Origin of the sequence: Mucilaginibacter tolerans, from assembly GCF_030519375.1 — a bacterium.
In the GTDB taxonomy this organism is placed as follows: domain Bacteria; phylum Bacteroidota; class Bacteroidia; order Sphingobacteriales; family Sphingobacteriaceae; genus Mucilaginibacter.
Map to the genome: position 1 here is coordinate 1 of NZ_JAUMKB010000009.1, position 230,686 is coordinate 230,686.

The 230,686-nt window shown below is 42.0% G+C and carries 222 protein-coding genes, 1 tRNA gene, 2 pseudogenes and 1 riboswitch (1 of these 226 cut by a window edge); of the genes and pseudogenes, 83 read left to right on the forward strand and 142 right to left on the reverse strand.

What is annotated here, in order from left to right:
* Positions 1-249: 249 nt before the first annotated feature.
* Together Q3A68_RS13490 and Q3A68_RS13495 are read left to right on the forward strand one after the other, a co-directional pair.
* On the forward strand, positions 250-2,493 hold the full coding sequence (locus tag Q3A68_RS13490) for a tetratricopeptide repeat-containing sensor histidine kinase (protein WP_302901628.1): 2,244 nt from the start codon (positions 250-252) through the stop codon (positions 2,491-2,493).
* Between the two features lie 267 nt (positions 2,494-2,760).
* Positions 2,761-5,010 carry a tetratricopeptide repeat-containing sensor histidine kinase gene (locus Q3A68_RS13495; protein ID WP_302901629.1) on the forward strand — a complete coding sequence of 750 codons (2,250 nt, stop codon included), beginning with the start codon at positions 2,761-2,763 and terminating at the stop codon, positions 5,008-5,010.
* A 3-nt stretch (positions 5,011-5,013) separates the two neighbouring features.
* Here Q3A68_RS13495 and Q3A68_RS13500 read toward each other — a convergent pair whose 3' ends face one another.
* From Q3A68_RS13500 to namA, 4 genes are all read right to left on the reverse strand, one after another.
* On the reverse strand, positions 5,014-6,351 hold the full coding sequence (locus Q3A68_RS13500) for a M16 family metallopeptidase (protein WP_302901630.1): 1,338 nt from the start codon (positions 6,349-6,351) through the stop codon (positions 5,014-5,016).
* Positions 6,352-6,367: 16 nt separating this feature from the next.
* Entirely contained in the window at positions 6,368-7,747 is a 1,380-nt protein-coding gene (locus tag Q3A68_RS13505; RefSeq protein WP_302901631.1) for a M16 family metallopeptidase, read from the reverse strand.
* 142 nt (positions 7,748-7,889) lie between these two features.
* The gene (locus Q3A68_RS13510) at positions 7,890-8,309 is read right to left on the reverse strand and encodes an OsmC family protein (RefSeq protein WP_302901632.1); all 420 of its coding nucleotides are present in this window, start codon (positions 8,307-8,309) and stop codon (positions 7,890-7,892) included.
* A 67-nt stretch (positions 8,310-8,376) separates the two neighbouring features.
* A complete protein-coding gene (namA, locus tag Q3A68_RS13515; protein WP_302901633.1) occupies positions 8,377-9,441 on the reverse strand; it encodes an NADPH dehydrogenase NamA in 1,065 nt (354 codons plus the stop codon).
* 179 nt (positions 9,442-9,620) lie between these two features.
* Between namA and Q3A68_RS13520 the strand changes: the two genes are divergently transcribed.
* The gene (locus tag Q3A68_RS13520) at positions 9,621-10,820 is read left to right on the forward strand and encodes a cation:proton antiporter domain-containing protein (protein WP_302901634.1); all 1,200 of its coding nucleotides are present in this window, start codon (positions 9,621-9,623) and stop codon (positions 10,818-10,820) included.
* On the opposite strand, the gene Q3A68_RS13525 is transcribed toward Q3A68_RS13520, so the two are convergent.
* Positions 10,813-11,181: a hypothetical protein gene (locus Q3A68_RS13525; protein WP_302901635.1), complete on the reverse strand. Its 369-nt coding sequence runs from the start codon at positions 11,179-11,181 to the stop codon at positions 10,813-10,815. The genes Q3A68_RS13520 and Q3A68_RS13525 overlap by 8 nt on opposite strands.
* A gap of 148 nt (positions 11,182-11,329) precedes the next feature.
* Between Q3A68_RS13525 and Q3A68_RS13530 the strand changes: the two genes are divergently transcribed.
* Both Q3A68_RS13530 and Q3A68_RS13535 read left to right on the forward strand, forming a co-directional pair.
* The gene (locus Q3A68_RS13530) at positions 11,330-11,668 is read left to right on the forward strand and encodes a single-stranded DNA-binding protein (RefSeq protein ID WP_302901636.1); all 339 of its coding nucleotides are present in this window, start codon (positions 11,330-11,332) and stop codon (positions 11,666-11,668) included.
* Between the two features lie 114 nt (positions 11,669-11,782).
* Positions 11,783-12,112 carry a hypothetical protein gene (locus Q3A68_RS13535; protein WP_302901637.1) on the forward strand — a complete coding sequence of 110 codons (330 nt, stop codon included), beginning with the start codon at positions 11,783-11,785 and terminating at the stop codon, positions 12,110-12,112.
* Here the strand turns inward: Q3A68_RS13535 and Q3A68_RS13540 are convergent, their stop codons facing one another.
* From Q3A68_RS13540 to Q3A68_RS13550, 3 genes are all read right to left on the reverse strand, one after another.
* Positions 12,113-12,817 (reverse strand): SDR family NAD(P)-dependent oxidoreductase, encoded by a 705-nt coding sequence (locus Q3A68_RS13540; protein WP_302901638.1) that lies wholly within the window; start codon positions 12,815-12,817, stop codon positions 12,113-12,115. It lies immediately after the preceding gene.
* Positions 12,818-12,838: 21 nt separating this feature from the next.
* The gene (locus Q3A68_RS13545; RefSeq protein WP_302901639.1) at positions 12,839-14,617 is read right to left on the reverse strand and encodes an aromatic amino acid hydroxylase; all 1,779 of its coding nucleotides are present in this window, start codon (positions 14,615-14,617) and stop codon (positions 12,839-12,841) included.
* A gap of 234 nt (positions 14,618-14,851) precedes the next feature.
* Positions 14,852-15,793, reverse strand: coding sequence for a lysylphosphatidylglycerol synthase transmembrane domain-containing protein (locus Q3A68_RS13550; RefSeq protein ID WP_302901640.1), 942 nt, complete (start codon positions 15,791-15,793; stop codon positions 14,852-14,854).
* A 148-nt stretch (positions 15,794-15,941) separates the two neighbouring features.
* Between Q3A68_RS13550 and Q3A68_RS13555 the strand changes: the two genes are divergently transcribed.
* Together Q3A68_RS13555 and Q3A68_RS13560 are read left to right on the forward strand one after the other, a co-directional pair.
* Positions 15,942-16,811 (forward strand): carbon-nitrogen hydrolase, encoded by an 870-nt coding sequence (locus Q3A68_RS13555; protein WP_302901641.1) that lies wholly within the window; start codon positions 15,942-15,944, stop codon positions 16,809-16,811.
* Entirely contained in the window at positions 16,801-17,853 is a 1,053-nt protein-coding gene (locus tag Q3A68_RS13560; protein ID WP_302901642.1) for an agmatine deiminase family protein, read from the forward strand. The genes Q3A68_RS13555 and Q3A68_RS13560 overlap by 11 nt, the downstream gene beginning before the upstream one ends.
* A gap of 258 nt (positions 17,854-18,111) precedes the next feature.
* On the opposite strand, the gene Q3A68_RS13565 is transcribed toward Q3A68_RS13560, so the two are convergent.
* The 3 genes and pseudogenes from Q3A68_RS13565 to Q3A68_RS13570 all read right to left on the reverse strand — a co-directional run bounded on the left by Q3A68_RS13565 (position 18,112) and on the right by Q3A68_RS13570 (position 19,590).
* Positions 18,112-19,107, reverse strand: a complete 996-nt coding sequence (locus Q3A68_RS13565) for a fumarylacetoacetate hydrolase family protein (RefSeq protein ID WP_302901643.1) — start codon at positions 19,105-19,107, stop codon at positions 18,112-18,114.
* A 110-nt stretch (positions 19,108-19,217) separates the two neighbouring features.
* Positions 19,218-19,370 (reverse strand): annotated as a pseudogene (locus tag Q3A68_RS23180) (four helix bundle protein); the annotation flags it as partial.
* Between the two features lie 34 nt (positions 19,371-19,404).
* Entirely contained in the window at positions 19,405-19,590 is a 186-nt protein-coding gene (locus Q3A68_RS13570; protein ID WP_302901644.1) for a four helix bundle protein, read from the reverse strand.
* Positions 19,591-20,001: 411 nt separating this feature from the next.
* On the opposite strand from Q3A68_RS13570, the gene Q3A68_RS13575 reads away from it, so the two are divergent.
* The 6 genes from Q3A68_RS13575 (at position 20,002) to Q3A68_RS13600 (ending at position 25,440) form a co-directional block, all read left to right on the forward strand.
* Complete coding sequence (locus Q3A68_RS13575) at positions 20,002-21,165, forward strand: homogentisate 1,2-dioxygenase (RefSeq protein ID WP_302901645.1); 1,164 nt, start codon at positions 20,002-20,004, stop codon at positions 21,163-21,165.
* 92 nt (positions 21,166-21,257) lie between these two features.
* Positions 21,258-22,382 (forward strand): 4-hydroxyphenylpyruvate dioxygenase, encoded by a 1,125-nt coding sequence (gene hppD / locus Q3A68_RS13580; protein WP_302901646.1) that lies wholly within the window; start codon positions 21,258-21,260, stop codon positions 22,380-22,382.
* Between the two features lie 64 nt (positions 22,383-22,446).
* Entirely contained in the window at positions 22,447-23,109 is a 663-nt protein-coding gene (locus Q3A68_RS13585) for a DNA alkylation repair protein (protein WP_302901647.1), read from the forward strand.
* 28 nt (positions 23,110-23,137) lie between these two features.
* Positions 23,138-23,347: a hypothetical protein gene (locus tag Q3A68_RS13590; RefSeq protein WP_302901648.1), complete on the forward strand. Its 210-nt coding sequence runs from the start codon at positions 23,138-23,140 to the stop codon at positions 23,345-23,347.
* 15 nt (positions 23,348-23,362) lie between these two features.
* A complete protein-coding gene (locus Q3A68_RS13595) occupies positions 23,363-23,599 on the forward strand; it encodes a YciI family protein (protein WP_302901649.1) in 237 nt (78 codons plus the stop codon).
* A gap of 359 nt (positions 23,600-23,958) precedes the next feature.
* A complete protein-coding gene (locus Q3A68_RS13600) occupies positions 23,959-25,440 on the forward strand; it encodes a PAS domain-containing sensor histidine kinase (RefSeq protein ID WP_302901650.1) in 1,482 nt (493 codons plus the stop codon).
* A gap of 58 nt (positions 25,441-25,498) precedes the next feature.
* Here Q3A68_RS13600 and Q3A68_RS13605 read toward each other — a convergent pair whose 3' ends face one another.
* Both Q3A68_RS13605 and Q3A68_RS13610 read right to left on the reverse strand, forming a co-directional pair.
* Complete coding sequence (locus Q3A68_RS13605) at positions 25,499-26,479, reverse strand: type I phosphomannose isomerase catalytic subunit (RefSeq protein ID WP_302901651.1); 981 nt, start codon at positions 26,477-26,479, stop codon at positions 25,499-25,501.
* Between the two features lie 150 nt (positions 26,480-26,629).
* Positions 26,630-27,859 carry an NADP-dependent isocitrate dehydrogenase gene (locus Q3A68_RS13610; RefSeq protein WP_302901652.1) on the reverse strand — a complete coding sequence of 410 codons (1,230 nt, stop codon included), beginning with the start codon at positions 27,857-27,859 and terminating at the stop codon, positions 26,630-26,632.
* Between the two features lie 210 nt (positions 27,860-28,069).
* Between Q3A68_RS13610 and Q3A68_RS13615 the strand changes: the two genes are divergently transcribed.
* The gene (locus Q3A68_RS13615) at positions 28,070-28,780 is read left to right on the forward strand and encodes a hypothetical protein (RefSeq protein ID WP_302901653.1); all 711 of its coding nucleotides are present in this window, start codon (positions 28,070-28,072) and stop codon (positions 28,778-28,780) included.
* Positions 28,781-28,847: 67 nt separating this feature from the next.
* Entirely contained in the window at positions 28,848-29,276 is a 429-nt protein-coding gene (locus tag Q3A68_RS13620) for a hypothetical protein (RefSeq protein ID WP_302901654.1), read from the forward strand.
* Between the two features lie 45 nt (positions 29,277-29,321).
* Here the strand turns inward: Q3A68_RS13620 and Q3A68_RS13625 are convergent, their stop codons facing one another.
* From Q3A68_RS13625 to Q3A68_RS13635, 3 genes are all read right to left on the reverse strand, one after another.
* On the reverse strand, positions 29,322-31,139 hold the full coding sequence (locus tag Q3A68_RS13625) for a DNA polymerase III subunit gamma/tau (RefSeq protein ID WP_302901655.1): 1,818 nt from the start codon (positions 31,137-31,139) through the stop codon (positions 29,322-29,324).
* Between the two features lie 78 nt (positions 31,140-31,217).
* Complete coding sequence (locus Q3A68_RS13630) at positions 31,218-31,838, reverse strand: hypothetical protein (RefSeq protein ID WP_302901656.1); 621 nt, start codon at positions 31,836-31,838, stop codon at positions 31,218-31,220.
* A gap of 67 nt (positions 31,839-31,905) precedes the next feature.
* Positions 31,906-32,142 carry a hypothetical protein gene (locus Q3A68_RS13635; protein WP_302901657.1) on the reverse strand — a complete coding sequence of 79 codons (237 nt, stop codon included), beginning with the start codon at positions 32,140-32,142 and terminating at the stop codon, positions 31,906-31,908.
* A gap of 433 nt (positions 32,143-32,575) precedes the next feature.
* Between Q3A68_RS13635 and rpsF the strand changes: the two genes are divergently transcribed.
* The 4 genes from rpsF (at position 32,576) to mtgA (ending at position 34,520) form a co-directional block, all read left to right on the forward strand.
* The gene (gene rpsF, locus Q3A68_RS13640) at positions 32,576-32,944 is read left to right on the forward strand and encodes a 30S ribosomal protein S6 (RefSeq protein WP_302901658.1); all 369 of its coding nucleotides are present in this window, start codon (positions 32,576-32,578) and stop codon (positions 32,942-32,944) included.
* Positions 32,944-33,207 (forward strand): 30S ribosomal protein S18, encoded by a 264-nt coding sequence (gene rpsR, locus Q3A68_RS13645; RefSeq protein WP_302901659.1) that lies wholly within the window; start codon positions 32,944-32,946, stop codon positions 33,205-33,207. Before rpsF ends, rpsR begins: the two co-directional genes overlap by 1 nt.
* A gap of 16 nt (positions 33,208-33,223) precedes the next feature.
* A complete protein-coding gene (gene rplI, locus Q3A68_RS13650) occupies positions 33,224-33,667 on the forward strand; it encodes a 50S ribosomal protein L9 (RefSeq protein WP_302901660.1) in 444 nt (147 codons plus the stop codon).
* A 157-nt stretch (positions 33,668-33,824) separates the two neighbouring features.
* On the forward strand, positions 33,825-34,520 hold the full coding sequence (mtgA, locus tag Q3A68_RS13655) for a monofunctional biosynthetic peptidoglycan transglycosylase (RefSeq protein ID WP_302901661.1): 696 nt from the start codon (positions 33,825-33,827) through the stop codon (positions 34,518-34,520).
* Between the two features lie 103 nt (positions 34,521-34,623).
* Here mtgA and Q3A68_RS13660 read toward each other — a convergent pair whose 3' ends face one another.
* Entirely contained in the window at positions 34,624-35,232 is a 609-nt protein-coding gene (locus Q3A68_RS13660) for a YdeI/OmpD-associated family protein (RefSeq protein WP_302901662.1), read from the reverse strand.
* A gap of 118 nt (positions 35,233-35,350) precedes the next feature.
* On the opposite strand from Q3A68_RS13660, the gene Q3A68_RS13665 reads away from it, so the two are divergent.
* Complete coding sequence (locus tag Q3A68_RS13665) at positions 35,351-36,427, forward strand: alpha/beta hydrolase (RefSeq protein ID WP_302901663.1); 1,077 nt, start codon at positions 35,351-35,353, stop codon at positions 36,425-36,427.
* 8 nt (positions 36,428-36,435) lie between these two features.
* On the opposite strand, the gene Q3A68_RS13670 is transcribed toward Q3A68_RS13665, so the two are convergent.
* Positions 36,436-36,921 (reverse strand): ABC transporter ATPase, encoded by a 486-nt coding sequence (locus tag Q3A68_RS13670; RefSeq protein ID WP_302901664.1) that lies wholly within the window; start codon positions 36,919-36,921, stop codon positions 36,436-36,438.
* Between the two features lie 89 nt (positions 36,922-37,010).
* On the opposite strand from Q3A68_RS13670, the gene Q3A68_RS13675 reads away from it, so the two are divergent.
* Complete coding sequence (locus Q3A68_RS13675; protein ID WP_302901665.1) at positions 37,011-37,439, forward strand: hypothetical protein; 429 nt, start codon at positions 37,011-37,013, stop codon at positions 37,437-37,439.
* Here Q3A68_RS13675 and Q3A68_RS13680 read toward each other — a convergent pair.
* Positions 37,434-38,237: a (Fe-S)-binding protein gene (locus tag Q3A68_RS13680; RefSeq protein ID WP_302901666.1), complete on the reverse strand. Its 804-nt coding sequence runs from the start codon at positions 38,235-38,237 to the stop codon at positions 37,434-37,436. The two genes, Q3A68_RS13675 and Q3A68_RS13680, sit on opposite strands and share 6 nt — an antisense overlap.
* Positions 38,238-38,266: 29 nt before the next feature.
* A complete protein-coding gene (locus Q3A68_RS13685; RefSeq protein ID WP_302901667.1) occupies positions 38,267-39,565 on the reverse strand; it encodes a 4Fe-4S dicluster domain-containing protein in 1,299 nt (432 codons plus the stop codon).
* Positions 39,566-39,744: 179 nt separating this feature from the next.
* Between Q3A68_RS13685 and Q3A68_RS13690 the strand changes: the two genes are divergently transcribed.
* Positions 39,745-39,817, forward strand: a tRNA-Phe gene (locus Q3A68_RS13690).
* Positions 39,818-40,506: 689 nt separating this feature from the next.
* On the opposite strand, the gene Q3A68_RS13695 is transcribed toward Q3A68_RS13690, so the two are convergent.
* Positions 40,507-41,025: a hypothetical protein gene (locus Q3A68_RS13695; protein ID WP_302901668.1), complete on the reverse strand. Its 519-nt coding sequence runs from the start codon at positions 41,023-41,025 to the stop codon at positions 40,507-40,509.
* 450 nt (positions 41,026-41,475) lie between these two features.
* Here Q3A68_RS13695 and Q3A68_RS13700 point away from each other — a divergent pair, with 450 nt between their 5' ends.
* Entirely contained in the window at positions 41,476-41,898 is a 423-nt protein-coding gene (locus Q3A68_RS13700; RefSeq protein ID WP_302901669.1) for a hypothetical protein, read from the forward strand.
* 2 nt (positions 41,899-41,900) lie between these two features.
* On the forward strand, positions 41,901-43,187 hold the full coding sequence (locus tag Q3A68_RS13705) for a hypothetical protein (RefSeq protein WP_302901670.1): 1,287 nt from the start codon (positions 41,901-41,903) through the stop codon (positions 43,185-43,187).
* Positions 43,188-43,273: 86 nt separating this feature from the next.
* Here the strand turns inward: Q3A68_RS13705 and Q3A68_RS13710 are convergent, their stop codons facing one another.
* The 7 genes from Q3A68_RS13710 to Q3A68_RS13740 form a co-directional block, all read right to left on the reverse strand.
* Positions 43,274-43,720 (reverse strand): pepsin/retropepsin-like aspartic protease family protein, encoded by a 447-nt coding sequence (locus Q3A68_RS13710; protein ID WP_302901671.1) that lies wholly within the window; start codon positions 43,718-43,720, stop codon positions 43,274-43,276.
* A gap of 117 nt (positions 43,721-43,837) precedes the next feature.
* Entirely contained in the window at positions 43,838-44,431 is a 594-nt protein-coding gene (locus tag Q3A68_RS13715; protein WP_302901672.1) for a hypothetical protein, read from the reverse strand.
* A gap of 17 nt (positions 44,432-44,448) precedes the next feature.
* A complete protein-coding gene (locus tag Q3A68_RS13720; RefSeq protein ID WP_368045678.1) occupies positions 44,449-45,366 on the reverse strand; it encodes a BT4734/BF3469 family protein in 918 nt (305 codons plus the stop codon).
* A gap of 106 nt (positions 45,367-45,472) precedes the next feature.
* Positions 45,473-46,609 carry an AAA family ATPase gene (locus Q3A68_RS13725; protein WP_302901673.1) on the reverse strand — a complete coding sequence of 379 codons (1,137 nt, stop codon included), beginning with the start codon at positions 46,607-46,609 and terminating at the stop codon, positions 45,473-45,475.
* Positions 46,610-46,623: 14 nt separating this feature from the next.
* A complete protein-coding gene (locus Q3A68_RS13730; protein ID WP_302901674.1) occupies positions 46,624-46,914 on the reverse strand; it encodes a helix-turn-helix domain-containing protein in 291 nt (96 codons plus the stop codon).
* 101 nt (positions 46,915-47,015) lie between these two features.
* Positions 47,016-47,696, reverse strand: coding sequence for a hypothetical protein (locus Q3A68_RS13735; RefSeq protein ID WP_302901675.1), 681 nt, complete (start codon positions 47,694-47,696; stop codon positions 47,016-47,018).
* Positions 47,697-47,724: 28 nt separating this feature from the next.
* Positions 47,725-48,837 carry a site-specific integrase gene (locus Q3A68_RS13740; protein WP_302901676.1) on the reverse strand — a complete coding sequence of 371 codons (1,113 nt, stop codon included), beginning with the start codon at positions 48,835-48,837 and terminating at the stop codon, positions 47,725-47,727.
* A gap of 498 nt (positions 48,838-49,335) precedes the next feature.
* Here Q3A68_RS13740 and Q3A68_RS13745 point away from each other — a divergent pair, with 498 nt between their 5' ends.
* The 3 genes from Q3A68_RS13745 to Q3A68_RS13755 all read left to right on the forward strand — a co-directional run bounded on the left by Q3A68_RS13745 (position 49,336) and on the right by Q3A68_RS13755 (position 52,224).
* Positions 49,336-49,674, forward strand: a complete 339-nt coding sequence (locus tag Q3A68_RS13745) for a zinc ribbon domain-containing protein YjdM (RefSeq protein WP_302901677.1) — start codon at positions 49,336-49,338, stop codon at positions 49,672-49,674.
* A gap of 193 nt (positions 49,675-49,867) precedes the next feature.
* Positions 49,868-51,094: an MFS transporter gene (locus Q3A68_RS13750; RefSeq protein ID WP_302901678.1), complete on the forward strand. Its 1,227-nt coding sequence runs from the start codon at positions 49,868-49,870 to the stop codon at positions 51,092-51,094.
* Between the two features lie 254 nt (positions 51,095-51,348).
* Positions 51,349-52,224: an alpha/beta fold hydrolase gene (locus Q3A68_RS13755; RefSeq protein WP_302901679.1), complete on the forward strand. Its 876-nt coding sequence runs from the start codon at positions 51,349-51,351 to the stop codon at positions 52,222-52,224.
* Positions 52,225-52,362: 138 nt separating this feature from the next.
* Here the strand turns inward: Q3A68_RS13755 and Q3A68_RS13760 are convergent, their stop codons facing one another.
* The gene (locus tag Q3A68_RS13760; protein ID WP_302901680.1) at positions 52,363-53,223 is read right to left on the reverse strand and encodes a sigma-70 family RNA polymerase sigma factor; all 861 of its coding nucleotides are present in this window, start codon (positions 53,221-53,223) and stop codon (positions 52,363-52,365) included.
* 388 nt (positions 53,224-53,611) lie between these two features.
* Between Q3A68_RS13760 and Q3A68_RS13765 the strand changes: the two genes are divergently transcribed.
* The 4 genes from Q3A68_RS13765 (at position 53,612) to hemN (ending at position 58,345) form a co-directional block, all read left to right on the forward strand.
* A complete protein-coding gene (locus Q3A68_RS13765; RefSeq protein ID WP_302901681.1) occupies positions 53,612-54,820 on the forward strand; it encodes a PAS domain-containing sensor histidine kinase in 1,209 nt (402 codons plus the stop codon).
* Positions 54,798-55,847, forward strand: coding sequence for a response regulator (locus tag Q3A68_RS13770; protein WP_302901682.1), 1,050 nt, complete (start codon positions 54,798-54,800; stop codon positions 55,845-55,847). The genes Q3A68_RS13765 and Q3A68_RS13770 overlap by 23 nt, the downstream gene beginning before the upstream one ends.
* Before the next feature lie 84 nt (positions 55,848-55,931).
* On the forward strand, positions 55,932-56,981 hold the full coding sequence (locus tag Q3A68_RS13775) for a 2-hydroxyacid dehydrogenase (protein WP_302901683.1): 1,050 nt from the start codon (positions 55,932-55,934) through the stop codon (positions 56,979-56,981).
* The gene (gene hemN / locus Q3A68_RS13780) at positions 56,981-58,345 is read left to right on the forward strand and encodes an oxygen-independent coproporphyrinogen III oxidase (protein ID WP_302901684.1); all 1,365 of its coding nucleotides are present in this window, start codon (positions 56,981-56,983) and stop codon (positions 58,343-58,345) included. Before Q3A68_RS13775 ends, hemN begins: the two co-directional genes overlap by 1 nt.
* Here the strand turns inward: hemN and Q3A68_RS13785 are convergent.
* The 21 genes from Q3A68_RS13785 to Q3A68_RS13885 all read right to left on the reverse strand — a co-directional run bounded on the left by Q3A68_RS13785 (position 58,325) and on the right by Q3A68_RS13885 (position 85,410).
* On the reverse strand, positions 58,325-59,089 hold the full coding sequence (locus tag Q3A68_RS13785) for a YoaK family protein (RefSeq protein WP_302901685.1): 765 nt from the start codon (positions 59,087-59,089) through the stop codon (positions 58,325-58,327). The genes hemN and Q3A68_RS13785 overlap by 21 nt on opposite strands.
* A 12-nt stretch (positions 59,090-59,101) precedes the next feature.
* Positions 59,102-60,880, reverse strand: coding sequence for a hypothetical protein (locus Q3A68_RS13790; protein ID WP_302901686.1), 1,779 nt, complete (start codon positions 60,878-60,880; stop codon positions 59,102-59,104).
* Positions 60,881-60,955: 75 nt separating this feature from the next.
* Positions 60,956-61,297, reverse strand: a complete 342-nt coding sequence (locus tag Q3A68_RS13795; RefSeq protein ID WP_302901687.1) for a hypothetical protein — start codon at positions 61,295-61,297, stop codon at positions 60,956-60,958.
* A gap of 97 nt (positions 61,298-61,394) precedes the next feature.
* Complete coding sequence (locus tag Q3A68_RS13800; protein WP_302901688.1) at positions 61,395-62,081, reverse strand: sulfite exporter TauE/SafE family protein; 687 nt, start codon at positions 62,079-62,081, stop codon at positions 61,395-61,397.
* Positions 62,078-62,515, reverse strand: a complete 438-nt coding sequence (locus Q3A68_RS13805) for a FixH family protein (RefSeq protein ID WP_302901689.1) — start codon at positions 62,513-62,515, stop codon at positions 62,078-62,080. The genes Q3A68_RS13800 and Q3A68_RS13805 overlap by 4 nt, the downstream gene beginning before the upstream one ends.
* Positions 62,502-63,887 (reverse strand): cytochrome c oxidase accessory protein CcoG, encoded by a 1,386-nt coding sequence (gene ccoG / locus Q3A68_RS13810; RefSeq protein ID WP_302901690.1) that lies wholly within the window; start codon positions 63,885-63,887, stop codon positions 62,502-62,504. The genes Q3A68_RS13805 and ccoG overlap by 14 nt, the downstream gene beginning before the upstream one ends.
* Positions 63,888-63,916: 29 nt before the next feature.
* Positions 63,917-64,843 (reverse strand): cbb3-type cytochrome c oxidase N-terminal domain-containing protein, encoded by a 927-nt coding sequence (locus tag Q3A68_RS13815; RefSeq protein WP_302901691.1) that lies wholly within the window; start codon positions 64,841-64,843, stop codon positions 63,917-63,919.
* The gene (locus Q3A68_RS13820) at positions 64,840-65,031 is read right to left on the reverse strand and encodes a hypothetical protein (RefSeq protein WP_302901692.1); all 192 of its coding nucleotides are present in this window, start codon (positions 65,029-65,031) and stop codon (positions 64,840-64,842) included. The genes Q3A68_RS13815 and Q3A68_RS13820 overlap by 4 nt, the downstream gene beginning before the upstream one ends.
* 4 nt (positions 65,032-65,035) lie before the next feature.
* Entirely contained in the window at positions 65,036-67,162 is a 2,127-nt protein-coding gene (gene ccoN, locus Q3A68_RS13825; RefSeq protein ID WP_302901693.1) for a cytochrome-c oxidase, cbb3-type subunit I, read from the reverse strand.
* An 89-nt stretch (positions 67,163-67,251) separates the two neighbouring features.
* Positions 67,252-67,416: a cbb3-type cytochrome oxidase assembly protein CcoS gene (gene ccoS / locus Q3A68_RS13830; protein ID WP_302901694.1), complete on the reverse strand. Its 165-nt coding sequence runs from the start codon at positions 67,414-67,416 to the stop codon at positions 67,252-67,254.
* Positions 67,413-67,844: an HAD-IC family P-type ATPase gene (locus Q3A68_RS13835; protein ID WP_302901695.1), complete on the reverse strand. Its 432-nt coding sequence runs from the start codon at positions 67,842-67,844 to the stop codon at positions 67,413-67,415. The genes ccoS and Q3A68_RS13835 overlap by 4 nt, the downstream gene beginning before the upstream one ends.
* Positions 67,845-67,866: 22 nt before the next feature.
* Positions 67,867-69,807: a heavy metal translocating P-type ATPase gene (locus Q3A68_RS13840; RefSeq protein WP_302901696.1), complete on the reverse strand. Its 1,941-nt coding sequence runs from the start codon at positions 69,805-69,807 to the stop codon at positions 67,867-67,869.
* Between the two features lie 81 nt (positions 69,808-69,888).
* A complete protein-coding gene (locus Q3A68_RS13845; protein WP_302901697.1) occupies positions 69,889-70,746 on the reverse strand; it encodes a universal stress protein in 858 nt (285 codons plus the stop codon).
* Between the two features lie 19 nt (positions 70,747-70,765).
* Positions 70,766-72,253 (reverse strand): L,D-transpeptidase scaffold domain-containing protein, encoded by a 1,488-nt coding sequence (locus Q3A68_RS13850; RefSeq protein ID WP_302901698.1) that lies wholly within the window; start codon positions 72,251-72,253, stop codon positions 70,766-70,768.
* Positions 72,254-72,412: 159 nt separating this feature from the next.
* Positions 72,413-72,847, reverse strand: a complete 435-nt coding sequence (locus Q3A68_RS13855) for a hypothetical protein (protein WP_302901699.1) — start codon at positions 72,845-72,847, stop codon at positions 72,413-72,415.
* A gap of 121 nt (positions 72,848-72,968) precedes the next feature.
* Positions 72,969-73,781, reverse strand: coding sequence for a universal stress protein (locus Q3A68_RS13860; protein WP_302901700.1), 813 nt, complete (start codon positions 73,779-73,781; stop codon positions 72,969-72,971).
* A 130-nt stretch (positions 73,782-73,911) separates the two neighbouring features.
* Positions 73,912-76,107, reverse strand: a complete 2,196-nt coding sequence (locus tag Q3A68_RS13865; RefSeq protein WP_302901701.1) for an alpha-N-acetylglucosaminidase — start codon at positions 76,105-76,107, stop codon at positions 73,912-73,914.
* Between the two features lie 109 nt (positions 76,108-76,216).
* Positions 76,217-77,083 carry an inositol oxygenase family protein gene (locus Q3A68_RS13870; RefSeq protein ID WP_302901702.1) on the reverse strand — a complete coding sequence of 289 codons (867 nt, stop codon included), beginning with the start codon at positions 77,081-77,083 and terminating at the stop codon, positions 76,217-76,219.
* A 103-nt stretch (positions 77,084-77,186) separates the two neighbouring features.
* On the reverse strand, positions 77,187-78,752 hold the full coding sequence (locus Q3A68_RS13875) for a RagB/SusD family nutrient uptake outer membrane protein (RefSeq protein WP_302901703.1): 1,566 nt from the start codon (positions 78,750-78,752) through the stop codon (positions 77,187-77,189).
* Between the two features lie 18 nt (positions 78,753-78,770).
* Entirely contained in the window at positions 78,771-82,004 is a 3,234-nt protein-coding gene (locus Q3A68_RS13880; protein ID WP_302901704.1) for a SusC/RagA family TonB-linked outer membrane protein, read from the reverse strand.
* Between the two features lie 49 nt (positions 82,005-82,053).
* The gene (locus tag Q3A68_RS13885; protein ID WP_302901705.1) at positions 82,054-85,410 is read right to left on the reverse strand and encodes a VCBS repeat-containing protein; all 3,357 of its coding nucleotides are present in this window, start codon (positions 85,408-85,410) and stop codon (positions 82,054-82,056) included.
* A 286-nt stretch (positions 85,411-85,696) separates the two neighbouring features.
* Here Q3A68_RS13885 and Q3A68_RS13890 point away from each other — a divergent pair, with 286 nt between their 5' ends.
* The gene (locus Q3A68_RS13890) at positions 85,697-86,722 is read left to right on the forward strand and encodes a LacI family DNA-binding transcriptional regulator (protein ID WP_302901706.1); all 1,026 of its coding nucleotides are present in this window, start codon (positions 85,697-85,699) and stop codon (positions 86,720-86,722) included.
* Between the two features lie 21 nt (positions 86,723-86,743).
* On the opposite strand, the gene Q3A68_RS13895 is transcribed toward Q3A68_RS13890, so the two are convergent.
* The 8 genes from Q3A68_RS13895 to Q3A68_RS13930 form a co-directional block, all read right to left on the reverse strand.
* Entirely contained in the window at positions 86,744-87,853 is a 1,110-nt protein-coding gene (locus Q3A68_RS13895) for an exo-alpha-sialidase (RefSeq protein ID WP_302901707.1), read from the reverse strand.
* Positions 87,854-88,033: 180 nt separating this feature from the next.
* Positions 88,034-90,331: a family 20 glycosylhydrolase gene (locus Q3A68_RS13900; RefSeq protein WP_302901708.1), complete on the reverse strand. Its 2,298-nt coding sequence runs from the start codon at positions 90,329-90,331 to the stop codon at positions 88,034-88,036.
* A 206-nt stretch (positions 90,332-90,537) separates the two neighbouring features.
* The gene (locus Q3A68_RS13905) at positions 90,538-91,887 is read right to left on the reverse strand and encodes a vanadium-dependent haloperoxidase (RefSeq protein ID WP_302901709.1); all 1,350 of its coding nucleotides are present in this window, start codon (positions 91,885-91,887) and stop codon (positions 90,538-90,540) included.
* Entirely contained in the window at positions 91,884-95,177 is a 3,294-nt protein-coding gene (locus Q3A68_RS13910) for a VCBS repeat-containing protein (RefSeq protein WP_302901710.1), read from the reverse strand. Before Q3A68_RS13910 ends, Q3A68_RS13905 begins: the two co-directional genes overlap by 4 nt.
* A 131-nt stretch (positions 95,178-95,308) precedes the next feature.
* Positions 95,309-96,913 carry a SusD/RagB family nutrient-binding outer membrane lipoprotein gene (locus Q3A68_RS13915; protein ID WP_302901711.1) on the reverse strand — a complete coding sequence of 535 codons (1,605 nt, stop codon included), beginning with the start codon at positions 96,911-96,913 and terminating at the stop codon, positions 95,309-95,311.
* Positions 96,914-96,918: 5 nt separating this feature from the next.
* The gene (locus Q3A68_RS13920; protein ID WP_302901712.1) at positions 96,919-100,251 is read right to left on the reverse strand and encodes a SusC/RagA family TonB-linked outer membrane protein; all 3,333 of its coding nucleotides are present in this window, start codon (positions 100,249-100,251) and stop codon (positions 96,919-96,921) included.
* A gap of 237 nt (positions 100,252-100,488) precedes the next feature.
* Positions 100,489-101,562, reverse strand: coding sequence for a FecR family protein (locus Q3A68_RS13925; RefSeq protein ID WP_302901713.1), 1,074 nt, complete (start codon positions 101,560-101,562; stop codon positions 100,489-100,491).
* Between the two features lie 54 nt (positions 101,563-101,616).
* The gene (locus Q3A68_RS13930; RefSeq protein ID WP_302901714.1) at positions 101,617-102,267 is read right to left on the reverse strand and encodes an RNA polymerase sigma-70 factor; all 651 of its coding nucleotides are present in this window, start codon (positions 102,265-102,267) and stop codon (positions 101,617-101,619) included.
* A gap of 197 nt (positions 102,268-102,464) precedes the next feature.
* Here Q3A68_RS13930 and Q3A68_RS13935 point away from each other — a divergent pair, with 197 nt between their 5' ends.
* Entirely contained in the window at positions 102,465-103,907 is a 1,443-nt protein-coding gene (locus Q3A68_RS13935) for an alpha-L-fucosidase (RefSeq protein ID WP_302901715.1), read from the forward strand.
* Positions 103,908-103,947: 40 nt separating this feature from the next.
* Complete coding sequence (locus Q3A68_RS13940; protein WP_302901716.1) at positions 103,948-106,209, forward strand: GH92 family glycosyl hydrolase; 2,262 nt, start codon at positions 103,948-103,950, stop codon at positions 106,207-106,209.
* 67 nt (positions 106,210-106,276) lie between these two features.
* Here Q3A68_RS13940 and Q3A68_RS13945 read toward each other — a convergent pair whose 3' ends face one another.
* The 5 genes from Q3A68_RS13945 to Q3A68_RS13965 all read right to left on the reverse strand — a co-directional run bounded on the left by Q3A68_RS13945 (position 106,277) and on the right by Q3A68_RS13965 (position 110,057).
* Entirely contained in the window at positions 106,277-106,711 is a 435-nt protein-coding gene (locus Q3A68_RS13945) for a thioredoxin family protein (RefSeq protein ID WP_302901717.1), read from the reverse strand.
* A 43-nt stretch (positions 106,712-106,754) separates the two neighbouring features.
* Positions 106,755-108,041 (reverse strand): DUF3570 domain-containing protein, encoded by a 1,287-nt coding sequence (locus tag Q3A68_RS13950; protein WP_302901718.1) that lies wholly within the window; start codon positions 108,039-108,041, stop codon positions 106,755-106,757.
* A 31-nt stretch (positions 108,042-108,072) separates the two neighbouring features.
* Complete coding sequence (locus Q3A68_RS13955; protein ID WP_302901719.1) at positions 108,073-108,294, reverse strand: DUF4266 domain-containing protein; 222 nt, start codon at positions 108,292-108,294, stop codon at positions 108,073-108,075.
* A 13-nt stretch (positions 108,295-108,307) separates the two neighbouring features.
* The gene (locus Q3A68_RS13960; RefSeq protein WP_302901720.1) at positions 108,308-109,201 is read right to left on the reverse strand and encodes an FAD:protein FMN transferase; all 894 of its coding nucleotides are present in this window, start codon (positions 109,199-109,201) and stop codon (positions 108,308-108,310) included.
* 253 nt (positions 109,202-109,454) lie between these two features.
* Positions 109,455-110,057 (reverse strand): DUF4142 domain-containing protein, encoded by a 603-nt coding sequence (locus tag Q3A68_RS13965; protein ID WP_302901721.1) that lies wholly within the window; start codon positions 110,055-110,057, stop codon positions 109,455-109,457.
* Between the two features lie 215 nt (positions 110,058-110,272).
* Here Q3A68_RS13965 and Q3A68_RS13970 point away from each other — a divergent pair, with 215 nt between their 5' ends.
* The gene (locus Q3A68_RS13970) at positions 110,273-110,647 is read left to right on the forward strand and encodes a LiaF domain-containing protein (protein WP_302901722.1); all 375 of its coding nucleotides are present in this window, start codon (positions 110,273-110,275) and stop codon (positions 110,645-110,647) included.
* 92 nt (positions 110,648-110,739) lie between these two features.
* Positions 110,740-111,525, forward strand: a complete 786-nt coding sequence (locus tag Q3A68_RS13975) for a polysaccharide deacetylase family protein (RefSeq protein ID WP_302901723.1) — start codon at positions 110,740-110,742, stop codon at positions 111,523-111,525.
* A gap of 7 nt (positions 111,526-111,532) precedes the next feature.
* Here the strand turns inward: Q3A68_RS13975 and Q3A68_RS13980 are convergent, their stop codons facing one another.
* Positions 111,533-112,309 (reverse strand): hypothetical protein, encoded by a 777-nt coding sequence (locus tag Q3A68_RS13980; RefSeq protein WP_302901724.1) that lies wholly within the window; start codon positions 112,307-112,309, stop codon positions 111,533-111,535.
* A 156-nt stretch (positions 112,310-112,465) separates the two neighbouring features.
* Between Q3A68_RS13980 and Q3A68_RS13985 the strand changes: the two genes are divergently transcribed.
* The 3 genes from Q3A68_RS13985 to Q3A68_RS13995 all read left to right on the forward strand — a co-directional run bounded on the left by Q3A68_RS13985 (position 112,466) and on the right by Q3A68_RS13995 (position 116,116).
* Positions 112,466-112,807 carry a YciI family protein gene (locus Q3A68_RS13985; RefSeq protein ID WP_302901725.1) on the forward strand — a complete coding sequence of 114 codons (342 nt, stop codon included), beginning with the start codon at positions 112,466-112,468 and terminating at the stop codon, positions 112,805-112,807.
* Positions 112,808-112,816: 9 nt separating this feature from the next.
* A complete protein-coding gene (locus Q3A68_RS13990) occupies positions 112,817-114,043 on the forward strand; it encodes an RNA polymerase sigma factor (RefSeq protein WP_302901726.1) in 1,227 nt (408 codons plus the stop codon).
* Between the two features lie 114 nt (positions 114,044-114,157).
* Positions 114,158-116,116, forward strand: coding sequence for a sialate O-acetylesterase (locus Q3A68_RS13995; protein ID WP_302901727.1), 1,959 nt, complete (start codon positions 114,158-114,160; stop codon positions 116,114-116,116).
* Here Q3A68_RS13995 and cysC read toward each other — a convergent pair.
* Positions 116,091-116,648: an adenylyl-sulfate kinase gene (gene cysC / locus Q3A68_RS14000; RefSeq protein ID WP_302901728.1), complete on the reverse strand. Its 558-nt coding sequence runs from the start codon at positions 116,646-116,648 to the stop codon at positions 116,091-116,093. The two genes, Q3A68_RS13995 and cysC, sit on opposite strands and share 26 nt — an antisense overlap.
* Positions 116,649-116,655: 7 nt before the next feature.
* Positions 116,656-117,777 (reverse strand): sulfotransferase family protein, encoded by a 1,122-nt coding sequence (locus Q3A68_RS14005; RefSeq protein WP_302901729.1) that lies wholly within the window; start codon positions 117,775-117,777, stop codon positions 116,656-116,658.
* A gap of 134 nt (positions 117,778-117,911) precedes the next feature.
* Here Q3A68_RS14005 and Q3A68_RS14010 point away from each other — a divergent pair, with 134 nt between their 5' ends.
* From Q3A68_RS14010 to Q3A68_RS14020, 3 genes are all read left to right on the forward strand, one after another.
* Positions 117,912-119,216, forward strand: a complete 1,305-nt coding sequence (locus tag Q3A68_RS14010) for an Nramp family divalent metal transporter (protein WP_302901730.1) — start codon at positions 117,912-117,914, stop codon at positions 119,214-119,216.
* A gap of 129 nt (positions 119,217-119,345) precedes the next feature.
* Entirely contained in the window at positions 119,346-119,729 is a 384-nt protein-coding gene (locus Q3A68_RS14015) for a hypothetical protein (RefSeq protein WP_302901731.1), read from the forward strand.
* A gap of 334 nt (positions 119,730-120,063) precedes the next feature.
* Positions 120,064-120,816, forward strand: coding sequence for a phosphatase PAP2-related protein (locus Q3A68_RS14020; RefSeq protein WP_302901732.1), 753 nt, complete (start codon positions 120,064-120,066; stop codon positions 120,814-120,816).
* Between the two features lie 17 nt (positions 120,817-120,833).
* Here the strand turns inward: Q3A68_RS14020 and Q3A68_RS14025 are convergent, their stop codons facing one another.
* Both Q3A68_RS14025 and Q3A68_RS14030 read right to left on the reverse strand, forming a co-directional pair.
* Positions 120,834-122,393: a DHA2 family efflux MFS transporter permease subunit gene (locus tag Q3A68_RS14025; protein ID WP_302901733.1), complete on the reverse strand. Its 1,560-nt coding sequence runs from the start codon at positions 122,391-122,393 to the stop codon at positions 120,834-120,836.
* Between the two features lie 272 nt (positions 122,394-122,665).
* On the reverse strand, positions 122,666-123,244 hold the full coding sequence (locus Q3A68_RS14030) for a thymidine kinase (RefSeq protein ID WP_302901847.1): 579 nt from the start codon (positions 123,242-123,244) through the stop codon (positions 122,666-122,668).
* A 70-nt stretch (positions 123,245-123,314) separates the two neighbouring features.
* Between Q3A68_RS14030 and Q3A68_RS14035 the strand changes: the two genes are divergently transcribed.
* On the forward strand, positions 123,315-124,235 hold the full coding sequence (locus tag Q3A68_RS14035; RefSeq protein WP_302901734.1) for a DUF8457 domain-containing protein: 921 nt from the start codon (positions 123,315-123,317) through the stop codon (positions 124,233-124,235).
* A 78-nt stretch (positions 124,236-124,313) separates the two neighbouring features.
* Here the strand turns inward: Q3A68_RS14035 and rodA are convergent, their stop codons facing one another.
* From rodA to Q3A68_RS14075, 8 genes are all read right to left on the reverse strand, one after another.
* On the reverse strand, positions 124,314-125,594 hold the full coding sequence (gene rodA / locus Q3A68_RS14040; RefSeq protein WP_302901735.1) for a rod shape-determining protein RodA: 1,281 nt from the start codon (positions 125,592-125,594) through the stop codon (positions 124,314-124,316).
* On the reverse strand, positions 125,584-127,587 hold the full coding sequence (gene mrdA, locus Q3A68_RS14045) for a penicillin-binding protein 2 (protein ID WP_302901736.1): 2,004 nt from the start codon (positions 127,585-127,587) through the stop codon (positions 125,584-125,586). Before mrdA ends, rodA begins: the two co-directional genes overlap by 11 nt.
* Positions 127,588-128,103, reverse strand: coding sequence for a rod shape-determining protein MreD (locus tag Q3A68_RS14050; RefSeq protein ID WP_302901737.1), 516 nt, complete (start codon positions 128,101-128,103; stop codon positions 127,588-127,590).
* On the reverse strand, positions 128,096-128,929 hold the full coding sequence (gene mreC, locus Q3A68_RS14055) for a rod shape-determining protein MreC (RefSeq protein WP_302901738.1): 834 nt from the start codon (positions 128,927-128,929) through the stop codon (positions 128,096-128,098). Before mreC ends, Q3A68_RS14050 begins: the two co-directional genes overlap by 8 nt.
* A gap of 119 nt (positions 128,930-129,048) precedes the next feature.
* Positions 129,049-130,071 (reverse strand): rod shape-determining protein, encoded by a 1,023-nt coding sequence (locus Q3A68_RS14060; protein WP_302901739.1) that lies wholly within the window; start codon positions 130,069-130,071, stop codon positions 129,049-129,051.
* A gap of 108 nt (positions 130,072-130,179) precedes the next feature.
* Positions 130,180-131,706: a bifunctional phosphoribosylaminoimidazolecarboxamide formyltransferase/IMP cyclohydrolase gene (purH, locus tag Q3A68_RS14065; protein WP_302901740.1), complete on the reverse strand. Its 1,527-nt coding sequence runs from the start codon at positions 131,704-131,706 to the stop codon at positions 130,180-130,182.
* A gap of 212 nt (positions 131,707-131,918) precedes the next feature.
* A complete protein-coding gene (gene purN, locus Q3A68_RS14070) occupies positions 131,919-132,497 on the reverse strand; it encodes a phosphoribosylglycinamide formyltransferase (RefSeq protein ID WP_302901741.1) in 579 nt (192 codons plus the stop codon).
* 142 nt (positions 132,498-132,639) lie between these two features.
* Positions 132,640-133,149: a hypothetical protein gene (locus tag Q3A68_RS14075; RefSeq protein WP_302901742.1), complete on the reverse strand. Its 510-nt coding sequence runs from the start codon at positions 133,147-133,149 to the stop codon at positions 132,640-132,642.
* Between the two features lie 171 nt (positions 133,150-133,320).
* Between Q3A68_RS14075 and yiaK the strand changes: the two genes are divergently transcribed.
* Together yiaK and Q3A68_RS14085 are read left to right on the forward strand one after the other, a co-directional pair.
* On the forward strand, positions 133,321-134,310 hold the full coding sequence (gene yiaK, locus Q3A68_RS14080; RefSeq protein ID WP_302901743.1) for a 3-dehydro-L-gulonate 2-dehydrogenase: 990 nt from the start codon (positions 133,321-133,323) through the stop codon (positions 134,308-134,310).
* Between the two features lie 44 nt (positions 134,311-134,354).
* Positions 134,355-135,233: an alpha/beta fold hydrolase gene (locus tag Q3A68_RS14085; protein ID WP_302901744.1), complete on the forward strand. Its 879-nt coding sequence runs from the start codon at positions 134,355-134,357 to the stop codon at positions 135,231-135,233.
* 41 nt (positions 135,234-135,274) lie between these two features.
* On the opposite strand, the gene Q3A68_RS14090 is transcribed toward Q3A68_RS14085, so the two are convergent.
* Together Q3A68_RS14090 and panB are read right to left on the reverse strand one after the other, a co-directional pair.
* Positions 135,275-135,997: an RluA family pseudouridine synthase gene (locus tag Q3A68_RS14090; RefSeq protein WP_302901745.1), complete on the reverse strand. Its 723-nt coding sequence runs from the start codon at positions 135,995-135,997 to the stop codon at positions 135,275-135,277.
* 92 nt (positions 135,998-136,089) lie between these two features.
* On the reverse strand, positions 136,090-136,905 hold the full coding sequence (gene panB, locus Q3A68_RS14095) for a 3-methyl-2-oxobutanoate hydroxymethyltransferase (RefSeq protein WP_302901746.1): 816 nt from the start codon (positions 136,903-136,905) through the stop codon (positions 136,090-136,092).
* Between the two features lie 250 nt (positions 136,906-137,155).
* Between panB and carA the strand changes: the two genes are divergently transcribed.
* Positions 137,156-138,259, forward strand: coding sequence for a glutamine-hydrolyzing carbamoyl-phosphate synthase small subunit (gene carA, locus Q3A68_RS14100; protein WP_489671735.1), 1,104 nt, complete (start codon positions 137,156-137,158; stop codon positions 138,257-138,259).
* A gap of 86 nt (positions 138,260-138,345) precedes the next feature.
* On the forward strand, positions 138,346-139,143 hold the full coding sequence (locus Q3A68_RS14105) for a carbon-nitrogen hydrolase family protein (RefSeq protein ID WP_302901747.1): 798 nt from the start codon (positions 138,346-138,348) through the stop codon (positions 139,141-139,143).
* A gap of 6 nt (positions 139,144-139,149) precedes the next feature.
* Here Q3A68_RS14105 and Q3A68_RS14110 read toward each other — a convergent pair whose 3' ends face one another.
* The gene (locus Q3A68_RS14110; protein ID WP_302901748.1) at positions 139,150-139,692 is read right to left on the reverse strand and encodes a hypothetical protein; all 543 of its coding nucleotides are present in this window, start codon (positions 139,690-139,692) and stop codon (positions 139,150-139,152) included.
* Between the two features lie 767 nt (positions 139,693-140,459).
* On the opposite strand from Q3A68_RS14110, the gene Q3A68_RS14115 reads away from it, so the two are divergent.
* From Q3A68_RS14115 to Q3A68_RS14135, 5 genes are all read left to right on the forward strand, one after another.
* On the forward strand, positions 140,460-141,224 hold the full coding sequence (locus Q3A68_RS14115) for an ABC transporter ATP-binding protein (protein ID WP_302901749.1): 765 nt from the start codon (positions 140,460-140,462) through the stop codon (positions 141,222-141,224).
* A 94-nt stretch (positions 141,225-141,318) separates the two neighbouring features.
* Complete coding sequence (locus tag Q3A68_RS14120) at positions 141,319-142,419, forward strand: ABC transporter permease (protein ID WP_302901750.1); 1,101 nt, start codon at positions 141,319-141,321, stop codon at positions 142,417-142,419.
* A gap of 234 nt (positions 142,420-142,653) precedes the next feature.
* Positions 142,654-143,949: a phosphopyruvate hydratase gene (gene eno / locus Q3A68_RS14125; protein WP_302901751.1), complete on the forward strand. Its 1,296-nt coding sequence runs from the start codon at positions 142,654-142,656 to the stop codon at positions 143,947-143,949.
* A gap of 312 nt (positions 143,950-144,261) precedes the next feature.
* A complete protein-coding gene (locus Q3A68_RS14130) occupies positions 144,262-145,551 on the forward strand; it encodes a DEAD/DEAH box helicase (protein ID WP_302901752.1) in 1,290 nt (429 codons plus the stop codon).
* Positions 145,552-145,714: 163 nt separating this feature from the next.
* Positions 145,715-146,011 (forward strand): FtsB family cell division protein, encoded by a 297-nt coding sequence (locus Q3A68_RS14135; RefSeq protein WP_302901753.1) that lies wholly within the window; start codon positions 145,715-145,717, stop codon positions 146,009-146,011.
* 24 nt (positions 146,012-146,035) lie between these two features.
* Here Q3A68_RS14135 and Q3A68_RS14140 read toward each other — a convergent pair whose 3' ends face one another.
* The 8 genes from Q3A68_RS14140 to Q3A68_RS14175 form a co-directional block, all read right to left on the reverse strand.
* Complete coding sequence (locus Q3A68_RS14140; RefSeq protein WP_302901754.1) at positions 146,036-146,644, reverse strand: trimeric intracellular cation channel family protein; 609 nt, start codon at positions 146,642-146,644, stop codon at positions 146,036-146,038.
* Positions 146,641-148,728 (reverse strand): vWA domain-containing protein, encoded by a 2,088-nt coding sequence (locus Q3A68_RS14145; protein ID WP_302901755.1) that lies wholly within the window; start codon positions 148,726-148,728, stop codon positions 146,641-146,643. The genes Q3A68_RS14140 and Q3A68_RS14145 overlap by 4 nt, the downstream gene beginning before the upstream one ends.
* A 208-nt stretch (positions 148,729-148,936) precedes the next feature.
* Entirely contained in the window at positions 148,937-149,239 is a 303-nt protein-coding gene (locus Q3A68_RS14150) for a hypothetical protein (RefSeq protein WP_302901756.1), read from the reverse strand.
* Positions 149,240-149,363: 124 nt separating this feature from the next.
* A complete protein-coding gene (gene fabG, locus Q3A68_RS14155) occupies positions 149,364-150,107 on the reverse strand; it encodes a 3-oxoacyl-[acyl-carrier-protein] reductase (RefSeq protein ID WP_302901757.1) in 744 nt (247 codons plus the stop codon).
* 80 nt (positions 150,108-150,187) lie between these two features.
* On the reverse strand, positions 150,188-150,589 hold the full coding sequence (locus tag Q3A68_RS14160; protein ID WP_302901758.1) for a hypothetical protein: 402 nt from the start codon (positions 150,587-150,589) through the stop codon (positions 150,188-150,190).
* A gap of 1 nt (position 150,590) precedes the next feature.
* A complete protein-coding gene (locus tag Q3A68_RS14165; RefSeq protein ID WP_302901759.1) occupies positions 150,591-150,800 on the reverse strand; it encodes a cysteine-rich CWC family protein in 210 nt (69 codons plus the stop codon).
* Positions 150,801-150,891: 91 nt separating this feature from the next.
* Positions 150,892-153,270 (reverse strand): ribonucleoside-diphosphate reductase subunit alpha, encoded by a 2,379-nt coding sequence (locus tag Q3A68_RS14170; RefSeq protein ID WP_302901760.1) that lies wholly within the window; start codon positions 153,268-153,270, stop codon positions 150,892-150,894.
* A 38-nt stretch (positions 153,271-153,308) separates the two neighbouring features.
* Positions 153,309-154,283 (reverse strand): ribonucleoside-diphosphate reductase small subunit, encoded by a 975-nt coding sequence (locus Q3A68_RS14175; RefSeq protein ID WP_302901761.1) that lies wholly within the window; start codon positions 154,281-154,283, stop codon positions 153,309-153,311.
* A 101-nt stretch (positions 154,284-154,384) separates the two neighbouring features.
* Positions 154,385-154,504, reverse strand: a riboswitch (cobalamin riboswitch).
* A gap of 149 nt (positions 154,505-154,653) precedes the next feature.
* Between Q3A68_RS14175 and aqpZ the strand changes: the two genes are divergently transcribed.
* Complete coding sequence (gene aqpZ / locus Q3A68_RS14180) at positions 154,654-155,373, forward strand: aquaporin Z (protein WP_368045679.1); 720 nt, start codon at positions 154,654-154,656, stop codon at positions 155,371-155,373.
* 71 nt (positions 155,374-155,444) lie between these two features.
* On the opposite strand, the gene Q3A68_RS14185 is transcribed toward aqpZ, so the two are convergent.
* A complete protein-coding gene (locus Q3A68_RS14185) occupies positions 155,445-155,810 on the reverse strand; it encodes a methionine-R-sulfoxide reductase (protein WP_302901762.1) in 366 nt (121 codons plus the stop codon).
* A 211-nt stretch (positions 155,811-156,021) separates the two neighbouring features.
* Between Q3A68_RS14185 and Q3A68_RS14190 the strand changes: the two genes are divergently transcribed.
* The gene (locus Q3A68_RS14190; protein WP_302901763.1) at positions 156,022-156,507 is read left to right on the forward strand and encodes a hypothetical protein; all 486 of its coding nucleotides are present in this window, start codon (positions 156,022-156,024) and stop codon (positions 156,505-156,507) included.
* Positions 156,508-156,570: 63 nt separating this feature from the next.
* Here Q3A68_RS14190 and sucD read toward each other — a convergent pair whose 3' ends face one another.
* The 4 genes from sucD to Q3A68_RS14210 form a co-directional block, all read right to left on the reverse strand.
* Entirely contained in the window at positions 156,571-157,443 is an 873-nt protein-coding gene (gene sucD, locus Q3A68_RS14195; RefSeq protein ID WP_302901764.1) for a succinate--CoA ligase subunit alpha, read from the reverse strand.
* Between the two features lie 173 nt (positions 157,444-157,616).
* On the reverse strand, positions 157,617-158,015 hold the full coding sequence (locus tag Q3A68_RS14200; protein ID WP_302901765.1) for a hypothetical protein: 399 nt from the start codon (positions 158,013-158,015) through the stop codon (positions 157,617-157,619).
* A gap of 65 nt (positions 158,016-158,080) precedes the next feature.
* Positions 158,081-159,313, reverse strand: coding sequence for a C4-dicarboxylate transporter DctA (dctA, locus tag Q3A68_RS14205; RefSeq protein ID WP_302901766.1), 1,233 nt, complete (start codon positions 159,311-159,313; stop codon positions 158,081-158,083).
* 210 nt (positions 159,314-159,523) lie between these two features.
* On the reverse strand, positions 159,524-160,303 hold the full coding sequence (locus Q3A68_RS14210) for a hypothetical protein (RefSeq protein WP_302901767.1): 780 nt from the start codon (positions 160,301-160,303) through the stop codon (positions 159,524-159,526).
* A gap of 192 nt (positions 160,304-160,495) precedes the next feature.
* On the opposite strand from Q3A68_RS14210, the gene Q3A68_RS14215 reads away from it, so the two are divergent.
* The 3 genes from Q3A68_RS14215 to Q3A68_RS14225 all read left to right on the forward strand — a co-directional run bounded on the left by Q3A68_RS14215 (position 160,496) and on the right by Q3A68_RS14225 (position 167,237).
* Complete coding sequence (locus Q3A68_RS14215) at positions 160,496-160,945, forward strand: protein tyrosine phosphatase family protein (RefSeq protein ID WP_302901768.1); 450 nt, start codon at positions 160,496-160,498, stop codon at positions 160,943-160,945.
* A 565-nt stretch (positions 160,946-161,510) separates the two neighbouring features.
* Positions 161,511-164,315 carry a leucine--tRNA ligase gene (leuS, locus tag Q3A68_RS14220; protein ID WP_302901769.1) on the forward strand — a complete coding sequence of 935 codons (2,805 nt, stop codon included), beginning with the start codon at positions 161,511-161,513 and terminating at the stop codon, positions 164,313-164,315.
* A 390-nt stretch (positions 164,316-164,705) separates the two neighbouring features.
* Entirely contained in the window at positions 164,706-167,237 is a 2,532-nt protein-coding gene (locus Q3A68_RS14225) for a TonB-dependent receptor (protein ID WP_302901770.1), read from the forward strand.
* 150 nt (positions 167,238-167,387) lie between these two features.
* On the opposite strand, the gene Q3A68_RS14230 is transcribed toward Q3A68_RS14225, so the two are convergent.
* Complete coding sequence (locus tag Q3A68_RS14230) at positions 167,388-169,199, reverse strand: MutS-related protein (RefSeq protein WP_302901771.1); 1,812 nt, start codon at positions 169,197-169,199, stop codon at positions 167,388-167,390.
* A 75-nt stretch (positions 169,200-169,274) separates the two neighbouring features.
* On the opposite strand from Q3A68_RS14230, the gene rlmH reads away from it, so the two are divergent.
* From rlmH to Q3A68_RS14245, 3 genes are all read left to right on the forward strand, one after another.
* Positions 169,275-169,748: a 23S rRNA (pseudouridine(1915)-N(3))-methyltransferase RlmH gene (rlmH, locus tag Q3A68_RS14235; RefSeq protein WP_302901772.1), complete on the forward strand. Its 474-nt coding sequence runs from the start codon at positions 169,275-169,277 to the stop codon at positions 169,746-169,748.
* Between the two features lie 107 nt (positions 169,749-169,855).
* On the forward strand, positions 169,856-170,812 hold the full coding sequence (locus tag Q3A68_RS14240; RefSeq protein ID WP_302901773.1) for an aspartyl/asparaginyl beta-hydroxylase domain-containing protein: 957 nt from the start codon (positions 169,856-169,858) through the stop codon (positions 170,810-170,812).
* 10 nt (positions 170,813-170,822) lie between these two features.
* Positions 170,823-171,773 carry a cation diffusion facilitator family transporter gene (locus Q3A68_RS14245; RefSeq protein WP_302901774.1) on the forward strand — a complete coding sequence of 317 codons (951 nt, stop codon included), beginning with the start codon at positions 170,823-170,825 and terminating at the stop codon, positions 171,771-171,773.
* An 83-nt stretch (positions 171,774-171,856) separates the two neighbouring features.
* Here Q3A68_RS14245 and Q3A68_RS14250 read toward each other — a convergent pair whose 3' ends face one another.
* Entirely contained in the window at positions 171,857-172,396 is a 540-nt protein-coding gene (locus Q3A68_RS14250) for a DUF5606 family protein (RefSeq protein ID WP_302901775.1), read from the reverse strand.
* Between the two features lie 141 nt (positions 172,397-172,537).
* A complete protein-coding gene (locus tag Q3A68_RS14255) occupies positions 172,538-172,999 on the reverse strand; it encodes a peptidylprolyl isomerase (RefSeq protein ID WP_302901776.1) in 462 nt (153 codons plus the stop codon).
* Positions 173,000-173,207: 208 nt separating this feature from the next.
* Between Q3A68_RS14255 and Q3A68_RS14260 the strand changes: the two genes are divergently transcribed.
* Both Q3A68_RS14260 and Q3A68_RS14265 read left to right on the forward strand, forming a co-directional pair.
* Positions 173,208-173,951 carry a peptidase associated/transthyretin-like domain-containing protein gene (locus Q3A68_RS14260; RefSeq protein WP_302901777.1) on the forward strand — a complete coding sequence of 248 codons (744 nt, stop codon included), beginning with the start codon at positions 173,208-173,210 and terminating at the stop codon, positions 173,949-173,951.
* 135 nt (positions 173,952-174,086) lie between these two features.
* Positions 174,087-175,268: an asparagine synthetase B gene (locus Q3A68_RS14265; RefSeq protein WP_302901850.1), complete on the forward strand. Its 1,182-nt coding sequence runs from the start codon at positions 174,087-174,089 to the stop codon at positions 175,266-175,268.
* Positions 175,269-175,329: 61 nt separating this feature from the next.
* On the opposite strand, the gene Q3A68_RS14270 is transcribed toward Q3A68_RS14265, so the two are convergent.
* Genes Q3A68_RS14270 through lpxK form a run of 3 tightly spaced genes read right to left on the reverse strand, consistent with a single transcriptional unit; the run spans position 175,330 to position 179,274 of the window.
* Positions 175,330-177,435, reverse strand: a complete 2,106-nt coding sequence (locus tag Q3A68_RS14270; RefSeq protein WP_302901778.1) for a putative porin — start codon at positions 177,433-177,435, stop codon at positions 175,330-175,332.
* Complete coding sequence (locus Q3A68_RS14275) at positions 177,435-178,250, reverse strand: purine-nucleoside phosphorylase (protein ID WP_302901779.1); 816 nt, start codon at positions 178,248-178,250, stop codon at positions 177,435-177,437. The genes Q3A68_RS14270 and Q3A68_RS14275 overlap by 1 nt, the downstream gene beginning before the upstream one ends.
* Positions 178,213-179,274 carry a tetraacyldisaccharide 4'-kinase gene (gene lpxK, locus Q3A68_RS14280; RefSeq protein ID WP_302901780.1) on the reverse strand — a complete coding sequence of 354 codons (1,062 nt, stop codon included), beginning with the start codon at positions 179,272-179,274 and terminating at the stop codon, positions 178,213-178,215. Before lpxK ends, Q3A68_RS14275 begins: the two co-directional genes overlap by 38 nt.
* A 78-nt stretch (positions 179,275-179,352) precedes the next feature.
* Here lpxK and Q3A68_RS14285 point away from each other — a divergent pair, with 78 nt between their 5' ends.
* Positions 179,353-180,264, forward strand: coding sequence for a serine hydrolase (locus Q3A68_RS14285; protein WP_302901781.1), 912 nt, complete (start codon positions 179,353-179,355; stop codon positions 180,262-180,264).
* 159 nt (positions 180,265-180,423) lie between these two features.
* Entirely contained in the window at positions 180,424-182,331 is a 1,908-nt protein-coding gene (dnaK, locus tag Q3A68_RS14290; protein ID WP_302901782.1) for a molecular chaperone DnaK, read from the forward strand.
* Between the two features lie 335 nt (positions 182,332-182,666).
* On the opposite strand, the gene Q3A68_RS14295 is transcribed toward dnaK, so the two are convergent.
* The 4 genes from Q3A68_RS14295 to Q3A68_RS14310 form a co-directional block, all read right to left on the reverse strand.
* A complete protein-coding gene (locus Q3A68_RS14295; protein ID WP_302901783.1) occupies positions 182,667-183,569 on the reverse strand; it encodes a nucleotidyltransferase family protein in 903 nt (300 codons plus the stop codon).
* Positions 183,570-183,705: 136 nt separating this feature from the next.
* A complete protein-coding gene (locus Q3A68_RS14300; protein WP_302901784.1) occupies positions 183,706-184,818 on the reverse strand; it encodes a M42 family metallopeptidase in 1,113 nt (370 codons plus the stop codon).
* Between the two features lie 197 nt (positions 184,819-185,015).
* Complete coding sequence (locus Q3A68_RS14305; RefSeq protein WP_302901785.1) at positions 185,016-185,444, reverse strand: GNAT family N-acetyltransferase; 429 nt, start codon at positions 185,442-185,444, stop codon at positions 185,016-185,018.
* A gap of 32 nt (positions 185,445-185,476) precedes the next feature.
* Entirely contained in the window at positions 185,477-187,018 is a 1,542-nt protein-coding gene (locus tag Q3A68_RS14310) for an acyl-CoA carboxylase subunit beta (RefSeq protein WP_302901786.1), read from the reverse strand.
* Between the two features lie 107 nt (positions 187,019-187,125).
* On the opposite strand from Q3A68_RS14310, the gene Q3A68_RS14315 reads away from it, so the two are divergent.
* The 5 genes from Q3A68_RS14315 (at position 187,126) to can (Q3A68_RS14335) (ending at position 191,411) form a co-directional block, all read left to right on the forward strand.
* Positions 187,126-187,458 (forward strand): hypothetical protein, encoded by a 333-nt coding sequence (locus Q3A68_RS14315; RefSeq protein ID WP_302901787.1) that lies wholly within the window; start codon positions 187,126-187,128, stop codon positions 187,456-187,458.
* A gap of 64 nt (positions 187,459-187,522) precedes the next feature.
* Positions 187,523-189,208: a SulP family inorganic anion transporter gene (locus Q3A68_RS14320; protein ID WP_302901788.1), complete on the forward strand. Its 1,686-nt coding sequence runs from the start codon at positions 187,523-187,525 to the stop codon at positions 189,206-189,208.
* Entirely contained in the window at positions 189,135-189,854 is a 720-nt protein-coding gene (can, locus tag Q3A68_RS14325) for a carbonate dehydratase (RefSeq protein ID WP_302901789.1), read from the forward strand. The genes Q3A68_RS14320 and can (Q3A68_RS14325) overlap by 74 nt, the downstream gene beginning before the upstream one ends.
* A gap of 127 nt (positions 189,855-189,981) precedes the next feature.
* A complete protein-coding gene (locus Q3A68_RS14330) occupies positions 189,982-190,722 on the forward strand; it encodes a YoaK family protein (protein WP_302901790.1) in 741 nt (246 codons plus the stop codon).
* A gap of 29 nt (positions 190,723-190,751) precedes the next feature.
* Positions 190,752-191,411 (forward strand): carbonate dehydratase, encoded by a 660-nt coding sequence (can, locus tag Q3A68_RS14335; RefSeq protein ID WP_302901791.1) that lies wholly within the window; start codon positions 190,752-190,754, stop codon positions 191,409-191,411.
* Positions 191,412-191,479: 68 nt separating this feature from the next.
* Here the strand turns inward: can (Q3A68_RS14335) and pruA are convergent, their stop codons facing one another.
* Complete coding sequence (pruA, locus tag Q3A68_RS14340; protein ID WP_302901792.1) at positions 191,480-193,117, reverse strand: L-glutamate gamma-semialdehyde dehydrogenase; 1,638 nt, start codon at positions 193,115-193,117, stop codon at positions 191,480-191,482.
* A gap of 319 nt (positions 193,118-193,436) precedes the next feature.
* Here pruA and Q3A68_RS14345 point away from each other — a divergent pair, with 319 nt between their 5' ends.
* The 4 genes from Q3A68_RS14345 to Q3A68_RS14360 all read left to right on the forward strand — a co-directional run bounded on the left by Q3A68_RS14345 (position 193,437) and on the right by Q3A68_RS14360 (position 195,562).
* Entirely contained in the window at positions 193,437-193,769 is a 333-nt protein-coding gene (locus tag Q3A68_RS14345) for a hypothetical protein (protein ID WP_302901793.1), read from the forward strand.
* 180 nt (positions 193,770-193,949) lie between these two features.
* Positions 193,950-194,399, forward strand: a complete 450-nt coding sequence (locus tag Q3A68_RS14350) for a hypothetical protein (protein WP_302901794.1) — start codon at positions 193,950-193,952, stop codon at positions 194,397-194,399.
* A 58-nt stretch (positions 194,400-194,457) separates the two neighbouring features.
* Positions 194,458-194,910, forward strand: coding sequence for a hypothetical protein (locus Q3A68_RS14355; RefSeq protein ID WP_302901795.1), 453 nt, complete (start codon positions 194,458-194,460; stop codon positions 194,908-194,910).
* A gap of 178 nt (positions 194,911-195,088) precedes the next feature.
* The gene (locus Q3A68_RS14360; RefSeq protein WP_302901796.1) at positions 195,089-195,562 is read left to right on the forward strand and encodes a methyltransferase family protein; all 474 of its coding nucleotides are present in this window, start codon (positions 195,089-195,091) and stop codon (positions 195,560-195,562) included.
* Positions 195,563-195,653: 91 nt separating this feature from the next.
* Here Q3A68_RS14360 and rplQ read toward each other — a convergent pair whose 3' ends face one another.
* The 29 genes from rplQ to rplC all read right to left on the reverse strand — a co-directional run bounded on the left by rplQ (position 195,654) and on the right by rplC (position 211,035).
* Positions 195,654-196,247: a 50S ribosomal protein L17 gene (gene rplQ, locus Q3A68_RS14365; RefSeq protein WP_302901797.1), complete on the reverse strand. Its 594-nt coding sequence runs from the start codon at positions 196,245-196,247 to the stop codon at positions 195,654-195,656.
* A gap of 225 nt (positions 196,248-196,472) precedes the next feature.
* Entirely contained in the window at positions 196,473-197,465 is a 993-nt protein-coding gene (locus Q3A68_RS14370; RefSeq protein WP_302901798.1) for a DNA-directed RNA polymerase subunit alpha, read from the reverse strand.
* Positions 197,466-197,639: 174 nt separating this feature from the next.
* Entirely contained in the window at positions 197,640-198,248 is a 609-nt protein-coding gene (rpsD, locus tag Q3A68_RS14375; RefSeq protein WP_302901799.1) for a 30S ribosomal protein S4, read from the reverse strand.
* A gap of 65 nt (positions 198,249-198,313) precedes the next feature.
* Entirely contained in the window at positions 198,314-198,703 is a 390-nt protein-coding gene (gene rpsK / locus Q3A68_RS14380; RefSeq protein ID WP_302901800.1) for a 30S ribosomal protein S11, read from the reverse strand.
* Positions 198,704-198,855: 152 nt separating this feature from the next.
* Entirely contained in the window at positions 198,856-199,233 is a 378-nt protein-coding gene (rpsM, locus tag Q3A68_RS14385; protein ID WP_302901801.1) for a 30S ribosomal protein S13, read from the reverse strand.
* 71 nt (positions 199,234-199,304) lie between these two features.
* Positions 199,305-199,421: a type B 50S ribosomal protein L36 gene (gene ykgO / locus Q3A68_RS14390; RefSeq protein ID WP_022833269.1), complete on the reverse strand. Its 117-nt coding sequence runs from the start codon at positions 199,419-199,421 to the stop codon at positions 199,305-199,307.
* Between the two features lie 7 nt (positions 199,422-199,428).
* Entirely contained in the window at positions 199,429-199,647 is a 219-nt protein-coding gene (infA, locus tag Q3A68_RS14395) for a translation initiation factor IF-1 (RefSeq protein WP_022833270.1), read from the reverse strand.
* A gap of 68 nt (positions 199,648-199,715) precedes the next feature.
* Positions 199,716-200,504, reverse strand: coding sequence for a type I methionyl aminopeptidase (gene map, locus Q3A68_RS14400; protein WP_302901802.1), 789 nt, complete (start codon positions 200,502-200,504; stop codon positions 199,716-199,718).
* A 9-nt stretch (positions 200,505-200,513) separates the two neighbouring features.
* The gene (secY, locus tag Q3A68_RS14405) at positions 200,514-201,863 is read right to left on the reverse strand and encodes a preprotein translocase subunit SecY (RefSeq protein ID WP_302901803.1); all 1,350 of its coding nucleotides are present in this window, start codon (positions 201,861-201,863) and stop codon (positions 200,514-200,516) included.
* A 6-nt stretch (positions 201,864-201,869) separates the two neighbouring features.
* The gene (gene rplO / locus Q3A68_RS14410; RefSeq protein WP_302901804.1) at positions 201,870-202,316 is read right to left on the reverse strand and encodes a 50S ribosomal protein L15; all 447 of its coding nucleotides are present in this window, start codon (positions 202,314-202,316) and stop codon (positions 201,870-201,872) included.
* A 4-nt stretch (positions 202,317-202,320) separates the two neighbouring features.
* Complete coding sequence (rpmD, locus tag Q3A68_RS14415) at positions 202,321-202,500, reverse strand: 50S ribosomal protein L30 (protein ID WP_228080007.1); 180 nt, start codon at positions 202,498-202,500, stop codon at positions 202,321-202,323.
* Between the two features lie 5 nt (positions 202,501-202,505).
* Positions 202,506-203,024: a 30S ribosomal protein S5 gene (gene rpsE / locus Q3A68_RS14420; protein ID WP_368045680.1), complete on the reverse strand. Its 519-nt coding sequence runs from the start codon at positions 203,022-203,024 to the stop codon at positions 202,506-202,508.
* A gap of 12 nt (positions 203,025-203,036) precedes the next feature.
* The gene (gene rplR, locus Q3A68_RS14425) at positions 203,037-203,387 is read right to left on the reverse strand and encodes a 50S ribosomal protein L18 (RefSeq protein ID WP_302901805.1); all 351 of its coding nucleotides are present in this window, start codon (positions 203,385-203,387) and stop codon (positions 203,037-203,039) included.
* A 5-nt stretch (positions 203,388-203,392) separates the two neighbouring features.
* Complete coding sequence (gene rplF, locus Q3A68_RS14430) at positions 203,393-203,950, reverse strand: 50S ribosomal protein L6 (RefSeq protein ID WP_302901806.1); 558 nt, start codon at positions 203,948-203,950, stop codon at positions 203,393-203,395.
* Positions 203,951-203,972: 22 nt separating this feature from the next.
* A complete protein-coding gene (gene rpsH, locus Q3A68_RS14435) occupies positions 203,973-204,371 on the reverse strand; it encodes a 30S ribosomal protein S8 (RefSeq protein ID WP_368045681.1) in 399 nt (132 codons plus the stop codon).
* Positions 204,372-204,491: 120 nt separating this feature from the next.
* Positions 204,492-204,761: a 30S ribosomal protein S14 gene (rpsN, locus tag Q3A68_RS14440; RefSeq protein WP_302901807.1), complete on the reverse strand. Its 270-nt coding sequence runs from the start codon at positions 204,759-204,761 to the stop codon at positions 204,492-204,494.
* Entirely contained in the window at positions 204,761-205,327 is a 567-nt protein-coding gene (rplE, locus tag Q3A68_RS14445; protein WP_302901808.1) for a 50S ribosomal protein L5, read from the reverse strand. Before rplE ends, rpsN begins: the two co-directional genes overlap by 1 nt.
* Positions 205,327-205,671, reverse strand: a complete 345-nt coding sequence (gene rplX / locus Q3A68_RS14450; RefSeq protein WP_302901809.1) for a 50S ribosomal protein L24 — start codon at positions 205,669-205,671, stop codon at positions 205,327-205,329. Before rplX ends, rplE begins: the two co-directional genes overlap by 1 nt.
* A gap of 1 nt (position 205,672) precedes the next feature.
* On the reverse strand, positions 205,673-206,041 hold the full coding sequence (gene rplN / locus Q3A68_RS14455) for a 50S ribosomal protein L14 (RefSeq protein ID WP_066006038.1): 369 nt from the start codon (positions 206,039-206,041) through the stop codon (positions 205,673-205,675).
* Between the two features lie 2 nt (positions 206,042-206,043).
* Complete coding sequence (rpsQ, locus tag Q3A68_RS14460; RefSeq protein WP_302901810.1) at positions 206,044-206,298, reverse strand: 30S ribosomal protein S17; 255 nt, start codon at positions 206,296-206,298, stop codon at positions 206,044-206,046.
* An 11-nt stretch (positions 206,299-206,309) separates the two neighbouring features.
* A complete protein-coding gene (gene rpmC / locus Q3A68_RS14465; RefSeq protein WP_302901811.1) occupies positions 206,310-206,519 on the reverse strand; it encodes a 50S ribosomal protein L29 in 210 nt (69 codons plus the stop codon).
* A gap of 83 nt (positions 206,520-206,602) precedes the next feature.
* Positions 206,603-207,025: a 50S ribosomal protein L16 gene (rplP, locus tag Q3A68_RS14470; protein WP_147034186.1), complete on the reverse strand. Its 423-nt coding sequence runs from the start codon at positions 207,023-207,025 to the stop codon at positions 206,603-206,605.
* Positions 207,026-207,077: 52 nt separating this feature from the next.
* Positions 207,078-207,953, reverse strand: a complete 876-nt coding sequence (rpsC, locus tag Q3A68_RS14475) for a 30S ribosomal protein S3 (RefSeq protein ID WP_302901812.1) — start codon at positions 207,951-207,953, stop codon at positions 207,078-207,080.
* 6 nt (positions 207,954-207,959) lie between these two features.
* Positions 207,960-208,388 carry a 50S ribosomal protein L22 gene (gene rplV, locus Q3A68_RS14480; protein WP_302901813.1) on the reverse strand — a complete coding sequence of 143 codons (429 nt, stop codon included), beginning with the start codon at positions 208,386-208,388 and terminating at the stop codon, positions 207,960-207,962.
* Positions 208,389-208,394: 6 nt separating this feature from the next.
* Positions 208,395-208,661 (reverse strand): 30S ribosomal protein S19, encoded by a 267-nt coding sequence (rpsS, locus tag Q3A68_RS14485; protein WP_302901814.1) that lies wholly within the window; start codon positions 208,659-208,661, stop codon positions 208,395-208,397.
* Positions 208,661-209,488 (reverse strand): 50S ribosomal protein L2, encoded by an 828-nt coding sequence (rplB, locus tag Q3A68_RS14490; protein WP_302901815.1) that lies wholly within the window; start codon positions 209,486-209,488, stop codon positions 208,661-208,663. Before rplB ends, rpsS begins: the two co-directional genes overlap by 1 nt.
* Before the next feature lie 5 nt (positions 209,489-209,493).
* Positions 209,494-209,784 carry a 50S ribosomal protein L23 gene (rplW, locus tag Q3A68_RS14495; protein ID WP_302901816.1) on the reverse strand — a complete coding sequence of 97 codons (291 nt, stop codon included), beginning with the start codon at positions 209,782-209,784 and terminating at the stop codon, positions 209,494-209,496.
* Positions 209,785-209,786: 2 nt separating this feature from the next.
* Complete coding sequence (rplD, locus tag Q3A68_RS14500) at positions 209,787-210,416, reverse strand: 50S ribosomal protein L4 (RefSeq protein ID WP_302901817.1); 630 nt, start codon at positions 210,414-210,416, stop codon at positions 209,787-209,789.
* Between the two features lies 1 nt (position 210,417).
* Entirely contained in the window at positions 210,418-211,035 is a 618-nt protein-coding gene (gene rplC, locus Q3A68_RS14505; protein ID WP_302901818.1) for a 50S ribosomal protein L3, read from the reverse strand.
* Positions 211,036-211,326: 291 nt separating this feature from the next.
* On the opposite strand from rplC, the gene Q3A68_RS14510 reads away from it, so the two are divergent.
* The 3 genes and pseudogenes from Q3A68_RS14510 (at position 211,327) to Q3A68_RS14520 (ending at position 214,044) form a co-directional block, all read left to right on the forward strand.
* On the forward strand, positions 211,327-211,929 hold the full coding sequence (locus tag Q3A68_RS14510; protein ID WP_302901819.1) for an energy transducer TonB: 603 nt from the start codon (positions 211,327-211,329) through the stop codon (positions 211,927-211,929).
* A 206-nt stretch (positions 211,930-212,135) separates the two neighbouring features.
* Positions 212,136-212,600: pseudogene (locus Q3A68_RS14515) on the forward strand (murein L,D-transpeptidase catalytic domain-containing protein); the annotation flags it as partial.
* A gap of 40 nt (positions 212,601-212,640) precedes the next feature.
* Complete coding sequence (locus Q3A68_RS14520; RefSeq protein WP_302901820.1) at positions 212,641-214,044, forward strand: C45 family autoproteolytic acyltransferase/hydrolase; 1,404 nt, start codon at positions 212,641-212,643, stop codon at positions 214,042-214,044.
* Between the two features lie 22 nt (positions 214,045-214,066).
* Here the strand turns inward: Q3A68_RS14520 and Q3A68_RS14525 are convergent, their stop codons facing one another.
* The 3 genes from Q3A68_RS14525 to Q3A68_RS14535 form a co-directional block, all read right to left on the reverse strand.
* The gene (locus tag Q3A68_RS14525) at positions 214,067-214,324 is read right to left on the reverse strand and encodes a Txe/YoeB family addiction module toxin (RefSeq protein WP_302901821.1); all 258 of its coding nucleotides are present in this window, start codon (positions 214,322-214,324) and stop codon (positions 214,067-214,069) included.
* Between the two features lies 1 nt (position 214,325).
* The gene (locus Q3A68_RS14530) at positions 214,326-214,580 is read right to left on the reverse strand and encodes a type II toxin-antitoxin system Phd/YefM family antitoxin (protein WP_302901822.1); all 255 of its coding nucleotides are present in this window, start codon (positions 214,578-214,580) and stop codon (positions 214,326-214,328) included.
* A gap of 93 nt (positions 214,581-214,673) precedes the next feature.
* On the reverse strand, positions 214,674-215,933 hold the full coding sequence (locus tag Q3A68_RS14535) for a prephenate dehydrogenase (RefSeq protein ID WP_302901823.1): 1,260 nt from the start codon (positions 215,931-215,933) through the stop codon (positions 214,674-214,676).
* A 186-nt stretch (positions 215,934-216,119) separates the two neighbouring features.
* On the opposite strand from Q3A68_RS14535, the gene Q3A68_RS14540 reads away from it, so the two are divergent.
* On the forward strand, positions 216,120-216,968 hold the full coding sequence (locus tag Q3A68_RS14540) for a RodZ family helix-turn-helix domain-containing protein (RefSeq protein WP_302901824.1): 849 nt from the start codon (positions 216,120-216,122) through the stop codon (positions 216,966-216,968).
* Between the two features lie 81 nt (positions 216,969-217,049).
* Here the strand turns inward: Q3A68_RS14540 and Q3A68_RS14545 are convergent, their stop codons facing one another.
* From Q3A68_RS14545 to rpsL, 5 genes are all read right to left on the reverse strand, one after another.
* On the reverse strand, positions 217,050-219,428 hold the full coding sequence (locus Q3A68_RS14545; RefSeq protein WP_302901825.1) for an ABC transporter permease: 2,379 nt from the start codon (positions 219,426-219,428) through the stop codon (positions 217,050-217,052).
* Between the two features lie 244 nt (positions 219,429-219,672).
* Entirely contained in the window at positions 219,673-219,978 is a 306-nt protein-coding gene (gene rpsJ / locus Q3A68_RS14550; protein WP_022830652.1) for a 30S ribosomal protein S10, read from the reverse strand.
* Between the two features lie 149 nt (positions 219,979-220,127).
* Positions 220,128-222,239 (reverse strand): elongation factor G, encoded by a 2,112-nt coding sequence (gene fusA / locus Q3A68_RS14555; protein WP_302901826.1) that lies wholly within the window; start codon positions 222,237-222,239, stop codon positions 220,128-220,130.
* 92 nt (positions 222,240-222,331) lie between these two features.
* Positions 222,332-222,799: a 30S ribosomal protein S7 gene (gene rpsG, locus Q3A68_RS14560; protein ID WP_302901827.1), complete on the reverse strand. Its 468-nt coding sequence runs from the start codon at positions 222,797-222,799 to the stop codon at positions 222,332-222,334.
* 18 nt (positions 222,800-222,817) lie between these two features.
* Positions 222,818-223,234, reverse strand: coding sequence for a 30S ribosomal protein S12 (gene rpsL, locus Q3A68_RS14565; protein ID WP_302901828.1), 417 nt, complete (start codon positions 223,232-223,234; stop codon positions 222,818-222,820).
* A gap of 530 nt (positions 223,235-223,764) precedes the next feature.
* On the opposite strand from rpsL, the gene Q3A68_RS14570 reads away from it, so the two are divergent.
* Positions 223,765-224,127 carry a LiaF transmembrane domain-containing protein gene (locus Q3A68_RS14570; protein WP_302901829.1) on the forward strand — a complete coding sequence of 121 codons (363 nt, stop codon included), beginning with the start codon at positions 223,765-223,767 and terminating at the stop codon, positions 224,125-224,127.
* Positions 224,128-224,239: 112 nt separating this feature from the next.
* The gene (locus Q3A68_RS14575) at positions 224,240-225,136 is read left to right on the forward strand and encodes an SAM hydrolase/SAM-dependent halogenase family protein (protein ID WP_302901830.1); all 897 of its coding nucleotides are present in this window, start codon (positions 224,240-224,242) and stop codon (positions 225,134-225,136) included.
* A gap of 8 nt (positions 225,137-225,144) precedes the next feature.
* Here Q3A68_RS14575 and Q3A68_RS14580 read toward each other — a convergent pair whose 3' ends face one another.
* The gene (locus Q3A68_RS14580; protein ID WP_302901831.1) at positions 225,145-226,302 is read right to left on the reverse strand and encodes a hypothetical protein; all 1,158 of its coding nucleotides are present in this window, start codon (positions 226,300-226,302) and stop codon (positions 225,145-225,147) included.
* A gap of 178 nt (positions 226,303-226,480) precedes the next feature.
* Here Q3A68_RS14580 and Q3A68_RS14585 point away from each other — a divergent pair, with 178 nt between their 5' ends.
* The 4 genes from Q3A68_RS14585 to Q3A68_RS14600 are packed head-to-tail and all read left to right on the forward strand — an operon-like array spanning position 226,481 to position 229,784.
* On the forward strand, positions 226,481-227,299 hold the full coding sequence (locus Q3A68_RS14585; protein ID WP_302901832.1) for a LiaF transmembrane domain-containing protein: 819 nt from the start codon (positions 226,481-226,483) through the stop codon (positions 227,297-227,299).
* 45 nt (positions 227,300-227,344) lie between these two features.
* Entirely contained in the window at positions 227,345-228,379 is a 1,035-nt protein-coding gene (locus Q3A68_RS14590) for a sensor histidine kinase (RefSeq protein WP_302901833.1), read from the forward strand.
* Complete coding sequence (locus Q3A68_RS14595) at positions 228,376-229,122, forward strand: LytR/AlgR family response regulator transcription factor (protein ID WP_302901834.1); 747 nt, start codon at positions 228,376-228,378, stop codon at positions 229,120-229,122. The genes Q3A68_RS14590 and Q3A68_RS14595 overlap by 4 nt, the downstream gene beginning before the upstream one ends.
* Positions 229,123-229,157: 35 nt before the next feature.
* On the forward strand, positions 229,158-229,784 hold the full coding sequence (locus tag Q3A68_RS14600; protein WP_302901835.1) for a hypothetical protein: 627 nt from the start codon (positions 229,158-229,160) through the stop codon (positions 229,782-229,784).
* A gap of 153 nt (positions 229,785-229,937) precedes the next feature.
* Here the strand turns inward: Q3A68_RS14600 and Q3A68_RS14605 are convergent, their stop codons facing one another.
* Positions 229,938-230,686, reverse strand: partial view of a flavin reductase family protein gene (locus tag Q3A68_RS14605; protein ID WP_302901836.1) — the 3' portion only. Its footprint extends 139 nt past the window's final position; 749 of the gene's 888 nt are visible here — the last part of the coding sequence; its start codon lies beyond the right edge, outside the window; its stop codon occupies positions 229,938-229,940.

Below are 230,686 nucleotides of genomic sequence, written 5' to 3' on the forward strand. Positions count from 1 at the left end.
TAAATTTTACTCCATGCTTTCTGTTTTTTGCCATAAAAATGCCCCCAAATAGTGTCTAACTTTTTGGGGGCAGTGCATAAAACCGGGCTCTTTTATTTTGTTTATAAATTATCCAAACCTATTTCGTCATTGTTATCGTATAAACACAATGTTTAATCTATAATTAAACAAAAAGAGATAGTCTGGAGAAAATTATCTCTTTAGATTGTGATTTTGGGAAGTAATTAGCTTCTGGTAAATAGTAAAAAGTTGAAAGCCCCTGTAATTTTTATTTTTTTATTTTCCGCTTTAAACGGGCTTTCCTATTCGCTATCGAATTCAGGTCACGCCCAGTCGGCTTGTAGCAATAAAACCGATAGCCTGAAAAAAATAATGCTTGCCGGTCTGGGCGATCGTTCACACCCCTCTGATATTGCGACCATCAACCTGATCAACAAACTGGCTGCTGAGTTTATCGAAATAAAGCCGGACAGTACATTATATTATGGTTATAAAGCGATTGCTTTATCAAAAAAAATCAATTACAAAGCTGGTATTGCCGATGGGTTAGTGGAAACCGGGCACGCCAATTATTTTAAAGGTGGGTTTGCGCAGGCAAAGGCTGAGCTAAACGAGGCTATATCCATCTATACAGATTTAAATAATAAGCAGGGCCTGAGCAACGCCTACACGGTTACAGGCCAAATGTATAATATGCAGGCTGACTATAAACAAGCCCTTTATTATTTAAATCTTGCCCGAGGTATATATGAGCATCAAAATAACAAGCGGGAGCTACCTGTTTGCTATAAAAATATCGGCATGGTTTACTTCGGGCAGGGCCGCCACTCTGCTGCACTCGATTATTATTACAAAGCACTTTTTGTTGAAATTGAAGAGCGAAACCAAACGGCGACTGCCGACATTTACAACAATATTGGCGATGTTTTGCAAAATATGCGGGCATATCCTAAAGCCCTTGATTACTACAATAAAGCGTTAGGAATTGCTAAACAAACCCATGACCTGCTCGAAATCGGTACCGCAACTGAAAATATCGGCGAGGTGCTGCTGGCTCAAAAACATTACGATCAAGCGATCAATTATTTATCAAAAGCGCTTCATATTGCTATTAAACAGGATGATAAGGATGGCATCAGCTATATCTCTGCCGATTTGGGATTATGCTATGCCAACAAAGGGCAATACGATCTGGCATTAAGCTATTTCAATACTGCATTGCAAACCGCAGCAAAATACAACATCGTTTACGATAAAACTTATGCCCTGATAGGCTTTGCCACACTTTTCAATCAGCAAAAGGACTATCAAAAGGCATTTAATTATGCGTCTTCTGGTCATAAACTGGCGGAACAAATAAATAATATATGGTTCAGGGCAAATGCAGTTTTTGAGTTGAACAATTCTTTGGCAGGTCTGGGCAAATTTGAAGAAGCACATAAACTCTCCATGGAATACATTGCACTTCAGGATAGTTTGAATAACGATGAAAATATTCAAAAAATAACATCTTACAACCTTGAATATGAGTTTGCAAGCAAGCAGCGCAAATTGATTGCGCAACAAAAGGAAAAGGATGAACTTTACGCCCAAAGATTAAAACAGGAACGGACTAATCTCATTTTTCTAAGTACGGTTTTATCAGGGATGGTACTCATAGCTGCCGTTTATTATAAAAGCAAACGCCGCCAACAAAAGATCAATGCCGTTCTTCAGGAAAGAAACAACGAGATCGTACAGAAAAAAGCCGATCTGGACGAACAGGCCATTAAGTTAAATGACCTGAACCATTTAAAAGATCGTTTGATTGCGGTTTTGGCGCATGACTTAAGGGCTCCGCTAAGTACATTGCGGGGACTTTTTACTTTGCTTGAAGATGACACTCTTACCAATGATCAGTTTCTGGATCTTATCCCGCAGGCAGTAAAAAAACTGGAATATACTTCTGATTTTCTGGATACCTTGTTATTCTGGATAAACAGCCAAATGGATAATTTTGACAGCACCGACAAGGCTTTTCTTATCAAAGATGTTGTTGCCAACGAGACTACAAACTATTGTGAGCAGGCAGCATTGAAGGGAATCAGATTGATAGATAATGTTTCGGACAATATTATTGTAGCTGCTGACCCTAATTCTATTCGTATCGTGGTACGCAATTTGATCACCAACGCTATTAAATTTTCCCGCGAAAATGATACTATTACAATCAGTACCAACTATCTGGATGACAACAATATCCTAATGTCTATAAAAGATACGGGTATAGGAATGCAACAGCACCAACTTGATAAATTATTCAAAAGCAAGGTCGATAGCGGGCATGGCACAAATAACGAATCGGGAACAGGGATGGGGTTATTATTTTGCAAGGATTTAGTTGAAAAATGCCACGGCAAAATTTGGGTTGAAAGCCAACCCGGCCATGGAACGGAATTCTTCTTTACGCTACCGCTCGGGAGTTTTAATGAAGAAGCTATGATCGTATCATAAAACATGGTTTAAGTATCCCCATGCATCTTTTTTACTTGTATAGTTCCACGTAATATTATATTGGGTTAAATTTTTTAAGACAAAATAAAACAAATTAATAGCGTGTTATCGTATAAGACATAAGTAAATGCAATTAAGGCAATTACCACCAACTCTAATTGGTCTTTTGCTATGGTTATTTAGGTTAGCATATATTAAATGTCGTCATCAGTTATCAAAAATTTTAGGTCTTTTTTTACTCTCATTCTGCTACTGGCCTCTATAACGGTGTCTGCCGCATACGTGTCATACTCCGCTACCTATAATTCTGTGGCTTATAATCTGGCCAATTTTAAAGTGGATAGCCTTAAAACCTTGTTAGCCTCCAGCCTTAGCAGTAAGGATAACCCAACAGACGCTATTACTATTGACAGGATAAACCAGTTAGCAAAAGAATTTGCCGATATAAATCCAGATAGTACCATTTACTATGGTAAAATGGCAATTTCAAAATCAATGGCAATCAGGTATAAAAGAGGTGTTGCCGACGGTATGCTTACCTTAGCTAATATATACTCTCAAAAGGGGCAGTATGATTTGGCACAGAAAAACTTTGTAGGTGCAAAACTGCTATATATCAATTTAAAGGATGATAAAAGCCTGAGTGATTTTTACATTTTTTATGGCCGTATGTATAACCGGATAGCCAACTACAATGTTGCGGCAGACTACTTTAATAAGGCCCTTGAAATAAAAAAGAGAATAAAGGACGAAGCCGGTATTGCCGAGTGTTACCACCATATAGGCTGGGTGTCAGACAATATCGGAAAATCATCGTATGCACTTGATAACTATTTTAAGTCGCTCTCATTAGATATCAAGTTACATAACAACCTTGCTGCGGCAAACAACTATAATAATATTGGGGAGTTGATGAAGAATATGGAGATCTATCCAAAATCAATGGAGTATTATAAACGTGCTCTTAAAATATGGGAGGATCAGAAGAATGTACAAGGTATTAGTACTGCCTACGAAAATATGGGCGAAATATTTATGGCTGAGAAAAAATATGATGAAGCCATTGTATATCTTACCAAATCATTAAAATTAACCAAAGAACAGGATGACAAAGATGGGCTTGGCTCTTTATATGTCGATCTCGGCCTTTGTTATTCAAATAAAAAGCAATTTAACGCCGCCTTAAATTTTCTGAACCAGGCGCTCGATATCTCGACAGCTTATAAAATTGATTACAATAAGGCTTATGCTTATATCGGTTTTGCTACTGTTTATAACCAGCAAAAGGATTATCCAAATGCATATAAATATGCATTACTGGCTAAGGCCCTTGCTGATAAGCTGGGTAGTTTAACCAATAGGACAAACGCCGCCTTACAATTTAGCGAAGCTCTTGGCGGCTTAAACAGATTTAAAGAGGCATATAAAGCTCAGGAACAGTATAATTTACTTAGAGACAGCCTGAAAAGTGATGAAAGCGTCCAGAAGCTAACCTCATTTAACCTGGAATCTAATTTTGCTGAAAAGCAGCGTTTGCTTGCTGCACAGCACCAGCGCCAGGACGATCTGTATCAGCAGAAAATACAGAGACAGGGCTTATTGAGTGCTATCTTCTTCCTGATCATACTGGGTATGGCCGCTATCCTGATCGTTTACTATAAAGCCAAACTTAAACAACAAAAGATCAATTCCATACTAGAGGACAAAAACGCCGAAGTCATACAACAAAAAGCGGATCTGAATGATCAGGCGCACAAATTAAATGACCTGAATAATCTGAAAGACAGACTTATCTCCGTACTGGCGCACGACCTTAGGGCACCATTAAGTACCCTGCGCGGCCTGTTTGGTTTGCTGGAAGATGATACCATATCGCACGACCAGTTTTTAACTATGATACCTCAAGCCTTGAAAAAGCTGGAATATACGTCTGACTTTTTGGACACCTTGCTTTTCTGGATCAATAGCCAGATGGAAAACTTCGACAGCTCGGCAAAAAGTTTCCCTATTAAAGATGTTATATCATACGAGGTAAGCAATTATTATGAGCAGGCAACAGAAAAAGGGATTAAACTGACGGATACTGTGTCGGAGAATATCACCGTGGCAGCCGACCCGAATTCGATCCGTATTGTTACCCGTAACCTAATTACCAATGCCATCAAGTTCTCGCGGAAAGACGATACCATTGTAGTTAGTGCCCGGCAGAAAGATGAGACCTATATCCTGATATCAGTTAAAGATAGTGGTGTTGGTATGTCCGAAAAACAGTTGAACAAGTTATTCAAGAGTAAGGTAGATAGCGGAACCGGCACTAATAATGAATCGGGTACCGGTATGGGACTTTTATTCTGTAAGGACCTGATCGAGAAATGCAATGGAAAAATATGGGTTGAAAGTGTTCAGGGTTCAGGAACAGAATTCTTTTTCACGCTTCCAGTCGGTGTTGTCGGTACTATAAAAGAAGAGGAGCCGGCATTTACTCCCGCTCCTTCTCCTGTCGCAAATTTTTCTTAGTGATTAATTATTTACACCACCAACGCCTTTATCTATGGTGCCGTTGGTGTATTTTAACGGATCAACCTTTTTAGGATCGCCCTGGTATACCCAAACAATATTGCCGATATATTTCCGGAAAGCATCACTTACCTGCTCAACAGTTAGTTTTTTCACGTCATTGACCAGCGTATAAGATCGATGCCAATTATTGAATATGATTTCGTTTGTGGCTAACGACGCCGCCTGTGCGCTGTTGGTTTCCTGGCGATAATAAAATCCTGTAAGATAGGTTACTTTCATATCAGCTACTTCATCAGCTTTAAAGCCGTCTGTTTTAATCTTGTCTACCAATCTGTCAAACACTTCAATATATTTGTTGGGCTGGGTAGTCGAAACGGCAAATTTGGCAACAGAAGTAGCTCCGTAGCTAAACCAGGCCTGTGGCGCATAGGATAAGCCATTGTTGGTACGCACATCAAGAAAATGACGATTAGCAAATATGCGCATAGCCACGTTAAAGGCGTCAAAATCAGGGGTGCCGGCTTCAGGGCCACCGGTAATACCCTCTACATAATTGGTAGCCAGGTCGCGTTGTTCAGCTGAGAATGAATTCTTATATATCCGGAAATCCTCTTTTTTTAACTCAAAAGGTGCGCCTTGTTTTATGCCGTTCAATAGCTGACTCACCTTTTGCTCAATAATATTCCTGTCCAGATCTGCTACGATGACGATTAATAACCGCGACCTGGTTAATATAGATTTGTAGTAAGCTTTGGCTTCTTCCGATGTGATCTTATTGATATTATCTACCGTACCGCTGGGATCTTTTGCATAATCTCGACCCGCAAATGCCACCTTGTTAGCATATTTATCGATAGCTGCATCCGGGCGGCCTTCGTTTTCCTTCAGGTTATTGATAGCATCTTGTTTAATCCGGGTAAACTCCTTGGCGTCAAAAGCCGGCAAGGTCATCATTTCTGCATATAAAGGCCAAACAGTTTCAAAATCGCCTTTAATACAGTTCATTTTCACGATGGAATAATCCCTGCCGCTGAAACCGTACACATCCGCGCCTACCTTATCCAGCTGGTTTTTAAAACTATTTTTATCATGTTTCACTGTGCCACATTCACTAAGCGCGGTTAATGCCAATGACTCGATACCTGTTTTATCAGCCGGATAATTATGCACCCCGCCTTTTATAGCGGTTTGTATCTCAATAATATCATTCCCGCTCGGCTGAACAATTACTTTAACCCCATCGATTGTCATATCATAAGGCTTCGCCTGTTGCGCCTTTACCGCCTGAAAGCCAGATACCGCAATACTAATAAACAGTATAAATATTTTCTTTTTCATGATGTTCAGTTTAAGGTTATTTAGCTGCAAAGAATGAACCTGCGTTTATTTGCTTATTTAGTTCAGGATTAATGATCAAACCGGCAACCATGGGTTTACCTGCAATATATTTCTTAATATATCTCACAATGTCTTCGCGGGTTACTTTCTGATAATTGTCATCATTATCTGTAAAGTAATCCAGTGAGGTACTGCACCAGTTGTAGCTTACCTGGCTTGGCAGGCTCGATGGTTTCTCCATATTATGGATACGATTACGCAACAAAATGGCCTTAGCATCATTTAGCTGCTCATCAGTAAAGTAATCAGGGTTTGCAAACTGATTTACCTGGTTAATTACTTCTGCATAGCATTCTTTCAGCTTATTCGGATTAGGCGTCACAAACAAATCGATAGGACCTACATACTTACAGGTAGTATAATTAAACGAAACACCGGATGCCAGTCCTTTATCAACCAGTGCCTGTTGTAATTTTGATGCGTTTAAGCCCAATATGGTTGAGAATACATCAGCTGATATGGTTGAGGCAGAATCTGTCAGGTACGATGGCCCCTGCCACGAGAATTGCATATTGGGTGTTTGCGCGATGGTTGTTTCCTTTACAAAGTAATCGTTCTTATCCAATGGTTTAAATGGAGGGATCGGGTACTTCTGAATCGGGTCGAAGCCGCTGCTTTCCCAATCGCCGAAAATACTTTCAGCCATTGCAAATGCCTCCTCGTGTTTCACATCACCGCAAATAGTGAGCAAGCTGTTATTAGGAAAATAGTATTTGTTCTTAATAATCATCATCTTATCTGGTGTAGCGGTATTGATCACTTCATGTATACCGATAGGGTTTTTGCGGGTGATCAGATCGCCCCAAAGATGCTGCTGAACATTATACCAGAGCTGGAAACCCGGGTCGCTTTCAGCACGCTGAAATTCACCATCAACCACAGGGCGCTCTTTCTTCATATCTTCTTCGCGATAGATCGGGAAGCGTATAGCAGCGTTCATAAATTTCAATCCCGCTTTCAGGCTATCCCTGTCGAATGTAAAAAAGTAGTTTACGCGCTCCACATTGGTGGTACCGTTCCATATAGCGCCTAATTGCTGGGTGCGTTTCAGGAATTTCTCCTGGTCGGGATAATCCCTGTTAGCCTTAAAGAACATGTGTTCAAATAAATGCGACAGGCCGCTGTACTCAGGCCCTTCAGTGTACGCTCCGTTTTTTACAGCAATCTCGATAGTAGCCAGCGGCACTTTGCTATTTTCGATCACGACAACTTCCAACCCGTTTGGAAGTTTTTTCCAATAATACCCCTTCGGCAGCCTTGGTTGGGCCATTGTTTGAAATGCCAATAAGTAAAGGGTTGTTGCAAATAGTAGAAATTTTACTCCTTTTGATATCATAAGATGCAGTTTAGATGTAAGACTATAAATATAGTACTTACGTTACGAAACGATATGTGCCAATATCACATTTTAATTTTTATAAAAATTGAAAGGGGATCCCCAGACCAGGATCCCCTTTCAATAAATTGACAAACAGTAATTATGCGTACTGTACGTTCAGTGTAATTGGCACGCTCAAAGCTTTTGAGATAATACAACCAGCCTTTGCACCTTCAGCAATCTGTTTAAATTTTTCTTCAGATACGCCATCGATAGGCGAACCTTTAATTTCAAGATGGATGCCGTTAACGACTAAGGCTTGTAAATCAAGATCAAGAATTGCTTCTGTGTTTAAATCATTTGCAGTAAAGCCAGCCTGGGCTAATGCCGCACTAACTGCCATGGTAAAACAACCGGCGTGAGCAGCTGCTAACAATTCTTCAGGGTTAGTACCAATGCCATCGGCAAAACGGGTTTTGAATGAATATTGTGTATTGTTTAAGATAGTGCTCTGGGTGGAAATTTCCCCTTTGCCTTCCATTAAGTTGCCATTCCAATGGGCCTTTGCTGTGCGTTTCATAGTTCGTTCTTTGTTTAAAGTGAATGTATTTGAAATTAGTTAAATTATTTATACTTCAATATTAAGTTTACCATTTAGCCCGCTCATATTGAACGGGCCATTTAATCTCTTGTCCAAGTTGATGTGCCGCACGCAACGGAAAATACGGATCGCGCAACAACTCACGAGCTAATAGTGTCATATCAGCCTGACCATTTTGAATGATCTCATTAGCCTGTTTGGCTTCCGTGATCAGCCCTACAGCACCGGTCAATATTCCTGATTCTTTGCGTATGCGCTCGGCAAATTCCACCTGGTATCCGGGTTTTAAAGGAATTTTAGCCAATATGTTGCCGCCGGATGAGCAATCTATCAAGTCGACACCGGCTTCTTTCAGTTTCTTAGCAAGATTAACCGAATCATCAATAGTCCATCCACCCTCGGTCCAGTCTGTTGATGATATACGCACTAACAATGGGTTTTCAGACGGCCAGCTTTCTTTTACTGCTGCAACAACCTCCAACAACAGGCGGATACGATTTTCAAATGAGCCCCCATATTCATCGGCACGACGGTTACTGAGAGGCGAATAAAATTCGTGGATCAAATAACCATGCGCCGCATGTATCTCAATCACTTTAAAGCCCGCTTTAAGTGCTCTTGCTGCAGCAGCTTTAAAATCGGCTTTTATTTTTTCGATGCCTGTTTTATCCAATTCTATTGGAGGTTCTTCTGTTTCTATGAACGCTACAGCGCTTGGTGCCAACGCCTTCCAGCCATTTTCATCACCGGATGGTATTTGCTTGTTACCTTTCCATGGCACTTCGTGGCTGGCCTTGCGGCCCGCATGTGCTAATTGTACGCCGGCAACACCACCGTGCTCATGAACAAAACCAGTGATCTGCTTTAATTTTTCAATGTGCTCATCTTTCCAAATTCCCAGGTCACCATAACTGATCCGGCCTTCCGGAGATACTGCAGTCGCTTCGGTAATAACCAACGCAGCGCCGCCTATAGCACGGCTACCCAGGTGTACCAAATGCCAATCACTGGCAAAGCCATCAACTGATGAATATTCACACATAGGCGATACCGCAATGCGGTTTCTAAATTCGACGTTTTTTATTTTAAGGGGAGAAAACAGGTTAGACATATAGACGTTTTGTGCAAATATAGGTTAACTAACACCGAAGGCAAGCTCATGGTTTTGTAAAATAAGATCGCCGTAAACTAATTGATATTGGTCTGAACATTTTATCTTATTCCAGGGTTAAATAGCAGAGTAAATATGTATTTTAGATAAAGTGCCCCTAACCAATTACCAATCCGACCTTGACGACGTACACTACCCTCATCATTTTAAGCGCGCTGGTAATTTTTTCGTACCTGTTTGACCTTCTTGCCGGAAAAACCAAAATACCTTCTGTTCTGCTCCTTCTGTTTTTGGGGATCATCATCAAACAGACGGTGGATTATTTCAATTTTAAAACTTTCGACTTTACGAAGATATTACCTGCTCTTGGTACGCTCGGATTAATTCTCATAGTATTTGAAGGCTCACTCGAGCTTAAATACAGCAAGGAAAAAAATGCCATTATCAAGAAGACCTTCTTTTCGGCATTGATCATCCTGCTGCTTACCTGTGCATCCATCACTTTTGTGATCAATTACTTGACCGGGCAGAACATTTATCTATGTTTCGTAAACTCTATTCCCTTTTGTGTGGTCAGTTCGGCTATCGCCATCCCATCATCAGCAGGTATTAGTAAATCCAAGCGGGAGTTTATTATTTATGAATCCTCTTTTTCAGATATACTTGCTATTATCCTTTTCAATTTTGCTATCAGCAATACACAATTTGACGTATCAGCCTTTACCGGACTTGGTATTGAACTGATTATCATTCTTTTGTTCGCCGCGGTTTCATGTGTTTGCCTGCTATACCTGATAGGACGCATTAAACACCATATCAAGTTTTTCCTGATTATCTCCCTGATTACATTGGTATATGCCATAGGCCAATCTTATCACTTATCAGCGTTGATCGTTGTATTATCATTAGGTTTATTTCTGAATAATGCCGGGCAGATTCGCTTGCCCTGGTTCCGCAGATTCTTTTTATACCCTACTTATGCGTTCGAGTTGAAACAGCTTTTACAATTATCAGGTGAAAGTGCGTTTGTAATGCGGACCTTCTTTTTTGTATTGTTTGGGTATTCAATGGATATCTACCAATTGGGGAATGTCTCCATTCTCATCAGTGGCGGAGCGATTTTATTGGCTATCTACCTTATTCGCTTTTTATACATCAAACTAGTGTCGAAAATTGAAATGATGCCCGAACTGGTATTGGTACCACGTGGCCTGATAAGTGTATTATTGTACTACAATCTGCCAAAGGAACTAAAAATAAAAGGCGTAGAAACCGGATTATTATTTGTGGTGATTCTGGGTACCAGCATTATAATGAGTCTTGGTTTGCTTGCCAGCAAAAGAGAAAAGCATACAGAAGCGCATCCGGATATTACTTAATCGAATTATCTTCCCTCCTCACCAATAATACCTCATCGCTCTCTAATGGTAAATAACCGTATTCATAGCAAAAGTGATAGGTCTTACCATTCTGGGTTTGATAGGTACGGGTATGATAGTCAAAATTGTACCCCTTGGCTGCCATCTTCTTCTGGGTGGTTTTTGTTTTACCTGATGGATTTAACTCTTCCAGAATTCTGCGGTTACGGCGCAGGATATTATTGATGTTGCGCACCAGGTTTGAGCTGTTACTGTTCAGTTGATTATTGTAATTATTGCGGCATTGATCATTGCAGAACTTTTTGTCAGCGCGGCCATGCAACACCTCGCCGCAATCAAGGCAAAATCTTTCTTCGGTCATAGCAGTAAAGATAAGCAATCATTTATTCGTTTACAAACGCTTACAAACGGAAATTGTCGACTATAAGCGATTATTAACCGGATATGTTTTTCATTCCTCCTCACCTTTGTATCGTTGACTCAGATAAGAATTATTAAAAACTAAAACGATGAATACGTTAAAAAACAGTGTACGCCTGGTAGGGAACCTGGGCATGGATCCCGAAGTAAAAAGCTTTGATAACAACCGCAAGCTGGCAAAGATTGCCATCGCTACCAATGAGATTTACAAAAACGACAAAGGCGAAAAAGTAACTGACACCCAATGGCACAATCTTCTATTATGGGGTGCTCAAGCTAAACTAGCGGAAGAAATTTTAAAGAAAGGTGATGAAATAGCCATTGAAGGCAAGCTGGCTAGTAGAAGCTATGTAGACAAAGACGGCAACAAACGCTATGTAACCGAAGTAGTGGTAAACGAATTCCTGAAGATCGGATTAAAGAAATAAATACCAAACCTGTCACAATTTACCTAAACCTGACAACCTAACCTATCACAACGATACAGGGCGGCGCAAGGCTGCTCTGTATTAAAATTATTAAATCCTAACCTTATATTTGTTATGTACTCAGAGGCAAAAGAAACAGCCAGGCTGTATAAACTACTATCCGAAAAATTAGGCAGCGATACAGCCGAGGCCATGTTCAAATACATTGATAATAGAACAGAACGATCAGTGGAAGCAACTATTAAAACATTGGCTACAAAGGATGATATCGCAAGTATCAGAGCCGAGATCGTAGACACAAAGGAAGAGATTGCTAATCTTCGCTACGATATCCGCAAAGAGATCGGTGAACATAAAGCTGATTCCATCAAATGGATGTTTATCTTCTGGGTCGGACAGATCAGCGCCACGCTAGCTTTTATCTTACTCTTTGTAAAGAAGTAATCAAGGCGTAGTTACCGCTACCGGCAAAACCTTCCCATTAAAAAAGCGGTGACCGGTAAGTGCAAAGTCAGCAATGTATTTCCCCATTTCAAAGGCCATTACAGGTGATTCGTATCCTGGGAAGGCTTTCTCCAGCATTTCGGTTTGTGCCGAACCCAAAGCCAGACAATTTACTTTGATCTGTTGTTCTGTAAGCTCCTGGGCAAGACACTCGGTTAGCGTGTGTAAAGCTGCTTTACTGGCTGAATAGGCTGATAATCCCGGAAACTTAGCACTCCCCTGGAAACCACCCATACTGCCGATGTTCAGGATATGAGCCCCTGCGGGCATATAAGGCAACAAGCTCTGAGTGATACGAACATGCCCGATAAAATTACTTTGCAGCATTTCTACAAAATCCGCTTCCAGCAATTCTGCAAAGGGTTTATTGATCAGGACACCGGCATTATTGATCAGTATATCCACTTGCCCATCCAGATGACTATTGATAAATTGCTGCAAATGGTGGTAATCATCATGCACAATGTCAAAAGCTACAGGATACAACACACAATCGGGATTTAAGCCCTTAGCTATTTCCAGCAAACGCCCTAACTTATCACCAGATCGCGCTAAAGCAACTACTTTATGTTTGTTGGTCAATATAAATTCAAGCACCGCTTCAAAGCCAACGCCGCTGCTGGCGCCTGTAACAATAATATTCATAAGGCGAAGATATTAATTTTATCAAACCACCAGTTTTTGCTCCACGGGATGCTTGATCAGGTAAAGACCATCATTGATTAACTTTTTAAGATTCGGCTCCTTTCTTGCTTTGCCTTCCAAAAAGGTTCTTATCTCTGCTGCTACTTCCGGTTCAACTTCTTCGTGTTCCAGGATTTCTAATATTTCCAGTGGACAAAGCCAATCATCGTAGTGGTTTTTTTGCAGCCGCATCCACACATTTCCTAAATAACCAAAATCACCTCCCTTATGCCTGCGGTTACGTACCTGTTGATAAAGCTGATGCAATTCTTTTGTCCTTGCATCATATTCGACGTGATGAGTGTTGGTATTGGATTTGTACACGATCTCCTCAAATGCATCCTTATCCGCGGCGCCACAAAATACAGAAGTTACCTTCGCTCCGATTGCCATATCATACACTCCCCATGATGGATCAAACAATATATTATCATTTTCATCCCTCACCGTGCAATCTGAAAAAGTGATAATCAGATTTTTACCGTCTACGGTTAGAATTTTCTTTACCATTCCACTTACGGTAATACCACTGGCAAAGTTCAGCCGTGTGTGTTTATCCACTTCTACTCCCAGCAGTTTCAATGCATCCTGAGCCATATCCTCCAAAGGCGTGTCAATCCCTTGTAAACGGCCAACTGGTGAACTGAACCCGTCTTTATGGTAATCTTTTCCGTGGCCCTTCAGCTGCTTATTGTTATGAGATAATATAGTCGGGCCTGATGTTTTAATAAAAGATGGTTGTTCATCATCCAGCTTCTTAAACTCTGTAACCGTTCCCGAGGCCTGCAACCCCGAGCTATACACAACCGTACAGGTATTTTTGCTTTCCACCGCTTTTTGCAATCCATAATTCCCCCCAACGCGGAACGACATGGTATTCGCAAATTCCTCCAGTACATCGATCAGATTTTGAAAGGTTGGCGTCACAAATAATTGCGGTTGTGGCTTAGTAATGTCATAAGGATAATTAACCGCATCAATAGTATAAGGCAGCTTCTTCACATCCTTTTTCATGCAGCTAACACTCTCACCTATGGACGAAAGTAAGCCCGCACCGTATATTTTCGGATCTTTTAAGGTGCCGATCAAGCCATACTCTACTGTCCACCAGTGCAGGCGGCTTAATAGCGCCATTTCCGAAGGCTTCCCCATATTTTCCTGCCGGTAAGCAACCAGTTCCTCAGCTTCTTTTATGTCTTCCGGATCAGCATCAGGCATTTCTTTTAAAATGGATAGCTGTCTTATCGCCTCATACAATTCAAAGTCCTGTGCCGAAAACATGGCCTTTGCTCCTATCGAGCCAAAATAACTCAGGTATTCATGGTAGTCCTTATCGGCTATAATTGGTGCATGCCCTGCCGACTCATGTATAATATCCGGTGCAGGTGTATATTCAATATGCTTTAATTGACGGATATCTGCCGCGATAACCAACACCCGGTAAGCCTGGTATTCCATAAATGCAGCAGGTGGTATAAAGCCATCAACGGTAACTGCTCCCCAGCCGATCTTACCCAGCGCATCGTTCATTTCTTGCAGATTGGGAATCTTCTCAATGGTCAACCCTGCCTTTAGCAGACCAGGGATGTAAGGATAATAAGCGACATCTTTTAAATAGCTATAATTCTGGCGCATGACATAACGCCATACCGCATGGTCGATTGGAGTATAATGGTTGTAGTGCTGCGGTACTATAAATTGCTTTAAATGACGTGGCAGCGCAGCAACCTGCGGATTCTTAAAATCATTAAAATCGCTCATTACGTTCAGTAGGTTTATTAAGAGAACGTAAAGTTAGGAATTTCGTTGTTTATTATTGATTGATTGATTGAGTTGATTAGGTTGATTAAGTTGGATAAGCTATTCAACATAGTCTCCCTATCAACCTAACCCGCCTGTTCGTTCGTTTTTAGACTGGGACAGGTTGCGAACAAAGTGAATAATTGGATAGCTAGTTAAGTAGTTGGATTGAGTTGAGTGAGTTAACCTAATCAACTATTCTTTCGTGTCAATTGACGGCAAACCTTCTTCCAGCCTGCTCGGACGAATTACATAATAAAGCCCCGATAAGGCCACTATTAATGATATCAGGTAGAATGATACACTGAGGAATACCGCCAGACCGACATTCATGTTAAATATTGGCGACAGACGTGCAAAAATTGCTTCACGTGCACCTGCACCACCAAAGGTAATGGGCACTACCGCAGCTAATGCTGAAATCAGGAACGATAACAGGTAAGGTGCGAATTTACCATGAAAATCCTGCCCCATTAAGACGCAAAGTATAGCCAATATCTGGAACGACTGCACGATAACGGCCTTGGCATGTCCCTTAAAAAAGTGTTTGGTAAAATCTTTAAAGAATATTTTTACTACCGCATAGTAAATACCCGACCCCACAAGAAATATCGCCATCGGAATCGCAATATGTATCTGCTCCTGAATCTGTGGGATAAATATGGTAAGTGCTACCACGATCAGCCCAATAGCCCAAAGCCCGCTCAGACGGTCGAACGCTATGGCCCAGAACACCTTTTTTGCCTGTAAATTATATCTTTTATGTAGCAGGTAGATCTTATAACCGTCGCCGCCTATACCACCCGGTAAAAGCAGGTTATAAAATATTCCAAGTGCATAAAGTCTAAGGTTGAACCTTGGATCTAAACGTAAATCAATTGATTTAAAGAAGCTAAGCAAACGCCATGCTGAGGCGACCATAGAGCAGGCATACATCAGTATAGCTGCCAGCATCCACCAATAATTGGCATGTAAAAGCCTGTCTTTAATTTCGCTGATTGGCTGCTTGCTGAACACATACCATAACAACACCGAAGTAACTGCAAGTTTTAAGAGTAACTTGGTTACATTCCAAACTTTATGCCTCCAGGTTCGGGGATTGGGGTTGTCCTCTACTGCGTCTTCAAATGTTGTCATCGGCTGCAAAAGTAGTTTTTTTTTAGATTACAGCGATGATCAAGTGATTACACGGATAAAAGTTGTAGATTTCCCATTCTGCACAAGCACCATAAATTGACATTTCAGTTAACATTAAAATTTTAAATTTGCGCAAAATTTAAAGGCTATGGCTAAAGTAAAGGTTGGTTTGGTGCAGATGTCGTGCACGGCTGATAAACAGCATAATTTGCAAAAAGCAATTGTAAAAGTGCGCGAAGCCGCGGCGAAGGGCGCACAGATAGTTTGCCTGCAGGAATTGTTTACCTCGCTATACTTCTGCGACGTAGAGAATTACGACAATTTCAAACTGGCTGAAGCTATCCCCGGCCCGTCGACCGACGAGCTGTCAAAAGTAGCCAAAGAGTTGAATGTGGTGATCATTGCCTCTCTATTCGAGAAGCGGGCACAAGGTGTTTACCATAATACCACTGCTGTATTAGATGCTGATGGTGTTTACCTGGGCAAATACCGCAAAATGCATATTCCGGATGACCCGGGCTTTTATGAAAAATTCTACTTCACACCCGGCGATCTGGGTTATAAAGTATTCAAGACTAAATACGCCAAAATCGGTGTACTGATTTGCTGGGATCAATGGTATCCTGAGGCTGCCCGTATTACTGCTCTGATGGGTGCCGAGATATTATTCTACCCTACTGCTATTGGTTGGTCTACCAGTCAGGACGACACTACCAACACCGAGCAATACAACGCATGGCAAACCATCCAGCGTTCACACGCTGTAGCCAATGGTGTTCACGTAGTAAGTGTGAACCGTGTCGGTCAGGAAGAAGAACTGAAATTCTGGGGAGGATCATTCTTTGCCAATCCATTCGGCAGCGTGATACACCAGGCATCTCATACGGATGAGGAAGTAGTAGTACAGGAGCTTGACCTAACCAAAACCGATTATTATCGTACTCACTGGCCGTTCCTGCGTGACCGTCGTATTGACTCCTATCAGCCCATCACAAAACGCCTCATAGATGAAGATTGATTTTTCTAAATCACCTGCTTCGCAGGGATTTCATTTCCCTGCTGAATGGGCGCCGCATACTGCTACATGGCTTAGCTGGCCACATAAGGAAGAATCATGGCCCGGCAAAATTGGGACCATTTATCGCGCTTATAGCGAGTTTATTAAAGCAGTTTCGGAGGGTGAGTTAGTCCGTATCAATGTGGTGAATGAGCAGATGGCTGCTTTCGCCAAAGAGCAATTATTGGCCGTTGGCATTGATCTGAAACAGATCGAGTTCTTTGACTTTCCTACCAATGATGCCTGGTGCCGTGATCATGGCCCTGCCTTTTTAATCAATACGGGTACAAAGCAAAAAGTAATAATTGATTGGAATTACAATGCCTGGGGCAATAAATATCCTCCATTCAATTTAGATGATATTATACCAACCCGAATCTCAGAGCGTTTCGATTTACCTTTATATGAGCCCGGTATTATTATGGAAGGTGGCTCAGTTGACTTTAATGGAAAAGGCACAGTATTGACGACTACCGCTTGTCTGCTGAATCAGAACCGTAATCCGCATCTGAATCAACAGCAAATAGAATCATATCTGCAAAACTACTATGGTGTGGAGCAGGTGCTATGGCTGGGAGATGGCATTATTGGCGATGATACCGACGGCCATATCGACGATATTACCCGCTTTACCAATGAGGATACTGTAGTGACTGTTGTTGAGGAAAATAAAAACGACGAAAACTACCACATCCTTCAGGCAAACCTTGAAACACTGAAAACAATGCGCCTGCTGAATGGCAAGCAATTGAATATAGTTGAGTTGCCTATGCCCGATCCGGTTTATTACGATGGTCAGCGCCTGCCTGCTTCTTATGCCAATTTCTATATCAGCAACGCTGCGGTAGTTGTACCTACTTATCGCAGTAACAATGACGACAGGGCACTGGATATCCTAACGCAATGTTTCCCTGACCGTAAAGTGATCGGCATTGATTCAACAGATATCATCTGGGGACTGGGTAGCTTTCATTGCCTAAGCCAGCAGGAACCATCGGTATAATTAGTCTGTTCGTTCGTTTTTTAAGTAGAACAAGTGCGAACCAATGACCGGAGATAGTACCTCATGAAAACTTTGAACACCCGTTCGTTCATGATTATTATAACGGTATAACAAAAGCAGAGGCAGACCGAAGGATACAATCAATGTTGGATAAGATAGCAGGTAAAATCTAATAATTCAGGTAGCGTATAAAATATGTTATTTGTTCCATTTTGTTCGCAATACTATCTACTCAGAAAATGAACGAACAAAGCAAAATCACTTCTTTAAATCCAGTATCGAAAAGTTGCTGTTGGCTTTTTTGATCACATTGCTCAGGATGCCGAGTCCGGTTACTTCCATCTCGACCAAGTCGCCGGGTTGCAGCCATTGGGATTGATAATTGGGATCGTTTAATAAACCAGTGCCGTTCAATTCAAGGAAACAGCCTGTACCAACAGTTCCCGAACCAATCACATCGCCGGGCAGTACATCGCATCCATAGGCACAACGCTCAATGATCTCGGCAAAGGTCCAGTCCATATCCGCCATATTGCCGTTAGATACTTCTTTGCCGTTCACATGGCATTTCATGTTCAGCTTATAATTATTGCCTGTATGACCAGGTTTTGCAGACACTTTATACTGCTCCAATTCATCCGGTGTAACCAGCCACGGACCGATCACCGTTGAAAAATCCTTCCCTTTTGCCGGACCGAGGTTCAGCATCATCTCCTCCATTTGCAGGGTACGGGCACTCATATCGTTCATGATCATGTAACCGGCTATGTAGCTATCCGCATCAGCGGCTTTGATATTTCTGCCTTTCTTATTGAGCGCAACAGCTACCTCCAATTCAAAATCAAGTTTATTGAAATGATCGGGCATACACTCTATTTCACCCATCCCCTGTATCGCATTATGATTGGTAAAGTAAAAGATCGGATACTGGTCAAACTCCGGTATCATGGGCACCTTGCGGTTACGTCTTGCAGCTTCCACATGCTGACGAAATGCATATCCATCCCGGCACGAGGTAGGGTGAGGTACTGGAGCCAACAGCTCGAAAAACAATTCCTCTTTCGCTTCCAGTTTACCTGAAGCGATATCATCGTTAACCTTTTTTGCACGGTCCATCAATTCGTCGCCACCCCATAAAAAAGCATTCATATTGTCTGGCAGCAGCTTGTGGCACGAGTTGAGATTATAAATATGGCCATTAACAAATATGCCCAGGTGCTCGCGGTCTTCAGTTTTATAGGATACTAATTTCATTACGGTTGAATTGGTGAGGTAAAGCTATTGATTTTAGTTGTAATGGTTGTAAAAGTTGAAAATGTTGTAATGGTTAGAATTCCGCGAACTTTCATGCCAATTCAACTCCATCAATAGTTTCTAAACATTTTTTTGCTTAAAAAAGCGATATATCGATTTAGTAGACGATAACATTCGTTGTATTTTTGTCGCAATTCCAGCAACTGACTCTTTGTTATAAGCAACTCATCAAGAGCACAAATTAAATGATCAAGTACTTCATTTAATGAACCACGGGCATTCCTGCAAAATTTAAGATTATCCTGATTGTGAAAACGACCGTGTCACTCTGCTATATTCGCTGTTATCGATCTTTGACGCCCGTTTTAATTGGTCGACCAAACGATATTTTTCATCCACCGGAAAAGTTTTTATCAATATAGAAACATCTTTTCGGAATTCCCTGCATTTTTGCCATGTTTTCAGATCTTCGAAGGTATTCATGTATTTAAGGTTTGGTTATTCTGCATAGTTAAAAATCTTTTATAACATCTGCAACCCTTACAACTTCTACAACATCTACAACCAACCCCTTGCACATTAAATTTATCTACCCTAACTTTGTACTACAATGCTGCACATACAAAAACATTTTCTGTTTTCCCTTGGGCTCACTTCCATGAGTGATGCTTCTTCTTTCAGGGATGCTATGCTTGCTAAAATCGTGCTGGCGCAGTACTAATTCTTTTGTTGGAAAGTTGTAAGGTTGGAAAGTTGAAAAGTTAGCCTTACAAATTCTAAACTATTGGCCCCAACTAATCGTTTTAATTATATTAAATTGATATGCTGTAAGTTAATACAAATATTAACCTTGCACATTTCAACTTTACAACATTACAACCAAGAAAATAAACCATGCCCATATATCATAAATTAGGGAAGATCCCGCCAAAACGGCACACGCAATTCCGTAAGGCCGATGGCACTTTATATGCTGAGGAACTGGTATCCACCGAGGGCTTTTCGAGCCTTTATTCGCTGGTATATCATGTGTATCCACCTACTATCGTAAAAACTTTGGGCGAACCATACTCTGTTGAGCCAAAGATAGCCCGCGAAAAACACCTGAAACATACCAGCCTCATCGGTTTTAAAATTGAATCTGAGGACGATTATTTAAAAAGCCGCAAACCGGTTCTGGTCAACAGCGATCTGCATATCTCGCTGGCAGCTCCGCGCAAATCAATGACAGACTATTTTTACAAAAACAGCCAGGCTGATGAGGTAATTTTCATTCACGTTGGTTCAGGCACACTAAAAACCGGCTATGGTAACATCCCATTTGAGTATGGTGATTACCTGATCGTTCCGCGTGGTACTATCTATCAACTGGAATTCGACAGCGAAGATAACCGCCTGTTTATCGTAGAAAGCTTTAGCCCGATACGGTCGCCAAAACGTTATCTGAATCAATACGGTCAGCTGATGGAACACGCCCCCTATTGTGAGCGCGACTTGAAATTGCCCATCGATATTGAAACTCATGATGAGAAAGGCGACTTTAAGATCCTGATAAAAAAGCAGGGGTTGATCTATCCGTATATTTACGGCACACACCCTTTCGATTTTGTTGGCTGGGATGGATACCATTACCCTTATGCATTTTCGATACACAATTTTGAACCGATAACGGGCCGGTTACATCAACCGCCACCGGTACACCAAACTTTTGAGGGCCACAACTTCGTGATCTGCTCATTTGTTCCGCGCAAGTTTGATTATCATCCCTTGTCTATCCCTGCACCATACAACCACAGCAATGTGGATAGCGATGAGGTTTTATACTATGTCGATGGCGATTTTATGAGTCGCAAGAGTGTAGTAAAAGGCCAAATCACCTTACACCCCGGAGGCATACCACACGGACCAGCTCCCGGCTCAGTAGAAAAATCAATAGGTAAAGAATCAACGGATGAACTGGCAGTAATGATCGACCCATTCAGACCATTGATGCTGACAGAAGATGCACTTAAAATAGAGGACGAGAATTATTACAAGAGTTGGGCGGAGGGTAGTTGAAATAGTTGTAGTGGTTGAAAAGGTTAACTTCTAAAACCATTACAACCTCTATAACATTTACAACCCTTACAACCAATACAACTAATTAAAAAATGGAAACACTAACCTTAGATAAGAAACCACAATCAGCTGATTTTTTACCGTTGAACGGTACAGATTACGTTGAATTTTACGTAGGCAATGCCAAGCAGGCAGCGCATTTTTATAAAACGGCTTTCGGCTTTCAGAGCCTGGCCTATGCCGGACCGGAAACAGGTGTTCGTGACAGGGCATCCTATGTATTGAAACAGGACAAGATACGCCTGGTATTGACTACTCCTCTGCATTCCGATCACCCTATCGCTGATCACCTGAAAAAGCATGGCGACGGCGTAAAAGTACTGGCTTTGTGGGTGGATGATGCTTATGATGCATTTGAGCAGACCACCAAGCGCGGAGCACAGCCTTATCAGCAACCGCAAACGCTAAAGGATGAACACGGCGAGGTCCGCACAAGCGGCATTAAGCTTTATGGAGAAACCGTGCATCTGTTCGTAGAACGCAAGAATTATACCGGCATATTTTTGCCGGGCTACCAGGAATGGCATACCAATTATAACCCTGCTCCTACCGGATTGATGTATGTTGACCATTGCGTAGGCAATGTTGGCTGGCATAAAATGAATGACTGGGTGAACTTTTATGAGGAGGTGATGGGCTTTAAAAACATCCTGACTTTCGATGATAAGATGATCTCGACTGAATATTCTGCATTGATGAGTAAGGTAATGAGCAATGGCAACGGCTATGTTAAATTCCCGATCAATGAGCCTGCTGAAGGCAAAAAAAAATCGCAGATAGAAGAATACCTGGAGTTTTATGAAGGTGAAGGCGTACAACATCTGGCGCTGGCTACCGATCATATTGTTGAGACAGTAATGGAATTAAAGAATCGTGGTGTTGAGTTTTTACACGTACCAACCACTTATTATGATGACCTTTTGAGTCGTGTAGGTCATATTGATGAAGACCTGGCTCCATTGAAAGAGTTAGGTATTTTAGTTGACCGTGATGATGAAGGTTACCTGTTACAGATTTTTACCAAACCACTGGAAGACAGGCCTACAGTGTTTTTTGAGATCATTCAGCGAAAAGGAGCCAAATCATTTGGCGCAGGCAATTTTAAAGCGCTTTTTGAAGCAATAGAGCATGAGCAGGACTTGAGAGGAAATCTTTGAAATAGATTTGAGATATGAGATTTTTGAGCCGGGGCATCCCGGCTTTTTTGTTTAATTTTCTTGTGTGAATGTTACTGAAGTAATAGACCAATTAAAACTAAGAGCAGATGCATCCCGCCTTGAGGGTATGAGCCGTTATGGTATTGATACGACAAGAGCTATGGGCGTTACTATGCCTGAAATCCGGAAGCTGGCTAAGGAAATCAAAAAAGACCATTCTTTGGCGCTTCATTTATGGGGAACTGGTATACGCGAGTGCCAGATACTCGCATCGCTGGTTGATGATCGTAAAGAGGTTACCCAACAACAGATGGATCATTGGGTGTCGGATTTCAATTCATGGGAGGTATGCGACCAGGTGTGCGGAAATCTTTTTGTACGCACGCCTTATGCGATTGAAAAAGCTTTGGAATACAGTCGATCTGAAAAAGAATATATTAAGCGTGCAGGCTTTGTGCTGATGGCTGAAATGCAGGTACATAATAAAAAAGTACGTAATCAGGAATTAATGCAATTCTTTCCAGTCATCGAAAGCGAAGCATGGGATGAAAGAAACTTTGTAAAGAAAGCTGTCAACTGGGCCTTAAGGCAGATGGGTAAAAGAAATAAAGAGCTTCGTGTGGTCGCTATTGAATGTGCCAAACGGGTAGCCCAACAAGATAGCAAATCTGCCAAATGGATAGCCAAAGATGCTTTGGCAGAATTTGAAAAAAAGTTCGGTGTTTAGTAAATTTATCCTGCTAATCAATTTAATCATGATACGTAACCTGCTTATCGCGCTATTATTACTCGGTAGCATCAATTGTTTCGCGCAATCAAAAAATTCTCAATACGACCCTCAATTGGCTCAAAAACTCGGAGCTGATGATTATGGTATGAAGCAATATGTCATGGCATTTTTAAAGGAAGGCCCGCATCGTCTGACAGACTCTGCCGCGCGCATGAAGCTGCAGATGGCCCACTAAAAAAACATCGGCCGTTTGGCCAATGAAGGTAAACTCATCGTTGCAGGTCCGTTTATGGATGATCAGCCTATAAAGGGTATTTTCATTTTCAACGTAAGCACCATTGAAGAAGCAAAGAAACTAACCGAGACCGATCCGGCAATACAGGCCGGTTCATTGGTAATGGAACTGCACCCCTGGTATGGATCGGCAGCTTTAATGCAAACGGTGGAAACGCATAAGAAACTCCAAAAGAAAAGTTTTACTGATTAAACAAACAAAAGCCCCGGCATTTTTTTCATAAAATTTCCGCTTAACAGCTACTCGTCTACTTATTTGAACGTCAATAATATGTGGGCAATTTATTTCCCATTTTAACGCGCATAACACGGGGAAAAATGCAAAATCATATTCAGGAGCAGAACTTTATACCCCTTTTCAACGTAAAATAACCAATTGTAAATGAAGTAAATAAGAGATACATTTAATCCTTATTTTTTCGCTTTAAATGATTGGTATCTAATTTGTTATCCTAAGCTGTTACGATGACAAAACCCGTCATGTAATTAATTTGAACTAATGACTAAAGTATACTTTAACCATCATAAAATTATTGTGAACTATCTGAAAATATGAGCGTTACAGAAGGAGACAAGTTTTCTTATGATGGCGATTTCCACGTTACCGACCTTATTAACGCAATAAACACAGGTATCTGGGAGTATAACATCATCACGAAAGACGTGAAATGGTCTTCCGGTTTCTATTCTATTTTAGGATATGATCCGGGTGATATACCTAACACGTACGACTTCTTCTTTGAAAATCTTCTCTATTACGAAGATAAACCTGTATTCCAGAGATCATTAAACAGACATCTTAGTGACCCGGCCGAAACCGTATTGATACGCCTTTTAACCAAAAGAAAAGGCTATCGCTGGTTTGAGAGCACTATAAAAAAATGGGGAGACAAAGCCGAGCCCAAAATCACCGGTTCGATAGTAGATATTCACGACTTTAAGTTATTAGAGCTCCAGGCCAACCGCAACGATTTTCTCTTTAAAGAGACCATTAAAGTAGCCAAAGTTGGCGGCTGGGAGATTGACGTTAAAAGCAGGACTATTACCCTGTCACGCGAAGCTTATGATATATTCGAACTTCAGGATAAAGTTAAGCTAACCATCGAAGAGACCATCAGCTTCTTCGAGTCGCAATACCGCGAGGCAATAAGCGCTGCTATAGATAACATCATCAAATATTCGCAGCCTTTTGATCTTGAGCTTTTGTTCCGAACTGCACGCAATAACCAGATATGGCTGCGCGCAAGAGGTATTGCCGTTATTGACGAATTTGGTCAGTGCATCACAGCGCGCTGTATATTTCAGAACATCGACTACATCAAAAAGAAGGAGATGGATGTTCAGAATGCAGTTAACCTGCTAAGCGATCAAAACAAACGTCTGCAAAACTTTGCTTACATCGTATCGCACAACCTGCGTTCGCATACAGGTAATCTGCAGTTTATGGTGAACCTTCACGACCAGACCGATGTTGCCGACGACAAGAAGGAGATCTTCGCTCACATCAAATCGATCAGCGAAAGTTTAAAAACTACCATCGATCATCTGAGCGAGATCGTAAAAATACAAACAGAGATTGGCAAGGAACGTAAACGTCTGGATTTTGAAACAACTTTCAAAACCGTGATGTCAGCGCTTGAAAGCAATATCGAGTCCACGCACGCTAAGATCGAATACGATTTTAGCAAAGCACCCGACGTAAATTACATACCGGCATACCTTGAAAGTGTCTTACAGAACCTGCTAACCAACGCCCTGAAATATCGTGATCCGGCACGCGCGCCTCTCATCAAATGCAGCACAGCAAGAGACGGTAGCCATATTTACCTGTACTTTCAGGACAATGGCATGGGTATAGATATGGAACGTTATGGTGACAGCATATTTGGTATGTACAAGACCTTCCATAACCACCCTGAAGCTAAGGGCATTGGCCTGTTCATTACCCGCAACCAAATTGAAGCCCTTGGCGGCTCGATCAGCGTTGAAAGCAAGGTGAATGAGGGGACGAAGTTTACGATTAAGTTGGTTTAGTGAATAGTCAATTGAAAAGACATTCACTATTCATTACTCACTATTGACTATTCACTTCTTATTCAATAAAGCTTTCCAGTATCTTAAAGCCTTTCGTAGTTTTTAATTCAACTGCGTCAATTGTTTTTGGAAGCAGGATACACTCTCCCAGTTTTACAGGATATTGCTGTCCATTAGTTTCAATGATATACTCACCTTCAACGCAAACATGAATAACGAAGGAATCCAACCTTGAGTAATCTTTGGAAGTATCCTCTGTGAAATCGAGGATATTGGTAGTGAAATATGGGCACGTCACCAATTTTACCGTTTCATTCTTTTCAGCCTGATATTTGGTTTTATATTCCGGATAGAAGTTATAGTCGATAGCAGCTAATGCTTCTTCGGTATGCAATTCGCGCTTTTGACCCTTGTCATCCACACGGTCAAAATCATAGATACGATAAGTAATATCTGAAGTTTGCTGTATTTCAGCAATTAATAAACCTTTGCCAATGGTATGCACCCTGCCAGCAGGCAAAAAGAAAACATCGCCAGCTGAGACATCCTCGCGGTTCAGGATATCCATAATGTGGCCGGTGTTCAGTTTATCTACATAAATCTGCTCGCTTACCTGCTGATTAAAGCCTGATATTAAAGTCGAACCCGGATCAGCCTCGATCACATACCACATTTCAGTTTTCCCGAACGAATTGTGACGTTTCTTTGCCAGCTCATCATCCGGGTGCACTTGTATCGACAGGTCATCATTAGCATCGATAAACTTTACAAGTAACGGAAAGATATTACCAAAATGATCATAAACCTTTTTGCCTACTAGTTTATCCTGATATTTTTCCAGCAGATCTGCCAGCGACTGCCCTTCCAATTCACCGTTTGCAACAACTGAAACATCCGACTTAACCCCTGATATTTCCCAGGTCTCACCGCAGTTTGGCAGGCTGCCGAAATCTTTATGCAGATAGGTTTTGATTTTCTGACCGCCCCAAATCTTGTCTTTATAAATGGTTTTAAATTTTAAAGGATATAATGCTGACATCGATATTTGATTTTGCGCAAATGTATAAGTTATACAGTAAACAGCGAAAAGCGATTGACGTTTGGAAAATAAAAAGTCCGCATGTTACCAGGCAGACTTCTATTATATCTTAGGAGAGACGCGATGTATCGCGTCTCTCCACCACATTTATTATTTACCTAACCTTTTCTTCAGATTCTCGTCAATTGCCTCAAGGAATTCTTCGGTGTACAGGTAATCTGTTCCGTGCTCCACTTTTGGTTTTATAGTGATCGCAAGGTCCTTGGTCATTTTGCCGCTTTCAACGGTTTCGATACAAACTTCTTCCAACGTTTTGCAGAATTTGATCAGTTCTTTGTTGTCGTCCAGCATTCCGCGGAATTCCAAACCTCTTGTCCAAGCAAAGATTGATGCAATTGGGTTGGTAGAGGTCGGTTTACCTGCCTGGTGGTCGCGGTAGTGACGGGTAACGGTACCATGAGCAGCTTCAGCTTCCATGGTTTTGCCGTCAGGAGTAACTAAAGTTGAAGTCATTAAACCCAATGAACCGAAACCTTGTGCAACGGTGTCTGACTGTACGTCTCCGTCGTAGTTTTTACAAGCCCAAACAAAGTTACCATGCCATTTCAGTGCTGATGCAACCATGTCATCGATGAGGCGGTGTTCGTAGGTCAGTTGGTTTGCTTCAAACTCCAGTTTAAATTCATTCTCATAAATTTCCTGGAAGATATCTTTGAAACGGCCATCGTATTTTTTAAGGATGGTATTTTTAGTAGACAGATATAGAGGCCATTTCTTCAATAAAGCCTGGTTAAAGCACGCACGGGCAAATCCTTTGATCGATTCGTCAGTGTTGTACATTGCCAGCGCAACGCCATCACTCTTAAAGTTGAATACTTCGTATGATTGTACTTCGCCACCATCTTCAGGGGTGAAAGTAATAGTCAGCTTGCCTTTACCTTTGGTTAAAAAGTCGGTAGCGCGGTACTGATCACCAAATGCGTGACGGCCGATGCAGATAGGTGCAGTCCAGTTTGGAACTAAACGCGGAACATTAGACATAACGATTGGTTCACGGAAAACCGTACCATCCAATATATTACGGATAGTTCCGTTTGGCGATTTCCACATTTGTTTCAGGTTAAACTCTTTTACACGTGCTTCGTCAGGAGTAATAGTGGCGCATTTGATACCTACACCATATTTTTTAATTGCATTTGCTGCATCAATAGTTACCTGGTCGTCTGTCTGGTCGCGGTATTCAATACCTAAATCGTAATATTTTATATCCAGATCAAGATACGGGGTGATCAGTTTATCCTTAATAAATTTCCATATAATTCTGGTCATTTCATCACCGTCAAGCTCTACAACGGGATTTGCTACTTTAATTTTTGACATAACCTGGTTTTGTTTTCTGTTTTAAAAGGGCTCAAATATAAAAAAATGGTGTTCCTATTTGTGAAATACTTTGTTGAAATTATTATTAGGCCTATTGAACAAATATTTCATTTTCAGCGTTAATTAATGAAACATTCAAGTTATTTTTATAAAATTGTGACATATTTAAATAGATATCCCGCTTGCCATAGATAGGGCTACCCTCTGATTATGACGAAACTTATTGTAAGAACTGCACTTTTAACTCTCCTTACATGTTTAACTTCTCTCATCTCAAAGGCCCAGATTGGTTATGACTACGGAAAATATGATATCGGCTTCTCCGTAGGCTTTAACCAGTTTTATGGGGATGTGGTTACGGTCAAAAGCACCAAGGGCGTCAACTTCAATTTCACCTACAATCAGAGCCCTTTTGTCAATTATATTTTTGAGGCGCAATTCGGCAAACTGGCTGGTGGTGATGCCATTAATGATCCACTTGGTCGCCAGTTCGCTGCTGATTATCAATATTATGCCCTCAGATTGCAACTGCAGGCTGGTGAACTGATCGATTATTCGAGAGACGGCCTGGCCAATGCTTTAAAAAACCTGTATGCAGGCGCCGGTGTCGGTATAATTTATGACGAAATATCCAGTATAAACAGGTATTCGGTGCAATATCCGGGTTATTATACACCAGGCCTAAATAAGGCAAGCCAGCTATTTGTTCCATTTCGTATCGGTTACGAGTTTAAGTTTTTTAACAAATATCAACGCCCCGACATAAAACTGGATATTGGGTATCAGTATAATATGGTATTTGGCGACGAACTGGATGGCTTTAAAGCCGGTCATCTCAACGATGCCTATACCCAATTCACCATAGGCGTAAAATTCTCCCTTGGCGAGGTAACTTCTTACCGCAAGCAGATTAATTTTTAATCGCAGAATTATATCATTTTCTCAAATCCTTAGCCGAACTTTATTGTTAAATAAGAAAGGATAAGTTATGGCAAAGAGAACATTCTACCCGGAATTTGATGACGAAAATTCCGACAGGGACAGGATATTAAAGGATGATTTGGGTGAAACATCAAATGTAGAGAACCTGAATTTTAACGATGATGATGACAGCTTTGAATATGATGTAGAAAGCGACGACCCGGACTATGATCATCCCGACCCGTATCATACTTCAGCGAAAAATGGCTCTGATATCTATTCCACTTATGATGAAGCCAATCCTTTCGATACGGCAGATGAATATATCCCCAACGAATCACTCGAAACCGATGTCGATCAGTTAGGTATGCATATAGACAGTAAAGGAAAGATTGTAGATGTCGATCCGATTGATGACGTTCTTTCGCGCACTCCTGAAGATAGCCGAACAGATTTGGACGAGGAGGGCTATCCGAAGAATGACCGAAAAAAATGAAGTAAGAAGTCTGACTTCGGAATATCTGGTTTGGGGGTTTGACAATTAATCCAGATCAAGATTAAAACGACGCCTTAATTCAGCGAGCTGTGGATTTTTATTTGCCATGTGCTGATACTTTTCTGTTGTGGTATATGGGCGTTTAGCTGCTTTGATCTCGTCAATGCGTGTAGTAACTTCGATATTAAAATTTCTCAAACCTACACGCAAAAAGTTAAGCAGATTGTGCTTATCATCCCTGAACTGGTTTTCCTGAGTTTTGTTGGCTAAAATAACCTCAAACTCATAAGGCTTCAGCATCACCGGGGCATTAGAAGTAAATATTGTCACAAGGGTCATATTTCCGTCGGCTTTCAATTTAGCAGCATAATCGCTCCAATGCTTCAGGAAAGCATCCATAGTAAAATCCTCTGCCGCATCACCTTTTATATAAGGGTCCTCCTCCTCTGCCATTTCAGCAGCGGTTGCTTTACCAAGATCTTTTAATGAGGGTATCTTAATAGATGTCGACGCTGAATGCTGATTTGGAATAAACACCTTGGGCTTTTCAGCGACTGTCTGTTCGCTCCCATTCGTTATAGGTTCTTTAACCGGCGTTGGTGGCTGAGGTGTATTCTGTTCAACGGGCCGGGTGATTGTTGGTGGCGCAGCACTCTCAACTTTTGGGGCCGGGGGATGACTTACTGCTGAGGTATCAGGTTTTTTTTTTACCTGTTCAGCCGGCTGGCTGACAGTCATTTCTCCGGCTGGTGCGGTGAGCATATTGAATGCCGAAGGCAAATGACACATCTTGAGCAGGGCAAGTTCTACCTGTAAACGCTGGTTCTTGCTCAGCTTATAACTCAGATCGCACTGGTTGGCAATATTCATTGCTGACAACAGGAAAGATACCGAAGAGGCCTGCGATTGCTGCAAATATTTAGCCTTAATACCTTCGCTTACCTCGAGCAATTTTAATGTGGTTGCATCCTTACTTACCAGCAGATTGCGGAAATGCTCCGACAAACCTGATATAAAATGAGCGCCGTCAAAACCTTTTGCCAAAATCTCATCAAATAATAATAAAGTACCTGCTGTATCTTCTTTTAACAGGCTATCGATGATATTAAAGTAGTAATCGTAATCAAGGATATTCAGATTATCGATTACTGTCCTATACGTAACATTACCATCTGAAAAGCTAACGATTTGATCAAACATCGACAGCGCGTCGCGCAAACCACCATCAGCTTTTTGGGCGATTATATGTAACCCGTCCGGCTCGTATTCAATGCTTTCTTTTTTTGCGATCGATGCCAGATGATTGGCCATGTCCTCTACCCGGATACGGTTGAAATCAAAAATCTGACAGCGCGACAATATAGTCGGAAGTATTTTGTGCTTCTCGGTGGTGGCTAATATAAATATGGCATAATGAGGCGGTTCTTCCAACGTCTTCAAAAAGGCATTGAATGCAGCCTGCGACAGCATGTGCACCTCATCAATGATGTATATTTTGTATCTGCCTGCCTGCGGTGGTATACGTACCTGGTCGATCAGGCTGCGGATATCGTCGACAGAGTTATTGGAGGCTGCATCCAGTTCGTGGATATTGAATGAATTACCATTTTGGAAAGAAGTACAAGACGCACATACCCCACAGGCCTCTCCATTCGGTTGCAAATTTTCGCAGTTGATGGTTTTGGCAAGAATACGGGCACAGGTAGTTTTACCCACACCACGCGGACCGCAGAATAAAAATGCCTGCGCAAGCTGGTTATTCCTGATCGCGTTTTTTAGCGTATTGGTAATATGCTGCTGACCTACAACACTTTCAAAGGTAGCTGGGCGGTATTTACGTGCCGAAACAATGAAATTATCCACTGCTGCTAAGATAAAAAGAATAAAATTGATGCTAAAATTACTGGTAACAAATGTCTAAAACTTTCTTCTATGTGATGATTACAATATTGAGATCGAGGTGATCTCTTTTACTTTATAATACCCTTTAGCCTGCGGCAAGTAAACCTCAATTTCCTGCCATCCTATCTTCATTTCTTTGCCAACATAAGAGGTCATATCTCCTGTAAAATTTTCAGAGCCGGTGAATTGCCTTAACCACAAAAATGACGTCTCTTGTTTGTTATTGTCTATCAGGACAATATAATTGAACCCTTTATTGTCAATTCGTTTAAAACGCCCCGCAGACACACTTGATAGATTGGCATTAGCATCGTCTTTTTTTACCGTCAACAACGATAATTTTATAAAAGGCTGGCAATTTTTTGCAAGTAGATCTTTTGCAATGACCATACCCAATTTCTCCCCGGTACTTTCGTTCATTACATCTTCGTTACGCTCTTTTGCAAAGTCTGTAAACAAATCAGCATGCCTGGCTATGCAATCAGTATATGCGGCTATCGCCTCCTCCCTCGTTTTTATTTTAGACAGATCTAACCTCGTAACACAATCACACAATGTGTCGGTTATTTTCTTTTCTGCCAGTCCCATAACAGGGGTTTGGGCGTACGATATAGTTGCACTAATAGCTGTAAGTGCTAAACAAAGTAAAAAACGTTTCATGACAAGGAATAAAAATTTCCCTGCAAAATGCAATAAAGAATCTGATTTTTCTTAGTAGTCCGAAGAATTATTCGTCATCCTCTTCTTCATACTCATCCGGAAAATGATCATCATCATCTAGAGAGGGCTCGCCCAGATCGTCATCTGCCTGGATCTCATGCAGGTCATCCATATCCTGGATCCTGTCGTCAAAGTCCTCATCCTCAAAATCTTCATCATCCTCTTCTTCCCAGTTATCGTCTTCAGGTCCCCATGAGGAATTAACTATTAATGCCTCATCGTTTTCAAGATCAGTGATTAGCATGATCGTATATTTTAGAAATTAGCGTTTGCGTTAATTGATATACAATGTTATATAAGTTTTGTCAAAAAACATACACCGATTTTTTTAAAAATTTTCACATAATTAACCCACGTATTGCGCCGGGGATAGAAATGGATATCGGCCCAGTGCCTAGGGCCTGCAGGCATATAAATGGATAGCCCGCCTAGGCGCCCTAATCTCAGTTGGCAGTAATCAAGGTAACCTATAATCAAACAAATCATGTCGGACGAATCTGATTACTTCGTCATCTGTTATTCCACCAACCACATCCTGCAACAACTCTGGAAAACGAAAATCACCTTGCGCCATACATCAGGCAAAATATCCTGCCAAAATTCTTTGAAAAAAAGAAAACTATACCTACATTTGCAGCCCGTTTAATACGGGTAAAACATTAAAACAAAGCAAGATAATGCAACAGTACGAAACCGTAATCATTCTTACCCCGTTGTTATCTGAAGAGACTGCTAAAGAGGCTATTGCCAAATACAGCAAATTCTTAAAAGATAACGGAGCCGAAATTGTCCAGGAGGATAATTGGGGTTTGAAGAAACTAGCGTACCCTATTCAGAAGAAAAACACAGGGTACTATCACTTAACTGAATACAAGGCTCCGGGTGAATTAATTAATAAATTGGAGATTGAGTTCAGACGTGATGAACGCGTATTGCGTTTCCTTACTATTGCGCTGGACAAACACGCTATTGCTTACAATGAGAAAAAACGCAGTGGCGCTTTCAATCAAAAGAAAACCGTTAAAGCAGAGGAGGCAGCAAAATAATGGCTAACGAACAAATCCAATACGTTACTGCTCCCAAGGTGGACGATACACGTAAAAAATACTGCCGCTTTAAGAAAAACGGTATCAAATACATCGATTACAAAGACGCAAACTTCTTATTAAAGTTCGTAAACGACCAGGGTAAAGTATTACCTCGCCGTCTTACCGGTACTTCATTAAAGTTTCAGCGTAAAGTGGCCCAGGCTGTGAAGCGTGCACGCCACATCGGTTTATTACCTTATGTAACAGATTCTTTAAAATAATCAGGAGGTTTAAACAATGGAAGTTATTTTAAAACAAGACGTAAAGAACCTCGGTGAAAAAGACGAAATCGTAAAGGTAAAACCAGGTTATGGCCGTAACTATCTTATCCCGCAGGGATTTGCTACGCTGGCTACTGAATCTGCCCGCAAAGTTTTAGCAGAAAACCTAAAACAGGCGGCATTCAAACAAGAAAAGATCCGTAAAGATGCTGACGCAATTGCAACTAAACTGGAAGGTGTTAAACTAACCATCGGTGCAAAAGCAGGCGAAACCGGTAAAATATTTGGCGCGATCAACACGATTCAGATTGCCGACGCTTTGAAAAAAGAAGGTTTTGAAGTTGACCGCCGCCGTATCACATTTGATGCAGAACCTAAGTTTGTTGGTGAATACACTGCCAATCTGAACCTGCACAAAGAAGTGAAAGTTAAAGTTCCGTTTGAAGTAGTAGCGGAATAATTTAGATTTCGATTTCGGATTTACAATTTCGGAATTAAAAAATTAGAGGTGTTTAGTGAAAGCTAAGCACCTTTTTTATTTAAAAGCAGTATAAGGGTATAATATAAATTCGAAATCGAACATTCGAAATTCGAAATGAATAAATTATTTTCGAAACATGAAACGCGGCGGCATCCTGAAACTTATCCTACGCATCCTTAAACTGGCCCTGATTCTTTTCTTTGTAATCAGCATCCTATGGGTATTGCTGTACCGGTTTGTTAATCCGCCGGTTACCTGGCTGATGATCACTCGTGGGTTTGAGCGTAAGGCGGATGGCAAAGACTGGAAGATCGACAAAAAGTGGATCGATTTCGATGATATTTCTGATCCGATGAAGCGTGCTGCCGTTGCCGCAGAAGATCAAAAGTTCCTGGACCATTTCGGGTTCGACTTTAAAGCGATGGAAAAAGCAATCGACAAAAACTCGCATAGTCATAAATTGATAGGCGGAAGTACTATTTCGCAACAAACTGCCAAAAATATTTTTCTATGGCCGGGCCGCTCTTATGTGCGCAAAGGTTTTGAGGCCTACTTTACCATCCTGATAGAATTATTCTGGAGCAAAAAACGCATCATGGAAGTATACCTGAACGAGATAGAAATGGGTGACGGCATTTATGGTGTTGAAGCGGCTGCCCAGAATTATTACCACAAATCAGCCAGTGACCTGAATACTTACCAGGCTGCGGCTATTGCCTCTATTTTCCCCGATCCGCTGAAATGGTCGCCTACTAATCCAAGCGATAATTTAAGACACCGCCAGTATTTGATACGGAAGAATATGAGGAGACTGGGGCCGCTGGATTTTTGACTTTAGTTGAAGAGGTTTTAGAGTTGTATTAGTTGAAGTGCTTAAGTCTTTCAGAGACCTATATAACCACAACAATGTTTATAACCATTGCAACCTTTCCAACTCATTTATACTTCCAATGTCTCGTCTTTCCTTCAGCTATCCATTCCAACGCCTGCTGCAGCCGTTTTTCGCGGGTAGCATCCGTTTTGGCTTCAACAAACCATTCGAGGTATTCGCGCTTACTTGAGGGGCTGAATTTTTCGTAATTACCCATTGCTGCTAAGTTATTTTTGAGCAGATTATCAAAATCATCAGGCATTGGTATTTCAGCTTTCGGAGCTGACGTTTTTTTTACCTCTTTTATACCGCTTTCATTTATGGCGATCATTTGATGGATGAAACCGATCAGTGCTTCATCCGACGGAAGGTCTTCCATTTTATTGATACGCCCAAAACTCCCCGCTGCGGCTTCTTCGTCGCTTCCCTGCAGCAGATGATCAGGGTCGTTTAATCTTGAAGCCTTCCAGAACCCAAAGGCACAATGCTGCTTAAAAGCAGCCATCATACATATAGGCCCTTTATAATCGAAAAATGGCATGCCCCATTTAACCGTTTCATTAATCTGCGGCGATGCACTATGAACCACCTCGCGGATGTGGATTAAAATTGGTTTAGCAAAATCACCTGATTTGGCGATATAAGCGTCTATACGGTCGTCAAATTGTCCCATAACGAATAAAATTAATGGAATTCTCTGTAATTATCATCACCAAATGCTATTTTAAAATTTAATTTGAATTGTCACCTTTTTGGCCGCTCTTGCGTCTGCTAAATACTAATTACCCCTTATGAAAAAGCTTTTACCTTTTACCCTGTTTATTGCCCTTATCAGTTGTTCTGTTGTTTTTGGTCAGCCAAAGAGCGCTTCTGCGAGCCCATACGTTGAAAAAGAGATCGTACAATGGGATTTTACTTCAAAAACCATTGGCGATGACTTTACCATATACATCCATTTCCCGCCAGGATATGATACCTCAAAAACCAAATACCCGGTACTTTATATGACCGATGGTGACTGGAACATGACTGTAGCCATGAATTGCTTCAACATGCTCAGGCAGGATTATAACATTACCACTGAACCACTCATAGTAGGAATCGGGTATGGGAATCGCCCAAACAAACGCTCAAGAGACCTTGATCCTGGAAAAGGAGGACCGAAATTCCTGGCGTTTATACAGACAGAGGTTATGCCCTTTATAGAAAAGCAATACCGGGTAACTGATAACAAAACGTTATATGGCTATTCACTTGGCGGCATGTTTACTATTTATACATTATTTGAACATCCGGGGTTATTTAACATGATTGGTATCGGTGCACCCGGTAATGGAGGAAACGATTTAATGCCTGAAGCGCAGAAATATCTTGCTTCTCATAAAGACCTCAATACTAAAGTGTTTTTAGGGGTTGGATCATATGAGCATAATGTTGTAAAAAATATCGATGACTTCAAAGCGTACGTCGCTAAACAAAACTTTAAAGACTTTGATCTTTTAACCGGCATTACACCCAACGCGGCCCACGGCGCGGCACTGGCACAGGTAATGCAAAATGCCATTGCCTTCTTTTACTGTACTAAGCATAAACCAATTGAAATACCTGCAAGTGAGCTGATCAAATATACCGGCACCTATGCTGTTACCGGCCACACGGATGACAAGCTGAAATTTTATGTCGATAATAATGCTCTTTATTTTAAGGAAGGTGACATACCGCTAAAGCTTGTACCTTTTACCAAAGATGGTTTCTTTATATATGAGAACGAGAAAATGGATATTCTCTTCAAAGAAGAAAACGGCAAAAAGTATCTCCTTGTTAGTTCACCAAATGAGAAGCCAACACGTATCGATAAGATAGATTGATTCGAAGATTAGTTTGTAACAAGGTCGCCAAACAACTGGTTATGCCAGCTGTCTTTAAACGGCACTTCCCAATTGGTTTCCAGTTGCCCCAGGTTTTGCACCAGGTTGTTATAGACGATCGTGTTGGAATTGATCTTGCCTGACCTTAACAAATCTTCAAACTCATCACGCGGTGCTGAAAGCACTTTTTCTCCCTCACGGTAAGCAAGATTAAAGCGGTCTAAAAGACTGATGCCGAATTCTTGTTCTATTCCTTTGATGAAGTTGACCGATTTGTCAATCGAGCAACCGCTCGCACCAGCCTGGCTTTCATCAACAATCAGTATCAGAAAGCGGTTATACCGGATTTCGGCTTTTGCCTTCAGTTGATTGTTGTGAGCTGTCCATTCGGAGGCAAATTTGTTTAAAATTTCATGTAACTGTTTTGCCTCATCATCGTATAGTTCCCTATCCGATTGGTAGATCCACACTCTTGACTGTTCAGAAAATCGCATTTACAAAAATACCGAATTTCTTAACTTTAGTAGTACAAAATGTTGTCATGGTAAAATCAATTCTTACTAGAGCTAAAATTGTGGCAATAATGATCCCAATAGCGTTTTGCTGCGCTTTTACCTATAAAATGGGCGAAAAAGAATGGCTCGACTGGAGTAACAGATGCTTTTTGCAGACTTTTGATGCCTCAACAGACACCAAATTGAAGAAGTGGGAAATTGAGGTGACGCCGCAGCATTTTATCCATTTCAGAAAAACTTATCAACATGGCAAGCAGGAGTATTTTTCCTTCCATCTGACTAAACTGGATAGCGTAAATTTTCTTGGAAGTACCACTAACGGCCAATTGGAATTCAAGACCATAAACGACGATATCATTGTACAAACCTACGACGACCCCAAAGGCAATATAGATTCTATGGCGACTGTTTTAACCATCCCAGTAAGAGACATGACGCCTGAAAAATTGGATAGCCTGAATGATGCAATGAGGTTTCTGAAAGACACCAAGTTATAAACCATTCGCCCTCGCCGTGATCTCGGCTATATCCAGCACCTGTATTTCCTGTTCTTTTTCTATACCTTTTACACCATCGCGCAGCATAGTCATACAAAACGGGCAAGCCGCAGCCACTACGGTAGCTTTGCTTTCCAGTACGTCGGTCATGCGTTCAATGTTGATGTCTTTATTCCCTTTTTCGGGTTCTTTAAACATCTGCCCCCCCCCTGCCCCGCAGCACAAACCATTTGAGCGGCAACGTTTCATTTCAACCAGATCAGCATCCAGAATTTGCAAAGCTTTGCGGGGAGCTTCATATACTTCATTTCCTCTGCCTAAATAACAGGGATCATGATAAGTGATGCGCTTGCCTTTAAAGCTCTCGCCCCCTTCGCCTTTTAGTTTGCCTTCGTCAATTAATTGTTGTATCAGCTGGGTGTGGTGGATTACCTCATAATTACCACCCAGACCAGGGTATTCGTTTTTAATGGTATTGAAGCAATGCGGACAGCCAGTCACGATCTTTTTGATATTATAGCCATTCAGCACCTGTATATTCATCATGGCCTGCATCTGGAACAGGAACTCATTGCCGGCGCGTTTAGCCGGATCGCCTGTGCAAGCTTCCTCAGTACCCAATACGGCAAAGCTGATCCCCACATGACTTAATATCTTGCAGATATCACGGGTAATGCGCTGCGCACGCTCATCAAAGCTACCGGCGCACCCTACCCAAAACAATATTTCAGGTTCCTTACCCTGGGCCATCATTTCGGCCATAGTTGGAATTGTTATTTCGAATTTCGAATTTTCCATTTCGGATTTATTTTACTGTCAACTGCCTACTATTCTTCCTTCCAGTTAAACCTATCCGCCTGGCTATACTTCCACGGCGCACCATTGTTTTCTACGTTGCCGAACATATTGTTCAGGCTCGCAGGCGCTTGTGATTCCTCCATCACAATATAGCGGCGCATTTCGGTTATGATCTCCAGCGGATTAATATTCACCGGGCAAGCTTCTACACAGGCGTTGCAGGTGGTGCAGGCCCAAAGCTCCTCGCGGGTGATATAGTTATCCAGCAGCGATTTATCGTCTTTATAATCTTTCCCGTTTTTATCCAGACTATTGCCTACTTCCGTTATCCGGTCGCGGGTATCCATCATGATCTTACGGGGTGATAATAACTTACCGGTTTGATTAGCCGGGCAAACCGATGTGCACCTGCCGCATTCAGTGCAGGTATAAGCTTCCATCAGGTTTTTCCAGGTCAGATCAGTTACGTCCTTAGCTCCAAACCGAGCTATTTCACCGTTATTTTCAGGAACAAACGAGGGATCGAGCATGGCTTTCACCTCATTGGTCACTGATGCCATATTGGTGAACTTCCCTTTTGGATTCAGATTGGAATAATACGTATTTGGAAAAGCCAGCAGGATATGAAAGTGCTTGGAGTATGGCAAGTAATTTAGGAAAGCCAATATGCCGATGATATGGAACCACCAGCAACCACGCTCGATGATTTCCAATGGATTTGCGCTATCAGGCAATAGCGGACTAATCAGCTTACTTACCGGGAAACTACCAGCCTTAATATAATGACCGAAGTTCAGCAACTGCAATTTATGATCAGCAGCATTCATGGTCAGGAAAGCGGTCATCAGCAGTATTTCGATGATCAGGATATAGTTAGCATCCGATTTTGGCCATGAAGTCATCTCGACACCGCTAAAGCGTTTTAGATGACCTATATTCCTCCGGATCAAAAAAGTAAAACAGGCTACCAGCACCAATACGGCCAAAAACTCAAATCCGCCTATCAGCAAATTATACAAACCGCCGAGTGGAGCAGAAAAGATACGATGCGATCCAAACACCCCATCGATTAGTATTTCTAATACTTCGATATTGATAATGATAAAACCTACGTAGATAAAAAAGTGCATCACAGCGGCAAGCGGCCGTTTGGTCATTTTGGTTTGACCGAGGGCAATTTTAGCCATCGTTTTCCATCTTTCGGCAAGATTATCCGAACGGTCTGTATCACGGCCTAGTAGTATGTTCCGCCTGATCTTAGCTACATTTTTGCTAAACAGATAAATTGCCGCAGCCAGAATGATGATAAATATGACCTGTCCAATCATTATGCTTGCATAGTAAATTTTTTCAAAGTTAATTTTTAAGTTGAAATGTCCAAGGGTGAGAGTTGATTGAGTTAAGTGGTTGGATTATGTTGATTGACTAAAATCCTCAATATAGACTTTTTTTCAAAAAAAATTTTCATAAACAAAAAAACGGAGTACATTTGCAGCCCCAACGGGATGGTATCATAGCTCAGTTGGTAGAGCAAAGGACTGAAAATCCTTGTGTCGCTGGTTCGATTCCAGCTGATACCACAAAAAAAAACCTCTTAGATAACATCTAAGGGGTTTTTTGTTTATTCGGGTACAAATTTGGGTACAGTTTAAGCTTATAATGATACTTTCTTTCTTAGAATCGTCTATTTGAATAATAATTCAATAAAACTGTCGAAAGGAGCTACTCTATTATTATTAATTCGGTTTCAAATTTCAGCCCACCCCCTTTTGAAACTTTTGAAACCTTTTCATGTATGCGGTCTTGCAAATAACGGTGATTATTCCGCTAACGTGGATGTGTAGGATTAGGGAAATTATACTATTCTATTCAATTACTTATTTCCATCAAATTACAAAACAAAATGCCTACCCCGCCGCCTGCACTGCCCCCAGATATTTCCCCTTTGGTTGATAGTGTTCTATAACACCGGCACTATCCCAAGCAACTCGGCATGTTTTTGATAAATTTCTATTGCACTACAGTAAATATATTAACCGTTATTTTTCACAATACCCACAAGGTTTGCGCGCGTATTTATTTATTGCATCTTGCAGCGAAACGTATATTAATTTGCCCTTGCAGTTTCTAAGCCCTTTGCAATAGGTATTTCTATGATAGGCGTGTGAATATTTACCCATGCATAAATAAACGCTGTCGGGACGTATTTCAGCTCGTGATAACAGATTGGTTGTCGCGAATATAAATATTAGGACAAGCGTTTTCATAGTTACCACATTTTGTTTTCCTTATATTTTTCCCAAAAGAAACTATAATTGACTTTGAAGTCTGTCGCGAAGCTACTTATTTCTTTCACGCTCATAAATAGCACTGTATTAGTATCTCTAAATCTCCATCCAAACGTTCGTGTCCCGTCCGGCTTATTTAAATTGTCCCATGACGCTGCTCCTACCGTATTTTTAATCGAAAATAGGGTTCTAAAAAAGTCATCATCGTATTGCCGATAATTTGCATACAATTTTTCTTTAGTAAAAACCGATAGGTTAATTATGGTTCTATTTGAATCAATTTCCCCCTTTAAGTATGCTACATCCATTGCGCATATTTTCAGATCAGCACCTTTAATAAAAAATTCAGTTTCTTTATCTCCTTTAACTATTTGATATTTGTTTAGGTAATAGATACTGTCAATGTTAGAGCCGATTTGAACGTCTTCGTAACCCAACTTTTGTGCCCAACTGCACAGAGATGTTAAAATAAGAGTCGCTGTGATAATTAAGGTTTTCATGTGGATATTGATTTAGAGTTTGCTTTTAAAAACTCTTGCCACACAAAAATTAGCGTGAGGCCTCACCGGATACCAGGCACGACCAAGCGCCCCATACAACGAGCGATAAACCCCACGCGTAGCGTACGGAAAATCATTCTCGTTGCGTTCGGATTTTGATTTGGTCGTTTCGGTATCCTGAACGAGTTCCTAAAAATTGACACTAAAGTACATCAATTATTTGAAAGGCAAACTGGTGTTTCATCCAATGAGTTAAGCGTTGAACAATAATTTGATCGTATGTAGTTGCTATGCTATTATCACCCCCTGAAAGAATAAACAACCATTTAGCTTCAGGCTTTACAGGTTCCAACAATTTATAATATGAAGAAGGGTGATAAAACGAGTTGATTGTTAACTGAATTAGGATTAGATTTATCACGAACCAATTAACCTGCTTTTACCATTATAATGAGTTTTAAATACCAAAAGGAAATAGACAATTTGCCGTGTGATTGCCCTGATTTATCTGAATTTAAACCTCACAACGGTCAGGTTTTTAGATTCGTCCACAGTAATTTAAATCACCCGGATAATTTCAAACCCGTAAATTTTATCGAGGATAGAGAACACGAGGATTGTAAATCTAAATGTGCTGGCTATGGTTTATCATTTTGGATGACTAAAGGAAAAGCAGAAAAAAAACTGACTAATTTTATTAAGAATGCCCCCAACTTTGCACAAAGAGTCGGGACTTGTGTTGCTGAAGGAATTATTTGTCAACACGATGGGCTTATCGGGCAAAAGTCGGGAAGTGGACATGTAACATTCCATGAGTTTGAAGAAACGGTATTTAATAATCGATTCGTTATAGTGACCAATTTAAATCAATAGTGATGCGTAAGATTAAGGGCATAGAATTAAATCAGTTACCATTTCAAATTAAATGGGTTGGTGACTTATTGCGATATGATTGGCCTCTTATCTCTGTATTTAAAGACGACGAAAACCAAATTTTTATAAAGTCATGGGTTGAATCGAATGACAATATTCATCGTTATTTAATTTTTTGCGCATATGGTGAGGATTTGGACGGCTTTATAAATAATAAGGCTTCATATTTTCAGCTATTAAATAATCCTATAAATCATTCCGTTTTTGTAACAGACTTTATATCAAACAAAATAAGCAATTGCACACTTGCAAATATTTCCGATTTACCCTACGATTATATTCCTGCAACCGATACTATGTTCGACATAGACGAATCAAAAAATTTAGCTGATATTAAGAATGAAATTCAGTTAAACCGATTAGATACATTGTCACGAAGTATGCGCGATAATGGACTTTTTGATATAGTTGAAGAATCCGCAAAAGTTGGTAGCGACTTATATAACATTCATATAAAATCTAAAAACAAAAAAGTTGGTTTTGGCGTCATCCAAACCTCTATTTTAGGTTCGTTACTTAAAAGTTTTAGCGATATTTCTGCGGCGACAGCATTGACCATGTTTGACAGTAGAAGAAGCGGGGATAAAACAAGAAGAGCGAAAGGAGAAGTTGCTAAGGTAAAATCATTAGGCGACACAAATTTCGCCTATGCCAAAGCGGCATCATTTAGTATATTTTTAAAGCCGATAAAACCAACTATCGAATTATTCCCCGAATTGGGATCAGAATCGAAGTCTATTGCCAATCAGATATTTTACGTATTTGAAAAAAGCACCAAAATAGAGGATTTAAAAACCAATAAGATCGAATTATCGGACGAATTATTAAGTGCGTACACATCATTTCTTAAAACTGTAAAAGAGAACGATATTAATGTATCTGTCCAATACGGGGATTGGGTCGACAAACAGGTATTACGCGAAGCTTTTGACTTAAAAAAAGCCGCTACCATTTTGGACAACCTGGACCAACTCGAAATTATAGAAAATAAAGAAACAATCACTAAGGGAACCTTTAGGGCGTTGGATTCGATTTCAAACACATTTAAATTTGAGTCTTCTAACGAAGAGATATTTATTGGAAAGTTTGGAGAAAGCCTGTACGGCAGTATTTTAAATTTAAATCTTAAGGATTTATTTGAGGTTGCAATTAATACGGCATTTGAGAAAAAACGAGGCAAAACTGGAATTACAGAAAAGCATTTTATTACTCATTATAAGGTTATTTAATCTTCCTCCCAACCTGTATATCATTACTAAAATAAATGCTTTATTTTGGATAACTCCACCAGCGCCGTAAAGAAGATATAGGGTATTTATAGTTTTTGCTCTAACGTAAAAGTGTTATCTATGCCATTGTAAATAAAAATGCACTTACGCAAAATATCTCTACCTATGAGCATTTTGATATTTGAACTATAGACAGACATATCCATAACAGCAATTAAAGTATCTCGGCATAAATCGCTATTTAATAAATCAATTCCAACTTTATAAACTGGCAATTGCCGCTTATTGGCATTGATAAAGTTCATGTTAGCCACAAAATCGGTTTCTTCCACAACTATATTTTCATTCATTATAGAAATATCAATAACGGACGTCGATGCACCTGTATCTACGAAGGCGTCGAGCATGATAAACCGTTCGGGTATATTATTTACAGTATCAATTTTTTGATTTTTAAATGTTGATTTGATCTTTACCCGAACAATCGGACCGGATTCAAATAAATTATCGGAAACTATTTTTTTTTTAATCATATTAGACTATTAGAGTGCTTTGGGGCAAATGGTTAAGTACATTTTTCGGAATTAAAAATCCTTTTTAGCAAATATTAACTATCCGCATTCTTAAACTATGAAAATTTTATGCAGGGATTAACCTTGGCACTTAACTATAGAACGTTTTATTTTACCACTATAAAGATACTCCAAAATGTCGTTCAACTGCTCGCGGCCTTGCCATGAGATAAAGTAAATAGTTTTACGACCGATCTTTTCTTTATGAAACAACCCAGCCTCGCAGCAATCGCGAAATTCCTTTCGCCATCTAAAGTCAGGATTACGCCCATGTTGTAAGTTAAATTCATTCAAGTGAGCTTGTGTAAAAAACTCACGTTGATAGGCAACAATTAAAAAAAATAGCTCATTATTGGTGATTTCGATAATTTTCTTGAGCTTGAAACTACGTAATATCACATTAATTATTATTTGTACAAATTCGGGGGAGATACCCATTTGCCCTTTGTTGGATATTGTAAGCCGACAAATACTTTTATTTAGGTTGTTCAATTCCATTTTCAGTTTGACATTCTCACGTTTGGTGTTTCTATTGTCGGCCTTTAATTTATCAGTCTTTTCTCTCAATTGATTAAGCATTGATCGCTGACTGTCGATCTTTTTGTTTTTCGCCTTCACCAATTCTAATAGCTCGTCACGGCTATAGTTTTCGTATGGATTCACTTTATTCATAAATACTTGTTATTCCGCTATGGTTGACCGAATCCCATGTCTTTTAATTTTTTGGCGCACAACTTCCAATCATAATTACATTCGAGTTGCAAAAAAACATTGACCGGATTTACTCCTTTAGCTGGCTGAAAATTGGTAGCATCAGTGAAAACATAAAGCAATCTCCGTGCAGTGCAAAAGTCAGCTGACACACCCTCTTTTTTCCCTGGCCTCGTGTATCGTTTCCTTGTACCCTTGTCATATTTAGGTTGATATTTCCAGCCATGACAGATTAAAAGGCTTTCAACATCCCCATTCTTATTAAAATCGTCAAACACGTTGCTTTCAGTACTTCCCACGGTTTTAGTATCATAAGGCTTTCTAGGGCTTATATGAGGCTCATATACATAAGGGAACACAACTGCACTATGATTAAAATAAGCGTTCCTATCGACTGAATAGTACCTAAAACGGGCTATATCTTTTACGGCGATATCAAAGTAAGGTCGATCAATACCAAACGTCTTAAAGTATAATTGTAAGGCCTCGAAATGCTGATCGAACTTTGCCGGGTTGCTGATTCGTACAAGCCCCCAATAGCCCCTGCCAGATGCGGACAATCCGCAATATGCAACGTATGGCATTGTTGATATTATCAGTTTTACACTGTCCATTCTTTTAGGGTGAAGGTTGTCAATATCGAAACTCATTAACCCCGTACGCCTAATAACATTTTTTGCGCTTCGTGAGGGAAAGCAAATGGCTGAAGGTGTTATACCCGGCAATTCAGCTTTCAATTTGTCCCGTTCATCTTTATTTTTCTTTGATCTTATTTTAAGAATAGTTGATTCGAGGGAACAATCATTCAAGTATTCCAAGAGATTGCATTCAAAAGGGTGCTTGCCTGAAAAGTGACTGTATTTCGAAATCATGATATTTAATACTGAATGTTCCATTGCAAACAATTTACTGTCCGGGTAACTGGTCGGGTCAACGAGTTAAGAGATTAGTTATTACTTCACTGGTCGGGTAATACCCTTTAGGGTAACCCAACCAGTAGAGTTAATCATCATTTAATAGCGTATAAAAAGTATTTGGTGATCTATCAACTCCCTGCTTAATAATTAACCCTTCTTCTAACAAATGCGATAAAAATTTAGCAACTCTTTCTTTGCCAAACGTATACCCATCATTGCATTGTTGGTCGTAGTGATTTGATAGCTTAGGATTTAACTCACCTAATTTCAATTTTTGATTACCCTTAAAAACCTTTGACAAAATAATCAGATGAGTTTCATTGGGTATTTCATGTGGTTGTACCCTTCTTTTCCTTTGGGCAGTATCCACTGGTACTGCCAATAATTCAAAAGGTACACGTTCGTTACTATTGGTAAATAAGAAAGTCTGCGGATCAAAATTTAAGACGAAACTGCTATTCTTAAATTCCCTTCCCAAATAATTACCCTTAACAATGCACAAATGCTTTATATTCTCATCGTTTAAGTCTGTTCGCAATTCGATAACTAATCTCATTTTTGCTTCAAATCCCTGACCTGAAAGAATGTTGTTTTTTGAAGGCTCTAATTTTTCGGTTCGTTTCCCTGTATGATGCAAAAATGCAATTGAGCAATTATACTTTGTCGCAATAGCCTTATATCGGTTTAGAACTTGGCGTATCAATGCACTGTCGATCAGATTTTGGCCGAAAACATCACTCCAGCAATCTATTATTATAAGATCAGCCAATTCGGATGATAATTGCGCTTCAAGGTATTCCGGTATATTATCGGACTCAAAATGGAAACGTATATTCTCCAAATCGTCTATCTGCGTAGACTGCCTTTTTATAAGGTAAGAGGTTGACACGTTATCATCTTCGGTAGCTATGTAGATAACCTTCCAATGTTCTCCGCTAACATCCCAGCCCAAAAAATTCGTTCTTTTTGCTACGCAAATAGCAAGCTGCCTTAATAGCATGGATTTACCCGTATCAGAACTACCAACAAGTGCCCACACGCCTTTCCGCGGAACAATCGGACTAATTAAAGTCGGTATAGTCTCTGCATCCAGTCTATACAAGTCAGCTCCGGTGTACGTTTGGGGTTCAATCGTTAAACCTTCTATTGTTTCGAACGAAACATTTGCAGTACCTTTGCTTTGCACAAAGCATTGATCTGGGGGTAAATTATGTTCGAGCATGAGTTACCCCCTCTTTATTTAGTTTTGATTCGAATTAATGCCTTTTGAATATCCTCCAGCCGATACCTTACCTTATATCCTAATCGATAAGCGACAATAAAACCCTGTTTTGTGTACTCATTTAATGTGGGCAGAGAAATTTCCAAAAGTTCTGCGGTTTCTTGCCTTGTATAAATAGTCTTTTCAGGTTTTTGTGCGGAAATTACCTTATAAATTTCTGATCGTACAGATTCTGAAATACAATCAACTAAGAGTGTTTTAAACTCCGCTGGTTCGTAGGTTGTGGTGAATGTTTGAGTTGCCATAACTTTACTTTTGTTTGAGCAAAGTTATCGCGGCTTAATTCGGTGATAAATCCTTAAGGATACTTTTAAGGATATGTTTTTTATTCGATTTAGATAAATCGTTATTTTTTTGACCGGTTATAGAGTGCTTTACTTTTGTTAAAGTAACTATCAAGTGTAGTTTTTTTTAATGGTTGTCCATTATTATTCTCAAAAACTGAAATTAGAACACGTTTAAGGTTTTCAATAGAAGTATTGATTTTCCCGTTGTCTTTTAACTTCTCAAAATAGGTTGTGATTTCATTAATGTTAGCATTTTCAGTAAGTTTTATTTTTTCAAAATCGGGTTTACTATTTTGATGGAAATTAGATTTGGAAAATTGTCTCTCCATATTTTCAAACCAGCTCATGACAAATTTGTATTTATTTAGATTTGTTCCTAATGGGTAGTTTTCATATTTATATTTACTGCAATAATCTATAAACATCGTCTTGGTAAATTTCAAGAAGTAGCTTTTATCTTTACATTGGTAAAATTGGTAGTTAAGAAAATCAGCGATTTCAAAGTTTTCTTGAAGTTCTGCATTGATTATAAAATACATTGAATTAAATACACTGACGTTGTTAACATAGCTTAAATCTTCTTTATTATCATCAAAGCCCTTAATCTTTACTGGGGCTGTAATCATAATATCATATTTATTTTTTTGGTATAAGCCCCTAAAATTTATTGCATAAAGTGAATTATCAATCGCGTCTTTATACGCTGGGCCAGTCAAATCGGGCTTAATTATATTATCCATAATAATGTCATCGAAAATAAAAAACAAATCAAACCACTTTGAGCATTAAATCAGTACTCCAGTGTTTTTTAAGCTTTTCAGCGTGTTCTTTTGGTGTCACCCTTATATACTTCATAAACGAACTTTCAGTTGTATGGCCTGTTATAGCCATTATGCTGATCGTAGGGAAATTATCTAAGTACATATTCGTCGCAAACGATCTACGTGCTGTATGGCTTGATACAAGCGTATGTTTCGGCACGGTTGATATAACTTCTTTCCCGGCCTTTGTAAAATGTAATGAAATCATTTCGTTGAATTCTGCTTTTTTAGCTACATCCTTTAGGTACTCATTCATTTTTTGGTTGCTGATAGTCGGGGGCAAACTATTTTCAGTTAAACCTTTGTACTTTTTCATTATTTCCCGTACATATTTGTGAATAGGGACAATGACAGTTTTTTTTGTCTTTTGAGTTTTGATCTCTATAAAATCGCCTTTAATATTTTTAGGGCTTATATCGCTAAAATCAGAAAATCGCAATCCTGTCCAGCAACCAACAATAAATAAATCTCTGACACGCTCTAAACGGGTTTCCTGCGACAAATCAAGTTCATACAGCCTTTTCAATTCGGCTTTATCTAAATAGACTGTTTCTGTTTGTTCAGTTTTTGCCTTATACCTTTTGCCTGTAAATGAGGTTTTTGTCAATTCCCTTTCAACCGCATCATTCATTATTGATTTAAGTACCCGGATATGTTTTGAAAGTGTGTTTGTAGCATATTTCTTTTCAAAAATCATATACTCCTTATAATCTTCAAAAAACGCTAAGTCTATATTTTCAAAACTCAGGTTGTACCGCTTTTCCTTTTTAAATGCTTCGAGGTTGTTTTTAAGGGTATTATAAATTTTGATAGTATTTGGCTGTATCGGTGTACCCTTATCACTTAACCGTTTCCCGGTTACACATTCCTTAATAAATAGTTCGACAAAGCTTAAGAGGTTGTAAGTAACTATTTCCGGCTGTTCCTGGCCTCTGTTTTTATCAGCAAGTAACTTACCTTTAATCAACTCTTTTAGATGATCTGGCGAAGGCTGTTGCTGTTCGTTATCATTCAAATAGGAACGGTAAACATCTAAAGCAATATTCTTTTTATTTTTCAACCCGGTATTAAATTCCGGGTGTGTGGGAAAAGCACTTGTTTGCTTTGCTCTTTGATTTTCACTGTCCCAAAACTTAGTATTGATCTTTTCAATTGTACCGACCTTAAATCTGCAATTCCGAAATGAAAAAAACATCATTACACCTGTAACCTTGTTTGGAGTTGTTTCCCTAAGATAAAAATTAACCTCTGCCATGATTTTAATGTTGATTAATCAAAGCTAACGGTTTTTTATTTTGGGTACAAATTTGGGTACACTTTTTTTTAATTTTGTTTTGTCTCGTTGTATTTCGATTAACTAAAATGCCATCTATTATACGATATAAGCAATCCAAGTAATCGGGTTTAATCGAAAGAAATATTTAGGTTCGAGTACAGCTGATACCACTGAAAGCCTTCAGAGAAATCTGAGGGCTTTTTTCTTTCAAGACTGCACCAAACCAGTGGTTGTTATCACCCAAATTGCGGACAATAATTTTACCTTTGCCAAAACTTTAATATGATAGAATTAACTCCATGCCCATTGTGCAAATCGACCTTTACGTACGAAATGAATGGTCTGCTAGCCTGTCCGGAATGTGGCCATGAGTGGAGTCCTGAAGAAGAAAGTACTGTGAATGATCAATTCATTGTAAAAGACTGCAACGGTAATGTCCTTCAAAACGGTGATTCTGTAGTAATTATAAAAAATCTCCCGGTAAAAGGTTCCTCCCAAAACATAAAGGCCGGAACGAAAGTCAAAAATATCCGTCTGGTAGATAGTGACCATAATATTGACTGCAAGATAGATGGCTTCGGCGCAATGGCACTCAAATCGGAGTTTGTGAAAAAAGCATAAGTCATGTCGATATTCAAATGTTCACGTTCATTGCGAATACCCTTGAATAAGCATTGACATTTGACAATCAAATAGTTATATTTCAACAAGTCAACCTTAATTAAATTTATGACGCTTTCGGTCAGCGGAAGGTCTTTTCTTTATTACATCCGCCAAACAATCGTCATTTGAGCTATTGTTATTTTTGCCGCAAATGCTTCCAACATCTGCTATAACAACATCACAACTCAAAAACCAGCGGGTTTCAACCATATTGGCGTTTGCTTTGTTGCCGCTGTCGGGGTTTGCTACAGACATTTATATTCCTTCATTACCCAATATGGGGGCCGATATGCACATCAGCAGCATACAGGTACAATTAACCCTGACGCTGTTCCTGATCAGCTATGGCACCTCCCAATTGTTTTTGGGGAGTATCTTGGATTCATACGGACGATACAAGTTCAGTGTGGGAGCCTTAGTCGTCTTTATCCTGGCAAGTATAGTCATTGCCGTCACGCACAATATTTATATGATCTATGCCATGCGGATCATCCATGGCATCACGGTGGCTATGATAGTAATAGCCAAACGGGCCTATTTTGTGGATGTATATGAAGGCTCGCAGTTAAAACATTACCTGAGTATGTTCACCATCATCTGGTCTGCCGGGCCTATAGTTGCGCCCTTCCTAGGCGGTTATTTTCAGAATACATTCGGCTGGCAGTCAAACTTTTATTTCCTGGCAGCAATGGCATCGGTTATAGCCGTGCTGGAATTTTTATATAGCGGCGAGACTATCCGTCACCGCACACAATTCCATTTAAAAAAGATAGCGGCTGTGTACACCGAAATGATTAAAGAAACCACTTTCAGCCTTGGAATACTGATGTTGAGTTTTGCCTATTCAATGGTGATCATGTATAACATGACCGGCCCGTTTATTATTGAGCACCACTTTAAATTTACGCCGGTTATTGCGGGTTATTGTTCGCTCATCCTGGGGCTGGCCTGGATGGTGGGTGGCTTTATTGGCAGGGCATTGATCAGCCGGCCTTTTTTTGGCAAGCTGTTCGTTAATATTTTGTTGCAGCTCTTAATGGTTGCTTTAATGATCGTCACCGCAAAATTTGTCGGCAATGTTTATGTAATGGTATTTTTTGCTTTTGTGATACATGTAGGCGCCGGATTTACCTATAATAATTATTTTACGTATTGTTTAGGTCGGTTTCCGAAAAACGCGGCTATGTCTGGCGGGTTTACCGGCGGTATGGTGTATGTGATTCTCTCGCTGCTTACTTATATGGTAGTGGCTGTCATTCCCGCTAAGGATCAACTTAATCTGAGCTATAGTTACCTGGTGTTCATAATATTGTCGGTGGCGGTAATGCTGATTTTATTCAGGATAAACAGAAAGCACCCATCGGCGGCAACGGATTAAGTATCCTGACTGGCGCAAAACGTAAAGACTACTTGTGATTTTTATCTGGTTACGAGTACCAATCCGCTGCCTTCCGCTGCATGCGCACGCTTTATTGCGCGACTACCGTTAAAAACCTGGTATTCTTTCCGTTATATAGCTGCAATTTTTTGTCGCGATCCACCCCTCAAATTGTCGATTTTACACAGCGCTATATCCCGAAATACTTTCGAACTTCGTATTGTCAACAAACTCAAACCAAATCTGATAGCGTTATGAAAAATTTATTCAAAACAAATAACCCCCTTAAATCAATAGTGTTAATTGCAATCATTGTATTTACGGCAGTGCAATCGAACGGGCAACAGCTTAAACCCTCCGCCAGTGGCTATGCACCTGTTAATGGTATTAAAGTTTATTACGAGGTATATGGCGAGGGTAAGCCTCTTGTTTTGCTGCATGGTGCTTTTATGACCATAGAGATGAACTGGGGGCAATTAATACCTGAATTATCGAAAACAAGAAAAGTAATTGCCATTGAAATGCAGGGCCATGGGCACACCCCTTTTTCAGATAGAAAACTGGACCTGGCTGTCATGGCAAGTGATGTGGAAGGAGTAATGGATTACTTAAAAGTTGAAAGCGCTGACATTGTAGGATACAGCATGGGTGGTTCCGTGGCCTACCAGCTGACCATACTAAGCCCTAAACGGGTAAATAAATTGGTGATCATTTCTTCTACCTATAAAACCGGTGGCTGGCAGCCCGCAGTTACAAATGGGTTTAAAAATTTCAAGCCCGAATTTTTAATGAATACGCCCTTGAAAACGGCCTATGATGCAGTGGCACCTGACAAAACAAAATGGATACCATTTTTAGAACAAATGATCGTTTTCATAAAAACACCATTCGACATGGGTGACGCCAACATTGCGAAAATTACTTCGCCGGTATTGATCATCTCGGGCGATAATGACGGGCTGGATAAAGTTGAGTTAATGAAAACATATCAATTACTGGGTGGTGGGGTAGCTGCTGATATGGCACCGATGCCAAAATCGCATCTGGCCGTTGTTCCTTCGCAGAGTCATGTCAGCCTGATGATGCAGACAAAAACGATATTAGGCTATCTGGATGACTTCTTAAAGTAAATCATGAATTGCCAGCATTGCCCGCCGGTTGGGTCGACAGGCCCGAACAGGCGAAGAGATGCACAGTGAAACCAAAAGGCCTTTAGCTTTACGCTAAAGGCCTTTTACCCAATTTATTGTATGTTAATCCATTAAGAATTACAAATAACTCTTCAATTCCCTGTAAGCCCGATCGCTATGCCTTAGCCTCGCCAGCGCTTTATCCTTTATCTGCCTTACACGCTCCCTGGTCAGGTTGTATTTTTCGCCTATTTCTTCAAGACTTAAAGGTTGCGAACCTCCTAAACCAAAAAACAGTTCGACAATTTCCCTGTCCCTTTTTTCAAGCATAGTAAGGCTGCGTGAGATTTCGGTTCTCAGCGAATCATCCATCACTTCCTTATCCGTACCCGATCCCGGGTTTTGCAGTACATCTAACAGCGTGTTTTCTTCATCGCCAGAAAATGGCGCATCAACAGATATATGCCTGCTTGCGCTCGCGAGCGTCCCCGCCACCTTTTCAACGGTCACCTCTAAAATTTCAGCAATTTCTTCTACTGTTGCTGCTCTTTCAAGATGCTGTTCCAGTTCCGACGAAGCTTTGCTTATTTTACTCAGGTCCCCAACTTTGTTTGCCGGAAGACGCACTATCCTCGCATGGTCGTTAATGGCCTGAAGAATTGATTGGCGAATCCACCAAACAGCATACGAAATGAATTTGAAGCCCTTGGTTTCATCAAATCGTTTTGCTGCTTTGATCAATCCAAGATTACCCTCATTGATCAGGTCCCCCAGGGTAAGTCCGGAGCTTTCATATTGTTTTGCAACCGAAACTACAAACCGTAGATTCGCGCTTGCCAGGCGTTCCAAAGCTGCCTGGTCTCCTTGTCTAATTTTTTGTGTTAAGATCACTTCCTCTTGCGGCGTCACCATGGGGATCTTTGCAATATCAGATAAATACTGTTGCAATGACGCAGACTCACGATTCGTGATCGACTGACTTATTTTAAGTTGTCTCATTTATCAAAATACCTTTCCTAGTGAATGCTAAAGATTGTGAACCTTAAAATGCGCGTAGTGATGTTGCTTAAACAAGCGGAAATAGCTAAAAGCCGATGCGGTCAAATGAAAGGAATCGCTACAAATCTTCAACGCACAAAGATACTCACAAAAGCCCCAAAATTTGTCGACTGAATGTAAATAGTTTACTGATTATCAGAGCGAACAGACGTAAAAAATTATTTTTTCGCAGCAAATAAAGCACTAAACATTTATCCAGATACAAGCCACCCTCAAAACATTAACCGATAATTAGTTACAAAAATGATTTTCGTCACTTTTTTTAATAATAAAAAGCATTTTTATAAATTATTGCAAATTTGATATTTGTGATCAATATCACTTTTATATGGAAAACACCGCGTTACTAAAAGCAATTATTGAAACTGCCATTGATGGGATCATCACCATTGATGAACGCGGAAGGGTTGAATCTATTAATCCGGCAGGATGCAGCTTATTTCAATACTCACCTGCTGAGGTTATTGGCAAAAATGTTTCGGTATTGATGCCTTCGCCTTATCGCGAAAATCACGACGGCTATATCGCCCGTTACCAGCGCACGCACGATCCGCATATCATAGGAATTGGCCGCGAAGTACAAGGATTAAAAAAAGATGGAACAGTATTTCCTTTTCGCTTGGCGGTAAGTGAAGTGCAATTCTCTGAACGTAAAGTCTATACCGGCTTCATTCATGATCTTTCGCGCGAAAAGTATGCCGAGGAACAACTCAGAGAATACGCTGCCAAACTGGAAGAGCTGGTAGAAGAGCGGACATTGTCGCTGAAAGAAACGGTTAAAGCACTGCAGCAAGCCAAAGAAGAAGTGAGCATCTCGCTAGAAAAGGAAAAAGAACTGAGCCAGTTAAAAAGCCGCTTCGTCTCTATGGCATCACACGAATTCAGGACGCCATTGAGCGCTATACAGCTTTCGGCTGTACTGGTCGAAAAATATTCAGCGCAGCAAGAAAATCCTAATATTGCGAAGCACATTGCCAAAATCAAGGCTGCTGTAAGTAATCTTACTTCAATACTAAATGATTTTCTATCGTTGGAAAAACTGGAAGCCGGCAAAGTTGAACCTGTTTTTACCGACTTTGATATAGTAAAATTTGCCGAGGAAATAACCGAGGAAATGCAACTCGTAGCTAAGCAAAACCAATTAATTGTATTTCAGCACACAGGAGCGGGGAGCAGCGTGCGGATCGATCCAGCGCTCCTAAAAAACTGCATTCTGAATCTGATTGGTAACGCGATCAAATATTCGGGGGAAAATACCTTTATTGAATTCAATACCGAAATCAGCAAAAAACAATTGATCATCAATATAAAAGACAACGGCATTGGTATTCCTGAAAGCGACCAGAAACATTTGTTCGAGGCATTCTTCAGGGCACATAATACCGGCAACATACCAGGCACCGGGCTGGGTCTAAATATCGTAACACGTTATACCAACCTTATGAATGGCAAAATCAGCTTCAAAAGCGAGGTAAATAAAGGCACTTCATTCACACTTTTGTTCCCAAATCATCATGAAAACAATATTGATCATTGAAGACAACAACGACATCCGCGAAAGCACTGCGGAGATATTGGAACTAGCCGGATATACGGTTCACCAGGCTGACGATGGTAAGCGGGGTGTTGACCTGGCTTTTCAGCACAAGCCCGACCTGATATTATGTGACATCATGATGCCCGAACTGGATGGATATGGCGTTTTATATTTATTGAGCAAAAACGTAGAAACAGCCTCTATCCCCTTTATATTTTTAACCGCCAAGGCTGAACGCGTAGATTTCAGGAAAGGCATGGAAATGGGTGCTGATGACTATCTGACCAAACCATTTGACGATATTGAATTACTAAACGCTATTGAAAGCCGACTGGAAAAAAAACGCAGGCAGGAAGAATACTACAGCAAATCGCTCCAAAGTCTTGAAAAGCTATCCACCGGGAACGGACAAGGAGCAACGGAGCTAAAAAATATCATCGCCGGCCGAAAGATAAGACAGATCAAGAAAAAACAGGTGCTGTATTATGAAGGTGACCATCCGCAAGGCCTGTATTTAATGATTGAAGGGGCTGTTAGAACATTTAAATTGGCCGAAGACGGACGTGAACTAATGATGGGTCTGCACAAAGCTGATGATTATATGGGTGTAAATGCTTTATTGCTGGATGAGGCCTTTACTGAAACCGCGGAAGCAGTGGAAGACTCAGCCATTTGCCTCTTACCAAAAGACGCCATTATCAGTCTGGTAAATAAATACCCGGATATTTCGATGCAGTTTATCAAGATACTTGCCAACAACATCAAAGAAAAAGAAGATCAATTATTGGAACTTGCCTATAACTCGGTGCGCAAAAGGCTTGCACAGGTGTTGGTTCGCTTAAGCAAACAATTGCCTGATCCTTCACAGTTTAAAATTTCACGTGACGAACTGGCATCCATGGCAGGCATGGCAACCGAAACGGTGAGCCGGACGCTGAGCGACTTTAAAGATGAAAAATTGATAGAGAAAAAAGGCAGCCATATACAGATACTCGATCTGAACCGCCTGGCGAAAATGAAAAACTGATAACAATCACTTTTCCCAATGACTACCCTCATGTGCTGTGAAAACCGGCAGGGGTATTTTTGTTCTTATAAATTCTGTTGACAGATGAAGGTTGTAGCCTATAGTATAAATCCGTTTGAGAAAGAGTTCCTGATCAGAGCCAATCAGAAGAAGCACGATATAACACTGATCTCAAATGCGTTGAGTGTAGAAACCGCGGCATATGCTAAAGGGAAAGATGCGGTTTTGGTATTTACTAATGATGATGTATCCGAAAATGTGATAAATAAACTGGCCGACCTGGGTGTGAAGTACGTCGGTACCCGGTCAAAAGGCACGGATCATATTGATAAAAAAGCTGCCGAAAAACGGGGAATTAAATTGGCCAATGTGCCCGTATATTCACCACAGGCCATTGCCGAACACACAGTAGCCCTTGCACTTGCATTGAGCAGGAACCTGGTAAAAGCAAACGCTAATATTCATGATTTTGACTTTCGTTTGGATGACCTCCTGGGATTCAATTTCAACGGCAAAACGGTAGGGTTAATAGGAATGGGGCAAATAGGTATTGCCACAGCTTCAATCTTTAAGAGCATGGGATGCCATGTAATAGGTTATGATGCTAATATACATGAGAAGCATGATCACGTTCCCTTAGTGAGCTTGAAGGAACTACTAGCAGAATCAGATATCATATCTCTGCACGCTCCGTTAACCGATGCAACCAAACATATTATCAACAAACTCACTATCGGGCAAATGAAGCCAAATGTGATGCTCATTAACACCTCAAGAGGTGGTTTAATTAATACCGCAGACGTGTTAAATGCTTTGGAAAATGGTAAAATAGGTTATCTGGGGTTGGATGTTTACGAATTCGAAAAAGGCCTGTTTTTTGAAGATCATGAAAATGATAAAAAAAGGGATGTTTTGCTGGATAAACTGATCTCCTACCCTAATGTGTTGATTACTCCGCACCAGGCATTTCTGACCAGGGAGGCTTTGCAGGAAATCGCCAATCAAACAATCAAAAATCTCGATTTGTGGCAAAAGGAAAAATGTGTGGGCAACGCTTGTGCCGGCAACAATAATTGCCAGGAAAAAAAAGCAGCCGAAAAAATAGTAAATAATAACTTTAATCACCTACCATAATGCTTTCCAAACACCTGATTGATAAATATAATGTAGCTGCACCTCGTTACACCAGCTACCCTACCGTCCCTTACTGGAGTAAAGATGCTTTTAACAAACAACTTTGGTCCGAACATGTAAGATCGGCCTTTGAGATTAGTAATAAAAAGGATGGTATTAGCTTATATATCCATCTCCCATTTTGTGAAAGCCTTTGCACTTACTGTGGCTGTAACACCCGCATCACCAAAAATCACGCAGTTGAAGAACCTTATATTGACGCCCTGTTAAAAGAATGGTCAATGTACTGTGATATCTTTGAAGACAAACCCATAATTCGCGAAATTCATTTGGGCGGCGGAACGCCCACGTTCTTTAGCCCGGCAAACCTGACCCATCTTATTAAAAGTATTTTAATGAATGCTGATGTGCATCCCGAAGCTGATTTTGGTTTTGAGGGGCATCCTGCTAATACAACCTATGAGCATCTGAAAGATCTATATAACTTAGGCTTCCGGAGGCTAAGCCTGGGCATACAGGACTTTGATCCGAAAGTGCAGTTTATCATCAACCGGATACAAACTTTTGAACAAGTACGAGATGTAACTGATTGGGCGCGACAAATAGGCTACACTTCTGTAAATTATGACCTAATTTACGGTTTGCCCCTGCAGACCCTGGGTACCTTGGTTGATACCGTGGAAAAAGTGAGTAAGCTAATGCCCGACCGTATCGCATTTTACAGTTATGCCCATGTGCCCTGGATAAAACCGGGACAAAGGCGATTTACTGAAAAGCATCTGCCATCCCCTGATGAAAAACGAGCGTTGTATGGTCTGGGACATAGTATGCTGACTGCAATGGGGTATTATGATATAGGAATGGACCATTTTGCTTTGCCTGTTGATACCCTCTACATTGCTGAACGGAAAAAAAAGCTCCACCGTAACTTTATGGGTTACACTCATCAATATACCAGGTTACTTGTTGGACTGGGAGTTTCATCTATCAGCGACACCTGGGATGCTTATGCACAGAATGTGAAGACTGTGGAAGAATATATCGAAATGACAAACAACAATGAGTTACCAGTGGTGAAGGGCCATTTTTTGTCGGCTGAAGATATAATCATCCGCAAACATATATTGAACATTATGTGTAAAGGCGAAACAGAATGGAACCACCACACGGAGCCTTGTTATAGCCTTATGGAAGGATTACAGCGTATGCAGGATTTAGCTGATGATGGGTTGGTTGAGTTGGGCTCATACTATCTTTCAGTAACACCGACCGGCAAACGCTTTCTGCGGAATATATGCATGGCCATTGATGCCCGTTTATGGGCAGATCAGCCTTCAACTCAATTATTCAGCATGGCCGGATGATAACGTTGTGCCATATTTTGATTTGATCTTACGGTAATATCTTACGGTTTTTATCCTGAAAATATCAAACAGCATCCCTCCCAAAAGTAAAATGGCAGGGATATAAAACACCCGGAGCTTTAGTGTTTTATACAGTAGTGCTGAAATGATACAACCAAAGAAAAACGACACGATAATGATCAACCTTAATAGTATCCGGTTGCTTAATGCAGTGCTTTTGGTTCCTTTAATATCATAAAGTTTTCCTGCAAGCTCAATACCCAGATCGGTAAACATACCGGTGAGATGCGTCGTGCGCACAACTGATCCGGAGATCATCGATACCATCGCGTTTTGCAATCCCATGGCAAAAAGCAGGCTTCCAGCTTTAAAACGTAAACTTTGCACTGGTACAGGTAACCACCAATCAATATTGTTTGCTACGATCAATAAAATAATTATCTCGACAATGATTGGTATGACATAAGCAAAACGCTGGTTTGGCCCGATCATATTGATAATGATGCTGGACGCAAACGCACCTGCCAGGAATAACAGCATCCACATACCAATGACGAACGCGGTATGCAAATCGCCGGCCGCTAATTTTTCGGCAAACGTGGCAACATGCCCGGTTACGTTGGTAGTAAATACCATAAACGATAGGAACCCTGCGCCATTTACAAATCCAGCGGTGAGGGATAGCACACAGGCCAGTCGTATGTTATGCGCATTGGTGCGTTTTTGACCTATATGTCTGAGCATTTGTTTTGTCTGTCAGACTAATATACTAAGCCTCAGCTCAGAAATGGACAATTCGTGCAAAATTTTATCACGATAATCTATACTGAAACGTTTCATCTTAGGTATTAATTGCCTGTAATAATCGATACCCTGCCTAAGTTGCTGCTTAAAGCTTTCGAGGTACTTAGCTTTCTTTTCACTTAATGCCAGCTTATTGTTAGCGATTTCTTTAGCTAAATAATCGATGTACAGATTAAGCTCATTAATAAAAACATTGCTTCTGTCAGATTTTTTCAAAAGATCATTCTTTCCATAAATGTGCCCTATCATCTCATCAAGTGAATATGTTCTTGAAAAATAGGCCAGGTTAGGTCCAGGGCAGATTGATACGCCGATCTTCTCCCGGGGCCTCAGCATATCGTTTTTAATATAGACTGAAGCAGCCAATCCTTCGCATAAACAAACTTTTTCCGTGATTTTGTCAAACTCTTTTTGATATTCCGCGTCCGTCAATTCACAGGTATCCAACTGCGTTATCTTTAAGCGTTGATATTCCCTGGATGCTGTACAAATAGGCCGTTCGGTAAACTCAGTGTTACTGCACAGATACTTTTTAGTACATGGGCTGCCCGGGCGATTTTGGGCTATGCGGTGCAGCCGTTGTTTTTCAATGCCGCTGCCTCTAAAATTATTAAACAACACCCCCAACGGCGACACATTGCTTAAATAGAAATCTTCACGCCCGGCATCTGCTAACTGTTGTAAAGTATCTTTATCAACATTAGTAGCTTCGGGGACTAACAAAAATGGGCTCCCCCAGCCTGTACTATCTAATTGGTAATATTTACGCAGAAAGTTATCCTCATCAGCCGTCCCGATACCACCTTGTGCGCTAATCTTTTGCTGAGGAATTTCCAATACGTCCCGGCCTTTTGCGGTTAGAGCACCACGGTATATTTCATATAATTCAGACCTCATGGCCGAACGGAAAACCTTGAACTCTTCTAATATTGGTCCCAATAATAAACCATCGGTGGCAAATGCATGACCGCCACAATTCAACCCTGATTCAATACGAAACTCGGAAACCCAGATACCTTTTTTTGCCAATACCTTAGCTTGTACAATTGCCGAGCGGTAGTTACTTACCTTCAAAATGACTTTTTTACGAAATTTCCCGTTTGCATCGGGATAAAAATCATCGAACGCCTCAAGATAGCTAAATAACTTTGGATTCATCCCGGCCGAAATGACCACTGATGATTCCAGATCGCTTTCAGCAAAACCTCTTAGTGCGGCCAGCGCATCTGTATTTTCATCACCACTGTACTTACCGTGCTTATCGTAATTCAGCTTATCCACCTTCGCCATGATATTTACATCTATTGCTCCTTTCGTTATCCGGTTTTTCAATACCTGCTCAAAAAGATTTTTCACACTCCCTTCTTCATACTCGTCCAGTAGATCATAGCCTTGTTTCAATACGGAATCGTCGGGCAGTAAATTAAAATAGCGTTCAATGTCACTCCCCGCCTCATATAGCTCCTCCCTAAGTTTTGAAAACTGATCATTCACCAACCTGTTTAAGAGATTTAAATAAGCCGTGATACGTCGCGCTCTGCTGTCGTGTTCCGATTTTTGGATGGGGATGTATTCTAAATCATTTTGTTTACAATGATAGTCCCGCATACGCTCTGTTAATTCATCGTCAACGATAGAAACTACGGATGAAATACCATAACGGGCAACTTTTAATGGGGTATCTATAGAATAAGCAAGCCCCAAAACGGGTATATGAAAAGTATGTGACATAATTTTAATTGGTTAAGTGAAGCAGTATAAAAAAAGCGGCGTGGGCCGCTTTTTCAATTATCCAGATACGATTTGTCAAATCAACACAGCAATGGTCATTAATACCTGGATCAATACGCTTGCTGCTGATAAAAGTAAAACGCTTCGGATACCAGCACCGCCCATACAGGCAATAATACTGGTGAAAAAGCAGGTTAAAGTGATCAGCAGCACTATAATTGGAGCATTATAATAGTACATTAAAAATGCCGGTAGTGGCAAAAAGAATATACCCTGCACCACCAGTGCTAAAAAATACCACATAGTTTTTCTTTCGTGCTGACTATCAGCAAACGCAATGAATCTATCCCATATACTAACGTTTGTATCACTGGTATTAGCCCAGGTTGCAGGTACATTTGTTTTTATCGTTGCCATAATTCTTTGTTTTTTATTTCTGATGCAAATGTCCCGGTTTATGTCCGGTTAGGCATTGATGTCCGTCAACCTAAAAGATGATCTTAATCACAAAACACTAGTTGCAAATGGCAGTGGCGTCTTTAATCGATGGGCTCAGATAAGGAATATTGAGATCCATCCCACGAAGGATGAACCAAAAGCCTAGGCAAACCATCAGGTATGGTAATGCTTTGTTTACGCGTCTGCGAAAAGTAACGTTCATAAAACCTGAGCTAATCGTTGCTGCCAGCATTAAAGGGAACGTACCCGCGCCAAACCAAAACATGTATTGTGCAGCAGATAAGGGTGAAGCGGTATTGATAGCGCCTACTAACGCCAGGTAAACAAATCCGCAGGGTAAAAAACCATTGAGCACACCTACGGCAAAATTACCTGCCCGGTGCTGTATGGCATAATTAATGGCTTTGCTTACTGGTGCAAGGAATTTGGAAGACGCTTTGCCGTTGAAAAACTTAAGCTTAAACATCCTCGAAAAACCAGCCAAAACTATTAAAAGCCCACTGGCAAGGCTGATGCCCTGCTGCAAGCCGGATATCCAAAGCTGCCTGCCGATGAAGCCGATCAAAAAACCCAATGCAGTGTAAGAAAGCACCCGGCCCAGGTTGTAAAGAAATTTATCGGCCACAAGCGATAACCAGCCTTTTTGCGAAGCGGGTATAGCAAAGGCCAGTGGCCCACACATGCCGATACAGTGCAAACTGCCAAACAATCCTACAAAAAATGCAATCTCATTAACATTCATGGTAAAAATATTTCACGTTGATATAAATACTTTTTGCCCTTGCTTTGCCATTCGACTGTTACCTGCCATTGTCCTGAAGCAAATTTCTCGAGCGGAATAGCCGCCTTATCAACCCCATTTGACTGGAACGCAAGCACTCTATCCTGCTCAGGATCAGAAGGCCTTTCAAAACGGATGTGTCCCGCAGAGGCACCGGCAAATTGTATCAGCATGCGTTTATTTTCCAGTTTGCATCGTGGTGCTGCATTGTCGGTGATTACCTGCTTCTCTTTAGCATATACCGAATCGTACGCCAGCCCTTTTTCATAGTACTGCCGGTCATAATCGCCCGGTGAATCCCTGAACATTTGTACACCTAAAACAACAATGAAGGCGACAAATGCTGTCATGCCAATGGCAATCCCGTTACCCCAGTTTAATTTAATCTTCATCATATGGCCCGATAAAAGTTGTGCTAATGGTGTTGAGCACTTTGTTTTGCTCAACTACTTTTAGTTTGATATCTGTTTTGGTGGCGCGGATGCTCTTAGCTGGCAGCATCAGGAAAAAGACCGCTTTAGTGGCGCTCTCTTTTTCTAATGCACCGGGCGCCTGTATATATTTAATTTTCACCTGCGGATCATCAGTCACCAGTTTTATATTTTGTATTTTGTTGGTCTTGTTGATAATATCTGCATTATAAATATTACTTATATAATTGTCCGGTTGTTCCTGGTACAACATACCTGCCGAACGCATTACAGTTACATCTACATCCTGCCGCTGGTAAATAAAGTAAGCCAACACTCCAAACAATACTACAATGATGGCACTATAAGCTTTCATACGGCTGGTAAATGACGGCTTCTTATTCTCTTCGATCATTTCTTCGGAATAAAAGCCGATCAGGTTCAAATCGCGGTGTATCTTTTCCATCACCTGGTTGCAGGCGTCGATACACATGGTGCAGTTTACGCATTCCAGTTGTGCACCTTTGCGAATATCAATCCCGGTAGGACAAACATCTACACACAAGCCGCAATCTACGCAGTCGCCTTTGGGTGTAACGTCTTTCCTTGACAGCTTTCCCCTTGGCTCACCGCGTTTATAATTGTAGGCTACCATTAAGGTATGTTTATCAGTAAGTACACCTTGCAGGCGACCATAGGGACAAATTACCGTACAGACCAACTCACGTACCCGGCTATAAACCAGGTAGAATATGACAGTAAATACCCAAATACTGATGAAGCCTACTATGTGCTGACTGATTGGCTCAGTTGCTATCTTTATCAGGTTCTCGCTTCCAATAACGTAAGCGAGAAACGTATTAGCGATCATGAAAGACAGCACTACAAAAATGGTGTGCTTGGCTGTTTTCTTAACGATCTTTTCGCGGCTCAAGGGACCTTCATCCAGCTTGCGACGATATTTGGCATCCCCCTCTATCCATATTTCTATCTTGCGGAAGACCATTTCCATAAATATGGTTTGGGGGCATATCCATCCGCAAAAAATCCGGCCAAATGCCATGGTGAAAAACACAATGCATACGATAAATGCCAACATCGCCAGCACGAAGAGGAAAAAGTCCTGCGGCCAGAATACCTGGCCCAGCAGGACAAATCGCCTCTCCATCACATTAATCAGCAACAAAGGTTCGCCGTTTATCCGCAAAAACGGCCCTGCAAAAAACAGAATAAGATATATATAGCTTAACCAGTTGCGGTAGTTGTAAAACTTCCCCTTCCTGATAATAGGATACATCCACCTGCGCTTTCCCTTCTCCGTGGTTTGTGGCTGCTCCGCTAATTCTGTATTTAACATCCCTTTTATTCTTAAATATTATTTATCGTTTATTTCACCACCATTGCTGTCTTGGCTTTTGCCTCTTTGTCTGAAGCCGAGCCATCGTTATCAGCCATTTTGGTACCTTGTGGTTCTTTCGGATTAGCCGGGTTAGAGCCATGCAATGATTTTACATAATTAGCTACATCTGATATTTGCTTTGGCGTTAACTGGCTTTCCCAGGTTGGCATACCTTTGCTTTGCACGCCATATTCGATGGTTTTAAATACATCACTGATTTTATTGCCATGCAGCCAGTAGTCGTCGGTTAAATTCGGGCCGACCATGCCCTGCCCGTTGTTCCCATGGCAGGCAGCACATCTTTCCTGAAAAATGGACTTCCCTGCAGCAAGTACGCTGGCGTCGGTTGTAAGTTTTACCGTATTTTCGTCTACCTTATTTGCCGATTTAGCTAAAAATGCAGCTTTTTGTTTTGCAGCAACGGCCATTTCTGTTCTGTACTCAGCGTCCTGTAATTGCCCAACGCCAAATACATGGTATATTAACAGGTAACCGATACCGAAAGCAATGGTGACATAAAACAGGTACATAAACCAAGCTGGTGTAGGGTTATCCAATTCCTGTATTCCGTCATAGTCGTGTTCTATCAGTATAGTTTTCTCTTCCGATAGCGGCTTTAACGAGAACATCTTATTAATGCGTTCTGCGCGTGCGGCTTTCTTATCGGCTTTCAGCACCACTTTATCGACCTTCTTTTCTTCAAGACCTTCAGGGCCAAGCAATATTTTGGCGACAACCCTGAATGCTTTTAACACCACATACATGGCTACAACTAATGTTATTAATGCTAACATAATAGCCCCGTAGCCAATATAGTTCATGGTTTCGCCTGACAACAAGCTGCCATCTTCAGCGTATGCAGGAGCAATTGTTAAAACAAAAAATGATAAGAATATTAAGCGAATCGGTTTCATGGTTCCAAAAATTTAATGTTTTCTTTTGTACAGTCTTGTAAAGGGATATCGCTCATGTAATCTACATGCTGTTTGCGTAGCCTCAACAACAGCAGCGTTACCACGATAAAGAATACAAGAAATATGAATAATGAGGCCAACAGGTAAACCTGGTTACCTGAAATATGCTCTGTAAATTGCCTGAACATGATCTTAATTATTTGCTGTTTTACCTGCTTTAATATCTGTACCGAGCCTTTGCAGATAGGCAATAATGGCTACGATCTCTTTATTACTTTTTACTTTTATATGGTCTTTCGCCAGGTTATCGGCTATGCCTTTAGCCTGTTTATCCAGTTCCTGGTTGGCTATTTTATCATAACCGGCAGGATACGGAACACCTAACTTTTGCATACCCCGTATTTTGGCTCCGGTAGTTGTCGTGTCGAGTTTTTGGGTAATCAGCCAGTCATAGCTCGGCATGATACTTCCGGGCGACATCAAACGTGGATCCATCAAGTGGTTATAATGCCAGGAGTTGCCATATTTGCCACCCTCACGTTGCAAATCAGGCCCTGTGCGTTTTGAGCCCCACAGGAATGGGTGGTCGTAAACAAACTCGCCGGCTTTACTGTATTCGCCATAACGCTCCGTTTCTGACCGGAAAGGCCGAATGGTTTGTGAGTGACAATTTGAGCAGCCTTCTCTTATGTATAAATCGCGCCCCTGCAATTCGAGCGGGCTGTAAGGTTTCACACTGGCTATCGTCGGGATATTAGATGAAATGGTAAGTGTTGGCATTAGCTCTATGAAGGTTCCGATCAGGATCACAACCAATGATGCAATAAGGAATAATACCGGTTTGCGCTCAAGTCGGCGGTGCCAGCGTTCGGTGCCTGCCTCTGGGTTTAGTTTTGCAAGTGGCATGGCTTCAGCAGCTTCATTCGCAACCAGTTTACCCTGAACAGCAGTTTTATACAGGTTGTATGCCATAACGATAACACCAGTTAAATACATTGCCCCGCCCACAGAGCGCATGACATGCATCGGCAAAATGCGCATGGTTGTTTCCAGGAAGTTTGGATATTTAAGCATACCTTCAGGTGTAAACTCCTTCAGCATCAGGCCCTGCGTAAAACCAGCCCAATACATCGGGATTGCATAGAACAATATACCCAACGTACCGATCCAGAAGTGGAACGATGCTGCTTTTTTAGAATACAATTCGGTTTTGTAAATACGAGGTATCAGCCAATACAGAATGGCAAAGGTGAGGAAACCGTTCCAGCCCAGTGCGCCAACGTGAACGTGTGCGATGATCCAATCGGTAAAGTGGCCGATGGCGTTTACCTGTTTTAGTGAGAGCATCGGGCCTTCAAAAGTAGCCATACCATAGGCGGTTAAACCGACAACCATAAATTTGAGTGTTACATCGTCGCGCACTTTATCCCAGGCACCGCGAAGTGTAAGCAACCCGTTAATCATACCACCCCAGCTCGGTGCAATAAGCATTATCGAGAATACTACACCTAATGATTGTGCCCAACCTGGTAAGGTGGTATATAAAAGATGGTGAGGACCCGCCCAGATATAAATGAATATCAGCGCCCAAAAATGCAGGATACTTAATTTATAAGAGTATATCGGTCTGTTGGCCATTTTAGGCAGGAAGTAATACATCATGCCCAGATATGGTGTAGTAAGGAAAAATGCAACCGCGTTGTGCCCATACCACCATTGCACCAATGCATCCTGTACACCGGCAAATACCATATAGCTTTTAAAGAAACCGACAGGTAACTCTATTGAGTTTACAATGTGCAATACAGCAATGGTAACAAACGTGGCGATGTAAAACCATACTGCCACATAAATATGCCGTTCGCGGCGTTTGATGATGGTACCGAACATATTGATGCCAAAAACCACCCATACAATAGTGATCAGGATATCTATAGGCCATTCCAGTTCTGCATACTCGTGTGAGGTTGTAAGCCCTAAAGGTAATGTAATGACGGCCGATACGATGATCAATTGCCATCCCCAAAAGTGGATCTTACTTAAAACATCGCTGAACATGCGCGCCTTCATGAGCCTTTGCAACGAGTAATAAATACCCATGAAAATGGCATTGCCCACAAAAGCAAAAATCACTGCGTTAGTATGCAGCGGCCTCACACGACCAAACGTTGTGTACTGATTGTGCATGTTCATTTCGGGCTTGTACAGCTGGATCGCAACTATCAGGCCCACCAACATGCCGATGATGCCCCATATTACTGTCGCAATACCAAAATTTCGGACGATCTTGTTATCGTAGTAAAATTTGTCGGGTTGCATAATTATTTATTGTTGTTTTTTCGGTTGTAAAATTATCGGGACGTTTTTGCCTGACGAATGACATTGGTTTGACAGAAACATGACATTCGTCACTTTTCGGGCTCTGTTTCTTCTGGTTCATCATCCAGCAGGATGCGCACCGAAGGGGTGTACAGATCCTCGTGCTGACCATTCCGTTGTGCCCAGAAAAAAGCTCCGAGGAAGACCAGCGCCAGCAATACGCTGCAGCCGATCAGGAAATAAATGATACTCATATTAATTTTCTCTTTTTTGCCGCCAGGTGAGTGGCAAGGCTGGTAAATGATATGATAGTAAATGTGCTTAAGGGCATTAGGATAGCGGCAATCAACGGCGATAGTCTGCCACTAACGGCATAACTCAAACCCACTACGTTATAAGTCAGCGAAATACAGAATGAGATATAGACCACATGCAAGGCATCCTTCGAAAATTTGAGGAACATAGGCAGCTTTTTAAGTGCCCTTCCATTCAGAATAGCATCGCTGCCCGGCGAAAAGTTGTTTACATTATCTGTTATGGCTATTCCCAGATCACTTTGCTTCAGAGCGCCGGCATCATTAAGACCATCGCCTATCATCATTACTTTATGACCATTTTGTTGTAACTGCTTAATAAAATCGAGCTTCTCTTGCGGGGTGCGCTCAAAGAACATATCCTCCATTGAGAATACCGATGAAAGTGACTCACGCTCGTACCCCGTGATCGCCTGATAAAAGATATAGGCGATAGGAAGAAGACAATGATTGCACGGCGCTGACCCCATCGCGATAATGTTGTTGAATAGTAAAGTAGCCGATGTATCTTTCATCAATAGAAACATGCACCTCGGTCTTTTTTGCTGATAAAGCTTCTGCCTGCATCACATCAACAAATTTTGCGCTACCAACTTTTATAAAATGTCCATCTACATCGGCTGTGATACCACGACCGGGCACTTCGTAATAGGAATTGGTATTTAGTTTTATGTAACTATTCAGATACTGGCAGATCAGCTGGCTCAAAGGGTGCGTTGAGTTGGCACACACCGAATAAATCATCTGTCTTTCAGCCTCTGTAGCTGTAATATGCGCTGTTATGGCGGCATCGCCGCTAATGGTAATTGTGCCCGTTTTGTCGAGAACTATGGTATCAATATGGGCCAATTGCTCAACAACAGCTGTATTTTTCAGATAAAAAAAGTTCTTATCGAAAATGCTCAGCGCTGCCGACATGGTGAAAGGTGTACTCAAAGCCAATGCACAGGGACACGCGATGATCAGTACCGCAGTAAAAGCTGAAATAGCTCTGGGCAAATCAAATGGCAGCCATAAAAAGAAGGATCCAAAAGCAATCAGCAATAAAACTATGGTGAAATACTTGCTTATCTTTTCGCTAAAGGTTTTTGTCCTGTTTTCCTGCGTACGGGTAAAGGCCTCATTGTTCCAAAGACGGGTGAGGTAACTTTGCGATACTGGCTTTACAACTTCCAGTTCAATAGCCTCGCCGGTTTGCCTGCCTCCTGCATAAACTACTTCGCCTAAAACTTTACTAACAGGGACCGACTCCCCGGTAACAAAACTAAAATCTACACGTGCATCACCTTTTAACAATATGGCATCGGCGGGGATGATCTCGTTATTGCGGATCAGTATACGTTGTCCTACCTGAATTTCAGCTAAAGGAACCGGCCGCTCGTTTATTCCATCAATAACCTGCACAGCGACGGGAAAAAACGAGCGGTAATCGCGCTCGAATGAAAGATGATAATAGGTTTTGCGCTGTACAAACTTACCGACAAGCAAGAAAAAGACCAATCCGCATAAAGTATCTGCAAACCCGGGACCAGTGTGTGTAAGTATCTCGGCAGCAGTACGCACAAATAATACCGCAATGCCCAAAGCCAGCGGAAAATCAATGTTGAGCACTTTATTCCGAAGGTTTGTCCATGCGGACTTGAAATATCCAGTACCACTATATAATATGACCGGCAAGCAGAAAGCCAGGTTGAGCCAGCCAAAGAATTGACGGAAAGACTGTTCATAAACCGATATCCCTAAATACTCAGGAAAACTTAGCAGCATCACATTGCCAAAACAGAAACCAGCTACTGCTATTTTTTTTACCAGGTTGTCTTTTTTATCGAAAGCCTGTTTCTTCACTACATCATGCAGGCTGATGAGCGGTTCGTAACCTATTCTGTCCAGCAGGCTAACTACCTCGTGCAAGGTGATCAGCTGGGTATCAAAGCGGATATTTGCCTGCTTACGTAAAAAATCAACCCTGCTTTGATAAATAGCCGGATTGATCTTGTTCAAATGTTCGAGCAGCCAGATGCAGGAACTGCAATGTATATCAGGAATATAAAAAGTAACGATGGTAAATTTCTCGTCAGAGTAATCGATCAGGTCTTTAATGATCGAAGGCTCTTTCAGGTAGTCAAAGCGTTGAGTTGCTTTCGACTGATTTACACCAGGGTGTTGATTATAAGAATAATAATTGCACAGCCCGCTTTGAGACAGGATGGAATAAACTTCCTTGCATCCATTGCAGCAAAAAACTTTCTCATCCTGTTCAATGCGTTCGTCGGCACAATCGTTACCGCAATGGTAGCAAGTGGTTTGTTTATCAATTTCCGCTTGTTTCATCTTTAATTTCTTAATTATCCAAAGATGAAAGCTAACGGATTGTTAAAGAATGATTTAAAAGGCACCCAAAAGTGATCTTTGTCACTTTTCAGGAATAACCAATAATGGGATGTGGATATGACCGGCCATTTTTTGGGTATGACTGCCTATTAGTATGTTATCAAGTAAATCATGCTTCCGATGCACCATCGCCAAAATGTCTACATGACCATGATCGCATAACCAATCCAAACCGCGTTCTGCTTTATTGCTATTCACAATACGATAGAATATGTTGGAATAATTGGCTTTATTTGACAGTTCAACAAGCAGCTTTTGAATATGCTGTTTGAATTTATAGGTCGGATCATCCCCATTATAAATGTGGGTTAACAGCAATTCAGCATTAAGTCTTTTCAATAGCGGTATGAGCTCATAAATTGCTTTCAGATCCCTTTCAGGATGCTCCAGATCAGTAGCAAAAGCCACTTTTTTTACCGGCTTTATTGCAGCTGATGCGGGCACTAATAACAACGGGCCTTTGGTATTGTTGATCATATGCCGGCTATGGTTGCCCACCAAAAAGGTATCCAATTTGCCTGCTCCATGCGTACCCATCACTGTCAGTTCGATATCTGTTTTAGCGGTAATTTCTGTTATCACGTCCTTCACCGCCCCGACTTCTGATATGCTGGTTATATCTGGTTTAAAACTACTGTCACTCCGGTTGTGCTCCAGCTGTTCCTTTAGCTGTTTTAATTCAGTATTGGAGCTCCCCACTAATTCATCATATTCAAATTGGGGCCAAACTATTGTACCGCCCTGCGGCATTTCTGCCGGGACAATAAATGCATTGCATAAAACCACATCGGCTTTTACCTGTGATGCAATGGCGTAGCCGTATTCAGCAGCATGTGCTGCATTGGCCGAGAAATCTGTTGCTATCAATATCTTTTTCATATCTGTGGGCTTTAGAATTTTATTTTAGAGTTAGCGTTTGCGCAGTATTATAAAGCGCCATTTCAAGGCTCTTATCCAGGTTATAAATGTCTTTATAGGTAATCACCAAACCTTCTTTCACTTCGCAGGTGAGGTAGGTAATTTTTATTGGCACATGTTTTTTTAGTGAGATATTCCTGGTCAGATGTGCACTGGAAGCTTTATGCAACACAGTTATTTTATTCTCATCACCGCTGAATTTCAGTACCAGCTCAGCCAGATGCTGGGCATTTTCCACCCGTATGCAGCTATGACTAAATGCTCTTTCTTCCCTTTTGAATAGCTGCTGTTCCGGCGTATCGTGTAAGTAGATATCATAGATATTTTGAAACCTGAACACCAGATTTCCAAGTGCATTGTCGCAACCCGATGACTGGCGTGCATAATAAGATTGTATATGACGTTTCACATTCCGAAGGTTGGCCTTAGTGGGCTTTACATAATTGCCTGCCCTATCATAAATAGTAAAGTGGTTGTTATCCAGGTAAGCAGTATCCTTCAGCGCCTTTGGGAGCAATTCTTTCACAAAAATGCTTTGCGGTATCTTCCACTCAGGATAGGTAGTAAAATAAGTGATCTCACTGCTTAAAGATGGGGTCTGCGCGGTAGGTTTGCCCACCACTACCTTAAACTCATACGTAGTGTCAGGCTGTATAAATTTGAGGTTGTATGATGGAATATTTACCTGTATATAAGCGTCTTCATTTATTTCGGCCCAGCGCAGGCGCTCCATATTAATGGCAATCTTTCTCACTTCACTTTCTGGCACTTCGTAGCAATCTTCCTTGTACTGGCCTTTTAAAAGCCGCATCCTGTCCTGCATAGCGGCATATTGTTTGGATTTAGGCTGGACATTTAAAACTCCGTCCATAAAATCACTTTGCTTGAGAGCGTCTGTTAGGGCGTTTTCTGCATGAAAAGGCAACATTAAACCAGCATCAATCTTATCGGCATAATACACAGGGTTAAGTTTGCCATAATGCAGGTTATTCATAAAGGTGATCATGGCATCGCTAAGCAGAATATCGAACTTCGCCTTCTCGTTGTTACTTATCTTGCCAGGCTCCTCCAGCATTTCATGAAGTGGTTTATATAATAATTCTTTAGGGTGATAGTCATCATGAGATAGACCATACTGTAAAACGCAATCCAGCAATAACATAGCTTCCCAGGTTTGCTTAGGATTCCTTTGCTCCTTAACCCAGGCAGCTTCCCCATTATTAGCATCATAAAAGCGCTTTACAGAAGCTGGATAATATAAACCCAATAATGCCTTTGCGTTGTTGTCATTCAGGTATTGCTGAATAAAAGCAGCAACAGAAGTGTCTTTACGAACTACATTGACAATGCTTTTAACACGTTCGTTGTTGCACGAAGCGGTGCTTTGCAGTACAGAAAAAATTGCCACGGCAGCAAGCATAAAGCCTCCTGCTTTGGTTCTTTGCATGTATTTAAAAAAGCTTTCCATAACCTTAGTTTTATTAATGTAAAATTGGATAATGCAGTGCTTTGAAATAATGACATCGGTCACTTATTACACTGATTTAAAACAGGATAATAAAACACTTAAAAAAAAGAAAAGCGCTCACATTCATCATGCGGCGCCTTCGACTGGTATATGGATCGATTAATTGAGGTGCGTTATTTGTTCAAGATGATTACCCTGGGCGCATGCTTCCTGCACCAAATCAAAAATCTCCCGTTTCAGATCTTTATACTGCGAAAACAGATCAGTAACCATATATTCAAGCCGTATCTGGTTGCCGGCTACAGTAGTGGCATCTTCCGGTATAACATCTTCAGCCATCAATTCGAGGTGCTTTATCTGATCACCTAACAATACTTCCAATTGATCTTTTTCCTCATCCAGTATTTTAAGGTCCTTATTGATTCTTTTTACGGTATCCTTATCGCCTGTATTTTGCAATACCGAATAATTATTTTCAAGCAATAAACGTAAAAACTTGATCTCAACCTTATAAAACTCCAGGTCTGAACTCCACTTTTTGGCGATTACAAAGTATTGTAATGAACGGGCCGATAAACTATTCAGGGTTTCCATATTCGTTTGTTTGTTGGGATAAATTTCGAACTTTTTTTGTTCTTGCCAGGTGACAGGCATCAGCTCAAAAAGTGATTCTCGTCACATAGGCTCAAACCCTCCGCACTTGCCTTGCAGTTTATTACAAGGGGAACACTATTACGGGTATTGGTATATTTTCCGGCATACAGGTTTTTATCGCTCTGCCAAATAGTTCTTCAAAATGAAACCGGTGATTTACCACAGCCAGCAAATCAGCTTGTAAATCATTGATTATGACACCAATGGCAACATTCAAATTGCGTTCTTTTATATTATTGAAATAGACATTATTATAGTAGGTTTTATTAGTGATTTCGTTATCAAATAATGACATTGCATATTTATCATCCAGGGGTGGTAACCCTTTGGCTGAAAGATGTTCCAGTACGAGGCTAGCCCCACAATCTTTTGCAAGCTCGGTAAGAAATTTTAATACTGTTCTCCGGCAATAGCGCATATCAACCGCATAGGCGATATTTTCAAAATTTCTCTTCTTATAGTTGTCGGGAATTAACAATAATGGACAACCAACATGATTTAGTATAGCCTGAATATCAACCTGGCACAAAAGTTCATGTGTAACCTGCGTTTCGATGCCCTTTACCATTAACCAGACATTTTTCCTGATCACTAATTCGCTGATTTCCTTTTCCGAGTACTGGCTTGCATCAATTTCCCACTTTGCAGGTTTAAAGTCCTCATCCGCCTCAACCAGCCCCCCCTGGGGTTCCAGGCTTGAGTCAATCGGTTGAGCATATGCTGCAATCAACTTTTCTGAAACTTTATAAGTTTCCCGTTTTACAAGATTTAAAGTAAAAATGTCAGCCTTTACTTTTTTAGCAATGTGCAATGCGAATTCGGCTGCATTTATTGCTTCGGGGGAGTCGTCATTGAATACAAGTATTGTCCTCATGGCCGGTCAATAATAAAAGGTGAAACTTTTTATAAAGCTGGCTAAATAAAATACTAATAAAAATGACGAAGGGCCCCCCACAATGTGATAAATATCACCTTTGTTAAGACTCAACTTAGTTGCTGCTGAGTCAAAAGGACTTTTGTATGACTTGGTGATATTTCGAAAATAGCCGTTTGGATACCTCAACCGCATCTCCTTTTGTAACATCCGGGTAAGCATTGTTATGAGTATTCACCCATTTCCATTCCCAATCCTTCACTTGTTTATCAAAGTTAGCCGCGTCAAAATCGGTTCCGGTATCCATAGCTTTGTTCATTTGGGCAAAGAATAACTCCCAGCGTGGTTTATAATATCCTTTTATTAAGCCCGCCCATTGGCGATTTGAATATTCGCGCAGTTCGCTTTCTTTATCGCCCCATAGGGTAATGATATCGCGTGCATTAAATTCATAAAGGTTCTTTTCCTTTTCCGTGATACCATTGGCTCTTGCCTCGTTTATCCATTTACCCAGTAGGAAGTCTTTCCGGGTATTTAACAAATCATCCATATCATCCATCAATTGCAGGAATTCAGCGCTATAATTTTTGAATTTCTCTTTGTCTTTGTCCTTATAGGCCGATGCTGTTTTTTGCTGCAGCGGACCAGCATAATTGGCCAATACCTGTCGCGTTACGTCAACCAGATCGTATTGATAACCATCGCTTTGTTTCAGGCTATCAGCAGCACGAATCAGTAAGGCCCATGCCTTATATAATTCTTCGGGATTATAATCGAGGTGGGTCAACACACGGTCAATGGATTTTTTTAGTGTCGGCCGCGCCACTATAATTGATTCTGGCCCACCCTCGGTAAGGCCTCCGCTATAAACTGAGTTCAGTAATATATGCCAGGCCTCATATGCATTGGCATTAATATTACCGTATCGCCTATGAGCATAATCTTTTACCCAGGCATCTGCATCAATCGGGTTGTCCCGCCATACATTTTCAAGCATCAGCGCAAATAAGGCTGGGTTTTGTTCTATTCCTTCCGGTGTAATGCCAATACCGCTGATATTTTTTGCTTCAGGATCGTGCAAAGCTACTGCCGGGTCAGCGGCGACGTGACGCATACGCCCAAAAAGACTAATATTTCCACCAAAATTCTGGAGCATGCACCATATCCAGGGTTTACCATAATAAGCGTCGGTACGGTTCCATACAGGATGTGCATCACTATAAAGATCAAGGATAATCATTTTATCATCCGGTACTGCATTTAACAAAGCTTTGATTTGCTGCGGTTGCCAAAAAGCGTTGTTATAATGAAACATCCAACCCTGCATAACCCAAACTGCTTTAGGGTCAGCAACAGCCATTGAGTTATATACCTTTTTGCTCATTGCATCCAGGTAGGTAGAGTCATTTGTCGGAGGCACATTTTCATTAAAGGTATCAGCCGAATAAAGGTGGTCGGTTCCAAATTCTGCAGTCTGCGCCTCAATATATTTTTTACCGACGGTTTCAAACATCGGGTCATCCGGGTCAAGAATGTATACATCAGGAAAGCCTGCTCTCCAGTTGGTTTTTTTAACTTTTGCCGAAGGGAACTTATCTTTAAATGAGGCCGGCACATGCCCGGTAAATGACGATAACACTGGCGTCATGCCAAACGACCGTTCGCGATCCAGTATCTTTTTTTGCAATGTTCTGTGCGCATCTATCCAATGCTGTGGCAACGGGCCTCCCCATGCATCAATGTTTCCCATCCAGAACCAGGAAAAATAAGCCGGGCCACTAAAAAACTCATCCAATTGCTTATCAGTGAAACCCATCTTTCTATACACATCCTGCCAGATGGCTTCCTCGCCTGTTATGGCTAAGGGCATGTTGATGCCGTTCAACGCCATCCAGTCTATTTCTTTTTGCCAGCGGTCCCAATCCCACCACGACATCGAGTAATTAAACGTGCAATAATTGAGATAATTTCTGTAGCGGTAAGGTGTGGTTTTATGTATCTTCTGTTTAACAAGTGGTAAAACAGTTGGCAAATTCAGATTTGTTCCATTCCAGCCAATATCACAAAAACAGTAGTTCTTCAGGTAATAATTTAAAGCTGAGGCAACAGATAATCCGTTATTACCACGCAAGACAATTTTGTCGCCCATGGTATCCAGCTCAAAAACGTCCTTGCCACTTTCCTGCGGAATGCCCTCAATCAAGAATGCACCGGAACGGCCCGGTATTGTTCGTTCTATGAAAGCATGCAGGGCAGCTTGGTCGATCTGGCCTTTGGCAATAAGGCCCGGTATTATACAGATGAGAATGAGCAGATATTTCTTCATGCGGCTGAAGATAGAAGATTTAACAAAATTACGCGCTCCCCGTTACGGGAATTGCCGTCAACGACGGTAATTCCCGGAGGAGACTGCAGTGCAGCTTTGCAATGATATATTATAATTTAACAGTTAGGGGCAAATATTTAGCGATCAGATCCTCATAATAAGGTTTCAATTCAGACACAACCGGCGGCTTAGGACTTTTTGAATACAAATCGTATGGATTGAATTTATCCACCCATTTAAACATTTCCTGATCATGCGCACTCAGTATATGATCATACTCATGCTCGCGGTGCTGAGAATAAAATGAATGATATCGGATCATATACAAAGCTTCTTCGGGCAGATAGTCTTTGGTAATTTGATATAAGTACTCATCATGCCCCCATGACATGTGCACATTATCCAGACCGCACTGGTGTGAATAAACGCCATATTTTGTATTAAAGCGTTCGTCGTAGGAGTCTGGGTTATCCGCAAAAAACTCGGGATAAACGATCTTATCCGAAAACTTGCACCCTACTGGGAATGTGTCACCCACCACGTTCCATTGTGGCTCGCCAAATAAGCAAAGCACTTTTCCTAAGTCATGTATAAAACCGGTTAAAACAAACCAATCAGGATGTCCATCTGCACGGATGGCCTCAGCTGTTTGCAGTAAATGCTGTAACTGATCAAGCTGCAGGTCAGGGTCCGAGTCATCAATCAATGTATTCAGGTATTCCATTGCTGCCCACCAGGGCATCTCTTTTTTATCAAACTTTAGGAAATTGGCCTTTTTAGCCAAAACGTTATCATAGGTTTGATACTTATGATTGAGCCTGTAAAACTCCCGTACCCCATCGATTTCAGGGCTATCATAATTCCTGAATTCTTCTTTGGTTTTTGCCGGCTTACCGGGTTCAGGGTATCTTTTTAGCACGTCCTCGTCCCAGTCCTCCAGGGACGATAGCGGTGACATTTCGTCTTTATTTTTCATAGCGATTATTACGTTGATACTTTAGTTTAGGAAAAATAATGGGCTGCCGCGCCTGGCGGCTCGCCCATTAACAACTGATCTCAAATAGAAATATATACCCATGTTAATAGTTCGGGTTCTGCTTAATAATCCCTTTACTTTCATCAATAATTTTTTGCGGAATAGGCATAAAATAATCTTTAGGCCTTTTAAATGTTCTGGCCGGTACTATGACTGAACCGTTAAAAGGTGGCAAAGGCGAAGCTTTTTTCGGCTTACCTACGATAGTGTCCAGGTTGATGATCTGGTCTTTATCCCATCGCAACAGATCCTGCCAGCGCACATTTTCGCCGCCAAGTTCAACCCTCTTTTCGTGGATAAGCTGCGGCATACCTGCACCCGTAATGGCTGCCAATCCGGCTCTTTGTCTAACTGCATTTATTTCCGCATCGCCAGCGCCAGCGCCACTCGCTCTGATCTTTGCTTCGGCGACAATCAAATAAACTTCTGCAGTTCTCAAAAGCGGTTGTTTCAGATCAAAATTCAGGTTTCCATCGCCACTTGGCATATAGGCCGTATATTTCCGGATATAGTAGCCGGTGGTTGACATACTGGGAAGCATACGGCCGGTTGATTGCCCTTCTTTTCCGGCAAACATTTGAACTGCATCTGATCCTGCAATGGTTACCAGACTGGTTTGATACGGAATTGAATCGCCTACTGCTAATACAGTAGCTTGTTTTCTGGAGTCGCCAGATTCAAATTCATCTACAAAATTCTGGGTTGGATGGTGAAAGCCCCATCCCTGCCATGGTCTTGGAGAAAAATAAATACCCATAGGTGATTGAAGCGATCCGGAAATTTCACTGTTCTGATTCCATACAGCAAACAGTAATTCAGTACTGGTAGTTTGCTGAATGCCCGGAGTAAAGTTGTCAGTGTAGTTAGGTGCCAATGAATAATTAGCATTAGTTGTTACTGCAGTACCATATTGAATAGCCTTGGCAAAATTATCTTCGAACAAGTAAAGTTTGGCAAGTAACCCTTCGGCTGTCCCCTTGCTGACACGGCCTTTATTTGCAGAGTCGTATGTTTCAGGTAATAGCTCGACTGCCTTTAGCAGATCAGACTCTACCTGTGCACGCACCTGATCTAATGTTGATTTTGGAACATTGTAACTACCTGTTAATACATTATTTTCTAGTATCAACGGCACCTCGCCATATATCTGGCTTAATATGAAATAAGCATGTGCCCTCAGGAAATAAGCTTCACCCATTGACCGGTTGCGGATAGTCTGATCCATAATAGGGACCTTGGGTATGTAGATAATAGCATTATTCGCCCTGGCAACCTGCTCATAGGCAAACGGCCAGGTATAATAAATTACCTGCAGCGACGGGTCAGCATTGAGATTGCCAACCGCCTGAAAGTCAGAGTGGTCACCTGCTACATAAATATCGTCCGACTGGTCATCGTAAGTATACAAGGCGTGTCCTACCCAGTCTTCCACATAAAGAATATTGTATATCCCCAAAACGTTCGCAATTACGTCATTCTGGTTTCGCCAATAGGTAGCTGTGGTGTATGAAGCCGTTGGTTTTTGATCAATAGGCTTTTTTATACAGCTTGCTATAAATACCGTGCTAAGGAATAATAGGCTTAATAATTTATATCTGATCGAATTCATATCTGTCTTTTTAAGAAATTAAAAATTAGCTGTCACTCCAAAAGTCACATTCCTGGCACTTGGATATTGAGCAACATCAACACCTTTTTGTGAATTTGGCAGATAGCCATTTGTACTAGTATAACCCAATTCAGGTGTATATCCTTTGTACCCTGTAATCATAAAAAGATTATAAGAACTTACATACAAACGGATATCCGGTAACTGGACGCCAGCTATACTCTTTTTTGAAAATGTATATCCCAAAGCAACACTTTTCAATGCCAGGTAAGATCCGTTCTCCACCCAAAGATCGGATGAGCGATAATTGTCATTTAGGTTGTTCCCCGGTGAGGTTAGTCTTGGAATCGTATTACTGGTGCCTGCGCCGTGCCATCTTCCTTCCTGCTCAGCGTACCAGTTAAATACCTGGGTTGCATCTAAACCAGCAAGCCTGTCCGCATTATACAGTTTCAAGCCAGCTTGCCCGGCAAAACTGAAAGAAAAATCGAAATTCTTATAAGAAAGTGTTCCGTGAAACCCGAATACATATTTTGGGTTAGGGTTCCCCAGATTTACACGGTCTTGATTATCAATTACACCATCGCCGTTAACGTCCACAAATCTCACATCACCGGGTTTTATACTACCTTTATTGGGATCGTTTTTAATATTCGGGTCATTATCTATATCCGCCTGTGTCTGGTATAGGCCGTTGGTTTTAAAGCCATAAAAAGAAGCTATCGGTTGCCCCTCGTAAGAGCGGGAAATATCAACGTTTTCCCTGCCATAATTTGGTCCGCCTATATAATCTCCAGGTCCATAAAGCTTAGTGATCTTGTTGCTGAGAAAAGATACATTTGCCCCAAAAGAATATTTCAGATTCCCTGCTTTATTTTGATAGTCGAGCTCAACTTCTACACCACGATTGTTCATCTCGCCATTATTCAGATTGGGTATAGATACATTACCCGGATCGTCTGGCAAACTAACTTGTGCCCCAAAAGTTTCAACGATATTTGGCTTAATCAGCATGTGATAAGTTTTTTTGTTGAAATAAGTTACCGAACCCGAAAGATGGTCATTCAAGGCTGTGAATTCCAAAGCTATATTGGTTTCCCGGGCACTTTCCCAGGTTATATTGGGGTTTGACAGAGTTGTTACTACTGCCCCATTTTGTAAAACAGTGCCTGTACCTAGTGCGTATCCAAAATTTCTGGCATAACTCAGTGTGCTTAGATATTCAAACGGGGGAACTATTTGATTACCTAATGCGCCCCAGCCTCCGGTCAATTTTAGAGAACTAAAAATGTTCTTCAGGCTTTCACCATAAAATTTTTCTTCTGAGATCCTCCAACCGGCCGAAAAAGCAGGAAAATAGCCCCACTGTTTGCCAGGCGCAAATATGCTGGAGCCATCGGAACGCATTGTTACCGTTAGCAAATACCTATTGTCGTATGCGTAATTGCCCCTCACAAAGTAAGATTGTAAACCCTCATTCGGATTGTTTCTTCCATTATTGCCTGGACTGTTTCCAAAATCCAATACTCTAACTGAAGGATCTATATCACTAAATCCAGACTGGGTTGCATTAACATAATTACCTTGAAATGTCTGCGCTGAATACCCGCCTAATAAGGTCAAAGCGTGCTTATTGAACGTCTTACTGTAGGTGACAAAATATTCCTCCAACAAAGAGTAGTTCTTCGAATATCCCTGGTTAAGTGAGGATGTTCCTGGCCCCCTTGTTTGATCAGGCATTGCAACTTGGAAATTGTAATAGTCTGAATAGGTACCATCGTAAGAATAATTTGCTTTTACCTTAAGGCCGGATAAAATTTCAACTTCTGCATAGGCATTGGCCAGCAACCTGTTCGCTTTATTATAAGCGTCTGTTGATTTGGCAGTTGCGACCGGATTGTTTATATCCCCAAGTTGATTATCTGCCTGGGAAGTTCCCCATGAACCATCCGGATTAGTTACAGGTATTGCGGGGTTGAAACGGATAGCGCTCCAAACCAACCCTGCCTGAGTTGATCTGGTGTCGGGAGATGTAGTATTTGAATTTGAATAAAGTATATTTTCACCGATCTTAATTTTTGAAGTTACTTTATGTTCAGAATTTACCCTGAAATTGTAACGCTTAAAAAATGAATTGGGAATCATACCCGTTTCATTGTAGTAATTACCTGAAAAACTATATATAGAACTTGCGCTTCCACCTCTCAGGGCGATATCAGCGTTCTGCACATGGCCTGTCCCCAACAATGCACGCTGCCAGTCTGTTCTTTGAACCGAATAATATGGGTTGCTCCAAATAGCAGGGGCTGACTGTCCATTATTTGAGTATGATTCAATTTTAAGCTGATCTAACTCAGGTGCTGTAAGCATCTTAATGTATTTTACAGGACTATTTGAACCAGTATAAAGGTTCACCGAGGTTTTCAGTTTTTCATTAAAATTGCCGTTTTTAGTAGTAATAATAACTACGCCATTTGCCGCACGTGAACCATAAATAGCCGACGCAGAAGCGTCTTTTAATATTTCGATAGAGGCTATGTCATTTGAATTCACATCATTTAATCCGCTTGCCGGGACACCATCAATTATTATTAGCGGATCAGCAACATTTACGGTTCCAGTCCCCCTGACACGGATGCTTGGTATACTACCGGGAGAACCATCACTCCGAACGATGTCAACGCCAGCTGCTTTTCCTTGTATGGCGGTAGCAGGGTTACTTACCGGAAGGTTCTTCAGATCTTCCCCTTTCACTTTTGCTACCGAGCCGGTAACGTCTCTCTTAGTCTGTGTACCATAACCCACTACTACCACTTCACTTAGGGTGGAAGCTGAGGCTGGGACCACTATGATAATATCCTCGGGCGTTTGATCACCAACTACGATATGCTTTTGTATGGGCTTTATCCCGACATAAGTAACTGTAAGATCGTATTCGCCAGGGGGCACATTAAACTGGAACCTGCCCTGGATGTCAGTAGCAGTAATCAGGCTAAGCTTTTTAATTGATACCGTTGCTCCCGGAATTGGCTGCTTATTTTCATCAAGCACAACACCTTTGATAGGAGTAGCAGCTACTGATGATCCCGGTTTGGCGGAAGTAGCGGGGCCACTCTCCCTGGCACTCGCCGTCGCCGCTGCTGCAGAAAACAGAAACGTGACGAACAAGAGCATAAATGCAGCGGACTTTAACCAAAGCCACTGATAAAATCTTCGTTCGGTGAAGAATTTCTCTTTTGGAATTTGAATCATGGAGTTGAGTTTAGTTAGTGTTATTTCAAAAGTTTAATTGTTAGGTGCGTTAATTATTCCGTTTTAAAACCTGTACTGCGCCGTCGCTTTTGGCAGCTATCAACCAATAATTGCCGTTAGCTCCATTTACTTTTATCAGGCTTCTTACATCTCCGTCTATTTTTAATCCGGTTTCAGCATATCCCAATGAAGTGCAATCTCCTTTTCCGTTTCCTCTCAAAACCAATCCAATACCCGCATCTAAAGGCCCGAATTGAACCCGAAACGGATAAAAGTTGCCAGCCAGCAGGATATCCTTGTGTCCATTTTTTTGCAGATCATCTACTACAATCCCGTTAACCATACTTGCCTGCGCAGCCTTTGGCAGCGCTTTCACTTCCATCTTTCCACTGCCGGTATTTTTCAGAATTACGGATGACAGTAAATTGATCTTGAATATTTTAGCAGAATCCAGCTTCCCCTTAGGGAATATATCTGACAACTGTGCGTCTGCATAATCGATATACCTTGCGAACTTTTTTTGCAGCCAGGGCATCTGGTCCATCAATTCGTCACGGGTATTATATGGATAGCTTTTGCCCTGTATGAAGTAGCTTAAAATGGGGAACATCGTGCCGTCATTATTAAAATCTGAGCAAGTGATGGTAATAGGTTCAGCCTGCGACGCTTTAAGCTGCGTGTTGAGCCCGATATTTCCGGCAATCAAATCAATATTTCCGTCACCGTCCAGGTCTGCCGCACTAATCCTACTCCACCAGCCATTTGTCGCCGAAAGCCCGTATGCGTTTGTTTTATCAACCAAAACCCCCTTATGGTTCTCAAAAACCGTGACCGGCATAAATTGACCCACCACAACGAGGTCCTGCCAGCCATCTTTATTCAGGTCGCACCAAACGGCATCCGTCACCATTCCAGGATTAGCAAGGGTTGCGTCCTTCTGCGATAAGTCTAACTGAAACTGAATCTTGCCAGGTTGACTGACATTCTTTAAAACATAACTCAGCGGTGCCATTGGGAACATTCCCGGTTTGAACCTTCCGCCTATAAAAAGATCGGGCTTACCATCATGATTGATATCGGCTGCCCTGGCACAGCTTGCACTAATGGCATCTTTTGGCAGAGCATTTAGTACTTCTTTAAAATTCCCTTTGCCATCGTTCTCAAATATCCTGTCCTGGTAGTTTTCGCTCCCCTGTGGGTATTCGGCCCCGCCGCCTACCAGGTAAAGGTCCATGTCCCCATCTCCATCGGCATCAAAAAACAATGCATCGGCGTTAAATATCAGCTTGTTATTATTCCAGGGTTGAGATTGGGAGGGCAGAAAATGGCCGTCTTTGGTCTGTAAATAAAGTTGACTGGCCTGGTTAACACCTGCGCCCACAAAAACATCCTCAAGCCCGTCGCCATTAACGTCCGCTTTTGCAATACACGGCCCCATTTTAGAAACCTGGTAAGGCAATAGCGGCGACGTCTTAAAATCGACATAGGGCGACGGCTTGTCAACGAAATTAATCCCGGCTGAATTAGTTACATCTTTAAATAGGGGTTTTATATTTTCATCCTTAACAGGGGAATCTTTTTGAGCAACAGCAGCATTTTTTTGTTCAACAACCAACAGCCGGTCGGCTTTAACATTTTGCAGGATGGATACCTCGCCTGTTGGCCACAATACTTTAACTGATTGAATCAGGCTGTCATTTCCTAAACCAAAGTGCATCACCGGGTCTACTGATGATTGAAATCCCCGGTTAAAATACTGCTCCTGGAACTGACTGCCATGTGCGGTGGTGATGTACACCTTGGCACCTATACCTGAGGTGTTTTTATTGGAGCCCTTAAGCTGAAGTCTTAAATAATGTTTGGTATGTAATTTTTCAAAAGTGTTGTTCCGGTAGATTGTGGCTACATCATTTAACTGGTTAATCACCAGGTCGAGAGCGCCGTCATTGTTCAGGTCAGCATATACTGCGCCATTGCTTATCGCCTGTTTGGTGAGGCCCCAATTAGCGGTAACATTGGAAAATGTCAGGTCTTGGTTGTTTTTGAATAAATAGTTGGTGAGTTTGGTGGTAGGCATTTTCTGCACCAGTTCCCATATTTCACCTTTATCCTGTTTCTCTTTCACATACTGGGGCGAGTAACCCGAAGTATACTTAACAAAATCGAGATTGGTCATATCCTTCAGGACACCGTTGCTAACAAAAAGATCTTTCCAGCCATCATTGTCGAAATCAGCAAAAAGGGGAGCCCAGCTCCAGTCAGTGTTCGATACCCCTGCAAGCTGCCCGATCTCAGATAATATGGGAGTACCGTCTTCGTCATTGCCGTTATTTAATTGCAGGGAATTTCGCATCAATTGCTTGTGGAAACCATGCTCAACCAATAGATTAAATTTATCATAGTTGTCTGCCCCTCGCAACAGTTTTTGGCGATGATTGTCCTCGGGCAGCATGTCCAGCTCCATGATATCGGGCTTGTTATCATTATTAAAATCAGCGATATCGCTGCCCATCGCAAATTGTGAGATATGCTTAGTGGCTTTTGGCAATACTTCCCTGAATGTGCCATCTTGGTTATTCAGGTACAGAAAATCGCGTTCATCGTAATCATTGGTAACGTAGATATCCGGCCAGCCATCGCCGTTTATATCACTAATGGAAGCGCTCAAACTAAAATTCAGCCCGCTTCCGTCAATATGTGCCGGCACGCTTACGTCGGTAAAATGGCCATTATCGTTCCTGTATAACCGGTTACCAAACTTGGCATTTCGTGTAGCTCTGAGTTTTTCTGTATTAAAGAAGGGATTAAAAAAAACATCGGCGTGGTTCACCATCAGCATGTCCAGGTCGCCATCGTTATCCATATCGAAAAAAACGACCGAGGTGGTATAAGTACCCGGGGCATCCAAACCATACGCTTTGGCGCTCTCGGTAAATGAGGGCACACCATTCTTTGAGCCATTATTGATATACAACTCGTTGGACCTGTTCAGCTCATCGCCCGGACCGGAATAGCAAACGTAGATATCCAACAATCCATCCCCATTAACATCTGCCATCACCACTCCGGTTTTCCATTTATTCCGGCCGGCAACACCTGCTTTATCAGTAACATCTTCGAACTTGAAGTCGCCTTTATTCAGATATAATTTGTTAGGCGTCATATTACCTGTGAAGAAAATATCAGGCAAGCCATCATTATTTAAATCGCCAACTGCAACCCCGCCACCATTAAATAAATACTCATAAGAGAGGATATTCTGATCCTTGGTTTCCTCTATATCATTTCTGAAATTGACATTTGAATACGAAGGCGATATTTCTGTAAAGACAGTATTGGGACTGTGCTTACACGAAACCAGTAATACGCAAAAAAAAGCAGGAAATATTTTTAGTAAAGGTTTCATTGCATATAAGTCCCCCTCAAAGCTTATATTGAGTAAAACACTGATTTACTGTGATTAGCAAGACATGACCAAAGTCACATTTTGAAAAAATTGTAGACGAATCTAATTTTTAAAGGCAGGAATTTTGGGGTTTAACCGGGATTTATTTGCGAAACCGGTTGCGTGTTATCATGACACTAACTTTAAGAATCATTAAGAACTTTTTAAAAAACACATTAAAGTTTAGCAGTATTTTTAATAAATTTTTATATATTGTAACATTATTGATATCCCCTATACGGTCTTGATGATCAGTCAAAATCATACTACAATTAAAACCATAGCCGCGAAACTGGGCATCTCAAAGGGTACTGTTTCGAAAGCGCTACAGGATAGTCACGAGATTAGCATCGCAACTAAGAACAAAGTATTGGAAGCGGCTAATGAGTTGCATTACAAGCCCAATCATTTTGCGAGCGGATTAAAAAGCAGAAAAAGCAAAGCCATTGCTGTTATCGTACCGGAAATTGTTGACAGCTTCTTCTCTTTAGCGATCAAAGGCATCGAGACGGTAACGCAAAAAAAAGGGTATCATATCAACATTTACATTACCAATGATTTGGTTAGCAAGGAAAAGGAGATATTTAAGCTTCTGTCGGACGGAAGAGTTGATGGTGTTTTAATTTCTATTTGCCGCGATGCCACCTGCAGCGACCACATAAAGGAACTGATGGACACAGGGATGCCGTTGGTTTTCTTTGACAGGGTCGTAGAAGATATTGAAACGGGCAAAGTGGTGACGGATGATTTTAAAAGCGGATATAATGCTGCCCAGCACTTGATTGAGCAGGGATGCAAACGAGTTTGTTTCTTTTCCATCTCTGAAAATCTTTCGATCCTCCAAAAACGTGTCGAAGGTTTTAAACGGGCGCTTTCGGAAAAACACATTACAAACGCCGATAATAGCGTATATCAAATATCGACCGATAAGAACAAATGCCAGGAAACCATTACCTCCCTGCTGTCAGATCCTGACTTAAGACCCGATGGTATAGTAATCTCGGTTGAGTTGCTAACTATCCCGATTTATACGGTTTGTAAAGCACTTAATATCAGCATACCCGAAGACTTAAAGGTGATATGCTTTTCCAACCTTCAGTATGCATCATTTTTATCGCCGCCATTGACCACCATAACTCAACCTGCATTCGAGATCGGAGAGCAGGCTGCCAGCCTCATTTGCAGTGCCATTACTAATAACCGGTCATTAAAAAACGAAAAAATCATCTGTCCCTCGCAACTGGATATCAGGAACTCCTCGCTGGTTTATTGATATTTTTGGTTTAAAATCGATCTATCTCAGTTGAGATAGTTTGAACCGGATTACTTCGATGGACTCTTTTTGACGGGAGATAATTACATACATGTAACCTTTATCGACCATAGTTACCGGGTAGCCATATTGGCCTCCTTTCCATAAACCCTTCTTTTTTAGGGTATACAGGCCATCTGCAATAATATATTGCTTGTTAAAATATTTACCATCGTCAGATAGCGCTAGTACCAATGGATTCCGGTCGTAATGATGAAGGGTATCCGGGATGCCTACATAGTAAAATCTTTTGTCCGGCAATCTGCCGAAATGGAACTTGCTGTCGTTATCCGTAAAGTTCGTCTCAGCTGGCCTTGACCAGGTTTTGTCATTGTCTTTACTTTCCGTTAACCATAATTTGCCTTTCCAGCCCTTGCCCGTCACACGCAGCAGCATGTGGATCACTTTATCATCGGTCTGAAAAAAAGAACCCTCGCACAAAGGCGGCAGCCCCATTTTCTCTGCCGGCTTATAGAATGTTGCGGGATTGTCCTGTTCATAGAGCGAATCCGGGTAAAAGCTGCTCATTTTCCAACCCGAAAGTCCTGTATGGTCATCTGTGTAAGGGAAAGTGAAATTACCACTGATAATAAGCCGGCCCCCTTGTATCGTTTCGGGGCCATGATTAGGATTAACCGCAACATGCATGTCTATAGGCGCACTCCAATGCAATCCATCGGTACTTGTTTTGGCCCATAAGTGGGTATGAGTACGGTCTTTCTCATACTCTCCGTAATAGGCTACAAGCGTATCATTAAATTGATGGAAACCGGCAGCAGTCAGCACATTCGATACACCATTAGCGGCTTTTGACGGGTATGCCAATTCCTGTGGGGCCGACCACTTCTTAAAGTCATTTGATACCGAGAAAACAACTCTCTGCCCCGCAGAATCCTCATCGATCATCCCGTCGGACCAGATGGCGATCAATTTGCCCTTGAATAGTGTAATTGCCGGGTGGTGGTTGTACAGCCACTCTTTTTCCGGCGAAAAGATCATGCTCCGCTCTACTTTAAGATGTTTCAGGCCGGTTGTATCGCGATAGTTATTGCTGATTCGGGTTTGTTGCGCCCGGACGAAACCGAAGGGCATGGCAAATAAAAAAACAAAAATTAAGCCTCTTCGAATCTTTGATATAAACGTGATCATGCAATCTAAACTACTAAAAAAACCGTTCCGATTTCCCGGAACGGCTGCGATCAACTAATCAACGAATGTTGCACAACCAAATGCAATCATTGTTATCTTCTACCGGATTTGCCGGTTATTTCTTTAGTTCTTGAACCAGGACGATGGTATATCCTTCGGTTCCGAACCATTAAAGCTGTATTTCAGTTTAAGTGCAAAACCTCCTCCACCTTCAATAAAATCAAGCGCAAACGGCTGCAATCCTTTACCTAACGCCACCTGTCCTGTTTTTTCCACGGCCGAATGGAGACCATCATTATCAACTGTCATACGATCAGCTATTTTTAAAGTGCCGCCATCATCGCACGTTAAATAGAAGGTATAAATTCCTGCTTCCGGTACGTCAATATAGCCTCGGTATTTTAACCCAAATGATGGCGCATTAACAGATTTCGGCACATCAATACTTAAAGCATTGTAAGCGCTATCCGGTTTTCCGTCACGGATGTACGTTGTGCCTTTAAAGAAGCCCTTATAATAATCTACCATCAATCCGGAAACAGTTTTATCTGGTGTAACCGGCCTGGCCAGGCTTTGTTGTTCATATTTTATTGCATAAACGTCCCCGCGTTTACCCCTTTGAGTAAAGGCCGCAACCTTTACTGTTTCGGTATGATTGATCAGAAGGTTATTCAATACCGGTGAATTGGCCTGTGGCAATGATCCATCCGTTGTATACCGGACAGTTAACGTCTTAAGCGGCGAGGTCACGTTTAAATGGTCATTATCTATAAATACTTTGCCATCAACAATACCTTCAAGATCAGGCAAACGGTAGTTAATATTCAAGGCATCCATTCGCGGGAATTGCATTACCAGTCTTTTCTGGTATGGTGCATAGTCGTCCTTATTATTCGTCCATAGCATCTCCGCCAATGCGGTCATTCTTGGCATGGTCATATAGTCAGCGCGTTTTTCTGAAGGAATATTTTCAGACCATACATTGGCCTGCGCACCGATGATCAGTTTTGCTTGTTCAGGTGTCAATCCTGCTGGGATCGGGTTAAAATGATAAACATTGTAAATAGAATTTTTGTCGGCAGGATAGTCAAAATATAGCGGGCTGCCCGGCGTCATAATCACGTGATTGCCATTACGGGCGGCTTTCGCGGGAGCGTCAGGCACCCATGTTCGCCAATACATTATATTGGCTGTTGGACTGATACCGCCTTCCAATACCTCATCCCAACCGATCAGTTTACGCCCTTTTGAATTAAAGAATTTCTCCATTCTATTAATGAAGTAGCTCTCTAATCCGGCAATGTCTTTTATCCCTTCACGCTGCATCAACGCCTTACAAACCTCAGATTTGGCCCAATCGCTTCTGTCAACCTCATCCCCGCCGATATGAATATATTCAGATGGGAATATGTCCATGATCTCCGTGAACACATTCTGAGCAAACTCAAAAGTATTTTCGTTGCATGGGCAAATCGGCTTGGTAAATAACTCTCCCCAACTATTCTGACCATTGCAGGTTAGGAATGGGTAAGAGTTGATCGCCGCCATCATATGGCCCGGCATGTCTATTTCAGGAATAATATCGACATGCTTTTGAGCAGCATATTTTACCAGTCCTTTCATCTGCTGCTGAGTATAAAATCCGCCGTAAAGCGTTTTGCCATTACGTTGGGTGATATGTTCTTTATCTATGGTAAAATCAGGATTATCGGCCGCGCGTTTCATACAGGCCGTATCATTCTTATCAAATATACGCCATGCACCTTCTTCGGTCAGTTTTGGATATTTCTTTATTTCTATGCGCCAGCCTTGGTCATCTGTCAGGTGTAGGTGCAGCTTATTCATTTTATAAAGGGCCATCCGGTCGATAAACTTTCTCAAATAAGCTATCGAGAAGAAGTGCCGCGAAACATCCAGATGCATGCCACGCCATGAATAGTCAGGCTCGTCACTGATGGTTAATGCCGGCAAACGTAGTTTTGAAGCCGGAGTACCCTCTTCAACAGATACGGGTAATAATTGCCTAATAGTTTCAATTGCATAAAATACACCCGCGTTACTACCTGAAACAATTGTCATTTTTGATGGTGTGATCTTCAACCGGTATTCGCCGGGTGATTTTATATCAGGATCATATACGACATCGATAACATTGGCTGGGCGTGTAGATTTTAAAACCCTTAAATCGACTTTTAACGCCTTTGCAAGCAGTTCATTCAATTGCTTTATTTCGCTACCGAATTTTTCCTGTGAAGCAGAACTGATAATCGTTTGTTTGGTAATATAGAAGCTGCCTTTACCAGGCTCCAAAGACTTTGGGTACGGTATGAGCGCGTAGTTTGTTTGCGCAAACGTATAAGGGGCAGTGAGCGATGAACTTGCTAACAGAATTGATAAGGTAATTATATATTTTCTAATCATCTTACTGATTGACAGAGTTTTAAATAGAATTAAGCAATCCTACAATTATACTCATCACCTGCAATCAATTAGTTTCCAAAAAATACCATTTCTTAAGCTATTTTGGCATTGGTCAATTATCTAAAAGCAAAAAACATGCTTAATTAAGTGAATTAATGCACTTCTATCCAATTGCAAGTTATGCTGTATTTTATTAATCCGGTTTCTTAGTTATGTTCAATAGGTAAAATGCCTGCTTTTTTAATTTTTGATATGATATTATTGCCTACCGCAATCCCTTGATTATTGCCATTTGTTATACTTTCCATATAATGGATACCACCGTAAAACCTTGACATGGAGGCTTCGGCCGCCGCCTCTTTAAACGACTTAAATGCCCGCTGTCCGCTACCGAAAGGTATTTCGGTATTGTCATTATAAGCAAAGTTGTCACCCAATAAATAGGTCAGCACGTCAGCAGCAGCATTTGAAATAACAGCATGACCGCTTGTGTATTCCGGGAACGGCGGAGTTTGCAGAACAGGTTGCCATTTCACATCCATATAACGGTCGATATAAGTTTCGGGGCGGATACGGTTACTATCATATTTCTCTTCCCAGCAACTGATAAATGCGTCCATCAATGTGGTGCCAACCAATGCAATTGCTACTACAGAATTATCAAAACTTAAATGAGCCTGTTGTGTAACCAGGCCAGTGATGTGCATCCAGTGCCCTCCCGGACTAATCTTTTTATAGCCAATAGCCATGTGGCCTGATGTAGTAATCGCAAACGGGTTACAATCCCAAAATAAAGCTATGTTGATCTGTTCAGGCGTCAAATGTTTTGAGGCATCATACACTTCTTTTACTCCCTTATAAAACTTCGAGGCAGTGTCTTTACTAAACGGGATCAGCGGCTTAGGTTTAAACTGGTTGGAAGAATCGATCACCATTGTTCTTATCGTTTTCCAGTTGGGTTCAACTGCCTCAAAATATCCCGGAGGTGTTGGGTACCATTTGCCTTCCTCTTTTAGCGGCGTATATCTCTTCAGTGCGCTTAGTTTGTTATAATGATCGGTCTTTGAAAAACCAACGATATCATTAGCTGCCAGCACACCCACTTTTATCGAATTATCTATTGTTTTTTGAGGCACCCGCGTTTTTTGAAGCAATTGTACAAAAGCGTCTTCATCATCCTTCAACATAAAGCCTGATGGCAGCATGAGTTTCGCGGTTTCGAGCATACTATAATATGCAGCGATGCGATAGTCGTAGGAATAATGGACCGTATCTAAAAACCCGGCTGCTTTGTAAGATTTTACAAAACTCTGCAATGGGGGTACTTTTTTGTTATTTGCTGATACAATAATATAAGCGCCCAGCGTGCAGTAAGCATAATACCTTGCTGCTACCGGCGGACTAACTACATCGTGCACCATTACCATGGTGATGGCATTAACCGCATGATCGGGTTGCAGATAATCCGGGTAAACATCCTTGCTGGTTTGAGCTAGACAAGGTTTAATAACCAGTGAACAAAACAGGATCAGTAAATATCTAAAATAGCTTTTCATTCTTTGTAAAACTGTAGCGGTTCATCGCTTAAACCGATGAGCAGATAGGGAACATTATTAATTTTTGTTTCAACAACAGACTTCACATCGCCAATAACAGAAAGGCCGGAAGTAGTTTGGTTCACATACTTAAACCCGCCATTCCCATCACCTTTCAACAGACAGCCATAATTGGCATCAAAGCTTCCCAGCTTAAGCCTGTTATCTGAGCGGTTACCGAGCAACAGAATATCTATTGAACCATCATGATCAAAGTCGCCTGTTAGAATCTGGCTCACGACTGAGAATTGTGCCTGTAATGGCAAAACAGCAGCCTTGAATTTTCCGTGTTGATTGATATACAGCATGGTTTTGGTTTCGTTGACAGTCAGCTTTTGAGCCTTAGCCAGATCTGCCGGGCTGAAAATTTCAGCCATTGTAGCATCGGAATATGCAGCATAGGAACTAAACTTCCGGCGCATCGGGTATATCTGTTCATTTAATTCGTCGCGACTTACAAAAGGATAACTTTTGCCTTGCACATAAAAGTTGAAGAATAGGTCGATGGAACCATTGTTATCAAAGTCCATCGCGTACATTTCGGCCGGTTCTTGCGCTGAGGCATGAATTTGTGAGTTGAGGCCAAGATTACCGGCGATCAAGTCAGGTTCGCCGTCGCCGTTAACATCGGCAAAAGTCAACGAGAACCAGAATCCATTTTGAGGCGCATCGAAATAGTCAGAAGTTTTATCTTTAAATCCTTCTGGGGTATTGATCAATACCGTTATCGGCATAAATTCGCCGCATATCACCAGGTCCTTTCGTCCATCTTTATTCAGGTCGATCCATTCGGCATCGGTCATCATACCGATTTTGTTAAAAGGTATTTTAGCTGCAATGAATTTCCCTTTACCATCATTTACCAGTAAATAACTCTCAGGAGTTACAGGATATTGGCCCGGTATCACTCTGCCGCCTACAAAAAGGTCGATATCGCCGTCACCATCAAAATCGTAAGGCCGCACACATGATTTGCTATTTGCAGTAAGCACAGGCAAGGCATTAGGCGATAGAGCGAAATTACCTCCATTATTTATATATAGTTCATCTTGCAGGTCAGGTGTGTTCGGCTCATATAATGAGTATCCGCCTTTTGCAATATACAGGTCAGGCTGACCGTCGCCGTTTGCATCGAAGAATACTGCTGCTGAAGTGGTGCCAATATTTTCGTTACTTCCTCTAAAGAGTTTTGTAACAATATATTTTCCACCGGGTTGCTGTAAATAAATTTTACCAGGGCTATCCTGATCTCCGCTAATAAACAAGTCTTCTAAACCATCATGATTTACATCGGCCTTCGCTATAATAGGTGCTGCTTTAGAGTACATAAACAGCATCAGCAACTGGCGCTTGAAATCGTTCAGGGTTATTTCTTCCGGCTTATAGTTGATGATTGGATCGGTATGCTTAAATACTGGCTCGACATGGGCAGTAACAGCAGCATATGGTTTTAATGTACCAGGATAATCGATATTTAACAGTTGATTGGCCTTAACAGCTGTTAATGATTTTGACGTTTGATCGGGCCAGATCACACGTAAGGAGTCCACAGTTTTGTTATCACCTAAGCCGAAATTTAACGTAGTAGAAACGCAGGAAAGGTAGCCCCTGTTGGGATTAACTTCCTGGTACTGCATACTCCCGGGCACATATAGGTAAACCTTAGCTCCAATGGCGTTAGTGTTTTTGTCCGTTCCTTTTACTTTCACAGCAAGGTAATTGGTATTATTATTCTCGCGGCTCATGTTTTGGTAGATCGATGCCGGTTGATTAATATTATTGATGACCAGGTCGAGATCGCCATCATTATCCAAGTCGACATAAACTGCTCCGCTTGAAACTGTCGCTTCATCCAACCCCCACTCCTTTTGTTTGTTAGCAAAAGTCAGGTCGTGATTATTTCGGAAAATGTAATTTGGCAACTTAGTTGAAGGCATTGCCTTTATCAGATCCATCAACAAAAAGGGCTCGGCAGCCATCGCTTTTTTAATTTTATAATCGCCCCAGTAACGCAGGAAATCTTTGTTTGTGTAATCTCTTAGGTACCCGTTGCTTACAAAGATGTCTTTATAACCATCATTGTCAAAATCGGCTATTAATGGGCACCAGCTCCAATCGGTATTGGAAACTCCTGCCAGTTGCGCAATTTCGCTGAAAGTGCCGTCGCCGTTGTTAAGCTGCAGCATATTGCGCATATATTGTTTATACAATCCCTGTGTTTGCATCAGTGCAAAGGATTCGTAGTTTTCTTCTAATTGTAAAGATTTCTGACGGTGATTGTCTTCCGGAAGCATATCTAAAGTCATTACATCCGGTAAACCGTCGTTATTGAAATCGGCTATGTCCACACCCATCGAAAAATGGGAAATATGCCTGAAAAATTGTTTTGATTTTTCTGTAAACGTGCCGTCATGATTATTGATGTATAAATAATCGGGCTCATTATAATCGTTGGTTACATAAATATCGGGCCAGCCGTCTTTATCTACATCGGCAATTGCCACGCCTAAACCAAAAGTCAGGGGATTTTGAACTATACCTGCTTTCTTAGAGACATCAGTGAAATGCCCACCGTCGTTTCTGAACAATTTGTTGCTTGCGAGGTCATCGGTTTGATCTTTATACCTGGCCAGCTCCATGTTGTCGATCTTTTTTATGTTATGGTTCAGCAGGAACATATCCAGATCGCCGTCATCGTCGTAATCAAAAAATACAGCCTGCGTGCTGTATCCGGGGTCGTTAAGCCCGTACACTTTCGCTTCTTCTTTAAATTTGTTGTTACCCTGATTAATAAATAATTGATTTCTGCGGGTATCGTTGTCTGTTTTGCCCGAATAACATACGTAAATGTCCAGCAATCCGTCGCCATTCACATCTGCCATTGTTACACCCGTTTTCCAGGCGCCCGAACGGCCCGCAAGTTCCGGAGAAGCCTCTTTAGTAATATCTTTAAACTTCATGTGACCAAGGTTCAGGTATAATTTATTTGAACCCATATTTCCGGTGAAAAAGATATCCGGAAGACCGTCGTTATTGATATCGCCGACAGCGACTCCCCCGCCATTGTAGAAGTATTCGTAAGACAACACATTCAATGATTCGGTCTCACTAATGTCGTTGCTGAACTTAACGTTGGTTTCTTTGGGGGGTAAAAGTTTAAATAGCGGTTGCTGCGAAAAAGCCGCAGTAGTTGAAAGACAAGTAAAAGCCCAAGCAGCAGAAAATGCTTTAATGCTTTTTTTAACAGACAATTTTTTAACCCGGCACATTCTTAATCAAATAGGGATATTCTGAAACGCTACCATACAAAATAGCTATTTATAATTGTAATAAAACAAGCAGGGAGACATTAATGTCTCCCTGCTTTATGATGTAAGAAAAATTATTTATCCCACCATACTCTTGCGGTAAATGTATCGCCGCCGGTTAAGCGACCAACAGCAGCTGCAAGATTAGCTCCGTTTGTAGATGGTAAAGTAACAGGGTACTCCATTCTTCTAGGAATAGTGCTAACAGCAAATTGTCCCTGATAAGTAACCGGTGTTAATACAGGGTATCCTGATCTTCTCCAGTTGGCCCAGGTTTCGTTGAAATTAAACATGGTTGACGTTTCAACATAGTATTCCATGTTAATTTGCTGTAAAGCAGTAGCCGGTACCAATGGATGTGCAGCAACATATGCAGTTATCGCTGCTGCGTCAACTACTGCCACAGAAGGCGAGTTGAGTTGAGCAAGTGATTGCATATCAGCAGCCAAGGCATTGGCATAATGAGTAGCAGCGCTACCGGTAGCCCAGCCATTTGTAGCAGCTTCTGCTAATAGCAATTCGGTTTCGCCATAAGTTAAAATCGAGTTTACGCGGTTATAATCGTCATAAACAAGATATCTTGGGCGAGAATATTTGCCATCAGGAGCAGCAGCATCGCCCGAAACAGAAGGATCCGCAGGACTAGTTCCAGGATAACCAGGAGCATGAGATATATCTGTTGCACCTCCGTTTAGGTCGTAGCCATTCGGCATACCAACTTGCAATGCCGCAGTACTAATGCCGGCAGCTTTTGTTTGGTTGGCAGCTTTACCTGTTCCGGCTGAAATCTCACCTATTGCGCTTAAGCGTGGATCATTAGTTGACTGCATATAATCCAACAGCGTTTTTCCCCAGCGTACTTCTCTGAAATCGTCGGTTACGTTTAATGCATTAGCATCGCTATTGCTGTTGCCATTGGCATTATCAGCCTTAGCGCCTGCATTATCTGCTATGCTGGTCATTGTTCCGCCTGCATAAGCCATTTCAGCATATTTTTGCGCAGTAGCAGGGTCTACTTTGGTTAAACGCATAGCAACTCTAAGCATTAATGAATAGCCCAATTTCTTCCACTGAGCGATATTACCACCGTAGAAAAGGTCAGCACTTGGAGTAGCTTTAGCTGCATCCAATTTCGGGATAGCAGTTTCCAGGGTATTCAGCATACTGGTATAAATAGCTTGCTGTGTATCAAACACTGGCTGTGATATACCACTTTTTGCTTGCAATGCCTGAGAATACGGAATATCGCCATAAGCGTCAGTAACACGCTCAAGCATCATCACCAATAATATGCTTCCGCAATTATCAAGGTTACTCAAAGCATCATTACCTTTAACCAGGTTTTTCATTTCGTAAACCAGCGAAGCAGCATTATAGCTGGTATTCCATGTACGCGATTTGTAATCCTGGAAACTACCGCCATATACATATTTATCACCATTGCTATAATAACTGTAGGTACTGGCGAGTGATTGTGACCACATACTCTGATACAACAATTGATCGTAACCAGTATTAGAAAACTGGAATTGAGCCTGTGACATCAAAAAATTTGGATTAAACAGGTTTGCACCAGTCGCGTTAGGGTTAGTATTTAATTTATCAAAATTTTTAGTACATCCCGTGCTAAGAGAAACGCCCAATATGACGAGGCAACTATATATAAGTCGTTTTTTCATGTCTGTTAGTTTTTAAGTTTGAAGTTTAAATTGAAACCATATGTCCGTGTTGTCGGAAGGCTGGTACCTTCAATACCTGCGTACCTGATATCTGGCGAGAAGCCTGATTCCGGATCAATGTTATTGGTATGCTTCATAATTGTCCACAAATTCCTTGCTACCAATGATAGCTGAATAGAGCCAAATGGCGTACCGTTCAATGCGGTTTTTGGAATCGTATAACCGAAAGTCACCTGACGCAACTTAATAAAGCTTCCGTCCAGAACGTTTAATGCTGATACTTTTTGAGCTAACGTTTGATAGTAAGTTTGTGCGTCAGCACTTGTAGTATTTGTTGCACCAGACTCAGTAACACCTACACCAACAACTCCAGTTTCTCTGCCCGGAAGGGTTAATTTGTTCAAACCACGGTAGATACTGTAATAATTTGTTGCAGACAATACCTTATTGCCAAAACGGTAATCGGTCAGGAACGAGAAGTTGAATCCTTTGAAGTTGAAAGTGTTACTCAAACCACCATAGATTTTTGGAACAGTACTGCCCATTGGTTTAAGAGCACCTTGTTCTGGCAAACCGCTCGAATCGTAAATAATCTGGCCGCTTGAGTTACGCAGATAGTCGTTAGCCATAACTTGCGGGCCTGCCATACCTACTACCAAAGCTAAGCTAGCATTTAAAGGGCGATAGGTTCCGAATCCTACGTTATTGTTTGCTGCATCGGTATGCAAAATTTTGTTCGCAACGTAAGTAAAGTTGAACGACGGGGTCCAGCTAAAGCTTGCTGTTTTAAAAGGAGTAGCATGGATTTCAACTTCGACACCTTTATTTTGTGTAGAACCGGTACCCAAGTATTGATTGGTATAACCGCTTGACCAGTCGATGCTTCCGTTAATAATTTCGTTATGCGTTTTGCGTGCGAAATAAGTCAAGTCGAAACCAAATCTGTCTCCCCAGAATTTCATTTCGGTACCTGCTTCTATTTCATCCAATGTATATGGCTTCAGGAACAGGTTTGGCAATTGCGAACTAAAACCACCTGCCGGAGTACCATTAATTGAATTGTTAATAGAATAATAAACAGCCGTTTGGTAAGGAGAGGTAGGCTGACCGCTTGTTTGAGCATATGACAACCGGATTTTACCAAAGTCAAGACCATTGATATGATAAAGATCAGAGAATATAAAGCTTCCCGAAACCGAAGGCGAGAATATACCCCTGTTATTTGACGGCAGCGTGCTGTACGCATCATAACGGCCGGTGGTGCTAATCACCAGGTAATCTTTAATAGCAAAATCAGCAGTATAATATGCAGAATTTGTTTGTTGTTCAAATGGATAGTTACCATTACTATAAGTGGAGTAACCACTGCTTCTGCTTGGCAGGTTAGTTAAACTGTAGAAGTATGGTATAATAAAGTTATTGCCATTGATATAGGTACCGTCCTGTGTATTTTTACGTATGTTACCACCGATGGACAAATCAAGATTTAACAAGCCTTTAACAAGGTCATGTTTTGCATTAACCAACACGTCAGTGTTAAACTCAGTTACCTGGTAGTTAGTTTGTGACATACCACCGTTACCACTTGCATATGCTGTCCCGGTAGGAGTAATATCAACTCGTTTATCACTGATGTTGTCATAACCCAACCTACCCTGTACAAACACCCAATCAAGAATGTTGTATTTCCCAGATAAAGAGCTTATTAAACGAGTTCTGTTTGTAGTACTGGAGAACTTATAAGCTGCAAAATAAGGGTTAGTTACATAGATATCATCGGTAAAAGAAGTCTCTTTTCCGCTAGCATCGTATCCAGGTGCCAAAATTTTAAAGTATTCGTTTGGCGCAAGGAATTGAACGTTGTTAGGGTTGCCCGGACCGTCGCTCAAGCTTGGTCTGTTTTTCTCGTTGTCAACGATATAATTGGCAACGACATTGATTTCCAGTTTCTTCGTTACTGATTGAGACCCATTGAAGTTGAAGGTTTTTCTGTCCAAACCGCTATTTGGTACAATGGAGTGGTTGTTCAGATCAGACAATGATAAACGGAATGCTCCTGTTTCATTACCGCCGGTAAATGAGGCTGTGTTAGTGAAGGAGTGTCCTGTGTTATAAAAACCTATATAATTTTTTGGAGCCAATGAATACGAATGGCTTTGACCATCAAACTGAGGAACCGATGAGCCGTCCAATTTGGTACCCCAAGCTTCGCTGCCTGCTAACAGTGCGCTTGCAGCATCTGTTGGTTTAGCTCCATGCAAACCCTGACCATAAGTCGTTTGAAAATCTGTATTATCTACAGGTTTATCTGCCTGATAGTTCAGATTATATTCTACACCAAAGTTGGTATTCTTTTTACCGCTTTTTGTGGTAACAAGGATAACGCCGTTAGCAGCGCGTGAACCGTACAATGCAGAAGCCGACTGGCCTTTCAGTACAGTAATATTTTCAATATCATCAGGGTTGATATTGGAAATACCATCTCCGTAGTCAGCACCGCCCCACTCACCAGATTCACCTCTTTGTGAGTTATCCATGGGCACACCATTGATAACGAAAAGTGGCGATTGGGCATTAAAACTGGTCACACCACGTAATAAAATACGCGCTGATGAACCGGGACCGCCGTTTGTACCGTTGATACTTAAACCGGCTACCTTACCTTCTAATGAATAGGCAACGTTACTTTCTTTGGCTTTGTTCAAGTCGTCGCCGTTTACAGTAGTAACTGAATAACCCAGTTTTCTTTCGTCTTTTTTGATACCTAATGCAGTAACAACTACTTCATTCAGGTTTTTGGTTGAGCTTGCCAGGGTGACATTGATGCTGCTTTTTCCAGCAACTGCTACCTCTTGTGTCTCATAGCCAATGAAAGAGATCACCAATACAGCATTATCTGGTGCATTAATGGAGAAGCTACCATTAATATCAGAAACAGTGCCTGTTCCGGTACCTTTTACCTTGATCGATACGCCAGGAAGTGGAATGCCTTTTTCGTCAACTACTTTACCTGTAATAACTTTGTTAATAACAACATCATTTTTACCGGTAATAACAATCAGGTTATTATCCAATTGAGTATATGTAAAATCAGTGTTTGCCAATAATTGGTCAAGAACTGAGGTCACATTCTCGTTTTGAACATTGATCGAAATGTTTTTAGCGGGCGGTATTTTACGCTCGCTAAATACAAAATGATAGTTTGTTTGCTTTTGAATGGCAGTAATAACTTTCTTGAAGTCAGCCGATTTTAAATTCAGGCTTACCTTTTGCTGCGAATAAACATTGGCTAATGCCTGCAGATTGAAAATTGCCAAAAATATTAATATCAATTTCATTATTAATATGGACTTGATTAGCCGATATCTATTTTTTACACCCCGAAGGTGTCTAAAATATTTCATACTTTTACTTGATTAAGGTGAATGATAATGGCTACGTTCTGTTCCAGAGAAGGTAGCACGATTAATTAACGGATGTTCATCTTTTCCGGGAGTTACCTTGCAGGGTGATTCCCGTTTTTTTTGGTTGGTGAGTAAGTTTTTTTCAATCCATAAGCACTTAGTTAATTAGGGTTAATAAATGGATACCGTTTCGTTATTATACTTATAATTAAATGGTTCTATCATCTTCAGTGCATCTAATGCCTGAACGATATTTTCTTTTGTAAAGACCCCTGTAAAGTGGTAATCTTTAGTATCTGAATTCTTAAAATTAATTTTTATGCCATACCATCTTTCCATCTGGTTGGCAAGATCGCTGAAAGCCTCATTTTTAAAAACGAGTTCATTGTTTACCCACGAAGTTTCAACTATTGTTGTGTCATTCGATCTGAGGTGTGTTAGGTTTGTAAGCGCATAATTAGTGCCGCTGTCTTCAGAGGCTAATAAATTGGTATTTGTACCCAATTTTTTAAAGGATTTATTATTTAGAATTAATTTCTCGTTGGGCTTTAAAATAATTCTGTCGGATGGTCGGTCAGATAAAGTTACTTCAATCGCTCCCTTTATAAGGGTTGTTTCCGTGTTCTTATCATTAGAATACGATTTCACGTTAAACGAAGTCCCCAACACTCTGATATTCATTTTGCCTGCATGCACTATGAAAGGATGGGTATGATCTTTGGTTACATTAAAAAAAGCTTCGCCGTTCAGATAAACTTCACGGGTAGGACCCTCAAAAGAAGCAGGGTACCGTAAAACCGTCTCAGAGTTTAAGGTCACGACCGAACCGTCGCTTAAATAAATTTTCGATTTCGTCCGGCTTGGGGTTTTAGTAATCGCGATATTTCCCTTATTGTTTTTAGCAGATGCACTATGTGAGTAGCGATAAGTAAATAAACCGATTGCTAAAATTACAATTGCAGCCAGGCTACGCCAAAAAAATGGGAATCTTCTGATCCAGCCTTTTTTCGAGTCGGCATCATCAAAATCATTAGGAACAGTGATCCTGTTTCGTATACGCTGAAACAGCAACTCTTCGTTGGAGTATTTTTCCTCGTCCTGTGCCCAGTAATTTTTAAAGAAATTATATTGCTGACGACATTCTTCGTCGTTGATGAGCATATAGTTCAGTTCAGCCAGTTCACTTTCATCGATTTCATCTGAAAGCTTTTTAGTAAGTAACTGAATAAATCTATCGTTGACCATCAGGCTTGTAAAATTGTCGGTTTAGTGGAAGGACAATTTTTTTTTACAAATTGCCTACAAGCCTGAAAAAAATATTTTTATGGCCAGAAAAAATAATGTAAAACCTATTAGTGGGGTGTTTGCCGAAGGACTAACGATTGGTTTGGAAGCTAATTGATGCCCTGATAAAATTACGCTAAGTTTCTTTATAGCCCTGAACAATTGGGTTTGTACAGTACGGGGCGAAATATTAAGTATTTCTGCTACTTCTTTATATTTCATCCCGTCTTCTTTTATCAGCTTGAATACAATACAGGCTTGCTGAGGTAATTTTGCGATAGCCTGATCGAGCAGGAAATGCAGTTCTTTTCGCTCCATTTCCTTTTCAGGATCATAAGTATTTACGAACTCAACTTTATCAGATGATTCGATATGAACCAGATGAATGTTTGAATACTTTTTAACGTAGTTTAATGATTGATTCTTAACGCATACAAACAAGTATGTTTCAGGGTTTACAATTTCGACTAAACCCTTTCTTCCTTCCCAACACCTTACAAAGACGTCGGATACTATCTCTTCGGCTGCTTCTTTCTGATGCACATATAATATCGAGAATTTGATAAGCCTGTTATTAAGTCCATAAAACAGCGCCTCGAATGCCTTAAGGTCATCGTTGAAACATATTTGTCGCCATAAACCTGAAGTATCGGTTCGCTGTTTCAAATTGGTCTCCCAGTTAAGTTACTATCACAATAATACGATTTAAGTTAGAAATTCATAATAAAATTTAATAATTTTTTAATAAGTAGGTAAACTTCTTAAAAAAATTAAACAATGCAAGCAAATTATTAACGTCTATTGTCATTACTACTAGAAGTTCGTTGATTTACGCTAATTTCAAATAATAAATTACCGAAAAAATGAAAAAAGTCCTTACTCTTTTAGCTCTTGTATTTATCACGATCAACCAACTTTTTGCACAGGAACACCAAATGTCAAAAAGTTATATCCCTCCTGATGATCAATTGGTAAAAGACAAACTGGCTACCTGGCAGGATCTTAAGTTTGGGCTATTTATGCATTGGGGCACCTATAGCCAATGGGGTGTTGTTGAAAGCTGGAGCATATGTCCTGAAGATGAAGGCTGGACCCAGCGCCGCGGTCCTTACAGCGCAAGCTACAACACATATAAAAGTGCGTATGAGAATTTACAAACCACTTTTAACCCAACGAAATTCAATCCTGAAAAATGGGTACAGGCCGCTAAAAATGCCGGGATGAAATATGTGGTTTTCACCACCAAGCATCACGATGGTTTCTGCATGTTTGATACCAAGCAGACAGATTACAAAATAACAAGTTCAAAAACGCCCTTCTCTTCCAACCCGCGAAGTAATGTCGCAAAAGAAATATTTAATGCTTTCAGGAAAGAAAACTTTATGATAGGCGCTTATTTTTCTAAGCCTGATTGGCACACAGAATACTACTGGTGGCCATATTTTCCGCCTAAAGACCGAAATGTAAATTACGATCCGGCTAAATACCCCGAGCGCTGGCAGAAATTCAAAGATTTTACTTTTAACCAGATCGGCGAGTTGATGAGCGATTATGGCAAGGTAGATATTCTATGGCTTGATGGTGGTTGGGTAAGGCCTAAAAGCACCATCGATCCAAGTGTCGACTGGCAAAAGAGCATCACCTACGACCAGGATATCGATATGCCTAAAATTGCAGCCATGGCCCGCACCAAACAACCCGGGCTGATTGTGGTTGACCGCACCGTTTCGGGGCAATATGAAAACTACACTACGCCTGAACAGCAGGTACCCGATGTACCATTGGATCATCCGTGGGAAAGCTGCATTACAATGGGCAATTCATGGAGCTATGTGCCGGGCGATCATTATAAATCTGCCGACCAAATCATATCGTTACTGGTAAAAATCGTTTCGCGAGGTGGGAATCTATTAATGAATATCGGCCCCGGCCCTGATGGCGACTGGGATCCGGTAGCGTATGAAAGATTACAACAAATTGGGAACTGGATAAAGATCAATGGCGAAGGCATATATAATACAACATCGGTAGCGCCATATTCTGAAGGGAACACTTTCTATACCAAGCTGAAAGACTCAAATACTATTTACGCCTATGTGTTGGCAGATAAAGGTTCCGTTATTTTGCCTGCGAAAGTTTTTTTTCATTTAAAGGTTAATGGTAAGGTAAAAAAAATCAGCTTACTTGGTGTTAATAAGAGGCTAAAATGGGCACAATACGGCGACGGTATCAGTGTGGTTTTACCGAAAGATTTACAAAGTAATAACGGGTTAAACAACGCTGCTGCATTTAAAATTCAATATTAATATACTAGCCGGGACATAGCCCCGGCACTATCTACTACAAATGCTTAAATATTTTACTACTGCTTTCTGTTTAATTTTCACATACCAGGTTTTTGCCCAGGCAAAGCACACTTATTCTAAAGCTCAAACTGATTATACCCATTATGTCGATCCGTATATTGGTACAGGCTTTCACGGGCACGTTTTTGTGGGCGCCAACGTTCCTTTCGGCGCAGTTCAATTAGGGCCAACCAATCTTTCCAAAGGCTGGGACTGGTGCTCGGGTTATCATATATCCGATTCCACCATCATTGGCTTTCAGCATACACACTTAAGTGGAACCGGCATTGGCGATCTGGGCGATGTTTTATTTATGCCGACTATTGGAGCCGCACATTCTATGAAAGGCTCATTGAAAGACCCTCAAGATGGCTATTTCTCATTATTCGACCGTAAAGATGAAATAGTTAAGCCAGGCTATTATTCAGTAAAACTGAAACGTTATGGCATTAACGTTAAACTTACCGCATCCAACCGCGTCGGATTTCATGAATACACCTACCCTGCCTCAAAAGAGTCTCATATCGTTATCGACCTGCAGGAAGGCATAGCCGATATTGCAACCGAGACTTACATAAAACAGGTAAATAAATATACAGTCGAAGGCTATCGTTATTCAAAAGGATGGGCCAGACATCAGCGTATTTATTTCGTTGCCGTATTGTCAAAGCCAATAGAGAAATTCGCTGTTTATGATACCACCGAGTTAAAAAATGGCATATCGTTGAAGGGTAAAGCAGTAAAAGGCATCATCACATTCAACACCAAAGCCGGGGAAAATGTATTTGTAAAAGTCGGTATATCGCCGGTTAGTTCTGCCAATGCTTTGCTTAATATTAATAAAGAAATACCTGACTGGAATTTTGCGAAAGTGGTATCTGCAGCACATAGTGCCTGGAATGCCGAATTAGGAAAAATACAAATCAAAGCAGACTCGCTTTCTCAATATAAAAAGTTCTATACGGCCATGTATCATACCATGATCGCCCCATCAACATTTAACGATGTAAATGGCGATTACTGGGGAGCTGACAAGAAGGTTCACAATGACAAATCGTTTACTAATCTCACTACTTTTTCGCTGTGGGACACTTACAGGTCTGCTAACCCACTGTATACCATTATTCAGCCCGAGCGTATTAAGGATATCATTAATACTATGCTGACCGTCTATAAGCAACAGGGTCGCTTACCAGTATGGCATTTAATGGCTAACGAAACCAATACCATGGTGGGTAACAGCGCGGTACCCGTGATAGTTGATGCCTATTTGAAAGGGTTCAAAGGATTTGATGCTACCCTGGCTTATGAAGCAATAAAGACTACCCAGATGCAAGATATCAGGGGATTGAAGTATGTAAAAAGACAAGGATTTATCCCTGCCGATAGCACCATCGAATCGGTAGCAATGGGACTTGAATATGCTATTAATGATTGGTGTATTGCCCGAATGGCATTGAAAATGGGCAAGCAAGGTGATTATACTTACTTCAGCAAAAGGGCAAAATATTATCAAAATTATTTCGATAAGCAAACCGGCTTTATGCGCGGAAAAGTATCTGCAACCGAATGGCGCACCCCATTCAGTCCCTTTGTATCACGTCATGAAAAGGATGATTACACGGAAGGTAATGCCTGGCAATATACCTGGTTGGTGCCGGAAGATGTTGAAGGACTAATCGCACTGCATGGCGGCGATGCTGGATTTGTTAAAAAATTAGATTCATTATTTATCGTAAAAGGTGATCTGGGTAAAGAGGCGTCGCCGGATATTTCAGGCTTGATAGGACAATATGCACACGGCAATGAACCGAGCCACCATATCGCCTATCTGTATACTTTTGCCGGCCAACCATGGAAAACCCAGGAGAAAATCCGGCAGATACTGACCGATTTTTATACCACCAAACCAGATGGCATCATTGGCAACGAAGATGTAGGACAGATGTCGGCCTGGTATGTATTATCTGCATTGGGTATTTACCAGGTAAATCCGGCCAATGGCATGTATGTTTTTGGTAGCCCGGTTATAAATGATGCTGTAATAAAACTACCCGGCGGAAAAAGTTTTCATGTTGTGGTAAAAAACAATAGTGGCGCCAATAAATATATCAGCAAAGTCTCCCTAAATAACAAATCGTATACACATGATTACTTGTTACATAACCAACTGGTAAAAGGCGGAGAGTTAATAATAACGATGACTGACAAACCAGGCGACTTTGGTAATGGACCTGCAGACAGACCGAAGTCTATCTATTAATAAAAGTCATTCAATCGAAAAAGGCAATTAGTTCATAACTAATGGCCTTTCTAATGTTTTGATTTTTTTATTTGCGGTCATTCACCGAACTTATATCCGATACAAACTGATCCGGACTTTCATCCGGAAAACCATCCCAGCTTTTTAGCACCTTGCCGCTATCATCCACCAATAAGGTAAAAGGGAATTTACCATCAGCATTGTATTTATCGGCCAGTGCTTCGTTTAATTTGGTTTGCTCTTTGCTCAACTGGTTCTTTTTCTGACGCGGAAAATCTGCCCTAACCAATACTAAATGATCTGATGCATAATTTTCAAAGGTGCCTGATTCGAGTATCTCTTTACGCAGGCGGATACATGGGCCGCACCAGTCGGAGCCAGAAAAATTGATCAGTATCAATTTGTGCTTTTGGGCAGCTTCTGATTTTGCTGCGTTAAAATCACCTATCCAGGTCACTCCCGGCAATAGCAGCATTCCGAGATATATTGCTAACAACTTCATATTCAATTCTTATTAACTGTTTTTATCAAAAATTTATTGTTATCTATTTAAAGCCCAAGCTTAGAGATACCACGTTCGACACCAGATTGGTCGTCTGCGAATAATGCCCGTATCTCAATTCCAGGTCGTGCAGGCTTTGCCATCCCAAAACACCTTTTGGCGGCGCAACCCTAAACCCTATTCCATAAAAGTTAGCATGGAACTGAGCGTATTCATAGTTACTGGTATAATACACGTCCGTTGGGCTATGCGCTTCGTACGGGGCAAAATATTTTGCCGCTGTCTGATCGTAATACCTGTAAAACGGTGAAACTGAAAAAAAAGGTGTAACCTTAATCGCGGTTTCCAACCCAACGGTATTTGATTTGACACCCCAACTATCCATATAATACCGGTAATACGAGCGCAGGATGACATTATCGCCAAGGAAATAATTCAATCTTACACCCAACGGTAATTTAAACCTGTTCGACGGCAAGTGCTCTATCGTGTCTTTCCCGGTGTTGAAATATACCCTGTGGAATGGCAATCCCAGGTAACCATTTTGCGCCACTCCATCGACCAAAAACATAACCTGCATACGCGAATTAATGATCTGCGAATAACCCAGTGACACCGAATAGGTATTGCGAGGCCTGCTTGGAATATTAGCCCTTCCTCCCTCTTCGGAACTAGTGCCGCTCGCTGATGTAACTATAGTCGTGGTAGTAGTTGGAATGAACTCAGATGGATAAATCATTTTCACCTGGTCAAAATAGGCCTGCACTTTAGCAGAGAACTCGCCATTCTTATCGGCTGTCTTTTGCGAAAAGTGCATATCAGCCCCAAGCGATTGATAATTGTATTCGCCCGAGTAATAAGCGCCTATGCCGAAGCTGCTTCCCTTTTTTATATTTTCGGTAGTCCAATCGATGGATGGATATATTCTGCTCCCACCAGGGTTTGACGCACCGCTAACATTCACATAGGCAGCAGAAGCTGACGTATGATGATCGATGCCCAAACCAAGTGTTAGCGAATTTTGTTTTGCTTTAGGATCACCCCAAACCAATTTCAGATCAATACCATTTGAAATGTCGGTAACCTTTTCGGTACCGACACCACCTGTTACAGCGCTGTGATCACCATTTTGCCAGTAATAACTCGAGACCAGGTTAATCTCGTCGACGTGCAGTGCCCGTGGATTATATTCCGCAGGTTCAGGGTCACCAACAGGTCTAAACAAACTTACACCCGAATTATGCGGAAGACTATCTTGTTTTGTTTGCGCAGCAACATTTAATCTGCATAGCAGGGAAAAGCCTACTATTGATAAAAATACCTTTCTCATTTTAAATTATGCGTTTTGTAAGAAAGGTCTATCAATTACACCCACAGCCACCACCGGTTTTACCGGCATTGGCGCCAGATGCAGCTTCCCTGTACGATTGAAAATTCAGTTCATTTTTCTCCACTTTCCGATTGCTTAATACCATCTCGGCATCGTTAACACGGTTTTTCTGATACTCTTTGAGGTGGACACATGATGATATACTCACCATAGCGACCAGTCCACCTACAATTCCTAATGTTTTTTTGATCATAGTTATAGGGGTATTATTTTATATTAATATTTTTAGAAGTATACAACCTGTCGTTATCATCAATGATAACCGCCTCAATATCTTTTATCTGATCTATCATATCCAGGCCGGTCCTGATACCCATTATCATTACCGGTGTTGCCATCGCATCGGCTATCTCGGCATTGGTAGTGATAATGGTGACGCTTTTAATGCCAGTCACCGGCAAACCTGTGCGCGGGTTAATGGTGTGCGAGTATTTCTTCCCGTCTATCATTACAAATTTTTCATAGTTGCCTGATGTAGCAACCGCCATATCCGTGATCGACATATAAGAAAACACATTGTGTTTTGCGTCAGGGTTGGCGACACCTACCGTCCAGGGATTGCCATTCGGCTGCTGACCCCATGCTGTTAAGTCGCCAGATGCATTGACCACGCCGCTTTCAACCCCTTGTTGCTTCATCACCAATTTGGCACGTTCTGCCGCGTAGCCTTTGCCTATACCTCCGAAACCAATACGTGTACCCTTTTCTTTTAAAAACACTGTACTCTTTTCGCGGTCAAGTATCACATTACGGTAATCGATCAATCGCACCATATTTTTTGCAGTTTCCTTATCCGGAAGTGAGGTCATATGCTGATCAAAATTCCAAAGCCGTTTGTCAATTGAGCCGTAGGTAATATCAAAAGCACCTTGCGTGATTTGAGAGATTCGCAACGATCGTTCTATCAGATTAAAAGTTTCGGCACTGACAACCACTGGACCAATACCCGCATTCTGATTAATAAGATTGGTCTCGCTGTCATCACTAAAAGTGGTAAGCAGCCGCTCAATCCGTTGTATTTCGCTTATGCCGGCTTCAATCCTCTCGTGTGCCCACTTTTCGTCATCAGCAACGACAGTCAGCTCAAAATGGTTTCCCATTAACTTACAACTTTTTTTAAAAGCGGAACATACTGCCATATTGCCAATCAGTTAACCAATAACAAAATCTATTAACTTATTATCGATAACAATATTACATTTCAATTCTGAAGAATAGATGAAATGGCATAGAACGCCGACGAAACCCTGCTTTTTTAACACTTTTTAACTTTTACCCACGGGCTTATTTCATAACAAAAAAGCCTTCAAAGGATTCCTTTGAAGGCTTTGTCTTATTACCAGGATAACCCAATTATTTCATGTGTCTTTTAACCTTGTCTATTGCTTCAAGGTGCATTCTTAGTGTGGGTAGCGTCTTAGCTGCAAAAGCTTTCAAATCACTGTCTTTGCAGTTTTTTGCAGCATCTTCAAAAGCTTTTATATCTTTTTTGTGATCATCTACCATGTCCTGCACATAGGCCTTATCGAAATCAGCGCCGGATTTTTTTGCAAGATCGTCCCTAGTTTTGCTTTCATCGCTGCCAATTGAATCAGGTAAGGTAATATTTAGTTTTTTCGCCAGGGCTTTTAATTCGTCATTCACTTTCGAATGATCGGTCACCATCATGTTTCCAAAATCCTTCACCTTGCTGTTATTTGATTTTTCAAGGGCTAATTTTCCTAAAACCACTTCGGCCATACCGCCGTTTGCTGCTTCAACCGCAAACTTGGCATCGCTTTCTTCTACCTTTATCGGCGGCGTTACCGCTTTTCCTGAATCGCTTACGCCACTTCTCATGGTGTCTTTAACCTGGTTGGCACTGTCAGCTTCACCTTTACTGTCTTTGTGGCTTTGGCATGCGCCGAGCGAGAGTGCGCCGAGGGCAAATGCCAAAATGTAACTTTGTGTTCTCATAATATGTTTTTCAAGATTGATTGTTAATTATTTAACAAATAATTTAACTAGTAGTTTTATTATTCACATAAGATTTAATACCGGTTAAACAGTGGCGGATAATCTTCACCGACTAAAATCCGCCATTCACCGACTTCATCAAACATTTAACAAGATTTAACTTTTACCCGGGGCCTGAGTGCCTTAGTTTTGGTTTAACATTAAAACCGAAGGCCATGAACTTGCAATCAACCATCATCCCGGACGCTGAAGACCAGATCAATATCAACTCTGTTTTCAGCAGCATAGACAAACCGATGATCTCAAAAGATTTTAAAGGCGGAAAGATCAACAACATGTTTGCAAGCACTGAACTGGATTTGAGCAATGCCGACCTGGCCGGAATGGCGGTATTAAATATTTCACAGCTTTTTGGCGAAATAACCCTGATTGTCCCTTCCGATTGGCACGTGGAAACTGATATTTCCCAACTATTTGCTACCATAGATGATTACCGGGAAAATAAATACGGAGTAAGAAACTCGGACAAGGTGCTGGCTATCAAAGGCACTTCGGTATTCGCCAATATCGAGATACATAATAATGTTTGATCAGCAGTTTTGTTAAGCCCTGCACACTAAAGGGTTGGTTGGTAGTTTATAGATTTTCTTTTTAGATTTAGCTGCCAATTATATTTCTGCTCATGAAAAAACTGACCCTATTTCTCCTGTTATTAAATTTTGCTGCACAGGCACAGGACAAGATCACCTGGCCTGATCATAAAAAAGCAGTTATTGTACTTACCTATGATGATGCGCTTCACTCGCAATTAAATGTCGCTATCCCTCAGCTGGACTCTGCTCATTTAAAGGGGACTTTTTTTCTTACCGGGGAGCTAAATAGTCAAACGATACCTCAATGGCAAAAAGCAAGTAAAAATGGTCATGAGCTGGCCAATCATACTGTGTTTCATCCCTGCCTGAGTACCGATGATAACCCGATGGCGTCTGAGCATTATACCGCTTACCGCATACTCCACGAAATTGAAGTGATGAATAATTTTTTGTTTGCAGTTGACGGAAAAAAAGGCCGCACTTATGCCTACCCATGCACCGAAACCCATGTTGGCGGCAAAGACTACGTGGATTCTTTGCGCAAATACGGCATTATCAAATATGCCCGTATTGGAGGCGATGCCAATGCTGTCATCACCGACTTTAAAAAACTTGATCCTTTACTGGTGCCATCCTACGGGCTGGAGGGCAAAAACTCCGGCACACAACTGATCGACTTTGTAAAGAAAGTAGAAGCAAGCGGCGGCATGGGCATTTTTATGTTTCACGGCGTTGGCGGGGATTATATCACCGTTTCTGCTCAGGCACACCGGGAACTATTGGCTTATCTGAAAGAAAACAAGAAAGATATCTGGATAACTACTTTTCAGCAGGCCATGGATTATGCGATGAAAGCAAACAATGAAAAGAAATAAACCGGGGTTATCTCCTTTTCTTTTTTAGTTTTTCCAGATCAACAACTATTGTATCCAGTGTCGCGTTATCGGTTATAAGAGCCACTTGTATCTTATTATCAGCAAGTTTTTTTATAAATCCTTTAAAGTCAAGTAAATTCATTTCTATCTGCTTATTTGCAGTTACGTTAGCAGTATTTATTATTTTATCGTCCAGTCCAGCCGTCCCATATAGATTGTAAGTTTGGGGACGATCAGGTATTTGCCAGTCCCTGATTTGAAAGGAGTAAATCTCCTTCCACTCGTTATTCTTAAAGGTCATCACCCGGCAAAAATTAACATTAGACCAATCTGCCCAATCAACTGCGTAGGAGATTTCGTCTGTACCATCCCCGTTTAAATCGCCTTCATTTTTCAAATATGCAATGCCGAGCTGCGGTGTTGATGCAATGTTCAGCGCCCTGATGTTTTTATTGCTGCAGCTCAGAAAGCAATAGGTTTTCTTTTTCGCGTTCAAAGCAACCAGGGTATCATAATTCCCATTTTCATAATATTTGTTCGTCTCTTTGTTATCTATCCCACTAAAAAAATGTTCCGTCAATGTGTCCTTTTTCCCGTCTCCATCAAAATCGCCTGCAATGGAGAAACGATAACCGAAAACAGGTTTTAATTTAACTTTATTTACAGCTTCTGGTTTTTGTAAAGTATTGACAATTAGTTTTTCCTTTAATTGAGAAGTGTTACCTGATTTACAGGAATTTGCAACGGCTATAAGAAATATCGCAATAAGGCAGGAAGGTTTCATAATATGTTTAATCATATAAATTTATAAAATAGTTAGTCTAGTAACATCAAAAAGAATACACAACTGCGATTTTTCTTCCGCCATGTCCAATTTGCAAAACATGACTTGTTATGGATGTATAATTCATATATTCATTAACCTTTTAATTTTAAAAAAATGGACGAGTACGCATTAATTATGAGACATGAGGATGGCAGCAAAATAGCTTCGCCTGAACAAATGCAGGAATGGATGAAACAAACTATGGACTGGATTGGCGGTATTGCTGCGCAGAATAAATTTGTGGGTGGCACCGGTCTGCTATTTGCCGATGCCAAAGTAGTACACCACAATAAGGTAGTAACCGACGGGCCTTTTGGCGAGATAAAAGAAACCATAGGCGGATTTATCACGGTAAGGGCCGAGTCAATAGAAGAAGCTGCAGAATTTGCAAAAGGCTGCCCTGTTTTAGGAGGAGAGGGTAATACCATGGAAGTTCGCCGGATAGCCAAAAAATGACCAATTACAGTGAAACAACAGGAGTTAATACCGCACTTATTCAGAACGGAGTACCGAAAGATCGTCTCCGTTCTGTGTAAGCGTTTTGGCTTCGATCAGCTGGAAACTGCCGAAGACATTGCTGCCGATACATTCCTTGCTGCTTCGCAAACCTGGCCCTATAAAGGCATTCCTCAAAATCCTGTCGCATGGCTATATTTTGTAGCGAAGAATAAGGCTAAAAATCACTTACAACGTAACCTTGTATTTGAAAATAAGGTAAGCGATGAGCTAAGAATATCATCCGGAGAAACTTACGAAACCGAGATCGATTTATCACCTCAAAATATCAATGACAGTCAATTACAAATGATGTTTGCTATTTGCCAGCCTTCTATCCCACCTGAAGCGCAGATAGGCTTATCGCTTCGTATTCTTTGTGGTTTCGGCATCGAGGAGATTGCCGATGCATTTCTTTCCAACAAAGAAACTATTAATAAACGCCTGTTTCGTGCTAAAGAGAAACTAAGAGAAGGAAATGTAAAAATCGAATTTCCGGGACCTGCTGAAATAAATGACCGGCTTGCTACTGTACTCACCACTTTATATCTGCTTTTTAACGAAGGGTACTATTCCTGCAGTCAGGATACCACCATCCGCAAAGACCTTTGCGATGAAGCCATGCGTCTGTGCACCATGCTGGTTGAAAACAAGCTAAGCGGCAAACCCGAGGTAAACGCATTGCTGGCCCTGATGTGCTTCCAGGCTTCCAGATTTGATGCACGGATCGACCAAAACGGTGAGCTAGTGCTTTACGACGATCAGGACATTAACCTATGGGATTCCGGACTGATCAGCAAAGGCGCTTATTTTCTTAATTGTGCTACAACCGGTAACAGCTTATCCAAATACCATATCCAGGCGGCTATAGCTTACTGGGGCACACAAAAAGCCGACACACCGGAGAAATGGGAAAGCGTATTGCAACTTTACAATCAATTACTACAGATTGAATATTCGCCGATAGCTGCACTCAATCGGACTTATGCGCTTTCAAAAACAGTGGGAAAAGAAGCAGCCATTATTGAAGCCGAGAAACTAAAACTCACTAATAATCACTTCTACTATGCCCTGCTTGGCGAGCTTTACACAGGTATAGATAATGATATCGCCCGCCAGCATTTTCAGAAGGCATTGTCCCTTTCCCGTACCCAACCAGACAAGCGGACGATTCGGAAAAAGATAGATAGCCTCTGATTCACATTTAACATAAAATTCTCAATTGATGTAACATGCTTGGTCAAAAGCATTTTTTCAGTTTACATTTAAGGCATTGTGCCCTATATTGGCACCGCTATCCGATAAATCTGTATGAGAACTTTTTGTATTGCTTTTATTCTTTCTTTTCTTTTTTTACAAAGTCAGGCCCAGTTAAGCACCGCACGCATTTTTGGCGATCACATGGTTTTGCAACGCAACCAGGATATACCAATATGGGGCTGGTCGGCGAAGGGTACTAAAGTAAGTGTTACGCTTAACGGGCAGAAAGTGTATGCAAAAGCTGATGCGCAGGGCAACTGGAAGGTTTCCTTGAAACCTATGGAAGCTGGTGGTCCTTATGCCATGACGGTCACCTCAGGCAAATCAAAAATAACTTACAGTGATGTCATGATTGGGGAGGTATGGCTTTGCTCAGGTCAATCCAATATGGAATTTGCGCTGAGAAATGCGCTTGGATACCGATCGGAGCTGAAAGCCGCCGCTCAAATGAATATCCGTCACTTTAAAGTACCCAATAAAATAAGTATCGAACCCGAGAAGGACATTTCAGGTGGACAATGGATAAAGGCAGATACCAATACCGTAGGAGACTTTACTGCTGTAGGTTATTTTTTCGCCAAAAAAGTATCGCAGGAACTACATGTTACCGTCGGCTTGCTTAACAGCAGTTGGGGTGGCACACAGGTTGAAAGCTGGATAAGTAAGGATGCTTTATTAAACTCGCCCGAATTAGGTGATGTGGCAAAGAACTTGCCCGCCGACTGGGATGGTGTCAGCAAAAGACTTGACAAACAATTGCGGGATGCTTATTACAAACCGGAAACTGCCAATTTAACCACTGAACAACTCGCCAGCCAACCGGCATCTCTTTTCGACTCGTGGTTAAAAGGTAGTGTTCCCGGTGCATGGGAATGGCAGCCTAAACTCTACTCCTACCGCGGGCAGGGTTTTACCGAGCGCACCATTAAACTGGATGATCAGTATGCCAATCGTAAATCCACTTTACGTCTAGGCCAATCAGATGCGGATTTGGCCATTTATATCAATGGCAAGCTGATCAATAACGGCCCGCTGCCCTCCAATTTTCAACTCGATCTTCCTGCCGGAACATGGAAAGGTGGCGACAATATCCTGTTCATTAACCTAAAATCAGGGCAGAAAAATCCAACATGGTTTGGTATTGGCTTTTATGGACAAGGTAACGACCTATATGTAAGTTTCCCGGATACTACGGTAAACCTTGCCGATAACAACTGGCACAATATGCCCGATCTGAGCAAGCCGTATCATTTCAATTATTTGCCCAATAATACCGGATATCTTTTGTACAACGCCATGATCCACCCATTAATTCCTTATGCCATAGCAGGTGCTTTATGGTATCAGGGCGAGGCTAATGTAGGCCGCGCTTTTCAGTACCGGGCATCATTCCCTTTGATGATTACCAATTGGCGTAATGAGTGGAAACGTGAATTCCCTTTTTATTTTGTGCAATTATCCTCCTTTGGTGGCTTCCAGGGAAGCGATAAAGGCAGCGAATGGGCCGAATTGCGCGAAGCACAGACCATGACCCTGAAACTACCAAAAACAGGCATGGCTATCACTACTGATGTCGGCAATGCTTATGATATTCACCCGCGTGATAAAGCTGATGTAGGTTTTCGGCTGGCAGCTAAAGCATTAACGCTTACTTATAATAAATCACGTTTTTATGAAAGTCCTCAATTCAATTCAGTCGATTTTAAAGACGGGCATGCTGATATTAAATTCAGTTATGCCGATAGCCTAATAGTGAAAGACAAGTATGGTTATTTAAAAGGATTTGAACTGGCCGGTGCCGATCATAAATTTTATTTTGCCCAGGCCGTTATTATTGATGGCAACAAGGTAAAAGTATGGTGCGATCAAGTTAAACAACCCGTTGCTGTGCGCTATGCCTGGACGGATGCCCCCATCGATGCCAACCTTTTCAGCAAGGAAGGATTTCCTGTAGCACCGTTCCGTTCAGACAACTGGAAAGGACTTACTGACGAGAAGAAATTTGAGTAGGAATCAGAGCATATACACTAAGAACAAACGCTAACAGCTCCTGGGCAGATACGTCAACAGATTGCTTATCCGTGGTAATAACCAGATCGGGCCGTTGTGGTATCTCAAAGGGATCGTTAACGCCGGATAAATTGCCTATTCTATCCGGGTGCCCCTTAGGGAGCATTGCTTTTTGATATAATTGTTTAGTATCGCGCTGCATAAGCACATCAAGGCTGCAATTAATATAAACAGTTTTTACATTGCTGTATCTTTGGGCAATTTGAAGGCGGACGTCCTCATAAGGATTAATTGCACAGATGATGGGAATTATACCTTTTACCGCATAGCTATTAGCAACGGCAGCAAGGCGGCGAATATTCTCATTTCGGTCGGCCTTTGAAAATCCCAGGTCAGCACATAATGTCTTCCGGTAAACATCGCCATCAATAACCTCAACACTGATACCCTGTTTGTGGAGCAAGGTTTTCACTTGTGTTGCCAGGGTTGTTTTCCCGCTGCCTGATAAGCCGCAAAATTGAATGATCATCATGTTCCAATTATCGTAATAGCCTGTACTTTGTTCGTAAGTATAATCTCCGGAAGAAGCTTACAGAATGCAAAGGATAATTCAGCCTGGCTGATAGCTTGCCCATATAAGTCGCTATTAACTGCTTTTCGGCTTTACTTAATAAATCTGGCTGGTGGTGTTCGTTCGTTTTAATTACCTTACCTGCTATTGGTTCCTTTACGAACGAGCTATTGGCCTGTGCAGGTATCCCGGCTACGGTAGGCTGATACAATTCAGCCGATACAGGAATGCCCAAAAACGATGCCATTTCCTGTGCAATCAGCTCCGGATTCTCGCAAAGCTCTTCGTAATGCACCTGCATAAAATGCGAATGGCTTAATACAGATTGTTTTACTGCGACGCTAAAGGAAATTTTCATATCAGCAAGCGCATGCCGGAAATTTACAGACGGCTCCATTTTTTTACGGGAAGTGAGCGTAGCTTCCGGGTGGCGGATAACCAGGATAATTTTAGACTGTGGTACCGAGTTCCATATCCGCATAAGGAAGCGTTCATTTACCGGAGTTTTATCTACCCAATATCTTGCGCCGAGCTTATTGGTGCATGAAGCCCAGGCTAGCACCACTGCAATGTGCGGCCATTGGTCATTATTCCTTTTAACGCGTGTCCACCAGGCCATAAGGTAGCGAGCAAAGTCAACATAAGGTGAGCTTTCGGCCGAACTGCGCCCTGCTAACCAGTAAGGGGGCTGATTGATAGGATTAGCTATCCTGCGCAGCCATTCTGTACCCAGAAAACCAATCTGCGCCTCTTTGGTTAATAAACCTACTTTATACTCCAGGTTGGTATACCATGTGCCTTCTGATGGCAGCACCACCACATCGGGGTGACCTTCGAGTATATCCTTTACCAATGTCGTGCCGCTGCGGTGTACCCCGCAAATGTATATCGGATTTTTAGCGAGCATCGTACCCTGTATCAGTTGATCATCACTTAACGGCATCGGCCCCAAACTCAATGCATGGTTCCATATCTCGTCCGACCACAATTTTGCAGCAGCTACCAAGTCAGCCGGAGGACTGGTTTCCAGCCGTCGTTTAGGTAGCAGGCCATTTAGTTTTTGCTCCGCTTCTATAATTGAGATCAACATCTGTGACGTTCATTTATCATTACCTTAAAACAATGTTTTGGGTTGCCTGTAGAATAATATAATGTTAGTAAAAACAATCGTTATTTTAGGGGACGCCAATCCGGAACCTGCAATATTAAATATCCCCTGAATACATGACAGAAAAGAAGTTTACTAAACTCAGAAAGAGAAGATTCTGGAGATTTTTAACGCTGCTGGGCCCGGGCCTTACTACCGGGGCTGCCGACGATGACCCCTCGGGCATAGCTACCTATTCGCAAACGGGTGCGCAATTCGGCTACGGTCAGCTGTGGACAGCCTTATACATGCTGCCCTTTATGGCTGCCGTGCAAGAAGCCTGTGCCAGGATTGGCTTAGTTACCGGAAAAGGTATTGCCGCAGTGGTAAAAGAACATTACAGCAAACGGGTGCTATATGCCGTTGTGAGCCTTGTAGTAATTGCCAATACCATCAACATCGGGGCCGATATTGGCGCTATGGCCGAAGCAGCGGGGCTATTAATACATGTGCATTTTGCCGTGCTTACCCTGGCGATTACGACCATCATTCTCGCACTCGAAATATTTACTAACTATAAAGTTTATTCCAAAATACTTAAGTGGCTGGCGCTGGCATTGCTGGCCTATCCTATTACTGCATTTATAGTCCATCAACCCTGGGGCACTGTTTTTAGAGCGACAGTTGTGCCTCACTTTGAATTCAATTTTGAATTCCTGTTTATCATTACCGGCGTTTTAGGAACCACCATTTCGCCGTACATGTTTTTTTGGGAAGCATCGCAGGAGGTGGAAGAACAAGAGGAGAAAGGCAACGGAAATAATAATGGCAAACGCATCGTGAGCCGCAATATGATCCACCGCATGCGACTGGATAATAATGCAGGCATGATCGTGTCCGAAATCACCACCTGGTGCATCCTGCTGGTGGGTGCTACTGTGCTGCACCAAAGCGGGGTAAAGGATATTAAAACTGCGGCCGATGCAGCCCGGGCGCTCGAACCACTGGTACATTCATTTCCCGACTCCGGTTTTTGGGCAAAGTTTATTTTTTCAATTGGCATTATCGGTCTGGGCTTTCTGGCGGTGCCGATACTTTCCGGATCAGCGGCTTATGCGGTATCGGAAGCTTTTAACTGGAATGCAAGCCTGAACTATAAACCTAAGCAAGCCCGCGGATTCTATGGCGTCATCACGGTAGCGACGGTTATTGGCCTGATCATCAATTTTGTTGGTATCGATCCTGTTAAGGCGCTGGTTTATTCCGCCGTGCTGAACGGCGTTGCCGCCGTGCCCCTGCTTTACCTCATCCTGCGCATTGCCAAAAATGACAAGATCATGGGCGAGCATAAAAGCGGCGTATTATCCACCTCACTGCTCTGGATCACCTTTATAGCGATGGGCGCCGCTGCTATTGCCATGTTTTTTACTATCGCGAAGTGATGCCGGAAGTCGGAAGACAGAGGTCTGATTTTTTGTTCTGCTAAGATTATATGAACCGGAATTTTACAGGGCCGACCTACAAGTTCTTATCATAAATAATTGTAAATTAGTAGGATAACTTTTAACCCGATGAAAAAATTACTTTATCCTTTACTGATCGTATCATTACTTTCCTGCGGCCGGAATGCTGATAAGTCAAAAGCAAAAAACCCGGATACCCTAAAATCACAGGCACAATACTTGCAGGATGCCCTCAAAACGGATGAATATAAAAATGCTTACATGAATATTCAAAGGGTAAAGGATATGATGGATTCGGTAAAAAAAGGATCGATAGATTCTACCGCGGTTATTTTTGTATACAACAATTCGATAGCCACGCCAACCTCCCAGGTAAAAACAGTAGCGCAGGTTAAAGAAGGGATGAAAAACGACACTGCCTTTTTAAAAGCAGCGCAATTGAAAGCCGCAAACAAACTTGCTTCAGCCGATTCCGCAAAAATAAAACATTGAGATTAGAGTCAGGTTAAGTTGGCTGTTGATATGCGAATTAACGTAATCAACCTTCGTGTTCGTTTGTATCATTCGATATCGGTTCAGGAAACGATCGAACAGTACGCGTTAAGTTGCTGAAATATAAATGGGTGAGTAACAAACAAACATAGGTAGAGCTGTGTTTTTAAAGTGAAAGCCATGGTGGCGATTTTTTGTAAAATTTTGTGAGGGTTTGAGGTACTGAAAGGTACGCTATGCGAGACTCTGCGAGGTGGAATATTTACACAAAGGCTTCCCGATATTTTTTCAATTATAACTACTTGCCAGCACCAATTTAACACTGCGCTGAAATATGGAATCAGTCCCACTAAAAAACAACTGGGCGTTAATGTGGCATTTACGTTACAAACGGTATCAGATAATCATCGGCACCGTGATCGTGCTCGGCATAGCTTTTACCTTACCGTTCTTTTTCGGTCACATTGAAAAAAGAAATGGGGCTGTATTAAATGACTGGCTGCTGGAAAGCATACCTCCTCATAATGTATCCCTGTTAATTTTTGGAATTATATGGGGGATGGTTTTATTAATACTGATCAGGACCATTAAGAATCCTTCCATTTATATAACCTATTGCTGGACCTTGATATTTGTTTATATAGTTCGTTTTATCACCCTCAGCTTGGTTGCGCTCAATCCGCCCCCGGGCATGATCTCGTTGGTTGACCCGCTCGGCAGCGTTTTTTACGGGCACGCCTCTATTACAAAGGACCTGTTTTTTTCAGGGCATACTACCACCATATTCCTGATATTTTTATGCCTCAAAAGGAGAACGGATAAAATAATAGGTCTTATTGCAGTTTTTGCCGTTGCTTGTTTATTACTTATACAGCATATCCATTACACAATAGATGTACTGGCAGCGCCTATTGTTGTTTATCCGTGTTACCGCTTAACCTGTTATGTTTTTATAAATACAAGGGTGTTGCGTCAACATTTTCCAAAAAGTTATGCAACCAAACTGCTTGTGACTCTTTTTAGCCGAAATGGTAAAAGCAAAAAACAAGGAGACCCTGCGGATGCGATAATCCAATCAACCACTTAACTTAATCAACTATCCTATCAATGATCCGACACAACCACGTTAGCGGTTTTTGCCTTGCCGCGTTTGATTACGAATAAGAGCAAAGGCAAAGTGATTGCAAACAATAGTCCTATTAACAGATAAGAATCAAGATAGCTAAGTAATGTGGACTGCTTTACTACTGCTACGTCAATCGCTTTCACAGCCAGCCGTTTGGCATCCAGCAGGGTTTTCCCTTTATCCTGAAAGTAGCTGGTGTAGCGTACTATCCTGTCGTGTACCAATGGATTAATGTCAGTGATATTGGCCAGCATGTCGGTACGGTGCAATTCTGTGCGTCTTGCAGAATAGGTGTTGACAATGCTGATACCAAATGAACCACCCAGTTGGCGCATCATATTATTGAGGGCTGTTCCTTGCGGGATGTCGGCTGTTTTCAGGGAAGATACCGCCAGAGAGCTTAAAGGCACAGTAAGCAGGGCGATTCCCAATGCACGCGTGATCAGCATTAAACTGATACTGTTTGCTGAAGTATCCAGACTCATGTGCCCCATTTCCCAGTTGAAGAAAATAAACAGCAAAAACCCGACAGCCACTATTGTCGCCGGTGCTATGCCTTTTTGCAGTAATTTACCTGTAATGACTAATGCTATCAGGGCCACAATTGAGCCTGGCAATAGTAGCAACCCGGTTTGAGTGGGTGTAAAACCCAATAATCGCTGTGCAAATACCGGTGTAAGGTAGATGGTGGTAAATAAGCCCAGGCCTGAAACGAATGTGAGAATAGCCGCAATAAAGAGCTGCTTGCTCTTTAACACCCGCAAATTAACAACCGGGTGAGCCGCGTGTAGTTCCCATAATACAAAAGCAACCAGGGCGATAGCGGCAGTTACGGAGAGTACGATAATATAGCCAGCAGAGAACCAGTCGTCAGTTTGACCGCGTTCAAGCACAGTTTGCAAGCTGCCTATGCCGATGGTTAGAAGGATAATGCCCGCCCAGTCGATTTTCCCATTACCGTTAGGCATTTTGTTAGGCGCGTCGGGCAACAAGAAATAACACGATATAATAGCAGCTATACCTATCGGCACATTAATATAAAATATCCATGGCCAGGAGTAGTTTTCAGTAATGAATCCACCCAATGTAGGCCCAATGGTTGGACCGATAAACACTCCTATACCAAATAAAGCACTTGCAGTGGCTATCTTATCCTTTGGAAACATTTCATACACCACCGCTGCCGAAACTGACAGTAGGGCACCACCGCCTAAACCCTGCAGGAAGCGGAAAAATACCAGCACCCAGATGTTGGTCGCCTGCCCGCACATAAGGGAACAGAAGACAAACAGTATGATTGACCCTATGTAATACACACGCCTGCCAAGTACGTTGGTCAAAAAGCTGGTCATGGGGATGATGATCACATTAGCTATGGCATAAGAGGTGATTACCCATGCCGTATCTTCGAGCGTTGACCCCAGGTTTCCGCTCATATAGTTTAGCGCCACGTTCACTATCGAGGTGTCGATCAGTTCCATAATAGCAGCTGCTATTACAGTAACTATTAATAATTTCTTCTTGAACTCGTTCATCATATTATACCGATTGGTATTTTTTAATTCACAACAATTCGTTTACTTATATCAAAAGGCGAAAACATTTGTCTTGAAATGCGCTGCAATGTTAAATAATAAAAAATACCAAATGGTATTTTTTATGTCATAATTTGGTAAGTTGATTAGGTTGATTGATTTAAGTGGTTGGTTGGGTTGACTTGTTCAACTAAGTCACGCTTTGTTTCAAACTATATCGGCTCAGCAAACGAACGAACATGGTCAGAGATTAAACAAGGGAGATTAGGGCGGGCTCAGTCTGCCATATTGTAGCATACTCTGCAACGCGGTTCATAGCTTTCCTTTTCGCCAAGCAGGATAGTTCCGGCCCCGGGAACGGTACGGTAAGAATACAGGGCGGGATTGCCGCATTTAACGCATACGGCATGTACTTTGGTAACCGATTCAGCAATGGCCATCAGGGCAGGCATAGGACCGAAAGGCGTGCCTTTAAAATCCATATCCAGTCCGGCGACAATTACACGCACACCTCTATTGGCAAGGATATTGCAAATATTCGGCAGTTCTTCATCAAAAAACTGAGCTTCATCAATCCCAACTATCTGAACATCGCTTCCCAATAGCAATATAGCGGACGAGGTATCTACCGGGGTAGAAGGAATGGAGTTGGCATCATGCGATACAACGTCGGTCTCATGGAACCGGTTATCGGTGCGTGGTTTAAATATCTCCACCTTCAAACGGGCAATCTGCGCCCGGCGCAATCTGCGTATCAGCTCCTCTGTTTTACCCGAAAACATCGACCCGCAAATTACTTCGATACTGCCTCCCACTTCACTCCTGCGCTTAAAAACATCTTCGCTATACAACATTACAAACTCCTTATAGCGGGCAAATATCATAATTAAATGTTATTTTTGATAAGCATTTGCATATATCGTCATGAAGCAACAGGAAGTTTTTAAAAAGATAGGCACCATATTAAAGGAGCTCAACGACCAATACAATTACCTGGCAGCAAACGAAAGCGAACTGAATGATCTTGAGCTTGAGTTGTTTGTAGCCAACGCACATTTCCTGGCTGATCACTCCGAAATATTACGCAAGCTTAGCATAAACAAGCCTGAGCCACCAAAAGCAGCACCTGTAACTGAGCCTCGTTTTTTTGAACCGGTAGTACAGATAGCGCCCCCTTCAACCGTTGAGAAGGAACCTGCTGAAGAGGTAAAAGCTGAAGAGCCGATTATTGCCGAAAAGCCTCAAATGGACGTACCGGTTCCGCATATTGATCTGAGAGGCGATGATACCGGAACGGATTATTCTTACATCAGGCCAGAACCTGATGTGATCAGGCATGAGCTTAAACTGGAAGAAATACCACATATAGAAGAAGATGATGAGGAACCGGAACCAGACGAAATGCGCCATCCGATACACGAAATACCTGAAAAACTTAAGGCTGAAACACCAAAGGTTGAGGTAACTTCTGCACCTGTAATTAAAGAGCCTGTTAAGCCGCAGGTTGATATCGATGAGAAAGAGGGAATGCTAACCATTAACCAGCGCATTTCGGCACAAATTAATGCTAATACCTCCAGAAACGCGGAGCACGTCAGTTCCTCACAACCTATTACTGACCTGAAGCAGGCTATCACCTTGAATGATAAATTGCTTTACATTAAGGACCTGTTTAACGGTTATAACCTGGCTTATAGCGAAGCATTGGATATCCTGAACCGCTTTAACTCATTTGATGAGGCTGAGAACTTCCTTAAAACAAGCTATGCAGCCAAAAATAACTGGGACGCCAAACCAGCTACTGCTGAGAAATTTTATGAGCTGTTGAGGAGAAGGTATTCGTAAGTTGCAGTGGCAAGTGGCAGTTGCAGTATTAACACCAATCCATTTACTGCTACAGAAAACTGCTGCTGCTACTTCATCCTAAACAATTCCCATACGGTTTGAATCGAGTTTTACCAGTATAAACAGCATGATGGTAAAGCTGAGCAATGAGGAGCCTCCGTAACTGATAAGCGGCAACGGGATACCGATAGAAGGCACGATACCTATAGTCATCCCGATATTAATAATGACGTGAAAAAAAATAACTGACGCCACGCCATAAGCATACACACGGGTAAACGTGGACCGTTGTCGCTCGGCTATCCTGATTATGCGTAACAATAAAAACAGGTACAGGCCAAGCACTACGGTCGCACCGGCAAAGCCCCATTCTTCACCCACTGTACAGAAGATAAAATCTGTTCCCTGCTCCGGTACAAACGAGTATTTGGTTTGCGTGCCCTGCATATACCCCCTGCCCCACAGTTTACCAGAGCCTATTGCAATTTTCGACTGATTTACATTGTAACCCTTGCCTTTAATATCGGTAGTGATGCCTAATACGATATCGATACGTACCTTTTGGTGAGGTTTCAGCACACTGGTATAAAGGAAATGCACGCTGAATACAAAGGCGATACTAATAGCTAAACCAGTGGCTATTACAGGCATCAGCTTTCTGTTACGCCTGGTAAGCAATACAATAATAATGGCAACAATGATCAAAGCGCCGACGATGTAAGCCGTATTGTTGAGCTTTAGCGTAAGAACAAAGAGCGTGATAAACAGTCCCTCAAGTATAAGGAAATAGGGTGAGAGGCCTTCCCGATATAGTACAAATATCAATGAGCTAAATACCAGGGTTGATCCAGCATCAGGTTGCAGCATGATAAGCAGCATTGGGAAACCAATAATTGCCAGCGAGATCATGAACGATTTAGGATCCGTTATCCGAATATTAGTACCGTTTAAATACCTGGCCAACAGCAAACATGTAGTCAATTTGGCTAACTCTGACGGTTGTAATCGAAACCCACCTCCCAATGATATCCAGGCCTGGTTACCACCTACATTTCGCCCGACGACAAGTACAAGCATCAGCAAGACGACCGTTACACCATAAAACACCGGTGCAAGAGCGCTAAAAAAACGGCTCTCGAGCAACAAAATAAATATAGCCACCACAATGGCCACTATTATATAAATAAGCTGTTTGCCGTAGTCTGTGCTTAGATCTAAGAATGATGGGTGCTTTTCGTCATAAACTGCCGAGTGGATATTGAGCAAGCCAATGGTACACAGTGCCAGGTACACAAACACAATCGCCCAGTCGACGTTGAAAAAGAATCCGCGTTGTTGCTGTTGCATACTACTTCTCATCTTCCCTCCTCTCTAACTGATAAGCAGATGTTGTGTATTTGCTTTTATTCTTTTTCCGGCTCGCGCCACTTGCTGCCTTTTTATTGGCACTGTCTGCTATATGTTTTGCCGTGTCTTTAGGTGTGGACGGAAGCTTCAGCTTGGGCCCCTGGTAATAGTTCTCGAGTGCCGGTAACCGGTTGGCACTCATGATATAGTCGGGGGTAATGCCATTTGGACGTGAGGAAATACTATCTCTCAGATATTTCTCGACAATAAAGCTGGCAATTGGCGCCGCCCATTTTGAACCCTCGCCAGAGTTTTCTACTACTACCGCTATCGCGATCTTTGGATTCTCTCTCGGAGCATACGCAACAAACACGGAGTGGTCTTCGCCATGCGGGTTTTGAGCAGTACCTGTTTTACCGCACATCACAATGCCGGATATCTTTGAGCCTGCAGCTGTACCACGGTCGACCACCGCTTGCATCCCATTGATGACTGGTTCGAAATACTGAGAATCGATCCCGACATAATTTTTAAGCCGGTATTCCGGCTTAATAATTTCTTTGTCGCCGATACCCTTGATAAGGTGTGGTTTATAATAGAATCCATGATTGGCAATAGTACACTCAATATTAGCCAGTTGCAATGGGGTTGCTAACAACTCGCCCTGCCCAATCGCTAAAGAGATCACAGTACTTGAGCGCCAGCCCCCTGGATGATAAACCTTATCATAATGGGCAGTGGTAGGGAGATAGCCTTTACCTTCACTTGGCATGTCCAAACCCAATCTTGAACCCAATCCAAACTTTGATACATTGCCACGCCAGTTGGTAAAGGTAGATGCCGTTTGTTTGGCTCCATAGTAATTCATTAATCTTTCAAATACCATTGAAAAATAACCGTTGCATGATTCAGCTACTGCGCTTGCCAGGTTTACTACACCGTGACGCTCGTTATGGAAACAATTAACCCTGTGATTGCCCGCCCAGTAGTAGCCGGGGCAGTTGTAAGTAGTTTCCGGAGTAATGAGACCTTCCTGCATTGCGATCAAAGCACTTAGGGGCTTAAAAGATGATCCCGGAGGATAAGAAGCCTGAATTGGCCTGACGAAAAATGGCTTGTACGGATCTTTGTAAAGTTCGGCAGCATTATTACCTCTTTCATGTCCAACTAATAAATTGGGGTTGTAAGTTGGGCTGCTTACATAACAAAGTATCTCACCCGTAGAAGGTTCGATCGCAACGATACTACCCACTTTGTTTAACATCAGCTTTTCGCCAAGCTTTTGTATGCGTTTATCAAGCGACGATGTCAACCGTTCACCCGCCACCTGTGCGGTATCATAAGCGCCATTGGCATAGTGCCCCTTAAACCTGCTGCGTGAATCGACCAGATCGTTTTCTACCCCACGGCGACCACGTAATACGTCTTCATAGGAGCGTTCCACACCTGTGACACCGATAAAATCACCGGGGTGGTAATACCCGCCCGATTTCTTGATATCCTTGTCGGTTACCTCGCTGATATACCCTAAGAACTGGGCAGCGATAGAGTCAGGATAAGTACGCAGGTAACGTGGAGACGAGTCAAAACCCGGAAACTCCGACAAACGCTCCTGTATTGCGGCGAATGCTTGTGCCGATAATTGTTTTTCGAAAACAGATTGTAGGCGGGGAGAATATTTTATGGCTTTTTCAAACCTTTTATCGAACTCTGCCTTATCTATGCCTAATAACTTACAAAATGATGCGGTGTCGAAAGGCTTCACCAAATTTGGCGTTACCATGATATCGTAAAAGGCCTCGTTTTGTACTAATATTTTGTTGTTGCGATCAAGGATGGGGCCACGCGCAGGGTTTTTGTAAACCTTACGCAGCACGTTACTCTGAGCATACAACAGATACCGGTCATCTATGATCTGAATATAAAATAACCGGGCAAGAAGTATAAGGATAAGCGTAATAAAGATACCTGCAATTACGTAGCGCCGCTCAAAAAAACTATTCATTTAGCGTTCCCTCTTTCTGTAAAATAAAAACCCTGAAAGCAGCATCAAAAATACCGTAAAAATAGAACTCAACACAAAGCGGCTTAGTGTAAATGGTATCTCGGATAAGCGAAAAACTTCCAGGTTGAACAGGAAAAAGTGATGGGCTAAGGTCAGTATCAGGGCGTAGGTAAAAAACCAACGTGTACCCATTACGCTCAACGTTGGCTCGGGCTCATTATCAAAACCCTCTTTCTGAACGGTGATACTGATAAATAATATTCTGACGAATGCCAATAAAACACAGGATGCAGCATGCAGACCAGGCGTATCATAAAATGCGTCGATGATAATCCCCATCAAAAATGACAGGGCAAATAACAAAATATTAGGTGTTTCAAATGGCAGCAGCAGGATAAACATGATGTATAAGTAAGGTGTAGACAGGTTATACAGGGTGATGTTCTTCAGCAAAAACACCTGTAAAAAGATCAGCGATACAAACCGCAAAAAGTTGATTAATATAACCCTACTCATTTTTCTTTTGCTGCGCCTCCAGTCCCGCCTGTTCTTCCGCAAATTTGTTTACAACTACATCTACATATTGTAGCTTGCCATAATCCACGGCAAGCTTTACTTCCATATTTAATGCAAAACCTCCATTTTTAGTACGCAGGTTGCTTACTTTGCCAATAGGTATGCCAGCCGGGAAAAGTGAAAACTCTGAGGTCACCACCTCTTCACCAACGTGCGGCTGTGCATTATTCGATACATCTTTTAAATATCCTTTATGCGGATCGAGGTCATCACTCCACTCGATATAACCGATCTCATGATTTTTCGACAGCATGGCGCTAAACCGGGAATCCTTATGCAATAGAGATTGCACTATAGACATGTGCGGACCCACAAACACTACCTTTCCCACAATCCCCGAGCTACAGATCACACCCATACCTTTTCCTACGCCTTGCAAGCTTCCCCGATTGATGGTGATATAATTATTACTTCGGTTGGTGGAATTGTTGATCACCCTGGCCTCAATGTAAGTGTACTGTTGTTTGTAAATGGTATCGGTAACCTGCTTTTTATTAACGCTATCAATATAAAACGACGCCTTTAGCTGAGCCCTCAAACGGGCATTTTCTTTGGCAAGGCTGTCATTTGTTTCCCGTAACGAGAGATAACCATATAACTCGTTAACCTGCGAATACAAAGTGCCGGTTACCTTGTTGGCCGAATTGATAAAAGAAGCCTTCTGAAAAGAATTGTATTTGATATAAATAATGAGAGAACTTATCTCAAAGATAATAAACAGAAAAAATGCGTTGTACTTATTGATAAATATCAGGAGGTTACGCATTGGTCAGATCAGATTTGAGATATGAGATTTGAGATGTGAGATATCTTTCGAAACCGGCTATTATGTTAAATATAAGCTAATCAGTCTCAAATCTCATATCTAACATCTCAAATCTAAAATTACTGCATCAAGAATTTAAAGTTCCCTATATTTTTTAATGCGGTTCCGGTTCCGCGAACTACTGCACGCAGTGGATCTTCGGCTACGTGAACTGGCAGTTTGGTTTTTGCTGCAACACGTTTATCCAAACCACGCAACAATGCACCACCACCGGTCAGGTAAATACCGGTCTGGTAAATGTCGGCAGAAAGCTCAGGCGGCGTAATCTCCAATGCCTTCAGTATCGCCTCTTCTATTTTCGAGATGGATTTATCCAGGCAGTGAGCGATCTCGGTATAAGAAACCATGATCTGCTTTGGAACGCCAGTCATCAGGTCGCGGCCCTGTACGGCAAAATCTGATGGTGGATCGGCCAGTTCCGGCAGTGCCGAACCAACTTCTATTTTGATCTTCTCAGCAGTACGGTCACCGATCATGATGTTATGCTGACGGCGGATGTATTGAACAATATCTGAGTCGAAATTATCACCTGCAACGCGGATAGACTGGTCGCACACGATACCTGATAAGGCAATCACAGCAATTTCTGTGGTACCACCACCTATGTCAATGATCATATTACCCATTGGCTCTTCCACGTCGATACCGATACCTACAGCAGCAGCCATAGGCTCGTGGATAAGATAAACCTCTTTAGCCCCGGCAATTTCGGCTGAGTCGCGTACAGCACGTTTCTCCACCTCAGTGATACCAGAGGGAATACAGATCACCATACGCAAAGATGGAAAAAACCAGCCTTTGCCTTTGTTGATCATCTTGATCATGCCGCGTATCATGTGCTCGGCAGCGTTAAAGTCGGCAATAACGCCATCCTTCAACGGGCGCACCGTGCGTATATTTTCGTGGGTCTTACCCTCCATTTGCATCGCCTGTCGTCCAATGGCGATCACTTTGTTAGTTGTACGGTCAAATGCCACGATGGATGGCTCGTCGACCACTACTTTGTCATTGTGTATGATAAGGGTATTTGCGGTACCTAAATCGATAGCTATTTCCTGTGTGAAAAAATTAAAAAGACCCATTGGCGATTATCAAATAATAGATATGTAAAGTTGTATAAAAATAACTTAATAATTACAAGTTGTTATTAAAAGCGTTAAAATTCACAACTTATTACGTGTTATTATTAATTAATGTTTAAAATGTCGTACCCCGGTCATAACCATAGAGATACGTTTTTGATTTGCCATGTCTATCGAGTCCTGATCTTTGATCGATCCGCCTGGTTGCAGCACCGCTGTAATACCTGCTTCGGCTGCTAATTGCACGCAATCATTGAACGGGAAAAACGCGTCAGAAGCCATTACAGCGCCATTCAGGTCGAATCCAAATTCAGCGGCTTTTATAACCGCTTGTTTCAGAGAGTCAACCCTTGAGGTTTGCCCAACGCCGCTTGCCATCAGCTGATTATTTTTTGCAAAAACTATCGTATTTGATTTGGTATGCTTCACAACTTTATTAGCGAAGTAAAGATCTTTCAGTTCCTGTTCGGTCGGTTGCTTTTCGGTAACGGTTCTCATCTGATCCGGACCTTCAACTACCAGGTCTTTATCCTGCTCAATCACGCCGTTCAGCAAAGTTTTAAATTGCTTTAAAGGCAACTCAACCGGCTGACGGATTAAAATGATGCGATTTTTCTTCTCGCGCAATACCTGTACAGCCTCATCGGTATATGCAGGAGCAATTAGTACTTCAAAAAATATTTTGTTAATCTCTCTTGCGGTTTCCGCATCAATCTCTTCATTTGCAATGATCACGCCACCAAAAGCAGACACAGGATCACAAGCTAAAGCATCGATCCAGGCTTCTTTTATAAACGAACGGCTGGCGATACCGCATGCATTGGTATGCTTTAAAATAGCAATAGTAGGTTCAGTAAACTCGTCGATCAATGACACTGCTGCATCCACGTCAACCAGGTTATTGTATGATAACTCCTTTCCATGTAATTTGGTGAACATCGCATCAAGGTTGCCATAGAATACACCTTTCTGGTGCGGGTTTTCGCCATAACGCAATACCTGACTTTTTTGAATGCTTTGTTTGAAAACAGGTAATTGCTCCTCCTGATTAAAGTATTCAAATATGGCAGTATCGTAATGAGATGTAATGTTAAATGCACGTTGCGCAAATGAACGGCGCTGATCGATGGTTGTTTTACCATCCTGTGTTTTCAGGATCTCACCCAGTTCTACATAGTCATCTTTTGATGCCAGGATCACTACATCTTTAAAGTTCTTGGCCGCTGCGCGGATCAGGGAGATACCACCGATATCGATCTTCTCGATCACATCGGCCTGGCCTGCGCCTGATTTTACAGTTTCTTCAAATGGATACAGGTCAACAATAACCAGATCGATCTCCGGTATTTCATATTGAGCCAACTGCTGCTCGTCGCTTTCAAAGTTTCTTCTTGCCAATATACCGCCGAACACCTTTGGGTGCAGGGTTTTCACACGTCCGCCCAAAATAGATGGATAAGAAGTTAAATCTTCAACTGCAATCACTTCGGCACCTAAACTACGGATAAAAGTTTCCGTTCCGCCGGTGGAATAAATGTTCACTCCGAGGCGGCTCAGCTCATGGATAATGGGCTCAAGATTGTCTTTGTAATAAACTGAAATTAAAGCGTTTTTTATTTGAACAGAATGGCTCATGGACACGGGTTTTTTTAAAGCCGCAAAGGTAGTGATTAGGTGTCAGAGATTAGAGATTAGAGATTAGTTTTTTTGCAATAAATAATTGAAGCACAAATTGCTCATTGAGAAATCAAAAAACATGTGCTTTAGAAATTGATCTGCAGACTGAATAGACTGGTTTATGATTACACCGGGAACAAGCCTAATCTCTCATTAACTAATCTCTAAACTCAGCTCTTCATCTTTCTCAGCAAACTCTCTATCACCCTGGGGAAATGCTGATGCTCGAGTTGCTGGCCTTTGAATTTGATCACTTCAAGAGTATCCCCGGGTTCAATTTTAAAACGTGATTGATGCAATATCTCGCCTTCGTCGAATTTCTCATTAACAAAGTGGATAGTAATGCCCGATTCTTCTTCTTTGGCAGCCAGAACGGCCTTATGTACATGATCGCCGTACATGCCTTTGCCACCATATTTTGGTAACAAAGCAGGGTGAAGATTAATGATCTTATTAGGGAATGCTTTAAGCAGGTTTTCGGGAACAAGCCACAGAAACCCGGCAAGCACAATCAGGTCGACCTGCAGGTTTTTTAATAGCTTGATGATATTGTCAATTTGATAAAACTCTTCACGGGTAAATATGTGCGATGGGATTTCGAAATTATCAGCGCGCTGCAGCACATAAGCCTGCGGGTTGTTTGTAAGTATCAGTACTACTTCGGCTTCGGAATTACGTTTGAAATGCTCCATTATTTTTTGGGCATTTGATCCCGAACCGGAAGCAAAAATAGCAATCCTTTTTTTCATTGATATTATCGTTTCGGCGGCAATAAGGCTTTTATTAAAATGGCCGCTTTTATTCTGTTTTATCCTGGCTTTTTCTTATAAAGTATTCAAAATGCTGTTAACACGACTCAAATATAAAATTTTGATACAGTTAAACAACACACTATTGCGATTTTACCCTCACAAAGCCCCACTGGTAAACCACCCGTATTTGAGTAGGTGAATAGTAAGTTTCCAGATTACCTGTCTGTAGTATCAATGAATACTGCCCCAGGTTAACGATGCGGGCTGTAAGAAATGGTTTAGAATGTGTTGTTGTATCAGTCCGGGCTATTGTATCCTTGCAGGTCATGTTCACATTCAGAAAAAGTCTATCCTGAGAAAGTGCCCAGGTTCCTTTTGTCGCTTGTGGAAGGCAATCAAAATTGGTGTAAGTACAAGTATTATCCGTATTAAACTTAAATATTTGGGTTACCAGGCATGCTGTATCCAGCGTCAAAACACTAGTCGCCGTACTACCTACATAAGTGGTAACTTTTGCCGACGACAATTGCCATTGATTCTGGGCAATTAATGTTTCTATATAATCCTGGTTGTTTTTTTTACATGAATTAACCAGTAAACCAACAGCCGCAACAACAAACAGAAATAATAACCGGATCTTGAATTTCATTTATACAGTTGTACAAAAGTAAGAAATCAATGCCAAACTGGCGTTACAGTGAGTATATAACTGTAAAAATTCCTGTTTAGTTTAACCATCAATCTAAATTCAACTTCCGGCTCAAGACTTTCAACTTACACCTATTGACTTTGGACTTAAGACTTCCGACTTTTGACTACCATGAAAGTCTCCTTCGAAAAACTACAATCCGAATTCAAACGCGTCCTGCTTTCGCTCAATTTTGATGAAGAGCATGCTGATAAAAGCGCAACCATTTTTGCAAAGAACAGCCGCGATGGCGTTTATACTCATGGGCTAAACCGTTTCCCGACCTTTGTTGAGTATGTAAAGAATGGCCTTATCGTCCCCAATGCGAGACCTCTCCGAAGCGGCGGTTTTGATGCACTTGAACAATGGGACGGGCGCTTGGGCGTAGGCACACTAAACGCCACGTTTTGTATGAACCGGGCTATCGAACTTGCCCGTGAAAACGGCATTGGTTGTGTATCTATCAGGAACACCAACCACTGGATGCGTGGGGGCAGTTATGGCTGGCAGGCCGCCGAGGCCGGCATGATCGGCATATGTTTTACTAACACTATCGCGAATATGCCGCCCTGGGGTGGGGTCGATCCGCGCCTGGGAAATAATCCGCTGGTAATTGCTATTCCGCGCGAAGAAGGGCATATTGTATTGGACATGGCTATTTCGCAATATTCATTCGGCAAGCTGAACCTCTATAAATCCAGAAATGAGCAACTGCCTCTACCGGGAGGCTATGACAAAGATGGCAACCTAACCACTGACCCCGGCGAAATAATCGACTCTGTACGACCATTGCCTATTGGTTTCTGGAAAGGTTCAGGATTATCCCTTGTGCTCGACCTCCTGACTACTATATTAAGCCAGGGACGCTCGACGGGTGATGTTACCCGGGGCGGATCAGAATCGGGCGTATCACAGGTATTTATCTGTATAAAGCCTGATGCTGGTATCCAAACTGAAAATATTATTAAAAATATACTCGACTATACTAAAAGCAGTCGCACCGTGGGCGAAGGCAAGGAAATACTTTACCCTGGAGAAAACACTTTACGCATCCGTAAGAAAAGTATGGAGGAAGGCGTTTGGGTAGATGATAAAATATGGGAAAAAGTAACACAACTATAGTCCTGCAATATTGTTATCATCCAAAACTATATCTTTAGGCATTTATGACCGATTTTCGATTCCTCACACTTCCGGATGGACGACGACTAAGTTATGTGGAGTTCGGGAAAAGCGATGGCTACCCGGTAATGTATTTTCACGGTACTCCTTCCTCCTGTCTCGAACCAGCCATGATAGGCGAAGAAGCCTTTTTAACGCACAATCTACGAATCGTCTCACCAAGCCGTCCGGGTATGGGCCAGTCGGATAGACATGGCAAACGGACTTTTATCGACTGGACAAATGATACCATCGCGCTGGCTGATCATTTAGGAATCGATAAATTTGCCATTTTGGGCTATTCAGGTGGGGCACCTTATACATTGGCGTGTGCTTTAAAAATACCTGACCGCTTACTCTCAGCGGTAATTGTTGCAGGCGCCGGACAAATGAACCAGCCTGAAGTATGGAATAACCTGGGTTTAAAGCACCGGATATTTTGGAAAGTGGCCGATAAATTTCCTCTTCTGCTTCCCATCATGCTAAAAAAGATGCGCAACTATAGGGAAATGTCCGATGAGGCTATCATGACGCGCTTTGAGCAAAACATGCCTAAAGCAGATTTTGAAACCTTCAAACAAAATAACCGGTTATCGTTATCAAAGCAGGGAGTTGAAGAAACTTTTCGCGATATGAATGGTGTTGCGATGGATGTAAGGCTTCCCATCCGCCCGTTGGGGTTTGAATTAGGTATGATCAGGTTTCCGGTCACCTTTTTTCACGGAAAAGAAGACAGAACCGTTCCCATTCAGGTGGTAGAATGGATGGTGCCGCGCATACCTCATGCAAGGTTAGTGACTTGTCCTAACGACGGGCATATTTCTGCTATTTGTGAACATTTTGATGAGATAGCAGAAACGTTGTTGAATAAGGTTCCTGCATAAAGGAATGGGTTGCATCCCTACGACATGCGAAGCATATCGAATTATTCAATCATTCCCGCAAACTTTTCCCAAAAACCATCTTTAGGCAATTCGGCAACGATTTCAATGGGCTCATTTTTTATCGGATGTGTAAACCGCAATCTGCGGGCGTGCAGACTGATACTGTTTTTTAAGCTACCGCGAGGATAACCATATTTATTATCGCCGACAATTGGGCAACCCAATGTGGAGAGCTGTACCCGTATCTGGTGCGGACGGCCCGTGATCGGGTTGACCTCTAACAAATAATACCCGTCCAATTCACCAACCAGTTTGTAGCTCAACTCCGACCGCTGGCTACCTGGCACTTCCTGTTCATAAGCCTTGGTCACATTTTTCTGCGGATTTTTTAGCAGCCAATGCACCAGCTTGCCTTCGGGTGGTTCGGGACGTTTGCGTACTACGGCATAATAAGTCTTTTGAATTTCGCGGCGCTTAAACAGATTATTCATCCGGTCGAGCCCTTTGCTTGTTTTGGCAAAAAGGATCAGGCCGCTTACCGGGCGGTCGAGGCGATGCACTACACCCAGGAAAGCGCCATTTGGTTTGTTGTACTTTTTGGCGAGGTATTTTTTTACTTTTTCGTCGAGCGACTCATCCCCCGTCTCATCTACCTGCACAATATCCCCGGCGCGTTTATTCACTGCGATCAGGTGGTTATCTTCATAAATAATATCCTTATCCGTGATCTCCTGGTTTACGTATTTGATGTATACTTTGCCCATTGGTTGTAGGTGGCTGATAGTTAACGGTTCATAGTGTTGAACAATCAAATATCATTTTTGATTTATCATCTGCATATACGCACATCTGCACATCAATATTGTTCTTTCTCATTCGGAAAGTCTCTCGATTTCACATCATCAATATAATTCTTTATTGCATCGCTCATCACTGTATATAAATCAGCATATTGCCTTAAAAACCTCGGTTTAAACCCTTTGTTGAGGCCCAGCATATCGTGAATCACCAGAACCTGTCCGTCACAATATTTCCCCGCACCGATACCGATGATGGGAATACTCACGCTCTCAGCGACTTCTTTTGCCAGTTGTGCAGGTATTTTTTCAAGCACGATACCAAAGCAACCCAGTTCCTGCAATTTTAAGGCATCCTCACGTAATTTTTGAGCCTCTTGTTCTTCTTTTGCACGTACAGTATAAGTGCCAAATTTATAAATAGATTGTGGGGTTAAACCCAAATGCCCCATCACCGGAATACCGGCTGTGAGAATACGCGTTACAGATTCGGCGATCTCTACCCCGCCTTCAATCTTCACGCCATGTGCTCCGGCCTCTTTCATAATGCGGATAGCCGAATTAAGCGCTTCTTTAGAGTTACCCTGGTACGAGCCAAATGGAAGATCAACGATAACCAATGCCCTTTTTGCAGCACGAACAACTGAGGAAGCATGATAGATCATCTGGTCGAGCGTAATGGGCAAGGTAGTTTCATGGCCTGCCATTACATTTGAGGCGGAATCCCCAACCAGTATAATGTCCGTTCCGGCAGCATCAACTATGGTTGCCATGGAATAATCATACGCAGTAAGCATGGATATGCGCTCACCACGTTGCTTCATTTCCTGTAAGGTATTGGTAGTAACCCGTTTGATCTCTTTATTTACAGACATACTGGTAATATTTGGTTGGCAAATGTATGATAATTTCGAATTCCGGGAGCCGAATTTCGGATTTGTACCATCATCAAAATCACATAATTAAACGCATTTATAAATTTCGAAATTTCAAATTCGAAATCCGAAATAAAATCTTACTTTTGCGGCGTGAATCCGGTAGTTGCCCATTGCACTTCTTACAACTGCTTTCACGGAGCTGAACCTCAGTCTGACCGGCACTTTAACTATTCATTTTTTTATTATTATGATTACCAACTTCACCAAGTTACCCGCAGTATTATTACTGGCTGACGGAACTGTATTTTATGGCAAAGCTGCCGGAAAGATAGGCACCACCACCGGCGAGATATGTTTTAATACCGGGATGACCGGCTACCAGGAGATATTCACTGATCCTTCCTATTTCGGTCAGATTATGGTAACCACCAATGCGCATATCGGCAATTACGGTATCGCTAAAGATGAAGTTGAATCAAACCGCATACAAATAGCAGGGTTGGTTTGCAAAAACTACAACATCTATTATACCCGCAAGCAGGCTAATGAATCTATCCAGGATTATTTCCAGGAACAAAATATCGTATCGATCTCGGATATCGATACCCGACAGTTGGTGCGTCATATCCGCGATAAAGGCGCAATGAATGCGATCATCTCTTCTGAAATCCTCGATATTGAAGAACTGAAAGCAAAACTGGCCGAGGTACCATCAATGGATGGGCTGGAGCTGTCATCACAGGTTTCAACTACCGAAACTTACACCTTTGGCGAAGAAAATGCCAAGTACCGTGTAGCGGTTTTGGACCTGGGCGTTAAGAAAAATATCCTGCGCAATTTTCATGATCGTGATGTTTACGCTAAAGTATACCCTGCAAAAACTTCTTTCGAAGAAATGGAAAAGGATTTTGCGCCTAACGGTTACTTCATTTCCAACGGCCCAGGCGATCCTTCTGCTATGCCTTACGCGGTTAAAACTGTGAAAGACATATTAAAATCTGATAAACCAATGTTCGGTATATGCCTTGGCCACCAGTTGCTGGCATTGGCCAATGATATCCCAACTCAAAAAATGTTTAATGGTCACCGCGGTTTGAACCACCCGGTAAAAAATATCATTATCGATCATTGCGAAGTAACCTCACAAAATCACGGTTTCGGCGTAGTGCCTGAAGCTGTGCGTGCATCTGACAAAGTAGAGATCACCCACGTGAATCTGAACGACCAATCGATAGAAGGTATCCGGGTGAAAGGTAAAAAAGCATTCTCGGTGCAATATCACCCTGAATCATCACCCGGCCCGCATGACTCAAGATATTTGTTTGATGATTTCATCAAGCTGATGCAATAAGAAACAAACTTGAAGGCGGGAGGAATTTTTCCCGCCTTTTTTATTTTTATAGATTTGGCCATCCCTGATTAATTCGATTATAGCTTATGAAAATAGCCTTAGCCTCCCCTCCTTTTCCAAAATCAATAGCCGACGGCCTGCACTGGGTTGAAAAAATGATAAAAGAGGCAGCGGCACAAAAAGCGGAGGTTGTTTGTTTTCCTGAGTCTTATGTCCCTGGCTTACGTGGCGTTGGTTTTGAGGTAGAAGCTCACTCACCTACCAAACTGGAAGCTGCACTAAAAAGTGTTTGCGCTATGGCGAAGGAAAATGCTATCGCTGTTATCTTCCCAATGGACTGGGACCATCCCGATGGTATATTAAATGTAGCATGGGTGATATCAGCCAAAGGAGAAGTAATTGGTCGTCAGACTAAAAATCAACTATCGCCGCCAACGGAAGATGAGCTATTTATTCCCGGTAACGAGAAAAGTATATTTGAAGTAAATGGCGTTAAGTTCGGGATCACGATTTGTCATGAAGGCTTCCGTTATCCTGAATCGGTAAGATGGTCGGCCAGAAGGGACGCAAAAATTGTTTTCCATCCGCATTGCACCGGCAACGATACCCATGGCGATAAGCTTTATGAGTGGGGCAATAAGAACAACCCCTATTACGAAAAGGCGATCATGATGCGAGCCATGGAGAATACCATTTATTATGCAGCCTGCAACTATACCATGAAATATCCTGAATCGGCAACCTGTGTGATCGATCCTGATGGCAATTGTGTTGCTCACCAGCCTTACTCAGAAGTTGGCGTATTGGTTGTAGATATAGATCCCGAAAAAGCGACGGGCCTGTTAGCAAAGAGGCTCAATGCAAGTCTATATACTAACTATTAATCAATACTATTTCTTTAAATAATAATCAGGTACTTTAAGTGAGGGCTTTTCTACGTCCCAGATTATACTAGACACCTTCCAGCCACCTTTGGTTTTTATTAATTGAAAACTGTTCACACCCCTTTCCGCAACGGTATCCATACTGTTTAGATAGGTTTTGTAGGTACTGATGCGGTGTGCTACCCTGCCAAATTGCTCTGTTCTGCCAAAAAGTTCTTCTTCATAAAACATGCTGACGTGGTTGCCTTCTATGAACTGCTTATACAACGGATCGATAAACTGATCGATACTTGTAACCTGTGCAGTATCTGTCCGGAAATTGATCAATTGCGCCTGGGGGATAAAATAATTTTTGATTTCGCTATAACGTGGCTTCTCTCCCTTTTTGAAACTGATTGCGGCATAGGCATCGTGTACGGCTTTCGTTATGGCACTATCATCAGGTAAAGCATACGCTGTTTTTGATGACCCGACACCTGTCTGGTCGTGATGAGAGGAACAGGAGTACAAAATGAATATGCATGTAGTAAGGAGAATAAAGGTTTTCATATGTTTGATCTAATGGTTACGATGAGATAAATATAATATATAAGCCTTACATTATCTTGCAATAAGACACCGGCAATTTTCCCCGACTCATCCAATTTCCCTCCCCAATTCACCGACGATTTCCAGCTGTTCGCCTAATATCCCTCACGCTTTTTTGTGGACGGGGACATATTTGTATCGCAAAACAAAAACAATATCATGAAAACTATTCTGCTTATCCAGCTCATCCACCTTGCCACTGAGACCCTACATCAACTCCATGCCGTGATCCAAACGTTGGGGCATTTGGTGAAATAAATTTGAAGAGTCCGTAAGCAAGAGACAAGAATCGAGATAGAACGCATTCATTGGCAGACCTTCTTGATCCCTGGCTCTTGACCCTTGATTCTCAAACTTAACATCACACAACAATAATTTAACACAGATTAACAGAACGCTTAATACACGTTCTGTTATTTTGTATAAGATAAACTACATGAAGACATTAACACAATTTTCAAATTTTTTATTCGAGCGGATGGAATCATTCACGCGCTCGTTTGCCAACCTGCTGAGCTAACCGAAGAAACGAGCTCTTCGCACTGATCTTGTCCCCATCGGAACAGACTTCTCCTCCATTTCACTTTTCAAATCCCTTCCCTCATCAATTCAAGAAATCATAATACATAAAACGTCTAACCTATTACGTAAGACCTCTTCACCGTAAAAATTGCGCTATTCACCGAAAAACTCATTGATATTCCATTTTTCTGTATCATTTTTACAGCATGGTAAAAAAACCGATCATCACTGTAAAAAACCTGGTAAAAAAGTATGGTGATTTCACCGCTGTAAACGATATCAGCTTTGAAGTTTATGAAGGCGAAATATTCGGGCTGCTTGGTCCTAACGGCGCGGGTAAGACTACCACCCTCGAGATCATTGAAACCCTTAGGGATAAAACCTCCGGCGAAATTTCAGTCGATGGTTTTTCTATCGGGAAAGATGCTGATGATATTAAAAAACGTATCGGAGTACAGTTACAAGCAGCGGGTTATTATCCAAATCTGAATTTATCAGAGCTGATCGTACTTTTCTCTGGCCTCTACGGCATCAACAAAACGCCAATGGAAATGCTTGGAAAAGTAGCCTTGACTGAAAAAGCTAAAGCGAAGTATAAAGACCTGTCGGGAGGACAAAAACAACGCTTTTCTATCGCTACTACATTGATCAATGACCCGCGCATAATTTTCCTGGATGAGCCTACTACCGGCCTTGACCCACAGGCACGACGTAATTTGTGGGACCTGATCCGAGAGATACGCAACAACGGAACTACTGTGGTAATAACCACGCACTATATGGATGAGGCAGAGGTATTATGCGACCGTGTTGCCTTTATCGATGGCGGCAAAGTGATCGGCATTGATACCCCCGACAATTTTATCGATAAACTGGTAGCCGGCGGCTTCGAAAGGCCAAAACAAGTAAAACTGGCCAACCTTGAAGATGTATTCATCAACCTGACCGGTAAGGAATGGCGGGAGGAGTAAAGTCCAGAGTCTTAAGTACTGAGTTAAAATCTTTCAAACTAAACAATCTTCCGGACTTTCAGTCTTTCCGACTTCCGGGCTTTAAAAATGACCAATGACTAATAACCAAAAACCATACAGCAATACCCGTGCAACACTCGCCATAGCCAAGGCTAGTTTCAGGTCGATATTACGCAGCCCTTCGGCTGTCGTGTTTAGTTTGGTGTTCCCTTTGATATTTATTGTGGTATTTGCCAATATTGGCGGTAGCGGTGTTACGGTTGATGTAGGTGTGGCTAAAGGTTGCGATACCACTAACATGGTTTACCAGGTACTGAAAAAGAACCAGATGCTGAATCTGATTAAAGATCAGTCGACCGAGGAGATGAACAAAAATTTATCAAAAGGGTCAATTGATGCCATATTGGATATTAAGAAAAATAATGCAATGCCTCCTTTTACAATTGATGTTCAGTATACAAAAGCTTCATCTAAAGGCGGCATCTTAAAATCCACTTTGAATAACATCTTATACCAGGCGAATGCGGCAATAAACAAAAATCAGCCACAATTAGCTGAAGTTAAAGAAGCCACCATACAAGGCCGCGAGTACCGTTATATCGACTTTATCCTTCCTGGCATGCTGGGCTTTTCATTACTCAGCAGCGGGGTTTTCGGTACAGCTTTTGTGTTCCTGAGTCTGCGTCTGACACTTGTTATTAAGCGTTTCTTCGCCACTCCGGTAAAACGCTACAGCATTGTTCTGGGCGAGGCACTGGCACGTATTGTTTTTGCGTTGCTGGGTGCATTATTTATTATCGCGATCGGACATTATGTCTTTCATTTCACCCTGATACATGGTCTTGCTACAGTTGTTGATATGCTGATCTTGTCGGCTATCGGGCTCATCATTTTTATGGGTTTTGGTTTTATTATATCCGGTGTCGCTAAAAACGAAAGTTCTGTGCCGCCGTTTTCTAATATTATAACGCTGCCACAGTTTTTGTTGTCCGGCACATTTTTCTCCACGGCTGCATTCCCCAGCTGGTTGCAACATATCAGTAGAGTATTGCCATTAACCCACCTGAACGAAGCAATGCGTAAAGTTGCTTTTGAAGGAGCATCACTGGGAGATGTTTCTCATCAGTTGCTTATCTTGGGAATATGGTTCATCGGCGTTTATGTGGTTGCAGTGAAGACCTTTAAATGGGAATAATTTTTAACGTTCTATGGTCGACGTATTGCGCTATACGTATAACTCCAAATCAAAAACGCACTACGTAAAACGTTTCAGGTACTACCCATCTGTGTTATCAAATCGTTAATTCAGCATAATCCTGCAATTTTATTTGAGCTAAACTTAATATGATTTGTATATTTGGAAAGTATAATACAATTAGTGTACATTTGACACTAACTAAATTTCAATTCCTAAAAAAATCAATTTAAGATGAGCTTAATTATTGACGTTCACGCCCGCCAGATACTCGACTCGCGTGGTAACCCTACTATCGAAGTAGATGTTTTAACTGAAAATGGCGCTCTGGGCCGTGCTGCTGTCCCTTCAGGTGCTTCAACCGGTGCGCATGAAGCTGTTGAACTTCGTGATAACGACAAATCAAAATATATGGGCAAAGGCGTTTTACAAGCCGTTGCCAACGTAAACGATATTATTGCCAAAGAACTGCAAGGTGTTGATGTATTTGAACAAAATGCTATCGACGCTTTAATGATCGAACTTGACGGTACCGAAAATAAAGGCAAATTAGGTGCTAACGCTATTCTTGGTGTTTCATTAGCCGTTGCTAAAGCTGCTGCGCAGGAAAGCCGTCAGCCGCTATACCGCTACATCGGTGGTGTGAATGCCAATACTTTGCCTATCCCGATGATGAACATCATCAATGGTGGTTCTCACTCTGACGCACCTATCGCGTTCCAGGAATTTATGATCATGCCGGTTGGCGCTCCTTCATTCTCTGAAGCATTACGCTGGGGATCAGAAGTGTTCCACAACCTGAAAAAGATTTTGCACGACCGTGGTCTTTCAACTGCTGTGGGCGACGAAGGTGGTTTTGCGCCAACTTTTGACGGCACCGAAGACGCTGCCGAAACTATCTTGAAAGCTATTGAAAAAGCTGGCTACAAAGCAGGCGAGCAAATATGCCTGGCGCTTGACTGTGCTGCATCCGAGTTTTATGTAAACGGCAAATACGACTATACTAAGTTCGAAGGCGACAAAGGCGCTGTTCGTACAAGTGCGCAGCAAGCTGATTACCTGGCTGAATTAGCAGCAAAATATCCTATCATTTCCATCGAAGACGGCATGGCTGAGGATGACTGGGATGGCTGGAAATTACTGACCGATAAAATCGGCGGTAAAGTTCAACTAGTAGGCGATGACTTGTTCGTAACCAACGTAAAACGTTTACAAAGAGGCATAGATGAGCACATTGGCAACTCTATCCTGGTTAAAGTAAACCAGATCGGTTCGTTAACTGAAACCATCAATGCAGTATCATTGGCACAGACTAATGGTTATACTTCAGTAATGAGCCACCGCTCTGGCGAAACTGAAGATGCTACTATAGCCGACTTAGCAGTAGCCCTTAACTGCGGACAAATCAAAACCGGTTCTGCATCACGTTCAGACAGGATCGCGAAATACAACCAACTGCTTCGCATTGAAGAAGAGTTGGGCGACAGCGCGAAGTTTATCGGCAAGAATTTTAAATACGCGAAAAAATAAGGTAAAAGCTTAAAGGCGAAAGCGAAAGCTTTTAATAGATTATAGAGCCTCGGGAAACCGGGGCTTTTTTGTGGGTATAGGTGTTCACGTTCACTTCGCGAACACAACCTTGGCGCGAGTGTGACAGGCGGTCTTAGCGCAAAGGCAACCCGTGACTTTTATTTAAGCACGAGTAATCTAATCCTACCTCAAATAAAAACCGTATCTTTGCCGCCATATTTACCCGTTCGCTTACGGTTTTGATCATTTCAGACGAGACTCTTCAGATCCGCTTATGCATTCGCGTTAGCATATTACATTTAGACACATTACATGTTATTTCAAGATTTAAAAATAATTGAGCCTATCCTCAGGGCCCTAAAAACCGAGGGATATACCACACCGACGCCTATACAGGAACAAGCCATACCCATCTTATTACAACAAAAAGATTTGCTGGGCTGCGCGCAAACCGGCACTGGTAAAACCGCAGCATTTGCCATACCTATTTTGCAGCTACTGTACCAGGACAGGCTGCAGCACAAGGAACAAAAAACAATTAAGGCAATCATATTAACCCCAACGCGTGAGCTTGCTATACAGATAGATGAAAGCTTTGCGGCCTACGGTCGCCATACCGGATTGAAACACTTGGTGATCTTCGGTGGGGTATCACAAAACCCGCAGGTAGATGCTTTGCGCCGTGGGGTAGATATTCTGACCGCCACTCCCGGCCGATTGCTCGACCTGATGAACCAGGGTTTTGTCAGGCTGGACCATATCAAAATGCTGGTGCTCGACGAAGCAGACCGCATGCTGGATATGGGTTTTGTGAACGATGTGAAAAAAGTAATCGCCAAAGTGCCTCAAAAAAGACAAACGCTGTTTTTCTCGGCTACGATGCCAAAAGAAATTCAGCAACTGGCGGATACCATATTGCGGAACCCTGAAAAAGTAGAAGTTACGCCGGTATCGTCTACTGCGGATACCATTCAGCAAACGCTTTATTATGTAGAGAAGAACAACAAAAAGTCATTGCTGATCCACCTATTGGGTGATAAATCCATAAAAACCGCTTTGGTATTCACCCGCACAAAGCATGGAGCAGACAGAGTGGTAAAAGACCTGAACAGGGTGGGCATTACCGCCGAAGCAATTCATGGCAACAAATCGCAAAATGCAAGGCAACGAGCGCTGACTAATTTCAAAAACCGGACAACACGGGTGCTCATCGCTACAGATATTGCTGCACGCGGAATTGACATCGACGAGCTTACTCACGTAATCAATTACGAAATACCGAATATTCCCGAGACTTATGTACACCGCATTGGCCGTACAGGTCGGGCCGGAGCAGATGGCATTGCCTTTTCTTTCTGCGATGAAGAAGAAATGGAATTCATCAAAGATATTCATAAGCTGATCGGTAAATCCATTCCGGTAACTGAGGCTCACCCCTATCCCATGAATGCGGCTGCTATTGTACGCAAGCAGGAATTGACTAAACAGGCATCACAGAACGGGCAGAGACCGGGATCGGGCCAGCGGCAGGGAGGTACATCAGGACACCGGGATGGCAAGAGGAGATTTGGTGGCAATAAATCGCGTGGAAATAGGAGATAATTCTTAACCGATGTAGAGACGCAATGCATTGCGTCTCTACAAATATACCTAAACATCCTTCGCCTCACACCAGCCTAAAAACCTAACCTTTAGTAAATTACCAATCCCACTTGCACCATTCAAATAAATTAAATAGCTTTAAAAGAAAATTTACGCGATTGGGATGAAGCGCTTCTTAAATCTCTTCAGAAATAAATACTTCTTGGTTTCTTCCATATTCCTGGTTTGGATGGTTTTCTTTGACCGTAACGACCTGTTTTCGCAATGGGAATACCATCAGCAGGTGAGCAAACTAAAGCAGGAGCGCGATTTTTATCAAAAAGAAACTGCAAAGGTTCACCAGGACCTGGATGAACTCACTTCCAACAAAGAAAAGCTCGAAAAATTCGCCCGCGAAAAGTATCTCATGAAAAAAGACAATGAGGATGTTTTTGTGATCGTGAAAGAAAAGAAGGACTGAAGAGGTTGAAAGTCAGACCACTGACTACGCATAAAACTTAGGCAACGATAATTTATACTTCACCGCTATTATCCTGATTGCGCAAACTACCGCAACGGCTAACAATTCTACAATATCTGTATCAAGATCATTCAGCAGCAAAATATACAGAGTCCCACCAACAATGCATGCAGTCGCATATATCTCCTTCTGAAATATCAGCGGAATATTATTCAGCAAAATATCACGCAATACTCCACCAAAGCAGCCGGTTATGGTTCCCAAAGCGACGCAAACGCCGGGGTTTAGGCCTGCACTGATACCTTTTTGTGTACCGATGATAGTAAATAGCCCCAAACCAAGCGCATCAAACAAGAACAAAGTAGTTTTAAATGTCTTGATGTACTTTTTGAAGAAAATCGTAGCGATCCCTGTACCTAGAATGATGAGGGGTGTTTCATAATTACGCATCCAGTTAACGGGTGTATCACCAATCAGTACATCACGAATTGTTCCTCCGCCGATGGCTGTTACAAAACCCATGATGAGCACACCGAAAACATCCAAGCGCTTTTGCATAGCCGAAAATGCTCCCGAAATGGTGAAGGCTACCGTCCCGGATATTTCGATAACAGAAGGAATATTGATCATCATACTTCCCCTTCCCGTTTACGCACAAACCACTCAGCGCTTAGCGCTCCAACAATCAAAATAAATATCCATTTCAGGTCGATGAGGTCGCTGTAGCGTTTATCCTCATAAACAACGGTTTTGATATTTTCATTCTTCTTAATCAAATCGGCAAGCTGACTAATTTGCGATCGCTGAAGCATTTGCCCGCCTGATTGCTTAGCAAGATCGTACAACAACTGATGATCGGCAGCGCTTTGGCGGGTTTCCAGATTCAAAGGTTTTACAGTGAGCTGACCGGTAGCGTTAAACGTCTCATTACCTAGTTTAGTTGATGCGGAATACGTGTACTCATCTACAGGCAAAGTGCCGGCATCCAGTTGGTAGCTTTGCCCGTTTCTTGAGAACAGGAAGCTGTAAGTCTTACCGGCGCGGCTTTTCAATTCGATACGGATATCCGGTGTATTGACCAATTCGAGAGCCTGATTATACAATTCCGCATTGAGAATAACGTTTTCACCTTCATCAAAAACATTTTTGGCGGCATATACGCGTAAGCGCTGGTGATTACTATTGGCTGTCAAATACTGAACCGCCTGTCCGAATAACTCTTCCAAAGCGGCATGACTACCATAGGTATTGTATTCCGATAATGACCATCGCCATATACCCTCTCCTGTTAACACAGCCATTCTGCGTCCGTTCTCATCACTGAAGGATAACAAAGGATATGGCGTAGCAACTTCTCCTATACGTTGTTTGAATAATAACTGCCCGGTACCACTGCTGCTGTAATTGCCATAAGGAGCCAGCAGCGGTGGTAATTCGCTTAATTTCTTTTTGGTAGAATCAGATAATGTAAACAGCGAAAATTCCTGCACATGCTGCGCAAATACTTCTTGCATATCACTCCGGCCCGAGTTGATCTGCACCAGCTTCTGCTCGCTGTTCAACTGCGGCAGATCGGTTTGCGCTCCGGCGATATACCAAACCGGCACTTTGCTTTTGGTAATGAAACTCTGCAATTCACCAGAACTGTTGCTTGCAGTTTGGTACAGAATGACCAGGCTGTAATCACTTAGTTTCAATTTAGGCAGATCGCTCAGCAAACTGGCTTTTACCTCGTAGTTGCGGTTGCTTTCTATCGATTGCTTGATGACGCTTATATCCGGATGCGGACCATTATACAGAAGCAATACCTTCTGCCGTGCATCCAGCACATTTACATAAATGGTTTCAGTGTTGTTTTGAATCGATACCTCGTTCTTTACAGAGGCGATGTTGATCGTAAACTTGCGGGTACCTTTTTTATCTGCATTTAATTTCATTGGTATCGTTCTCCGAAAATTATTGGAGGTAACGACATCGGTTTGAGAGAACACTTGTTTCCCATCTTCATCAACAGTCAGATGAATGCTTTCGCCTTTTGCCTGGTAAGCCTCGGCTAATACTTCCGTCTCAAAATCATTTCCGAGATAAGCCGTTTTATTATAATTGACATTGCCGATGAGCAAATCGCGCTTGGCAACCGTATCACCCAAAGCAATGGTATAGATGCTTGTTTTCAGGTTTTTAGCTTCATAATGCGGGTCACTCCCCTGGTTGTACAGGCCATCAGTAGCCAGTATCAAAGCGCCGATATTTTGATTTACATAGCGCTCATTCAACTGATGAATGGCGGACGAAATATTGGTTTGCTTGCCGTTGAATTTATCCGACAAACCGTCCTTCAGATCACCGCTAAAATTAAACTCCCGTACATCGTACTGATCGCCTAATTGTTGTTTTAGTTGCGAGAGCGCTCCGGTAAAGTCTTTCTCTTTTGAGCTTAGACCAAATAGTCTTATCGACTCTGAATTATCCTGTGCAATCAATACCAATGGCTTCTGCGGGTTATAAGCCACCGAGCGGATCAAAGGCGAAATCAGCAAAAACGAAAGCAGGAATACAGTAACAGACCGAGCAGCAAATAAGGCATAACGTGCACGCTTACCCAAACTAACCGGCTGACGGTACATCATCCAGCCATACCCCAAACCCAGTAACAGGCAAACCGGTGTCCACCAACCCGAAACTGTCCCCCATGTTACTGAAAATAAAAGCTGCATATGGTTTACGTTGCACGTATGACGTAATACGTTTTACGTTAGTGTGCAAAATGCAAAATAATTGTGAATGTTTTATTGTGATCCGGCAGGCCTGTCTTTTATTTCAAATCCGTATTCGGGATGGCGTTTATTATATTTATAAATTTTATCAAGATTTGCAATACAACTGGAAACCTTGCTCAGGCTTAATTTTTAGTATTTTGAGATCCTAGCTCAACTGTAACGATGTAACAAATTCCTCATAGCCGTCTCCACAGAATCCTTGCCCATTTTTAGATGGGGTTGATCGATATTCATACCAAAACAGGATGTAATAAACATTCTTTACCTTTTTACAGGCCAATATTTTTACAGCATCAGCGTGATCAAACTCTCCAAGATCAGCTAGCTTATCAACACTAAAAGTTTTTACTACCTGACCAATCTTTACGATATTGAGGTAATGGTTCAATTTCTTTTTTACTGAGACTCTGACTTCAAACGACTGGTCTGGCGTCTGACTTTTGGACATAAGGGTGTTATAAAAGAAAAATGACAGGCAAATAGTGATTAACATCCAATAGTTAATTTCCCTTTTACCTGTCATTTTATCAAGTGATAAAAATTCCGCAATCGAAATTCCGCCTTCCGAAATCCTACAGCATTCCCCCATCAACAGGTATCACCTGCCCGGTAATGTAGGCAGCCATATCCGATGCTAGGAAAACACAGGCATTGGCCACATCTTCGGTTTCGCCACCACGTTTAAGCGGGATGGCTGCAGCCCAACCTTCAACTACTTTGGGGTCTAATACCTCAGTCATCTCCGTTTTGATAAAGCCCGGGGCAACCACATTGGTACGTATATTACGTGAACCTAATTCCTTTGCGATAGATTTGGAAAAACCAATAATACCTGCTTTTGAAGCTGCATAGTTGGCCTGCCCTGCATTACCCTGTACACCTACTACCGAACTCATATTGATAAACACCCCGTAACGGTTCTTCATCATGATCTTTGATGCAGCCTTGGTTACGTTGAAGATCGATTTCAGGTTCACATCCAGCACTTCGTCCCAGTTCTCTTCGGTCATACGCATCAGCAGACCGTCTTTGGTGATACCGGCATTATTCACCACGATATGCAGTGTACCGAAATCAGCCACGATATCATTCACGAGTTTTTCAGCCTCATCAAATTTAGAAGCATCGGAGCGGTAGCCTTTTACTTTGGTGCCAAAGCTTTGCAGTTCCTGCTCTAAGGCCTGTCCTTTTTCAACAGACGATAAGTAAGTAAAAGCAACATTGGCGCCATGCTCGGCAAACTTTTCGGCTATTTTACGGCCTATTCCTTTTGATGCCCCGGTGATGAGTGCGGTTTTTCCTTCTAATAATTTCATTTTGTTCTGAATGATTTCGGGGGTCGAAGATAAGGAATTAGTCGGGAAGTCGGAAAAGTCGGAAAGCCGGAAAGAAACAATTAATAGATCAATGCCAGAGGACCATCTTTTGCCACTAATACCGACCAACCAGGTTTAGAACCTGATGTAATAGAAGCTACAAATTTGTCACGGATATAAATACCAACCTCTATCAATCCATCATCTTTAGATTCTGTCCATTCACATCTTACTTCGTTTTCATTTATTATGGGCTTTATGGCCGCATCTTTGGCAAGGTATTCTGTTGGATTTAAAAAAGGCATATCCTCGGCTAGCCAGAAAGACGTTATGGGAGCTTGCTGTTGGTTATAGAGCCAAACATCGCCTATGATGTCCTCTCCCTCATATAAATAGGCGTAAGCAACACGACCATCATCTTCTATAATTGTAGAATAATACTCATCAAACTCGCAACGTATTTGTAAAAAAAATGTCGACATATTATCCGTTTATACCCATTGCTTCCCTATACTCTCGCTGCAACTCCATCAAACACCCTGCGCACAAACACCCATCAAATTGTTCACTAATGTATTGGGTTTCATTCAGCGTCAGCTGCACGGTGGTGCACTGACATTTGGTGAATGAATTGGCCTTACATTCAAAAGGCGACTGGCATCGCTCACAGCGAACTATTTCGTGTTTGATCATTTTTGTCCATAGTCTATGGTCGATAATCCATAGTTTTAGGCAAAATTACATATTACCATCGACTATGGTCTATCGTCTATCGACTAAAAATCTATGCCGAGCACGTAACACAGCCCTCATCCATCGAGCAGGTTGGCCCGGCAGGTATTTCATCGGCTACCTGTTTTACATGATCAGGGATCACCGGCTCCATGTTTTTGCCACCCTGGTTCTCTACCGTAAACTTAACCGCCTGCGAAGCTGCTTGTGTGCGCAGGTAGTACATACCGGTTTTCAGGCCTTTCTTCCAGGCGTAGAAGTGCATCGAAGTGAGCTTGGACGCATTGGGTGCATTGATAAACAAATTCAATGATTGCGACTGGCAGATATAAGCGCCCCTGTCGGCGGCCATATCAATGATGTTACGCATTTTGATCTCCCAAACAGTTTTGTACAGGTCTTTCAATTCCTGTGGTATTTCAGCAATATCCTGTATTGATCCATTAGCAGTGATGATCTTATCTTTCATTGTATTATCCCACAAGCCGCGGTTAACCAAATCACGCAGCAAGAATTTGTTTACAATGATAAATTCACCGCTCAATACCCTTCTAGTGTAGATGTTGGATGTATAAGGCTCGAAACATTCGTTATTACCCAATATCTGTGAGGTAGAAGCAGTAGGCATTGGAGCAACCAATAAAGAGTTACGCACACCATGGTTCATCACATCCAGGCGCAGATTTTCCCAATCCCATCTTCCGCTGTCAGGCTTTACGCCCCACATATCAAACTGGAATTTCCCTTTTGATAAGGGCGAACCTTTAAATGTTTCGTAAGCACCCTCCTTAATAGCCAGGTCCTTTGACGCTGTCATCGCGGCAAAGTAGATCGTCTCAAAAATCTCTTTGTTCAACAGTTTTGCTTCTTCACTTTCAAACGGCAAGCGCAGCAATATAAATGCATCAGCCAAACCCTGTACACCCAAACCAATCGGGCGATGGCGCAGGTTAGAATAACGTGCCTCTTCAACCGGGTAATAATTATTATCGATGATGCGGTTGAGGTTTAAGGTAACCTGGTAAGTTACCTCATACAATTTTTGATGATCGAATATGCCGTTGATTACATATCTCGGTAATGCCAGTGAAGCCAGGTTACATACTGCGACCTCCTTATCGGATGTATATTCCATGATCTCGGTACACAAGTTAGAACTTTTGATCGTACCCAAATTCTGTTGGTTCGATTTACCATTTGCCGCATCTTTATACAGCAAATAAGGCGTACCGGTTTCTACCTGTGCATCCAGAATGGCAAACCACAGATCCTGCGCTTTTACAGTTTTACGTGCACGGCCTTCGCTCTCGTATTGCTCATATAATGCTTCAAACTCCGCTCCGAAGCATTCTGACAATCCCGGTGCTTCGTGAGGACAAAACAGGCTCCAGTCTCCGTTAGCCTCTACCCTTTTCATGAACAGGTCGGATACCCAAAGGGCATAGAACAGGTCGCGCGCACGCATTTCTTCCTTGCCGTGGTTTTTACGCAGATCTAAAAAATCAAAAATATCAGCATGCCACGGTTCTAAATAAATCGCAAAAGCACCTTTACGCTTACCCCCGCCCTGGTCAACATAACGTGCTGTATCATTAAATACTTTCAGCATCGGAATGATCCCATTACTTGTACCATTGGTACCGCTAATGTAAGACCCCGTAGCCCGTACATTATGAATGCTCAAACCTATACCTCCTGCGCTTTGCGATATCTTGGCAGTCTGTTTCAGCGTATCATAAATACCATCGATACTATCATCCTTCATAGTCAATAAGAAACATGATGACATCTGGGGCTTTGGTGTACCGGCATTAAAAAGTGTCGGCGTAGCATGCGTAAACCAGCGCTCGCTCATTAGATTGTAGGTTTTGATCACGCTGTCAATATCATCCTTGTGGATACCTACCGACACCCTCATAAACAGATGCTGAGGGCGTTCAGCTATCTTGCCATCGATCTTTAACAGGTATGATTTCTCCAGCGTTTTAAAGCCGAAATAGTCAAAACCAAAGTCACGATCGTAGATGATGGTGCTATCCAATACTTCCGCATTTTTCTCAATCACTTCCCAAACATCATCAGCAATCAATGATGCGTTTTTGCCTGCTTTCGGGTCGATATAGCCATGCAATCTTCTCATCGTTTCTGAGAAAGATTTGATCGTATTTTTATGCAGATTGGATACCGCTATGCGCGATGCCAGCAAAGCATAATCCGGGTGTTTGGTAGTTAATGAGGCCGCCGTCTCTGCCGCCAGGTTATCCAGCTCGGAGGTGGTTACCCCGTCATACAAACCCTCAATTACTTTTTTGGCGACATCTATCGGGTCAACCAACGCCGGGTTCAAACTATAGCACAGTTTCTCGATACGTGCTGTTATCTTATCAAATTTTACGGTTTCTTTTTTACCGTCTCTTTTTATTACGTACATGGTGGGTTAGCGGTTAAAGGTTAGTGATTAGAGATTAATTAGAAATCTTCGTCAAGCGAGAAAGATTTGGTTTCGGTTGTTGCATTCAACACTCCGCTTTTCTGATAATCGCCAACTCGTTTCTCAAAGAAATTGGTTTTGCCCTGCAGGGATATCATCTCCATAAAATCAAATGGATTGGTGACGTTGTAGACTTTATCGTACCCTAGCTCAACCAACCAGCGATCTGCTACGAACTCAATATACTGACTCATCAGTTTGGCATTCATGCCGATGAGGTTTACCGGCAGGGCTTCCGTTACGAATTCTTTTTCTATATCTACCGCATCGGTTATGATATGGTTAACCTCCTGTTTGCTTAGTTTCTGAGACAGCATGCTGTACAATAGACAGGCAAACTCGCAATGCATACCTTCATCACGCGAAATCAGCTCATTGCTAAAGGTTAGTCCCGGCATCAACCCGCGTTTTTTCATCCAGAAGATGGAGCAGAAGCTGCCTGAAAAGAAGATACCTTCTACGGCTGCAAAGGCTACTAACCGTTCGGCAAATGTTCCGTTCTCTATCCAGCGCAGGGCCCATTCGGCTTTTTTCTTCACTGCGGGAACGGTGTCAATGGCATGAAACAGGCGGTCTTTTTCAATAGGATCTTTGATGTAGGTGTCGATTAATAAAGCATACGTCTCCGAGTGGATGTTTTCCATCATGATCTGGAAACCATAAAAACATCGTGCCTCAGGTACCTGCACTTGGCTAATGAAGTTGACGGCAAGGTTCTCGTTCACAATACCATCGCTTGCTGCGAAGAACGCTAGCACATGCGATATAAAGTGTCTTTCGCCATCGTTCAGGTTTTCCCAATGCTTCTGGTCGTCGGAGAGATCGATCTCTTCAGCGGTCCAGAAACTGGCCTCGTGTTTTTTGTACATTTCCCAGATGCGGGGGTAATTGATGGGGAGGATCACAAATCGATCCTTGTTCTCCCGGAGTAATACTTCGTTTTCCTGTTTCATGCCTTGTCGTTTTTATTTTGGAGTCGACAAAAGACAATGAACCGGGCACTTTTACGGAAGTACGGGGGACAGGGCTTTTGCCAAAACCTTATTCGTGAAAGTTTTGACAAGCTATCCTGGCAGGTGTCTGGCTCTACAGTTGCACGTCAGCCCATGATTTACACATGGTTCCCTTTTAATGCCGGCTTTTACCCCGGCAACCTTCGATAGCGTTTGTTAAAGAACTTGTAGGTCCAAAGATAGCGGATGAGGGGATTAGGATGTTAATGTTAGTTTTTCACATGCCCATTAGTTATAAACAAAAGAATTACTAAACCCTTCGTAATGAGAAATAATTTGTGATAACTTTAATAAAACAACCTATCTCATTATGAAAAAATATCTAGCCGAACTCATTGGAACCTTTGCTTTAGTTTTATTTGGCTGCGGCGCAGCAGTTGTCGACGGAAAGACAATTCCTGCCGCGGTTCTTCCCGACGCCCCTTTGGGCATCGGTATTTTAGGTATAGCCCTTGCCTTTGGGCTGGCTGTTGTGGTTATGGCTTATGCCATAGGCCCTATTTCAGGATGTCATATTAATCCTGCTATTACCATTTCCATGCTCGTTGCCCGTAAGATCTCGGGGAAAGATGCTATAGGATATGTCGTGGCCCAATTTGTTGGCGCCACCATTGCAGCTGCGTTATTATACGAATTTCAAAAGGGAAGCCCCAATTTTGCCATGGGCGAATATGCCCTTGGGTCGAATGGCTGGGGGCCGGGATACCTGGGAGGTTACAGTACCGAGTCGGCATTCGTGGCCGAGACCGTACTTACCTTCCTTTTTCTGTTCGTGATATTTGCCACCACGTCCCGCTGGGGTAATTCAACAATGGCGGGCCTGGCGATTGGACTCACTTTGGTATTGATACATTTAGTGGCTATCCCCATTACCGGCACATCGGTTAATCCCGCGCGCAGTTTTGGTCCTGCTATTTTTGCCGGCGGAAAAGCATTGGGGCAACTATGGCTATTTATAATAGCACCCGTCATTGGTGGTATACTTGCTGCTTTGTTGTGGCATGGGGTGTTTGATAAGGAGGTGAAATAAGATGTTTTAAAGTTGGAAAGTTGTAAGGTTAAAAACATCAAAACAACTTTCCAACCTTACAATTTTTCAACTTAGTCTTCAAGAGGCACAAACTTCAACGATACCGAATTAACACAATGCCGTGTATTCTTAGGTGTCATGTATTCGCCTTCGAAAACGTGACCTAGGTGTGCACCACAATTAGCACAAAGTATTTCTGTGCGGCGTCCGTCCGCATCGGTTTCCCTGCGTACTGCTCCGGGTATCTCGTCATCAAAGCTGGGCCATCCGCAGAAGGATTCGAATTTATCATCAGATCGGTACAAAGGAGTATCGCAGCGTTTGCACACATACAGGCCTTTTGCTTTGTTGTTTAATAATGATCCGGTGAACGGTCTTTCCGTTCCCTTGTATAGTATTACCCTTTCTTCTTCGGGTGTTAGCTTGTTGTATTCCATAATTTTAATGAGTGAGTTAGTGAATGAGTGATTTAATCAACTTTCCCCGGTTACAACAAATATACGATGGCATTGGTGTTTTGATTTTTGGAGGCGGAGCTTGTTTACATTGGGTTGACAAGGTGGTGTTCTGTCCGTCCGTAACGGGGTGACAGCCGCTACGCGACAAAATGGACAAAAGCCTGAACAAATAATATTGTATATTCATGCCATGAGAATCCTAATCTTTATCTGCTCCTTATTTCTTTCAAGGCATCATTCGCCTGAAAATAAAACGAAGATTGATGTACCGATTTATCCTAATATAGCAGATACGTCCAAATACGTAATCCTGAAATTAAATAGCATACCTGGTTATATTTTTGACAATAGCTATAAACCGGCTGAATTGTCGGAAGGTGATATAACTACAATCGAAAAACTAATAGATAAAAGCGTGCAGAAATATAATAAGAGAGCAAAAAAATATCTTTTAATTAAAAATCTATCAGGTTATTATAAGCAGTTTATCATAGTAACTAACGCAACCGGTGAAAAAGAGGTTTGGGCAAATTGTTTCTGCGATGTGTTTCCGCAAAATTTCTCATGGAAAAAAAAGATACTTTCTGTATTCGATGGCGGAAGTTGCTTTTTCCAATTAAAAATCAATTTAACAACAAAACGCATCTATGATTTCAGTGTGAACGGTGTGGCGTAAATAAAAAAATCCCGGCAATTTCTTACCAGGATTCTCATATATCTTGAATCTTGCCTCTTGATTCTATTTCTTCAATTCTTCCGCCATAGCAGCACCTATATCGGCAGGTGATTTTACTACGCGTATACCGCACTCAGTCATGATCTTCATCTTAGCAGCAGCTGTATCGTCAGCTCCTCCTACAATAGCACCTGCGTGACCCATACGGCGTCCCGGAGGAGCTGTTTGGCCTGCTATGAAACCTACTACAGGTTTTGTTCCGTTCTCTTTTATCCAGCGTGCAGCTTCGGCTTCCATGCCACCGCCTATTTCGCCTATCATGATAATACCGTGTGTATCAGGGTCTTTCATTAATAGCTCAACCGCTTCTTTAGTAGTCGTACCAATGATCGGGTCGCCACCGATACCGATAGCTGTGGTGATGCCCATTCCGGCTTTTACTACCTGGTCTACGGCTTCGTAAGTTAAAGTTCCTGATTTTGATACCACACCTACATTACCCTTACGGAAGATAAAACCCGGCATGATACCGATCTTCGCTTCATCAGCAGTAATAATACCAGGACAATTTGGACCGATCAAGCGGCTGTTTCTGCCTCTCAGGTATTCCTTCACCTGAATCATGTCTTTAGTAGGGATACCTTCAGTGATACAAACGATCACCCCGATACCAGCCTCGGCTGCTTCCATAATGGCATCAGCTGCAAATGGTGGCGGTACGAAGATGATAGAAACGTTGGCGCCGGTTTTAGCAACTGCATCGGCAACAGTATTAAAAACAGGTCTGTCAAGGTGAGTGCTGCCGCCCTTTCCGGGAGTAACACCACCAACCACTTGTGTACCGTATTCGATCATTTGCGATGCGTGGTAAGTACCTTCCTGGCCGGTAAAACCCTGAACTATTACTTTGGAATCTTTGTTTACGAGAACGCTCATAGATTTTATTATGTGTGCGCAAAGCTAAAGTTATTCATGGTAATCTCAAAGTCAATAAAGAGGGAATAAATTACGATTTTAGATTTACGATTTTAGATTTTAAAGAATGCATATTGTCCTGTCCGTCCTTCACGCCGTGCCCATAGGTATTTAATAAAGTGGACAGGCAATTTCTAACAAATCCTTTTTATAACGGGCTCATCTATTGTCACAATATTGATTATATGGTCCAAACAATTGATAGCATAGTGCTTTAATTCACCATCGTAATCATATATATCATCCACCAAAGTATTATTATGAATGAAATCTAAATAGTGAGATTTTGAATAGATGCAAAACAATCTTCCGATTCTTTCTTCATCATTCTGAAACATTGAAAAACTCTCGTTAACTACGCAATAAGCACCATAGCTTTTGAAAAAAAACTCATATTCCTTCCCTGGTCCATCTGCAAGAATTCGCTTTGCCGGACCTAAATTTTTAGAGCCTATAGTTATATCTTGCTCTTCTTCTGAAATGATTGCTTCTTTAATATTTATTGATAATCTATTAGCTGGAAGGTTTTTCATTTTAGTTAGAAACAAGTACTCCAGATCGTTTATTTCGTCAAAAAAATCCATTCGTAAATCGTAAATCAGTTGGGATTCGCCACCGGATAAAACTCCTTCTCACTCTTCGCTATCACAATACAAGCAATGCCATTGCCTATCATATTGGTTAGCGCCCTTGCGGTCGACATAAACCTATCGACGCCCAATAACAAAGCGACACCTTCCACCGGTATTACTTTAATGGCTGTTAAAGTAGACGTAAGGACAATAAAACCACTGCCAGTTACGCCTGCTGCGCCTTTGGAGGTGATCATCAGGATACCTATGATAACCAGTTGCTGCTCCAGCGACAAAGGAATATTGAACACTTGTGCCAGGAAGATAACCGACATAGACAGGTAAATAGTAGTTCCATCTAAATTGAAGGAATACCCAGCCGGGATTACTAATCCAACGACAGATTTGGCGCACCCGAATTTCTCCATTTTCTCCATCATACTTGGCAGCACGGTTTCAGATGAGGAAGTGCCTAATACGATTAGTATTTCCTGACGAATGTATTTGAGATATTGCCATAAGCTGAACTTGTAGATCAAACTCACAATAAACAGCACCACAAAGATGAACAGCAGCATTGTGAAGAATACTGCACCTAATAATTTTAACAGTGGGCCAAGTGTGTTGATACCATAAGTTGCCACCGTGTAAGCCATTCCCGCAAATGCACCAATAGGCGCTACCTTCATCACCACACCCATAATGTTGAAGAAAACCTTGTTCAGCTTTTCAAAAAAATCAAGCACGGGTTTGCCAGTCTCTTTTAGCAAACTCAATCCATAACCGAACAATATGGCAAAGAAAAGTATCTGCAAAATATCGCTTTTGGCAAAGGCATCTATTACATTGGATGGGATAATATGTGCAAAAAACTCACCCCATTTCATTTCAGAGGCTGCTTTTTGATATACCTGTAATTTGGCGTTGGCTGCACCATGCGGAGCAGGTAAGCCGCTGCCGGGTTGTAAAAGGTTAGCAAAACCTACACCCATCACCAGTGCAAAAGTGGTCACGATCTCAAAGTACAGTATGGCCTTACCCCCAACCCTTCCTACCTTCTTCATATCGCCCATACCGGCTATGCCCAACACAATGGTGATGAAGATGATGAAAGGGATCAGCATCTTTATCATGTCGATAAATTTATCGCTGATGAGCTTTGCTGTCGGACCAAAATCTTTGAAATATAATCCCACCACCACACCCAATACGATGGCTACAATCACCTGGAAGGTTAAATTGGATAAGAGTTTTTTCATGCGAAAACAAGTATACGGGATTTTGTTGAATGGTTAAGTGGTTGTCCGTTCGTTCTCGTGTACTTATAAATAATAGACAAAGCAAACATATCTGCGAGTAGAGGGTCATGCTGAGTGCCTCAGTGTGACACCGCTCGCACTTCCATCACCAAACAAATAAAAGCCCCCTTCATCCGAAGAGAGCTTTTAATGAAAATCTTTTTATGCCGGTTAACTTACTGCTCCGGTTTCAAGGTTAACGGTATAAGTTGCGCCATTGATAACAACCTTAGCTGAATTATTACCTAAGAAGGTGATAGTACCAGAGGCGTTCCATGTGCCTTGTGCGCCGCTTCCGGTGGTTGAAAAGTCAGCAGCACCGCTAATAATAGAACCCGTTTGATCAATGATCACATTATGAAAGGTATAATTGAATGACATAATGGTGCTTTTGCCATTTACTTTTGCATTTTCAGAGAAGCTGGCGGTACCGTTCAACGAAACATTTGAAGTATCAACACCTGGATTTACCTCGGCTAATGTCAGGTTTTCTGCAATGTTGAAAGTACCATTTACTTGTGCACTTGCCGCTGTCACCTTGAGGTTATCGGTAACTACAAATCCTGAAAATACATTATTAGTACAGTTATAGGTATAACCAATAGAGCCTGATACAGTTGCCTGAGTTCCGTCGGCATCGATAGTAGCGCTGAAGGTAGTATCGGCATGCATACCGCAGGTAATATCTCCAAAGCTATTAACTCCCATGCCACTTTTTCCCAACTTTAATTTAAGCGAATTGCGATCTAAGCCGAATTGTGAAGGAGAGTTAAGACCAGCTGTAATGTTAAAACCGCCGAAACCAGAATACAAGGTCTGCGCCAGGTTTACCGCGATCTGGCTGGTTACTGTTTTTGAGTCGACTGTTTTTGAAGAGCTTGATTTTTTACATGATGTATAGCCCAATGCTGCACAGGCCAATACCACTAATGCGATGTGTTTTAATTTCATGATAAGATTTAAATTTTCTCTAAAGGAATCTTTTTTGGAACTTATACGAAAAAGGCAGTTGCCAGGTTATAGGGAGTTATGTACTGTACTGTCACGTCCGTCACGCACCACGGGGTCCCCGTGACGGACGTGACACTCAATTCAACTCAATCAACTTATTCAAGTTAATCAACCACTCACTATCTTTACATCATGAGCGACATCTACAACTTCAAACAGGTATCTGGTCTGCTGGCATGTGCTGGTCAACCACGTGAAGGGCAACTGCAAAGTATAGCCGATGATGGGTACCAGGTTGTTATTAATCTTGGTTTATCAGATGGCAAATATGCTTTGGCTGACGAAGCGGCATCGGTTGCTAAATTGGGATTAGCGTATCACCAACTGCCGATTATTTTTGACAATCCGCAGTTGAGCGAGTTGATTGATTTTATCAAGCTGATGAATGAGCATAGCCATCAAAAGACATTGGTGCATTGTGCTGCTAATTACCGTGCATCAGCATTTACTGGCTTATACCTTTTTTCTGCTGATATTTTAAGTCAGGATGAAATGCAAGGGTTTATTGAAGATGTATGGCAACCTGATGGAATATGGCAGCAGTTTATTGATGATGCTGTGGAATGGTTGGAGAGTAGTTGATTAGGTTGATTGAGTTAGATTAAGTTGATCGGGTTATCAACTGCTAAGATTAAATTTTCAAATTGAAATTTTAATAATACTTCCCCATCACCATATCATCATATGATAATATTTGGCTTGCTGTGTAGTAGAGATAGAAAGGAGATCGGATTATTACAAATATACAAATAATTATTTATTTGTAAAGAATTTTATTTAATAATCCGTTTTGTCCGTCCGTTTTTGAGCACCAGTAGCCGTGAGACAAAACGGACAAGGTTATTCGATACAAGAGTTTGTCTGGTTTGTATTATCGCTGTCTATACAAAAAAACGGACGGACATTTACCGGCATAAGCATTGCTCTCTGTTGTGTACTGTCATGTCTGTCACGCTGTGCCTATGCAGTGAGACAGTGCGTGACAGTTTCTTCAGGGTGTCATGTCTGTCACGCTGGACAGGTCTCCCGTGACGGACATGACACTCGCTTAACCCTATCAACCACTTAACCACTTAACCATTCAACTAAGTCAACTAATTCAGCCATTTTTCTTAATTTCGCAACCTCAAACGCGAATCTATTACCAATGGACTACCAATTTAAAGATATAGAGCAAAAGTGGCAGCAGTTTTGGGCCGAAAATCAAACCTTTAAGGCTGATAACAACTCTGCCAAACCCAAGTATTATGTGTTGGATATGTTCCCCTATCCGTCAGGTGCAGGGCTGCATGTGGGGCATCCGCTGGGTTATATCGCTTCTGATATTTTTGCGCGCTATAAGCGTTTGCGTGGCTTTAACGTGCTGCACCCTATGGGCTACGACAGCTTTGGCTTACCTGCCGAGCAGTACGCCATTCAAACCGGGCAGCATCCCGCTATTACTACCGAGACCAACATTGCTACCTACCGTCGTCAGTTGGATCAGATCGGATTTTCATTCGACTGGAGCCGAGAAGTACGCACCAGTTCCCCTGATTTTTACAAGTGGACGCAGTGGATATTTATGCAGTTGTTTAACTCGTGGTATAATAAATCTGCGGATAAAGCTGAATCAATAGATAAGTTGGTTAAACATTTTGAGCAGAGTGGGTCTGCCGGTGTAAATGCGGCCAGTGATGAAGAAGTATTGACCTTTACTGCCGCCGAGTGGAAAGCGATGAGCAACCAGGCGCAACAGGAAGAACTGTTAAAATACCGCCTTACTTATCTGCGCGAAAGTACGGTAAACTGGTGTGCCGCATTAGGTACTGTATTGGCTAACGATGAAGTGAAAGACGGCTTCAGCGAGCGTGGCGGTTATCCCGTTGAGCAAAAGAAAATGATGCAGTGGAGCATGCGTATCACCGCCTATTCCGAGCGTTTACTGCAAGGTTTGGATACCATCGACTGGCCCGAACCTTTGAAAGAAATGCAACGCAACTGGATAGGTAAGAGCGTTGGTGCGAGTGTAAAGTTCCCGATAAATAAAAACGCTGACCACTTACCACTCACCACGCACGACTATATTGAAGTGTTTACTACGAGAGTTGACACCATTTTCGGTGTTACCTTTTTGGTACTCGCTCCTGAGCATGAGTTAGTGCCCGCATTAACTACGCCTGAGCAAAAGGCTGTGGTAGATGCTTACGTGGCACAAAGCAAAAAGAAATCGGAGCTGGACCGTATGTCGGATACCAAAACCGTATCGGGCGCTTTTACAGGCGGTTATGTGATCAACCCGGTGAACCATGAATTAGTGCCTATTTTTATAGCCGACTATGTTTTGGCGGGATACGGCACAGGCGCGGTAATGGCAGTACCATCAGGCGATCAGCGTGACTATTTGTTTGCTAAGCACTTTAATTTACCGATAGTACCGATCATCGACATACAAAACATCGACACTGAAGCCGACCCAACCAAAGAGGGAGCTTATATCAACTCCGACTTTATGAACGGGTTGAACTATAAGGATGGAACAGCTAAAGTAATCGAATTCCTCGAAAGCAAAGGCGCAGGCAAAGCTAAAGTAAACTTCAGGATGCGCGATGCCATATTCGGCCGTCAGCGTTACTGGGGTGAGCCAGTTCCTGTTTACTTTAAGGACAATCTTCCTCATTTGATTGAGGAGAAGGATTTGCCGCTCATATTACCTGAAGTAGATAAATATTTACCTACTGAAACAGGGGAACCACCTTTAGCAAGGGCTACAAACTGGAAACACGCGGACGGTGCATACGAACACTCCACCATGCCGGGCTGGGCTGGCTCAAGCTGGTACTGGTACCGCTACATGGATGCGCAAAACGATAAAGAGTTTGCATCACAAAAAGCAATTGAATATTGGAAGGATGTCGATCTGTACATCGGAGGGTCAGAACATGCTACCGGTCACCTCTTATACAGTCGTTTCTGGAACAAGTTTTTAAAGGATATGAACCTTGTGGTGGAAGAAGAGCCGTTTAAAAAGCTCATCAACCAGGGGATGATACAAGGTCGGAGTAATTTTGTATACAGATTGATAGATGATGGGGGACGTGGGACAAATACCTTTGTCTCGCATGGTTTGATCAAACAATATAAAACATATCCATTGCACGTGGATGTGAATATTGTTGAGAATGATATTCTTGACACCAACAAATTCAAACAATGGCGCGATGATTTTCAGGATGCAGAATTCATTCTTGAAAACGGTAAATACATCTGCGGTGTGGAGATCGAGAAGATGTCGAAATCCAAGTTCAACGTAGTCAACCCGGATGACCTGATCGCTCGTTATGGTGCCGATACATTGCGCATGTACGAAATGTTCCTCGGACCATTAGAGCAAAGCAAACCGTGGAACACGAACGGTATCGAAGGCGTATTCAAGTTCCTGCGCAAGTTCTGGAAGCTTTTCCATGATGAGCAGTTCAACTTCAGGGTATCGGCAGATGCACCTACTAAGGCTGAATTGAAATCATTACATAAGATCATCCGCAAGGTAGAAGAAGATATTGATCGTTTCTCGTTCAATACCTCAGTCTCCAGCTTTATGATCGCCGTAAATGAGCTGACCGACCTGAAATGCAACAAAAGGGCTATCCTTCAGGATTTGGTAGTGGTATTGTCTTCTTATGCGCCACATATCTGCGAGGAGCTTTGGGTATTGCTTGGCAATCAAGCAGGTACGTTATCTTATGCAGCCTATCCAAAGTTTAATCCGGAATATTTGATCGAGGATGAGTTTGCCTACCCTATTTCTATCAACGGCAAAATGAAAATGAACCTGAATATTTCATTAAGCCTTGATCCTCCTGCCATCGAAAACGTGGTAGTTGGCAATGCTGATGTACAAAAATACCTGGACGGCAAAGCGCCTAAAAAGGTGATCGTGGTTAAGGGCAGGATTGTGAATATTGTGGTGTAAATACAAATATCACGTCTAACAAGGGTGTCATGCTGAGGGCATCGAAGCATGGTGGGTAGGGCCTCTACGCACCGCACTTCGACTGAGCTCAGTGTGACACCCATTTTTCTGGGGTTACACACTACAACGTGAAAAACAAACCTATCATCCGCAATGACGCATGAGATTTTGTTTCACCAACCACTGTTACAAAATAGAGAACGAAACAAACCCAAACGCTTTTAAGATCTTTGTCCAATTTGTCACAGCACAATTGTTATACCCCAACGGACGGACACCCTTTATTTACTCACGTAACGAATAAGTGACAAAAGGGTTAATGGCAGAAAAATGAGCTTTCCGCTGTAACATTTACACTAATTTCGCCTCCAATTACGAAAATGATTTGAAATGAAACGTATACTTTTACTTTTTGCAATAATATTATCAACGGTACTTACAGCCAAAGCGCAGCTTGGTGGTGTAGGTGGCGGCTCATCTATAGTGGGGAAGGTATCGGGCATACTAATCGACTCTGTTTCCAAAAAACCTTTGGATTATGCTTCTGTAAGCATTTTCCGCGCAACAGGTACTTCTCCAATCAATGGCGTACTGACTGACGAAAAAGGCGGCTTTAAGCTCGAAGGGCTTCACCCGGGCAGTTATAAGCTGAGAATTACCTATGTAGGTTATCCGGATAAGTTTGTTACCGGCGTTGTTACCACCGACTCCAAACCTGATAAAAACATGGGTACTATTGTGGTTGCACCGAGCGCAAAGTCGCTGAAGGGTGTTGAGATCACTGGTACAGCAGCATTGGTAGAGAACAAAATAGACAAGATTGTATACAATGCTGAAAAAGACCTTACCGCCGCAGGTGGTAATGCCAGCGATGTGCTGCAAAAAGTGCCCCTGGTAGCGGTAGATATGAATGGTAACGTTTCGATACGCGGTGACCAGAACGTACGTGTACTGATCAATGGTAAGCCAACAGGCGCTTCCTCTGCCAGTTTATCGGACGTGTTGAAAACCATTCCTGCCGATCAGATCAAAAGCATCGAGGTGATCACCTCACCATCGGCAAAATACGATGCAGAAGGTTCGGCAGGTATTATCAACATCATTACCAAGCAAAAGAATATGACTGGCATCAGCGGTTCAATTAGCGGTGGTGTAGGTACCCGTCAGAACAATGGCAACATGAACCTGAACTATAACAAAAACCGTTTTAGCTTGTCGATGAATGCCGGCGGTAACTTAACCTGGCCCCAAACTTCGTTAACGACCTTCAAAAACGAGATTCAGCGGGATACCGTGCATTTTGCCAACAACTCGAGCGGTTCTACTTATTTGAAAAGACATGGCGCTATAGGCAACGTTTCGATGAACTATGATTTCAATGCTTTTAACTCTATCCATACCAATATCCGTTTGAACCAGGGTGGTTTTGATCCGACGTCAACTACTCAGAATGATTATATTAATTACATTACACCAGACTCAAATAGGCACTATCAAGGCCATAGCCACAGTCACAATACTTTCGGTGGCTTTGACTGGAACCTGGATTATACCCACAAGTTCAAAAAAGAAGGTGAAGAGCTGGACATTTCAACCCAATGGAGCCACAGCAAGATCGTTACAGATTACACCAACGATTATTACGGTAACCTCCCTGTAGGTTATGATAACACCCAGAACAATATCAATGGTTTAAACAATGAATATACTTTGCAGGTAGATTATACCCTTCCTGTAAGCAAAACCTTTAAATGGGAAGTAGGTGGCAAAGAGATCATCCGTCGTATTAACAGTACGTCAGATTTGTTTGATCCGGTTCCTCCGCATTCAGATAATTTTGTATTTGATGACCTGAATTCAAGTAAATACAATTATCACCAGAACGTAACAGCCGGATACAGTGTGTTTACCATTACCCTGCCAAAATCATGGACCGTCATGGCGGGCTTACGTGATGAATATACAAGTATAGATGGTGCTGCGACTTCACAGGCCGAGCAGGATCTCCCACCTGTTAACCAGGGCTACAATACCTTGATACCGAGCTTAACCTTGCAAAAGGCATTAACTTCTACGCAGACCCTCAAGTTATCGTACAGCAAACGTATTACGCGCCCAAGCTTGCAGTTCCTGAATCCGTATATAAACAAAAACAATATCACAGCTCAGACGGAAGGTAACCCGAACCTGTCGGCAGAAGTATCGCAGTCAATCGAGTTGGGATATACTACGTTTATCAAATCGTCGGTTATCAATACTTCGCTCTACTACAGGCATACTGCCGACGTGATCGAAAACATTGTAGGTCCGCTTATTACAGCTGATACCAGCGTACATGGTACCTTAACCCAGTATCAGAACGCTACAGTAAATAACTCATTTGGTTTTAGTTTCTTTGGATCTATCAACCCAATTAAGATACTGACCATCCGTGGTAGCGTGAATGTTTATACCTATCACCCTACACCGTACCCGCAGTATGCGCTGTTCTTTTCACAGACCGGAACCTACGTACAATACAATGCCTTCCTGATGGCCGAACTTGATTTGAGCAGTGGTTTTATAGCACAGGTTTTTGCCGTAGAAAACTCTCCTCGGCATACCATTCAGGGTACTAACCCGTCATTCAGTATTCTTGGTGCAGGTGTGCGTAAGCAGTTCATGAAGAAGAAAGCCTCTATCGGTATCAATACATTGGAGCCGTTTAATAAGTACAAACACTTCGACACCAAGACGGTTAGCACTGGTATTAACCAAAGCAGCACCTTTGCGTTTCCGTTCCGCTCAGTTGGTTTAACATTTAGCTACAGCTTCGGTAAAACAACTTTCAGCAACCCACAAAAGAAAAAGGGCGTTGATAATGACGACCTGAAACAAGGAGATTCAGGCTCTCCCGGCAGTGCAGGCCCCGGTAGCAGGTAATAAATATTAGATTGTCAATTATATTCAGGTGTGCAGGCGAGTAATCATCTGCACATTTTTTTTACACGATTATTGGATTTTAAAGATTAGGGAACATTTGTCCGCTGCTGTCACGCAGCACTGGCACCCCGTGACGGACGGACACCTCAATTACGATTCGACATTGATACCTATTTGCTTTAAGAGAAGAGAAGCATTAAAGGTCTTGCATTCACCATGTTTGATCTTGTAATCGAACAGCATCTCACCATCTTTTACCTGTATATCGAAATAAAAATTGCGGATATAATCCGGGTATTGTTTCTCTAATTCTGCTATCTGCAGGTCGTGTGTAGCCACCATCCCCACTCCTTTTTTGCCGATTAACTGCTGTATCACTGCTTTTGAACCGAGATATTTATCAACCGAATTGGTTCCGCGCAGCATTTCATCTATCAGGAAAAATATTTTGGCATCACTATCAACGGCAGCGAGCAATAGCTGTAAACGGTCGAGCTCCGCCTTAAAAGTGGAGGTACTTTCATTCAGTGAGTCCTTAATCCGCATGTAACTCAGCACAGTCATCACCGACACCCGCATCGACTCGGCGCAAACGGGTGCACCAGATAAAGCCAATACGATATTGATACCTATCGTTCTAAGGAAAGTGCTTTTTCCGGCCATATTAGAGCCGGTGATAATATCGATCTTATGAGTATCCGTCAGTTCATAATCATTAGCTACTCGCTGATTAACCGGGATTAAAGGATGAGCGATCTGTTTTGCAGCTATGGTATAAGTTTCACTTTCAACTATCTCAGGGAAGCACCAATCTGGATAATTGATGCGCATGCTTGCCAGGCTAATGAGCGCTTCATACTCAGCTATTACATCAAAAGCTTCTTCCAGGCTCTGCTGGTTATTTTTCTTCCAGTTTTCAATGGCGATCACCATTCGTATATCCCAGAGGAAAAAGGTATTGAGTATAAAACTGGCCACCACGTTTAAACGATAATTCAGTTTATTGATGAGCTTGGATAGTTCCTCTACCCGCACAGAGATCGCCTCAGTTTCGGTATGCTTAATTCTTCCTGATTGTGTTTTTAAATAAGCGGATTCCCATTGTTCATTCTCGATACTCTTAAAGGCGGATACAAAGTGTTTTAAAGACTCCCCTATTTTCCCTGCTATCAGGTCGGTCTTTTTGACGGTCTTTGTCTGTGATAGAACGATTCTCACATTTACTAAAGCCAATAGCCCTGCGAAATAGCGTAAGGGGGTATAAAAAATGGCGACTATAATCACGCTGAGCAGCAAATAAGGGGCGACCTTACTATAGTAGGCCAGCCATTTCTGGTCTTCCAGTTCAATCGGGATCTTTAAATATTCAAGCAGGTTTTTTATTTGTTCTTTCTGTTGTTTTATGGAGAATACCAGGTGGCTCTGGATGTCAATCCGCCAATTATTTTTTGAACCGATCTCGCTCACAGCTTGTTGGCGTAACAGAATAGCATTTTTAGATTCAGGTGCATTCAGCCATTTAGCAAGCTTGGCAATGCCCGGGAAAGTTGCAGCGCGGTTGATCAGTTGAAAGAGTGAGCCATCACCGAATATATCAAGGTCTGAAGTGTAATTGTGTTTATCATTTACAAACCATCGACCATTATGATAGATATTGGTTCGGGTAGTAATGCTTCCTATTTCATTCTCGTTTACCGTTTTTACATTCTGAAAATAGTTTTTTAATACTTCAAATTGGCTTTGCTTATTTATAACCCATGCAAAACAAAGGCTCAATGTTACCAGCGAAAGCATGATGATCGTGAAATCATCCAAACTAACACCTATACATATTGATACGATAAACAGAGCAAAAATGCCCAGCCGGTAAAGGGAATAGGTATTCAGGAGTTCCTTGTATTTATTACCTTGCTCTGCTGCTGCATTAACCCTGTTTTGATAATCGCCTATGATATGTTCCACTGATTTATTTTAATTTTGATGTTGAAATGTGATAAGTATTGTAGCATTTCGGCTTTACAACTTTACAACAAAAAAATGAAAATCACCCTGCTGATAGTTGGCAAAACAGAGGATGCTTATTTAAAGGAAGGGATTGATAAATACCTGAAGCGGCTAAAGTATTACGCCAAAGTCGAAGTCGTTGAAATCGCCGAGTTAAAAAACACCAAAGCGCTAACCGAGCAACAGCAAAAAGCGAAGGAGGCTGAACTGATCCTCAAAAAAATAACGGCGATTGATTATGTGATATTGCTGGATGAAAAAGGTATAGAATTATCTTCAGCGCAATTTGCAGCTTACATTGATAAAAAAGCAGTCGGCTCTGTCGCTAACCTTGTTTTTATTGTAGGCGGACCATACGGTTTTGACCAAACTGTTTATCTGCGGGCTAACGATAAACTTTCTCTATCGCGTATGACGTTTTCGCACCAGATGGTACGTTTATTTTTTGTTGAACAGCTTTATCGCGCTTTTACTATCATTAAAGGTGAGCCTTATCACCACCCCTGACTAAAAAGACAAAATCGTCAGGATTTTGTAAAATACGCATTGTTGGGTGATGCGAAATGCATTTTGTAACTACTGGTTACTTAATTTTGTGATAAATCCCCTATGACATGCATCAAATATTACTCGAGTTAGTTTCTGTAAAGTTCATCATCCTTTACATTCTTATTATCTCTACTGTCATTGTTCATTACAGGGGGAAAATCAGGTATAAGTTTTTCAGGCAGCTTACCGACCACTCCACCTTCATGGCGCCCATCAATATACCGATGTACGCGCTATCCGGCGTGGAGAATAAGCCATACATCAGCCAGGCAAATTTTCCGCAGCTTGCCATATTAAAAGCTAACTGGCAGACAATACGTGATGAGGCCTTACAGTTGGAACGCGAGGAATTGATCAAAGGATCGGACAAGTATAATGATGTGGGCTTTAATTCATTCTTCAGACGCGGCTGGAAACGTTTTTACCTGAAATGGTATGATGATTTCCATGAGTCGGCTAAGAAACATTGCCCTCAAACCATCGAGCTGATAAAGAGCGTGCCTTCTATCAAGGCAGCTATGTTTGCTGTGTTACCTGCCGGGAGTCAGCTTTTACAACACCGGGATCCTTATGCAGGTTCGTTGCGTTATCATTTAGGACTGATTACCCCCAACTCAGAAGATTGCCATATTATCGTAGATGGTGAAAGCTATTACTGGAAAGATGGTGATGATGTGATCTTCGACGAAACCTATATCCATCATGCGGAAAATAAAACAGATGTTGACCGGATCATCCTATTCTGTGACATCGAACGCCCGGTAAAAACCATATTCGGTCGCGGGTGGAACAAATTTTTCGGATGGTTTATTATGGCAGCGGCCGCTTCGCCCAATATGGGTAACGATAAAACAGGGAATATCAACAAAGTATTCAAATACATTTACTCTATCAGGCTATTGGGCAAGCGCATCAAAGCTTACAACATAAAACTGTATTATGTTGTAAAATACCTGTTATTATTGATCATATTGTACTTCGCATTTTTCAGGTGGATCATTAATCTGATTTTTAAACATTAACTTTGCCTGCATGGCAGCAGGTCACGATCATTCGCACTCACATTCCCATTCGCACGGGCACGGTCATCATCATCATCACGACCATACCCCGAAGCTGGATCATTTAAACAGCGCCTTTATCATCGGCATTGTTTTAAATTCGGCTTTTGTTGTACTGGAAGTGATTGCCGGATTGTGGAGCCATTCATTGTCCCTATTGACCGACGCCGGACATAACCTGAGTGATGTTGCCGGGCTTGCTTTAGCGCTGTTAGCATTTAAACTAAGTAAAGTCAACGCTAACCAGGATTATACCTACGGATACAAACGCTCTACTATTATCGTATCTTTCTTTAATGCTTTGGTATTGTTTATTGCTGTGGGTTTCATTGGTTACGAAGCCGTTATGCGCTTCATTCATCCCGAAACGATAGCAGGAGGGACAATGGCCTGGGTAGCGTTCGCAGGTATAGGCATCAACGGCTTTACCGCCTGGCTTTTTGTAAAGGGCAAAGACACCGACCTGAACGTGAAGGGGGCCTACCTGCATATGGCAGTGGACGCTATCGTATCGTTTGGTGTGGTGATATCAGGTATGATCATCTATTTCACCCATTTATACTGGATTGACAGCGTAGTAAGTTTGATCGTTGCCATCGTTATCCTGCGCGGCACCTGGAGCCTGCTGATCGATAGCTTACGCCTCGAGATGGATGGAGTTCCAAAGGAAATGGATCTGGAAAAAATCAAGCAGGAACTGATGAAAGCCAAGGGTGTTGTAGATGTTCATCATATTCACGTATGGGCGCTAAGCACAACCGAGAATGCCCTGACCGCACATTTGGTGATCGATCAGAATTCGGTATCTTCTTTTGATACCATTAAACACGATCTGCGTCACCGCCTGGAACATTTATCAATCAGCCACAGCACCTTCGAGCCTGAGTTTTCGGATGAGAAGTGTTTGCATGTGGATTGTTAAAAAGCATAAATTTTAAAAATAAAAAAGTCATACCGAAACAAGTTCAGCATGACCCCATTATTGTATAGCTTAATAACTTAACGTTATTTTTTCTTTGCCTTAGCAGCTTTCGGAGCAGCCACTTCTTCCGCAACTTCAGTCTTCGCTTTTGCAGGCGCTTTCGCTTTCTTAGCAGGCTTAACCTCTTCCACAGCTTCAACTACAGACTCTTGCTCTGCAACAGGTGCTGCTTCACTCGGATCTGGCTCGCTGAACAAAGGCAAATCTTTCAGGATATGGTACCATGAAACAATCTTCTTTATATCAGAAGAATATACCTTCTCCTCATCATGACCAGGAGCTACCTCCCTAAAAAATTCGCGTAATTGTTTGCCGTCAGCCTTAGCATCCGGAACGCTCTTAGCATCCTTCATACGACCAAACACATCCACCAAACGAATATCTTCATAATCGCCGAAAATGGTGATCTCGTCCAGAGCGGCAATCTTGGCAGTCGACAGATTGGCTACCAATTTTGTTTTATTAGCGTCGAGGCTTTCCAGGATAAAACCTGTTTTGTTCTGAGCTAATGCTTTCCACAAACCTGGTTTGCCAGATACCGCTACTATTCCACGTAAATTCATTTTTTATTGTTATATTGGTTGTAATAGTTGTAGTGGTTGTAAAAGTTGTAGTGATTATAAAAGGTTGTCAGGGTTAAAAATGTTTGTCACTTTTACAACCTCTCCAACTTTTATAACTTTTTCAACAATTTCAACTTTTATTTATTCCTCAATCACTTCAACACCTAAAATTTTGTCGCCCTGACGGATGCTGTCAACCACTTCCACATTTTCGATCACTTTACCAAAGCAGGTATGGTTTCTGTCGAGGTGGGCGGTATTATCACGGCTGTGGCAGACAAAAAACTGCGAGCCACCCGTATTACGGCCTGCATGAGCCATTGAAAGCACACCACGGTCGTGGTATTGATTATCGCCGGTTAGCTCACAATCAATGTGGTAACCCGGACCGCCTGATCCCGCGCGATAAGCTGTTTCAGGGTTTTTCGAGAAAGGGCATCCGCCTTGTATTACGAAGTTTGGAATTACACGATGGAAAGTTACGCCATCGTAAAAACCTTCTTTAGCCAGTTTCTTGAAGTTTGCAACTGTATTTGGAGCATCTTTATCGTAGAACTCTACGGTCATGTCGCCTTTTGCAGTCTTGATTATTGCTTTGCTCATTGCTTCTATTTAATTGGACTGCAAAGTTAGTAAAAAAGGGTAAAGCCGAAAGCTGAAAGGAGAAAGTGCATTAAATTACAAATACATAAAATACATTGGCAGAAAGGAATCAGTCATCTAAAATCTAAATTGTTAAAAATAGTTAAGATAGTATTTCACACTCCCTAAATCACAATACCTTCTGAAATATTTCGTTACTTTAGCGGGTATGATACGTGCTTTTCTGATTTCTATACTGCTATTATTCATCGTCAATTTAAGTTTTGCACAGGGTAATTTGACGGGACGCGTTTATGAAAATAAGACCCGGATACCAATTGCCGGGGTCAGCATTCAAAATTTAAATTCCAATATTTTTACTGTAAGTGACAAGAATGGCTTGTTCTCTATTCGTGCCCATGTTGGCGATCTGGTTACATTTTCCTCTTTCGCTTATGAAGCCGATACATTGTTCGTAAAAGATCTGAGTTCTACTGAAATTTTAATGGACCTAAAGGGCACGAACCTGAAAGGTGTTACCATTAGGGACCAACAAACAAGGTTGGGCAGCCTGACTGCGCCAGCCACCCTATCGCCATTTGGGGGGCAAACGGTGGTTTATTCAAGAGATGCTAATGGGAATTACAAAGGCGGCCTTTCGATGAATATATTTGATTCACATTCCGATGCAAAAAAGAGACAAAAAGATATACAGTTAGGAAAAGATGAGGAACTAAAGCGCCAAATAGCAAAGGAATTTAGTCCTGATAACTTGAAGGGCTATATACCATTAAAGGGGCAGGAGATGATAAATTTTATCATTATGTATACCCCAACGATTGACACATATACAAGTCCGGAGTTTAATTTCACCATGTATATAGATTCAAGCTACAAGGAGTTTTTGAAAATTCCGAAAGAAAGACGTGAGTCGAAAGACCTTACCGACCTGCATGCTAAACCAAGTGAGTAACGATTCCGTTAAAATCATAATAGCCTCAATAATTATTCGTTACTTTTGAGAATGAAGCGCCTCCGAAGATTTCTGTTGGTTTTTACCTTAGTTGTTACGCCTTTGCTCACAATGGCAGCGTCTATTCTTATACCTATGGACGAGGAACAGAAGGACCATCTGAAATCATATGGTATAGCCTTTTGGACGCTTAAAAATGGTGAAGAGGTAGACTGGTTGCTCAACTACCGTGGTGGCAGCTTTATGATGAAGTATAATAAAGCCATTGAGGATGAGTGCAAGATCCGCGGTGTAAGTTACACGGTACTCGCCGATGCAAAAGTAAGCGAAATCATTACCGAAATAAGCGACCCGTCAGTAAATATGGATTTGGTGAAACTGGAAAAGGCACCAAAGATTGCCGTTTACTCGCCAAAAAATAAACTCCCATGGGATGATGCGGTTACCCTTGTACTGAAATATGCCGAAATACCTTATGACGTAGTATACGATGAAGAAGTAGTACGCGGAGATTTACCCAAATATGACTGGCTGCATCTGCATCACGAAGATTTTACCGGGCAATACAGTAAATTTTATGGCTCATTCCGCTATGCACAATGGTATAACGATGACGAAAAAATACAGGAAGCCATGGCGCATAAATTGGGCTTTAAGAAAGTATCGCAAATGAAACTTTCGGTCGCAGAGCATATCCGCGATTTTTGCTCAGGTGGCGGCTTCTTATTTGCCATGTGCTCCGGTACCGACACTTTTGATATTTCACTTGCGGCAGCCAACACTGACATCTGCGAAAGTATGTTCGACGGCGATGCTGCTGACCCGGACGCACAATCCAAACTGGATTTTACACAAACCTTCGCTTTCCAGAATTTCACACTCGACATGAACCCTATGTCGCACCAGTTCAGTAACATTGACGTAACTACTACCCGCCAGGTTGAACGCACAAGAGATTTCTTCAGCCTGTTTGATTTTTCCGCCAAATGGGATGTAGTACCCAGCATGCTCACTCAGAATCATGATAAAGTAATTAAAGGATTTATGGGGCTGACCACAGCCTTTAACGAAAAATTACTTAAACCCGGCGTAACCATTATGGGCGAGATGAAAACCGGCAACGAGGCCCGTTATATCCATGGTGAGTATGGCAAGGGACAATGGACATTTTACGGAGGTCACGATCCGGAAGATTACCAGCACGTAGTAGGTGATCCTCCTACCGATCTGAAATTGCACCCAAATTCACCCGGATACCGTTTGATACTCAACAACGTGTTATTCCCTGCAGCACATAAAAAGAAACAGAAAACTTGATTCAGTTTGCAGTGAGCATTTGACATAATAATTTGCAAACTGCATACGGGTAACTGCAAACTCAATTATAGAACGACCACGAAACGCCTATCTTCAATAAATGATCGGGGCCAGGGTAACGGTTAACCATATAATATCCTTTGCTGAATATTCCCTGGTTGGCATAATCGTATGTTACAAAAATATTGGTACGGATCAGCGTCGCCTTGAAAAACACTGATGCTACCGGATAAGATGAAAAAGTAAGATTAGGACTACTATTATAAAACTGGCCAAGTCCTACGGCGTAGGAAGGTGCTACATAAGGCGTATTATAGCGAACATTAATGCCAAAATTACTGTTCAGCACGCTAAATAACAGCTTAGAATAGTATAAGCTACTGTAGGTATACACAGAAGGGGTGCGTAAGGTATTTTGATAATCACTTTTTTGGTAAACTACGTAGTTATCAAAATGCCATCTCCGCCAGGAAAGGTTCTTTCCCAAGCTCAGCTTTATCAGGTTGATAGGATTATGCAACTGTGTGGGCGTAGCATCTATTCCGTTAGGCTCAGCTGTGAAATACAGGTAATCGTTTATCAGATAATACTCTGCTTTCAGATCAAGCTTCAGCAGATCATTGATATAGTTGAATGAGAGATTAGTTGTTTTTTGATTGCTGAAACTATTGTGGAATATAAAGTGGTTAGATATCCAATCGGTGTAAACCAGCGGAGGCGAGCTGCTTTGCTGATAGGCTCCCAGTATGATCCTGCCCGCTTTTTGTCCACCCGAAACGCTCAGCTTTGCTTCATAAAGAAAGTTGCCAAAATCACGACCTGCAGCTATTTGCTGCAGGTCGACATCAAGCAGTATTCTATTGCTGAACCGATAGCCTGCTTTTGCCTTTAACGTGATATCCTGGATAGCATTGTTTTGCACCCGTTGATTGACTACCTGCCGCGAAAAGTTAGCATTGGTAATTGTATCAGTAACATACTGTTGATATTTGTAATAGTCATGAACCAAACCCAGGTCTACCTTAACCTCGTTTTTTACTATACCTGTTGATTTTCCACGCAGATAAAAGCTGTATGAAAACCCATTTTGTAAATGGAAAACGGAAAGCGAATCCCTTGAATAAGTTGAACTATAATAATAATCAGGGAAAACACCATAAGTATCGGGCTCATTTTGCAGGAATTTATAAGTGTTTTTGTTATAATAAAGGGTGTAAGATACCCGCTGTGTCGGCAAAATTTTAGTTTTGTCGACGCTTTTTATTGTGGTATCGATTTTACCGATATAATAAAACTGTTTAATGTAAAAACCATTATTCCGGATATTATCGCTTGAATTATATAATCTTACCGGCTGATTTTGCGATGTAACGTAACCGCTTGTTGCCGGAGCTGTATAAATCGAATCATTCTGTATCGAACCGTTCTCGGGTGCTTTCAGGTTATTGAAATTATAGCTGGCTAACAGGTTATAACGTTTGCTTTTGGATTCATACCAGGAGAATATTGCGCCTGTCAGGTCACTGACAGCCTGACGCGGGTAAAAACCGTGTGACCCGATAAAGTTCAAATTAAAACCTACATTCAACTGGGGATTGATGTTTTGTGTATGCAATACCTTAAACATCTGTTCTTTTACACCACTTGCAAAGAGCGATAAGTTGGTATAAGGCACACGCGCTTTGTAATACTGAATGTCCTGCGGCGTAAAAAGATAAGCATCCAGAAAATGCTGACCTACATCAAAGCCTATAGTTTTACTTGGCTCAAATAACAGGCTGCGCTCAGCGAGCCCCAGGTTACCTAATCCTATTTTAGGACTTCGTGGCTGGTAAAGCGGACTGTAATTTTCAAAATTGACAAGTCCTGTATCCAGCGGAAAAACCTGTGTACTATCACTTAACAACCGTTCATTGGTTACCCTAATAAATTTAGATGTAAAAATAACCGAGTCGCGTTTTTTCTCTTCTTTTTGCCTTTCAGCATCTATTTGTGCGTCGCCGCTAAGTTGTTTGCCGGGTTTATTGGTTGCAGTGTCAGTATTAAAATTATTCCTTCTGATGTTATTATTCGGGTAGCCGGGTATGTTCGGAGTTTGAGCTAACGCCATACCTGCCGAAAAGCATATCAGCATTACAAGAAGAATATATCGGAGTCGCTTATGCATTAAAGGCCGGCAATCAATTGTTTAAGTATTAATGTCATTTTGGGCTCAGCTTCGTGTGCAACAGCCAGAATTTCCTCAACCGACACCGGGTGCAAAGTATCTGGGAAACCTTCGTCGGTTAGAACCGATATTGCAAAAACCGGCAATCCCATATGATTAGCTACAATCACTTCAGGCACAGTGCTCATGCCGACCGCATCGCCGCCAATTATCCGCAGATACCGGTATTCTGCCTTTGTTTCGAGGTTTGGCCCCGTCACAGCTACATAAACACCTTTATGGCAGGTAATATTGTTCTCTTTGGCAATATTAAGTGCATTTGCAATCAGATCGCGACGATAAGGTTCGCTCATATCAGGAAAGCGCGGCCCTAATTCTTCCTCATTTCTGCCGATCAAAGGATTGTGTGTTTGCAGGTTGATGTGATCTTCAATCACCATCAGATCGCCCTTTTTGAAATCCGGGTTCAACGAGCCACTGGCATTGGATACGAACAGGGTTTTTATGCCCAGCATTTTCATTACCCTTACCGGGAAAGTGATCTGCTGCATGGTATACCCCTCGTAATAATGCAAACGGCCCTGCATAGCCACTACCTTTTTACCGGCCAGCGTTCCAAATATCAGTTTACCTGAATGAAACTCAAGTGTCGAAATCGGAAAGTCGGGGATATTGGAGTACATCAGTTGTTTTTCAACTTCGATCTCAGTTACTAAGCCACCGAGGCCGGTACCCAGTATGATGCCTATTTCTGGCTCAAAATCGCCTATGCGACTTTTAATGTATAAGGTGGTTTGTTGTATGTTCTCTAACATATTTTATAACTAACTGATCGAATTGCTGCGCCTCATTGTTTAAGAATTGTATCCCTATCGGAATGACCAAAACCGGCAACGATTGCACTAGCGGAAGCAGTTCGTGTTCAACTAAACGCTGTGCATCCTTTTCTGTTGTAATGATCACTTTTTTTTTCGCTGTAGAGGCAGCAAATTCATCGGCAAGTTTACTGATATTTTTTAAGCTAAAGCGATGATGATCGGGATAATTATGATGCATCAGCTTCGAAGTATGCTTTTTTATGTGCTGCACTAAAGGTTTCGAACTGGCAATACCTGTCAGCAAAAATACGGTTGTATCATTATCTAATTCCACATCCGATCGCTCCCTGTTCAAATCTTGTAAAGGCAGGTAAACAATTGACGTAAAGAATAAAGATTGATAAGGTAACGGGTCAATCCTTTCGATGACTTTTCGTTGCTCTTCCTCACTTAATTGCTCCGGGCATTTACTAACAACTATAATATCCGCCCGCCATCGTCCGCTGAATGGCTCGCGCAGATTGCCTGCGGGTAAAAGCAAAAGTGGTTCCTTAATTCTGCTATAATCAAACAATAAAATACTCAGTCCTGGTTTTACAGCGCGGTGCTGATAGGCATCATCCATTAAAACCAAATTGTTTGTATTAATAAGTTCTTTAAGGCCATCAACCCGTTTTTCGCATACCACAACTGTTATATCAGGAAACTTGTGTTTAAACTGCAAGGGCTCATCGCCCACCTCTTCGGCAGTTGAATCAGTTGTAACAGTTAAAAACCCTTTGGTCTTTCGCCCATACCCGCGGCTCAAGGTTGCCAGTTTATAATAATCCTTGAGCAATCTGACCAGGTACTCTGTCATTGGCGATTTACCTGCTCCGCCTACATCCAGATTACCGACTGAGACCACGGGCATTTTAAATTTCCGGCTTTTCAATATCCCACCATCATAGCACCAGTTGCGGATAGCTACAACAAGGCCATATAATAAGGAGAAGGGGAATAAGAGCCAACGGAGTTTCATATAATCGGTAAAGATATAAAAAACGCTCCGATAGGGATTTTGTGCGCAGTTTTATAACTTAGTTTTTAAAACCAGGTGATGAAACTTAAATTATCTATCGTTTTCTTTTTCGCATTCGCTGCTAATACCTTCGCCCAAACCGATACCAAACTCACCGTTCAACTACAGGATGCGGTAAAAGGCTTCAAAGGTCAGGTGGGTATTTATGTAAAAAACTTGAAAACAGGCAAAACAGCATCTATTAACGCCGATACTTTGTTTCCTACTGCCAGCATGATCAAGGTAAGCATACAATGCGCGGTTATGGATAAGATAGAAAAAGGAGAATTAGCTTATAATCAGAAGCTGATCTACCGTGATTCATTACTGTACCCCGGCGAAGATATTCTGGGTTCGTTTAAAGACAAGGATACCATCGAACTAAGTAAAGTAGTTTTGCTGATGATCACTATGAGCGATAACACTGCTAGTACCTGGCTGCAAAGGATCGTGACAGGTGAATACATCAACAACTGGCTGGATAAAAATGGTTTTAAAGTTTTACGGGTAAATTCAAGAGTAAAGGGCCGTGAAGCTATCCGTTCCAAATATGGTTGGGGTGTCAGTACGCCTTATGAAATGTGCCGTTTGTTCACCATGATACGCAATGGTGAGGCGGTTAGCCCAGCGGCAAGTGAACGCATGTACCGTGACCTGGTACGTATTTATTGGGATGACAGGTCTTTATCCCAAATACCACCTTATGTACAAGCGGCCAGTAAAAGCGGGTCCTTGGATGAAGCCAAATCAGAAACTGTTTTGGTAAATGCCCCGCATGGCGATTATGTTTTCTCGGTAATGACCAACAATAATAAGGATCAAAGCTGGACACCTAATAATGAGGCTCATCAGCTCATCCGTAAAATATCGGCATTGCTATGGCATTATTACGAACCAAAAAGCGACTGGAAGCCCGCTCCTGGCATAGACAAGTTAATGCTGAACGAGTGACACTATTCTGACAACCTGTCACGGATTCCATGCACTTTCCTGACGAAATATGAAGTGTTTTTGACGCCCTGAAGCCTTTTTTACTGCCAAAGTGATATTGGCATACGCCTTGTTGATACTGCATAGGTTTAATATCAAAAAAGGAAAAATCAATCATATATGTCTAAAATAATTGGAATCGACTTAGGAACAACGAACTCTTGCGTTGCAGTAATGGAAGGTAACGAACCTGTAGTTATTGCCAACAGCGAGGGTAAACGTACTACGCCGTCAGTTGTAGCGTTTGTTGACAACGGCGAGCGTAAGGTAGGTGACCCTGCCAAGCGCCAGGCTATCACCAACCCTACAAAAACAATTTATTCTATCAAACGCTTCATGGGTAACAAATTCGATGAAGTAACCAAAGAAGCTGGCCGTGTACCGTACAAAGTGGTTAAAGGCGACAATAACACTCCACGTGTTGAGATCGATGACCGTAAATATACCCCACAGGAAATTTCAGCTATGATACTTCAGAAAATGAAGAAAACTGCTGAAGACTTTTTAGGTACCGAAGTAAGCGAAGCAGTTATTACTGTACCAGCTTATTTTAACGATGCACAACGTCAGGCTACCAAAGAAGCCGGTGAAATTGCGGGCTTAAAAGTTCGCCGTATCATCAACGAGCCTACTGCTGCTGCCCTTGCCTATGGTTTGGACAAAGCACACAAGGATATGAAGATCGTTGTGTTCGACTGCGGTGGTGGTACACATGACGTGTCGGTACTTGAGTTAGGCGATGGCGTGTTCGAAGTAAAATCAACCGACGGTGACACTCACCTTGGTGGTGACGACTTTGACCAGGTAATTATCGACTGGCTGGCTGACGAATTTAAAAACGACGAAGGCATCGATCTGCGTAAAGACCCAATGGCTTTACAACGTCTGAAAGATTCTGCTGAAAAAGCTAAAATTGAGCTTTCAAGCACTTCTCAAAGCGAGATCAACCTGCCATATATTACAGCTGCCGACGGTATGCCTAAGCACCTGGTTAAAACCTTAACCCGTGCTAAATTTGAGCAACTGTCTGATTCGCTGATCAAACGTACTATCGAACCTTGTAAAACAGCTTTGAAAGCTGCTGGGTTAAGTACTTCGGATATCGACGAGATTATCCTGGTAGGTGGTTCAACCCGTATCCCTGCTATACAGGAAGCTGTACAGAAATTCTTCGGTAAAGCTCCTTCAAAAGGTGTAAACCCTGACGAAGTAGTTGCTATAGGTGCGGCTATACAAGGTGGTGTTTTAACCGGTGAAGTAAAAGATGTTTTACTGCTCGACGTTACTCCGCTTTCATTAGGTATCGAAACTATGGGTGGTGTAATGACCAAACTGATCGAAGCAAATACTACGATCCCGACCAAAAAATCGGAGGTGTTCTCTACCGCATCTGATAGCCAGCCTTCTGTTGAGATCCATATCTTACAGGGCGAACGTCCGATGGCTGCTCAGAACAGAACGTTAGGCCGCTTCCACCTGGATGGAATTCCACCAGCTCCACGTGGTGTGCCACAGATCGAAGTATCATTCGACATCGATGCTAATGGTATATTACACGTATCAGCTAAAGATAAAGCTACTGGTAAAGAACAAAAGATCCGTATCGAAGCTTCATCGGGCTTAACTGATGCTGAAATTAAGAAGATGAAGGACGAAGCAGAAGCAAATGCTGAAGCTGACAAAAAGGCAAAAGAGGAAGTTGAAAAACTGAACTCTGCCGATGCCCTGATCTTTACTACCGAAAAGCAACTGAAAGAGTATGGCGACAAGATATCAGCTGATAAAAAAGCTCCTATAGAAGAAGGTTTGAAAAAATTAAAAGAAGCTTATGCTTCTAAGAACCTCGACGCTATCGATGCCGCACAAACTGAGCTGAATGCTGCATGGACCGCTGCATCTGAAGAGATGTACAAAGCCGCAGGTGATGCCGGTCAGGCTCAGCCAGGTGCTGATGGTGCAGGCGCGGGCGCTTCACAAGGTGCTGCCGGTGACCATGTAACCGATGTTGACTTCGAAGAAGTAAAATAATAATCCATATAGATAAAAGCCCGTCCTGTTAAAGTTAAACAGCGACGGGCTTTTTTGCGTTACAGTTCACCACTTAGGAAGAGAATGCAATAGTTATGATCACAAAAACGATCGAAGCAAGCAAAATTGCGATCATCATGTTCAGGAAGGATCTTATGGCTAACATGGCTTGAAGATTTCTTACTATAAATATGGGTGAAAAATCGTTGCAAAAATTTCAAACTATACCATCGTGCAGATATACTACACGAGCGTATATTTATGCTATACAAATGGATTTACAACAAAAAAATCCCGCCTATTGAGCGGGATTTTATAATATCTGTAAAAGAATATTATGACCAGAGATTAGACGGATAAACACCGTCTGCAACTAGTTTAGAAATACTAGCCTGCACAATGGGTTTATCTTCCTTGTAAGTAACACCGAACCATTTTGATTGCGTCGGGATAACTTTGAATGAAGCTGTACCTGATTTGATCAATTCATCAGCAGCAAGCGGAATAAAGAATTCCGCCTTAGGATTATTTTCATTTGCTTCAACAAACCTTTTAAACATCGGCTCACTTTGTTTGAAGATAGCCGGAGTAAAGCCCCAGAAATTCATCGATACACGGGTATCATTTGGCAATCCATGCTCGCCTGTTGCGTCTTTGTAAGCCACAGTACCATCCTCTTTGAAATATACCTCAGTGCGCTCATTAATCTCAACCATGTTTCCCTTATCATCCACTTTACATACACCGCGAGATACAGAACCATAATCTGATAAAGTTTTATCTATCTGGTAGCCCACTAAAGAATAAGTGTCATCAGCGGCCTCAGTGGTCAGGAATTTAGCCATTTTTTCAAAAGCTTCCCGACCATAGTAATCATCAGCGTTGATTACACAGAAAGGCTCGTGAACCTGATGGCGTGCAGAAAGTACGGCATGCTGTGTACCCCACGGTTTTGCTCTTTCAATAGTTTTATCAATACCGAAAGGTTTCAGATCATAACTTTGGAATACATAATCGGTTTCAACGCGGCCTTTTAATTTAGGCTCGAAGATCGCTTTAAAAGTATCTGCAAACTCCTCGCGGATGATAAAGCTGATCTTACCGAATCCGGCATTAATGGCATCATAGATAGAATAGTCGATAATTGTTTCACCATTTGGACCGAAGCCGTCAACCTGCTTCATGCTTCCGTAGCGGCTGGCCATACCTGCGGCCAGTATCAGTAGAGTGGGTTTCATATTTGTTTATTAGGTGCTGTTTTGAGTGTTTTTGCGTTTAATTATATCTCAAAGGACATTTATACTCAAATTGTTTTGGTAAAGTTTATTTTCCAAAACTAAATTTTAAATGTCAAGTTTACAATTATTTTGAAATTTATTTTATATACCTGAAATCCTGCCCGTCTTTCACATTCAACAGTACCTCGTATATCAGTCGTATTACATTGTCCACATCTTCCTTGTGTATCATCTCAACTGTGGTATGCATATAACGCAATGGCAACGAGATCAATGCAGATGGAACCCCATCATTGGAATAAGCAAAAGCGTCCGTATCAGTGCCTGTTGAGCGCGATGATGCCTGGCGCTGGAATGGAATACCCCCTTTATGAGCTGATTCGATCAGCAGTTTATTTACATTATTCTGTACGGCCGGAGCATATGACACTACCGGACCTTTACCACAAGCCAGATCGCCCTGGGTAATTTTGCTTATCATTGGGGTTTGGGTATCGTGAGTAACATCAGTCACAATAGCCAGGTTAGGTTTAATATGGTGAGCGATCATCTCTGCACCACGCAAACCGATCTCCTCTTGCACTGCATTAACGATATATAAACCGAATGGCAGTTTCTTCTTGTTCTCTTTCAGTAAACGCGCTACTTCAGCTATCATAAAGCCCCCTGCACGATTGTCCAGCGCACGACCAACATAGTAACGATCGTTTAACACCATAAACTCATCTTCATAAGTGATCACGCAACCAACGTGAATGCCCAGGTTCTCAACTTCTTCTTTAGTAGTGCAACCGCAATCCAGGAAGATATTCTTTAACGTCGGTGCTTCTTCTTTTTCACCGGAACGGGTATGAATAGCAGGCCAACCGAATACCGCTTTAACGATGCCATTGTCAGTATGAATGTTTACACGTTTTGACGGTGCGATCTGGTGGTCAGAGCCGCCATTACGGATTACGTAGATCAATCCGTCACTGGTAATGTAGTTTACAAACCACGAAATCTCATCCGCGTGAGCCTCGATCACTACTTTGTATTTGGCTTTCGGATTGATGATACCTACTGCGGTACCATAATTATCTACATAATGTTCGTCGATGTAAGGCTTAATATATTCCAGCCATAATTTCTGACCTTTTGCTTCAAATCCTGTTGGAGAGGGGTTGTTGATATATTTCTCGAAAAAAGCCAGCGAGGTTTTATTTACTACTTCTACATGCGGCTTTTTTTCAGCTTTCTTTTTAGACATAAACTGATGATTTGGGACTGTTTTTTAATCGATAATGGCAAATATAGTAAAGCTTAAGACAATGACGTATGTTAACAAATTTTAGTGGTATTCTTGATTAATTGTTACTGTGTTAACATTGTGTTTATCTGATGTTACTTACTTTGTTGTGAGTAATTTTTTTTCAATATTAGTTTAGTTGATTGAGGATCAGCCTGCTATGCAGCAGGCTGTTTTTTTATTTGCTTCTCTAGTATCTCGTAATCAAAACCATTTTTAGAAAAGAGCTTGCCGGTATGCTCATACCCGGCTTTCATATAAAAACCGATAGCTGACACCCGCGCATTACACCATATCATTGCACCCCCTTCTGATTCAGCAAACTCTTCAACGCGCTGTAACAAAGCATTACCGATACCCATTTTCTGATATTCGGATAATACCGCCAATTTCCTGAATTGAAAGGATCTGTCTGTTTGAAATAAGGAAATAATACCAACAAGCTTATTATCTGTGAATGCCCCGAAGTGGATCCCCTCCTGATCTTCATCCAACTCCATCTCATATAATTTTTGAGCAGGGTACAATACTTGCTGCCGTAATCGCCAGGTCAGTTCAGGACGAATTTGTTCTATTGAAAGGTTCATTAAATCCGAAATTGAAAATTCGAAATCCGAAATCACAATGGGATATTTCCATGCTTTTTCCTCGGATTATTCACCACTTTATTCTCCAGCATTTTAAAAGCGTGGATCAATTTGATGCGTGTTTCGGCAGGGTCGATCACTTCATCGATAAAGCCACGTTCGGCCGCACGGTATGGATTGGCAAATATGTCGGAGTACTTTTGTTCCATCTCCAGCCATTTTGATTCCTTGTCATGTGCAGCATTGATTTCTCGCTTGAAGATGATCTCCGCAGCTCCTTTGGCGCCCATTACTGCGATTTCAGCCGATGGCCAGGCATAGTTCATATCCGCCCCGATATGTTTGGAGTTCATCACATCATAGGCACCGCCATAAGCTTTGCGGGTAATAACTGTGATACGCGGTACGGTCGCTTCACAAAACGCATACAATAGTTTAGCGCCGTTGGTGATGATGGCATTCCATTCCTGATCAGTACCGGGTAAAAAGCCGGGCACATCTTCAAATACCAACAGAGGGATATTAAAACTATCGCAAAAGCGCACAAAGCGAGCCCCTTTTGTGGATGAATGAATATCCAGCACCCCGGCCAAAAATGCAGGCTGATTGGCCACGATACCAATACTCCTGCCCGCTAAACGAGCAAAGCCAACAACTATATTTTCGGCAAAACCTTTATGCACTTCCAAAAAGGAATCGGTATCGATTACCTTGTTGATCACATCACGCATATCATACGGTTGCGAGGCATTCTCCGGCATCAAGTCAGCAAGTTCAGGACGTAATTCATCTTTACTTTCATAGGCAACTGATGGTGCCCTTTCCTCACAATTTTGCGGCATGTAGCTCAACAACATTTTAATATGCTGTATAGCCTCTATCTCATTAATACACGCAAAATGTGTAACACCCGATTTGGTAGCATGCGTATCCGCTCCGCCCAATTCTTCGGACGTCACTACCTCGTGCGTAACAGTTTTTACCACATTTGGACCGGTAACAAACATATACGAGGTATTCTCCACCATCAATATAAAATCGGTAATGGCTGGCGAATATACTGCCCCGCCTGCGCAAGGACCCATAATGGCTGATATTTGCGGCACTACCCCCGATGCCATCGTGTTACGGTAAAAAATATCAGCGTAGCCCCCCAACGACACTACGCCTTCCTGTATCCTTGCTCCGCCTGAGTCGTTCAGTCCAACAACCGGGGCACCGTTCTTCATCGCCAGATCCATTATCTTGCATATCTTCTCTGCATGAGTTTCCGAAAGTGAACCGCCAAAAACTGTAAAATCTTGTGAAAAAACGTAAACGAATCGACCATTGATGGTTCCATAGCCCGTCACAACGCCATCGCCAGGATATATTTCTTTTTCCATCCCGAAGTCGGTGGAACGATGAGTAACCAGCATCCCTATCTCCTGAAACGAGCCGTCATCCAGCAAAAAGTGGAGCCGTTCCCGTGCCGTTAATTTGCCTTTTTTATGCTGACTTTCTATCCGCGCATGACCGCCGCCTAACTGGGCCTGTTCGCGTTTATGTTTTAGTACTTTAAGTTTTTTGTTCACAATCCGGTTTATGATGCTACACGCTAAAAATAGTAATTAAATTGTAAGATTATCGTTTTATTACCTCCCGGGGACGCATATTCCGGGAAATTCCTATTTTTGCAGCGATGAGGTCAAAGGACTTTAAAATATTGGTGAGCTTAATATTTCTCTTCATCTTCACGATAAAGATGGGTATTTCGCTTGCGCCATTATTTTCCTCCATAGACTCAAAGACTGCCGCCGCAGTTATTATGCAACTAGAGCAGGAAACAAAAGCCGATAAGGACGATCTGAGCAAGGACACCCTTAAAGAGAAGAAAGTTTTTGACGACCAACTATTGATCTCATTCGAGCACCAGCACTATATCATTGAACTGAACGTGCTTTATAACCTGGAGAAGTCGCTCTATATCCAGACTTACCACCCGGTTGTTCCCACCCCACCCCCGAACGCTTAAATGAATCCACCGCGTATCATCGCGCCATAATAGTTCATTTAAAGTTTAATCAAATTCATTTTCTATGCAAATAAAACAAGATGGGATGGCTATGGGCAGTCTTAATCTCAAAAAATATTTCTTATCAAAAAATCTGAAGAAGGATATTCCTTCGAGTATAGTTGTGTTCCTGGTGGCGCTACCCCTTTGTCTTGGCATTGCCCTGGCATCGGGTGCCCCCTTGTTTGCCGGCATATTAACAGGTATCATTGGCGGCATCGTGGTTGGCATGCTAAGCGGGTCGCAATTAAGTGTGGCCGGACCTGCTGCGGGGCTAACTGTCATCGTGCTTAATGCCATTACCGGGCTCGGATCATACGAGGTATTTTTACTGAGTGTGGTGTTGGCAGGGCTTATACAGATAGCGCTTGGGATCATTAAAGCCGGAACGATAGCCAACTATTTTCCTTCTGCGGTAATAGAAGGCATGCTGGCAGCCATCGGAATTATACTGATAATGAAACAGCTACCTCATGCCGTGGGTTACGACGCCGATTTTGAAGGCGACGAAGGTTTCCGGCAGGCGGACGAGAGCAATACTTTTTCAGGATTTTTCGCTGCGCTATCCCGTATTAATTACGGGGCAGTAATCATCAGTGTGGTTTCCTTACTGCTAATGATCTACTGGCCAAAAGTGAAAAAACTAGCTATAATACCCGCGCCGTTATTGGTAGTGGTTGCTGGCATTGGTTTAAGCTTTTTATTTGACGGAGGTTCCTTTGGATTGAAGGATAAGCAACTGGTAAATCTTCCCGTTGTAGGCAGCATAGGAGAATTTTTTGGCCTATTTAAAAGCCCTGATTTTTCATCCATTGGCAACAAACAAGTTTGGATAACAGCAGTCACCATAGCCATAGTAGCCAGCCTGGAAACCCTGCTATGCATTGAAGCCGCAGACAAGATCGATCCGATAAAGCGGATCACCCCCACCAACCGCGAATTAGTTGCCCAGGGTGCGGGTAACCTGGTAAGCGGGCTGCTCGGTGGTTTACCTTTGACGGCAGTTATCGTACGCTCTTCCGCCAACATCAATGCAGGTGCACGAACCAAAATGAGCGCTATTTTACATGGGGCATTCCTACTGCTATCGCTGCTGCTTATTCCAGCGCTTATCAATCATATTCCGCTGTCGTGCCTGGCATCCATCCTTTTAATCACGGGCTACAAATTGGCACGAATAAGCTTGTTTAAACACATGTGGCATAAAGGCCTCGATCAGTTTATACCATTTGTAGTCACCATTATTGCGGTGGTGCTGACTGACCTATTGATTGGCGTGGGCATCGGTATGCTGGTGGGCATATTTTATATCCTCCGCACCAATTTACGTAACCCCTACTTCTACCATATTGACGAAAGCGGCGACAAAAAAGTTATCCGTATCCGGCTTGCTGAAGAGGTTTCATTTTTAAATAAAGCCGCTATACAAGTTACCCTCACCAATCTGCCAAAAGGCTCCGAGGTAATCATAGACGGCGCCCACTCCAGGTTCATTGACCCGGATGTGCTGGAGATCATTAACAATTTTAAGAACAATGCCTATACAAAAGGCATAACAGTAAGGCTCGAACACATACGTGAAACCTATGATGTGCCGCGCCTTAAAGAAGTAATTTATAACATAAATCATCAAGATCATGAAAACAGAAAATCAGAAGAACGACATAAGACCAGTAATCACAACAGAAAAAGCGAAACTTACGTTAGCTGAAAGTTATAAGGCCCTGCTATCAGGCAACCGTGAATGGGTAGATCAACGGGTTAAAGAAGACCCTGACTACTTCAAAAAACTTTCACAGGGGCAGAGCCCGGAGGTATTGTGGATAGGCTGCTCAGACAGTCGCGTACCGGCCAACCAGATTACCGGCACCAAACCGGGCGAAGTGTTTGTTCACCGCAATATTGCCAATGTATGCGTTCATTCAGACATGAATATGCTCAGTGTGCTCGACTATGCTGTAAACGTATTGAAAGTAAAACATGTGATCGTAGCCGGACACTACGGCTGCGGGGGCGTAGCAGCAGCGTTGAGCAATAAACAGTTCGGGCTGATTGATAACTGGCTACGCCATATTAAGGACGTTTACCGGCTGTACAGCCATGAACTTGACCGCATCAGCGATACACAGCTTCGGGTGAACCGCCTGGTGGAATTGAATGTGATAGAGCAGGCTTATAATCTTTGTAAAACTACCATCATACAAAATGCGTGGAAAGAACGCAGTGACCTGGAAGTTCATGGCTGGGTAATTGATATCGGTACCGGCCTGGTGAAAGATCTGAAGGTAAGTAGCAACGACCCGCAAAAGTTGGGATACGTTTACGAACTGGACGTAGAGCTTGCCGGGGCTCATTAAAACCGGCATGTTAAATTAAATTTCGGTCCCGGTTGCTTAAAATGCAGCCGGGATTTTTTTATGGCCGCACCAGGAATATAATTTTTTACTTTTGCAGCGGTTGTATTTAAAAGCAATCGCTAAACTTATGCTAAGGGTATCAAAAGAAAAACGCACCCTTAAAGAAAACCTGATGCTGGCCTCATCTACAGCCTTTGTATCAGGTGCTACTAATGTAGCAGGGTTTATTGCATTTCTGGCCTTCACCACGAATATCACGGGACATGTGGCTACGCTTGCGCGTCATGTTGCCGAAAATAACTGGCACGAGATGATACTTTTCCTGATCTGGCTGCTATTGTTTTTTATGGGAGCATTCGTATCCAATTTTCTGATACGATCAGCATGGAATAAAAGCACTTACTGGGCTCACTCACAGCCGATAGTCCTCGAAATTGTTATTCTGTTATTTGTTGCCGTTTATGGTGATAAATTTTATGCCGAATCTCAAACCGAACGCGAGATCATTATTGGTGCCATTATATTTTCAATGGGGCTGCAAAACAGCATGGTTTCTACCGTATCGGGCGGGCTGATCAAATCATCGCACTTAACCGGTTTATTCACCGACCTGGGCAGCGATGTATCCGAATGGCTGCACCCCTTGTCAAAAAAGAAAGAAATTGTAAAACACCGTATATATGTTCGGTTAACCATACTTACTTTTTATTTTTTAGGAGGGCTGGCCGGAGGTTATTTTTTTAATGCGTATGGTTTTGTGGTATTTTACTTTATCCCCGTAATTTTACTTACCATATTATATTACGACCTTTCAGATGTCGCATTACATAAACTGATGCGTCTATTCTCATCACCCAAAAAAATATAAATTTGCAGCCGAAATAATAGATCAACCCCATGTGCGCCAAAAACAAAACTCACGACACCAGTCATATTACTTATCAGGGCCTGCTTGATGGCAACGAGAAATTCATCAAAAATGCCCTGGCAAACGACCCTGATTTTTTTAACAAACTGGCTGTGCAAAATCCGCCTGTGCTTTGGATAGGTTGTGCCGATAGCCGTGTTCCTGCTAACCAGATCACCAATACCAATCCGGGAGAGATATTCGTGCACCGTAATATCGCCAACATGGTGATCCATACGGATATGAACATGCTTTCGGTATTAGACTATGCCGTAAACGTACTTCATGTAAAACACGTGATCGTAACAGGCCACTATGGCTGCGGTGGTGTACTTGCAGCTATGAGTAACAAAGAATTTGGATTGATAGACAACTGGCTTCGTCACATTAAAGATGTGTACCGTATCCACGCTAAGGAACTGGATGCAATCAGTGACGAAAGTGAACGAGCAAGTCGTCTTGTTGAGTTGAATGTGATAGAAAACGTTTACAATCTATGCAAAACATCCATCGTACAAAACGCCTGGAAAAACGGCCAGGAGCTAAACGTTCATGGCTGGGTTTATAGCCTCGCCACCGGAAAGATAAATGACATGAAAGTAAGCACCAGCAATAATGACAAGCTGGATAATGTGTTTAAGTTTAAATAGATCGTAGTTGATGGTTCATAGTTCATGGCAGATTTTACTATGAACTATGAACCATTCGATATCAACTCTTACAGTTCTTTCCGCAAAAACGGATATCTGTAATCCTTCGGCGGATCAAAAGTTTCCTTAATCGTACGCGGCGATACCCAGCGCAGCAGGTTGATCATTGAACCGGCTTTATCATTTGTACCCGATCCTCTTGCACCGCCAAATGGTTGCTGACCAACTACCGCACCTGTCGGTTTGTCGTTGATATAAAAGTTACCCGCCGCATTGCGCAAACGTTGTGTCGCTTCAGCAATGGCATAACGGTCCTGCGAAATAATTGAACCTGTAAGCGCGTAGATTGAAGTTTTATCTACAATGTCGATCACCTTACTGAAATCTTTATCCTCGTAAACATAAATGCTTAGTACAGGCCCAAAGAGTTCTTCACACATCGTTACATAGAACGGGTCATCTACGCGGAGAACCGTCGGCTCTATGAACCAGCCATTGGTTTTATCGTATTTACCACCTGTTACCAGTTCTACGCTGATATCAGTTTTAGCTTCGTCGATATACTTTGCAAGTTTATCAAATGAGGTCTCTGTAATTACTGCATTAATAAAGTTTTCGAAATCTTCAGTCGGGCCTATTTTAAAGCTGGCCACATCACGCTGAATATTTTCTTTTACCGCAGGCCACAGTGACTTAGGAATATAAGCCCTCGAAGCCGCAGAACACTTTTGTCCCTGGTATTCAAATGCGCCACGAACCAATGCAGTGCTCACTACATCAGCGTCGGCACTTGGGTGAGCCAGTACAAAGTCCTTACCACCTGTTTCGCCAACAATGCGTGGGTAGGTTTTATATTTATGAATGTTCGTACCGATAGTTTGCCAGATGTTCTGGAACACTTTGGTTGATCCGGTAAAGTGGATACCTGCAAAATCAGGATGGTTAAATATCACTTCGCCCGCAACAGGGCCATCAACATAAATCAGGTTGATCACACCGTCGGGAACGCCCGCTTCTTTAAATACCTTCATGATCACATTAGCGGCGTAGATCTGCGGATAAGCAGGCTTCCAAACTACCACGTTACCCATCATCGCAGCTGAAGAAGGTAGGTTACCAGCAATAGCAGTAAAGTTGAATGGTGTCAATGCAAATACAAAGCCTTCCAGCGGGCGTTGTTCTAACCTGTTCCAAACGCCTTTACCTGAAATTGGTGGCTGCTGCTGGTATATTTCAGTCATGTAAGACACGTTGAAACGCAGGAAATCGATCAGCTCACAAGCCGAATCGATCTCAGCCTGGTAAGCATTTTTCGACTGCCCCAGCATCGTAGCTGCATTGATCTCGGCACGGTAAGGGCCCGCGAGCAGATCGGCAGCTTTTAAAAAGATGGCGGCACGTTGTTCCCATGCCAACTCTTCCCAGGCAGTTTTTGCAGCCAAAGCAGCGTCAATAGCGGCATTAACATGACTTGCATCGCCTTCAGAAAAAGTAGCCAGCAAATGTTTATGATCGTGCGGCGGACGGATCTCCAACTTTTGGTTGGTACGAACCTCTTTCCCGCCGATATACATCGGAATATCAATTTGTTTTGAGCGCGCGTCTTCCAGAGCGGCTTTCAGGGTAGCACGTTCTACACTGCGCGGGCCATAATTTAAAACAGGCTCGTTCTGCGGTGCAGGCACGTTAAAAAATCCTTTGAGCATAGGTGTTAATTATTGAGTGCGCAAAGATAAGGGTTAATGTGCAGATGTGCGAATATGCAGATGTGCAAATGCGTTTTCTGACTTTCATCTGAAACACAATTCATTGCACCATTTACCTATTGCAAGTTGATCATTATTAATAATTAGTTTAAATTTTTTATTACTAAAATAACAATTGCCGAATTAAAAAAGCAGATGTAACGCCTGTGGAAACTTACATTTTTGTGCATCTTTTTTTCAGCTCTCCCGTATAAGATTCTCACGGATGTAGATAAACGTCCTAACACGCACGCTATTAATCAATAAAAGGAACACGGCTATGTCGAAACCAGAGGATATTTACAAAGAATACAGGGAACTGGTATTAAAGAAATCTGAAGAAGCGATCAACGGGCAAAAATTCTCATTTCTGTTTACGTCGGAAAAGGAAGGGACATTTACCCTCACCAATAACGAAACCAAGGATATGATAGGCGGCACATTTAAGCTAAGCGTGAACAATGATGGCCTGAACATCCTGATGGATTATAAAGGGTTCTATATCACACAGACATTAAAGATCGACAAAAAAGAAAGTACTATTGTACGCGAGCCAAACAGTGGCAAAGTTTTTTTGACCGGCCATAAACTGGACATGAAGGAAGGTAAATAAAGGCCTTACTCCTATTCCTTTGTAGCATCAAATACACAATTTTACTGGAAAAAATTCCACAAAATCAATCTTATTTACTCAGTTAATTCTGATTAAGACCATAAAACGCCCAAATTGGGGCCGTGGCCGTGGTCTGTTCAATTATTCTTCGTGTGGTGCGGTTGTTGCCGTACCTTAAGCATGAAGAGTTTACCTATTATTCTGTTATTAGCTATTCTCTCGGTATCTGCCTTCGCACAGTTTCCGCTTGGCAGTACTATGCCCAAGATCAAATCTTACTTTAGCAGAAACGTACCTTACTCATTCGTCCAGGAATTCAGGGCTGATAATGGCGATACTGCTATTTGCTTTACCAAGTCAAAAGCGATAGGCGATTTCACATTCTATTTTGATCACAATGGAATATGCAAATCCTATGTGGTAACCTACGGCAAAGGGGATTTACATGAAGTAGAATCCATGCTCGATCATAAGTATTGCCATATCGGAACAACCCGCTGGGTATCTGAAGAAGGCAAATTTGATGTGGATGTGCAGCCGCCCGCAACCGGCGCAAATTATTTCAGCGTTATTTACACGACAGACCCGCTGATCACTACGCACGAGGACAATACTTTAGTAGCGAATTAAGCCACAATACCCCAACACGCTAAAAATCTTTTAAATTAGTGGTTTATTCAAACGCATTATGAGAAAGATATTTTTACTACTGTGCCTAGTGCTATTTTTTTGTGCCGGAAAAGTCAAGGCCCAGCAACAAACGCCGGCCGATATTTCCAAAAAATTCTTCGAGCTATACGCTACCAAACCAATGGATGCCATTGATCAGCTTTTCGCCGACGTGAAGAAGAACAAGCAGGTAAACGACGACATCACCGCCATCAAAAAGAACCTTAAAGCAACTATCGACCAGGACGGCGATTACTATGGTTACGAACTGATTACCGAAAAAGGAGTTGGTAATACTGTCAAACTTTTAAGCTACATCGTAAAGTACGATAAGCAGCCGGTGCGCTTCGTCTTTGTTTTCTACAAACCAAAAGATGCCTGGAAGATCTACACCTTTCAATTCAATACCAACTTGGATGATGAACTGAACAATGCTGCGGGGGTGGATTTGTTGAAGGAGAATAAGCAGTGAGGGTGTAATAGAAAGCTGATTTTAACATTTCTTCTTTTTTAAATAAGTTGTTAAGACCTCTTTAGAATAATAATACTCTGTTTGCAACCTCGCAACGACACAAAGTAGAACTAAATATATAAAAAAAGCGCAGGCCTGATTTATTAGTTACATTTGATTTAACCTGAAAATCAGCCTCATGGAAACGAAAAAAACTCATCCCGGCGTTTATGTCCCGCCGCCTGTTATTTACGCACTGATATTTTTATTTTCACTTTTGCTTCAAAAGCTGTTTCCAATTTCTGCGGTGTTTTTCAAAACTCAAATTGCGGCTGTTTTAGGCTACTTATTTGTGGCACTCAGTATAGTATTTAGCTTACCGGCAATCGTAAAATTTATAAGAAGTAAAAACACTTTGATCACCATAAAACCAGCAAATTCCCTGCAGACGGGTGGCGTATACGCTGTTACCCGCAACCCAATGTACTTAGGCCTTTTATTGTTATATACGGGCATTGCTTTTTTTGGAGGTAATTGGTGGACTTTTATTTTAATTCCTTTGGTTGTGCTAATTATTACCACTTACGTAATAGGACGAGAAGAAAAATACTTGTCAGATGCTTTTGGCCAGGATTATACCTCTTATAAAATCAAAGTGAGACGGTGGATATAATACCAAGCGCCAACTGGTCTAAAACAAAAAACGCCCCGCTCAAATGAGCAGGGCGTTTACAATATAAACGAATTGTCGTCTATTTATATTATTATTCGCCTTTTTCAGCGTTTTCTTCGTTAGCCGCTGGTGCTTCAGGAGTTTCTTCAGCAGCAGGAGCTTCTTCTACCGCTGGTGCAGATTCAGCTTTTGGCTCTTCAACTACTACTGCTTCTTCAACAGCAGCTTCAGCTTTTGGAGCAGCAGTTTTAGCACCACCTTTACCAGAACCACCACGACGACGGGTTGATTTCTTAGCAACAGCAGCACTGTCTTTAGTGTAAACAGTGTTGTAGTCTACCAATTCGATCAATGCCATTTCCGCGTTATCACCCAAACGGTTTTCCAGTTTGATGATACGGGTATAACCACCCGGACGGTTAGCAATCTTTTCAGCAACTTCGCGGAACAATACGTTCACGCTGTCTTTATCCTGCAAATAGCTAAATACTGTACGACGTGAGTGCGTAGTATCGCTTTTTGATTTAGTCAGTAATGGTTCTACATAAACGCGCAAAGCTTTTGCTTTTGCCAGTGTAGTAGTGATGCGCTTATGTATGATAAGCGAAGAGGCCATGTTTGCCATCATCGCCTTGCGATGACTGTCGGTGCGGCCTAAGTGGTTTACTTTTTTTCCGTGTCTCATTGTTTTTTGTTTTGTGGCACGTGCATACCGTCGGGCGGCGTTACCGTCAAGCCCTCGGAATTACGCGATGATAGATTTGAGATATTAGATGTGAGATATGAGATTTAACCTCTCACCGTTTTCGCAAACCCGGTATTTATTTATTTTTATTTTGATTTGAGTTTGAGATATAGAATTTAGACTGTCTGTCTCAAATCTCATATCTCAAATCTCACTTCTGAAGAATTACTCTTCATCTAATTTAAATTTCGACAGGTTCATACCAAAAGATAAGCCTTTTGATTTAACCAGGTCCTGAATTTCAGTCAGTGATTTTTTACCAAAGTTTCTGAACTTCAGCATATCTGCTACGTCGTAAGAAACCAGGTCAGCCAGGCTGCGGATATCAGCAGCTTTAAGGCAGTTCAAAGCACGTACTGAAAGATCAAGGTCAACCAGTTCGGTTTTCAGGATCTTGCGCATGTGCAGGATCTCTTCGTCAACTTCTTTGGTTTCTTCCTTAGCCTGAGCCTCCAGCATCATGTTCTCATCGCTGAACAACATAAAGTGCTGAATAAGAATCTTAGCTGCTTCTTTCAAAGCATCTTCAGGATGTATAGAGCCATCGGTAGCAATATCCAGAACTAATTTTTCATAGTCGGTTTTTTGCTCCACACGATAGTTTTCTATAGTGTATTTAACGTTCTTGATCGGTGTATAGATCGAATCGATAGCGATCACACCTACGTTAGCATCAGGATTTTTATTCTCTTCGCTTGAAATATAACCGCGACCTTTGTTGATGGTCAGCTCGATTTCAAGTGTTACTGATGAATCCATGTTACAGATAACCAGATCAGGGTTCAATACAGCGAAGTTATTTGAGAACTTGGTAATGTCACCGGCAGTAAAAGCGTCCTGACCATTTACGATCACGAATACTTTCTCACTATCGCCTGATTCACCTGTTTTCTTCAAACGAACTTGCTTTAAGTTCAGAATGATCTCGGTAACGTCCTCAACAACACCCTTAATGGTTGAAAACTCATGCGTAACTCCTGAAAAACGTACAGAAGTAACAGCATAACCTTCAAGAGATGAAAGTAAGATACGACGTAAAGCATTACCAATGGTTACACCAAAGCCTGGTTCTAATGGACGAAACTCGAACGTGCCATCAAAATCATTCGCTTTTTGCATGATAACCTTGTCTGGTTTTTGAAATGCTAAAATTGCCATTTATATCCTTTGTTTATTGTTTACTTGATTAAAGATTTGAGATATGAGATTTGAGCCGTGAGATTATTCTCCTTTTTCAAATCCTTATCTTAAACCACTTTTGCTTACATATGTTTGAAACTGAAATATGAGATTTGAAGTACTTCTCAAATCTCATATCTAAAATTTCAAATCTTATTTAGAGTACAACTCGACGATCAGGTTTTCCTTGATGTTTTCAGGAATCTCATCGCGGTTTGGATAGTTCAGGAATTTGCCTGTTAAGTTAGCAGCATCCCATTCTAACCAGCTGTATTTGTTGATCTTTCTGCCGGCAACTGAATTAGCAATTGCTTCCAGTGATTTTGATTTCTCACGAACTGAGATCACATCACCTGCTTTTAAGCTGTATGAAGCGATGTTTACTACTTCGCCGTTTACATTGATGTGTTTGTGGCCTACCAGCTGACGAGCTGCCGAACGTGTCGGAGCAATACCTAAACGGTAAACTGCATTATCCAAACGTGCTTCTAAGAATTTCAGCAAGTTCTCACCGGTGATACCTTCTTTAGCGGATGCACGGTGAAACAGGTTCTCGAACTGACGCTCTAATACACCGTAGGTGTATTTTACCTTTTGTTTCTCTTGCAGCTGAGTAGAGTACTCAGACTGTTTGCCTCTTCTTTTAGAGACACCATGCATACCCGGAGGGTAGTTTTTTCTTTCTAACGCCTTGTCCGGACCGAAGATTGGTTCACGGAACCTACGCGCGATTTTTGATTTTGGACCTGTATATCTAGCCATTTTGTTTGATTTAAAGTATCACGCAGCCCGCAGCCGGTGAATCTTAGCTTTAAAAATTTGGTTAATTAAACTCTTCTTCTTTTTGAAGGACGGCAACCGTTGTGCGGAAGTGGTGTAATGTCCTTAATGGTGGTAACTTCAATACCTGCAGTTTGCAAAGTACGGATAGCTGACTCGCGGCCTGCACCCGGACCTTTTACAAATACTTCAACCTTGCGTAAACCCAGATCGTAAGCTACTTTACCGCAATCGGCAGCAGCTTGTGAAGCAGCATAAGGAGTGTTCTTCTTTGAACCTTTGAAACCCATTTTACCTGCTGAAGACCATGAAATAGCCTGTCCGCTTTTGTTAGTTAGGGTAATGATGATGTTGTTAAAGGTAGCATTTACATGTGCTTCGCCAACCGGCTCAACAATCACAACGCGCTTTTTGGTAACTTTTTTAGTTTTAGCCATTTTTTTGAGGTTTGAGATATGAGATTTGAGATGTGAGACTTTAATACCTCATTTCAAATACATCAATATCCTTTTTATCTTTTTATCTTAATTTAAGATGACCGACCAGATATGTTTCTCATATCTCAAATCTCACATCTCAAATCTATTTATTACTTAGTAGCTTTTTTCTTGTTAGCGACAGTCTTACGTTTTCCTTTACGGGTACGTGAGTTGTTTTTGGTACGCTGACCACGCAAAGGCAATCCTTTACGGTGACGGGTACCGCGGTAGCAACCTATATCCATTAAACGTTTGATGTTAAGCTGCACTTCTGAACGTAATGCACCTTCAACTTTGATCTGATCGTTGATAATTCCACGGATAGCAGTTAACTGCTCATCGGTCCAGTCTTGAACTTTTGTATTGAAATCGATGCCAGCCTGGGTCAAAATGTCCTGGGCAGTTGAACGGCCAATACCATAAATGTAAGTAAGTCCGATCTCTCCTCTTTTGTTTTTTGGTAAATCAATACCTGAAATCCTTGCCATATTTATCGTTTGTTTTTAAATAACGACCGAACGGCGGCTACCGTTGTACGAATCGTTACAATATTTTTTAATTACCCCTGACGCTGTTTGAACTTAGGATTCTTTTTGTTGATCACATAAAGTTTCCCGTTACGACGGATGATCTTGCAATCAGCGCTACGTTTTTTAATGGATGCTCTAACTTTCATCTCTTTATTATTTATATCTATAGGTTATTCTACCCTTTGTTAAATCATATGGACTCATCTCCAGTTTTACTCTGTCGCCAGGTAAAATTTTGATGTAGTGCATACGCATTTTACCAGATATGTGTGCAATAATCTCATGACCATTTTCGAGTTCAACTCTGAACATTGCATTTGATAATGCCTCCCGAATTGTACCGTCTTGCTCAATCGAAGATTGTTTAGCCATATTTTACTGATTCTTACTTTATTATCCGCTTTAAAACCGGGTTGCAAAGATAAGCAATAATTTTCTAATTATTTAACTTTTTCTTGCAAAACTTCTTCTATCTCATCAAAGCTAGAAAGGATGTCTGCTTTCCCCTTTTGTACTGCTACCGTATGCTCATAATGCGCCGATGGTTTTTTGTCAACAGTTGATACCGTCCAGCCATCATCCCAAAACCTCACTCCTGCCCTGCCAGCATTAATCATCGGTTCAATCGCAATCACCATTCCTTCTTCCAACTTAATGCCTGCCCCCCGTTTGCCATAATTTGGCACTTCCGGTTTTTCGTGCAAATGCAAACCTACTCCGTGGCCAACCAGCTCTTTTACAACACCGAAGCCGTTCTTCTCAGCATGTTCCTGCACAGCATAACCGATATCGCCAATCCGCTGACCAACCACTGCCTTCTCGATACCAAGATAAAGGCATTCTTTCGTTACACGCATCAATTTTTTAGTCGTCTCATCTACCTCGCCGATGGCGAAAGTATAAGCTGAGTCACCATAGTATTTATTGAGAATTACACCACAATCAACCGACACAAGGTCACCTTCAACTAATACATGCTGACCAGGAAATCCGTGTACGATCTGATCATTCAGCGAGATACACAATGAATAAGGGAACCCACTATAGTTTAGGAAAGCAGGAACTCCGCCATTGTCGCGAATGAAAGTTTCGGCTAGTTTGTTTAATTCAATAGTCTTTATACCTGGCCGGATAACTTTTGCTATCTCGGCCAGGGTTTTGGAAACAAGTAAAGAGCTCTTTCTTATGAGTTCTATCTCTTCGACAGACTTATAATGGATCTTTGACATGTTATTAAATTAGATAACCGGCGGAGTCGATCCTGCCGACGTAGGTATACTGGTACGGCCAGTGATACGCCCGGTTTTCATCAAACCGTCGTAATGACGCATCAGCAGATGGCTTTCTATCTGTTGTAAAGTATCTAAAACCACACCCACAAGAATGATCAGCGACGTACCACCAAAGAATCTTGCAAAAACACCGCTAACACCCATCATAGTTACCAAAGCTGGAATGATAGCGATGATTGCCAGGAATACAGATCCTGGTAAAGTAATCTTTGAGATCACACCATCAATAAAATCAGCTGTTGATTTACCCGGTTTAACACCCGGAACAAATCCGCCATTCTTCTTCATATCCTCAGCCATCTGGTTAGGGTTAACCGTAATAGCTGTATAGAAATAAGTGAAGATGATGATCAGGAATGCGAACAATAAGTTATGCGCCCATGAGTTATAGTTAGCCAAAGCCATTACCACAGGATTAGTTCCTGTTGATGGGAAAAACTGAGGAATGGTAGCCGGAATGAACATCAATGCCTGGGCAAAGATGATAGGCATTACGCCTGCGGCATTTACTTTTAACGGGATATACTGGCGCACGCCACCATATTGTTTGTTACCGACAATACGTTTTGCATATTGCACTGCAATTTTTCTTGTCCCTTGAACAATCAGGATAGTGAACATCACTACGCCGATTAGGGCCACAATTTCTGCGATAAACGTAATCAAACCACCTTGTCCGTTGAGACGCTGGTCAAACTCACCGGCGAATGCACCTGGTAATTGGGCAATGATACCCACCATGATGATTAGGGAAATACCGTTACCGATACCTTTATCAGTAATTTTTTCGCCCAGCCACATTACGAATAATGTACCCGCGGTCAATACAAAGATCGACAGTACGTTGAATGCAAATACGCTCATAACCGGGCTGATCTGGTCAGTTTGGATTTGCGAGTGCACATAGCCGTAAGCTTGCAATGCGGTAATACCGATTGTCAGATAGCGGGTCCACTGGTTTAGCTTATTTCTGCCACTTTCACCTTCTTTTTGCAATTTGGTGAAATAAGGCACAGCTATACCCAGCAACTGCACAACGATAGACGCCGATATGTAAGGCATTACGCCTAACGCAAAAATAGAGGCACGTGAAAACGAACCTCCTGCGAACATATTCAGCAAGCCTACCAGCCCTTCTTTTGCTTTCTGCGTATTCAGGGATGCATAGTTTACACCGGGCAGAACCACGTATGATCCTATGCGGTATATTAAAAGAAATAAGAGTGTGTTAGTAATACGCACTCTTAAATCTTCGATTTTCCAAATATTGGATAATGTAGTGAATAATTTCTTCATTGAAATTTACAACTTTACAATAGTACCACCGGCGGCCTCAATAGCTTTTTGTGCTGTTGCAGAGAAAGCATGAGCCTTAACTTCCAACTTGGCTTTCAGCTCGCCACGGCCCAGGATTTTCACCAGGTCATTACGCGAAACTAAACCATGTTCTTTCAAAGTTGCAAAATCAATTGCAGAAACTTTATAATCGTCTACTAATTTTTGTAAAGCATCCAGGTTTACGCTTACATATTCCACACGGTTAGGGTTTTTGAAACCCACTTTTGGCAAGCGGCGCTGCAATGGCATCTGACCACCTTCAAAACCAACCTTAGTGCTTGTACCTGAACGTGAACCGGCTCCTTTGTGGCCACGAGTTGACGTGCCGCCACGGCCCGAACCTGTACCACGGCCAATTCTTTTACTATTCTTAGTAGAACCTTCTGCAGGTTTTAAGTTACTTAGATTCATGATATTAAATATTTTCTACCGCTACCAAATGATTAACTTTACGTACCATACCGATGATAGCCGGAGTAGCTTCTACTTCAACACTGTGGTTGATCTTTTTCAAGCCCAAAGCCTCAACAGTTTTTTTCTGGCGCTCACTTCTATCGATCACGCTCTTAATCTGGGTTATTTTGATCTTTGCCATGATGATTATCCGTTAAATACCTTTCCTAATTCAATTCCGCGGTGCTGAGCTACAGTAACAGCATCACGCATTTGTGATAATGCCGACACAGTTGCTTTAACCACGTTATGAGGGTTTGATGAACCTTTTGATTTTGCCAATACGTTGTGTACACCAGCAGACTCTAATACGGCACGCATCGCACCACCTGCAATTACACCGGTACCATTCGCAGCAGGTTTAATAAAAACAAAACCGCCTGAAAATTTACCATATTGTTCGTGAGGTACAGTACCATTGATGATAGGCACTTTTACCAGGTTCTTTTTAGCATCATCAATACCTTTAGCAATTGCCTCGGTAACCTCTTTCGCTTTACCTAAACCGTAACCTACAACACCGTGCTCATCACCTACTACTACGATAGCAGAGAAGCTGAAAGTACGGCCACCTTTGGTTACTTTGGCAACACGTTGTATGCTCACCAGGCGATCTTTCAATTCGATCTCGCTGGTTTTTACTCTTTTTATGTTGATTGTTGACATCTCTCTTTCCGATTAAAAGTTTAAACCGCCTTCACGTGCACCTTCAGCCAGTGATTTAACACGGCCATGATATAGGTAACCATTTCTATCAAAAACTACATCTTTGATACCTGCAGCAACTGCTTTAGCGGCAACTGCTTTGCCTACGGCAACAGATTGTTCTGATTTAGTTCCTTTTGCAGCAAAATCTTTTGATAAAGATGAAGCTGAAACGATAGTTTTACCGGTTACATCGTCAATGATCTGGGCATAAATACCTTTGTTGCTCCTGTACACTGACAAGCGCGGACGCTCTGAAGATCCTGAAAGTCTCTTTCTGATCCCCTTTTTAATTCTGTCTCTTCTTGATAATTTACCTGTCATGACGATTATTTTTTAGATGCTGATTTACCTGCTTTTCTTCTCAATTGTTCGCCAACAAACTTGATACCTTTACCTTTGTAAGGCTCTGGTGCACGCAGCGAGCGGATCTTCGCAGCTACCTGGCCGATCAATTGCTTGTCGATTGATTCTAAGATGATAGTAGGGTTTTTACCTTTCTCAGCAGTGGTTGTAACTTTAATTTCTTTAGGTAATTCAAACACATAATGGTGAGAGTAGCCTAAAACAAGGTCCAAAGTGTTACCGGTATTAGTAGCACGGTAGCCCACACCAACTAATTCCTGCTCTAATTTATAACCCTGGGTTACGCCAACAACCATATTATTTAAAAGTGCACGATATAAACCATGCAATGCTTTATGACGTTTCTGGTCAGAAGGACGTTGAACCAATAAATGGCCGTCTTCCTGCGCTACGGCGATATCGCTATCTACCGCCTGGTGCAATTCGCCTTTAGGTCCTTTTACAGTAACTACGTTTGCGTCAGATACGGTAATAGTAACTCCTGAAGGTATTGCTATAGGTGCTTTTCCTATTCTTGACATTAGTTAATTCCTCCTTTATTGATTAATAAACGTAGCACAATACCTCGCCGCCGATGTTTTGCTGACGGGCCTCTTTGTCGGTCATTACACCTTTTGAGGTTGACAAGATAGCGATACCTAAACCATTTAATACTCTCGGCAATGTAGCCGAACCTGCGTATTTTCTCAAACCTGGTTTACTGATGCGCGAGATGCTGCGGATAGCAGGAATTTTAGTTATCGGATGGTATTTCAAAGCTACCTTGATAGTACCTTGAGGACCATTGTCTTCAAACTTAAAATTGGCAATGTAACCTTTGTCGAAAAGCACTTTCGTGATTTCCTTCTTCAGATTTGATGCAGGAATTTCAACAACCCTATGGTTGGCTTTAATAGCATTCCTTACTCTTGTAAGATAATCTGCGATTGGATCTGTATTCATTATTTATTGTTTATGATGGTGGTATCCGTAGACCTGCCATCGATTAAAATTCTTTTTCGTTAAAAGTCAACGGTGAATAGTGAATTTTTATCGACCATTCATTATTGACTATTCACCTTCTTACCAAGAAGCTTTCTTCACCCCCGGTATCTTGCCTTCCAATGCCATTTCACGGAATGTTACACGTGAGATGCCGAACTGGCGCATATAACCACGCGGACGGCCGGTCAGTTTGCAACGGTTGTGCAATTTTACCGGAGATGCTGCTTTAGGCAATTTGTCTAATGCGGCATAATCGCCAGCGGCTTTAAGGGCTGCTCTTTTTTCAGCGTATTTAGCTACTAATTTCGCACGTTTTACTTCGCGTGCTTTTACACCTTCTTTAGCCATTATTTATTCTGATTTTTAAATGGTAAACCAAATTCTTTCAGCAGTTCCAATGCTTCAACATCATTGGTAGCGGAGGTTACAAAGGTAATATCCATACCCTGTATCTTGTTGATCTTGTCAATGTTGATTTCAGGGAAGATGATCTGCTCTGTAATACCCAGTGTATAGTTTCCGCGTCCGTCGAAACCTTTATCGTTGATACCTTTGAAGTCACGGATACGTGGCAAAGCAACAGCGATCAAACGATCAAGGAACTCATACATATTGTTATCGCGTAAAGTTACACGTACGCCTACCGGCATGTTTTTACGCAATTTAAAGTTAGAGATATCCTTCTTTGATTTTGAAGAAACCGCCTGCTGACCAGTAATAGTGCTCAGCTCATTGATCGTGTTCTCAATCAGCTTTTTATCAGTGGTCGCACCGCCAACACCCTGGTTGATCGCAATTTTCTCAAGTTTCGGAACCTGCATTACGCTTTTGTACTGAAATTTTTCTTTCAGCGCAGTGCGAATCTCGTCTTTATATTTTGACTTTAGTCTTGGAACGTATGTTGTAGTTGCCATTACTTAATTTCCTCCCCTGATTTTTTTGCTACCCTTACCAATTTACCTGCGGCATTTTTAGCTCTGCCTATGCGGGTTGGTTTACCTGATTTAGGGTCAACCACAGCCAGGTTTGAGATGTGTATAGCAGCTTCTTGTTTCACGATACCACCGTTAGGGTTGGTAGCGTTCGGCTTGGTATGTTTTGATACCATATTGGCACCTTCAACAATCGCACGGTTTTTATCAATTATTACTTCTAATACTTTACCTTGTGATCCTTTTGAATCGCCTGCAATAACCTGTACCAGGTCGCCCTTGCGGATCTTTAATTTAGCAGGTTTTGCATTTTGTTTCTTTTCCATGTTACAATACCTCCGGTGCTAATGATACAATTTTCATAAATTGTTTCTCGCGCAACTCTCTTGCAACAGGGCCAAAGATACGGGTACCTCTAGGCTCGTCCTGGTTATTTAACAAAACTGCTGCGTTGTCGTCGAAACGGATATATGAACCATCTTTCCGGCGAATTTCTTTCTTGGTTCTTACCACTACGGCCTTTGATACAGTACCTTTTTTAATGTTGCCTGACGGCAAAGCACTCTTTACTGTAACAACTATCTTATCGCCGATAGAAGCATATCTTTTGCCGGTACCGCCTAACACACGGATCACTAAAACTTCTTTAGCACCGCTGTTATCGGCTACGTTTAATCTTGATTCCTGTTGTACCATCGTTATTTAGCCCTTTCTACAATTTGAACTAATCTCCAGTTTTTGTTTTTGCTCAGCGGGCGAGTTTCCATAATCAATACGGTATCACCAATACCACAGGTATTAGCTTCGTCATGAGCCATAAATTTGGTAGTTTTCTTTACGAACTTACCATAGATCGGGTGTTTTACCTTCCTCTCTACAGCAACCACAATAGATTTATCCATCTTATTGCTTACTACCAGGCCGGTACGTGTTTTTCTTAAATTCCTTTCCATTTCGACGCTTATTATTTACTTTCAGAAGCTGACGCTGCTTTGCGTTTTGTTAATTCAGTATTTAAACGAGCAATATCCTTACGTACTTTGTTGATACGGCTTGGATTCTCAATGGCCGAAACTGCATGTGCAAATTTCAGTTTGGTAAGGTTACCCTTCTCCTCGCCGATCCTTGCTGTCAACTCTTCAGTCGTTAGCTCTAAAATTTCTGAGTTCTTCATTTTCTTATATTAGTTTTTGAGTTTTTAGTTCCAAGCCCGCTATATCAAACTGATAACCGCAAACTCAAAACTGCTAACTTATTTTATGCTTCTACGTAGTCTCTACGTGTTACAAACCGGGTCTGAACCGGTAATTTCTGAGCTGCAAGGCGCAATGCCTCTTTAGCAACTTCCAGTGGCACACCTTCGGCTTCGAAGATGATCCTTCCGGGGCGAACTACCGCTACCCAGTATTCAGGAGCACCTTTACCTTTACCCATACGTACCTCGGCTGGTTTTTTGGTTACAGGTTTGTCAGGGAATATCCTGATCCACACCTGGCCTTCACGTTTCATGAAACGTGTTACAGCGATACGTGCAGCCTCGATCTGACGGCTGGTAATCCATGCCGGCTCGAGTGATTTTATACCGAAAGAACCGAATGCAAGCTCAGCACCACGAGTGGCCATCCCTTTCATTCTGCCTTTTTGCATTTTTCTGAACTTCGTTCTTTTTGGCTGTAGCATTTTTTTAAGCTTTTATATCTAAACGATGTCTGTCTCGACTTGATTTATTCAATTATCTTCTTCCTGGTCCACCCGGGCGATTACCACCGCCTCTGTTTTGGCCACCCGGACGGTTACCACCGCCACGACGATCGCCGCCACCTTGGTTACCACCACCTCTTCTGTCACCACCGCCTCTGCGGTCACCACCACGTTCGCCGCCTCTTTCGTTGCCACGACCGCCAAATGATGCTGCGCCTTCCGGACGACCACCTTTACCGCTTGCGCTGCTGGCGCTGCCGATATTTGGTGATAAGTCACGTTTTCCGTAAACTTCACCTTTGCAGATCCATACTTTAACGCCGATCTTACCATAAGTAGTAAGCGCTTCGCCTAAAGCATAGTCAATATCTGCGCGGAAAGTATGCAGAGGAATTCTTCCTTCTTTGTATTGTTCGGTACGTGCCATTTCAGCACCGCCTAAACGGCCCGAAGTCATCACTTTTATTCCTTCAGCACCCATTCTCATGGTTGAAGCAATAGTAGTTTTCATAGCACGACGGAAAGAGATACGAGCCTCAAGCTGTTTTGCTATACCTTCAGCAACTAATTGTGCATCCAGTTCAGGACGTTTGATCTCAAAAATGTTGATCTGAACATCTTTCTTAGTCAGTTTTTTCAACTCTTCTTTGATCTTGTCAACTTCCTGGCCGCCTTTACCTATCACGATACCCGGACGGGCAGTGTGGATAGTTACGGTAATGCGTTTCAAAGTACGCTCGATAACTACTTTAGATATACCGCCTTTAGCGATACGTACTGAAATATACTTGCGGATCTTTTCGTCTTCAACTAATTTATCGGAGTAGTTATTGCCACCGAACCAATTAGAATCCCAACCTCTGATGATTCCTAATCTGTTACCTATTGGATGTGCTTTCTGTCCCATCTTAAATTAATTGTTATCGTTTTTACTGTCCACAATAAGAGTTACATGGTTTGAGCGTTTGCGGATACGATATCCACGGCCCTGCGGAGCCGGACGCAGTCTTTTCAACTGGCGGCCACCACCTACTGATACCTCTTTTACATATAAAGCGCTATCCTCAACACGTTTGCCTTCGTTTTTTGCTTCCCAGTTTTTGATAGCTGACAGCAATAATTTCTCAACACGGATAGCAGCTTCTTTATTAGTATATTTCAAGATATACAATGCTTTTTCTACGTTTTCTCCGCGGATCAGGTCAACCACCAAACGCATTTTGCGTGGTGAAGTTGGGCAGTCCTGTAACTTAGCAACAGAAGCTCCTCCTTGCTGAGCCTTTGCAGCCTCTTTTTGCTGTCTGATTAATACAGACTTTTTAATTTTTGTTGTTGCTTCCATTGCCTGTTATTTTTTCTTTTCTGCGTGACCACGGAATGTACGGGTTGGTGCAAACTCTCCCAGCTTATGTCCAACCATGTTTTCTGTTACATACACAGGAATAAACTTGTTACCGTTGTGTACTGCGAACGTATGACCAACGAAATCAGGAGAGATCATGGAACGACGTGACCATGTTTTTACAACTGATTTCTTGTTTGATTCATTCAGTGTTACAACCTTTTTCTCAAGGTTGTGATCTATATAAGGTCCTTTTTTAATTGAACGTGCCATTATTTCTTCCTTCTTTCAATGATGTAACGGTCAGATGATTTCTTTTTGTCGCGGGTCTTGAAGCCTTTAGCTAAAAGTCCTTTGCGTGAGCGTGGGTGACCGCCTGATGCCCGGCCTTCACCACCACCCATAGGGTGATCTACCGGGTTCATCGCTACACCACGAACTCTTGGGCGACGGCCTAACCAGCGTTTACGACCAGCTTTACCTAATACTGCATTTGCTCTCTCGCCATTTGAAACCGTACCGATAGTTGCCAGGCAAGTTGCCAGGATCATACGGGTTTCGCCTGAAGGCAATTTAATGATGGCATATTTACCATCACGTGCCGAAAGCTGTGCATAAGTACCTGCACTGCGTGCGATGGTACCACCCTGACCAGGGTTCAATTCAATATTGTGAATGATTGAACCTAGAGGGATATTCTTTAATGGTAAAGTATTTCCTACTTCTGGTGCTGCAGTTTCGCCTGCTACTACAATTTGTCCAACTTTCAATCCCTCTGGAGCGATCATGTATCTTTTCTCGCCATCAACAAAGTGTAACAGGGCTATACGTGCAGAACGGTTAGGGTCATACTCGATAGTAGCTACCTTTGCAGGGATATCGAATTTATTACGTTTAAAGTCGATCAACCTGTATGCTTGTTTGTGACCACCGCCTAAGTAGCGCATAGTCATTTTACCGCTATTATTACGGCCGCCTGATCTCTTGTTCGATGCTACAACCAACGACTTTTCAGGAACGTTTGTTGTGATGTCCGAAGTATCAGTATCTATCCTGAAACGGGTACCGGGGGTAACCGGTTTGAATCTTTTAACTGCCATCTCTATTAAATATTGCTGTAAAAGTCTATAGTTTCGCCGTCTTTCAACGTAATGATCGCTTTCTTGTAAGTAGCAGCGCGGCCCGAAACCACACCCGCTTTGGTATTGCGACTTTTCAGTTTTCCAACGTATTTCATGGTGTTCACCGCAGTGATATTCACACCATACATTTTCTCAATTGCCTGTTTTATCTGAAGCTTGTTTGCTCTGTGATCTACCTTAAAGGTATAGCGGTTAAGCTTCTCAGTAAGTTGAGCTACTTTTTCAGTAAGTAAGGGTTTCTTTAAAATTTCCATAATTACTTAGCTAATGCTTCCTCCAAAGTTTTAACTGCACCTGTAGTTAATAAAAGTGTACCGGCATTTAACACATCATAAGTGTTTAACTGATCGGCAGTGATCACTTTGCTTTTCTTCAGGTTACGGCTTGATAAATACACATTGTTATTTGCAGCAGGCAATACTAAAAGTGTTTTTACGTCACTTACTTTAAGGTCTGCTACCAGCTTTACGTAGTTTTTGGTTTTAACTGTATCGAAGTTAAAATCTTCCAATACTACGATGCTGTTATCTTTTGCTTTGTATGATAAAGCTGATTTACGGGCCAGTGATTTCAGTTTCTTGTTCAATTTGAAGCTGTAATCGCGCGGTTGCGGACCGAATACACGGCCACCACCATTAAACAATGGTGATTTGATACCACCGGCACGTGCACCACCTGTACCTTTTTGCTTATATAACTTGCGGGTTGAACCTGCAATTTCGTTACGCTGCTTTGCTTTGTGAGTACCCTGACGCTGATTAGCAAGAAATTGCTTCACGTCAAGATAGATAGCATGATCGTTAGGTTCGATTCCGAATACGGACTCAGGAAGTTGCACCTTGGCACCTGTTTCTTTACCTGATACGTTTAATACTTTAACTTCCATCTTATTTATCCACTATTACGAATGAACCCTTAGCTCCGGGGATGGAACCTTTAACAACCATTAGGTTTTGCTCAGGATAAACTTTCAAAACTTCGAGGTTTTGAATTTTAACACGAACATTACCAGTTTGACCAGCCATGCGCATACCTTTAAATACGCGTGAAGGCCATGATGATGCACCCAAAGAACCTGGCGCACGCAGACGGTTGTGCTGACCGTGAGTTTGCATACCCACACCGCCAAAACCGTGACGTTTTACCACACCCTGAAAACCTTTACCTTTTGAGGTACCAACCACATCCACAAAATCTCCCGCAGCAAAAATTTCCACGGTAACAGTGTCACCCAGATTTTTTTGATCTTCGAAAGTTTTGAATTCTACCAGTCTGCGCTTTGGCGTAGTACCGGCTTTTTGGAAATGACCTTTTAAGGGAGCAGGGGTGTTCTTTTCTTTTTTCTCACCATACGCCAACTGAACGGCGGCGTAGCCGTCTGCATCTACAGACTTCACTTGTGTTACCACACAAGGGCCAGCTTCGATTACTGTGCAGGGAATGTTTTTCCCTGTTTCGTCGAAAATGCTGGTCATTCCTACTTTTTTACCAATAATTCCTGACATTTTCTTATTTTGTTTGTGCCCATCGAAGCAGTAGGGCTTCGTTCAAGGCATATTATTTCCCCCGAAAGGGACGGCAAAGATAGATATTTTAGATTAACTGTCAAATACTTGCGCAATTATTTTTTATAATTTATTTGCGGGATGCAAAATGACTGATTAAGTGCGTGGTTGGTTGGGTTGGAACGAGGTCAATATAAGGAGGGAAATCGTCGTCATGTCAATCAGGTAAAAAGAAATAATTATATTTATTGCATGAATAAACCTAAAACTCTTATTGCATTAATTATATGCATGGCATTCGCTCTAGGCGTACGCGCACAGGATACTGCTAAAACGCAATCACGCATTTTTGCAGCTGTAGAAAATGAGCCTGTTTTTCCAGGAGGTATACCAGCATTTTATAAATATATTACCACGAGTCTAAAATACCCTCAAGTAGCCCGTATCCTTGGCCTCACAGGTAAAGTATACATTTCCTTCGTGATCGATAAGGATGGCTCTGTAACTGATGTAAGACCAGTAAGATGCATGGGAGCTGGATGTGAATCAGAAGCAGTAAGGGTAGTTTCTATGTCTCCCAAATGGTCGCCGGGCATACAAAAGGGGCGAAAAGTAAGAGTGCAATACACTATGCCAATATCATTTGATCTTAAAACAGAAAGTGGCGATAAAATTGTTCCTGATAAAACTTCTATGAAAGACCTCCGAAAGTCAGAATACGGTTTTGTTTTCTTTATTAAAGGTCAAACCCATTCACTTGATGACGCTCAAAAGATACTCGGGAAATCATTCGATCCAACCACAATATTAACTGTCGAAAATTTTGATGATCCCAAATATGTTGTGCCAGAGAAAAAGGAGACTTATTTGGTAGTAATGAAAAATGAGCAATAATCATTTATAAATAAAAACCTTACTGCATCAGATCATAAGCCTTTTACCTGATCCCCCAAGTGAAAAACTGTCGCCAGCTTACTATACTGTTTCTTATTGCATTCCAATTCGCATTTGATGTTGCCGCTGCATTTCCGCGCGTCGATACTGTAAGAACAAAGTAAAAGGCCAGGGACGCAGAGCTATTTTGCAAGCAAAAAGGCTATAATACGACCTATTGCATCCTTATCGATATGGGCCTTCCATCCGGAATAAAGCGCTTTATGGTGTGGGACTTTCATAAAAATACTATTATACTTTCCGGGCTTGTTAGTCATGGCTGTGTCATTAATCCCTGGTCAGGTATCTGGTCAAAGAATAAGCCAGCTTTTAGTAATGCGATCAACAGCCATTGCAGTTCGCTGGGTAAATACCAGGTGAGCAACAGGGCCGCCAGTACCTGGGGTATCCGCATAAAATATTATTTAGAAGGTTTGGAGCACACTAACAGTAATGCTTATGCGCGCGATGTGGTATTACATTCCTGGGAGCAAGTGCCGGATAAGGAAGTTTATCCGGACGGGACGCCCGAAGACTGGGGTTGTCCTGCAATATCCAACAGCACTATGAAAGCGGTAGATAACCTGATACGATATCAAAAGAAGCGTTTGCTGCTATGGATCTATAATTGATGGTAAGAATTTCTTATATTCAGCCAATCAATATATTAACATGAAAAAAGCCCTTACCCCACTCGCCCTCGTTTTTGTATCCCTGATTTTATTTTCCTGCAAACCAAAACCGCATGATCCGCTTGCGGGCTCAAGCCGTGAAGATAAAAACGGCTGGATCTACATTCATCTACAAGGTTCGCCGCATGATATCGGCTATCAGCACGGTTACCTGGTATCAAAAGAGATTGACACCATGCTAAAGATATTGCAGTACTACCTGCCAAGCAGCAGCGGCAAGGATTGGGCCTTTTACCGTGGTGCTGCCCAACGCTTTTTGTGGAAAAAAATAGATAAGGAATACCAGGATGAAATAAAAGGTATTGTAAGCGGACTGGAGGCCCATGGCATGAAATACGACACGCTGGATATTGCCGCTATGAACGCCTATTATGAATTACCCGGATATTATGTGCCTACCTTGATGAATAAGGAGAAACCGGGCAGCGGTGACAATCGTGCGCCAGGCAATTGCAGCGCCTTTATCGCTACCGGCAGCTTTACCAAAGATCATAAAATAGTGATCGCCCATAATAACTGGACGGACTACATTGTAGGCGAACACTGGAACGTAATTGCAGATATTAAACCCGAAAAAGGCAACCCTATATTAATGGACACCGGTCCGGGTTTTATTCATAGCGGAGATGACTTCTTAGTTACTAAAAGCGGACTGGTGATTACCGAAACCACCATTACACAGTTTAAAGGATACGATACTACCAAAACTCCGGAGTTTGTACGGGCACGTCGCGCTGCGCAATATGCCAACAGCATTGACGATGTGGTAAAAATAATGACCACTGATAACAACGGCGGTTACGCCAACGACTGGCTGATTGGCGACACCAAGACCAACGAGGTGGCCAAACTCGAACTCGGCCTGAAAAATTATAAGGTTTGGCGCTCAAAGGATACAGCTTTCATTGGTTCTAACTTTGCTATCGATCCAAAGCTGATTAAAGAGGAAACAACTTTTGATGTAAATGATAAAACTACCTCACCCAATGCACGCCGTAAGCGCATGGAGCAATTAGTGCAAGTCGATTATAAAGGCAAACTGGATGATGCTACTGGTAAAACCATTGAAGGCGATACACATGATGCGCTTAACAATAAAGATGCATACAACCGTTGCGTAATTGATGGGCACGTTGAAGAAGACCCTTTAGGTTGCAAGGAATTTAACGAGGGGCCATTTTTCCCAATGGGTGCAGTACAGGGGAAAGTGGCAACAGCCGACCAGGCAGGAAAAATGCAGTTTTGGGCGCACATGGGTCACCCGGGCGGGGCTGACTTTTTAGCCGGACCTTTCTTAAAAAAGCATCCTGAATATTTTAAGACACAAGGTAAGTATTTGCGGGACATGAAAGCTTATCCGTGGACATTGTTTAGTTCGAAGTAGGTATAAGGTATTGGATATTATATTAGGAATAGTGATAGCGGCACTGCAGAATATGCAATCTGTTATCTTTAACCTGATAAACCAACCGATGTTCATCTGTTATTCGCCGACTCCAGCAGCCTGAGAAATTTCCTTTCAAAGGCTCTGGTTTACCAATTCCTTTGTATGGAGATCTTAATGTGTCTTTTATAAGATCATTGATACGCTGAAAGATCTTCTTATCAGTTTGCTGCCAGTATAAATAATCTTCCCAGGCTTTGTTTTGCCAGACCAGTTCCATATCAATCTTCAATCAATTTATGAGATTGGTGTTGTCCGCTATTCATCTCATCAATAGCATCTTGCAAACGTTTTCTATTGGCTTCACTTTTCATCAGATGCAAAGTTTCAATAATAGAATTATATTCAGCTAATCCCATCACCACTACATTTTTCCCTTTGGTACGTGAAACAATTACGGTTTCGGCATCGTCACTTACCATATCCAGATTCTTAGCAAGATTGCGGCGAAACTCGGTATAATTTATAACTTCCATGGCTTCAAATTAAGTACTTAATCAAGTACAAATATAAGATATTTTTTATAATGCAAGTAATTCCGACTTCAACCTTCCGTCTCCGCGTTCAGACTAATCCATCATCAACCTTCTGATCAGTTCGGCACTTTGTGCTTTCCCTTCTTCTAAACGGTCTTTAAAGAATGCCTGAACATCGTTGAAATGCTTTTTATAGCCTTCCATGTCGCCGTATCCGATAATGGCCGACCATTCTCTTACCGCCGAATGGAATTCCAGATCGTCACCACGGATGGTTTTATCATACAAAGCTGCCTGTATCGATTCCTCCAATAATTCTTCCTCCTTAAACAGGTATTCGGCAATGCCCAGGCGTAAACGGAAAGGTGGCGTTTGGCAGATCAGATTATCATACGGGTTTACACCCAAGTGGTACCAGGCGTCTACCATGCTTAAGATACTCAGATGCGAGTTCGGTTTTTGCAATTCATGGTGCTGTGAGAGGGAGAATTCTTTCATCACTTTGTCGTTCAGCATGATAGGCTTACGGCTTTCATGAAAAACGAAGTCGCGGGCACGGTATAATCTTTCGCGGAAGGCCTTCTCTTCCTCTTTAATCATCAGCTTAAATAATTCTGACTCCGATACGGCATACCGTTTCACTTGTTGCCGCGCATAAGGATTTAATATTGCCAGTCCGGCATACACGTGTGCTTTATAACTAAATATCCGCAGCGTGGTCAGTATTTTCACATTGTCTATCCCTCCTACGTACGAGCCATTCTCCCATGGGAAAAAACCTGCTTCCTTCCACGCGGTGCCCATGCTTTCAAAACCTACGTGGGTTACAGCCTGGGTATCGGCTACAATTTTATCGTGTTCGTGATAGTCTGGAATTTCTACAATGTCTGTTTCAACTGCAGTGAAGAGATCAAGCATTCGTTGGTAGGCCTCATCCCCGGCCCTGTGTTTTATAAGGATCAGCTTCTGCCCTTTCGGCTCGAAACCGGGCCCATGCATCGCATGAAAGGTGATAATCTGCGCATCGGCAGGCAGATGCTTTTCAAATATGGCTATTTCAGGATGCTTAACAGAGGTTTGTCCGGCAACTATAGCGCCGTATTTGGTTGATGGACCGTAAGCGGCAACAACATCAGCAAGGCGATCTGCTTCGACAGAGTAAACGACCAGGTCGCTCGCCCGGGCTACATCGCTGCCGTTGTCCTTTATCGTAATACCAAGTGGATTAAGCTCTGCCTCCAAACGCTCCCTGTTCTCTGGCAAATCGCAACCGCTAACCGCGTAACCAGCCTTTGCAAAGGCCTTGGCATACAGCTTTCCCATGTCGCCCAAACCGATAATACCTATATTCATGTCGCTAATATAAGTATGCGTTACCTAATTTATAATTAAAGCTTAATTATTGCTTGATATTACTGGTTACATTTTTCTTTAAATTAGTATATCTTTTGTTCGACGAAATCAGTATAAAAGGAATAAAACATTTTTCATAAAAGTTATTTACATATTAATTAACTTGAAATCTAAAATATGCCACCAATGACCAAGCGCTTTCTGTTACCCGGTTTCCTGTTTGTCTTCCTTTGTGTTTTTATGTGCAGTGCGGCAAAAGCTCAGGACACCACAAAAAAGGCGGAGCCTGAAAAAAAGGTTGAACCTGTAACGCAACAGCCTGTTACAAAGTCTGTTGCTCAACCAACGATAAAGCCTCTTTACCGTCATCACAGCATATCACCTGCTGTCACCCCACCGGCTGCTGCAACAAAAAACCCCGCGCAGCAGGCAGCAAAAACTATTGCTCAACAGCCGGCAACATCAAGTACAATGGACACAACACAACCTGATCTGAAAACTCCGGCTGACCCAAATCAGCTGAATGCTAAGAGTCTCAGCAACCAGTATCAATACATGCTGAGCAAGACTCTCCGTTTTCAGCAACCTTTGCTTGCTGCTTTATGGAAAAATGTGACTGATACACTCACCAAAGAACGTAACGACGTAAAAGCAGCGCAGGCCAAACTAAGCGCCGATGCTAAACTGATAGATAGTTTAAAAACTGCGTCTGCCAATGCTGCAAAAGAACCGGCTGGTTCGCAATCAAGCAGTACGCCTTCTGATACGATCAGTATGTTTGGGATTGTTCTGTCAAAATCGACTTATAATCTCGTAATGGTTGGGTTGGTAATTGGATTGGCCATTGCCCTGGCAATCGTAATTGGGACTACAGCTAAACACAAATACGAAGCACGTCACCGCACCGAGCTTTATGAAGAAATAGAAGAAGAGTTTAAAACCTACAAAGCCAAAGCCACCGAAAAAGAACTGAAGCTTGCCCGCGAGCTGCAAACTGAACGCAACAAGCTGGATGAGCTATTAGGACGTGGATAGACCTTATTGATTTCGAATTTCGAATGTTCAATTTCGAATTTTATGTTAGGGTAAATCCGAAATCACAAATTCGACATATCATCACTCCGACCTCAAACTTTTCACCGGATTTGCAACTGCAGCTTTGATGGCCTGGAAGCTTACAGTCAGCAATGTAATTAGCAAGGCGCCGATGCATGATACCACAAATACCCACCATGAAATTGTGGCGTGATAATGATATCCATTTAGCCATCCGTTGAGGAAATACCAGGCTATTGGTGTGGCGATGATGCAGGATAACATAACAAGCGTTAAAAAATCTTTAGAAAGCATACCCCACAAGTTGAATACCGAAGCACCCAATACTTTACGTACACCTATCTCTTTGGTTCGCTGCTCGGCAACAAATGAAGCTAGTCCAAACAAACCTAATGATGAAATAAATATCGCTAGTATAGCAAAGATTGATGCCAGTTTGCCTATGCGCTCTTCATCGGAGAACTTTTTGGCATAATTCTCATCTGTAAAATGGTAATCAAATGGACTAGCCGGGTTATATTTCTTGAAAACGCCTCCTATTTTAGCCAATGCGTCCTGTATGTGAGCATCTGGCTTTATTTTTATCGTAATAATATTTGCCCAATTATAATCCACAAAAAAGATAGTAGGCTGAACGGGCGTGTATGGCGATTGCATTATCATGTTGTCGATCACGCCGACAACAGTATATGTCTTCTTGTCCTTACGGATGATCTTACCTATCGGGTTCTTAAAGCCGGTGAGCTTTACAGCACTCTCATTTAATACCATAGCACTGGTATCACTTGCAAAGTCGCGTGAGAAATCACGACCCCTGCGTATGTGCCAGCCAATGGTTTTACCGAAATCCCGCGTTACAGCTATTGTGCCAAAAAGCGGATTGGTACCGGGTTGTTTTCCCTCCCATTCATACCCAATCTGGTTGCTGTACACATCTGTAGTGGGGCTTGATGACTCGGCCATATTCTCCACCACCCCGGTGTTGATCAGGTCGCTTCTTAGAGCGTCATAGTGACCATAGATATCGGGGGTGTTCATATCTATAGAGATCAACCCTTCACGAGAGTATCCAACAGGCCTGTCCTTGGCATAGTTGATCTGCCGGAAAACGATGATCGTACCAATAATCAATGTAACCGATATGGTAAATTGCAGAACCACTAATATTTTGCGCGGGATAGCTGCAAATCTGCCCGCCCGGAAAGTTCCTTTCAGCACTTTTACCGTATTAAACCCTGAAAGGTAAAACGCAGGATAGCTGCCTGAAACAAAACCTGTAAAGACTGTAAATAAAATAATTACCAGCCAAAAACCGGCATTAGCCCAGGGAATGGACATGGATTTATCGGCTATAACATTAAAGAAAGGTAATGTACCAAGTACGATCAACACAGCAAATACCAATGCCAGGCAGGCCATCAATACCGATTCGCTCAGGAACTGAACGATCAGCTGCTTTCTTATTGAACCAATAGCTTTACGTATACCTACTTCCTTAGCACGTTTTTCAGATCGCGCTGTACTCAGGTTCATAAAGTTGATACAGGCCAGCAGTAAGACAAATATTCCGATAATGCCAAAAAGCCAAACATACTGTATACGTCCTCCCTTTATCTTACCGTTCTCAAAATCGCTATAAAGCCGCCATTTATCCATTGGGTGTAGCAGCAAGTGTTCATTGCCTTCCTCCTTCTTCACATATTTCTGCGTAATGAGCTCGATGCTGGCAGATGTTTTGGCCATGTCCACATTATCATTCATCTGCAAAAAGATCTGGAAACTGTGATTATCCCATTCAGTCGACGAGCGTTGCAGCCATTTCTCGGTAGTCACGTACTTATCCCATGACATCAGGAAGTGTGTATCATTAAAGGATGAATTTTTAGGAATATCCTTATAAACACCAGCAACCTTAAAATCGTATTTATTATTGATGCGGACCGTTTTGCCTACTACATCATCGCCACCGAAAAGGGCCGCTGCAAGTGAATGATCAATGAGAATCGACGACGGATCTGTCAACCCTTTCATAGTGCCGGTTAGCTTTTCCAGACTCATCATGGTAGGGAATTCAGGCTGCACCCACATGCCCGACTTAGAGAGCTTCTTTTCGCCAGCACCAACAATAAACCCAAAATTCCACGAGGTAAGGGTGACGTACTTAAAGTCGGATCCATACTTGTTACGCAGTTCTACTCCAAGAGGAATGGCCATAGCCTGTCCGGTACCCGTTTCATTATTAAACGTCTGGGTAATCATCACCTGCGCTATCTTTTTATGGTTAGCGTGGTAATGATCATAGGTCAATTCATCATACATCCAAAAGCCGATGAGCATGGCCACCGCCATACCACATGCCAAACCCAATACATTGATGGAGGAGTAAACTTTGCTTTTAAGCAGGTTACGCCAGGCGATCTTGAAGTAATTTTTAAGCATCTTCCCTAAGTTTAAAATTCGCTTATTAAAAGACGCCTTGAATTTTAAATCGTTGCAGGGAAAAATAAAAAAGTCATTTTCACACATCCGTGATAATGCGTTTTGTTTCGTTCTTTATTTTGTAACAGTCAGAGCGAAACACCTCTCTTCTATCGTTATTGCAATGACGCTACATTATCGGGGTCCAAAAATAAAAGCCACCCGTTTCCGAATGGCTTTCTTAATATCTGATCTTCCGGTACTATCACACCTTGATCTCCACTTCAACACCGCTTGGCAATTCAAGCTTCATCAAAGCGTCAACAGTTTTTGAGTTTGAGCTGTAGATGTCCAATAATCTCTTGTAAGAGCATAGTTGGAATTGCTCACGTGCCTTTTTGTTTACGTGTGGTGAACGCAGTACAGTGAAAATTTTCTTTTCAGTTGGCAGCGGAAGCGGTCCGCTTACTACAGCACCCGTAGGTTTTACTGTCTTTACGATCTTCTCAGCTGATTTATCAACCAGGTTGTAATCGTACGATTTTAATTTGATTCTGATTCTTTGGCTCATTTTGTTTGTTTTTTAAACCAACCCTAAGAGCTATTTATTAGGGAGTGGTTGATTGTTTATTTTATATTAGTTGTAGAGGTTGTAGAAGTTGTAAGGGTTGTAAAGGTTTTAACTACTTCAACCATTACAACCACTACAACCTTTCTAACTTAATCTATAGCAACTTGTTTTCTACCCTTTGCCTTAGCAACTACTTCGTCCTGAACGTTACGTGGTGCTTCAGCATAATGGTCAAACTCCATAGTTGAAGTTGCACGGCCCGAAGTGATGGTACGTAACTGAGTTACATAACCAAACATTTCTGAAAGTGGTACCATTGCTTTGATCACCTGAGCACCTGCACGGGTGTCCATACCTTGCAGCTGGCCACGACGACGGTTCATGTCACCGATAACATCACCCATGTTTTCTTCAGGGGTAAGGATCTCGATCTTCATGATCGGCTCTAACAATACCGGTTTACATTTTGGCAACGCCTCGCGGTAAGCTGAACGAGCTGCAATCTCGAAAGATAATGCATCCGAATCGACAGCGTGGAACGAACCATCAATTAAACGTACTTTTAAGCTGGTTAAAGGATAGCCTGCCAATACACCGTTATCCATAGCTGCTTTGAAGCCTTTTTCTACAGATGGGATGAACTCGCGAGGGATAGCACCACCAACGATCTCATTCACAAACTGTAAGCCTTCTTTGCCCTCATCGGTTGGAGAAACAACGATCTGGATGTCGGCAAATTTACCACGACCACCAGTTTGTTTCTTATAAGTCTCACGGTGTTGTATAGTACCTGTGATTGCTTCTTTGTAAGCTACCTGTGGTGCACCCTGGTTAACTTCAACTTTAAACTCACGTTTCAGACGATCCATGATGATATCCAGGTGCAACTCGCCCATACCAGAAATTACAGTTTGACCTGTATCCTGATCGGTTTGTACACGGAAGGTTGGATCCTCTTCAGCCAGTTTACCCAAAGCAATACCTAATTTATCAACGTCAGCCTGAGTTTTTGGCTCAATAGCTAAACCGATAACCGGGTCAGGGAAGTTCATTGACTCTAATACGATTGGATGTTTCTCATCGCAAAGGGTATCGCCTGTTTTGATATCCTTAAAGCCCACTACCGCAGCAATATCACCTGCACCTACGTTAGGGATAGGGTTTTGCTTGTTAGCGTGCATCTGGAATATACGGCTGATACGCTCTTTGTTGTCTGAACGCATGTTGTACACGTATGAACCAGCATCCAGGTTACCAGAGTAAACACGGATGAAGCACAAACGGCCCACAAACGGGTCGGTAGCAATTTTAAATGCCAATGCAGCAAATGGTTCTTTTACGTCTGGTTTAACCAATATTTCGGCACCAGTATCTGGGTTATGACCAACCACACCTTTTGAATCCAATGGTGAAGGCATCAACTCCATCACGTAATCCAGCATGGTTTGCACACCTTTGTTTTTGAAAGATGAACCGCAAGTCATCGGAACGATCTTACCGGCTAATGTAGCCTGGCGTAATGCATCCAATACTTCGCGCTCAGTGATGGTTGTAGGATCTTCAAAGAATTTCTCCATCAGCCCGTCATCAAACTCAGCTACTGCTTCTAATAATTTCTCTCTCCACTCAGTTGCTTCCTCGATCATATCGTCAGGGATTGGCACTTCAGTAAAGGTCATACCTTTATCGTGCTCGTTCCAAACAATACCTCTCCAGTTGATCAAATCAACCACACCTTTGAAGTTATCTTCGGCACCGATTGGCAATTGAAGCGGAATAGCAGTACTGCCCAGCATTTCTTTAACCTGTTTAACCACGTTTAAGAAATCAGCACCAGAACGGTCCATTTTGTTAACGAAACCGATACGTGGTACGTTGTAGTTGTTAGCCAAACGCCAGTTAGTTTCTGACTGTGGCTCAACACCGTCAACAGCTGAGAATAAGAATACCAGCCCATCCAGTACGCGCAATGAACGGTTTACCTCTACGGTAAAGTCCACGTGTCCCGGAGTATCGATGATGTTGATGTGGTAGTTGTGGCCACGGTATTTCCAGTTAACGGTAGTAGCAGCTGATGTGATAGTGATACCACGCTCCTGCTCCTGCGCCATCCAGTCCATTGTAGCCGCACCCTCGTGCACCTCACCAATCTTGTGGCTCACGCCCGAATAGTAAAGGATACGCTCGGTTGTAGTGGTCTTACCGGCATCGATGTGAGCGGCAATACCTATGTTTCTTGTATATTTAAGATCTCTTGACATAATATTTTGATTGAGTGAATTAGCGAAATAGTGAATTACTGATTAGTATAACGTTACCAAATCAACAATTCACTAGTTCATTCATTCAATAATTAGAATCTAAAATGTGAGAACGCCTTGTTGGCTTCAGCCATTTTGTGCGTATCTTCTTTCTTCTTCACAGCAGCACCTTCACCTTTTGAAGCCGAGATGATCTCACCTGCTAATTTCTCCATCATGGTTTTTTCGCCACGACGACGTGCATAGCTGATCAGCCATTTCATACCCAAAGCAACTTTACGCTCAGGACGAACTTCTGTAGGCACCTGGAAGTTTGCACCACCTACACGGCGGCTTTTTACTTCTACAGCAGGCATTACGTTGTTCAAAGCTTTTTTCCAGGTATCTAAACCGTTTTCGTTAGTCTTTTTCTCAACTATCTCAACAGCGTTATAGAATATAGCGTATGCGGTAGATTTTTTACCATCATACATCATATTGTTTACGAACCTTGTTACCAAAGTATCATTGAACTTTGGATCAGGAAGGATAATTCTCTTTTTTGGTTTTGACTTTCTCATGTTTACTATCCTCCTTAATTATTTCTTTTTACCGCCTTTGCCCGCTGGTGCAGCTACCTGACCTGGTTTAGGGCGTTTAGTACCATATTTACTACGACGCTGGTTACGACCTGCAACACCTGAGGTATCCAATGCACCACGGATGATGTGGTAACGTACACCCGGTAAGTCTTTAACACGACCGCCGCGGATCAACACGATGGAGTGCTCCTGTAAGTTGTGACCTTCACCTGGGATGTAAGCGTTTACTTCTTTTCCGTTGGTTAAGCGCACACGGGCCACTTTACGCATTGCTGAGTTTGGTTTCTTAGGGGTAGTGGTGTACACACGGGTGCACACGCCTCTTCGCTGTGGACAGCTGTCCAACGCTGGCGACTTACTCTTGTCAACCAGAGCTACTCTACCTTTTCTAACTAATTGTTGAATAGTAGGCATTCTTCCTTTTTTTGTTTATTTGTTGTTCCCTTCTAAGCACGCCAACACGACGGGCAGTTTTTAGGGACTGCAAAAGTACGGACTTCTTTTTTGATTTTCAAGTGGTTGGGTGAAGTTTTTTTAATTAGTTGGATGGTTGAACCTCGTTGTAAAGTTGGAAGGTTGAAAAGTTGTAAAGTTGGGCTTGATATTCCCCAAGCGTCATTGCGAGGCGCAAGGCGGGTGGTGTGTGCCGCGCAACGAAGCAATCGCATGCTATAAAGGGCGAAGATGCATAGTTCGCGATTGCTTCTTCACCACTCAGGCCGCTCATCGCAATGACATGGTTTATCTACCTCCTTCCTCAATGACCTAGGGAGAATAGACTTCCCAACCTAATCAACCACTTAACTTAATCAACTCACCGAACCCAAATCCACTCACCGACCCAATCTCCCCCCTTACCGACTTCTTTATTCAAATCGCCAGTATTCAATTGATGCGCCTTTACCAGCGCTATAACTTTGGGGTATACTTTAAAACTTAAGACAATGAAAACGATCATAGAACACCCAGACAGACATCACAATAGCCGTACAATATTAGGCGCAACTATAGCGGTAATCGGCTGTTTATTCCTGATCAATCAGTTTGATCTGCCATTTATCCCTGATTGGTTATTTAGCTGGCCAATTGTGCTGATAGGCTTTGGTATCTACACCGGTTCACGCCACAATTTTCAGAATAAATCATGGTTTATACTCACCCTGCTTGGCTTTGCCTTTCTGCTCGAAAATTCAGGCTTGTTTATAGATGATGTGATCTGGCCCACAACCCTTATCCTGCTCGGACTGTTTGTGATATTCCGCAACAGATTCAGCCACAACAACACCACTACCACTGAAAACAACTAAAGAACACGTCGTTCTTACTCCACATAGATTATACCTGAAAAGGGGGACCCGTAAGTCCCTCTTTTTCTTTTTAGCATTAAATGCATTAATTTGGAGGCATCAGCTTATGCTCATGAGAAAAATATTATTCATTGCCTTCCTCCTGGTATCGTTCAGTCAGCTTGTCCTCGCCCAAAAGAAAATAGTTGTTTTTCAATCCGATTTTGGCTTGAAGGACGGCGCAGTATCCGCTATGAAAGGCGTTGCTATGGGCGTATCACCCGATCTGAAGCTATTCGACCTGACACACGAGATACCTGCCTACAACATCTGGGAAGCAGCCTATCGCCTTGAACAAACTGTAAGATATTGGCCTGCGGGTACAGTTTTCGTTTCGGTGGTTGATCCGGGAGTTGGTACAACACGGAAATCAGTGGTACTTAAAACCAAATCAGGGCATTTTATAGTTACTCCTGATAACGGCACACTGACATTAGTTGCTGAATCCTTATGCATTGATGAAATAAGGGAAATTGACGAGGCAGTGAACCGCCGTAAAGATTCGCAAAAATCATACACCTTTCACGGCCGCGATGTTTATGCGTATACTGGTGCAAGATTAGCTTCAGGAACGATAACATTTGAGCAGGTTGGGCCGGCATTACCTAAAAAAGTGGTAACTATTCCTTATCAAAAACCGGCACTAAGCGGGAAAACGCTGAAAGGAAACATAGCAATACTGGACATTCAGTATGGCAATGTCTGGACCAATATTCCGGATTCTTTATTGAACCTGCTTCACCCCAAGTACGGTGAAACATTTCATACGATTATCTCGCACAATGGCAAAGTAGTTTATACCGTTGATGCACCTTACTGTCAGACTTTCGGAGCGGTTGCTAAGGGAAAGCCGTTGGTATATCTGAATAGTTTATTGCAATATTCGCTGGCATTAAACCAGGGCAATTTCGCTGCAGCTTACCACATTGGCAGTGGGTCAGGATGGAGTGTAGCAGTTAGCAAAAGGTAGATTTTAACTTAATATGCTACAAAGTACCATGGAATATTTAAACAACCTTTTTTTAAATACACCGTAGCCCAGTCGCCTTTCTTCATCTGGTTGTACACCGACTTAGGAACACTTTCATCTTCTGATTCTTTTTTTGGCCCCCAGGCATCTAATTTCAAATAATAAGTGGTTGACCTGCCTGTTGTTATGTAATGATCAAGCACCCTTGTCTTATATTCGGTTGGTCGTGATCCATCAAAAGCACAATTTATCATGCCGACTGCGCTGATACTGTAGACAATGCAAAAACAGATACCTGCCCATAAATTAGACTTTCGGGCCTTTGATGGTCTTAAAAGTAAAACGAATAGTAGCAACAGCACCACAAATAAGAAAGCTGTCGGCAAAATGCAATCTGTAGCGTTAAGGGCCTGATATTGGATAATTAACCTCAAACCCAAGCCTCCGACAGAAAGATATAATGCCACGGTTAAATTTGGATGAACACTCTTCTTTCCTGTGTCTAGCAGGGCTACTATTTGCTGCTGCGCAAAAAAATATATTAATACGATTAGCGGATACGATAACCCTAAAATAATTGGCAAATAATAATAAGAGGTTGGGATTAAGAGCCAAATCATTATAAAAACACCACCAATATTCAGAAATCGCGCAACTCTTTTCGCAGCTTTAATTCTTTGTTCCCGGTCCGGTACAGAATCACCGATTGCGGGGTTATTAAAAGCTTCAGACACTTCGGTATCGTAGTCTGATTTATCAAGATCTTCAAATCTATTTACCAGGAATTCGGCTAACGAGGGGCCATTTATGATATAGTTAAAGTCGCCTATTATTATTCTTGATTTGCTTTTATTGCAGGGTTCGAGGATAATCTTCATCGCCTGTATCCTGAACCCTTTTATTTCGCTAAAGAGTAATTCTTTCTGTCCAAAAGCCCGGTATTCAATAATACTATCGCTGTTTAATACTATTTTCCCCCGGTATATTGCAACAATCCCGTAACCAAAAAGCAGAATCGAAACCAAATTTATTCCCAACCAAAGCAATACGTTTTTATTGCTTATTATGGCATCAACCAAAAAGTATAACATGATTGAAATAATGGCTATACAGAACGCGTAACCAAATATCTTCCAACCCTTTTTTATATTAAACTCTTGCTCCATCGTGATGTAATAAGGCCGCAGCAATATAATATTTGTATTTTGAACAATCAAACAGAAACTTTTTCACCGACATTTTATGTCAGCTCACCGAGATGTTAGATATTATCGCCAATATTTGATAGGTTCGCCTCAAGTATTACCTTAGTTTTGAATATGATTTAAATTTGCGACGAATAGCATGGACAACGATATAAAATTTGAAAATAATAAGCCCCGGAATAACAAGGCGCTCGCCGGCATCATTTTGCTGGTGGTTGGCCTGGCACTGCTGGTTCACCAGTTAGACCTTTTCTTTTTCCCGGGGTGGTTGATAAGCTGGCCAATGGCCCTTATCGCAATAGGCTTTTACAACGGGGCAAAACATCAGTTCAGAAACTCAGGCTGGCTGATCATGGTTTTGATAGGCGTGATCTGGTTATCAAATGAAGCTTTCCCTCATTATGATGTCGGAAAGATCACCTGGCCGCTGTGTATTATCATATTCGGATTATGGATGATAATGAGAAGGGGAAATAAGTGGGATAAACACAAAGCCGACTGGGACAAATGGACACAGAGTCAAACCCAAACACCTCCTTCTACCGATCCAAATGCAGCTAATGATCCTGGTCAATCCAATAGCTGGGATCCTACAGGCAAATACAAACACACCTATGGCGACGATTACCTGGATGCTGTATCTGTATTCGGCGGTGTAAAAAAGACCATCCTGGCTAAAGACTTTAAGGGCGGCGAAATAGTTAACATTTTTGGAGGCGCCGAACTTGACCTTACACAAGCAGATATCAATGGCAGGGTTGTACTCGACATCACCCAGATATTCGGGGGAACCAAAATCGTCGTTCCGTCCAACTGGCAGGTAGTATCCGATATTGCAGCTGTATTCGCAAGCGTAGATGATAAGAGGATACGGTCAACTGCCGCCTCTGGTAGCGAAAAGATTTTGGTACTCAAAGGTGTTTCCATCTTTGCAGGGATAGACATCCGTAGTTATTAATAAACACTGTATTAAAACTGATTCAAAAAACAAAAGGAAAAAGTTTTGGCAAGTTCACAGTCAGCATTCTCCAAACTTCGCGCAGCATTTTTAACCGGGGCCCTGGTATGGGCGGCACTGTTAACCTACCTGGTGCATGGGTTTGGCTTTTCCTGGTTCATTGCTCTGGCAGATGGGCTGGTCAGTACATTGCTTCTTGGCGCTGCCTGTTGGCTCATCAATAATAACCTGCGTTACTTTCAACCCGGTAAAGGCAGCTATATCAATATATTGACGTGGTGCGTGGCTTTGGCACTGGCTTGCTCCTTTGGTTCGCGGTGGATATTACCTTATGTAGTAAAGGATACCGCTTATAGCAATTTTGTTATCCAATCGGTCATCATACGTTTGTTTACCGACTTTTTGGCGGTTGGCTGGATGGCTATGTTAAGTGTGATCTATTACTCTCAGCTCGATCAGAAAGAGAACGAAAAAAGAAAAGCGGAGGCCGAAAAACTGGCCCGTGATGCTGAGTTGTATAACCTTCGCCAACAGTTGCAGCCTCACTTTTTATTTAACAGCCTAAACTCCATCAACGCACTGATAGGTTTTAAACCCGACCAGGCACGGATGATGATCCATCAGCTCTCTGACTTCCTGCGTGGGACCCTGAAAAAGGATGATCAGGTAAATGTGACCCTCACTGAGGAGTTGGCACATTTGCAATTATACCTTGATATAGAAAAAGTCCGCTTCGGCCACCGTTTGATGACCGAAATAAGTTGCGATACCAAATGCCAGGAATGCAAACTGCCGCCGATGATATTGCAGCCGATTGTAGAAAATGCGATAAAATTTGGTCTGTATGATACAACCGAAAGTGTAACCGTGAGCATACGTGCCGAATGGGACGATAACTACCTGATCATCATGATCCAAAACCCGTACGACCCGAATACTGCACGGCCAAGAAAAGGTACCGGATTTGGCCTGAGCGGGGTACAAAGAAGACTGGATTTATTGTATGCACGTACTGACCTTGTTGAAACTCACGCAAATGATAATATCTTTACAACAATTATTAAAATCCCACAAGTATGAAGCGAGTATTACTAATTGATGATGAACCTTTGGCACGGATGGTTGTACTCGAATATTTGCAGGAATTTAAGGATAGCATTGAAGTATTAGGCGAATGTAACGATGGTTTCGAAGGCCTCAAAGCCATTCAGCAACACCAACCTGACCTAATATTCTTAGACGTACAGATGCCAAAAATAAACGGCTTTGAAATGCTGGAACTGGTGGAAAACCCTCCCGCTGTGATATTCACCACCGCATTTGATGAGTACGCCATTAAAGCTTTTGAGGCTCACGCTGTAGATTATCTGCTTAAGCCTTTCAGTAAAGAACGTTTTATTAAAGCGGTTGAAAAGTTCCTTGCCCAGAAACCAATAGAGCAGCCTGCCAAACAAACTGAAAACTTACTCGAAACCGCGGCGCAATCCCCTGCCCAGCATGAACGTATTGTTGTAAAAACAGGCACCAAAGTAAAGATTATTCCGGTAGCCGATGTAGAATACCTGGAGGCTGATGATGACTATGTAAGCGTTCATACCAAAGAAGGCTCGTTCCTGAAGAATAAAACCATGAGTTTCTTTGAGCAAACTTTGGATGCTGACCAGTTTGTACGTGTTCACCGTTCCTACATTATCAAAATACAGGACATTACCCGTATTGACCCATACGAGAAGGATGCCCACATAGCCATACTCAAATCAGGCGCAAAAATACCGGTAAGTAAGACTGGTTATGCTAAGCTGAAGCAGGTGCTGGGGATATAACTAGCTGCTATTCTGTAAAAGAAACTAAACTTATCATGTTATCTAAAATTTTCTTAACACTACTTGTTATATCTGTTTTTGCTTGTAATCGAATACCGGCACAATCACATTTGCAGACAGATACTGCTTCAAACAATTATGATAAGGTCTTAAGTGATCGTGAGAAACAAGCTTCTGAAAAGCAAAATGATAGCTTGGGAGACTTTATTACAAGAATAGATTTCAAGATTAAAACAGATAACTTAACTGATTTTGAAGATGGTTTTATTCCCTGGGTGGAATTGGAACATCCGGATAAGGACCTGAAAAAATTAATTGATAAAGGTGAAAAAGTGATCCGTGATAAAAAAGTAACACTAATCATTGATTACCCCTTAAGCAAAGAGTGCAAGTTTGAATTGACATCAAGCAATGGATTTACCAGGGAAGCACTTGTTAAGAAAATAAGTGACAAATATCATCAGATTTATCAGGAGGAGGAAAGTACTGCTACCGTTAAAACAGTCCCTGTTAAGGAAAGAACGACGCTTTATAACCGAAATCAGACTGATGGGAAATATGGCATCTGGGGACACGACTTAGCAGATTTAGCCTTAGATCATATCATGGTCTACAAATCAGCTAATGGAGATATTCTTTTAAGTTTAGATATTGATTCTTAGTAGTAAAATCAACAACACTCACCACTATAAGAATAGATGTACTTTAGGGATGGTGAAGTGATAACACCGACCATAAGCTGAACTAAAGAGTGTTTCACCTTGTCTGTTACACAATAACGAACGAAACAAACACTACCGGTTTAAGTAGCTTTATCAAATCAATAACACCTTCCACGCCTCCTCTACCCTGCCCTCATCCAGCAATTGCTTAGCTTTAATATGGAGCTTCAATTCACGTGTATTACTATCGCCAACAGTAGCATCCAGTATTTCTTTGATTTCAGGTGATTGGCTATAAGCCTCAGCTTCTTCATCAGTCGGCAGTACTTCCACATTACCAAGCTGACCAAGGTTATTTCCTGTCAACACTTTTGAATTGCGGATTGCATACGGAATACTATCTACCCCAACACCGATAGTACGAACCGGTTTTGCTACTTTAAATAGATTATCTTTGTTAACGCGGCAATACCAGTCGCCGCCAAGGCGTGCTACCAGTTCCAGTTTTTGCTGATCGATCTTGCCACTATCATCCAGTATCTTTTCATCAATATGGATCAGCTTGATCTCGGCAATCACCAGGTTACCTGCGCCGGGCCCTTCGCCAAGTGGCTTTACTTCTTTCACTACACATTCTAATTGCACAGGGGATTCAGCTACTCGTGGTGGCTTTACCAATAACGATGGCTCAGGTGTGAAACCCGACTTTATGAACTCATTTACCCCCTTTGGATACTCCACACTGGCGAGCGAGGTTTGCTGCACCATATCATAGGTCACAATATTGATCACACACTGAGGCACTTCCATTATATTCTGAAGCGAATGCTTGGTAGTATTATCTCTCACCCTGCGCGATGGCGAAAACACACAGATTGGCGGATTGGCACTAAACAGATTAA

Bases quoted from the DNA above. Each gene is read 5' to 3' on its own strand.
- Q3A68_RS13765 (WP_302901681.1), top strand. From the start codon at position 53,612: ATGGAAAACACCGCGTTACTAAAAGCAATTATTGAAACTGCCATTGAT.
- Q3A68_RS13870 (WP_302901702.1), bottom strand. From the start codon at position 77,083: ATGAAAAATAAAGACGAAATGTCACCGCTATCGTCCCTGGAGGACTGG.
- rplV (WP_302901813.1), bottom strand. From the start codon at position 208,388: ATGGAAGCAACAACAAAAATTAAAAAGTCTGTATTAATCAGACAGCAA.
- cysC (WP_302901728.1), bottom strand. From the start codon at position 116,648: ATGATGATCATTCAATTTTGCGGCTTATCAGGCAGCGGGAAAACAACC.
- rplB (WP_302901815.1), bottom strand. From the start codon at position 209,488: ATGGCAGTTAAAAGATTCAAACCGGTTACCCCCGGTACCCGTTTCAGG.
- Q3A68_RS13540 (WP_302901638.1), bottom strand. From the start codon at position 12,817: ATGAATATTATTGTTACAGGCGCCAGCAGCGGCGTTGGCTTTGAAGCG.
- rpsC (WP_302901812.1), bottom strand. From the start codon at position 207,953: ATGGGACAGAAAGCACATCCAATAGGTAACAGATTAGGAATCATCAGA.
- mreC (WP_302901738.1), bottom strand. From the start codon at position 128,929: ATGCGTAACCTCCTGATATTTATCAATAAGTACAACGCATTTTTTCTG.
- eno (WP_302901751.1), top strand. From the start codon at position 142,654: ATGAGCTTAATTATTGACGTTCACGCCCGCCAGATACTCGACTCGCGT.
- Q3A68_RS14025 (WP_302901733.1), bottom strand. From the start codon at position 122,393: ATGATGAACGAGTTCAAGAAGAAATTATTAATAGTTACTGTAATAGCA.
- ccoS (WP_302901694.1), bottom strand. From the start codon at position 67,416: ATGAGTATCATTTATTTCCTGATCGGCTGCAGCGTATTGCTGGCGCTG.
- Q3A68_RS14545 (WP_302901825.1), bottom strand. From the start codon at position 219,428: ATGCTTAAAAATTACTTCAAGATCGCCTGGCGTAACCTGCTTAAAAGC.
- Q3A68_RS14010 (WP_302901730.1), top strand. From the start codon at position 117,912: ATGACAGAAAAGAAGTTTACTAAACTCAGAAAGAGAAGATTCTGGAGA.
- Q3A68_RS14245 (WP_302901774.1), top strand. From the start codon at position 170,823: ATGGCAGCAGGTCACGATCATTCGCACTCACATTCCCATTCGCACGGG.
- Q3A68_RS13500 (WP_302901630.1), bottom strand. From the start codon at position 6,351: ATGAAAAAGAAAATATTTATACTGTTTATTAGTATTGCGGTATCTGGC.
- Q3A68_RS13820 (WP_302901692.1), bottom strand. From the start codon at position 65,031: ATGTTCAGGCAATTTACAGAGCATATTTCAGGTAACCAGGTTTACCTG.
- Q3A68_RS14575 (WP_302901830.1), top strand. From the start codon at position 224,240: ATGAGAAAAATATTATTCATTGCCTTCCTCCTGGTATCGTTCAGTCAG.
- Q3A68_RS14285 (WP_302901781.1), top strand. From the start codon at position 179,353: ATGAAACTTAAATTATCTATCGTTTTCTTTTTCGCATTCGCTGCTAAT.
- Q3A68_RS13805 (WP_302901689.1), bottom strand. From the start codon at position 62,515: ATGATGAAGATTAAATTAAACTGGGGTAACGGGATTGCCATTGGCATG.
- Q3A68_RS14120 (WP_302901750.1), top strand. From the start codon at position 141,319: ATGACTAATAACCAAAAACCATACAGCAATACCCGTGCAACACTCGCC.
- Q3A68_RS13800 (WP_302901688.1), bottom strand. From the start codon at position 62,081: ATGAATGTTAATGAGATTGCATTTTTTGTAGGATTGTTTGGCAGTTTG.
- Q3A68_RS13710 (WP_302901671.1), bottom strand. From the start codon at position 43,720: ATGATTAAAAAAAAAATAGTTTCCGATAATTTATTTGAATCCGGTCCG.
- Q3A68_RS13610 (WP_302901652.1), bottom strand. From the start codon at position 27,859: ATGTCAAAAATTAAAGTAGCAAATCCCGTTGTAGAGCTTGACGGTGAT.
- Q3A68_RS13845 (WP_302901697.1), bottom strand. From the start codon at position 70,746: ATGAAAAAGATATTGATAGCAACAGATTTCTCGGCCAATGCAGCACAT.
- Q3A68_RS13630 (WP_302901656.1), bottom strand. From the start codon at position 31,838: ATGAAACGTTTTTTACTTTGTTTAGCACTTACAGCTATTAGTGCAACT.
- carA (WP_489671735.1), top strand. From the start codon at position 137,156: ATGATTACCAACTTCACCAAGTTACCCGCAGTATTATTACTGGCTGAC.
- purH (WP_302901740.1), bottom strand. From the start codon at position 131,706: ATGAGCCATTCTGTTCAAATAAAAAACGCTTTAATTTCAGTTTATTAC.
- rpmD (WP_228080007.1), bottom strand. From the start codon at position 202,500: ATGGCAAAGATCAAAATAACCCAGATTAAGAGCGTGATCGATAGAAGT.
- rpsG (WP_302901827.1), bottom strand. From the start codon at position 222,799: ATGAGAAAGTCAAAACCAAAAAAGAGAATTATCCTTCCTGATCCAAAG.
- Q3A68_RS13960 (WP_302901720.1), bottom strand. From the start codon at position 109,201: ATGGGAAACCATTTTGAGCTGACTGTCGTTGCTGATGACGAAAAGTGG.
- Q3A68_RS14115 (WP_302901749.1), top strand. From the start codon at position 140,460: ATGGTAAAAAAACCGATCATCACTGTAAAAAACCTGGTAAAAAAGTAT.
- Q3A68_RS14135 (WP_302901753.1), top strand. From the start codon at position 145,715: ATGAAGCGCTTCTTAAATCTCTTCAGAAATAAATACTTCTTGGTTTCT.
- sucD (WP_302901764.1), bottom strand. From the start codon at position 157,443: ATGAGCGTTCTCGTAAACAAAGATTCCAAAGTAATAGTTCAGGGTTTT.
- rplO (WP_302901804.1), bottom strand. From the start codon at position 202,316: ATGAATCTAAGTAACTTAAAACCTGCAGAAGGTTCTACTAAGAATAGT.
- rpsJ (WP_022830652.1), bottom strand. From the start codon at position 219,978: ATGAGCCAAAGAATCAGAATCAAATTAAAATCGTACGATTACAACCTG.
- purN (WP_302901741.1), bottom strand. From the start codon at position 132,497: ATGAAAAAAAGGATTGCTATTTTTGCTTCCGGTTCGGGATCAAATGCC.
- Q3A68_RS13575 (WP_302901645.1), top strand. From the start codon at position 20,002: ATGCCCATATATCATAAATTAGGGAAGATCCCGCCAAAACGGCACACG.
- Q3A68_RS14275 (WP_302901779.1), bottom strand. From the start codon at position 178,250: ATGTTAGAGAACATACAACAAACCACCTTATACATTAAAAGTCGCATA.
- Q3A68_RS14185 (WP_302901762.1), bottom strand. From the start codon at position 155,810: ATGGAATACAACAAGCTAACACCCGAAGAAGAAAGGGTAATACTATAC.
- Q3A68_RS13730 (WP_302901674.1), bottom strand. From the start codon at position 46,914: ATGGCAACTCAAACATTCACCACAACCTACGAACCAGCGGAGTTTAAA.
- Q3A68_RS13670 (WP_302901664.1), bottom strand. From the start codon at position 36,921: ATGCGATTTTCTGAACAGTCAAGAGTGTGGATCTACCAATCGGATAGG.
- Q3A68_RS14535 (WP_302901823.1), bottom strand. From the start codon at position 215,933: ATGAATATAGGTATTATCGGTTTGGGCGACATGGGAAAGCTGTATGCC.
- Q3A68_RS13985 (WP_302901725.1), top strand. From the start codon at position 112,466: ATGGACGAGTACGCATTAATTATGAGACATGAGGATGGCAGCAAAATA.
- rpsE (WP_368045680.1), bottom strand. From the start codon at position 203,024: ATGTCAACAATCAACATAAAAAGAGTAAAAACCAGCGAGATCGAATTG.
- infA (WP_022833270.1), bottom strand. From the start codon at position 199,647: ATGGCTAAACAATCTTCGATTGAGCAAGACGGTACAATTCGGGAGGCA.
- lpxK (WP_302901780.1), bottom strand. From the start codon at position 179,274: ATGAAACTCCGTTGGCTCTTATTCCCCTTCTCCTTATTATATGGCCTT.
- Q3A68_RS14085 (WP_302901744.1), top strand. From the start codon at position 134,355: ATGACCGATTTTCGATTCCTCACACTTCCGGATGGACGACGACTAAGT.
- Q3A68_RS13605 (WP_302901651.1), bottom strand. From the start codon at position 26,479: ATGTCAGCATTATATCCTTTAAAATTTAAAACCATTTATAAAGACAAG.
- Q3A68_RS14170 (WP_302901760.1), bottom strand. From the start codon at position 153,270: ATGTACGTAATAAAAAGAGACGGTAAAAAAGAAACCGTAAAATTTGAT.
- ccoG (WP_302901690.1), bottom strand. From the start codon at position 63,887: ATGTTAAATACAGAATTAGCGGAGCAGCCACAAACCACGGAGAAGGGA.
- rpsD (WP_302901799.1), bottom strand. From the start codon at position 198,248: ATGGCTAGATATACAGGTCCAAAATCAAAAATCGCGCGTAGGTTCCGT.
- Q3A68_RS13750 (WP_302901678.1), top strand. From the start codon at position 49,868: ATGCTTCCAACATCTGCTATAACAACATCACAACTCAAAAACCAGCGG.
- Q3A68_RS14075 (WP_302901742.1), bottom strand. From the start codon at position 133,149: ATGAAATTCAAGATCCGGTTATTATTTCTGTTTGTTGTTGCGGCTGTT.
- Q3A68_RS13925 (WP_302901713.1), bottom strand. From the start codon at position 101,562: ATGGTCAACGATAGATTTATTCAGTTACTTACTAAAAAGCTTTCAGAT.
- Q3A68_RS13775 (WP_302901683.1), top strand. From the start codon at position 55,932: ATGAAGGTTGTAGCCTATAGTATAAATCCGTTTGAGAAAGAGTTCCTG.
- Q3A68_RS13850 (WP_302901698.1), bottom strand. From the start codon at position 72,253: ATGGAAAGCTTTTTTAAATACATGCAAAGAACCAAAGCAGGAGGCTTT.
- mtgA (WP_302901661.1), top strand. From the start codon at position 33,825: ATGAAACGCGGCGGCATCCTGAAACTTATCCTACGCATCCTTAAACTG.
- Q3A68_RS14165 (WP_302901759.1), bottom strand. From the start codon at position 150,800: ATGATCAAACACGAAATAGTTCGCTGTGAGCGATGCCAGTCGCCTTTT.
- Q3A68_RS14570 (WP_302901829.1), top strand. From the start codon at position 223,765: ATGAAAACGATCATAGAACACCCAGACAGACATCACAATAGCCGTACA.
- namA (WP_302901633.1), bottom strand. From the start codon at position 9,441: ATGTCTAACCTGTTTTCTCCCCTTAAAATAAAAAACGTCGAATTTAGA.
- Q3A68_RS13700 (WP_302901669.1), top strand. From the start codon at position 41,476: ATGAGTTTTAAATACCAAAAGGAAATAGACAATTTGCCGTGTGATTGC.
- hemN (WP_302901684.1), top strand. From the start codon at position 56,981: ATGCTTTCCAAACACCTGATTGATAAATATAATGTAGCTGCACCTCGT.
- Q3A68_RS14175 (WP_302901761.1), bottom strand. From the start codon at position 154,283: ATGAAACAGGAAAACGAAGTATTACTCCGGGAGAACAAGGATCGATTT.
- rplF (WP_302901806.1), bottom strand. From the start codon at position 203,950: ATGTCAAGAATAGGAAAAGCACCTATAGCAATACCTTCAGGAGTTACT.
- rpsM (WP_302901801.1), bottom strand. From the start codon at position 199,233: ATGGCAAGGATTTCAGGTATTGATTTACCAAAAAACAAAAGAGGAGAG.
- rplX (WP_302901809.1), bottom strand. From the start codon at position 205,671: ATGGAAAAGAAACAAAATGCAAAACCTGCTAAATTAAAGATCCGCAAG.
- Q3A68_RS13900 (WP_302901708.1), bottom strand. From the start codon at position 90,331: ATGATTAGAAAATATATAATTACCTTATCAATTCTGTTAGCAAGTTCA.
- Q3A68_RS14150 (WP_302901756.1), bottom strand. From the start codon at position 149,239: ATGTCCAAAAGTCAGACGCCAGACCAGTCGTTTGAAGTCAGAGTCTCA.
- Q3A68_RS14370 (WP_302901798.1), bottom strand. From the start codon at position 197,465: ATGGCAATTTTAGCATTTCAAAAACCAGACAAGGTTATCATGCAAAAA.
- Q3A68_RS13615 (WP_302901653.1), top strand. From the start codon at position 28,070: ATGACGAAACTTATTGTAAGAACTGCACTTTTAACTCTCCTTACATGT.
- fabG (WP_302901757.1), bottom strand. From the start codon at position 150,107: ATGAAATTATTAGAAGGAAAAACCGCACTCATCACCGGGGCATCAAAA.
- mrdA (WP_302901736.1), bottom strand. From the start codon at position 127,587: ATGAATAGTTTTTTTGAGCGGCGCTACGTAATTGCAGGTATCTTTATT.
- Q3A68_RS14190 (WP_302901763.1), top strand. From the start codon at position 156,022: ATGAGAATCCTAATCTTTATCTGCTCCTTATTTCTTTCAAGGCATCAT.
- Q3A68_RS13940 (WP_302901716.1), top strand. From the start codon at position 103,948: ATGCTTAAATATTTTACTACTGCTTTCTGTTTAATTTTCACATACCAG.
- Q3A68_RS14315 (WP_302901787.1), top strand. From the start codon at position 187,126: ATGAGGTCAAAGGACTTTAAAATATTGGTGAGCTTAATATTTCTCTTC.
- Q3A68_RS14240 (WP_302901773.1), top strand. From the start codon at position 169,856: ATGCATCAAATATTACTCGAGTTAGTTTCTGTAAAGTTCATCATCCTT.
- Q3A68_RS13945 (WP_302901717.1), bottom strand. From the start codon at position 106,711: ATGAAGTTGTTAGCAATATATCTCGGAATGCTGCTATTGCCGGGAGTG.
- Q3A68_RS14530 (WP_302901822.1), bottom strand. From the start codon at position 214,580: ATGGAAGTTATAAATTATACCGAGTTTCGCCGCAATCTTGCTAAGAAT.
- Q3A68_RS13535 (WP_302901637.1), top strand. From the start codon at position 11,783: ATGTACTCAGAGGCAAAAGAAACAGCCAGGCTGTATAAACTACTATCC.
- Q3A68_RS14110 (WP_302901748.1), bottom strand. From the start codon at position 139,692: ATGAAAACCTTTATTCTCCTTACTACATGCATATTCATTTTGTACTCC.
- rplD (WP_302901817.1), bottom strand. From the start codon at position 210,416: ATGGAAGTTAAAGTATTAAACGTATCAGGTAAAGAAACAGGTGCCAAG.
- can (WP_302901791.1), top strand. From the start codon at position 190,752: ATGTGCGCCAAAAACAAAACTCACGACACCAGTCATATTACTTATCAG.
- rodA (WP_302901735.1), bottom strand. From the start codon at position 125,594: ATGAGAAGTAGTATGCAACAGCAACAACGCGGATTCTTTTTCAACGTC.
- Q3A68_RS13770 (WP_302901682.1), top strand. From the start codon at position 54,798: ATGAAAACAATATTGATCATTGAAGACAACAACGACATCCGCGAAAGC.
- Q3A68_RS14305 (WP_302901785.1), bottom strand. From the start codon at position 185,444: ATGAACCTTTCAATAGAACAAATTCGTCCTGAACTGACCTGGCGATTA.
- rpmC (WP_302901811.1), bottom strand. From the start codon at position 206,519: ATGAAGAACTCAGAAATTTTAGAGCTAACGACTGAAGAGTTGACAGCA.
- Q3A68_RS13560 (WP_302901642.1), top strand. From the start codon at position 16,801: ATGAAGATTGATTTTTCTAAATCACCTGCTTCGCAGGGATTTCATTTC.
- Q3A68_RS13885 (WP_302901705.1), bottom strand. From the start codon at position 85,410: ATGAAACCTTTACTAAAAATATTTCCTGCTTTTTTTTGCGTATTACTG.
- rplR (WP_302901805.1), bottom strand. From the start codon at position 203,387: ATGACAGGTAAATTATCAAGAAGAGACAGAATTAAAAAGGGGATCAGA.
- Q3A68_RS13735 (WP_302901675.1), bottom strand. From the start codon at position 47,696: ATGGATAATATAATTAAGCCCGATTTGACTGGCCCAGCGTATAAAGAC.
- Q3A68_RS13725 (WP_302901673.1), bottom strand. From the start codon at position 46,609: ATGCTCGAACATAATTTACCCCCAGATCAATGCTTTGTGCAAAGCAAA.
- Q3A68_RS13745 (WP_302901677.1), top strand. From the start codon at position 49,336: ATGATAGAATTAACTCCATGCCCATTGTGCAAATCGACCTTTACGTAC.
- Q3A68_RS13545 (WP_302901639.1), bottom strand. From the start codon at position 14,617: ATGAGCGATTTTAATGATTTTAAGAATCCGCAGGTTGCTGCGCTGCCA.
- Q3A68_RS14350 (WP_302901794.1), top strand. From the start codon at position 193,950: ATGAAGAGTTTACCTATTATTCTGTTATTAGCTATTCTCTCGGTATCT.
- Q3A68_RS13915 (WP_302901711.1), bottom strand. From the start codon at position 96,913: ATGAAAAAACGACTTATATATAGTTGCCTCGTCATATTGGGCGTTTCT.
- Q3A68_RS14330 (WP_302901790.1), top strand. From the start codon at position 189,982: ATGCTAAGGGTATCAAAAGAAAAACGCACCCTTAAAGAAAACCTGATG.
- Q3A68_RS14210 (WP_302901767.1), bottom strand. From the start codon at position 160,303: ATGAAATTAAAACACATCGCATTAGTGGTATTGGCCTGTGCAGCATTG.
- rpsF (WP_302901658.1), top strand. From the start codon at position 32,576: ATGCAACAGTACGAAACCGTAATCATTCTTACCCCGTTGTTATCTGAA.
- Q3A68_RS13920 (WP_302901712.1), bottom strand. From the start codon at position 100,251: ATGAAATTGATATTAATATTTTTGGCAATTTTCAATCTGCAGGCATTA.
- Q3A68_RS13815 (WP_302901691.1), bottom strand. From the start codon at position 64,843: ATGAAACCGATTCGCTTAATATTCTTATCATTTTTTGTTTTAACAATT.
- Q3A68_RS13935 (WP_302901715.1), top strand. From the start codon at position 102,465: ATGAAAAAAGTCCTTACTCTTTTAGCTCTTGTATTTATCACGATCAAC.
- Q3A68_RS13565 (WP_302901643.1), bottom strand. From the start codon at position 19,107: ATGAAATTAGTATCCTATAAAACTGAAGACCGCGAGCACCTGGGCATA.
- dctA (WP_302901766.1), bottom strand. From the start codon at position 159,313: ATGAAAAAACTCTTATCCAATTTAACCTTCCAGGTGATTGTAGCCATC.
- Q3A68_RS14160 (WP_302901758.1), bottom strand. From the start codon at position 150,589: ATGTCGACATTTTTTTTACAAATACGTTGCGAGTTTGATGAGTATTAT.
- Q3A68_RS14345 (WP_302901793.1), top strand. From the start codon at position 193,437: ATGTCGAAACCAGAGGATATTTACAAAGAATACAGGGAACTGGTATTA.
- Q3A68_RS14020 (WP_302901732.1), top strand. From the start codon at position 120,064: ATGGAATCAGTCCCACTAAAAAACAACTGGGCGTTAATGTGGCATTTA.
- Q3A68_RS13665 (WP_302901663.1), top strand. From the start codon at position 35,351: ATGAAAAAGCTTTTACCTTTTACCCTGTTTATTGCCCTTATCAGTTGT.
- rpsL (WP_302901828.1), bottom strand. From the start codon at position 223,234: ATGCCTACTATTCAACAATTAGTTAGAAAAGGTAGAGTAGCTCTGGTT.
- Q3A68_RS13785 (WP_302901685.1), bottom strand. From the start codon at position 59,089: ATGCTCAGACATATAGGTCAAAAACGCACCAATGCGCATAACATACGA.
- Q3A68_RS13965 (WP_302901721.1), bottom strand. From the start codon at position 110,057: ATGAGAACACAAAGTTACATTTTGGCATTTGCCCTCGGCGCACTCTCG.
- Q3A68_RS14595 (WP_302901834.1), top strand. From the start codon at position 228,376: ATGAAGCGAGTATTACTAATTGATGATGAACCTTTGGCACGGATGGTT.
- Q3A68_RS14260 (WP_302901777.1), top strand. From the start codon at position 173,208: ATGATACGTGCTTTTCTGATTTCTATACTGCTATTATTCATCGTCAAT.
- Q3A68_RS13530 (WP_302901636.1), top strand. From the start codon at position 11,330: ATGAATACGTTAAAAAACAGTGTACGCCTGGTAGGGAACCTGGGCATG.
- Q3A68_RS14140 (WP_302901754.1), bottom strand. From the start codon at position 146,644: ATGATGATCAATATTCCTTCTGTTATCGAAATATCCGGGACGGTAGCC.
- Q3A68_RS14525 (WP_302901821.1), bottom strand. From the start codon at position 214,324: ATGGAACTGGTCTGGCAAAACAAAGCCTGGGAAGATTATTTATACTGG.
- rplE (WP_302901808.1), bottom strand. From the start codon at position 205,327: ATGGCAACTACAACATACGTTCCAAGACTAAAGTCAAAATATAAAGAC.
- Q3A68_RS13620 (WP_302901654.1), top strand. From the start codon at position 28,848: ATGGCAAAGAGAACATTCTACCCGGAATTTGATGACGAAAATTCCGAC.
- Q3A68_RS14585 (WP_302901832.1), top strand. From the start codon at position 226,481: ATGGACAACGATATAAAATTTGAAAATAATAAGCCCCGGAATAACAAG.
- Q3A68_RS13705 (WP_302901670.1), top strand. From the start codon at position 41,901: ATGCGTAAGATTAAGGGCATAGAATTAAATCAGTTACCATTTCAAATT.
- Q3A68_RS13905 (WP_302901709.1), bottom strand. From the start codon at position 91,887: ATGAAAAGCTATTTTAGATATTTACTGATCCTGTTTTGTTCACTGGTT.
- Q3A68_RS14050 (WP_302901737.1), bottom strand. From the start codon at position 128,103: ATGAGTAGGGTTATATTAATCAACTTTTTGCGGTTTGTATCGCTGATC.
- Q3A68_RS13980 (WP_302901724.1), bottom strand. From the start codon at position 112,309: ATGAAACCTTCCTGCCTTATTGCGATATTTCTTATAGCCGTTGCAAAT.
- leuS (WP_302901769.1), top strand. From the start codon at position 161,511: ATGGACTACCAATTTAAAGATATAGAGCAAAAGTGGCAGCAGTTTTGG.
- rplC (WP_302901818.1), bottom strand. From the start codon at position 211,035: ATGTCAGGAATTATTGGTAAAAAAGTAGGAATGACCAGCATTTTCGAC.
- Q3A68_RS14060 (WP_302901739.1), bottom strand. From the start codon at position 130,071: ATGGGTCTTTTTAATTTTTTCACACAGGAAATAGCTATCGATTTAGGT.
- Q3A68_RS14250 (WP_302901775.1), bottom strand. From the start codon at position 172,396: ATGAATTTACGTGGAATAGTAGCGGTATCTGGCAAACCAGGTTTGTGG.
- Q3A68_RS13715 (WP_302901672.1), bottom strand. From the start codon at position 44,431: ATGAATAAAGTGAATCCATACGAAAACTATAGCCGTGACGAGCTATTA.
- Q3A68_RS13675 (WP_302901665.1), top strand. From the start codon at position 37,011: ATGATCCCAATAGCGTTTTGCTGCGCTTTTACCTATAAAATGGGCGAA.
- rplQ (WP_302901797.1), bottom strand. From the start codon at position 196,247: ATGAGACACGGAAAAAAAGTAAACCACTTAGGCCGCACCGACAGTCAT.
- Q3A68_RS13875 (WP_302901703.1), bottom strand. From the start codon at position 78,752: ATGAATTCGATCAGATATAAATTATTAAGCCTATTATTCCTTAGCACG.
- Q3A68_RS13505 (WP_302901631.1), bottom strand. From the start codon at position 7,747: ATGATATCAAAAGGAGTAAAATTTCTACTATTTGCAACAACCCTTTAC.
- Q3A68_RS14320 (WP_302901788.1), top strand. From the start codon at position 187,523: ATGCAAATAAAACAAGATGGGATGGCTATGGGCAGTCTTAATCTCAAA.
- yiaK (WP_302901743.1), top strand. From the start codon at position 133,321: ATGAAAGTCTCCTTCGAAAAACTACAATCCGAATTCAAACGCGTCCTG.
- hppD (WP_302901646.1), top strand. From the start codon at position 21,258: ATGGAAACACTAACCTTAGATAAGAAACCACAATCAGCTGATTTTTTA.
- Q3A68_RS13855 (WP_302901699.1), bottom strand. From the start codon at position 72,847: ATGGAAACCCTGAATAGTTTATCGGCCCGTTCATTACAATACTTTGTA.
- Q3A68_RS13955 (WP_302901719.1), bottom strand. From the start codon at position 108,294: ATGATCAAAAAAACATTAGGAATTGTAGGTGGACTGGTCGCTATGGTG.
- Q3A68_RS13975 (WP_302901723.1), top strand. From the start codon at position 110,740: ATGAAAAAACTGACCCTATTTCTCCTGTTATTAAATTTTGCTGCACAG.
- Q3A68_RS14130 (WP_302901752.1), top strand. From the start codon at position 144,262: ATGTTATTTCAAGATTTAAAAATAATTGAGCCTATCCTCAGGGCCCTA.
- ccoN (WP_302901693.1), bottom strand. From the start codon at position 67,162: ATGCAACCCGACAAATTTTACTACGATAACAAGATCGTCCGAAATTTT.
- Q3A68_RS14030 (WP_302901847.1), bottom strand. From the start codon at position 123,244: ATGTTGTATAGCGAAGATGTTTTTAAGCGCAGGAGTGAAGTGGGAGGC.
- Q3A68_RS13570 (WP_302901644.1), bottom strand. From the start codon at position 19,590: ATGAATACCTTCGAAGATCTGAAAACATGGCAAAAATGCAGGGAATTC.
- Q3A68_RS13760 (WP_302901680.1), bottom strand. From the start codon at position 53,223: ATGAGACAACTTAAAATAAGTCAGTCGATCACGAATCGTGAGTCTGCG.
- pruA (WP_302901792.1), bottom strand. From the start codon at position 193,117: ATGCTCAAAGGATTTTTTAACGTGCCTGCACCGCAGAACGAGCCTGTT.
- rplN (WP_066006038.1), bottom strand. From the start codon at position 206,041: ATGGTACAACAGGAATCAAGATTAAACGTAGCCGATAACAGCGGTGCT.
- Q3A68_RS13550 (WP_302901640.1), bottom strand. From the start codon at position 15,793: ATGACAACATTTGAAGACGCAGTAGAGGACAACCCCAATCCCCGAACC.
- map (WP_302901802.1), bottom strand. From the start codon at position 200,504: ATGTCAAAGATCCATTATAAGTCTGTCGAAGAGATAGAACTCATAAGA.
- Q3A68_RS13835 (WP_302901695.1), bottom strand. From the start codon at position 67,844: ATGGAGGATATGTTCTTTGAGCGCACCCCGCAAGAGAAGCTCGATTTT.
- Q3A68_RS13865 (WP_302901701.1), bottom strand. From the start codon at position 76,107: ATGAAGAAATATCTGCTCATTCTCATCTGTATAATACCGGGCCTTATT.
- Q3A68_RS14145 (WP_302901755.1), bottom strand. From the start codon at position 148,728: ATGCAGCTTTTATTTTCAGTAACATGGGGGACAGTTTCGGGTTGGTGG.
- Q3A68_RS13680 (WP_302901666.1), bottom strand. From the start codon at position 38,237: ATGGAAAATTCGAAATTCGAAATAACAATTCCAACTATGGCCGAAATG.
- Q3A68_RS13860 (WP_302901700.1), bottom strand. From the start codon at position 73,781: ATGAGGACAATACTTGTATTCAATGACGACTCCCCCGAAGCAATAAAT.
- rpsS (WP_302901814.1), bottom strand. From the start codon at position 208,661: ATGGCACGTTCAATTAAAAAAGGACCTTATATAGATCACAACCTTGAG.
- Q3A68_RS14015 (WP_302901731.1), top strand. From the start codon at position 119,346: ATGAAAAAATTACTTTATCCTTTACTGATCGTATCATTACTTTCCTGC.
- Q3A68_RS13950 (WP_302901718.1), bottom strand. From the start codon at position 108,041: ATGAGAAAGGTATTTTTATCAATAGTAGGCTTTTCCCTGCTATGCAGA.
- Q3A68_RS14300 (WP_302901784.1), bottom strand. From the start codon at position 184,818: ATGTCTAAAAAGAAAGCTGAAAAAAAGCCGCATGTAGAAGTAGTAAAT.
- rlmH (WP_302901772.1), top strand. From the start codon at position 169,275: ATGAAAATCACCCTGCTGATAGTTGGCAAAACAGAGGATGCTTATTTA.
- aqpZ (WP_368045679.1), top strand. From the start codon at position 154,654: ATGAAAAAATATCTAGCCGAACTCATTGGAACCTTTGCTTTAGTTTTA.
- secY (WP_302901803.1), bottom strand. From the start codon at position 201,863: ATGAAGAAATTATTCACTACATTATCCAATATTTGGAAAATCGAAGAT.
- panB (WP_302901746.1), bottom strand. From the start codon at position 136,905: ATGTCTGTAAATAAAGAGATCAAACGGGTTACTACCAATACCTTACAG.
- Q3A68_RS13790 (WP_302901686.1), bottom strand. From the start codon at position 60,880: ATGTCACATACTTTTCATATACCCGTTTTGGGGCTTGCTTATTCTATA.
- Q3A68_RS13795 (WP_302901687.1), bottom strand. From the start codon at position 61,297: ATGGCAACGATAAAAACAAATGTACCTGCAACCTGGGCTAATACCAGT.
- Q3A68_RS14105 (WP_302901747.1), top strand. From the start codon at position 138,346: ATGAAAATAGCCTTAGCCTCCCCTCCTTTTCCAAAATCAATAGCCGAC.
- Q3A68_RS14225 (WP_302901770.1), top strand. From the start codon at position 164,706: ATGAAACGTATACTTTTACTTTTTGCAATAATATTATCAACGGTACTT.
- Q3A68_RS13600 (WP_302901650.1), top strand. From the start codon at position 23,959: ATGAGCGTTACAGAAGGAGACAAGTTTTCTTATGATGGCGATTTCCAC.
- Q3A68_RS13755 (WP_302901679.1), top strand. From the start codon at position 51,349: ATGAAAAATTTATTCAAAACAAATAACCCCCTTAAATCAATAGTGTTA.
- can (WP_302901789.1), top strand. From the start codon at position 189,135: ATGAAAACAGAAAATCAGAAGAACGACATAAGACCAGTAATCACAACA.
- Q3A68_RS14270 (WP_302901778.1), bottom strand. From the start codon at position 177,435: ATGCATAAGCGACTCCGATATATTCTTCTTGTAATGCTGATATGCTTT.
- Q3A68_RS14600 (WP_302901835.1), top strand. From the start codon at position 229,158: ATGTTATCTAAAATTTTCTTAACACTACTTGTTATATCTGTTTTTGCT.
- Q3A68_RS14265 (WP_302901850.1), top strand. From the start codon at position 174,087: ATGGACGAGGAACAGAAGGACCATCTGAAATCATATGGTATAGCCTTT.
- rplW (WP_302901816.1), bottom strand. From the start codon at position 209,784: ATGGAAATTTTAAAGAAACCCTTACTTACTGAAAAAGTAGCTCAACTT.
- Q3A68_RS13660 (WP_302901662.1), bottom strand. From the start codon at position 35,232: ATGGGACAATTTGACGACCGTATAGACGCTTATATCGCCAAATCAGGT.
- fusA (WP_302901826.1), bottom strand. From the start codon at position 222,239: ATGTCAAGAGATCTTAAATATACAAGAAACATAGGTATTGCCGCTCAC.
- Q3A68_RS14215 (WP_302901768.1), top strand. From the start codon at position 160,496: ATGAGCGACATCTACAACTTCAAACAGGTATCTGGTCTGCTGGCATGT.
- Q3A68_RS13685 (WP_302901667.1), bottom strand. From the start codon at position 39,565: ATGATTGGACAGGTCATATTTATCATCATTCTGGCTGCGGCAATTTAT.
- Q3A68_RS14540 (WP_302901824.1), top strand. From the start codon at position 216,120: ATGACCAAGCGCTTTCTGTTACCCGGTTTCCTGTTTGTCTTCCTTTGT.
- Q3A68_RS13890 (WP_302901706.1), top strand. From the start codon at position 85,697: ATGATCAGTCAAAATCATACTACAATTAAAACCATAGCCGCGAAACTG.
- ykgO (WP_022833269.1), bottom strand. From the start codon at position 199,421: ATGAAAGTTAGAGCATCCATTAAAAAACGTAGCGCTGATTGCAAGATC.
- Q3A68_RS13555 (WP_302901641.1), top strand. From the start codon at position 15,942: ATGGCTAAAGTAAAGGTTGGTTTGGTGCAGATGTCGTGCACGGCTGAT.
- rplI (WP_302901660.1), top strand. From the start codon at position 33,224: ATGGAAGTTATTTTAAAACAAGACGTAAAGAACCTCGGTGAAAAAGAC.
- Q3A68_RS13995 (WP_302901727.1), top strand. From the start codon at position 114,158: ATGAGAACTTTTTGTATTGCTTTTATTCTTTCTTTTCTTTTTTTACAA.
- rpsN (WP_302901807.1), bottom strand. From the start codon at position 204,761: ATGGCTAAAGAAGGTGTAAAAGCACGCGAAGTAAAACGTGCGAAATTA.
- rpsQ (WP_302901810.1), bottom strand. From the start codon at position 206,298: ATGGAAAGGAATTTAAGAAAAACACGTACCGGCCTGGTAGTAAGCAAT.
- Q3A68_RS14520 (WP_302901820.1), top strand. From the start codon at position 212,641: ATGAAAAAAGCCCTTACCCCACTCGCCCTCGTTTTTGTATCCCTGATT.
- Q3A68_RS13895 (WP_302901707.1), bottom strand. From the start codon at position 87,853: ATGCCCTTCGGTTTCGTCCGGGCGCAACAAACCCGAATCAGCAATAAC.
- Q3A68_RS14355 (WP_302901795.1), top strand. From the start codon at position 194,458: ATGAGAAAGATATTTTTACTACTGTGCCTAGTGCTATTTTTTTGTGCC.
- rpsK (WP_302901800.1), bottom strand. From the start codon at position 198,703: ATGGCTAAAACTAAAAAAGTTACCAAAAAGCGCGTTGTGATTGTTGAG.
- Q3A68_RS14090 (WP_302901745.1), bottom strand. From the start codon at position 135,997: ATGGGCAAAGTATACATCAAATACGTAAACCAGGAGATCACGGATAAG.
- Q3A68_RS13970 (WP_302901722.1), top strand. From the start codon at position 110,273: ATGAACTTGCAATCAACCATCATCCCGGACGCTGAAGACCAGATCAAT.
- Q3A68_RS13525 (WP_302901635.1), bottom strand. From the start codon at position 11,181: ATGACCGAAGAAAGATTTTGCCTTGATTGCGGCGAGGTGTTGCATGGC.
- dnaK (WP_302901782.1), top strand. From the start codon at position 180,424: ATGTCTAAAATAATTGGAATCGACTTAGGAACAACGAACTCTTGCGTT.
- rpsR (WP_302901659.1), top strand. From the start codon at position 32,944: ATGGCTAACGAACAAATCCAATACGTTACTGCTCCCAAGGTGGACGAT.
- rpsH (WP_368045681.1), bottom strand. From the start codon at position 204,371: ATGAATACAGATCCAATCGCAGATTATCTTACAAGAGTAAGGAATGCT.
- Q3A68_RS13635 (WP_302901657.1), bottom strand. From the start codon at position 32,142: ATGCTAATCACTGATCTTGAAAACGATGAGGCATTAATAGTTAATTCC.
- Q3A68_RS14035 (WP_302901734.1), top strand. From the start codon at position 123,315: ATGAAGCAACAGGAAGTTTTTAAAAAGATAGGCACCATATTAAAGGAG.
- Q3A68_RS14510 (WP_302901819.1), top strand. From the start codon at position 211,327: ATGGCATTCGCTCTAGGCGTACGCGCACAGGATACTGCTAAAACGCAA.
- rplP (WP_147034186.1), bottom strand. From the start codon at position 207,025: ATGCTACAGCCAAAAAGAACGAAGTTCAGAAAAATGCAAAAAGGCAGA.
- Q3A68_RS14200 (WP_302901765.1), bottom strand. From the start codon at position 158,015: ATGAAAAACCTTCCAGCTAATAGATTATCAATAAATATTAAAGAAGCA.
- Q3A68_RS13840 (WP_302901696.1), bottom strand. From the start codon at position 69,807: ATGAAACAAGCGGAAATTGATAAACAAACCACTTGCTACCATTGCGGT.
- Q3A68_RS13510 (WP_302901632.1), bottom strand. From the start codon at position 8,309: ATGAAACGCACAGCAAAGGCCCATTGGAATGGCAACTTAATGGAAGGC.
- Q3A68_RS13695 (WP_302901668.1), bottom strand. From the start codon at position 41,025: ATGAAAACCTTAATTATCACAGCGACTCTTATTTTAACATCTCTGTGC.
- Q3A68_RS13880 (WP_302901704.1), bottom strand. From the start codon at position 82,004: ATGATTCAAATTCCAAAAGAGAAATTCTTCACCGAACGAAGATTTTAT.
- Q3A68_RS13720 (WP_368045678.1), bottom strand. From the start codon at position 45,366: ATGGAACATTCAGTATTAAATATCATGATTTCGAAATACAGTCACTTT.
- Q3A68_RS14255 (WP_302901776.1), bottom strand. From the start codon at position 172,999: ATGAGCAAAGCAATAATCAAGACTGCAAAAGGCGACATGACCGTAGAG.
- Q3A68_RS14360 (WP_302901796.1), top strand. From the start codon at position 195,089: ATGGAAACGAAAAAAACTCATCCCGGCGTTTATGTCCCGCCGCCTGTT.
- Q3A68_RS13590 (WP_302901648.1), top strand. From the start codon at position 23,138: ATGATACGTAACCTGCTTATCGCGCTATTATTACTCGGTAGCATCAAT.
- Q3A68_RS14580 (WP_302901831.1), bottom strand. From the start codon at position 226,302: ATGGAGCAAGAGTTTAATATAAAAAAGGGTTGGAAGATATTTGGTTAC.
- Q3A68_RS14295 (WP_302901783.1), bottom strand. From the start codon at position 183,569: ATGAAACCCACTCTACTGATACTGGCCGCAGGTATGGCCAGCCGCTAC.
- Q3A68_RS14005 (WP_302901729.1), bottom strand. From the start codon at position 117,777: ATGTTGATCTCAATTATAGAAGCGGAGCAAAAACTAAATGGCCTGCTA.